The following is a 230686-nucleotide window of genomic DNA, read 5'->3' as shown; positions in this document are numbered from 1 at the left end:
GATGTTGACCTATAGTCTGATTCTTATTGCGAATGGGCATATTAATATCTCCGTATAAATAAGTTTAGTTATTTAATTTCCAGTTTTAGATAACAATTCACTGTATGGAACTCCGTATAAAGTATCGTAAAATTCGTCAGCTACTTTATCGAAATCAATATCCGAAAAAAGTTCAGGATGTATTTTTGTTGCTAACCATAACATACCCAAATAAGATGATGGACTCGGGTAATCCCATGGTTCAAGGGCCGAAGGGAAACGATAAATTTGTTTGTTTTTAAAAGCCTTAACGTTTTGATATTTTACTTCTTTATACAATTGATCTATATCCCCTTGGAATTTTTGGGATGTAACTATAAAATCAGGATTCCAAGCTATTAACTGCTCTGGAGATATCTTTATGAACCCCACATCGCTCTTTGCAGCGGGATTTATTCCGCCAGCCCATTCTATCATATCAGTTTGCATCATATTTTTTCCCACAGTATCTAATAGTTGAGAATTAGCAAAATAGACAACTTTTTTTTGATTCTCAGGCAAATTTTTAGCCTTTTCTAGTATTTTTAAAATATTATCAAACTGGTCATCTACTGTTTTTGCTCTATCTTCTAATCCTAATACTTCTCCTAATAGTCTATTTGTTTCTCTTATTTCTTCTAAACTTTCGGGATTGATAATAATGGTGGAGATTCCCAGCGTTTCTAATTTGGAAGCGGTGAATTCAGCCTGGTTATGTGGAAATAATATTACTAAATCTGGATTTAAAGAAGCAACAGTTTCAATATTTACTCCTTCTCTTTTTGAACCTACTTCTATTAAAGATTCGACCTCTGGATAGATTAAAGTAAATAATTTTTCTCTTGTTGATGTATTATCTACACCAACAAGCATTTTTTGAGCGTTTAATGCAAATACAAATTGAGTTGCTGGCTTGTAAGTTGTCACGATACGTTCAATTTTAGAAGGTACAGTTACCTCCCTTCCAGCCATATCTATAACCGTTATGGTTTCAGACAATAAAACTGATGTGAAAGTTAAAAGAAATAAAATCAAAATAAAGGATGAGATTCTTTTCATTCACTATCATCTCCTTTTTGTTTTTTTAGATATATATTGTAATCTTCAATTGTATCGATATCGATGATAATGCCTTCATCGTTAACCTCGTGAAGAGATACCCTTTCAGGATGATTACTTAAGAGTGTTCTTAATCCTCCAGGTCCAGATAATTGATAAATATCGGGTATCTGACTTTTATGTACAATCAGTGGATGACCTCTTTTCCCTTGATAGGTAGGTGCCGATATGATTGTTTTGTTATTTATTGCAAACCTAGTAAGTTCATTGAAGGTTTCAATTTTAATTAAAGGCATGTCTCCAAGTGTAAAGAGCGTGAATTCAGAACCTTTGGATAACGAGTTTAAACCACTCCAAACACTTGTTAACATACCTTTTTTGTAATCGTTATTCTTTACAATTTTCAAACGGTGGTCTTCATACTTCGAAAAAATGGGGCTTATCTTCTCAAAGTTGCCTCCTAAAACGACTATTATTTCGTCATCTATATATTGACATTTCAAAAGTCTAGTAACAACGGTTTCTAGAACAGTTTTGTCTCCCCAAGGCAAAATCTGTTTTGGAGTCTTCATCCTCAGGGACTCTCCAGCCGCTAATACCACCGCTGATATCATTGTAAAACTTCACTTCCTTACCTAAAAAATTTAAAGCCAAATAAAGTAGACAATAAAAAGAGCACACAAAACGTATACTAACCAGTGAACTTCTTTACCTTTGCCAGTGAATAATTTGATTAAAGGATAGGTTATAAAGCCTAGAGCTATTCCGTTTGAAATAGAATAAGTTAAAGGCATTACTATCATTGCCACGAAAGCCGGAAAAACTTCAGTAAAATCTTCCCATTTTATGCTTCTTATATTCGACAACATCATTACGCCGACGATTATCAAAGCTGGTGCTGTTGCAGCACCTGGAACTATAGCTATTATAGGTTGAAAGAACAAAGAAAGAAAGAATAAAATAGCCACGACTATACCTGTTAACCCAGTTCTTCCGCCTTCTGAGACACCTGAAGCAGATTCAACGTATGTTGTAACCGTACTGGTTCCAAATACGGCACCACCTGTAGTAGCGATAGCGTCAGCTAAAAGAGCTCTATCTGCTTTTGGTAAAGATCCGTCCTCTTTCAAATAACCCGCTTGTTGACTAACCCCTACCAACGTACCTGCCGTATCAAAAAGATCTACAAATAAGAAAGAAATTAAAACACCTATCATGCCGATATTAAATGCAGATCTAATATCGAGTTGGAACAAAACTTGAGACCAATCAGCCATTCTTGGCAACGCCACAACGCCTTCAGGTGTTGGTGTGACCCCGTTGAATAGTCCTAAAATTGTAGCGATTATAATTCCCAACAATAGAGCCCCTTTTACCCTTAAAGCGTGTAAAATTCCCGTTATAATTAGGCCTAATAGTGCTATTAAAGCTGGTCCAGCGAATAAGTCTCCCATTCTTACCAATGTTGCAGGATCTGCTACTACTATACCCGCGTTTTGCAAACCTATAAAAGCTATAAATAAACCTATTCCTGAACTTATCCCCGTTTTCAGACTCATTGGAATCGAATTAACGATCATCTTTCTTACAGGTGTAACACTAAGCACAATAAAGATTATACCTTCTATAAATACTATTCCTAGAGCGGTTTGCCAAGAGACTCCCATACCTATTACGACTGAATAGGCAAAGAAAGCGTTCAAACCCATTCCTGAAGCCAATGCAAACGGATAATTGGTAAGTAAGGCCATCATGACGGTACCTAAAATTGCACCAGCTATAGTGGCTATGAAGACACCGTTGAAAGGCATTCCTGCATCACTAAGTATAGAAGGGTTTACGAAGATGATATAAGCCATCGTCATAAACGTTGTGATACCTGCTAAGACCTCAGTTCTAACGTTTGTACCGTTCTCTTTTAACTTGAAAGCCCTTTCAAAAAAACTTTTTTGCTGAGTGTTTGCCATAAGTTTAACCCCCTTTTTAAATGTCAATTTACAACCAATGATACAAAGATATGATTTTCAACGTCGTATAACCCATCACAAGTTATCTTTAATTTGGGAACCACTGGTAATCCCATAAATGCCAATGTCATGAAAGGACTATTCGTTTTGACCCCTAAATTATGGACAATTTTTCTAAGTTCTTGCAGTTTTTCAGATACTTTCCCGATTGGGTCGGTAGAAATAAGCCCTCCAATGGGTAGTTCGATGAAATCAACGATTTTTTGATTATTTGCAATCACAATTCCTCCCTGAATTTCTGCAATTTTTTCTACTGCTATCTTCATATCGCATGAATTTGTTCCTAAAACAATAATGTTGTGAGAATCATGAGCTATGGAGCTTGCGATGGCACCAGACTCTAATCCAAAACCCCTTATCAAACCCAAACCAATCTTTCCAGTACTTTTGTGTCTTTCTACAACTGCAATTTTATTTATATTATATCTTATAAATCGTTCTTCTTCAAAACTGTCTGGAAATGAGAAAAAATCCTCTCCTGTGATAATCTGATCCTGAATCATGTTAATAACGCGGTAAGTTTTCCCTTTAGGAATTTTGAAATCCTCTTCTCTAATGGGGGCAATATTTACAGAATGAAAAATTGTTGGAGGCCTTTCAAAGTTATTAGAATTAACTTGGAATAAGGCTTTCCCATTTTCCGCTACTTTTTTTCCGTCTTTGTACACTTGGAAAATGCCCAATTCATCTAAATTATCTATTATTAGAAGATCAGCCTTGTATCCTGGAGCAATACCTCCCAAACGGTGTAATCCTAACGAGCGTGCAGCATTTAGAGTGGCAAGTTTTATCGCTCTAAATGGTTCCATCCCGAGCTTTATAGCCTTTTTAATCATAAAATTTATATGGCCTTCTGAGATAAGGTCTTCAGGGTGTTTGTCATCTGTGGCAAATAAAAAGTTACAGTTGTTTTTATCGTTAATTGCAGGTAACAAACTCTGAAGATCCCTCGTGACTGAACCTTCCCTGACCATTATGTACATTCCTTTTGAAATCTTTTCTAATGCTTCATTGGGGGATGTAGTTTCGTGATCGGCCATGATTCCAGCTAAAAGATAGGCGTTTAAAATTTTTCCTTGTAATTTTGGAGCATGGCCATCAATGAAATAGTCTTTCATGAGTTCTATCTTATCCCAAATATAATCTTGACCTGTTATAACTCCTTCATAGTCCATAACCTCACCAAGACCAAAAAAATTTTCTTCTGTAATTAATTCTTTTATTTTCTCTGCATTTAGTACAGATCCTGATTTATCGAAAGTGGTCACGGGTACACAAGAAGGAACCATTAAATTAAAATTCCATGGTATGTTATTCCCGATTGTTAAGAAATATTTTATACCAACCTTCCCAGCTACATTTGCTATCTCATGTGGATCTGCAACAAGAGTCAACGTTCCTAAAGGGATAACCGTTTTAGCGAATTCTTCTATTGTCACCATGGCACTTTCTAAATGCAGATGAGCATCTATAAACCCCGGAGATATGAATTTACCTTCTAAGTCAACTTCTTCCTTACCTTCATACTTTCCAAAGCCGATTATTACACCATTGGAAATGGCCAAATCCTCTTCTATAACTTTTTCGTTAAAAACATCAATTATTTTCCCGTTTTTGAATACTAGATCCGCTTTTTCCTTTCCTAAAGCTATTGGTAAAAGATCTTTGTTTGACAATAGTATTTTCCCCCTTTATAAAGATAAGGACAGAGCATTGAAATTACATCTTGTCACACATAATCCACAACCAGCGCATTTGTTTGTATCTATTCTTACACTGTGAAGTTCTTTTATGAGATGGATCGCATCGTAAACACAGCTTTTGACACATAGCGCACATTCTGTACATTTTTCATCGTTTACGGCTGGAAATATCAAATTATAATTTGCCTCATTAACAATATTTTTTTGAGCAATACCCCTAATTTCCTCTAAAGACTTAAAATCATGGTCGTCCAAATACTTTTCAATTTCATTGGTAATCTTTTTATATATTTGAGGTCCATTCAAAATAGCGGCGGTACAAACTTGTACAGCTTGGGCTCCTGCCATTATCATCTTTATGGCTTCTTTACCCGTATTGATCCCACCTACTCCAACTACTGGAATATTAACCGATCTTACAGCTTCAAAAACGGATCTCAAAGCTAAAGGGAATATTGCTTGACCTGATAACCATCCAAAACCATTCTCACTTCCTAATAAAGGCTTACCGCTTTCTAAATCAATATCTAAGGTAGGACCGAAAGAGTTTATTAAGACTAAACCATCTGCACCGGCGTTTTCAGCCTCTTTAGCGAACTTTGGAATATCTACTTGTGGACTAAGTTTTACCATAACGGGAAGATCTGTAGTTTCTTTCGCTGCTCTTATACTATTAATCATGGGGGTTGGATCATTACCAAGGTAATGTGTAGACAGTTCAAAAGCATCAGCGAACCGTTCTACTTTTGGTATTACTTCTTTTATGTCTTCAGAGGTATACCCAACGCCTATTATCACCGGCAACCCTGTTTCAACTACCTGAGGATATTCTTTTTCAATCCATTGTTCTAAGGATAACTCAGACCAAAGTTCGGTATTGATAAACCCTCCTTTTACTTGAGCCATGTTTGGTTTTGGAACTTTTGCTGCTCTGGCGGAAACCGTTTTGGTAACGATCGCACCAGCTCCTCCTTCTTTGGCTTTGTGAGCACTCTCTCCATCTTTAATAGGTGGTCCAGCCGCAGGCATTACAGGTGTTTTTAACAACATTCCCAGTAAATCAACAGATATATCAGCCATAAATTCACTCCTTTATTGAAAGTATTAGTTTTATCTGGCTTAGCACCTTTTTGTAAACTTCTTCACGGTTATCTGGGAGGACTCTAAATATTTGAACATCTTTTCTATTCCTAATCTTATCCAAAAATGGATTAGATTCATCCTTTATTACACCCAAAACAGGTTTATCACTGTTTAAAACTTCATATACTTTCTGCTGGAACTGGTAAGCAGTTAACTCGAATCTTCCCAATTCATCCATTATTACAATGTCAGCATTATCAATGTTTGTAAGAAGTTTTACACCAATTTCGTTAAATACTTGAATATTTATCTCCCAATTTGTAGAGTAATCATTTCTGAAGGCAAATCTGTTATATTTAGATTTTTTAGATCGATCACCGTTATTAAATGAAGATGCTTCTACTAAATAAAAGGCGTTCCAATTATTTTTTTTACCTTCTCTATCAACTGAAAAACCACAAACATGTAATGATAGTTGATTAATCACTTTACGTATAATCGTCGATTTACCTATACCTATAGAACCTGTAAGAAAGATGTTATTTTTAATCATTTTCTTTTTCTTTTAGAGCTTTAAGAATTTTTTCTGGGGTGATAGGCAATTCATAAAATCTAATACCTATAGCATCGTATATAGCGTTAGCAATGGCAGGGGAAGCTGCAATGGTTGTTGGTTCTCCTATACCTTTTGCACCAAATGGCCCGATAGAATCTTCATTTTCTATTAATACAGAATGAAAATTCGGAATATCCATAGAAGTTGGAACCAAGTAACCTGTCATATTTGGATTTAATGTGATTCCATTTTTTATTACTTGTTCTTCCATAAGAGCCATACCTATTCCTTGAGTTGTACCACCCTCTATCTGTCCTTCCACATTTATAGGGTTTATAGCTTTTCCACAATCAAGTGCGGTGTAAACATCTTTCACATCAACTTTTCCAGTGGTTGTGTCAACCTCTACATCGACTATTTGAGTCATAAAGGTATAAGCAACGTAGACTTCATGGGCCTGTCCGGATATTAAATCGGGAGAATATGTTGGTGGAAAGTAGGTCGCTTCACCTTTCAAAGTTTCACCTTTTTCTTCTACCTTTCTTTTTAAATCCCAGTAAGTAATTGTTTTTTCAGGGTTAGGATTGTAGATGATTTTTCCATCTTTCAAAGTTAGTTCAGGATAATTACTATTGAACTCTAAACTCGCATAATGGAAAATTTTTCCCTTTAAGTTCTCACACGCTTGTTTTACGGCATTTCCTGTAAAGGTGGTTTGACGAGTTGCAGATGTTGATCCTGAATTCATAGTTTTATGAGTATCGCCCTGAATGACTTTTACTTTTTCAACACCAACTGAAAGAACTTCTGCTGCAATTTGACTGATAACCGTTAAAACTCCTTGTCCTACATCGGCAGCTGCGGTTACCACTAAAACCTTTTCATTATCCGTAAATTCAACCGTCGCATGAGAAAAATCGGGAAATCCTTCACCGTAACCATATCCGAACATTATTGTAGCCATACCTCTTCCTTTTTTCTTCAATGTCGAACACCTTCTTTCTCTTTTGAAAGCTTTAAAGCTTCCTGTATTGTTTCAACGACGTTGACACTTTGTGTAAGCTTTTGACCATTTGGAGTAATTGAGCCAATTCTGTAAGCGTTCTTTAGTCTAATCTCTGCTGGATCCATACCCAACTTTTCAGCTAATATGTTCATTTGAGATTCATAAGCAAAAGCCATCTGCGTTGTTCCAAATCCTCTCATGGCTCCACCATACGTATTATTAGTGTAAACGGTATAAGCTATACCCTTAACGTTAGGTACATTGTATGGACCTGTACAATGATACATACCTTTATGTACAACAGCAGGACCACTGGATGCATATGCTCCGGTATCCCCTACAACTTCAACCTCCCAAGCCTTTAGAATTCCATCTTTTGTGGCTCCTGTTCTAGCCTTAATATACAGTGGATGCCTTTTAGACTGTGCGATCATAGATTCTTCTCTGGTGTAAGTTAATTTGACAGGGTGTTTAGTAACCATTGCAGCCAACGCTAAATGTATATGAACCGATATATCTTCTTTTCTACCAAACGCTCCTCCAATAACGGGTTGTATTATTCTGATTTTTTCTTTGGGTAGATTCAAAGATTGGGCTATATCTGCTTGTGTATCATGAAGCCATTGTGTAGCTGCCCAAATAGTTATTACACCAGTTTTTTCGTCGTAAACAGCTACGCCAGACTCCACTTGTAAAGGGAGTTGGTCAACATGCTGCGTTTTGTACTCTCTTTCTATTATTACATCAGACTCGTTAAAACCTTTCATTACATCCCCTTTGTTTAATTGATGAGTAACAACTATGTTTCCACCTTCATGAATTTTTGGAGCGTCTTCTTCCATTGCCCTGAAAGGATCGGTAATGACCTCTAATTCTTTAACCTCAACATTTATTAAATTAATTGCTTTAGTGGCGATTTCTTTACTCTTTGCAACAACTATAGCCAAAGCGTCTCCCATAAAGCGTGTTTTTTCTCCTATTCCTACTAAAACAGGTTGATCTTTAACTATCAATCCAAACTTATTCAAATGAGGATAATCCTTTGCAGTGATAACTTTAATTACTCCAGGTAATGATTCTGCTTTAGAGACATCTATTTTTTGAATGTAGGCATGTGGATGCGTAGCACGTTTAACTTTCACATAGAGCATATCCTCAAAGTATATATCATCCGGATAGATGGCTTTACCCAATACTTTGTCTTTGGCATCAACTTTGAAAACATTCTCTCCAACGTATTTATTTGGTTTCAACTTTCTCACCTCTCTTATACTCAGCAATTTTAGTGGCCGAGAGTTTGACCGCATCTATTATTTTTTGGTATCCAGTACATCTACAGATATTGCCAGATAAACCTATTTTTATTTCCTCTTCCGTTGGGTTTGGATTTTCGTCAAGAAGTTTTTTAGTTGCTAGTATAAATCCAGGTGTGCAAAAACCACATTGTACAGCTCCAGTTTCAATGTATGCCTCTTGTATAGGATGTAAAATATTTTTATCACTCAAACCTTCAATAGTAACTATTTCTGCGCCATCTGCTTCGTATGCAAGCACTAAGCAAGAAGCTACGATTTTATCATTCATTATAACCGTACATGCACCACATTCTCCTTTTCCACAACCTTCTTTTGTACCTGTAAGATTCAGATCGTCCCTAATTAAGTCTAACAAACGGGTAGTTGAATTTACATTGCATTCTCTTTTAATACCATTTATGGTAAAGCTTATTTTCAATCTACCCTCACCATCCTTTCTATTTCGTTTAATGCGCTAATTGTTAGATTTTTAGCAACTTCCCTCCGATATTCTTTGGTACCTCTTATGTCATCTATTGGTGAAATGTTATTGGAGACTACTTTTCCAATCTGAGAATAGTCTAATTCGTTAAACCTTTTTTCAACCATAAGAGGTTGAATTTGAGATATCTCAATTGGAACTGGAGCTACAGAACCAAGAGAACATTTCACTGTTTTTATGCGTTCATCATCATTGAAGGTCACAACAATAGCCAACGTTATACTTGAAATTATCAAGGCGTTTCTTTTTCCAACTTTTAACCATTTTCCATAAGTGTGTTTTTGAGGTATTGGAATGATAATTTTTTCTAAAATTTCATCATTTCTAAGTACGTTTTTTTTAGGTCCTAGGAAAAACTCTTTTGCAGGTACCTCACGGGTTTCATTTTGGGAAGTTATTTTGAATACAGCATCGTAAGCTATTAAGGGAGGTAATAAATCTCCTGCTGGGGAAGAATTTGCAATATTACCACCAATGGTACCCCTGTTTCTGATTTGTGGTGAACCAACATCTAAGGCAGCTTGACTTATTAGCGGTAAATATTTTTGTATAATTTCAGATTTTACTAATTCCTCGTGTGTGACTAGAGCACCAACTTCTATTCGATCGTTGTTTATTTCAATTTTTTTTAGTTCATCGAGGTTCTTTAAGCTGATCCACCTGTCTACTTCATAAAGGCGGTCAAAATAATCCACCAGAAGATCTGTGCCCCCTGCGATGATTTTGATGTTGGGGCTGTATTTTGCGAGAATCTCTGTGGCTTCTTTCAATGTGGTGGGAGCAAAGTAATCATCAGAATCTCTCCCAAAATCTTCTTGCTTGCTCCCTAGTTCTCCTGTGTATTCTTTCATAATCTAAAATCGTCACCTCCCGATCATCCATAATAATTTTGCCGTCAATAATTACAGTTTCAACCATTCCCCCGTTCATTCCAAAAAGGATATGAGAATAAACGTTATCTTTTTCTATTGGAGTTGGTGGAATATAATCTACTATTATTAAATCCGCACGAAAATTTTCTTTTATTTTTCCAATTTCGACACCTAATAGGTTGGAAACAATTTGCATATTGTTATTAAAGGCCATGTTGTAAACTTCGTTCCACCCCGCTTGTGGATCACCCAATTGATGTTTTTGGAGCAAGTTTGCAACCTTTATACTTTCGAACATATCGTGTGTATAAGCATCTGTTCCCAGACCGGTTAGGATTTCGTGATCAAAAAAATCTTTTATTGGAGCTGCTCCTACCGCGTTCCCCATGTTTGATTCTGGATTGTGAACAACCCAGGCACCACTCTTCTTCAACATAGGAATCTCTTCTTTCTTGATATGAACACCATGAGCAGCTAAGGTATGTGGCCTTAATATTTTAAATTTCGTTAATCTATCGACTACACCCATGTAACCTCTTTTTACGCTGTCCTGTAAATCTTCTCTCCCCTCAGCAACGTGGATATGAAACGGAACGTGTAACTCGTCTGCTAATTCTGAAGCTTTATTTAAGGTTCTATCTTCAAGTGTAAAAGAAGCATGTAACCCAATCATTCCACCTAACTTATCATTTTGAGAAACCTGAATCTTTCTAATAAACCTTTCATTTTCTTTCAGAGATGCATCGCTTTTAGTCTGACCATGTCTATCTGATACTTCATAACAAAGATTAGCCCTTATACCAGCTTCCATTGCTGCTTGTGCAATGATGTCCAAACTGCCATCTATATAATTAAAACTAGCATGATGGTCAAAAATGGTGGTAACTCCGTTTTTTATACACTCTAAAATTGCAAATAATGCACTATAATAAATATCATCCTCGTTTAAAGTGTTGTCCAATCTCCACCATAATTTTTCTAATATTTCTATGAAGTTTTGTGGGGGGATGTCAGTTTTTGAATTCATTCCTCTGGCAAAAGTACTGTACAGGTGGGTGTGAGTGTTTATTAAACCAGGCATTAAAACCTTATTTCGAGCGTTTTTGAAAACGGCGTTTGGATATTTTTGAAGTAAAACTTCGGTTTCTCCTATTTCTTTTATTTTTATGCCTTCTATTAACACCGCACCATTATTAATTATAGGAGTTTCTTCGTCAAAGGTGAGAACAGTGGCGTTACCTATTAACAACATCTTCATTTACCTCCAAATTTTTAGGCCTCGAGCATCCTTTTAGATAGTTCATTAGCCTTTTCGATGATTTTTCTTTCATCAACTTTAACAAGTTCACCATCTTTTACAACTATTTCTCCATTGACTATCGTAATATCTACAATTTGAGAATCACCTGTATTAATAATCATTGAAATAGGATCATAAAAGCCTCCTGTATAACCCAATCGATCCCAACGAACCAAGAACATATCTGCGGCCTTACCTTCTTCTAAACTTCCAATTTCCGGCTGATTTATAACTTCACTTCCACCTTTTGTGGCTATATTCAGCACATCTTCGGATGTGATAGCGTTGATACCGTAAATTAATCTGCTCATCAAAAAAGCAGTTTTCATTTCTAAAATCATATTAGAAGAATCGTTGCTTGCACTCCCATCGACAGCCAGGCTAACTTTGACACCCTTTTTTAACATAGAGGGGATCTTTGCAGCCCCAGAGGCGAGTTTTGAATTCGAAACAGGGCAATGAGCAACCCCTGTTTTAGTTAATGCCAACTTATCTATCTCTTCTTCGTTGAAATGAACCCCATGGGCAAACCATACATCAGAACCTAACCAATCTAAACTCTCCATGTATTCTAATGGCCTTTTCCCAAAAGTATCAATACAAAATCTCTCTTCATCTTTTGTTTCAGCTAGATGTGTATGACTACAAACACTATATTCTCTTGCCAATTTAATAGATTCGTTGAGAAGTGTAGAGGTTACAGAAAATGGAGAACAAGGAGCTAGAATGACTCTATGCATGGCAAATGGAGAAGGATCGTGAAATTTTTCAATAACTCTTTGGGAATCTTTCAATATTTCTTTTTCTGTTTGAACTACTGAATCAGGAGGAAGTCCTCCATCTTTTTCACTCAATGACATACTTCCTCTACTTCCATGTAATCTGATCCCAATTTCTTTTGCAGCATAAAATTCGTTGTCAAGAAGATCTGGTGGTTGATTTTTTGGAAAAACATAGAAGTGATCAACAGATGTTGTGCATCCAGTTTTGAGTAATTCGGCTGTTGCAACTAAAGTACTGTAGTAAACAACCTCTGGTGTCAACTTTGACCAAATGGGATACAAAAACTTTAACCAATCAAATAATTCTACATTTTGTACTTGAGGAATGTTTCTTGTAAAGGTTTGATAGAAATGATGATGTGTGTTAATTAATCCTGGATAAACATAATATTTGGAACCATCTATAACTTCATCTATTTGTTCATTTGATACATCTATATTTGGAGAAATCTTATGTATTATCTTATCTTTAATTAAAATATCGTGATCCTTCAATTGATCCTTATTAGCGTTCATAGTGGTTATAACTTTAGCTTTTTTAATCAATATGCTTGACATATATATCAGCCTTCCTTCATTTGTGTGACTGCTTCTATTGCTTCGACTATTTGCTGATATCCAGTACATCTACAGAGATTTCCTTCTATTGCAGTTTTTATTTCTTCCTTTGAGGGGCTGGGATTTTTATTCAACAAAGCCTTGGCGGACATAATCATTCCAGGTGTACAAAAACCACATTGAACGGCTTGATGATCAATAAAAGATTGTTGAATTGGATCTAATTTTCCATTAACTTCCAACCCCTCAGTCGTGAGAACTTCATAACCATCAATTTGAGCTGTTAATATCAAACATGAATGAACAGCTTCACCATTTAAAATAACAGTACAAGCTCCACATTCGCCTACTGCACATCCTTCTTTTACACTTGTTAATTTCAACTGATTGCGTAGAGTATCAAGAAGTCGCTCCGTTGGTTCCACTTGTAATGTCTCTTTTGTATTGTTCACATAGAGAGTTACTTCAATTTTTCTCATTTTTTGAATACCTCCATAAACATAAGTTTCGATCAATTTTGTACACTGCTTGTTTCTTTGCTTCCAATTGTGTTGTAGAATGGAAGACGGAGTGTATCTAAATCAGCACCTTTTTCCACAGCTATTAATTCAGCAAGTATCGATATGGCTAATTCTTCTGGTGTTTCTGCCTTAATTGGTAGACCTATGGGGGCATGAATCTTGTCCAAAAAGTGTTGGGACACACCAACTTTAAGCAGATTTTTCTTCGTTTCAGCAATCTTGTGCTTTGAGCCTATGACGCCAAGATAGGCAAAAGGTTTATTTTCAAGGGATTGTACTACCTCTTTGTCAACAGCATGTCCCCTGGTTACTACCACAACATAACTTTTGTTGTGTAAGCGTATTTCATTATCCAAGGCCTCTTTTAATGGAGAGCAAACCACATGTCCCCAGGGTATATTATCCTCATTTGCAAAATCTCTACGATCGTCCCATACGGTTACCTTATAGCCAGTTAGAGTCGCCACACGAGCCAAAGCTTTACCGACGTGCCCTGCACCGAAAATAACAACTTCACGATTCTGCCCTATCACTTCTAGAAACACTCCCAAGCTTCCCCCACAGATGGCACCTTCATCTCCAGCTTCTTTTGTGTTGAGCGATTCCCTATATAGAAGAACTTGAGCTTTGTTTTTAAGTAAATTGAGAGCTTCATCGATTACATGGTGTTCGACTATGCCTCCTCCTATGGTTCCAATTGTACTGCCGTCTGCACTAACCCACATTTTGGCTCCCATACTGCGAGGAGTAGATCCCTTTTCTTCAACGACTGTACACAAAACCCCTTCAGGTCCTTCTTTAAGAGCTTTATCTATTGCTTTTAGAATGTCTTCGTTCATATGTGTTACACCTCACTTTACCAAAATCATAATTTTTCGCTTGAGTTTGTAACCTCCATGATAGCCTTTTTGAAAATAGCACCTAAGGCAGGTTTTTTGTAGGGAGTAGACCATCTTTCGCCAGTTATTTTTACCATTTCGTCACCTATTTTTTTTGCTAACTCTTCCAAATTTAATTGACTAGCTTTTTGATTTAGTATTTCCCCTTCTATATTCTTAAATCTTATCGGAAAAGGTGTTGCAGAACCTGGCACTATTCTTATATCTTCAATTTTTGAGTCTTGTTCATTTATTTTTGCAACGACAGCTAAGTTTAGTCTTGCTATATTCAAAGCTCTTCTTCTTCCAATTTTTTGAAAACTAAAACGATAATTTTCATCTAGTTTTGGAATTATTATTTTAGTTACAAGTTCATCTTGATTTTTACTGGTCTTGTAAGGTCCTACAATATACTGATCTAAGGGCACATGCCTTTTCCCATTTATAGAACTTAGCTCTATCTTAGAGTCTAACGCCATCAAAGGAGGAATTAAATCAGCTGCTGGAGACGCATTAGATATATTTCCTCCAACGGTACCTCTGTTTCTTATCTGTACGGAGCCTATACTTTTTGCTGCAGTTACGAGAAATGGGAAATATTTGTTGATAACGTTTGATTGGATTAACATTGTATGTGTACACAAAGCTCCCAACTCGACGTTATCTTCCATTTCATCTATATATTGAAGACCTTTGATATTAGAAATATCCAATATATAATCAAATTTTTCTAATCTTGGACTTTCTTTATGTATATCTACCAGTATATCAGTTCCACCAGCTAATACCTTTATATTTTCATATTTATGCAAATATTCTAAAGCAGAATCAACATCTTTAGCAATTAAAAAATCATATTCAATCATCTTTTCTTCCTTCCTTTTTTCAAAGAATGACCTACAACAATTTTCTCTAAGTTTATGGGCAAGGATCTTATTCTTTTTCCTGTTGCTTGGGCAACAGCGTTAGCTATAGCAGCAGCACCTAATTCTAAGGTGGGCTCTCCTACGGATTTTGCTCCGTAAGGCCCACTAGGATCAGGGTTTTCAACTATAATGGGAGTTATATCTGGCATATCTTTTACTGTGGGTATCAAATATTCGTCAAAATTGGTGTTGTTGATGTATCCCTCGTCTGTATCCAACTCTTCCATGATTCCGTATCCAAGGCCCATTGATATCCCACCATAAAATTGTCCAAGAACGCTTGCAGGATTGATAGCTCTTCCAACATCATGAGCAGCTACCATTTTCAAAACTTTTATCTCACCAGTGCTGATATCAACTTCAACTTCTGCTATCTGACATCCATAAACATATGTAAAATAGGGTCTCCCTTGCCCTGTTTCTTCATCCCAACTTATCTCAGGTGATTTGTACCAACCATATGAAGATAAAAAGACGCCAGAGTTGTATGCACTGGAAACAGCTTCATCGAAAGACATTAATTTTATTTGATTTGGAGTATAAATCGAATTGTCTTTAAATATTAATTCTTTGTGGGATAAATTATATTTTTCTATAAGAAAATCAGTTAATTTCTTCTTGAGCTTTTTAGCGGCATCTAGCGTTGCATTCCCACCAACCAATGTCGCACGAGAAGCCACCGTAGAACCGCTATCTGGAGATATCAAAGTATCAACGACCATAAAGTTGATCTTTTCAATATCTATTCCTAATTCCTCGGCTACAATTTGAGAGAAGGCTGTTTTAAGACCTTGTCCGTTTTCAGCCAAACCACTATAGAAATATAATGTTCCATCTTTTTGTATGGATAATATGACACCAGCGGCATCCACAGCTTCTGCTCCTAAACTACAGCCTCTATAACTTATAGCCATTCCTATTCCTTTCCGTTTATCACCTTTTTGTTCCTTACTGTATTCTTTGTATTTCTCTAAAAAATTGATCGAATCGGTAGCCTTTTTAATCACTTCTCCGAGACTGACTTTGTGATTATCAAGTTTTTGGCCACTTGCTGTTACAGAATTATCGTGAAAAATATTTTTCAATCTAAGTTCCAAGGGATTCATCCCAAGTTCTTGAGCTAATTCATCCATTAGAGATTCATTGGCAAATATAACTTGAGGAGAACCGTATCCACGCATGGCTCCAGTGTATACATTGTTGGTATAGTATCCAAAAGTATCTGTCTTAACGTTTGGAATTTCATAAGGACCAGTAGCTTGAACCACAGACCTCCAGGTAACAAATGGAGTTTGGCAGGCGTAAGCTCCGCTGTCCGCGATTGCCTCAATTTCCATAGCCAGTAACTGGCCATCTTTTGTTGCTCCGACTTTGTATTTCAGTTTGTAAGGATGCCTTTTATAACTTTCGATAATTGATTCTTCCCTAGTATTTTTTAATTTTACAGGTCTATTCGTTTTCAAAGCTAGAACAGCAGCTCGAGCAGCCATAGAAGAAATTACTTCATCTTTACCACCAAACGAACCTCCTATGTGATTTTGAACTATTCTAACTTGGTTGAATCCGATTTTAAGAACAGAGGCAACTGCGTTACGACAAGCAAAAGGGTTTTGTATAGACCCATATATAGTAACCACACTGTTGTTTTCATAAGGAACGGCAATTACAACCTCAGGTTCTAAATATGCATGCTCAACAAATTGGGTTTGATACTCTCTTTCCAAAATTACATCAGATCTTTTAAATCCTTCTTCTACATCGCCTTTTCTAAGTTTATGGTGAATGACCTGATTATTATCTTTATCTTCATGGATAGTTGGTGCATTTCTAGACTCTAATGGATCAAAAATTCCAGGGAGCTCCATGTATTCTACTTTTATACTTTCAACCGCTTTTTTTGCTGTCTCAGGAGTTTCTGCAGCGACCAAGGCTATTCCATCACCTATGAAATAAGTCCTTTCTTTAGCTAAAACTTGTTGGTCTGGGATAATAACACCAAATTCGTTATTTGGTATATCTTTTGCGGTAATAATTGCTTTTACCCCAGGAATTTTTTCGGCTTCATCTAAGTTTATGTTCAATATTTTCGCCGAAGGATACTTAGTTCTCAGAACCTTCGCATACAACATATTTGGAAATTCTAGATCATCTGCAAATTTAGCTTTTCCAGTAACCTTTTCGTATGCGTCTATTCTCTTTTTTGGTTGATTAACAGTTTTAAAAATGATTGTTCACCTCCAAATAATGATCAAGGCCTTCCTCCCATAGTCAAAGCCATGATTGCTTTTGCTGTATGTAAACGATTTTCCGCTTCATCATATATTATAGAATGAGGACCATCTATAACAGAATCAGTTACTTCTTTGCCTCTGTCTGCGGGCATCGCGTGCATATAAAGGACATCTTTATCGGCTAAAGACATTCTTCTTTCATCACAGATCCAATCTTTGTGTTTTTCAAGATTTTCCTTCATCTGTTTTTTACCTTCATCTGTATCAGGATCTTCAACTCCTAAAAATCCACCCCAATTCTTTGGAATTACAATTTGGGCTCCATCGAAAGCCTCATCCATATCGTTTGTGAACTTTAAACTTCCACCATGTTTTTCTGCGTTTTGTTTTGCTTGTTTCATGAGTTCAGGCATAAGTGGAAATTCTTTTGGGTGAGCGATAGTTACGTCCATTCCATATCTTGTAAATAGTAATGCTTGCGTTTGAGGTACAGACAAAGGTTTTGCATGGGATGTTGCATAAGCCCAAGATATAGTGACTTTAATATTTCTAAGATCATTACCACATTTTTCTTTTATTGTCATCAAATCCGCTAAACCTTGTAGAGGATGGTAGAAATCATCTTGAAGGTTAATAACAGGTACATCCGCATATTTTGCAACCTCTCTCATGTAATTGTTACCAATTCCAAAGAAACAGTTTCTTATCGCTATGGCATGACCGAATCGACTCAAGACAATAGCAGTATCCTTTGCGGATTCACCATGAGAAAGTTGCATCTTATCCGGGGTCAGATCATGAGCATGTCCCCCCAGTTGAGTGATGCCAGCTTCTATAGAATTTCGAGTTCGTGTAGATTGTTCGAAAAACATCATAAAGATAGTTTTTGATCTTAACAAATGATCCGTAGGTTCTCCTAATGCAAACCTCATTTTAAGCTCATTAGATAATTCAAAAACAGTTTCTAATTCTTCTTTACTCCATTCTTGTGTAGTTATAAAATCCTTTCCCCTAAAAAGTGTATTCATCTTATCTCCTCCAATATAATTATATAGCTTTTATAAACCTTCCAAAACCTTTTTCTCCTAGGAAATTTCTATCTTTTACGATTACTTTTCCTCTTAAAATGGTTGTTATGGGAAGTCCTTCCACTTCAAATCCTTCAAAAGGAGTGTATGCTGCCTTCGAATGAGTGTTAGAACTATTTAATACTTCCTTTAAATTTGGATCGAAAATAACTAAATCAGCGTCAGAATCTATAGCTATTGTTCCTTTTTGTGGATACAGTTTGAAAATTTTTGCTGGATTAGTGGAAAGGAGTTCAACCAACCTGTTTATAGAAATTAAACCTTTATTTACCCCATATGTATATGTCAAAGCAAGAAGTGTTTCCACTCCAGGAATACCAGGAAATATATCCAATGAATTTTTACCCATTGATTTTTGCTCTGCATTGTAAGCGCAGTGGTCTGTGGCAATTACGTCTATCAAGCCTTTTTGAATTCCTTCCCACAAAGCTTCGTTATCTTGACTTTCTCTCAATGGAGGAGTCATAAAATAAAAACTGGCTTTAGGACCTTTTAATAATTCTCTTGTTAATAAGAGATAGTGAGGTGTGGTTTCAACATACAATTTAAAATTTTTTAGATTTTTATACTCTTTAACTACCTGATAACCTTTTTCAGATGAAAGATGTACTATGTATAGCGAAGCATTAGTTTTATGAGCAATCTCACAAATTTTTTTAACTGCCTTTTGCTCAGCTTCACTTGGTCTAATATCTGGATGATATTGAGCATCTAATTTATTTTCTTTTTGGAATTTCACAATATTTTTTTCGATAATTTCATTATCTTCAGCATGAACAGCTACTATTAAGTCATTATCTCCAGCTGCCTTAAATAAAGGTTCCCATTTGTCAGAAGACAGCATATATATATTTTTGTAGGTAGTGAATGCTTTTAAACTAGATATTCCAAAATCTCTAATCTCTCTAAGCTGATGATTTTGCTTAAGTGGGTTGAAGTTGTTGTTAATAACTATATGAAAATGAAAATCAATCACGGAATCTCTAGTTTCTTCTAATCTATTTTCTAATCCTTTCATCAAAGACGTAGCTTCCATATCAGCAAAATCTATGTGTGTAGTTACTCCACCTAAAGCAGCTGATCGCCCTCCCCAGTAGAAGTCATCTATACTGGTTGTACCTCTAGCGTGCAAACTAAAATGAGTATGACTATCTATAATTCCAGGGAAAACATACTTTCCGCTTGCATCTATTACCTCTTCATCCATAAAAGGAGTTAAGTTAGATTCTATTTGTTTTATCTTTTCGTCCAATATTCTAATGTCTTTTTTTTCAGTTTTTGTGGCAGTAACTACGATACCGTTTTTGATTAACACCGTAATCCTTCCTTTTACAAGTATTTTTGAGTATACAACTTAGGTATGCATGCATACATTGCAGCGGCCTTCACCAATTCACTTTTCCATGTTTTTTCGTTGGGAGCATGTGCTTGATCTTCATGGCCAGGACCAAATCCAATACAAGGTATTCCATATCTTCCCATTATGGAAACACCATTGGTGGAAAAAGTCCACTTGTCTACCAACGGTTTTTTCTCAAATAAGTTTTGATACGCTTCTTTGAGAGTTTTACAAGCAGGATGATCTTCTGGTAATACCCAAGCTGGGAAATATGCTTGTGTTGGATATATTAATCCCGTGTAGGATGGTTTTTCATAGGTGTAAAGTTCCACATCAGCGTTATGTTTCTCGGATGAAGGTAAATTTTTAATCTCTTTTAAAGCATCGTTCCAACTTTCTCCCCAAGTCAATCTCCTATCTATGGATATAGAACAACCATCTGCAACCGCACATCTAGAAGGAGAAGAGAAGAAAATTTCGGAAACTGTCAAGCTACCTTTTCCTAAAAAATCATCATTTTTTAAACAAGTATGTAGTACTGGTAACTCTTTAACAATATCCGCCATTTTATAAATAGCATTGTCTCCTCTTTCAGGTGCTGAACCGTGGCAACTAACACCATGCGTAGAAACTTTTATTTCCATCCGCCCACGTTGGCCTCTATATATATTACACGAAGTTGGTTCGGTAATAACGACAAATTCGGGTTTGATTTTATCTTCTTCAATTATGTATTGCCAACAAAGTCCCTCACAATCTTCTTCTTGAACTGTTCCAGTAATTAGAAGCGTATAATCGTCAAATAAATCTAAATCTTTTATAATCCTAGCTCCGTAAACCATAGAAGCCATTCCACCTTCTTGATCACTAGCTCCTCTCCCAACGATAATTTCATCGTCTTCGTAACCTTTATAAGGATCGTAATTCCATAAATTTATATCTCCAATACCTACTGTATCTATATGAGCATCCATAGCTATTAAGTGTTTTCCGTGGCCAATGTAACCTAAAATGTTCCCCATTGGATCAATATCTATTCTGTCAAAACCAACTTTTTCCATCTCTTCTTTAATTCTTAAAATAACATCTTTTTCATTTCCACTTTCACTTGGAATAGCAATCATGTCCCTAAGAAATCTGGTCATGTCTTTTTTGTATTCCTTGGCTTTTGATAGTATTTGTTGGTAATTCATATATTTTAATGAACCCCCTTTTATCTGATAGTTTTATTGCTTATTGCTGTTTTTTTTATGATAGAAATAAATCTCGTTCAACTATTTAATAAGTTATTTAAAATTATATTTTTCTAATAGTTGAGATAATTCATTTAAATTCGGATCTAAAGACAAAGGAGCGCCCGTTGCTTTTTCAGCATTTTTAATATCTTTCAGACCGTTCCCAGTAACAACAACCGCAACACTTTCAGAAGGTTTGATTATGCCGTTTTCAACAGCTTTTTTTATACCAGCCACTCCTGCAACTCCTGCAGGTTCACCAAAAATGCCAGTATTCTTTCCTAAAATTTTTATCATATTTAGTATTTCATCATCTGTTACATTGATCATATCACCATTTGAATCTTTAACTGCTTTAATAGCTTTTATATAATTTCGAGGTTTTCCAACAGCAATGCTATCAGCGATGGTATTTTCGGGAACTGGAACAAGATCTGTATCGCTTTTAAATGCCTGAGTAATTGGCGCACAGCCTTCAGATTGCACCCCTAATAGCCTTGGTAGTTTATCGATGAATCCTATTTGTTTTAAATCATACATACCTTTCCAAGCACCTGCTATTGTGCAGCCATCACCCACGGAGTAAACTAACCAATCAACCATTTCCCAATTTAATTGTTCAGCGATTTCAATTGAAGAAGTTTTTTTACCTTCAACTAAGTAGGGGTTTATCGCAGCGTTTCTGTTATACCAGCCCCACTTATCAATAGCTTGTTGTGATAGATAAAAAGTTTCTTCATAAGACCCCTTTACTGATAAAACTAAAGCTCCAAAAACCAATAGCTGAGTAACTTTTCCAATTGGGGCTCGCGAGGGAACAAAAATAACAGCCTTCATTTCATTTCCCATAGATGCTATGTTCCCCGCCAACGAAGAGGCAGCGTTCCCAGTAGAAGCGCAGGCAACGATGTTCATGCCTGCCTCTTGTGCTTTTACAACAGCTATAGCTGAAGCCCTATCTTTCAAAGATCCTGTTGGATTTAAACCATCATCTTTAATGTAAAGGGTTTCTATACCTAACAGTTTCGCCATAACATCACTTTTGTATAAAGGTGTGCCTCCAATCTTCAAAGGGGGTTTAGGGGTGTTAGGTTCTATAGGTAAGAGTGGTGAATATCTCCATATAGATGGATCAGGATTTGCTTTTAAATCTTGCTTATTCCAATCTTTTTTTATCTTTTCGTAATCGTATTCAACATCTAAAATACCTTTTTCTCCACATTTTGGGCAAAGATATTGTGTTGGTGAAGCTTCGTATTTTTCCCCACAAGAAATACAAACCAAATCTTTTACATATTTCAGTTTTCTCCCCTCCAATTTAGCCTAATAATCCCGTTTTTTTGTTAAATTCATTTATTAATTGATCGATTTTGTCTGCAATTTCAAAGGCATTACCCCAATATTTTTCATCGTTGTACCATTGCTCGTTCAATTCTTCTAATTCTTTACCCTGCTGTTCTATCCAAGTATAGTATTTTAAATTGTGTATTCTTTTTTTATCATAATAACTCAGTTCCTGAATAAAGTCTGTTTTTACCCCCATTAGATGCTTCTCAAAATCTACAGCAGCCTGCTGTTCAGAATATTTACCTTTTTGCTCTTGTAACTCTTTAAGCCTAGAATCGTATAATTCCATTGAATCAGTGAATACGGTCATCACAACATCTTTATCTGTTAATTCGTAGTATTTGGCAAATTTTATAGCAGAAAGAACATTTGCAATAGAAGAGATTCCCAGTAAAGATAAATTATTTACTATCGACGAAGAGACTCCCTGTTTTCTTAAAAAGTCTTTCCCTTCAGGTTCGTTGAAAAGCCTTATTAAATTCATAGCATCATTGTCATCTATTGCCATAACCATATCGGTATTTTTAACGTTATGAATCCAAGGCACATGTTTATCTCCTATGCCCTCAATTCGATGGGCACCAAATCCGTTGTATAATAAAGTGGGACACTGCAGTGCCTCTGAGACAGCTAATTTACTATTTGGGTACTTAGATTTTAAATATTCTCCTGAACCCAACGTTCCAGAAGATCCTGAAGTGAGGACGGTTCCTGCCAATCTGTCTTTTTCCCCCATAATTTTTTGCAGCACCTCTTCCATAGCAGGCCCGGTAACTACATAATGCCACAAACGATTGCCCATTTCATCAAACTGGTTGAAAATAACAATATTGTCGTGAGTAGACTTTAATTCATTACATTTATCGAATATCTCTTTTACGTTACTCTCACTTCCGGGTGTTCCTATTACTTCCCCCGCAACTTTTGATAACCATTCGAATCTTTCTCTACTCATACCTTCAGGCAATATAGCTATGGATTCACATCCTAAAAGCTGGGCGTTATAAGCTCCTCCGCGACAATAATTTCCTGTTGAAGGCCAAACGGCTTTTTGAGTAGTAGGATCAAATTGACCGGTTACAAGCCTTGGTACAAGGCACCCAAAGGTGGCACCAACCTTGTGGGAGCCGGTTGGGAACCATTTACCTACCAATGCCACGATTCGAGCTTTAACGCCCGTTAATTCAGATGGTAACTCAAAGTAATTTACATCACCATATAAACCACCTTTTGGAACTGGTTCGTTTTTCCATGTAATTCTAAATAAGTTGTATGAATTAACATCCCATAAACCTATATTTTTTAGCTGTTGTTTGATTTTATCAGGAATCAAAGCTGGATCTCGCATCTGTGCAAAGGTAGGTATAATAATATTATTCTCTATAGCCCTTTCTACTGCTTTTTCGAGTACCTCTTTGTCCATAGTAAAATCTATCATCTTATTCCTCCTAGGTCTTTTAAATATTTTTTAGATATGTTCTCATACTTGGAATCAAAAAGGCTTCACAGTGATGTACTTTCAAGATCAAAGCCTTTTTTCTTCGTTAAGTTATTATTATACATCTTTTTGACCAAATAATAAAATTTGATTTTCATTGATAAATCAAATTAATCTTTTTTAGTTGTCTATAAAGAACAATAAACGGGAATAATCATGAATAATCAACTTTATTCATAAGTGGCAATAAGTAAACTTAGGCTTTATATCCATTCTTTTCCTTTTTTGGTTCTGGTATCAAAAGGTTTAAAATAAAAGCGGTTAAAAATCCAACAGTAATGTTAGAAGAAAAGACAACAGCCATCCATTCTGGTAATTGGTTCACTATGTCGGGCCTAAATGTAACTCCCAATCCCAAAGCTAAAGAAAAAGCTAATATAAACATTTTTTTATCGCTTAGTCCACCTTTTGTTGCAATTTTCATACCTGCCATCGCTACCATTCCAAAGAGAGCTATAGTAGCACCTCCTAAAACAGGTTTAGGCATAACGCTTACTAAAGCACCAATTTTAGGAAAGACACCTAATAGTATCAAAACAATTGCCACACCGTAGCCAACGACTCGACTAGAAATTTTACTAAATTGAATAACTCCAGTATTTTGACTGAAAGTTGTGTTAGGAAGAGTATTAAAAACAGCTGCTAAAGCACTCCCTACACCGTCCAATAAAACTCCTCTTTTTAATCTTTCATCGTGAATTTTGCCTTCAATTGGTTCGCCACTAACTTCAGCAATAGCTGTCAAATCACCTACTGTTTCAATTGTAGTAATAATATATGCTAAAATCCAAGGAATGATAAGTGCCCAATTAAATGATAGCCCATATTTAAATGGGATAGGGACTGTTACCCATCCAGCTTCTACAATCGGAGCAAAATCCACCATACCCAACGGTATTGCAACCAGATATCCTGCAACTAAACCAATAGCCACCGCCCCAGCTTTTATGATGCCTTTGCCATATATATTTGCAATCACTATGATTATTAATACGAACAAAGCTATGGCTAAATTTTGCACATTCCCAAAATCAATAGCTCCAACTCCTCCACCAATGTCGGTTATGGCTGTTTCTATCAACCCTAAACCTATTAACATTACAACTGTACCAGAAACTACAGGAGGGAATATCTTGCGAGTTTGAGCTAAAAACCGACTCAAAATCATCTCAACCGGGGACGTAATAAGTGCCATACCTAAGACTAAAGGTAACCCCCCTAAGTTTGCAGCGACAATCGCCATAGGAACAAATGTAAAACTTGTCCCTTGTACTGCTAATAGACCGCTACCAAAAGGTCCTAATTGTTTTACTTGAAAAAAAGTAGTTACCCCGGAAATAATCAAAGCCATGCTGACGAAATATCCCGTTTCTAGAGGATCCAAGCCCACTACCCCCGCGATTATCAAAGGTGGAGTAATGATACCAACGAACATAGCTAACATGTGCTGAATACTCAGAACAACCGTTGCATAAAACGGAGGTTTGTCTTCAAGTTTGTATAAAACTTCTGTTCCTTTTTCTTCTTCCGTAGTCTTTTCTGTGCTATCTCCCATTAATAATCACCCCTTTGAAAATGAATAGGATTTTTACTTAAACATTAACTTTAATTATACTTTAGTTTTGCTTTATTCGCAAGTAAAGTTTTTTATAGATTAATGGGTTTAATCGTTTTTACTTCCTGTTATTTTTTTATAATTCCCCATAATCTGATATATTTAACTTAACGTATAAATTATGATATAATCTCAATATAGATTGAGAAGTAATTGTACAGTTTTAAAAATAATTTAATTGTTCGAAAAGGAGGACAGTCGTAATGTTTAACTTTTTTAAAAGAAATAAGTCAGATAATTCAAAAACCTCTAATAACAATGTTTTTTACGATGAAAAAAATGCATTAGTTATATATTTCAAATGTTCAAAATGTGGAGAGAAATTTAGAAGTTATCTTAGAAAAGGCTACGATTTTATTACGGATTACGATACAGGGGAGTACAAAATAAATAAAGAATATATTGGCTCAAAATGTTTTAACAGAATACACCTTTCTGCCACTTTCGATAGGAATTATAAATTAAAAGAATACACCTTAGAAAACGCGGAAATTATAGGTAAAGAAGAATGGGAGGAAAAAAGCTAATGCCTAGAACGAGAGGGGAAAAAGATACTAACGTAAATTTGTTTGAATATCGACCTGTAAGACCTTTTATTCAAATACCAGAAAAGGTACTTATGTATATTTTGCAACTAACCCCGTCGTCTTTTGCAAAGGTATATTTATACTTGTACAACATGAGCTACGGACTTGGATACGATCATACAGTTACCCATACCAGTGTGCGTGAAATAGCTTCAAATTTGAACATTAGCATTGGAAGAACACAAAATGCAATTACTTATTTTAAAAAAATTAAAGCTATAGAAAAAATAGAGTCAAGAGCGGTAATCGGAACAAAATACAAAATAAACGTGCCTGAATATTCTTCGTCTTTTAACAACTGGTACTTCACTGCCCCCAATAAAGTTAGATACATAATGATGAAAGAGAAATTGCTTACTTCGGAGAAGTTGGTTACTTCAAAAATCAAACGGTATAAATCTGTTAAAAAATCTTTGGAAATGGGTTTGTTTGATGATCTTGAAGAGTAGGTAATAAAAATGTATGACAATTTGTTGAGTTTAATCCTTTCTCAAAATAATTCCTTTTTATACGATTACGCTAAAAAAAATAATATTAATAGATTCGTAGGAACAGTTCTCTATTCTAAGAATAATTTAGTTGTAGTTGGAGTTAGAAATTTTCTTTTCCTTCTAGAAAATCAAAGCACTCAAAATTTTCAAACAGGTGTTAGGGTAAATTTAACTTTTCAAGATAAAACACATAATATGGATGCTCCAATTAAGATGAAATATTTGGGGGAGGCATCAAAAGACAGCATAAAATTAAGTTTGAAATTTCCAAACTTTAAAAATATTGATGCCGTTAACCTTAAATCTCCTAACTTCACTGAAACCCAAAATATTAAAGCGTCGGTATGGCTCGCAGAGTTTTCTCGAACTTTAAACGAACAATTAAAAAAATTAAAATTTGATAATTTAGAACCCCACGAGTTTACTTCTTTTAAAAAACTAACCGAAAAAATAGTAAATTCACTTCTAAAATCTTTTAAAGATAACTTAAACTCCGTTTTATCACCTTCTCACTCTGCGGTCAAAATTGTTGATATGATAAGAGCCTATATTTCTAAAAAGGATAATTTAGATTTTTTCTCTAAGAATGAGATAAGATTAATGAAAGAATTATTAACCTTGCAGGAAGAAGATAAGAATAGTTTACTTAATAAATATGAATCCAAAACTTCTATAAAACATAACATAGTGGATAAAACATTAAATTCTTACCTAACTATTAAAAATCTTAGCTTAGAAATAAAAACACCACTGATGTTTTTTTCTATCTTTGGGATGCCTATATTTTTAGCAATTGATAGAGAATATCAAAACAATTCAAAAAATTACCAGCAAGAGGCAATGAACCAAAAGTTGAATTTAATTCTTTTGACTAATAACTTTGGGGTTATAGATGCAAATATACAAAGTTTTGAGAAGGAAATTTATATAAGTTTTGAATTGGAGAATAACTCTGCGTATTTTAAATTGAAAACCCAGTATCTCATAGAAAAATTGGAGGAAAAAGATTATTTAGTGAAAAGGATTGATTTTGTATGATAAAATTAATTTCGTTCAAGTATTATAACAAATATATCTATTAAAAAAACCGGTGAAATAATAAATCACCGGTTTTTTTTAGTTAATTGAATATTTATTACTTTTTAATTGAATAAAAAGCATTCAAGCCTCTATATTGTGCAGTTGAACCAAGCTCGTCTTCGATTCTTAACAATTGATTATATTTCGCTATTCTATCGGTTCTAGAAAGTGAGCCAGTCTTGATAAAACCTGCATTTACAGCTACTACCAAATCGGCAATAAAAGAATCTTCCGTTTCTCCTGAGCGATGAGATACAACGGCGGTCATATTATTTTTATAGGCTAATTCAATGGCGTCTAGAGTCTCGGTTACACTCCCTATTTGATTCAATTTGATCAAAATAGAGTTTGTAGCCTTTAAATCTATACCTTTTTGCAATCTTTTAACATTAGTAACGTATAAGTCATCACCAACTATTTGTACCCTGTCTCCCACTTTTGCGGTGAACTCAGAGTAACCTTCCCAGTCATCCTGATCGAAAGGATCTTCTAATGATTTAATAGGATATTTATCAATCAACGATATATAATATTCGGCTAATTCAGCAGCACTCATTTCTTTTCCATCAACAGAGTATTTCTTTGTTTCTTCATTGTAAAACTCTGAAGCTGCGGCATCCATGGCGATAAAAATTTGTTTACCAGGTTCGTAACCAGCAGCTTGTATGGCTCTAATTATGTATTTTATAGCTTCTTCATTGGAATTTAAATTCGGAGCGAAACCACCTTCATCTCCAACAGAAGTTATGTGCCCTTCTTTTTTCAAAATATTTTTTAAATTGTGGAAGACTTCAGCCCCTGCCCTCAAGGCGTCTTTAAATGAATTAAATCCAGCAGGCATAATCATGAACTCTTGAATATCGAGATTATTATCGGCGTGTTGTCCCCCGTTTATTATATTCATCATTGGTACGGGCAAAACTTTGGCGTTCACGCCTCCTAAATACTTATAAAGAGGTAGTCCCAAGGAGTTAGCTGCAGCTCTTGCCGCTGCCATAGAAACAGCTAATATTGCATTAGCGCCAAGATTTTCTTTGTTTTCTGTTCCGTCTAAATCCAGCATCACTCTATCAACGTTTACTTGATCAAAGGCATTCAATCCAACAACCTCTTGCTCAATAATGTTGTTTACGTTGTTCACGGCTTTAGTAACACCTTTTCCCATGTAATAATCTTTATTACCATCTCTTAATTCTAAAGCCTCAAATTTACCTGTTGAAGCACCTGAAGGAACAATAGCTGAACCAGTTACACCTGTAGATAAAGTTACCTCTGCTTCAACGGTTGGATTTCCCCTCGAATCCAATACCTCTCTTGCTTTTACTGATACTATTTCATCGTAAAACTTTTCCATCTAAAAAACACCTCCAGAAATTTATTATTTAATATTTCGTTAAACCTCGAATAGAACTCATGCTTGAAGAAGAATTTGTTAGTGATCGACTTTTGTACCTATATTCTCTCCTTCAACAGCTTTAAGCAAGCTTCCTTCTTTGAAAAAATTGATAATCAATATTGAAAGATTATTTTTTTCACATATTGAAAAAGCCTCTGTATCCATAACTTTTATTTGCTCTTTAATCGCTTGTTCATACGTTATATTATTGTATTTTTTGGCATCTTCGAATAATTTTGGATCTTTATCGTATATCCCATCAACCTTGGTAGCTTTTACAAGTATATCTGCATTCATTTCTATCGCCCTCAATGCGGCAGCGGTATCAGTAGTGAACAAAGGGTTTGATGTTCCTCCACCAAATAAGACAATATAACCAGCTTCAAAATATTGTTCAATAAAATCGTATTTAAGTGGCAATACAGAGGGTAAATTAACAATTGGAGAAACTATAATACTTTTCAAACCATTCTTTTCGAAGAGATTTTTAAGATAGAGTGAATTAATGACGGTGCCCAACATCCCTAATTGATCTGCCATTTGAATTTGGAAATCTTTCAGCTCTTTCCCCCTAAAAATATTGCCAGCTCCTGTAACTATACCCAATTTTATATTTAAACTGTGGATTTTCTTGATCTCGTTCACCAGATATGTTAACATTTGTTCAGAAAATCCTTTTTCACTTTCACCACTCAAAGCTTCCCCACTTAATTTTAATAGTACTCTTTTGTACATAGGGCCTCCTTTTAAATAAGAGCATGCAGCCTTATAGTTGAAAGAAAAATTTTATACTCCATAAATAAAGCAAAAAGGCGGAAGACTCCACCTTTTTATCATTCACCAATTGCAAATCTTGCAAATTTATCCACTGTTATATTTTCTCCTACCTTAGCAATCATCGAATCAATAATGTCTTTGATACTTTCCCCTTCTCCAAAAACATATTCTTGTTCAAGAAGACAATTTTCACTGTAGAATTTTCCTAATTTGTTTTCTACAATTTGTTCTTTAATATTCTCAGGCTTGTTGGAATTTTTTAACTCTTCAAGGTAAATTTCTTTTTCTTTATCGATAATTTCTTGAGGTACATCTTCCCTTGAAATCCATTTTGGATTCATCGAAGCAATTTGTAAAGAAATCTTTTTAGCTAAATCGTGGAAATCCTCAGTCCTTGCCACAAAATCAGTTTCACATCCTAATAATAGAAGAACACCTATCTTTTCATTATGATGAATATAAGAATACACGATACCTTCGTTGGTGACTCTTCCGGCTTTTTTAGCAGCTTTTATGGCACCTTTCTTTCTCAGGATTTCTACGGCTTTATCTATATCTCCATCAGCCTCTTCCAAAGCATTTTTACAATCTAACATTCCTGCCCCTGTTGAAGCTCTAAGATTCTTTATCTTTTCAATTGATACGTCCACTTATAATACCTCCTAATGCTTATTATTAATGTTTAATAAATTTGAGTATTTGAAATCTCAACCGTTGGCTAAAACTAATTTATTTTAACACAATTAATTGAATATTAAAATAAGAAAATTATTGTTTTATTACTATTTTTTTAATAGTTTTTCTTTTAACTTCAATTCGACGAACTTAGAAACCCACTTACTAACATCTCCGTTGTAAGATGCAATTTCTTTTATCATAGATGAAGAAATATAAGAGAAATCAGTATCAGCCATGAGAAAAAAAATTTCTAACTGAGGAAAAAGCATATGATTCGCGTTTGCCATTTGAAGTTCATACTCGTAATCACTGACCGCTCTTAAGCCTCTTATTAAATTATAAATTTTTTTCTCTTTTAGGTAATTTACCAACAGACCGTCAAAAGATTCAACAATAACATTTGGTATATCCTCTAAATCTTTTTTTACCATTTCAATCCTTTCTTGGAGAGAAAACAAATACTTTTTGTTCGGATTATTCACAACAACAACATACAGATTGTCAAATCTTTCAATCGATCTTTTCACTATATTAACGTGTCCAAAGGTTATTGGATCGAAACTTCCTGGATAAGCTGCGTCCCTAATTCCCATTATCAAACTTCCCCCATTTCTTTAATATTGATTACACCGGAAGCCAAAACAACACCGCTTTCATCATAAATTGTTGCAAATTGTCCAGGAGTAACGGCAAATATAGGCTCTTTAAAACTTACTTTTAAAGTATGATCTGCAATTTTTTTAACAACTGCGGGCTTTTCCTCACTTTTTTTGCGAACTCTACAAAAGCCTTCTATTTCTTTGAAATCTACAAAAAAGTTGACATTTTGTACAATTAGTTCTTTAGAATACATTTCTTCAGTAGGAGCAACTATGAGAACATTCTTTTGAGGAAATATTTTATAAACATGCAGTTTTACATTTGCGTTTTTATAGTAGCTTATTCCAGAACGCTGACCAATAGTGTAATTCATGTATCCTGTGTGTGTTCCTATTTCGTTTCCTTCTAAATCGTAAACTTTTCCTTCTTCTGTAGTAACTCCATTTTCTTTTAGAAATCTTCTATAATCATTATCAGGAATAAAACACAACTCTTGACTGTCAGGTTTATTTGCCACACTTAAGCCTATTTTGTTGGCTATATCCCTGATTTCAACTTTATACATATTTCCCAATGGAAAGTGCAATTTGGGAAGAGTATTTTTGTCTATATAAGATAAAAAATATGATTGATCTTTGTATTGATCAACACCTTTTTTAATAATATAGGTAGAATACTTGTTAGAATACTCTTTTATTAAATAATGACCGCTGGAAACCCAATCTGCGCCATAGCTATGTGCAATTTCTAAAGCCTTCCCAAATTTAAAAAACCTGTTGCATAACATGCAAGGGTTTGGCGTTTTACCTTCTTTATATGTTTTTATGAAATAATCGATTATTTTTTCTTTAAATTCCTTTTTTATATCAACAATCTGAAAATCATCAAGATCTAACTTATCAGCAATTTTTAGTGCATCTTGTGTATCTGAAGGGCTACAACAAACCTTCTTTTTTTCTGGGATCAATGAGAAAACAACATCGCTTACAGTTTTGAAATGAAGCCCTATAACGTGATAATTTTGTTCTTTCAAAAGATAGGCAGCGACAGAGCTATCTACCCCACCACTCATAAGCATTAATACTTTTTTATTAGACATTTAATTTTTTTAATCTACCTCCTTCATTTTCAGCGATCTTGATCTTGGCAATTTTTCTTCCGTAATCGATTATATCTTGCAAAGTCATTTTACTCAGCTCTAACATAATAGAATTATTAACCCTTTTCCATACAAATTCAACGGCACACTCTATTTCCAACGAACATTCGCCAACAATACAATCAAAAGATTGAAGTGGTTTATCTAAGACTTGAATAATTTCACTCAAACGTAAATCTTTTGGATTTTTTGCCAAAGCATATCCTCCAAATTTACCTCTAACAGATTTAACTATTCCCGCATCACGTAATTCTATAAATATCTTTTCAAGAAAATCTTTTGGTATGTTTTGCCTTTCTGATAATTCGCTGATAGGTACTTTCTCTTTTCCTTCATCTTCGGCTAATACAGCTAATTCAAACAAAGCTCTTAAAGCATAACTGCTTTTAACAGTAAGAGACATATTTAATTCCTCCTTTTAAGATAAACGTTTCCTCAATTAATTAACACCCTTTAGATAAGCTTCTAATAGATTTACTAACTTTATAATTCTTATACATTTGATTTTCTACCAACTACATATATAGTTAGATTCTGTAAACTATTATTAGCTAATCTCACATCGTTTACATATATATCAATTTTATTACCCAATACCTTAGCTCCCGTATCTTGAACCTCAAAATAACCGTTATTGGGAAGATCCGATAATTCAGGTATATAAACTATGGTTCCTAAAGGCAAGACATCAGGATCTGCTGCAATTGTTTTATACGATGTTGGTTTTTCTCCAGACTTTGTTAGCCTAAAAGTTGGAGAATAGACAAGTTTGTCATCCCATTCTGTGTAGTACGTTGCCTGGAATTCTCCAATCATGTCGTAGAAAAGTTTCAATGGGTCTCTAGGTTCACCATTCTTCCACAATTCAACTGTTACAATACTCCCTGCGTTAGCAATTCCTAACGAAGTATTAGAATCAACCCATTTACCTTCATCAACATATGGTGTTTTTATATTCCCTATGACGCTTATAATAGCATTTCCGTGATCGATTTTTATATACCAATTGTTATTTGCTAACTTTCCGGTCTCAATTACCCTACCAGGTAGAACTGGATAAACTTGTTCGGTTTGAACCAAAACTCCTATCCCACTAGAAATTCCTGCAGCATTCCTTTCTCCAAAACGTACAACAATTTTTTCATACTCGGAGAGTGATGTTTTAGAAAATGGCCATCTAATATACTCTTCAATATTGTTCACTGGTATGATTAATTCTTGTCCTACTTTAATATTTGTGGATTGTAAATTGTTGGCTTGCAGGATAATTTGAACACCATTATTTCCTAATTTAAATGCGTTTGAAATACTAATTAGAGTATCCCCTGATTTCACTTGATACCTTACTTCGTTTGAATTCTCAAACAAATAACTTACTTCTGCATCCCCCACAGATCTATAAAGTTCATCTATCTTCAATTCAATATTTTGTATTTGACCCAGATATTTTTCGTTTAATGAATTTGATGGTTGAGTAATAACCTTCTGAAGGTCATATTTTAAATTTTCAACTTCCTTATCTAAAGAAGCAACTGTATTTTCTAAAGATTTAATATTCAGTATATCTTCGCTCTGATTTTGATAATAAAATTTTGAAACGGTCTCTTCAGTTTTATAATCAACTATATTTTCAACATATTTTTCTAAATTGAGTTTATCTACCTCTTGTTGCACAAGTTCTTTTATATTTCCATTTTCCAAAAAGTAAAATTCAGAGTTTTGAAAACTTTTCTCCAAATTATTAACCTTTTCCGTTAGTGAACTCACCGTATCTAAGAGGATTGTTTGGTCATTCTTAGGAATATTATTCACAACATTTTGTAATTCTGAAATCTGAATTTCCAATTGAGATACTCTTTGATCCAAATCAGTGTTTGTAAAATTATTTACCTTTTGTAGAGAGAGATTGTTAATTTGATTCTCTAAGCTTTGAACTCTTTGATCCAAATCTAAAAGTTTATCAATAGATTCAGAGCTTCGCCCTTCGTATAGATAATTTTCCAAGGTTACCACTCTGCTATCGATATTGGTGTACTGATCTTTTAAGCTTTTTGTCATATCAAAAGCATAACTGTTATTCTTTGAAATTTGATAAATTTCGTCAGATAAAGTATTAAATTTTTCTTCCATTTGAGTTAAACGCTCGTTTAAAGTATCCAACTGATTTTGAATTGCCACTAAGTCTTCGCTTGGCAAAGTAATTTCTTGAGAGGCAGGTTGAAAAACCGTACATCCCGATAGAAAAAATACCAAACCTATTAGAAAAATCCCAAAAAATTTCCTCACTTTAATTCACCCCTTAGAAATTTCGCAGCTTTTAAATACGGATTTGTAGGATTATTATAATTTTTCACCAAATAATCAAACAAATTCGCCGCTTCTTTTCTATTATTTAATCTATAGTTTATATATCCCAGATAGAACAAAGAAAATATATAATCTTCTTCTGAAAATGTTTCATAGTTCTTTTCAATTATCTTTCCACAATAGTAAAGTATTCCTAACTCCTTTTCTTCTTCATTTTGTTCACGATAATACCAAGCGAATTTTATTAAAATTTTTACTACTTCACTGGGTAGTCCCAAAATTGCGTAAATATTGGCTGCTATCATAAGTTGAGTTGCATAAAACTCGTGAGACTTTGAAGAAGAATTATCTACTTCAGGAAGAGATAATTTATTTATCTTACTCAAAAACAACTTAACCTGTTCAATATTTTGAGAATTTAAGTACTCATATATATAATCTTTATCTTTTTCTTGAAAAGTAAAGTTACAATTGGGACAGGTAATCAAAGAATACAGAGATACATTAACATCTCTATATTCAGGTTTTAAATCGAGATCATAAGAACTTACCTTTATAGATGTAGAGGCCACTTTATCAAAAGAAAATTCTTTTTGACATATTGGGCAGACTGCAAAATCTCTAATAAAATCTTTCATATTACTTCGTCAACCCCTAATAAAGCATTGCAATAAGAAACCGGATCGAAAATTTGTAAATCGTCTTCTTTTTCTCCAAATCCCACCAATTTTATTGGGATATTGAGTTCATGGTTTATAGCGAAAGCTATTCCCCCTTTGGCGGTTCCATCTAATTTAGTTACAACTATACCCGTTATGTCTATAGCCTCCTTAAAAGCCTTAGCCTGTGAAATCCCGTTTTGACCAGTCGTTCCATCTAGAACTAACAGAGTTTCATGCGGAGCTCCTGGGACTTCTCTTTCAACCACACGCCTTATTTTTTTCAATTCATCCATTAAATTGCTTTTTGTATGTAAACGCCCAGCGGTGTCCACTAACACGACATCTTTGCCTCTTGACTTTGCATGTGTTATTGCGTCATACACAACAGCGGCGGCATCTGAACCTTTTTGGTGAGCTATCACGGTGGTATTTAACCTATTACCCCACTCTTTGAGTTGTTCGATTGCTGCTGCCCTAAATGTGTCTGCAGCAGCTAAAACAACTTCTTTACCTTGTTTAGAATACATCTTTGCTAATTTGGCAGCAGTTGTCGTTTTACCGCTACCGTTTACTCCAACAATGAGTATTACATAGGGTTTTTGTTGAAAATCACTAACTACTTCGTCTTTCTGTAAATTTTCCACTAGAATATCCCTCAATAATAATAGCGGGTCATTGTGAGAATTATTACTTTTATACCTACTTTTTAACTCTTCCAAAATTTTATGAGAAACTTCAACACCCATATCAGACATTATTAAAATCTCTTCCAATTCTTCCAAAACATCATCGTCGAGAACTTTACCAGAAAAAATAGTTTTGATATTTTTAAATACGGTGTTTCTCGCCTTACTTAAACCATTTTTGAACTTTTCAAAAATTCCCATTCATCTACCTCCATTAAATCAATCAAAGGTTTATTTGAATTATTAGCTGTTTTACCTGACTTTTATAATCATAGGTAACTTGCTGATCACAAAGTAGTTTTGTATTGAAACAGTTTCATTCGTTATAAGGTCTGTTCCATATAAATTAAAATCTACTGGTATTTTTCCGTGTCTATCTTCCAAATTCAAAATGGTAATGTATTCCTCCTCTTCTCCATTCCATTTTATCATTACTATACCCTCAGATAACTCGCAAAGAGAGAATTGATTACAAGTAGATTTAATCTCTTTAGTCAATTTAATGATTTTTTTGAAAAAACTTAAAAATTCATAATCACCTTTGTCCCATTTGATTGAATCTTTCTCAAAAAGGTTAGGCAGTTTTTCCATCATTAATTCTTGGCCTGCATATATTAAAGATGCCCCTGGCAAAAGATTATATAAAACAGTCCAATTTTTAATCTTATTTTTTCCCTCTAAAACGGATGCTATTCTAGGATTATCATGATTTTCTAAAAAACGCAACTTAAGAGAATTTTTTGGGAATATAGTTTCCTGCAAAAAAACATGTTCAAAAAAATGCTTCAAATCTTTCTCTCCAGAAAAATAGCTCCTTAGATAATAGAAGCCATCGTAATCGTATGTAAGGTCAAAAGCTTGATATACCTCAGAGTCCGAGTGAACATCGTACCCTTTAGTTCTGAGATCATGAATAAATTTCGGGTCAAGTGTTTCAGCCAACCAGATAATTTCCTTTTTTTGATTCAACAGTTCTCTAGATTTTTTCCAAAACTCTAAAGGCACTAGCGAAGCGACATCACATCTAAAAGCATCTACACCAAGATCAATCCAACCATCTAAAACATTTATTAGATAATCCCATAAATCTAAATTATCATAATCCAAATCGTAAACGTCGTTCCAATCTTCTACCTTTCTAGTTAATTTTCCGTTTTGATCTTTCATAAACCATTCAGGATGTGTTTCAGCTAGCTTCGAATCAATAGCGGTGTGATTGAAAACAATATCGATCATTATTTTTAATCCGTTATCATGTGCTTTGTCTATTAATCTTTTAAAATCCCTCTTATTACCAATTTCTTTCGATATTTCTTCGTAATCTTTTATTGAATAGGGACTCCCATGTGTACCTTTTCTACCAACTTTTCCGATGGGATAAAAAGGCATAAACCAAAGTATATCTGCTCCCAAAGCCTTAATACGTTCAATATCGTTATATATATCGTTGAAGGTTCCAGCATTTCCATAATTTCTAACAAAAACTTCATAAATTATAGAACTTTTTAACCAACTTGGTGAATCTATTGCCACGATTGGACCTCCTCGAAGTGAAATTTTTCTTTGCATCCCGATTATTCTAATAAGTATTATATCATCGATTATATCAAATACCTATCCCTTTTTTTAAAATTTATATTAGAAACCATTAAGTTTAATTTTTTTATTTAGAAAATAAAAATTTTTTTATTAAAAGTTGACAATTTTAAAGTTTTATGTTATAATTTTTTCAAAATAACGAGAAAGACTATCAAAATATCATAAAAAACATAAAAAATAATAATAGGAGGTCCTAATATGCCTAAATACCGCTTATCCAAATGCCCTGTTTGTGGAGGGAAGTTAAATATCGTAAAATATCGATGTGAAGAATGTGGAACTGAAATAACTGGTAACTTTGAATTAGAGGAATTTGCTCAATTAACAAACCAACAATTAAATTTTTTGAAGATTTTTATCAAGGTTAGAGGAAATTTATCGGAATTACAAAAAGAGCTTGGAATCTCTTATCCTACGGCAAAAGCAAGATTAGAAGAAGTCGCCACAGCGATGGGATACGAGTCTGAAAACATTGAAAGTAGAGAAAAAACACTTGAAATTCTTGAAAAAATTGAAAAAGGAGAAATTACCCCTGAAGAAGCAAAAGAATTATTAAAAAAGTACAAAAAATAAAAAGGAGTGATTTTTAATGCAAAAGATTGATTTGAATGTTGTAAAAGTGATAAAAATAAAGGCACGAAACTTTCATGGAAGAATAAAAATTTGCCACGGTGAAACAACATATCTCGAATACGCAGATCAAGACATCAACGTAGAAACTAGCTGGGGATCAGATCGTACAAGTGTATCAATCGATATAGATTATGAAAAAGGTGATTTCTTATCAAAGTTCTTTTCTTTCTCTAGAATGTTCCATGAAGTACCTATTAATTTGTACATAGGAGATCAAGTTAACAATATATCGTTAGACTTATCTTCAGCTGATATAGAAACAGACTTGGATTCTACCAACTTATACAATTTAACGATCAAAACTCGATCAGGAGATGTGGATATTAGAGGATCTAATCAAACTAAAACTTTGAAATCTTTAAGGGTGGATACCGGGTCTGGGGATGTAAGTATCGACTTAAGTAACAGTGAGATGGATGAATTAATTTTAAAAGGAGCTTCGGGAGATTTTGAAATTCACAACCTAAACATATCATATGGTGATTTTAGCATGGCTAGTGGCGATGTTCTAATTCAAAACTCTAAAATTGAAAATCTTAAGTTAAGTATGGCTTCCGGTGATGTCTCAATAAAAAATTCAATCGTGAAAGTAGCAAATTTTAAATCAGCGAGCGGTGATATCTCCGTAGATTCCCTAGATAAAGATTTTTACTGTACCGTAAACACTGCTTCCGGTGACATAGATCTAATAGTTCAAGGAAAAGAGAAAATTTATTTAGAAGCTCCAATACACAGATTTTCATCATCTATAAGATCAAACGTCGATTTAGTTCAAAATAATGATTCTTCTACTATGCCAAAGAAAAGAGTTTTAAAAATTAATGTGCTGACAGGAGATATTAGTATTAGAGGAGTAGAAATTCAGGGGAAAAGCATAGATTGGCAGGAAGAAGAAAAAGGTGAAGATGTTTCGCAAGACGATGAATTCTTAACTATTGAAGAAAAAAAGATTTTGTCCTTATTAAAAGAGAGAAAAATATCACGTTCATTTGCAATAGAACTTTTAAAAGAGTTGGGTTACTCTGAAGAACTTGCAGATAAATTTTTAAAGGACAGGGGGGAGTAATAATGCTAGGAAGAATAATATTAGTCGCATTAGGTATTTTAATTGTTTTATCAGTTATTCTCAACGAATTCTTAGTTAGTTTTAACTTGTTAGAATTCTTTTTTACATTGATTTTTCTTGGATACGGATTAAATTTTTTCAAAAAGAGAAATTTAGGAACTTTAGGAAGTCTAATATTTGGAATAATACTGTTGCTAGACACATTTGATTTGTTCCCCACTTCATTAAATTTTTGGGAACTGGTTTTATTGATGATCGCATCTTATATTATTGCTGCTGGATTTAAAGGGCTGTTCCATATTAGAAAGCCCCACTTAAAGATTAACAAATCGATCATATCTGAAAATCTTCCTCCTAAATTTATAGGTGACACACTTGATTTATCAACAGATGTAGACTGGAGCTCTGTAACTATTGACTCTTCTAAGATAGAGACACCTGTAAAAGTAAAAGCTGTAATTGATAATGATATATATTCTTTTAAACAAGAATATGACTCTTCTAAAGTCCATATTTTGAACAAGTTGAAAGTATCCAACGTAAAAGTACCTGAACGGGCAAAGATAACTGTATATTTAAATGAGAATATTAATTATAATTATCGTGCGAAGCTGAACGTTAGTGTAGCTTTTTTTGATTTAAGACAAATTAAAACAAGAGAAGTAAGAATCAAATCTACCGCATCTAAAATCACCTTGATACCTTCTCAGAAGGATAACACCACAGTTGATGTAGACTCTGAAGTTTCAGCGATAAACATAAAATTGCCTGGGGATGTCGCTTTAGTATTGAACCATGTTGGAGATTTGAACTTCAAAAATTTTGAACGAATGTACCAAAGAGAAGATGGAACTTATATTTCTGATAATTTCTCAGAGGCATCTTACACTTGTTATCTGAATATTTCCTCAGAGATTTCACGTCTAAATGTTGAATTTATATAATTAATCTTTATTTCTATACAAATTCATATAAAATTTAAATAAATCGGGTAATTTTTTGAATCGGTGGGGCTCTTCAAACATTCTATACAACCATTCTAATCCAAGTTTTTGAAAGAAAAGAGGAGCCCTTTTTGTTATTCCAGCAAATACGTCAAAGCTACCACCAACCCCCATCATAAGCTTAGCTTGTAACGTTTCATAGTTTCGAAAAATAAAGGATTCCTGTTTTGGAATTCCCATCCCTACAAAAAGAAGATCCGCTTTACTATCGTTAATTTTTCGAACTACCTCTCCTTCAGCATTTGCATCAAAATATCCATGGTGATAACCAACTATATTTACCTTGAATTCTTTCTCAATTACTTGAGATGCTTGTTTAACCACATCCTCTTGTGATCCCAGTAAAAATATTCTATAATTACTTATTTGAGACAATTCTAACAAATACTTCATTGTATCTATACCGGGACACCTTTCCGTCTCAATTCCTTTCTTTTTGAGTAATTTGACAATCCCCACTCCATCGGGAATAGAAAAAGATGCTTTACTAATGGCTTTAGAATAATCGTTACCTTTTAAATATTCCATATACATCAACGCATTTAAAGTAACTATCCAAAGCTTCTCTTTTCCTATTTGTTCTTCGATAAAAGAATAAATATCATTTTGACTGCCATAAATCATTGGAATATCTTTCAAAAGGAACTGTCCAATCAATACTTTCACCTCTAAATACTATTTCGAGTCGAAATATTGTATCACAAATAAATTAGAATTTCCAAAAAAATATTATACAAATAAAAAGTTGAGTTATGAAAAATGTTTACACTATAAAAACAAAAATTGACGTTTAATTAACCAAATTCCCTCTCTTTCATTGTATAATACTTTGAACTTTGATGAAAACTTCTCAAAATTAGGAGGAAGAATCATGGAAAAAACTTTACTTAGTCAAGACAAAAATGTTAAGAAATACCTTATCAAATTTTCTAAAGATGAAATTGAAAAAATAGAAGATCAAATCGTTCGAGAAATTAACCAGCATTACACCTTTGAAGGATTTAGAAAGGGTAAAGTCCCCAAACAGGTTATTAAGTTGCGTTTAGGTCCCGATTTCAATAATATGTTGTTAGAAGAAGCCGAACATGAGCTAGATCACAAAATCAGAGAAGAAGAAAATTTACTCTTCCCAATTATTGTTGAATCAAAAGCTCAAGATGAGGAACACATAGAATTTGAAGTTTTACTTCACACCTATCCTGAAATTACAAAAACAGAATTTGAAAATATAACGGTTAAAATCCCTGAATCTAAAGAAGTGGTTGAAGACTTTGTTCAAAGAAGATTGAATGATTTACTGGAGAGCAACGCAATATTAGATCCAAAAGAAGAACCAATACAATATGGAGATTATGTAAGAATTAATTATGATTTAGTAGACGAAAACGGTGAAATAATCAAGTCCAATGAAGAAGAAGAAATAGTAGTAAGAGAAAATGACGAAAGAGAGCTGGTTAAAAACCTTCTCGGGAAAAAATCCGGGAACGAATTTGAATTAGAAAAAGAAGACCAGGGCAAAAAATTGGTTCAAAAAGTGCGAATCGCACAAGCTTATACAAGAAGACTTCCAGAATTGAACGATAATTTCGCCAAAGAGTTGAATATTGAAGTAGAAACATTGAACGACCTGAAAGAGATGCTGAAAAAAGAAGGAGAAGAAGCTGTTAAAAATTGGCAGGATGAATTTGTGATTAACTATATCTTATCTGAGTTACCCAATTATGTTGATATTGATATATCTGAAGAAAGCATAAATTATTATATTGACTCGACAATAAACGACCTAAAAAGCAAGGATAAATACGAAGAAAACTTAAAAAAATTTGAAAATGATGAAAATAAATTGAGAGAAGAAATCAAAAAGAGTGCTTTAAATTGGATTAAAGAGATGGTTGTCATCGAAAAAATATCTTTAGAAAACAACATAAAAGTAGGAAATGAGGAGTTATCTCAAGAAATTAAGAACTTCTCAACTATGTATGGTTTACCTTTCTCTCGCGCTCAGGAAATAATAAGCTCAAATCCCGAACTATCAAATGAAATCCTGTGGAACAAATTAAGAGAAAAAGTTGCCCAATTCATCAAAGAGAAAGTACAAATAGTTGAAATATCAAAAGAAGAGTTTGAAGGTGAAAATGTAACCCCAAACGAAGAACAAAAAGAAGAAGTCATCACTGATGATGAAGCAAGCGAAGAATAGAATAGACTAGACAAAATAAGAATTATATGATAAAATACACTTGAAGTTGAAGGGGACGTGGTGAAGTTGGTTATCATGCCGGTCTGTCACACCGGTGGCCGCGGGTTCGAGTCCCGTCGTCCCCGCCAATTTGGCAACGTAGCCAAGGGGTCAAAGGCGGCGGTCTGCAAAACCGTTATTCGAGGGTTCAAATCCCTCCGTTGCCTCCATTATAACTAAATTATCCCTGTGTATTACTTCTTCAGGACCAACGTTGTCTTTGAACGTAAGAATTTCATTGGTTTTCTTACCAATTATTTCTTTCAATTCCTTTGATGAATAGTTTACCAAACCCCTTCCGATATTTTCTCCTTTTTTATTGGAGACTATCACCAGATCTCCGATGGAAAAATTTCCTGTTAAACTTACAATTCCTACCGCTAACAAACTTTTTCCTTTTAAAAGTGCCTCGCGAGCTCCATTATCCACAATCAATTCTCCTTTTGGCTTTAAGCTGAACTGAATCCACCTTTTCCTTTTGCTCATCTTTTTATCTTTAGGTAAAAAGGTTGTACCAATGTTGAACTTCGTATTTTCAATATTATCAACAGCTTTTGTGATGATACCCTCTTCGTAAGATGGGAGAATTGTTAAAGGTATTCCTGAAGCATTGGAAATCTTTGCTGCTTTTAATTTTGAACTCATTCCTCCAGTACCAAGTTTGCCACTCTTTCCGTTGGCAAGATTTTCAAGCTCGGGGGTAACTTCTTCAACAATATTAATCAGCGATTTCGGGTTCCCTAAATTTTTTAATAATCCTGGAATATCCGAGAGAATGATCAATAAGTCTGCTTCCAACAAGCTTGCAACTTGAGCAGACAAAACATCATTATCGCCTAATTTAATTTCATCTGTCGTTACTGTATCGTTTTCATTTACAATAGGTACTACATCATTTTCTAAAAGTGCATTCATCGTATTGTATGCATTTAAATAACGCTGACGATTAGAAAAATCGTCAGCCGTTAAAAGTATTTGAGCCACTTTAATATTTTTAACTGCAAAAAGATCACGATATTTAGAGATCAACACACCTTGACCAACTGCTGCACAAGCCTGCTTTTCAGAAACAGAATAAGGTTTATAACGGTAACCTAACTCACTTTTGCCAGCGGCAATAGCTCCTGATGAAACAATAATTATATCTTTTTTTCTTTTAAACTTTAATTCAGTCACTTGCTCGACGATTTTATTCATCTTACCAACATTTATTCCATTCTCATCGGCTATTGAACTACTACCAACCTTTATAACTATCTTATAAATTCTATCTTTCAAAAAAATCACCAACCATTCAATTCAAAAATGAAATAATTTTATTTTTTATAGACTCTATGTTACCTTTTCCACCTAAATCCGGGGTTAAACTATCTATATCTTTAACTGTTGAGGAAATAGCGTTTTCGAGTTTTTTTGCTAACTCGTTCAGCTTTAAATAATCTAACAACATAATGGATGAGCTTAATAAGGCGATCGGGTTTGCTATACCTTTATTAGCTATATCCGGAGCACTCCCATGGACTGCCTCAAAGATAGCAGTATCCTCACCAATATTAGCAGCTGGAGCAAGACCCAATCCTCCTATTAAACCTGCAGCTAAATCGGAAAGGATATCTCCGTACAAATTTGGGGCTACAACTACATCAAATTTTTCAGGATTCAACACCAACTGCATTGACATATTGTCAATGATCTTTTCTTCGTACTCTATTTCAGGATATTCATTTGCTACTTTTCTAATAGCTTCCAAAAATAAGCCATCTGTAATCTTTAGAATGTTAGCCTTATGAACAGCTGTGACTTTCTTTCTTTTATTTTCCTTTGCATAATTAAATGCAAAATATGCGATCTTTTCACTTGCGCTTTTTGTTATAACTCTGACGGCACAAGCTGTATCGTCAATCTTATACTCAATCCCTTTATACAAACATTCGGTATTTTCTCTCACTACAACCAAATCGACATTATTGTACTTAGTATTGAGACCCTCTAAACTTTTAACAGGCCTTAAATTTGCATATAAATTGAACCGTTCTCTTAGTGTAACGTTCACACTTCTAAATCCTTTGCCTATCGGCGTAGTTATAGGACCTTTCAAGGCTACTTTATTTTTCCTAATCGAATCGATCACATAATCAGGCAGTGGAGTTCCATATTTTTCAATTACCTTCTCTCCAGCTTCCACTAAATCCCAACTAATAGGAGCTTTCAAATGTTCAAAAATCTCTACCACTACAGAGGTTATTTCTGGACCTATTCCATCACCCGGAATCAAAGTAACTGTATACATAAAATCACCTACTATTCCATTAATTCTAAAGTACCATATTTTTTGTAATAATTAACCAAACCCCCACTTTGTAAAATCTTTAGCATCACTTTGGGGAGAGATTTAATCTTCAAAATTTCATCTTTGGTAAGATTCTTAACTACACCTTTTTCTAGATCAACAGTCAATAAATCACCTTCTTCTATATTATCAGTTGGAACTTCAACTAAAGGTAAGCCAATATTTATGGAATTTCTATAAAATATTCTGGCGAAAGATGTTGCTATAACAGCACTTATACCAGCATGTTTTATCACTAAAGGAGCTTGTTCCCTAGAAGAACCACAACCAAAATTTTCTCCTGCAACAATGAAATCACCTTTTTTGATTTCATTATAAAAATTTGGCCTTAGATCCTCCATCAAATGAACAGATAATTCATCCATATCGATGGTATTGAATTTGTATTTTCCAGAAATAATGTAGTCGGTGTTCACATCATCACCAAATTTATGAGAATAACCTTTTAATTCCATTATTTATCCTCCCGTTCTAAAAATTAACTTTCACAAATATTTTCGGGGATCCGCTATTTTTCCCTCAATACAAGAAGCTGCCACTGTGGCAGGTGATCCCAAATAGATGAAAGCTTTGTTGTTTCCCATTCTTCCTTTGAAGTTTCTATTTGCTGTAGAAATTACATTCTCGCCATCTGAAGGTACTCCATTATGTGTACCCACACAAGGCCCACAGCCTGGGGCAACTACCGTAGCTCCAGCTTGAATTAAAGTTTGAATTATTCCCTCATTCATAGCTTTTAATAAAGTATCTTTAGATGCAGGAGCCACAATAAGTCTAACACCCTTATGGATTTTTCTGCCTTTTAAGATATTCGCAGCTATTCTTAGATCTTCAATTCTTCCGTTAGTGCACGTACCTAACAAACCTTGATGTATAGGAATACCTTCAACTTCACTAATTGGACTAACATTATCAACGGCATGGGGTTTGGCAACTTGAGGTTCCAAATCGCTGACATCAAATTTGTATATCTTTTCATAATTTGCACCTTCGTCTGATTCGTAACTTTTAAATGGTTTATCAGTTCTTTCTTTTATCCAATTTTCAGCTTTTTCATCAAGTTTCATCAAACCGACTTTGGCTCCCATTTCCACTGACATATTAGAAATGGTAAATCTTGCCTCAACCGATAAATTATCAATAACTGGGCCCTCAAACTCTACAGCCTTGTAAGTTGCTCCATTGGCGGTCATATTCTTTATAACATACAACGCAACGTCCTTAGAATAAATACCTTTTGAAAGAGAACCTTCTAAAACAATTTTTATACTTTGTGGTACCTTAAACCATAACTTACCACTCGCCATAGCAATAGCCAAATCTGTTGAACCGACACCCGTTGAGAAACAATTAAGGGCCCCATAAGTACACGTGTGAGAATCAGCCCCTATTACGATCTGTCCAGGTAGGGCATGCCCTTTTTCGGGCATTAGTTGATGACATATGCCCTCACCGATATCGTAAAACTTGGTACCGTAATTGCTACTAAAATCTCTCATCAATTTATGTAACGCAGAAACCTTTTCACTTGGACTGGGAGCGTTGTGGTCTATTACAAAGGCTACTTTTTCAGGGTAGGCAACCTTTTTAGCTCCAACATTTTCAAACGTCTTAATAGCTAATGGAGTGGTTCCATCTTGCCCCATCATGAAATCAACATCAACTATGACTATTTCCCCCGCTTCAACATCTCTTCCCAAATGATCACTGAATATCTTTTCAGATATTGTTTTGTAAGTTGACATCCTTTATCTTTTCCTCCCTCATTTCGTTGTAAAGATAGATTAACTCTTTATCGAATAAGCTTCTTTTGAGTTGAACAGATAGGGATCTTACCCTTTTTAAAATCTCTTCTCCTTCTTCAGGAGTTAAATCTATTTCGTATTCTTTGAATTTTGCAATAATTGCGTTCCTCCCGGAATGTTTTCCAATAAGTATTTGTCTTTGTAATCCTACTTCTTCAGGAGTGAAGGATTCATATGTTTTGGAGTCCTTTAATACACCGTCTGTATGAATGCCAGACTCGTGAGCAAAAACATTATGGCCTACGATTGTTTTTGATAAAGGAAGAACTCTTCCTGACGCCTTAGCAACGTATTCACAAACTTCTTTTAGTAAGTGAGTTTTTATTCCCAAATCATTTTTGTAAATGTATTTAAGAGCCATCACCACTTCCTCTAAAGCTGCATTACCTGCTCTTTCTCCTAACCCATTTACCGTAACACCTGCGTACTTAGCACCCGCTCTTATTCCTGCCAATGTATTAGCTGTAGCTAAGCCAAAATCGTTGTGAGTATGCATTTCAACATTTATACCAACTTCGTCTATTATTCTTCTGATATGTTCGTAGATGGAAAATGGTTCCATCATGCCAACGGTGTCACAGTATCTTAACCTATCCGCTCCTGCCTCTTTAGCCTCTTTGGCAAACTTTATAAGAAAATCCATATCAGTTCTAGAGGCATCTTCAGCGTTTACAGACACGTACAAATTGTGTTTTTTGGCAAATTTTGTGGCATCTACCATGCTTTTTAATACCCAATCCCTATCTTTCTTTAATTTATGTTTGATGTGAATATCTGAAGTGGAAATAGAAATGGCAACAGCATCAACCCCACAATCAATAGATTCTTCAACATCCTTTATAACTGCTCTATTCCAGCCCATAATTGATACACCTAAGTCTAATTTACTTATCTTTTTTATGGCTTCCTTTTCATCTCCACCCATCGTGGGAATCCCGGCTTCGATCTGATAAACCCCTAACTCTGCTAACATCTTCGCTATTTGGACCTTTTCTTCATTGGCAAATACTACCCCGGCAGTTTGCTCGCCATCTCTTAAAGTTGTATCAACTATATACACGTTACTCACGTTCTTTTGTACGTTCTTCTTTCCATTAGATTTAGAAGAATCGTACCCTCCCTCCTTTCAATTTTTGTTTCTATTGTAACTCTAGACTTACATCAAGGTCCTTAAATTTTTCTTAATTATACATTAATTTCAAAAAAATATCAAGTTCATGGAAAGATTCTTATAATATCAAGGCCTTTATTTTCAGGCAGTCCAAACATTAAATTCATATTTTGTACCGCCTGGCCACTGGCTCCTTTCATTAAATTATCAATCACAGACATGATTATCAAAGTATTTGTATGTTCGTCCATTTCAAAGCCTATTTGACAGAAATTAGAGCCAGCAACACTTTTAGTAGATGGATACTTTCGAGGTTTAAGAATTTTTATAAAATAATCGTTTTTATAAAATTCTTGGTAAAGATCGTAGACTTCTTTTAGGGTTATATCTGATTTCAAATTACAATAAATCGTACTTAAAATTCCTCTTGTCATAGGAACAAGATGTGGGGTGAAAACAATTTTTACCTCTTCTTGCATTATCTTTGATAACTCCTGCTCTATTTCTGGAATATGTCTATGTTTAGCCACGTTATACGGTTTAGTATTTTCATTACATTCTGAATATAGGTTACTAAATTTAGGTTCATGACCTGCACCCGATACCCCAGATTTACTGTCAATAATTATGTTTTTATCTGTCACAACTCTATTTTTTAAAACAGGGGCAAGTGCCAAAATCACACTAGTTGGATAACAACCTGGATTGCCCACAATTTGTGCATTTTTAATCTTTTCCCTATTTAACTCAGTTAATCCGTAAACTTTGTTAAATTTATCGTATTCTATGTCATCATTTGAACCATACCAATTTTTGAAAACATTAAAGTCATCGAAACGAAACGCTGAACCTAGATCTATCAATCTCTTACCTGCATCCACTACCATCTTACCGATTTCGAAAGTTAGTTCGTGAGGTAAAGTTGAAAATATAATATCGCAAGTAGCAACCGCTTTTTTGAAATCATCACCCTCTAATATCAGATCACAATATCCGTCGAGACCTGGATAAACTTCCGAAATTAATTGGGATTCAAAGTGTTTTGATGACAGATAAGTTATTTTAGCATTTGGGTGTTTAGAAAGAATTCTGATTAATTCAATACCTGTGTATCCTGTTGCACCAAGTATACCTACATTCATACATCTTCCTCCCATCTGGCTGCCCCAATTGTTTTACGGCTTTTTAGAATATTTTTTATGTTTAAAACTTCATATACATCCTCATCTATCGACTGACAAAAATTTTTAAATTCTGAAATATTCAACTCTTCTATTGGAACTTTTTTTGTTATAGCGTACGCAACTAATTTTCCAACTATATCGTGAGCGTTTCTAAAAGGGATCCCTTTTTTGACCAAATAATCTGCCAAATCCGTTGCATTGAGATAACCAAATTTTACTGCCTGTTTCATTTTTTCTTCGTTCACACTCATCGTTTTCAACATACCTATAAATACCTTTAAACAAACTTTTAATGTATCAACTGTATCAAACAGTGGTTCTTTATCTTCTTGCATATCTTTGTTATACGCAAGGGGTAAACCTTTCATAGTTGTTAAAAGGCTAAGCAAATTTCCATATACCCTACCCGTTTTACCCCTGATTAATTCAGCAGAGTCTGGATTTTTCTTTTGTGGCATTATACTACTTCCAGTCGAATATTCATCGCTCAGTTCAACAAAATTGAACTCTTGGCTAGACCAAAGTACTATCTCCTCAGAAAATCTACTCAAATGCATCATTATCAAAGAAGCTATTGATAAAAATTCAACGATGAAATCCCTATCGCTTACTCCGTCAATACTGTTTAGTGAAACCTCATTAAAGCCCAACAACGAAGCTACATATGTTCTATCTATATCGTACGATGTCCCAGCTAATGCTCCTGAACCTAAAACCGAAACATTCACTCTTTTCAAAGAATCTTTCAACCGATCTATATCCCTTTTAAACATCTCTACGTATGCCAACAAATGATGAGAAAATGTGATAGGTTGAGCTCTTTGCATATGTGTGTAACCGGGCATAATTTTGTTTTTGTATTTTTTTGAAAGTTCCACTAAAACGACATTCAATTGTTCTAATAAATCTATAATTTTGAATATTTCATTTCGTAAGTACATCCTTTCATCTGTTGCTATTTGATCGTTCCTACTTCTTGCTGTATGAATCTTTTTGCCCACATCCCCTATCTTTTCAACCAACATTTGCTCTACCAATGTGTGCACATCTTCTACCTTTGGAATCTCTTCAAATTTTTCTTCTTTTATTTCTCTTAACGCCCTTTCAATTTGTTCAAACTCTTCTTCAGAAATAATTTTTGCCTTTTTCAACCCTTCCGCATGGGCTAATGACGCTTCTATATCGTAGGGCAATAATCTGATATCAACATTTATTGACGAATTAAATATTTCCATGTCTTCTGCAATTTTTTCTTTAAACCGACCTCCCCATAATTTCATTGTTCTCCTCCTACAGTCGTTTTGTCGTATTTTTGATTTTCAACAAAATGCTTCATCTGATAAGCTCTCATCTTCAAAGGTAGTCCAAACAAGTTTATAAAACCTTCTGCATCCTTTTGGTCGTAAATTTTATCTTCTCCAAATGTAGCTAACTCTTCGTTGTATAAGGAATATGGTGAACTTAATCCTGCAGTTATAATATTTCCCTTGTAAAGTTTCAATTTCACAACACCGGTAACCACCTTCTGTGTTTCATCTACAAAAGCATCTAAACTCTCCTTCAACTGAGAGAACCACAATCCATTATAAACAAGATCCGCATACTTTTGTGCCACTAAATCTTTGAATCTTGACGTTTCTTTGTCAAGTACCAAGCTTTCCAGTTCTTTGTGTGCAGTATATAGTAATGTTCCACCTGGAGTTTCATACACACCTCTTGATTTCATTCCAACTAATCGATTTTCTACGATATCTGCAATCCCCACACCATTTATTGATGCAATTTCATTGGCTTTCTTTATCAACTCTACGGGAGAAAGGTCTTCTTCGTTTATCTTCACTGGAATCCCTTTTTCAAATTCTATGGTTACATATTCAGCAACATCGGGTGCTTTTTCGGGTGGAGTAACCATATCGAATAACTCAGCTTTAGGTTCATTCCAAGGATCCTCTAAATCTCCGCCTTCATGGCTTATATGCCATATATTTTTATCTACACTGTATATTTTTTCTTTGGTTATAGATATTGGAATTCCCTTCTTTTGGGCATAGGCAATTTCTTCCTCCCTAGACTTAATTTCCCATATTCTCCAAGGAGCAATAATTTTTATAGAAGGATCTAATGCCTTAATAGATACTTCAAATCTTACTTGATCGTTACCTTTACCCGTACAACCATGAGCAATAACATTTGCACCTTCTTTTTGGGCAATCTCAACTAGTTTTTTTGCCATTAGAGGTCTTGCAAAGGATGTTCCCAACAAGTATTTACCCTCGTAGATTGCTCCAGCTTTTAAGGTGGGAAAAATATAATCGGTTACAAATTCTTCCACAACATCTTCTACGTAAACCTTACTTGCACCACTTGAAAGAGCTTTTTTCTCGATAACATGTGTTTCTTCTCCTTGACCTACATCAATACATACTGCAATAATTTCACAATTATACTTTTCTTTTAACCATGGTATGATTACAGATGTATCTAACCCTCCTGAATATGCCAATACTACCTTTTCCCCGGTTTTCATAAATAAATCACCTCTTTTTGATATTTGAAAATTTTTTTGTAGATTATGATAATAACCTACGTATTCGTTCAAGGACTGTACATTATTTTTTCCGATTTTGCAATTCTTTGTTGCTTCAATTGATTTTTGAGCTGTTTCCAATGCTGTAAATAGAGGAATGCCGTTTTCTAAAGACGTTCTTCTTAATTTGAATCCAAAGTTGGATACGTTTTTACCTTTTGTAGGTAAATTAATAACCATTGAAAAATAACCTTTCTTTACTAACTCTAATGATTTTTGGTGATCTATCTCTTTTATTGTAATATCCATCAATTTGAAGGCTTCTGCTGTCCCAGTAGTTCCCCACAATTCGTATCCACAGCTTTGAAGATATTTAACAAAACTTTTACTTCCACTCACTTCTTTTTCTGGAAATGATAATAGTACATTACCCGTAGAAGGAACATCCAAATGAGCACTTTTAAAAGCCTTATACATCGCATTATGATAGTCGAAATCGATGCCAAGAGTTTCCCCTGTAGATTTCATCTCTGCACCTAAGGCAACTTCAACACCTGGCAATTTTTCTAATGAAAATATTGGCGCTTTAACCACCGTATATGGGATTTTTAGATAAAAAGGTTCATAATACCCAAGTTCTTTCAAGTTATTACCTAACGCAATTTCAACTGCCAGTTTTATCATTGGAATTCCTGTTACTTTACTGATTATCGGAACCGTTCTTGAAGCCCTAGGATTCACTTCAATAACGTAAACTTTTCCCTCTTTCACGATAAATTGAATGTTTATTAAACCCTTAACTTTCACCGCTTTGGATATTTTTTCAACGTATCTCACAATTTCTTTCTCTTCTAATTCTGACAAGGTTTTGGCAGGAAATACGGCAAAACTGTCACCTGAATGAATTCCCGCTTTTTCAATATGTTCCATTATTCCAGGAATTAATACATTTTCTCCATCAGAGACGGCATCAACTTCAACTTCTACTCCTTCTATGTATTCATCTATTAGAACTGGTCTATTGGGTGATAAGTCTAAAGCATGTGATAAGTACTCGAATAATTCATCTTCGGAATTAACCTTTTCAATAGATTGTCCTCCAATCACATAAGAGGGTCTAACTAAAAGAGGAAACCCTAAACGCTTAGCAATTTCTCTAGCTTCATCAAATGAAGTAACGTACCCACCACGAGGCTGATTGATCTCCAACTCTTTTAGCAACAGTGAAAATCTTTTTCTATCTTCACACAAATCAATATGCTCATATGATGTTCCCAAGATTTTGATTCCATGTCTTTCAAGTTCTTCACCTAGATTTAAAGCTGTTTGCCCTCCAAACATGACCATTGTCCCCATTGGATCTTCTTTTTCTATGATATTCAAAACATCTTCTTGAGTAAGGGGTTCGAAGTACAATCTATCACCTGTATCAAAATCTGTACTGACGGTTTCAGGATTGTTGTTTATGATGATTGATTTGATACATTTTTCTTTTAATGCCCATAGAGCTTTAACTGTACAATAATCAAACTCCACCCCTTGTCCGATCCTTATCGGTCCTCCACCTATAACTATGACTTTTTTTATGTCCTTGTGAACCTCTATTTCGTCCTCTTCACCATAAGTTGAGTAGAGATATTGTGTTACTGAATCAAACTCCGCTGCACATGTGTCAACCATTTTGTATGACGGAGTAATAGCATAGGTTTTTCTCAATTCTCTAACTTGATCTTCTTGTAACCCGTTTAATTCAGATATTTCTTGGTCTGAAAAGCCAAGACCCTTTGCTTCAAGTAATAGGTCGTAATTCAATTGGGAGAATCTAATAGTATTTTCAAAATCGACGATGTTTTTTATTTTTTCTAAAAACCATTCGTCTATGAAGGTTAATCTATGAATATCAAAAACCTTATAACCTCTTCTAAGTGCTTCGGCAATATGAAACAATCTTTTTTCGTTCGGAATTTGTAAATGTTCTACTAATTCTTCATCGCTCTCTTTTTGAACCTCTTTAATTCTCAAGCCTTTAATTTTCATATCAAGAGAGCGTACCGCCTTTAATAAAGAACTTTCAAAGGTACGTCCAATAGCCATCGTTTCACCAGTGGATTTCATTTGTGTACCTATCTTTTTATCAGCTTGATAAAACTTATCAAAAGGCCAGCGGGGGATCTTTGTGACAACATAATCTAAAGATGGTTCAAAAAAAGCTGTTGTTTTTCCAGTAACGGGATTTTTTATCTCATCCAAAGAAAATCCTATTGCGATTTTTGTAGCAATTTTTGCTATAGGATACCCCGTTGCTTTGGACGCTAAGGCACTGGATCTACTCAAACGAGGATTCACTTCAATAACTCGATATTCTTCGTTATAAGGATTGAGGGCAAATTGAATATTGCAAGCACCTTCTATCTTTAAAGCTTTTATTATCTTAATGGATGAGTCCCTTAACATTTGATGTTCTTGATCTGTCAACGTTTGAGAAGGTGCAACAACTATACTATCTCCGGTGTGAATTCCTACAGGATCAAAATTTTCCATATTACATACGGTGATGCAATTATCAAAAGAATCCCTAACCAATTCGTATTCGATCTCTTTCCAACCCAATAAGGATCTTTCTATTAAGACCTCTTTCATCATGCTCTTTTTCAACCCATTCTCTACAAATTCTATTAACTCCTCTTCGTTGTAAGCAAATCCACCACCTGTTCCTCCTAAAGTGTATGCTGGGCGTATTATCAAAGGATACCCAACTTTGTTAGCAAAATTTATGGCTTCGGATACTGTCGACACCGTGAGGCTTTCAGCGATAGGTTCTTCAATTTCTTGCATTTTTCTTTTAAATAATTCTCTACTTTCTGCTATTTTTATGGATTCAACCGATGTTCCCAATTCTTGAATATCGTATTTATCGATAATTCCACTATCCTTTAATTGGATAATTAGATTTAAGGCTGTTTGTCCTCCAAGTGTTCCTAAAATCCCATCCGGTTTTTCTTTTTCTATAATGGAAATTAAAGTATCCATTTCAAGGTTTTCCATATAAACTACATCTGCTATTTCTGTATCAGTCATAATAGTTGCAGGATTGTTGTTTACCAATATTACTTTACATCCTTCTTCTTTTAAAGATTTACAAGCTTGGGTTCCTGAATAATCGAATTCTGCTGCTTGACCTATTATTATTGGTCCAGAACCTATAACTAAAACATTTTTTATTTCACGTTTTTTTGGCATTGTTGACCTCCCCGGAAGTATGCTCTTAGTTTCTATTGATTAAATCTTTGATTTTTCTAAAAATAAAAGTTGTATCGTGAACCCCAGGACCACCTTCTGGATGAAATTGGACAGTAAAAATGGGATACTTTTTGTGCATGATTCCCTCGATACTTTGATCATTCAAATTGATGTAGGTAATTATTACATCTTTGTTTTTCACTGACTCTTTTTCAACCATATAACCGTGGTTTTGAGAAGTGATATAACATTTATTGTTCAACAAATTCATCACAGGATGGTTGGTACCTCGGTGACCAAATTTCATTTTTACAGTGTTAAAACCTAACGCCAAAGAGATTATTTGATGACCCAAACAAATCCCAAAAAGTGGTTTCTCACCTATAAACTCTTTAGCTAAAAGTATGGCTTCTTTTGCCTTTTTTGGATCACCGGGACCGTTGGAGAATAATACTAAATCTGGTTGAACCTTATCTACATCATTTTTAGTACTGTTATATGGAAAAACATAAATATCGTATCCTTCAGATTTGAGCTGGTTCACTATATTTTTCTTAACTCCTAAATCTATCAGGGCTACTTTTGGACCGTTCCCTTGAATTCTATAAATTTCCTTTGTTGAAACACTATCAAGTAAATTCTCATCAGAAGTTGGAACTTCAAAATCCTTCTCGGTGGTTATCACACCATTCATACTACCTTCTATTCTTAACTTTTTCGTAAGGGCCCTCGTATCTACTTTACTTAAAATAGGTACTTCATGTTGGTCTAAATAATCTAAAAGTGAATACTGAGATGTGTGATGAGAGGGAAATTGACAGTAATCTTTAACTATCAAACCTTTGATGGGGGGTCTTTTTGACTGTAAATTCTCTAAATTTACACCATAATTTCCTATCAATGGATAGGTCATTACCAGTATTTCTCCTGCATAAGATGGATCCGTTATTGATTCCTCGTATCCAGTCATAGACGTGTTAAAGACAACTTCGCCTTGTCCAAAATCTTTTTTACTGATAATTTCTCCTTCAAAAATGGTAGAATCATTTAACTTTATAAATCCTTTCATCTTAATACCCCATTTCTAAAAAAACTTCTTCGAGAATATTCATACCCTTGGCTATCTCTTCTTTTGTGATTATAAGAGGAGGGACGAATCTTAAAACATTGTGATTTAAAAGATTTATCAAAAGTCCTTTTTCCATAGCTTTTTTTACTATATCACTGCCATCTTCTATGTCTAACTTGACTCCGATCATCAAACCTTTTCCCTTAACTTTGTCAATTATTGAATGTTTTTCCTTCATTGCTAATAATTGATTTTTGAAAAATTCACCATTTTCTTTCACCATATTCAGAAAAGATTCTTGTGCAACGTTTTTCATCACAGCCATGCCAACTGCACAGGCTAACGGGTTCCCACCAAATGTTGATCCATGATCCCCTGGTGTAAATACGTCAGCTTTTTCATTCACAACAAGCACACCGATAGGGAAACCACCACCTAAGGCTTTTGCAAGGGTCATCACATCGGGTACCACTCCAGAATGTTCATAGGCAAAAAGTTTTCCAGTTCTTCCTATCCCTGTTTGGACTTCGTCAAAAATCAAAAGAAGGTCGTTCTCATCACAAAGTTTTCTAACTTGTTGAAGATATTCATTTTTTGCTTCGTTTATTCCCCCTTCACCTTGGATAACCTCCAACATTACAGCACATGTATTTTTATCAACAGCCGACTTTAGTGAATTTATATCGTTGTACTCTACGCTTTCAAATCCTTCCAATAGAGGTTCGAAATTCTTGTGATATTTTGGCTGGGCTGTTGCCGTCAATGCACCGTAGGTTCTTCCATGAAATGAGTTCTTTGCGGTGATGATTTTGTACCTTCGCCCATTGTATTTAGTGTTTCCATATTTTCTTGCTAACTTAATCGCAGCTTCGTTCGCTTCTGTTCCACTGTTGCAAAAAAAGGCACTTTTCCCAAAAGATTTTTCACAAATCATCTTGGCTAACTGTACTTGATTACCATTCCAATAGAGGTTAGAAACATGAACTAATTTGTCAACTTGAGATTTCACTGCTTCTACAATTACGGGGTGAGAATGGCCCAAAACATTGACAGCGATCCCAGCAACAAAATCTAAGTATTCTTTACCGTTTTCATCCCACACCTTTGTACCTTTCCCTTGTACCAAAGTTATTGGAAATCTTGAGTAAGTATTCATTACATACTTTTTATCTTCAGAGATTATCATTATCGTATACCTCCTTCGCTATCATTGTTCCCACACCTTTGTCTGTGTAGATTTCTAAAAGTAAGGCATGGGGAATTCTTCCATCTATTATATGTGCCCTTTTTACTCCATCTTCTAAGGCTTGGATACAACATTTTAACTTAGGAATCATACCGCCAGTGATAAATTGAGAATTCAATAAGTCTTTTGCTTCTCGATATGACAGTCTTGAAATCACACTTTCTTCATCTTCTTTGTTTTTTAAAACGCCTTCCACATCAGTCAATAAAACAAATTTATCCGCGTTCAAAGAGGAAGCAATTTTACCTGCCGCTATGTCGGCATTAACGTTATAAGTTTTCCAATCTCTTCCAATTGCACAAGGTGCGATGACAGGGATATAATCTTTTTCAATTAAATTCAAAATTACTTCCCTATTTACATTCACTACCTTACCAACGTAACCCAAATCCCCTTGGGACAAATCTTTTTCTGCCAACAATAAATTTGCATCTTTCCCACTTAATCCAACAGCCTTTCCCCCAGTTTTATTTATCAACGATGTAATCTCTTTATTTATCTTACCAACCAACACCATCTCTACTATTTCCATAACTTTTTCATCGGTTACCCTTAATCCATTTACAAATTTTGTTTCTATATTTAAACTCGCAAGCATTTTATTGATATCTGGTCCCCCACCATGAACGATAACAGGATTTAGCCCAACATATTTCATAAGTACGATATCTTCTGCGACCATCGATTTAATTTGTGGATCTTTCATAGCGTTACCACCAAACTTAATAACAGCTATACTTCCCGCAAATTTTTTTATGTAGGGTAATGCTTCAACCAAAACTTCCGCTTTAGATATCTCATCAGAGAACTTTTCAACTTTTATCATGTTCTGTACCCTCCATTTATTTCTACATATTTGTAACTAAGATCACATCCCCAAGAAATAGCACTCTCTTCACCATCTTTTAAATCTACAATAATTTTTAATTCTTTCTTACCTAGAATTTCTTTTGCTTTAACTTCGTTAAAATCTATAAAATGACCATCTTGACAAAGTTGAATCTTTCCCACACAACTTTGAAACCAGACATCTACCTTATCAGGATCAAAGTTTCCACCTGAATAACCAGCGGCTGCCAGCACTCTTCCCCAATTAGCATCCTCTCCATGAATTGCTGTTTTGACTAAATTAGACTTGGCTATAGACCTTGAGATCAATTTAGCATCTTCTTTCGTCTTAGCATTTTTTACTTGTACCTCGAAAAATTTAGTAGCTCCTTCCCCATCCATAACGATTTTTTTAGCTAAATTTTCAACTACTTCATAAAGAGCTTTTTGAAATAAATTGTATTCAGAAGAATCTTCTGTAATTTCTTCGTTTTTTGCTTGCTTATTTGCCAGAATAAGCACCGTATCGTTGGTACTTGTGTCACCATCAACCGTTATTAAATTAAAAGAATTATCTACAGAGTGCTTTAAGGCCTTATTCAAAGCAGATTTAGAAATGTTTGCATCTGTCATGATGAAAGACAACATTGTAGCCATATTGGGATGAATCATACCTGAACCTTTGGCAACCCCGGTTAATGTTATCTTTTTACCCCCAATCACAACTTGTGTAGAATTAATTTTTGGGAAGGTATCTGTAGTCATTATCGCCTGTGCGAAACTTAAAAGATCATCATTTGTTAAATCAATATTTTTTTCAAATGATTCTATGCCGTTTAAAATTTTTTCAATTGGCAATGGAACACCTATAACACCTGTTGAACTTACAAATACATCTTCTGACTTTAAATTTAAGATCTGAGCGGTTTTTTCTGCCATGCTTATCGCATCTGAATATCCTTTTACACCAGTGCAAGCGTTTGCGTTACCACTATTCACAATAACAGCTTGTATTTCGTTATCCTTAATGTTCTCCATACTCAAAATAACTGGAGCCGCTTTAACTTTGTTCGTTGTGAAAACAGCTGATGCATTTGCCTTTTTTTCTGAGTATATCAATCCTAAATCTTTTTTGGACTTCTTGATTCCACAATGAATTCCCCAGACTTTAAAACCCAAAGGTAAAACAATATCTTCTTGCATAATTTCTGTACTTTCCATAAACTAACCTCCCTCTATTTTTTGACTCACCGACTTTAGAAATTCTAAAAAAAAACGGCCACATCTTAAAAGATGTAGCCGCATGGATTAAAACTAAATTAGGAGAGTAACCATCTCCAACCTCATAAGCACCCATTACCGGTGCTTATGATCCACCGGCTACATGGGCGCCTCCTATCGTTATTTAAATTCATTTGATTATATGAAGTGAAATTTTTTTCACAATTAGTCATAAATTTAAAAATCTCCTTCCGTTAAATTTTAGGGATTATAACATAAAAAAACTGAGTTGTCAAATTTATATCAAATTTTTTTCTTCGCCAGGTTGTATTTCGCCATTCAAGAGTTTTTTCTTTATTTCTTCCAATTTTGTTTTAATTTGAACACCTTCATAGCCTTTCTTTAATAAATCTTTCCCCGTAATGGAGAGTTTTAGTTTCTCAATTTTTCTTAAATATTCATAGTATTTTGCTAATAATTCTTCTGGAAGTTTTACAGCTAAAAAAATTAATTGTTCATTTTGAAAACCGTTGGTTTTTTCATAGAAATAAGACAATTTTGATGTTTTTTCTTTGTCATTTAAATCTATAGAAATTTCATTAAATACATTTTTTACTTGGATTAAATTCTTAATAAAATCTTTCGGTAGTCCATATCTTTCAGTAATTTTCTTTAGAGATTCTTCTGGAGTGTATTGCAGTAGAACGCATAATACTATGTGGAATAGTCTGACTTTATTCAAATAATTTGGTAAGTTTGCCTTAAAGTATTCCCTAACATCAAAAAGTTTTTCTAAATCTTTTTCTAGTGTAGGAGAGTAGTAAGTTTTTTCGAACAAGTGAAGAATAATTTTCAGTTTACCCATTCTTTTTATTGCTTTCATAGGTTGGGGCTCTTCTAGTATTTTTTCTAATTCCTCTCTTATCCTCATTCCAGTGACTTTTTCTAAATATCCATTTTCTACAGCTTCTTCTAATTTTGTTAAGGTGTTAGGCTCAATTTCAAAACCAAATCTTTGTTCAAACCTTATAGCTCTCAATATTCTAGTAGGATCTTCGATAAAAGAAAGTGGGTAAAGTATTCTTATCTTGCCTTCTTCAAGATCTTTTTTACAATTAAAAAAATCCATCAGTATTCCAAAGGAACCCGAATTAATTTTTATTGCCATGGCGTTTATAGAGAAATCCCTTCTATATAAATCTTTTTTAATAGTTGATAATTCAACCTTGGGAAGTTCTCCTGCTTCTTCGTAATATTCTGTTCGGGCAGTTGCAATATCAATCCTTATTATCTTATTTTCCCCATTTCTATAAAAAATTGAGCAGGTGTGAAATTTGGGGTGTTCAACATATTTTGCCCTTAATTGTTTAGCAACATATTTACCAAATAACAAACCATCCCCTTCCACTACTACATCTATATCGTAGGGTATTGACTTTGTACCGTTTGATTTAGAGTTAATTGCTAGCAAAAGATCCCTGACAAATCCTCCTACTACATATACGTTTAACCCCAACTCATTCCCATACAGGCCAATAAGTTTTAGAAGATTAAGAATAGATATCGGTAGAATTTTTTCCATTTCTTCTTTTAGATTTTGCGATTTATACTTTTCTTCTAATATTGGGCTAAGTGAAAAATTAAAAACTCCGTTAGTAGCCCTTAAAAGATCAGTTCTAGTTATTATGCCAACAAGTATTCCATCTTTTAAAACGGGAATCCTTCCAATGTCTGCTTCTGCCATGATCCTTCTTACTTGAGTCAACGAAGTTTCTACATCAACAACCTTTAAGTTAGTGCTCATTATAGCTTTAACAGGGGCATTTTTTAAACCATGTTTCATTGCTTTTTCTATGTCTTTTTTAGTTACAATACCCACTAATTTATTGTCAGATATTACAGGAAGGCCTGAATGCCCTGTTTGAAACATCAATTCATGAGCTATTTCCACTGTTTCAAATGATAATATGGTTCTGACGGGAGATGACATAATATGCTTTGCTTTTAAAACTGGGACAAAAGAAGATTTTAACTCTTTTTTAATCTTGTTAATGACCTCTTGTATCCCAAGAGCTTTTGTTTTGGCTGAACCAGCTTTTTTATGACCTCCACCGCCAAATAAAGATAGAATTTTATTTAAATCTATTTCTTCAATCCTTGATCTTGCAACTATATGAATGCTTTTACCCATTTTTACAACAACAAACAAAACATCTGGAGTTAGAGTCTCAAACAATTTGTGGGTTATAACGTTTAACCCACCTATAAATTTGTCGATCTCAGAATAAGTAATCTGTATTGTTACTTCCTCCAAGGTAAGCTCTTGTACATTGTTATAGAGTTTGTCAAAAAGTTCTTTTTGCTCTTTTGTCATTTCTAACGAAACAAACTCTTCTACCTCTTCTATCCTAGCACCGCCTTTTAATAGCTCTGCAGAAATTTGATGATCTAGAGGCGTCGTTGTAGAATAAACATAGTTTCCAGTATCTTCATGGATTGCTATTAAAAAAAGAGTTTCATAGGTATCAGGAAGAACTATTTTGGTTTCTAATAATTTTTGAACAATTAACGTTGTGGCGCTTCCTACTTCTTTAGAATAATTATTACCAGTGATATTTTGCTCCTTTAACTCCGGATGATGATCATATATATCAACTTCTGTTCCCTGTTCAACGAGCGATTTTATAAAATCAGGGATTCTATTGATATCAGCAGTATCCACAATCACAACTTTTTCGAAATTGCGGTTTTTTATTTCTTCTTGATACTCTTTTATAAAATTATTCTCTTTTTCGTATGGAATATCGTATATATTCAAAAATTCCTTAAGATTTTGCTGAGGCTCTCCTTCGAGCACAATAATAGAGTCTTCATATATTAATGATGCAGCCACACATCCGGCAAACCCATCAAAATCGGCATTTTTATGCGTAGTTATAATAATTTTAGGAACCAAGATAAATTCTCCCTCGGATTAAATACATTATTTAAAAATGTGTTGAATGTCTCTATTTTACTTCAATCTAATTTATTGATAAATTCCCTTTCTATAAACTCGAAACCTTTTTCCCAAAAATCTTGGTTTGAGATATCAATCCCAATTTTTTTCAACAATTCTTTCGGGGAATCTTTTGCACCACTTCTAAGCAACTCTTTGTATTTTGGTGCAAAAGATTTTCCTTCGACTTTGTATTGTTGGTATAAAGCTATAACTAATAAATTAGCAAAATTGTATGCATAAACGTAAAAAGGTGTTCTAAAGATATGAGGTATGCTTGCCCATTCATAATAATACTCTTGTGGTATTATTACTGAATCACCAAACATAATTTCTAATTCTTTCTTATACAGTTCTGCAAGTTCTTTCCAATTAGCACTTCCATTTTGTTCTATCAAATTGTGAGATGATATTTCAAATCTAGCAATCATATTTTGTCTGAACATCGTCGAAAACATTCCTTCAACATTCGATGACAGGTAAGCCGTTCTTTCCGCTTCTGAAAGGGTGGGTAGTATTTTATCAATCACCAACATCTCACCAAACACAGATGCAACTTCTGCCATCGTTAAAGGAGGGTGATAATTCCAAATGTTTTGGTCTGAGGCTAAAGTCCCATGTATCCCATGTCCCAACTCATGTGCTAAAGTACTCACATCGGCAAGGGTCCCAGTAAAATTTAATAAAATAAAAGGTTTTCTATTAGGAAGTGCGTAAGATGTGTATGCTCCTCCTCTTTTACCTTTTCTTATTTCAGAATCTATTCTTTTTTCTTTAAAGAAAGACTCTGCAATTTCTCCAATTTCTTCATCGAACTCGTAATACGAATCTAAAACAATCTTCTGTGCCTCTTCAAAAGTATATTCTTTTTGTACTTTTGCCAAAGGCGCATAGATATCGGCAAGAGTTTGTTCTATCCCTAACCTTTTACCTTTCCATCTGTAATATTGGTGAACCATGGGCGTCCTGTCAGTTGTGACCTTTATAACGGTTTCCACAATTTCATCTTCAACTTCGTTGTTAAAGTTTCTCATAGAAATCGGCTCTTTGTAATTCCTCAAACTAGCCTCTGTGTCGTAATTTTTTACGATAGAATTGTATATTTTTTCGAATAGGAGGCTATCTTCGTCGTACTTTTTAAAGAATTCTTTCATTGCTTGTCGTCTTAAATTTACATCAGGTTTTCTTCTTAAACTCCTTACTTGCGGATCGGTTAATTCTTTAAGTTCACCATCGATCTCTAACTTGAAAGTATAAGAACTTGTTAACCGACCATATAATTCTTCAAAGCCTCCCCGTGATGAGTTGTACATAGCGGCTAACACCTTTTCAGCATCTTCACTCAATATATGGCTTTTTGATTTAATAAGCTTTTGAAGCACATGGGTGTAATCTTTCAATTCCTCGGCATACATCAATTCGTTAAGCTTTTTTTCATTTTGCTTCAATAACCTCGGCTTCCAAAATGATGATTCCATTTCTATTTTTGAATCGTAATCTTTAGCCATCGCATAGAGTTTTTGAGCAGTTTCGTCTTGGGTGTTGGAATCATAAAGCAAGTGACAATACTGGTAAGTAAAATTATGCATTTTTAAAACTTTCTCAAACTCTTGGAAAAAGTTCTTCAATTCGTGGGGAGTCAGCGAAGGGTTCGACAGTTTGTCATAGTACTGTTGATATAATTTTTTGATTTGCCTTAAGCTTTCTTCGAAATCTTCTTTAATTTGTGAGTCTTCGGGTGAGGAATAAAAAAATGTTAAATCCCATCTAGACAAAACGTTTCATCTCCCTTCTATATATAATGCTTCTGTATGATCTTTCTAGCTTGGTCTTCATCTTTTTCCATAGCGCCAATTAATTCTTGTTCATTATCAAATTTTACTTCATCTCGTAAAAAATCTATTACTTCTAAAACTATATAATCACCATATAGATCACCAAAAAAATCCAAAAAATAGACTTCAACTTTTGGAGTCTTTTTGTATTCATCAAAAGTTGGTCTTAAGCCAACGTTCATTAGGCCCCACAAAAAACCCGATCGACCTCTTACATATCCTTTCACAATGTAAACACCAAATTTTGGCAATAAGATCTCCTCTTTTTCCCAAACGTTAATATTTGCAGTTGGAAATCCAAGCTTAAATCCTACATGTCTATCTTCATAGACTGTACCTTCAAGAGTCCATGGCCTTCCAAGCATTCCATTTGCTGTCTTAATATTACCTAATTTTAACTCTCTTTTTATAGCTGAAGAACTAACCCTGTTTCCTTGACTTTTTAAATCTTTCAGCACTTTGACTACTAATCCTTTGCTTTGACTAACAGCTTGTAAATATTCTACATTGCCTAATGCATTTTTCCCAAAAGTAAAATCTTCACCACAAACTATTGCTTTTACTCCTTTTTTCATCAATTCCTCAAGATATTGTTCATGGGGTAATCCCCATACTTCTTCTAAATCTTTAACTTCAACTTTAAATCCAATATCTTCGCAAATTTGTTTCCTTCGCCAACTAGGTAGAATGAGACCTTCAAACCCTCCTAGATGCTTTTCAGGAGGGTATCTGAACATCAAAACCAAGGGTTCAAACCTTAAGTTATTCGCGAGTTGGAGAGTGTTTTTCAATATATACTGATGGCCCTTGTGTACACCATCAAAGATCCCAATTGTGAGTGCATACAATTTTATGTCACCTCGTACAGAATTTTATATATTTTTACTATCCTATCGTTCCTTTCTTCTTCTTTAAGAAGGGTTCTTAAAAATGTCGATTTTTTTTCAGCCCTACCTATTCCTAAAAAACATTCTTTTTCGTCGTATATTTTAACGTAATCATTTTTATTGAAATTAGAAAATTCTAAAACATTATCTTTATAAATTTGCTGCCCTTTAATGACTAGTTGCCCGTTATTAATCTTAACGTAAGGAAGATCTAAAGCCTCATCCATTTTTAACATTTTTTCCAGTGAAACCTCTTCTAACAAAATGCTATCTTTTAATTCAAACTTACCACTTTTCACTCTACAAAGTTCTTTGGTAACGGCTCCACATCCTAAAGCATATCCTATATCCATGATTAATGATCTTATATAAGTTCCCGAACTTACTTCTACAAAGAAACTAAATTCTTGTCCTTCTTGTGAAAAATTTGAAAGCTGATATATTTTTACTTTTTTTGGAGGAAGATTAATTATTTTACCTTCACGGGCATATTCATAAAGCTTTTTACCTTTATATTTTTTGGCTGAATAGGCAGGAGGAACTTGTAGATATTCCCCCACAAAAGAAAAACATATGTCTTTCAAATTAGAGATGTGTTGCTGAGTAACTATGTTCTTTTCCTGTATTTTCCCTTCTATATCAAAAGTATCTGTGATGATTCCCAATTCAGCTTTTACATAGTATGTCTTTTTTTCGTTTTGAAAAAATTCTAACAATTTTGTAGCTTTATTTACTCCTACAACTAGTACTCCCGTAGCAAAGGGATCTAGAGTTCCAGCATGACCAATTTTCTGTAAGCCAAACTTTTTTCTAAGAATATTGATTACATCATGAGAAGTAATACCCTTTGGCTTGTTGATTACTAAAAAACCACTTTTCATTTCCCTTCCTCGTTTTTCTCTATTTTCTCTATTAGTTTATTTATTCTAATACTTGCTTCAATACCTTCGTCTTTATGAAACCTTACCTCGGGAACCTTGAACATTTTAATATTTTTTGCGATAAGAGTTCTAAACATACCCTTTGCGTTGTTTAGAATATTAATGATGGTATCAATATCTTCATCAAGAGATGAAACATATACATCTAAATAAGATTTATCTTTTGATAAACGTACCATATTTATGTCAATAAATTTGTCTTTTAATCTAGGATCCTTTAATTGAGAAAAACCTTGGGTAATTAATTTTTTCATTTCAGACTCAAGCATTTCTCTTCTATACTGAGCCATCAGATGTCACCTCCAGATCATCGAACACTTCTTTCATGTTAGTAAATTCAGGGGACCTTTTAATTATATCTTTGAATTCTTCAAAATAACTGGCATACTTATTATAATTTAATCCCAAAAAGTTCCAAATTTTTAAATCAACCTCAGGAATATCGAAGCATCCTGAATAGCCGTAAAAATATAAATTAGTAGTTATATTCGCAACATTTACAATATACAATAATTTTTTTGCTTCTTCATTACTAGACTCCAAAGGATTATCATGGTATGTAGCAGTTTCTATGACTAAGTCTGACATATTCCAATTTTCAAAAAGCTTCCTTCCAATCTGTTGATGCGAATAAGTTGATAACAAATTTTCCGCCTGAAAAAAAGAAATTTTTTCGTGTTGAGCAACTTTAATGACCATCTCAAAAACATCCGGCATAATATGTGCCATCACTACCTTACTAAGATCATGCAGAACACCACACATAAAGGCTTCTTCTTTATCTGGGGAATTAAGATATTTTGCTAAAAGTTCTGAGGCGACGCCAGTTGAGATCAAATGAACCCAAAAATGCTGTGTATTGAAAAAAGGTATATCTTGGGAAAAATAATTCTCGACAGTAAAAATACTTAAAGCTAAATTTCTAACCGTTTTGAAACCAAGCAGATTTATCGCTTGCGTAAGTTTCGTTACTCTCTTTGGTAGTGCATAATAAGCAGAATTAGATAATCTTAAAATCTTTGCAGTTAAAGCAGGTGATTGAACGATCATATTATGCAAGTCATTTATATCCGCTTCGGGATCGTTGGCTATGTTAATAATCCTTTGTACAATAAAATCAGGCGTTGGTAATTCTTTAATTTTTTTGGTGATCTCTTGAATATCCATTTCGTTCATTATATCAGTTCCTTCCATCAAGTTCTAATTCACTTTTTTGTTGTTTGTTATTCATAACAAATCTTTAAGAAGTAACGCGGAAATAGAAAAATAAAAAAACATACTTAGTATATCCATCAAAGTAGAAATAAATGGTCCAGAGATCAAAGCAGGATCTAAATGTATCTTTTTGGCAAGAAAAGGTAGTATGGCTCCTAAAAGATTTGAAATCATAACTACTATAATTATAGATAAAGATAAACTCAACATAATTAAGGGTTCTCGAGTATTGACTATTGATCTTAAAAACATGATTACTCCTAGAATTATACCTAAAATTATACCAGAAAAAAACTCTTTTCCTAAAACCTTTTTAAAATCATCCTCTTCAATATCTCCAACTGCCATTGATCTAATTACTATAGCAGACATTTGACTTCCAGTATTTCCGCCTATGGCGTTAATGGTCGGCATAAATGCTGCTAATACAGTAATTTTCTGTAGAACGTCTGAAAATCCTTCAATTACAAAAACAGCAATACTCTCAAAAAGTAGTAAAGCACCAAGCCAAATTACTCTACTTTTTACAAGTTCCCAAATCGAAGTATGAAAATAAGAAGTCTCTGTTACTCCTACTGCTGCCATTTTTTGGATATCTTCTGTGGCTGATTCTTCTAAAACATCTACAATATCGTCAATGGTTATTATCCCTACCAGTCTTTTTTCGCTATCTGTTACTGGAATAGCTAAAAGATCATAATCTTGCATGACCCTTGCAACTTCTTCCTCATCATCGTAAACCGTTGAATAGATTGGGGTTTCATTCATTATATTTTTTATAATCTCATTCTCTTCTGAAAAAATCAAATCTTTTAATTCTACTGTCCCCTTCAATTTTCTAGTGTTATCTATCACAAACAAAGTGTAGATAGTCTCTTTTTTATTGCCTTCATCCTTAATATGATTAAGCGCTTCTTTAACTGTCATACTTTCTTTGAGATCCAAAAAATTTGGGTTCATTATCCTTCCTGCAGAGTATTCTGGATAATTAAGAAGAATAACAGTGTTTTGCCTCTCTTCAGGAGAAAGATGGGCAAGTAAGCGCTTTACTACGTTGGCAGGAAGTTCTTCTAAAAGATCAGCTCTATCATCTGGTTCCATATTTTCTATTATTTCTTTCAACTTATCTTCTTTAAAAAGAGAAAGTAGTTCCATTTGATCATCTTTCTCTAACTGAGAAAAAACTTCTGCAGCGGTGTCTTTAGGCAAAAATCTGAAAACAACAATTTTTTCATCGTGAGGTAATTCTTCAATCATCTCTACTATTTTTGCGGGTTCTTGTTCTTTTAACAACTCTTTTAGAAGTTTAAACTCCTTTTCGTTTATTAATTTTTTTATATCAACTTTTACTTCAACCTTCAATTTTACTCCTCCTTTCAATCATTACGGTGGTAGATCGAGAAATTCACAGAAACTACCGTGACTATCCATATTTGCATCTCCTTTCTAGCCGATAATTTTACGCTTCTTCAGGCTCTTTTACAAAATAGAAAAGTATTCCTCCAATGATAAACAAAAAGAGCAAGCTTGCAACTCCCCATCTAGAACTCTTCCCAATTTGTGTGAAGATCCCTACTAAAAAGGGCCCCAAAATTGCTGAAAATTTTCCAAATATATTGTAGAACCCAAAATACTCTGCAGATCGATCCTTTGGTATCATGCGACCATAAAGTGACCTGCTAAGAGCTTGAATCCCACCTTGAGAAGATGCTACTAACATAGCTAATATCCAAAATTGGACAATGGTTTCTAAGAAAAAAGCAAAAACAGTGATAAAAGTATAGACAAAAATTGCAAAATATATCAAATTTTTTGTAGAAAATCTCTTGGATAATCTTCCATACAACAAGGCAAACGGAAAAGCTACTATTTGTATCACCAAAAAAGCGACCAGCAAATCGTTGGCGTTAAGTCCAACATCAAGTCCGTAAGAAGAAGACATCCTTATTATTGTATCCACTCCATCTATATAGAAAAAATATGCCAATAAAAAGAGAAAAACATTTTTGTTGCCTTTCATATTCTTTAAAAATTGCGAGAGCCTTTTAAAAGAATCTTTTATTGGAGTTTTCGTTTTTTCTACATAGTATGTTTGCTTAACATTTTTCATGATTGGGATTGAAAAAACAAACCACCACACTGCAGTGATAACAAATGCCAACTTTGTTGCTGCAGTAGTAGATTTAAGGCCGATTAATGAAGGATTCAAGATAAAAATAAGTCCAATTAAAAATGGTATAGTACTACCTATATAACCCCATCCAAAACCGCTAGATGATACCTAATTCATACGTTCTTTTGAAGTTACATCCGTTAAAAAGGAATCGTAGAAAACATTGGCTCCAGAGAATCCTATGCTTGATAAAACATATAACACTAAGGCAAAAAACCATTGTCCTTCTTGAATCAATGACAAAGAAGCTGTAAACACAACACCCATCAAAAGAAAGAAAAGCAAGAACCTTTTTTTATAATCCTTATAATCAGCTAATGTCCCTAAAATTGGTGCCAAAATTGCCACTATCAAAGTTGCTATAGTAGATGAATAACCCCAATAAGCAGTCGATAAATAATCTGGCATGTGAGCAGCGGCATAATCCTTAAAGAATATTGGTAACAGTGCGGTGGTTATAGCAACTGAATACGCGGAATTCGCCCAATCGTACAAAATCCAACTTCTTTCTTCTTTTGTCAACTTTGCCCTCCCCCTTATTTATTATCTTTTTCATCATCATTAATGAATAGATCTAAAGGATCTTCATAATAATTTTCCATCGCTGATAAAATTTCACCGATCTGAGCAAAGTACTCATCAACGTCTTTTTCATCGTAGATTCCTCTTAAGAATTCTTCCAACTTTTCTAAATCTACTTCAGGATTTTCCTCAATGTACTTTTCTGCACTTTTGATTATTTCTTCCATAAAAATCACCTCCTTTCACTATATGCATAAATTATAACAAACTTTTATCAACTTTTTTTAAATTTTAATAAAATATAATAAAACAAAAAGATTGGGTAAAAATACCCAACCATTTAAAGATCAAATTGATAATATTTATAAGGGAGAAAAAACATAATTAAATCTGCATTCTCATTATTTCTTTATATGCTTCAACGATTCTATTTGTAACTTCTGTTGTTAATTGTAACGAAAGAGAAGCCTTTTCTGCAGCAATCATAACTTGATGTATATCCGTTATATTGCCTGCGGCATAATCTGCTGCAACTTTATCAGCATTCTTTTGGATTGAATTTACTTCCTCAATTGCATCTTTTAATAATTTAGAAAAGTCTAAATTTTTATCTTCTTGTTTAGTTTTTTCTGGAGCTAATTTATTGGGGTCAATCCCATTTATTCCATTTATACCTTCTGTCATCAATGCTCACCTCCTTACTTATCTGCCTATTCCAAGGGCAGAATTGTACATGCTTTTGGCTGAATTTACAACCGCTGCATTCATCTCATAAGCTCTTTGGGCAGACATCATATCGACCATTTCTCGTAATACATTGACATTAGGATAACTAACGTATCCTTCAGCGTCTGCATCGGGGTGGTTAGGGTCATATACTAATCTAAAAGGTGAGGGATCCTCTACTATAGAAGAGACCTTCACTCCGCCAAAATTCCTATCTCCATTTGTACTTTCACTGAGTGCTTCTTGAAAGATTACTGCTTTTCTTCTGTAAGGTCCACCTTCTTCTGTCCTAGTTGTATCTGAATTAGCCAAATTCTGAGAAATAACGTCTAACCTAAATCTTTCTGCTGTCATACCGCTTGCAGCAATATCCAAAACCTTAAATAACCCATCCATCATTTACCACCTCTAATAGCTGTTTCATATCTTTGGATTGCATAGGTCGTCAATCTGGATAAAGTGTTGTATTTTAAGGTATTTTGAGTCATTCTTACCAATTCCATATCGGGGTCGACATTGTTTCCGTCATCTCTAAGCGATTTGGAATTATCTATTTGAATATTTGGTTGAATTTTTCCTAAAGATAAGGTATTATTTATGTGTTGGTCTCTATTCACTTTAAGAGTCAAAGCTGAATCTTCACTCAACGCTTTTTGTAACTCGTTTTCAAAATCAACGTACTTTCTTTTGTACCCAGGTGTTTCATAATTTGCTATATTTTGAGAAATCACATTTTGCCTTAAAGATAATGCATCCATAGTATTTGGAATAATCTGAAAATTGATATTATCAAACAATAATTTTCACCCACCTTTATTTTATCTATTTTATTTTTCTTTTCAAAAACAACATTTTCCTAAATAATGATTTTTAAATAATTAATTTGGAGGAAAAAAGATGAAAAAAATTTTTTTAATTGGGTTTTATGGGTACGGCAACTATGGAGATGATCTATTGTTAAAAAGTTTCTTACAAATATTAAATGAAATAAAATTCGATGGAATTATATTCTTACCTCTTGAAAACGAGTTGGAATTCGATGAAGAATATAGATTTCAAATAATCACTGTTCCAAGATTCAATTTCTACGAAATACGTAAAACTATAAAAGAGAGTGATGTTATAATTTTTGGAGGAGGAAACCTTTTTCAATCCGAAACATCTTACAGAAGTTTTATGTACTATTACTATATAGCCCACCTGGGGGAAAAATTTAATAAAACAATCTTACTGTTATCCCAAGGTTTTGGATCTTTTAACCAAAAACGAAGCCTCCAAAAATTAAAGAAAATCCTTTCTTACCCAAAACTTTACGCTAATTTGAGAGATGAAACATCTTATGTCTTTGCAAAAAAATACAATAAAAATATCTCTCTAGGTGTAGATGTAGGACCATATCCTTTTTTAAATTATACTTATAAAAAAACAGACAAAATATCAGTTTGTTTGAAAGAAGAACATGATTTACAGCTTTTAACAGAATTCTTATCAACTTTTGAACATTATACACTTTCCACTTTAGTAATAAATGCAACCCAAGACACATTAAAAAATTATGAATTAGTTGAAAACATTAGAAAAGAAACCAAGGTATCCGCTGAATTCCCTTTTAAAGACCCAAATAAAATAACCAAAGAAATTTCTCAATCTAAAATAATTATATCTGATCGTTTACACAGTGCTCTAACTGGAATCTTTTTTGCTGGGCAAACATTAACTTTCAACAATGTTAAGAATAGAAGAGTCCTAAAAAACATAAAGGAAGATTACAACTTTTTTTATAAAAGCACTCCTGAAATACCCTTTATCTATTACGACACCGTTTCTTCAAATTATGATTTCAAAGAAATTTCTGATATATACAAAGATAAATTACAAAAAACGGTGTTTGATATTAAAACACTCATTCAAAGTATCTTATAACCTGCAACTTCGAAGAATCGGTACAAAGTACCAAAACTACATTATCAGTAGGAGACTCAACGTCGATTGGATAATTGTAGGTATCAATTGTTTGATAGACGTTCGTACCCTCAATTACAAAAAGCTTATTTTCTATATGTGAGATAGCGAATAAGTATTGTCCATTGGGAGAAACAGAAATATCACTAATTGGTACATCATCTAAAATAACGTTGGTTTCACCAGAGGAGAGATCGTAGTAATAAACACCACCCATGAGAGAATTGCCCACAATATTATTTTTGTATATCTCAATGTTTGTAGTGTACCTTCCAAATTGAGCTATTTTAGGCTGTTTTCTGAAATCATTCCTATACAAATTGCCATTGTAATACGAAACCATATAAATGATTCCATTTGATCCTACAATATCTATAGGATGTTCTATATGGTTATAATTTACAATATAAGTATCATTATTAGGAATCAAAAAAAGCAAATCGGTTAAAAACACGTTGTTTTGAAAATTATCAAATAAAGGTATAAAAACTTGGTTGCCTATATTTCTAATTAACGGGCTATGCACAGGAAGGACCATTGATTTTTTTATAAACAGGTTGTAATCGACAATGTATAATTTAAAAGGATTTGTGCCTAATATGTACAATTCGTTGTTTATAAGTTTTATATTTACAGGTTTAGAATCTAAGATTAATTTTTGCATCACCTTGTTGTTTTTGATTTTTAGTAATTCTTTATTGTAATTATCAATAACATAAAAAAATTCTCCATCGAATGCTCCACCCATAGGTAAGATAGCTTGTGTAAACTCAATTTTTTCTAAAGTAAAGATATCTATAAAATGAGCTGTACCTTGGTAATCGGCAATTATCGCGTAATTTTTGCCCAAATCTATATGAAATGCTCTTTCCCCAATGTTGAAATTGTTGACTTCTAAAAAAATTGATTCTGAAAATAAAGACGCTGCCAAAAAAATAGATAGAACCATTAAGAAATGAAATTTTTTTGAAATATCAATCTCTCCTCTTATAAGTATTTTATAGGATTATTTTACCACATCAGATTTTCTCAATCAACATTTAATTACCTTAATTTTTTAATGAAAAAGCTCTTAATCATCTTTAATCGTTTTTAAAAGGATATAATTACTAATAATCAAGTATAATTAAGATAATCCAAGGTTGAACAACTACAAAAAAAATGATATAATAAAATCAATCATTTATTTGTTGTTCTAAATAATTACATAATTTGGAGGATAGAGATGAAGAAATTAGCCATTTTATTAATTACAGTCATTTTTTCTTTAACAGCTTTCACCCTCGATGTTGAAGCAGTTAGAGATGTTTATACATCGCTTATTCAAACCTACAACAGTGATGGTAATCTTTCCAACGAAGAATTCAATTCTTTTTTCCAAGAACTTAACAATTTAGGATTGTATAGATTTTATAGAACTCAAATGATAGGAAGTGCTGAATACGTTGATAGACCTACAAATATTCAAACTTATCTTTCTCAGATTTATGACAATGTAGAGTCTCAATTAACTACAATTGAAGAAAAATTGGCTTTTGCGGGATTCTTAGTGTATGTTCAATCCGATCTTTCTGGCGAACAAATTACACAAGAGATGATTAGATCTATGCCAGCCTACTTTGCAACCGTTCAAGATTATACAAGATCTTTAGAAAATGATGCTTTAACTTATTTTGGCAACGTTATTATATATTCTTTGGGAATTGTTGATACCGCTCCTTTCACTAATATTGAAAGATTCGAATCTAAGGCTGAGATTTTAGATAAAAGATTTTACATATATGAAGGGGAAGCTAATCCTGAATTTAATGAGATAATATTAGAAAATAGAGAAAGTTTAGAACAAGGAATTCAGCAGCTTGTACAATCTGGTATAACTGGAAGGCCACTCCAAATCGCGATAGATCAGCTCTCTTACAATTATGTCAATTCGCTAATAGATGAAACCAACCGCCAAGTACAACAAGTCACTCAAATATTTATTGAGGAAGGCAAGACTGGGACTAATATTTCTTTTATAAGAATTATCATCTATGCTGTTTTGATTCTTATAACTTTCTTATTTTTAAGAAAGTATCTTTGGGTGACAGCTTTAAGTATTTTTGGAGTTGAATTTGTCTATCTTCTGACCTTCTACAATCCTATAAAAGATACAATATCTTCCTTTCTATATGGAAGTTATATAGTTACTTTTGTGTTTTTGTTTTTAGCCGTTTTGCTCTTTAAAAGTTTCGGAAAAAAGACCAATTTTACAGAAAAAATTATAAACTTTTCCATTTTTTTCTTGGTGTTGCTTACTTTATTCGTACCCTCATATTATTCTTACGATCTTTTGATGCAAAATAATACTCAGTTTGATAATTCCACTTTTGAAACTCAATTATTGAACGATGTTGTTGTTTACCCACATGCTCCATTGCATAAAACTATATCCAGTTTGAATTCATACTTAGGAAGCGAATACTCAAAAGTCAACACTTTTTATAGATCAACTTTTTCATCTTTTTTAGCTGATCTTTTGAACTCACAAGTTTTGTCAAACCTACAAGGATCATCGGTTCAAACAAATAGAGACGGCTTGAAAATTGATAAAGTACAAAATTACCGAAGTATACCACTTGATTTTTCAAAAGAGGTTATTGACTTTGTTAATTCATCAGAAATTGCAGAAAGAAATATCTATAATGAGTTAGACGCATTAAAAGTCCAAGCCAACGATGTGTTAAAATTTTCTGATGCAGAATTCGAATCTAAATTCATAGAAACTTCAAACCAACTCCTTCAATCTACTGATCTAATCGATCCCTTGTTACCCAGTATAAAAACCTTTTTTGATGTAGAAAAGGTCGACAAAATAAATTTAAGAGCCTATAACACTGTTTATGGTACAAAAATCTTTCTTTTGTTTTTTTTAAGTTTAACGATTCTTGTCATTTTTGAAGAGAAAATCACAAAATTTGTTTCTTTAATATCTATGTATATAATAAGCATTCTTAGCTTCATACAAGTAACTCCCCTTCAGGTTTTCAGCCAAACTGGCTATCCTAGTATTCACACTGTTGACTACACTATAAACTATATATTTGGAATAATTTTATTACTTTTAACTTCTCTGTTGTTTGTTAGAAACTTTTACTTTCAAAAAAACAAGTAAATTTACCCAAAGGAGGTAGGAAAACATGAAAAAGTTGCTAGTTCTTAGTTTAATCAGTTTAATGTTTGTAAGTTCTTTCGCTTTAAAAGTTATTATGGTAACTGATGTGGGTGGTTTGGGAGACAAGTCTTTCAACGACGGAACATGGGCTGGAGTTCAAATGGCTATGGATCAACTTCCAAATGTTGAGGGAGAAATAATCATTTCCAAGGAACAAACTGATTATATTCCAAATCTAACCAACGCAGCTCAAAGAGGAGATGTAGTAATTGGAGTTGGATTTATGATGGCAGATGCCTTATTCAATATCTCCGCTCAATATCCCGATACATTTTTCATAGGAATAGATATAGAACCATCTCCAGGTCAAACGGTCCCAAACAATTTAGCCCTTTACACCTTCAAAGAACATGAGGCAGGCTTCTTAGGTGGATACGTAGCGGCTGCCATGACCAAAACAGGTAAGATAGGTTTCGTTGGTGGAATAGAAATACCCCCGGTCAAAAGATATGAAATAGGTTACAGAGCAGGAGTTGAAGCCTACAATCAAATCCATGGTTCCAATGTCCAAGTTTTAATCGGGTACGCTGCCAGTTTTGAAGACCCGGCAAAGGGCAAACAGTTAACCCTTTCTCAATACGACAACGGCGCAGATATCGTCTTCGCAGCCGCTGGTGCAACAGGTAATGGTGTCATCGACGCTGCAAAAGAAAAAGGAATGTCTTTCTACGGTTTACCAGCAAATGCGCCTCTACAACAGGTTATAGATAAATATTATGAAAAAGGTGAGGGTTACTTCGCAATAGGAGTCGATGTTGATCAAGATTATATGGCACCTGGTTATGTTTTACTTAGTATCACAAAAAAGATCGATGTAGCAACTTTTGATGGTATCAACTCAGCTTTGTCAGCAAGATATTTTCAATCTGGACATAACAACTTAGGTATAGTCGATGACGGTGTTGGAATATCTCCAATGAAATATACCAAGGGACTTATACCAAACGAAGTAATAGCAGAATTGGCATATTTACAATCACTTGCCAAGGAAGGAAAAATCAATATCCCTCAAAGCGAAGCTGAATTAGGTTCCTTTAATGCAAGTAATATAGTTTTTCCATTCTAATTTACTCATTTATTGCAAATATGAGGCGGGATAAAATCCCGCCTATTTTGTAGATTATTTATCAAAGTTTGTTAAAACTTTTATTCCTGAAGTTGAAAGGAGGTTGCAGATGCCTCAAACAGAAAATATCCATGAAGAGTTAAATGACTATGCAGTATACATGAATGAAATAACTAAAATATTTCCCAGGGTTGTTGCAAATGATAAAGTTACCTTTAAAGTAAAAAAAGGAGAGATTCATGCACTAATCGGTGAGAATGGCGCTGGAAAAACCACTTTGATGAATCAACTCTATGGTTTGTACCAACCCACAAGCGGCGAGATTTACATAAAAGGAAAAAAAGTTGATATCAAAGGCCCTTCTGATGCTATAGACAATGGTATAGGCATGGTTCATCAACATTTTATGCTGGTTGAAAATTTATCAGTTGCGGAAAACGTTGTTTTAGGAAACGAACCCACAAGGGGAGTTATTTTTAATTTTAAAAAAGCCAAAAAAGATGTTGAGGAATTGTCAGGAAAGTATGGACTCAAAGTAGATGTAGAAGCAAAGATCGAAGATATTCCTGTAGGAATGCAACAGAGAGTCGAAATAATTAAAACACTTTATCGTGGAGCGGACATTTTAATTCTCGACGAACCAACAGCAGTTTTAACCCCCCAAGAAACTCAAGAGCTCTTTGAAATATTGAGAAGTCTCAAAAAAGATGGTAAGACTATTATTTTCATTAGCCATAAATTGAAAGAAGTGCTGGAGATAAGCGATAATATTACCGTTATGAGACTTGGGAAGGTTACGGGTAACGTTAAAACTTCAGAGACAAACGAAAAAGAATTGGCTAATATGATGGTTGGAAGAGAAGTTGTTCTAAGTATAGATCGACCAGGTATAGAACCAGGAGAAGTACTTGTGAAAGTTGAAAATTTATGGGTAAAAGACAATAGAAAGTTAGATGCCGTAAGAGGTATTACCTTTGAAGTTAGAAAAAACCAGATTCTAGGGATCGCAGGAGTAGCAGGAAATGGACAGTCTGAACTCGCCGAGGCCTTAACTGGGCTCAGAAAAATAGAAAGAGGCAAGTACTATTTTCAAGGGAAAGAGGTCAGTAATTTATCTGTGAAAGAATTAAGAGAGCTAGGCATAGCTCACATACCTGAAGATAGACAAAAAAGAGGTATGGTTCATGAATTCCCAAATTATTTTAATCTAATTTTAGGTTCTCATGACAAACCACAATTTTCAGAAAGAGGATTCCTAAAATTTGATGGTATAAGGGATTTCTCCAAAGATCTCATTGAAAAATTTGACGTTAGACCACCTGAGATTGATATATATACAGGAAATTTGTCTGGTGGAAACCAACAAAAAGTTATCATAGCGCGAGAAATTGGCACTTCACCAACATTTATAGTTGTTTCTCAACCAACAAGAGGATTAGACGTGGGAGCAATAGAATATGTTCACAAAGAATTGATACACTTGAGGCAAGAAGGAGTTGCTATTTTACTTATATCTATGGAACTCGACGAAATCTTGTCTCTATCTGATAGAATAATGGTTATGTATGAAGGAAAATCCATGGGTGAATTTGAAAATGGTCAATTAACAATCGAAGAGATCGGTTTAATGATGGCAGGAAAGAGTTTAGATGAAGTAAAATTAATGGAAGAGGCTGGAGAAATTAAAAGTCTATAAATAGGAGGCGCTAATAAAGTGACTTCTTCCTCAAAACTTATGAAATCAAGATGGATGTCTTTTCTAGTTCCTTTTTTAGCGGTTGTAGTTTCACTTTTAATTGCAGCAATTATAATTTTAGCCATAGGCCAAAACCCCTTAAAAGCCTATGGAGCTATGATTAAAGGCGCAGTTGGTAGCAGGCTTTCCTGGGCGGACAATATAACAAAAATGACAAGTTTGTTACTAACTGGTTTGGCTGTAGGATTTGGATTCAGAGCAGGAGTTTTCAATATAGGTGCGGAAGGTCAAATGGCTATGGGTGGGATAATGGCGGTAGCGGTAGGACTGAGCTTAGGTAATGTCCCTTCTGCTATAGCAATACCTTTGACTATTCTGGCAGGGATGGCTGGAGGAGCCTTTTGGGCCTCTATAGCAGGGTGGCTTAAAGCTCAAACAGGTGCCCACGAAGTTATAACTACCATTATGTTGAACTGGATAGCTTATCATATTACCAATTATCTGGTAGCCGGACCATTTGCTGTAGGTGCAGGCGTTCCAAAATCCCCTGAAATTGCAGAAAGTGCTCAACTTCCTCCACTGTTAACAGTCCAAGCATCTACCATTCCTTCTAGTATTTTAATAGCCATCGTTGCGGCAATTGTTATTTATATAATATTAGAAAGAACAACAACTGGATATGAAGTTAAAGCTGTGGGATTCAATCCATATGCAGCAGAGTATGGAGGAATATCAATAAGTAAAAATATTGTACTTACAATGGCTATTTCAGGAGCGTTAGCTGGTTTAGCTGGTGCTTTAGAAGTTATGTCCGTTCATCATAGAATTTTTGGTGCATTTACAAGCGATAGAGGTTTTGATGGAATAACTATTGCATTGATCGGTCAAAACAATCCTATAGGTATTATTTTTGCAGCTTTTCTTATCTCCTCACTAAGATCTGGTTCAAATGCTATGCAAACTATAGGTGTACCAGATGATATTATTGTTGTTATACAAGGAATAATAATATACTTTGTCGCAGCGGATAGAATAATACGAACTTGGATCATAAAGGCTTCTCAGCTCGGAAAGAAAAAATCCCCTAATACACTTCAAGGTGGTGAAGATGAATGAATTGGTTTGAAGCTATATTTACCGCTTTTGCTTCACCTTTATTTTATAAATTAACAATTCTTTCCGCCTTACCTTTAATTTTTGCAGGAATTGGAGGAGTGTACAGTGAAATAACTGGAGTAACAAATATCGCTTTGGAAGGTATAATGAAATTAGGTGCTTTCATCGGTGTGGCTGTTACTTTTCTTACTGGAAACCCTTGGATTGGACTTCTTTTAGGTATGGCCGGAGGTTTACTTTTGGCATTTTTACATGCCTATGTTTCTATAGAATGGTCGGCAAATCAAATCGTTTCTGCCACAGCTTTGATTCTAATCGCTCAAGGATTCACTGGCTTTTTGATGAAACCTGTTTTTGGACAAGAAGGTCAAACAGACTTTGTTGCTAAAATCCCAACGGTAAAAATTGAGGCAATTCAAAACATTCCTTTCATTGGAGAAATTTTTGGAGAGATCAGTTCTTTCTTCTACATTGCAATAGTAGTAATCATTGGATCTTGGTTTTTACTTTACAAAACTCCTTTAGGCTTAAGAATGCGATCCGTAGGGGAAAATCCCAGGGCTGCTGATACGCTAGGTGTAAACGTAAAAGCGATAAGATACTTTGGAGTTTTAATGAGTGGAGTTCTTGCTGCATTAGGAGGAATGTATCTAGCCCTAGGTGATATAGGACAGTTTCAAGAACAGATGCCTGCGGGCAAAGGATTCATTGCCTTGGCAGCTATGATATTAGGCAATTGGAATCCTATTGGGACCATGTGGGCAGCTTTGCTTTTCGGCGCTGCAGAAGCTATGAACATTCAACTTCAAACTTTGATGGTTCTCCCTTCAGAAATCAAAGCTTTACTAAATTTATTGCCTTTCGTTTTGACTATAATTGTCGTTGGAGGATTTGTTGGAAGAACAAGAGCACCTGCAGCTGACGGAGTCCCTTACGAAAAAGAGTAAATAGTTATTTTCAAAGGTGGTTAAGATGAAAGAAAATATTGAAATAACTCTTTTAAATAAGTACAAAAAAATAATTGGAATAGATGAAGCTGGAAGAGGCCCATTAGCTGGGCCTGTTTTTGTTGGTGCTGTCGTTATAGAATCAAAAAAAGAGGGTGAGTTATTAGCAAAAATTGGAAAAGATTCAAAATCACTATCTCCAAAACAAAGGGAAAGAAGATACTTTCAAATAACGAGAAATTTTAAATATTATAGCAATTTTTCAACTTCACAATTGATAGATGAAATAAATATATTCAAGGCAACTGAGCTAGCAATGATTAAGTTATTAGAAAAAATCGTAGAGGAAAACGCCAACGATTATTATGTAATTATTGATGGAAAGTTCTTCAAACTTGATTATAACTACGATTGTATTGTCAAAGGAGATCAAACATCCCCTCTGATAGGAGCCGCATCTATTGTAGCAAAATACGAAAGAGATATATATATGAATCAACTACATGAACTATATCCTAATTATGGCTTTATAACCCATAAAGGCTATCCTACCAGGAAACACATTGAAAGCATAAAAAAGTATGGTATAATATCAGAGCATAGAAAAACATTTAATCCTATTAAGCGATTCATCGAAGAAGGAATTTTATGAGGAGGCAGAGACATTGAGGGAAAAAAATCTTTTATTGTTATTTTTTGTTTTTCTTATTTCCACCGTTCTTTATCCTGAAATTATTTATCAACCCTTGGAACAAACAACCTTTGCAAAAGTTAACGATGAAACTCTCAATGAAGAACTTTTAATATCAAGATCTCAAACAGTATATCTTTTGTCAGATCTCTATAATTCTTACCCTGAGTTTTATTCTGTTTTAACCAGAACAGCTACAGGTGTCGAACTCATGAACACTTATTTACTGGATCAAGCTCTAAAGATCGTCAATCAAGTTCTTTTTATACAGTTTGTTGAGCAAAAAAACATAGACTTACAACGAGAAGAAATCTGGAGCACAATTGAAGAAAACTTCTCTAAAACCTTTAAAGATGTTGGCATACCTGATGAAGAAATTGACAATTACCTTTTAGCAATCGGTTACACTTCAAAAACAAATTATATAGAGGATGCATTTTATTCAACACTATATAACAATTCAATTTCTGCACTTTATACTAAAATTATTCAAGAAACAGAAATAACCGAAGAAGAAATGACAGTGGAATATCAAAGTAACCAAGCTATTTATAAATCCGATCCCGCAGCTGATATAAAGCTGATTATATTCAATAGCACAGAAGATGCTTCTTACACGTACAATCGTATTATTGAAGGTTATTATACATATGATGAAGTATTTGAACAAACCGATTCAGCCACTACTATGAGAATAGACCTTAAAGATGATTCAAATTCATTAGTGCAAACTGTAAAAGCCAATCCTCCAGGATTCATTACAACTCCTCTTTTGTATGATGCTAAAAACGGTACCTATGCCCTTTTAAAAATAGAACGAAAATATCCAGAAAAAAAATTGACTTTTGATGAAGCGAAAGACCAAATAATTTTTAACTTAAAAGACAAAAAAGCTCAAGAGTACTTTGATAAAGTTTTACCGAACGAGTTCCAAAAATTTCAAGAAGAATCTTCAATAATTCTCAATTCCGACATGTTTTGAAGAGGAGGTTGACACATATGCCTGATATAGAAAAAGATAAAATCATAAATGCTCTGAAAGAGGTTTATGATATGGAAATTGGTTTCGATATTGTTTCTCTAGGTTTAATATACAAAGTTGATATAGATGAGAACAATAACGTTCACATTTTGATGACTTTAACCACGCCGATGTGTCCTTTGGCTGGTTTGATAATAGAAAATGCTAAAGAGAAGGTAAAAGAAATAGAACAAATCAACGATGTAGATATTGAACTTACATTTGACCCCCCTTGGGATCCGCAGATGGCGAGTGAAGAAGTTAGAAATCTATTGGGTATTTGAGGTAAGATAATGAAGATAACCGATTTAGTAGGTAAAATTCAGGGGGAGTTTAAAATCTCCCCCTTTCGTATATTAAAAATATTATCAAAAATAGAAGATAAAGATATATCGTTTTATTTAAAAGACTGGGAAGTAGAAATTTCTGAACAAACTTTTTATTTTTTGGTTAAACACCTTAAAGAAGGTTATCCTATAGAATACATTACCAAAAAAGTTTCTTTTTTAGGAAATGAGTTTTTTGTAAATGAAAACGTACTAATACCTAGGATAGAAACTGAAGATTTAGTAATATTAGCAATAAATCTTATAAAAAACAAAGATATAAAAAATGTAATTGATATAGGGACAGGTTCTGGCGTGATAGCAATCTCGATAAAAAAACAATTACCAAAAATTAAAGTTCGGGCTTCTGATATTTCAGAAGATGCAATAAAAGTAGCTCAATACAACGCTGAGAAATTAGGTGTCAATATTGGGTTTAAAATTGGTGATTGCTTAGATCCATTTTTGGAAGAGATTGACGAAGTACAGTTGATAATTTCGAATCCCCCATACGTTGAAACTTCTTTCGTAGAAAAAAATCGTTTTTTAAGTTACGAGCCTAGAATTTCCCTTGACGGGGGATACGATGGTCAAAGTTTTTTTAAAAAGATATCCAATTATTCTCATCTTTTAAAATCTAAATATCTTTTGTTTGAAACCAGTGAATTTACTGTAAGAAAAACCGCTGAAATTCTATCAGCGCTAGGAAAAGTTCAAATTTTGCCTGACTCTTTTAAGAAAGAAAGATTCATCTTTATTTCTCCTGATTATTAAATAAACTTAAAACTAGCATTATTTCACCTACGCCGATTTTCAATTCCTTTGCTATTTCTTGAGGACTGTAGCCGTTTTCAGATAGTTCAAGAATTCTGTTGGTTTTGTCGTATTTAGAATTATTATTATCTTTATTTATATTTTTATCTTTATCAACATTTGAAGGGTTATTCTCGTTCTTTGAAGATACCGTCGGGACTCCTTTGACTTTTTCAATTATCATCTTTTCTTCTTCCGGTGACAACTTTACCAAATGGTTAGAAACATCTAAAGCAGTATTTGTATTAATAAAATCAACCAACTCTTTGCTTGACATATTCAGCTTTCGTGAAAGCTCGTAAACCCTTACCTTATCGTCTTTGTCAACTATGTCTTTTTGATCTTCATCATTCTTTTGATCTTCTAAGCTTTTTGAAGGTTGGACCTTATTTTCTAACTCCTGCCTCTTATACGAATCTAATTTTCTTTCTAAATCTGTCAACAATGAAAAAGTTTTAGCATAAGCATCATCTAAATCTTTCATGAGTTGATCTACCAATTCAATTTTATTATCCAAGGCTCTCAACCTTGTAGACGTTATCTTCTGGAATCTTGCTAGATAGAGGTTTTTTTCTTCCTCAAAATTTTCATATTTTTCACCAGTCTCGCTATTTTCTTGTAAAAAACGCCCTAAGCGGATCATAAGAAAGATATTTACAATTGATATTGTAAGAGATAGTACAACTAATAAATACAAAATAACCATTACAACTCCCCCATTATTACTATAGCTTATTCAGATTTGAATTCTATCGTAGGATAACCAAATGCTCCAGTATATGAGTAGCCTATTACGTTCTGCTCTATATAAGTGGGAGTAGGATTTACACTTAAGACTTCCCACCCATAAGGATAATGAATATTCACTGTTACTTGCTCATTTTGGTCACTTAAAAATTGCCCAGGAAGAGAAAATTCAATATTTCCTTTATTATTTCTGTATACCAACCCTTCCAATTTTACAGTTTCATCTACATAGATCAAAGGAGAATTAGAATTTACAGTTGACTCATAAGATAAAACCACAAAATCTCTTGGAATTTGTTCTTTTAAATTATCCAAAGATTGTTGAAAAAGAGAAAGTTTTTCTTCATCTGGAGTGTTAAAACCTTCTACCAAGGTGTTGTAATCTCTCTCGTTTTCTGTTAGAATTTCCACTTTGGTTGCGAAATCCACCGACAAATCGTCGTATATGGTGAAGGTAATATCTCTTGTTATTACTTGAAACTGAGGCTGTAAATTTCTGTACATAAAAAATTGAAAGATAGCTAACCCAGCGAAGAAAATTAATGTTATGATTATGAAATTAAAGCTATTACCCCTTTTTTGTTTTTGATCGTTAGCCATGTAATTCCTCCTAATAAATGTTCTTTAATATGCCGATTACTCTTTTTATTATAACATAAATCAAGTGCTTTTTAAAGATTTAATAATTTAGTCAATATCTCTTACAGATCGGCCCAATTCGCCAATCAACTCACCTCGAAAGATCATTAAATTAGATCAGATTAAACAAAAAAGTTCTAATCGTAATTCTAACTTAAAGTTATATTGATTGTAATATTTACACAAAGCAGAGATATTATAATTATTCTCAGTAGTTGTATGAAAAGAGTATATTTGAAAGTATTAAAAAATTTATGAAGTTCTGTTTTGCTCCAATTTAAAAAATAATACTCACGAGGAGGACTTAGATGGACGGATTAACTGCCACTCAAATATGGGCATTCGGAACATTCGCCAGCCTAATTGCAGGTTTGGCAACTACATTAGGCGCAATCCCAGTATTGTTTCTCAAAAAAGAGTTAACCGAAAAAAATTTAGATATGTTTTTAGGATTTGCTGCTGGTGTTATGCTTGCAGCAACTGTTTTTTCACTTATAATTCCATCTTTAGACACAGGTGGAATTTTAATAACTATTTTAGGGATTTTTCTCGGCGCACTTGCTATTGAATTAATGGATACTTTTTCCCCCCACGAACATTTCTTAAAAGGACATGAAGGACCTGAGCTAGCACGTTTAAAGAAGATATGGCTATTTGTTATCGCAATAGCCCTCCATAACTTTCCAGAAGGGATGGCTGTAGGAGTGAGTTTCGGTGGTGGCATGATCGCTAATGGTATCACTGTAGCAGTAGCTATAGGATTGCAAAATATTCCAGAAGGTGCAGCAACAGCTTTCTCCTTTATTAAAGCTAATTATTCAAGAAAACAAAGTTTCTTTTGGAGTTTTTTGACGGGATTAGTTGAGCCTATAGGAGGCCTACTCGGGGCATCTCTAGTGGTATTAATGGCTCCGGCTCTGCCATTTTTCCTTTCATTTGCGGGAGGGGCTATGTTATATGTTATTAGCGACGAAATAATCCCAGAAACCCACTCTCACGGGTATGAAAGAACCGCTACTTTTTCACTGATCTTTGGATTTTTGCTTATGTTGGTTCTCGATGTAGCCTTAGGTTAAAAAAGTTTTTTAAAAATAAGATTTTCATTTTAAAATACGTGGCAACAGCATAAAATTTCAAGTGATGATAATATTATTTTTCCCTTGCCCTTTTGCAATGTATAAATTTTCATCTGCTATATTGAAAAGTGAATCTATTTCATGGCTTTCACCGTAGGCGACTCCAGCTGAAAAAGTAACGTTTGTTTCTTGTTTTAGCTTGCTGTTTATTCTTTCCAAAATAGAATAAACCTCTTCTTTTTTAACTCCTCCTAAAATTATTACGAATTCATCGCCTCCATATCTGAATATATTATCTTTTTTTCTCAAATTATCGACACATAGTTGCGCAAATTTTTTTAAGAGTGAGTCTCCTTCTTCGTGGCCATATGTATCGTTTACCTTTTTGAAGTTGTCTAAATCAAGAACAACTAAGGCTATTTTCTGATTTTTTAGATATTTTATAGAAGAAATATAATTTTCGTAACTTCTTCTGTTTCCAATCTCTGTAAGAGAATCTATCTGAGCATCTTTTTTTAATAAACTCTGATAAATTTTGTTTTGCCACATCACACCACTTTCTTTGGCATAATAATCTAGAATCTCGATTTGATCATCTGTAATTGGTTTTCCGTTGTATCTATTATCGCAAAGATAAAACGCAAGTTTTTCATCCTCTATTTCTATTGGTGAAATAGCTATTTCTCCTCTTAAATCAAGTAAATTTACTATCTTTTCCTCCAATCGACTTACAGGTAATTTAATAGTGCTATGCGATTCAACTGCGTATTTAAAAAGATCATTATCTATTAACAATTCTTTTTTAATAATAATACCTTTTATCCTTTTTTCTAAATTTGAAAAATAACTCATTCCAAACTCATATTGAGACAAATATGAATCAATGTTTGTTTCAAGTGTTTCAAACTTTTCATAAGTTTTGTGGGCTTCCATTTCATTTTCAGGTCCTATAACTCTATGAACCTTGAAATCACCACTGTCTTCAACAAATAAGATAGCCCTGTTAAATCCTCCTGCAAAGCCACCTGTTATCGCTGTCATAGTTATATATATCATTTCATCGATAGAAGTTCCAGGTTTATACCCTTTTTCTAATATAATTCTTGAAGCCCTGAATACATTGGCTATTTTTGAAGAGTTGAGTAGAATATCGGTAAGCATTGATCCTACTAACGAAGAGGCATTTTTAATTGTCTCATACAAAGCCATACTTTCCTCTTTTTTGAGTGTTTCGTAATTAATTTCAATGATATTCTCCATTTGAAAACTTTTCAATTCAACTTTTTGTTCTTCTAGTAAATTAGTCTCTTCTATATTTTTTATCGTGAAAATAGAGAATGAATTAAATATCTTTATTAATTTATACAGATTATCAGGTACTTGAAGTGGATCTGAATGAATTTTAACTGTAACTTCAAAATCAAAAAGAACTTCTTTTGTGAAGTTTTCAAGTAAAAGTGTAATACCTGGGTTTACATAAGCTGAATTAATTTTTGATTGATACTTTTCAAGCAATTTTATATTCATTCTATTCACATCTCCGTAATCTGCACCCACATTTTCATAATTACGTCTAATATTTCATCTGGTGTAATCAACTCACCATTAGTTTTTGTTAAAGATTCTACATGTCTGTTCAATTTATTCAACCGAGACATCTCTTTAGCATACTGCCCTGTATTCATCTCTGGAACGATTATACTTTGAGCATTTTTAAATATTAGTTTAAGTCGTGAGGTTGGCATGGGCCAAACAGTGATAGGCTTAAAAAAGCCTACAGGAATTTTGTCTGATCTCGCTTGTTTAACTGCCTTCAAAGCACTTCGGGCTACACTACCATATGCAACTACTACTATATCGGCATCTTGAAGCATGTACTCACTATAGATAGAAATCTCCTCTGCTGATAATCTAATTTTTGAGTCTAAATGTTCAATAACTTTTGATATTGTGCTTGGATCCCTTATCGGAAAACCACTTTCATCATGAACAAGGCCAGAAACATGAAATCTTGACTTCCCCATTTCAACTAGCGGATTTACTGCAAATTGCTCATCTATATCAAAAGGTAAAAACAATTCTTCCTCACCTAAATCTACTTCCTTTAATCTTTCAACAATTTGAGGATTCTCTTTCTCGTAATCAAAATACACGTTTTCTCTCATGTGAGCCAAAGTCTCATCCAAGACCAAAATAACCGGTGTTCTATATTTTTCTGCATAATTGAAAGCTGTGACAGTATATGTGTAAACTTCTTCCACTGTAGAAGGATATATTGCAATAATTTGGTGATCTCCATGAGTTCCCCACCTTATCTGCATTATATCTCCCTGTGAAGGTTTGGTAGGAAGTCCTGTGCTTGGACCACCTCTCATAACATCAACAAACACACAAGGTACCTCTGTCATAATGGCGTATCCTAAAGCCTCTTGCATAAGGGAAAAACCGGGACCACTAGTTGCCGTCATTGATTTTACACCTGCAAGAGAGGCGCCTATTATGGCAGCCGCACTTCCAAGCTCGTCCTCCATCTGTATAAAAGTACCTCCAACCTTTGGCAATTCTCTAGACAGATATTCGGCGATTTCAGTTGATGGTGTAATCGGATAACCCGCAAAAAACCGACATCCAGCCTTTATAGCAGCCATTCCAACAGCTTCGTTACCTTGTAAAAAAAGCATTTTCCCCATCAAGTTCACCTCTTTTAAGAAGCGCGTCCTTTTTATTTTATTGCTCTATTTGTTTTATACTTATCGCAAAATCTGGACACATTCGTTCACATTGCAAACATCCAGTACATTTTTCTGGATCTGGAACAACAGGTTTACCAAATTCTTCTTCTATTATAGCATTTACGGGACAAATCCAAGAACAGATACCACATTTTTTACAATAATTGTAATTAATTATCACTTTAAAATGTTTTTTAGTAGTTTGCATTTGATTATTCCTCCCATTTGTTTGATAACCCTTTTTTTATCAAAATGTCTATATTATAGTATACTTAAAAATAGACCAGCAGCTATTGCCGAACCTATTACTCCGGCAACATTTGGCCCCATTGCATGCATTAAAATAAAATTACCTGGATCAGTCTCTTGAGCAATATGTTGGGCTACACGAGCTGAATCAGGTACCGCCGAAACACCTGCTGCACCAATCAATGGATTAATTTTTTCTTTTGCAAACAAATTCATCAATTTTGCAAATCCTATTCCACTTGCCAATGCAATTATAAATGCAACTGCCCCTAACAATATAATTTTTAAGGCTATCCAAGATAAAAATATATCAGCCGTGGCAGAAACTCCTACCGATAGCATTAAAAGTATTGTCACTGTATCCAAAACATAACGTGAGGCCGCTTCAGCTAATCTACCAGTTACTCCAGATTCTTTTAACAAGTTTCCCAACATAAGCATTCCTACTAAAGGTAGAGCCTGGGGAACCATTAAAGAAACTACAACAGTTGTTATTATAGGAAAAATAATTCTTTCTTTTTTAGAAACTTCCCTTAACCTTCTCATACGTATTTTTCTTTCTCTTTTGGAGGTAAGTAACTTTGAAACAAAAGGTTGAAGCACAGGAATAAGTGAAATATAAGAATAGGCTGCAACTGCTATAACAGGTAATAAATCCGGAGAAAATTTAGAAGCTATGTAGATAGAAGTTGGACCATCAGCACCTCCAATAAGACCTATCGCGGCTGCAGGATGAAGGTCAAACCCTAAAAAACTCGCCAATATAAAACTAATAAAAATGCCTACCTGAGCAGCTCCCCCCAGGAGTATCAATTTTGGATTAGCAATCAAGTAAGAAAAATCAGTTAATGCTCCAATACCCAAAAAAATCAATGGTGGATAGATTCCAGTATCTAATCCCAATTTTATATACCACAACAATCCGCCTGGTTGGCCATTCTGAGGAGGCATGAGAATACCTGTTAATTCTGGGGGAATGTTAGCTATAACCATACCAAAGCCCAATGGAATTAAAAGAAGCGGTTCTGCGTGTTTTGATATAGCAAAATAGATAATAATCAATCCAAGAAGTATCATGAAAACTTGAGGCCAAGAAAGATTGATAAATCCAGTACTTGAAAAAAAGTCGAGTATGCCTTCCGCTAGCATTTAAAAACCTCCTAGGAGATAAGTGTGAAATTTTTTTCAATCACTTCTACAGTATTTTATTATAACATAAAAAAATTTACTGTTTCTACTTTATATAAAAAGAGTTTTTATTATTTTTTTGGTATAATAAAAGTAGAATAAGTTTATTTATCGAACTAATCTAAAAGTCAACTTATCATAATAATATACTGGGGGTGCTCTTTTGAAATATAGAAAATTTGGTAAGTACGATGTAGAACTTTCGGCCTTGGGTTTTGGGTGTATGAGATTGCCTGTTTTGAATAAAGATCCTTCTAAAATTGATGAAGAAAAGGCAACGAATATGCTGAGATACGCTATTGATAACGGAGTGAATTATGTTGATACAGCGTATCCTTACCACCAAGGAAATAGTGAATTATTTGTAGGTAGGGCCTTAAAAAATGGTTACAGGGAAAAAGTCTACTTAGCCACCAAAAATCCTGTTTGGTTGGCAAATAAATACCAAGATTTTGAAAAATATTTAGATGAACAACTAAAAAAACTTGATACAGAATATATAGATATGTATCTGTTACACTCTTTGGATAAAGAAAGATGGAATAAAATTTATAATCTAGAAGTTTTGAATTTTCTGGATGAAGCAAAAAGTAAAGGCAAGATAAAGTTTGCCGGATTTTCTTTTCACGATGACTTCAAAACCTTTAAAACGATCGTTGATTCTTACAACTGGGATTTTTGTCAAATTCAATACAATTATCTTGATACACATTTTCAAGCAGGAATCGCAGGATTAAAGTATGCAAACAGAAAAGGTCTAGCGGTGATTATTATGGAGCCAATTAGAGGGGGTAAATTGGCTAACAAATTACCTAAAGAAGCTCTCGATATCTTTAGTAATTTAGATAATACCAAGTCACCAGCTTATTGGGCGTTAAGATGGGTATGGAACCATCCTGAGGTAACTACCGTTCTGAGCGGAATGTCCACAATGGAACAGGTGATAGAAAATATTAAAACAGCAGATGACTCAGATCAAAATTCCTTAAGTGAAAAAGAATTAAAAGCAATTGAACAAGTCAGAAATATTTACAAGAGTAAATCTAAGATAGATTGTACGGGATGTAATTATTGTGTACCTTGTAAAAACGGTATACCTATTCCTACAATTTTTAGTATTTATAATGAAGGCTACATTTTTGATAACTTAATAGAGGCAAAAGAAAGATATCAAACTTTGATCAAACAAGGCATAGATGCCTCTATTTGTGAGGAATGCGGGGATTGTGAAGCAGAATGTCCACAACATTTACCTATAAGATCGTTGTTAAAACAAGTCAAAAATGAATTAGCATGATCCAAAATTATAGAGGTGATCTTTATGGATAAAAAAATCCTTGGTAAAACTGGGTTTGAGGTTTCACTTTTAGGATTAGGTGGGTTTCATATGTTAGAAATTTCAAAGGATGATGTTTCAAAGCTAATGGATATTTACCTAATTTCAGGTGGTAATTACATTGAGACCGCTGCCGAATACGGAGATGGTGAATCGGAAAAGAAAATTTCATACGCTTTGAAAGATAGAAGGGATCAAATAATTCTTGCTAGCAAATGCCACGCTCGAGATAAGAGAACTGCTCAACATTTTGTAGAAAGAACCTTAAAGAACTTGAATACAGATTATTTAGATATTTTGTTTCTTCACCATGTTACCACTCAGGATGATGTTGATGCTTTATTGAAAAAAGAGTCGGCCTTAGATTATCTATTTCAAGCTAAAAAAGATGGGATTATAAGAGCGTTAGGGGTATCTTTCCATGGTTTGGGGGACTATGCGCTTAAACTTATAAAAACAATAGACTTGGATGTTGTGATGACAGGTTTTAACTACTTGGATATATTTAATTTCCCGAGCACTTATCAAGAAGTCATTCCTTTTGCAAGGTCTAAAAACATGGGAATTGTCGGAATGAAAGCTTTTGCAGATGGTTATCTCTACAGGTCTACTTACGATGCATTAAACTATGCTTTGACTCAAGATTTAGATGTAATGGTTGTAGGAGCGAACTCCGAAGACATGCTAAGAAGAGATATTCAGATAGCCGAAAACTTTAAACCATTACCTAAAAAATCTGTAGAAAACTTATATTATCGTGCCCCAGAACTTGGAAATTATGTCTGTAGACAATGTGGAAAATGTTTACCTTGTCCAGAAGATATAGAAATCATGAAAGTGTTTGAATACGAGGGATGGTACGATAGACAAATAAGGGATTATCAACCCCACGAGGCTCCAGATTATGCACTGAGAGAAAGATTGGCATTCTGGTTTGGAAACCAAAACGAAGCTAAAATGGCTTATTCCAAACTCAATAAGACCTTCAAAGATTGTACAGAATGCGGGATATGTGAAGAAAGATGTCCTTACGATATACCCATAATAAGAAAATTGAAATTGGTAGACTACAAGCTTGGAAAGGGAGAAATATACTAAAACTATCTTTCCAGAGATCGATAATTCAACTTTCTTTGGGATTTCGAAGCTTTAGTATAATTCCCCTTTGGTGACTCTCCAAAGGGGAATTATACTTGCTTTAGATATTAGTTAGTGACTTCTTTCATGCTTTTACCTTTCTTAAATATTAGATCTTTATACCAATTTTTATAATCGTTCAGAATCTTATCTTCTGAGATTTCATATATTTCATTCAGATCGGTAGTCATATCTATTTCTTCAAAAATTTCTGAAATTAGATCTTTCTTATTGGTTATATTTTCAATTCCATAAGCGTTTACCATATCTAATAAAAGCTCTCTTTCAAACTCTTTCTTTTCTTTTAAATCTTGGAATATTAAGGAAACTTCGTTGATCATTTTTTTTATTTTTTCTAAATAGTATTCTTTATCTTGCTTTTTTAAATTTTCATCAAAAATTATATGATCCATAAAATCCATAAACTCTTCTTCCATTTCAATGAACAAATCATACGATTCATTATAGTAATAAGAGTTTCCTAAAAATTGATCATTGTGATGCAAATCTGCCATATCTTTTAGCTCGTCTTCTATATCTTCCATATTCTTTATGGTAAAATCAATATCGACGTCGTCTATATCGTCATCGAAAGAATAATCCTCTTCTTCCCCATTTTTCGTATTAAACAAATAATTGGTATACCTCTCTAATTCAAGGCGTGGTTCAGAATTTTTCAGAAATTCTTTTGGATTTAGATTATACATTGTAAAAAAGTCATCGGTGGTATTGTAAATATTTTCGTAATTAACAATCGATATTTTCTCGATTATTTTTTCGTAAAATGGAGAGATTTTCTGAGCAATATTTGGAAGTATCGCAACTCGAAAATTATTTGTTTCGTTCAGCAGATTTCTATAAAAACTTTCTATGCTCTTGCGATCACTTTCAATATACATATCGTAATGATCTCCATAGTTGTTAGTAAAAATTAGGTGATGCTCGACTAAACCTTTACCTATTTTTCTTAAAAACAAAAAATACAAACTACTACTTTCATTCAAAGAATAAATAAATGATTCTTCTGCAATTATCTCTGAAGTTTGGTTTTCATGATCAGAAGCAAGCACAGAGATCATATTTTTCTTTTTTGACTTAAAAAAAGCATTAATTCTTAAGATCGTCAATATCAAAGGGATATATTCTATATCAAAGGTAAGTTTTTCCAATTTACCATTCCCTTTTTCATCCAAATTAAATTCGTTATTAAACCATTTGTAATTTCCAAACCTTCCTTCTACTTCATAGATATACTTCTCGTAAATATCAGGATCTTTGTTGTTTTTCAACATTGACTCGTCTAAGAAAATTTTTTTAACTGATACAGGCCGAAGTTTCATATAATCACCATAATTACCTTTTAAAATTATCATCACAGCACCTCTTTTACGTAAAACTTTAAAAATTTTTTAATAAAATTAATCCTTCAATTACTCATATTTGTACAATTTAAAATGATAACCTAGAAAAATAAATAACATCAATACAATTATAACACCAATTATTTGAAAATCCCAAGTAATTAATCCTATCAACCCAAAAAAAACAGAAATACTATATGTAACTAATGCAACAAACAATGGTTTTATTTTATATTTTTTTCTAATTTTATCATATATATGCTCTTTATCCCCTAAAAAAGGAGATCTTTTGCTGAGTAAACGTCTTATCACAGCATAAACCAGATCAGTAAAATAAAACCCTGTGATAATTAGTGAGATGAAATAACCTCCTCTACCAGATCTTCCAGATAGGAAAGAAAAGGAATAAAATAAAGTAAAACCTAAAAGATAAGAACCCGCATCACCAAGAAATATTTTCGCTGGTGGCAAATTGTATAATAGAAACCCCAAAATTGCGAAGGCAAAGATCAAAAGTTCATAATTTTTGGATATCAAGGAAAAAAATAACAAACTCACTATTGCCGTTCCAGCGCAGACTCCATCCATCCCATCAACCATATTTACTCCGTTAACTAAAGCTATACCGGTTAATACCAAAATAAAAAACTGAAAAGGTTCAATAATTCCTCCTACAAAATATATTGCCATTGAGACGACAATAAACTCTGCAAATAATCTAATATAAGGAGAAACACTCTTAATATCATCGTAAAGACCAATAAAAGTCAATATACTAGCAGGAATTATAAAACCTATGTCATTGTAATAAAAAGGTAATATTGAAAGAAAAACAGCTACACCACCCAAATAAGGAATGGGAGACTTATGAACTTTCAACTTATTGTCGGGTTTATCAACGATATTATATTTGTTTGCGATTCTTATCATAATGGGAACTAGAATAACAGATAAAACAAAAGAACTTATTAATTTTATAGCTAACAAATTATATTCACCCGCATTTTTAAAAAATTTAGGATTTCTTTCTCCTAGTAAAAAGGATTGATTTAAGTATACTCCAAAATGTTCCTGAACCATATGAAATATGCAAAAGTAAAAACACAAAAAAACTACAAAAAAACAATAAAATATTTTTCTCTTTTATAGCATACTTTAATGAAAATAATGTGTCTATAAACAAATATATGAAAAACGGAATAGCTAAAATAATATTAAAAACGGCATTTTTTGAGAGGACTAAAAATATGAATAAGAGAAGAAGATACATTATAAAAATAAAAGGAATGAAATGTCTAAGGGAAATACCATAAGGAGATATTTTTAGAGTTATATAATTCCAAAAACCATTTGAAAAATTCTTTTTCATAAAATCCCACAACCCATTTGGAACATAATAATTATTTGTAATTGGTAATAAAAAGATTTTTAAACCCTTTTTTCTCATCCTATAATTAAACTCGATATCTTGATTCCTTAAAAGTTTTTCATTAAAATACCCTACTTTATCAAAAACTTCTCTTCTATAACATGCATATGCTACGGTATCAACTTCTTGTGGTTCTTTCACTTGATGTCTATGGCGGGATGCAGTACCGAAGGGGGAAGAATACGAAAAAGCCATCGATTTTTGTAAACAACTTTTATCGTTAGCAGGGGTGGCCAAAGACACTCCTCCTACAGCACTCGCTTCTGGGTGTTTCATCAAAAATTCAACACTATATTCCACATATTTTTCATCAAATTCTGTATGAGAACCAGCTATAAAAACAAAATCCCCCTTACTATTTTTGATCCCTAAATTTAAACCGTGGGGGGTAAATTTTTTTTCATTCGTAATGATTTTTATATTATTACTTTTTTCAGCGAGTTTCTCTATTATACTAACGGTGTTATCTGTCGACTGACCATCAACGACAATTATTTCATCCGGCTTTCTTGTCTGATTGCTTAAAGAATTTAACACTTTTTTGATCGTTTTTTCTTCATTTCTGCAAACTAATATTACCGAGACTAAAGGTAAAGAAATTTATTATCACTCCCCTTTTGCTGAACTGTGCAAAATGGTCTCTTTTGTAATGTTTTTGAATAACTTTCCTAATCTCATTTGCTTTGCAAATGATGTTACGCGATTTTGGGGTTCTTAAGGGGCTTGCCCCTTAATGAACATTAATATCTATGATACCTTCCCTGTGTTACCAACAAAGTAACTCCTTTTTCTTCTAAATCGTTTAAATATTTTTCGTATCCCGGTAAGGTTGGAGGAACAATTACCTTTTCAACCTGCCAATTTAATATTATATCGGTTATCTTCTCTGAATTTATAGGAGAATCAAATATAATTGTCCCTTCCTTCGGAAGAACTTCAAACTTTTCCAAAGTGTTTTCGAGTGCATTTAGTGCGATTTCTCTGTTCAAACAAGATTGATTACCAGAACAAATGAGATTATTTTTAACATACACAGCGGTATCAGATTTATGAATTTTAGCGACCTCAAATCCTAATTGTTCTGAAGGAGACAAATCCAAGGAAATCTCTTGGAAATTTTGCTTTACGACCAGATCACTATCCACAATATATTCTTCTTCTTGTTTCAGAACTTTCTTATTAACCTTAAAAACCATGGGTTTAAAAGAAATTATCTCTTCTTTTTGTTCAAGATTATAAGAAGTCATCATTCCGTCATGTTTTGAATCTTTCAGTTCAAAAATTATATTTGGATCGTCACTATAAACTATCCCACCTTTAAGTTCTTTAATAATTCTAATGAATTGTTTTTTCTCTTCTTGAGTAGGAGCACAATAACCAAATACGAAAATTCCTTTTTTCGCAAAACCCAAAAATTCATTGTTTGTCAAACTCGCCAAATGAAAAAGTAATTTTATGTCTTTTAACATCCTTAAAGTAGGTTTTTTGTGAAAGGTCAAATTTTCTAAATAGTTGATAAAAGTATCTTTTTCTAAAAATTTCATTAGAATCGCTTCTTGCATTGGATTAGAACCATATCTTAAGTTCCCCAATATTTCAAAAAATTCATGGTCAAACTTTTCAGCTGCAAATAGTTCTGAAAAAATTTTATGAATACTTGCATCGTACTTAGAAGTAGAAAAGAAAACTTTCAATGCCAACTTTCTTCTTAACTGTAAGGGGACATCGCCACAATCCTCTAAATTATCAATAACTGTTTGATAATCTTTTGGATCTGCCAATGCTACAACATCCTTATAGTTTTTTGCTGCTGCTCTAAGAAGAGAATAGCCTCCAATATCGATATTTTCTAAAAGTGTTTCCTCATTCTTTGTTTTTTTGGCAATTTCCTCAAAAGTAGGAAAATTACCCACAACCATATCTATCCTTTTTATATTGTAATTAATCATATCTTCTTCATGCTTTTTATCGTTAGACTTGGCTAAAATGCCACCGGCTAATTTTGGATCTATGCTTTTAACACGACCTCCTAAAATTTCAGGAAATCCAATATAATCAGCCATTTTTACAGTAGGGATTCCCTTTTCTTGTAAATATTTATTTGTTCCTTCTGTACATATAATTTCGACACCATTGCGATATAAGAAACTAGCTAAATCCTCTAAATTAGTTTTGTCATAAACTGAAATAATTGCCCTTTTAATATTCATGAGATACCTCCAGTGAAAAATAAGTTAATTTTTATGAAAGGAAAAGCAGAGACGTTCAACATTTACGTCTCTTGCTTTGAGTTACATTTTCTAGGTTTTTTAATCAACACAACTAAATGGTATACTTTCCAGGTGCTTTAGCAAACAATCTACTTTTTTCAACATGATCCAAATCTAATATGTATTTAGTGAATCTTTCTATACCTATACCACATCCTGCTGAGTGTTTTAATAACCCTTCTTTTGCCAATTTTAAATAATCTTCATAGCTTTCCAGCCCGTTACCTTTCAATTTGATTCTTTTCACTATTTGCTCATACTCGTGTTCTCTTTCGCCACCAGATATGCCTTCCCCATGACCCTCAGGATATATCAGGTCAAAATCCAACAATACATCAGGATTATCCATATCTTGTTTATCATAAAACTCCCTGTTCAAGAGCGGAATATCAATTAACCACACAGGCCCTTCAGCTCGTTCAGATAAAATCTTTTCATAATCATCACCGTAAAGCTCTTTTGCCTTTTTTACGCTTATCTTTTGAAAAGGCTTTTTAGGAACAGTCAAATTTGGGTGATACTTTTCTATTATACCAGAATATTTCGTCAAGATACCTTTTAGTACATAAATTATTAAATCTTCCATCAAATCCATAATCTCTTCTCTTTTAGTTTCTTTAGCTTCTATATCTAGTTGAACAAAATCAATCAAGTGTCTACCAGAAGAATATTTTTCTGCTGTTTCCAACCTTAAATTTGGCGAAAAGGAAAATATCTTATCATGAATCAAAACACTAACTTGTTTTTGCAGAATCATAGATTTAGTAACGTAATATTTGTTACCGTAATAATCAATTTGTGCTTCAAAAACGTCGTGATTTAAAGGATCGGTGATCGTAGAGACAATCACTGGTAGAATTTCAACAAAACCCTTCTCTGCAAGAAATTCCCTCGATAATCTCAGTATCTCTGATTGAACTAAAAGCGCGTCACTGTAAGTCTCGTCCTCCAAATAAGTTTTTACTAGCTCCACAGAATCCACTCTTCTATCCTGCTTCTCTACTTCTGCCATAATTTTCCCTCCTGTAGTGTTTTTTAAAGACGGTATATCGTCTTTTAAAATACAAATAAAAAAACCGACGCTATTTTTTCTGCGTCGGTAATTTTCAAAATAACAATGTCCAGCGTAATCACCGACGCTGTATATTGTTATTATTATTATTTACTTTATTAGAACTTGATAATAATTTTAATATTTTCATAGCCATTTTCTCCTAAACAAATTTAATTAATATCTTAATAGATTTTCAAATTTAGTTAATTATACTATAAAAAAAAATATTTGTCAAATTAAAAATGACCTCTTTCATTCAAACATATATTATGTTATAATATGTTCAAACAATCATTCTTTAAATAGATTGATATTGAGAAAATCTGTTTAACAGTTAAAACGTGGAATCAAAGGTTTTAATGTTTTGTAAGTAAGTAAAAAAGTAGATAATCCGATAGGAGGTGTATGAACATGTTGAAAAAAGCCTTTTTAGTTTCTGCGATCTTGATTTCTTTTGTGTTTTCAGCTTTCTCAGTTACTTATGTTGTCGGTACAGAAGCATCTTTCCCACCTTTTGAGTACGTTGAAGGTGGAGAGTTTGTCGGATTTGATATGGATTTAATAAGGGAAATCGGAAAAATGTATGGATTTGACGTTGAAATAAGAGATATTAGCTTTGACTCTCTCATACCTTCTTTAATGACCGGAAATATAGATATTATTGTCGCTGGAATGACTATAACTGAAGAAAGAGAGAAAGTAGTCGATTTTACAATCCCATATTATAGTGCTGATCAAAGTATTATGGTAAGAAAAGGTGAAGATACCAATCTAACCATTCTTCTTAGGAAGCCAAAAATCGGAGTTCAAACGGGTACTACGGGCGATCTTTGGGTAACAGAAAATTTAATAGACGCTGGTTTCTTGCCAAAAACTAATCTAATCAGGTACGACACATTCAACTTTGCTGTTCGTGACTTAGTTAACAAAAATATCGATGTGATAGTGCTCGATAATCCTGTGGCTGAAAGATTCACAAAGACAGATCCCGTGGAGATTGTAGGAATCATTAAGACTAACGAAAATTATGGTATGGCTGTTGCACCAGGCAATGAGGATTTATTGAATATGTTGAACGAAGGTATAACAAAGTTACAAGAGTCTGGAAAAATGGATGATCTAATAGAAAAGTATTTTAAGTGATGTTCTAATTTTCTAAAAGAAAAACATAAGGGGGCTTCACCCCCTTTTATATTTAAATTAAAAAGGAAGGATGATACTTGGAAGACATTCAAGTGATTATAAATTCATTACCCTATTTATTAAAAGGAACACTTGTGACACTTGAATTAACCTTTTTTAGTTTGATCTTAGGATTTGTTGTTGGAGTTATAATTTCTTTTGGTCAATTGTATGGTAACAAATTCTTACAGTTAATTTTTTTAATCTACGAACGAGTTTTTAGAAGTATCCCTTTGATAGTTGTTCTTTTTTTAATTTTTTACGGTTTACCAGCCATCGGAATAAGATTAGATCCCTTGATTGCATCAATAATTGGATTAGGTTTGATAAGCTCAGCTTATCAATCACAAATTTTTAGAGGTGCAATTTCATCCATATCAAAGGGGCAACTAGATGCTGCTTATTCAATTGGAATGAACAAAATCCAGACTTTCATCTACATTATCTTCCCCCAGGCAATAAGAATCGCCTTATCAGGTTGGATCAATGAGGCATCAGTAGTCCTAAAAGATACATCAGTTGCTTATGCCTTAGGTGTGGTTGAATTACTTAGGCAAGGCACTTATATTATATCTGTAACTAATAGACCTTTGATAGTTTATCTAATTTGTGGAGCTATCTACTTTGTCCTAACTTTTAGTTTAAGTAGGGGATTTGGCATGATCGAAAAAAAGCTTACTATCCCAGGATACGAAACAAGGAGCGTTTAATAAATGAAAGAAGAGAAAGATATAATATTAAAAGTGGAAGATCTTCATAAGAGTTATAATGGAGCAGAAATACTCAAAGGAATAACATTTGAAGTTAAAAGAGGAGAAACAAAGGTAATAATAGGTCCGAGTGGAACAGGAAAGAGTACCCTTTTAATGTGTATAAATAGACTGGTAGAACCTGATTCAGGAAGAATATATCTCGAAGGAGATGAAGTATTATCTTCAAAGAATATTCACAAAATTAGGCAGGAAATAGGTTTTGTATTTCAGCACTTTAACTTATTTGATCACTTAACTGTGCTTGAAAACGTTAGAATTGGTTTGACTAAAGTGAAAAAGATTGAAAAATCTCAAGCAACGGAAATTGCATTAAAAGAATTAGAACGAGTTGGATTGAAGGATAAATCAGACCTTTATCCTGCTCAGCTTTCCGGTGGGCAAAAGCAAAGAGTCGCTATCGCTAGATCTCTAGCTATGAATCCCAAATTAATTCTGTTTGATGAGCCAACTTCTGCTTTGGATCCAGAGCTAATAGGAGAGGTTCTGAACGTCATGATTGATCTTGCAAAAAGTGGCATGACTATGGTGTGTGTTACACATGAAATGGGATTTGCAAGGGCTGTTGCAGATGAGATCATATTTATGGAAAAAGGCGTGATTGTTGAAAAAGGTCCCCCAGAATTGATGTTCAAAAATCCTCAAAAAGATAGAACTAAGGAGTTTTTGAATAAATTATCGCAGTTGTACGGAAAGGATGAAAATACATGAGCTTTTTTGAAATCGTTGGAAGTTCCTGGGTTTATATGGTGGAAGGTATATGGGTTACACTTTTTTTAACTTTAATTTCTATAGTCATAGGATTCTTTTTGGGCGTTTTACTTGCAGTTTCTAAAACGTATGGAAATAAATTATTCTATTATATAAGCTATGTTTTTATCGAGATAATAAGGGGGACACCATTACTTGTTCAACTTTTCATTCTATATTATAGTTTACCTGTTATTGGAATTAGGCTTTCTCCAATATTAGCCTCAATAATGGCTTTTTCTTTAAATTCTGCCGCTTATCAGGCCGAATATCTAAGAGGTGCCATTCAATCGATAAGTTCGGGTCAAATGCAAGCAGCTTTATCAATAGGAATGAAAAAATGGCAAGCTATCAGATTGATCATATTACCCCAAGCGTTAAGAAGGTTTATCCCTTCTTGGACAAATGAATTTATATACCTATTGAAGTATTCCTCTCTCTCTTATATCGTTGGAGCGCCAGAAATAATGGCTCAAGCTAAGTTTGTAGCGAGTCGTAACTTTGAATTCTTTCAAGTTTACCTATTTGCTGCTATCATATATTTTGTGTTGGTCACAATTTTTGGAGAAATATTCAGATTTATTGAAAAGAAAATCAAGATTCCTGGAACCCTCACTTATGCTAGGAATCGAATTTAGAAATGTAATAAAAGCTGAGTGATTGTAAAGTGAATGGCCGTTAAAGCCTTTTTAGAGTTATTAAAGCCGGTAATAAACGAAAAGACAGGAGGAAACAAATAAATGGAAATAATAGATCTTATAAAAAACCAGATCAATATAGCCTTGTCAGATATAGGTGTTTCTGAGATGGAACTCAATTTTACCATCGAAACACCTCCTAAAGACGATATGGGAGATTTTTCTTCCAACGTAGCATTCTTATTAACAAAAAGGTTAAGAAAATCACCTCAAGAAATTGCTCAAATTTTAAAAGAAGAACTAGTTAAATCTTCTTTTTTCGAAAAAGTTGATAATGCAAATGGTTTTTTAAATTTTTTTGTTTCTCCCCAAATATATCAAAGGATATGTTCTAAAATTTTGAGCAATCCAAAAACCTACGGGAAATTTGACATAGGGAAAGGTGCGAATATACAGTTTGAATTTGCAAGCATTAATCCCACCGGTCCCATCACTGTTGCTCACGGTCGACAAGCTGTTATGGGAGATGTTTTGGCAAATATCTATGAACAAGCTGGATACGTAGTTCAAAGAGAGATGTATCTAAACGATGCAGGTAGACAAATAAAACTTCTCTCCTACTCCCTATGGGTAAGATACAACGAAATTCTTGGTTCAAAATATGAAATACCCGAAGATGGTTACAGAGGAGAGTATCTAGTAGATACTGCAAAAAAAGTATTGAACAAATATGGAGAAAAGTTTAAAGACAAATGGGATGAAGAAACCGAGGATATATTCAGAAAAGAAGTTCTTGAAGATATGCTAAAAAACATGTTGGAAACGCTTGAAAAAATAAACGTAAACTTCGATGTAATCTTCAGTGAACAATTATTATTTAAAAATAAAATGGTAGAAAAAACCTTGAACGATTTAAAATCTAAAGGCTACGTGTATGAAAAAGATGATGCGTTATGGTTTAAAGTATCTGATTTGATAGATGAAAACGACAAGGTATTGATAAGATCTAAAGATTCGATGCCAACATACTTTTGTGATGACATTGCTTACCATTATTACAAGTACCTAAGGGGTTTCGACACTGTGATTGATATAATGGGTTCTGACCATCATGGTCACATACCTAGAATGATGGCTTCAGCAAAAGCTTTAGGATTACCAGAAAATTTTTTAAAAATAATTTTGCACCAATTTGTAAATGTAAAAAAAGGCGAAGAAATTATAAAGATGTCAACAAGAAGTGGGGAATTCTTCACTCTTGACGATCTTATACAAAATGTTGGAAAAGATGCTGTTAGGTACTTCTTTGCTATGGTTGATCCTGATACAACATTGAACTTTGATATCGATCTGGCTATAAAAAAATCCAATGAAAATCCCGTTTACTACGTTCAATATGCTCATGCAAGAATATGCAGCATATTTAAAGAAGCTCAAAAAAGAGGGATAAATTACGAATTATTTTTAGGTTTAGAAAATCTAAAAGAAGACGAAGAAAAATTATTGATGAGAGAGTTATCCTTATTTACAAATGTATTAACCAAAGCTGTAATTCAAAACAAACCTAACTTACTCACCCAATATTTGGAAAGAGTAGCATCAAGATTCCATCATTTTTACAATAACTTATCTGTTCTCAATGCAGAAAATTATGAGCTTATTCAAGGTAGGTTAAATCTTTGTCACGCAACAAAAATAGTCATAGCAAGAGGTTTGTCTATTTTGGGTGTAAATGCTCCTGAAAGCATGTGAAAGACAAAATCTCGAAATTAGAATTTGAAAGGGGGGTTTGGGGGTGCTCCCCCAACGTATGGTGATAAAACACAATTTCATCTTTTACTTAATAATATTAGGTATCACTCTATTCGTAGGTGTTCTATTCATCTACAGTTCTCTCTTTGCAATCAGTGACATCAAAGAGATAAACCCCGATCAAAAATTTCAAACATATATAATCGCCTTAATTCTCGGCTTTTTAGGTGCCGTAATTGCTTTTATGTTCAGTGATACTTTTACAAAAAACAAGCATATCATGATAGCTCTTTTTGTATTTTTAAATCTCATTTTAATTATAGTTTTATTCACTCAACCTATCGCAGGTGTGAAAAGGTGGCTGAATATTGGTCCTTTCCAATTTCAACCATCAGAGCTTGCAAAACTCATTATTCCTGCTTTCTTAGCTTTTTATTACACCCAAATACAAAATAAAAAGAATCTACTAATAAATGTAATTTTCCCCATTTTAGTATGTGGATTTAGCATATTCTTAATCTTTTTGGAACCAGATCTCAGCTCTTCCCTTATAATTACAATGTTAACCTTAATAACGATTTTTTTAGGAATAAGAGATAAAAAGGTTATGTTGTTCTTCTTTATTTTTACCTTGATTATCATCTCTGTTCTTTTTATCTTTAAGGATAATTTTCTCCAGACCTATCAAATTTCAAGATTGACAAGTTCCGACGATTTTCAGAGTCAACGTTCGAGAGATGCCATTACAAATGGTGGGTTGATTGGTACAGGACCTTTTGCCGGTGAATTTAAATACTATGTACCTGAATCTTACAGTGATTTTATCATATCCGTTATAGGAGAAGAATGGGGAAAATTAGGGATAGTAATGGTTCTAACTCTTTTCTTTTTTCTGTCTCATGAGCTTGTGTATTTAGCTTATCTTACTAAAGATCACGGTACTTTTATATTCTGTGGAGCTACAGCTTCTTGGATCTTCATTCAAGTTGTCATAAACACCTTGGTCGGATTGGGAGTACCATGGATGCCAGTTACAGGGGTAACGCTTCCAATGGTAAGTTATGGAAATTCTTCTATGATAGTTACATTAACATCTATAGGGTGGGGACTAGGATTGATATATCATAATTCGGAGTTGGCAAGTTCAGATGAAGAATAATAAAGAGTTAAAAGTTGTTTTTTCCGGTGGTGGTACAGGAGGGCATTACTACCCTGCTCTCTCTGTTTTAAAATATTTAAATAAATATTATAATAAGTTAGAGGTAATATATTTTACTACAAAAGGAAGAATTGAAGAAAAAAAGTTGCCTACCGACTTTCCAAAAGCAAAGTTAATTTCTCTAAATACCAAAGGTCTAGAAAGGCCATTATACAACGTTAAAAATATAAACAGAGCCTTTGAAGTTTTAAGTGATACGCGTAAAGTTGAAAAAATAATAAAAGAATTCAAACCTGTTTTTGGATTTCTCACTGGTGGATACGTAACTGTTCCCGTCGGTTTAGCTTTAAAAAAACAAAATATTCCATTTTATCTACATGAACAAAATTCAACACTTGGAATATCCAATAAAGTACTATCTAGATGGGCAAAAAAGGTTTTTGTAAGTTACGAAGAAACCAAATTGAATGATAAATTTATTTTTACAGGCAATCCTGTAAGAACGCCTGAAAAAGAAATCCCCAGAACTTACTTACGTAATTTTGGGATAAAGGATCTAAACAAAAGATGTATATTAGTCTTTGGCGGAAGCCTGGGTTCAAACGAAATAGATGAATTAATGTACAAAGTATACGAAAAAGAAAAAATTAACAATTACATACATATAACGAAAAATCAAGAAAAGTTCAAACAATTTCCCAACGTTTTTACTTTTGAATATATAGAAAATTTATATGAATTGATGGCTGTATCAGATGGGGTAGTATCAAGGGCTGGAGCAACAACACTCGCCGAAATTCAGTTTTATGATCTTTCTGGTATCTTGATCCCATGGAAAGGTTCAGCAGAAAATCATCAATTAAAAAATGCTCTTTCTCTTAAGAAGGAGGGAAAAATTGCTGTTATCGATGAAGAAAAAGTGGAAACTGATGAATTTATCAACTTTTTAAATCATATTCAACCAAAAAATACAGAATTTATATACACACCTAAGATAAATAAAGCAACAGAAAATATAATTAATAATATCGATGAGATTTTATAATGTGCAGAGATCTGAAATCTTTGTATTTTCGTAAGGAGGTATCTATGAAGTACTACTTTTCAGGAATTGGTGGAATAGGCATGAGTTCCTTAGCCTTGTACCTTGCTTATAAACATGGTATAACGAGTGTGCTTGGATCAAACAACGAAATGAACGAAAGAGTGGAATACTTAATAAAAAAAGGAATAAAAGTTAAATTAAATCAGGACTCAAATCTTCCTGATATCGATTTTTTAATAAAAACAACCGCAATAAAAGATACCAATCCAGAGCTGATAGAAGCAAAAAATAGAAAGATAGCTATTATTAGTAGAATGCAACTACTGAATTCAATATTACAAGAGCATACCTCAATAGGTATAACAGGAACAGATGGAAAAACCACCACTACCGCTATGGTCTCTCAAATATTCAAAAACGCTGGTAAAGATCCGACAGTTTTTTTAGGTGGAATACATGATTCACTAGAAGATGGCAACTTTAGATTTGGAAATGGAATAGTAATAGCAGAAGTCGACGAAAGTGATGGTTTTATCGAAAAAACAGAAACTAATTTTTCTATCATAAATAATTTGAGACCAGATCATCTTGAGCACTACAACAACGAATTTGAAAAGTTGGAAAGTTCTTTATATAAATTTGCAAAAAACACGAAAGAGCTGGTTATATTAAATGGAGATGACGTTCATCTCAACAAATGGCATTTGAACGAAAAGAAAGTATTATACTTTGGGCAATCTGAAAAGGCTGATTATATTATAAAAAACAGACATCAATATAACGGATATCAAGTGTTTGAGATCTATCACAAAAACACATACATCGGAGATATCACTTTAAATCTTCCAGGATTACACTACGCTTATGATGCACTGGCTTCAACCGCACTTTCTTTAGAATTAGGGATTGAGTTTAGCACAATAAAAGAAACCTTTCATAGATATAATTCGGTTGGACGAAGATTCAATATACTTTACGATAAAGATAATCTATCAATAATAGACGATTATGCCCATACACCTGACGAAATCTTAGAAACTATAAAAGCAACAAAAGAGTATTTCCCAAAAAGAAAAATAATAACCATATTTCAACCGCACAGGTACACCCGCCTTTACTTCCACATAAACGACTTTATTGATGTCCTAAAATATTCGGATGAGGTATTAGTTTACAGAATTTATTCGGCCTTTGAAGAACCCATAAATGGTGTAGATGAAAAAAAGGTTGTAGAAGCTCTTAATTCACAAGCTACTTTTTCCAAATATTATAATTCGGAAGACGAAATCATATCAGATCTTTTACAAGAAAAAAATGCTGTATTACTCTTTGTTGGTGCAGGAGACATAACTGACATAGCAAAAAAATTATCAAAAAACAAAAAAAACCTTGACATCTCATAATTTTTATGATAATATATTTCAGGTTTGAGATAATGCCCCCATCGTCTAGCGGCCCAGGACATTGGCCTTTCACGCCAAAGGCACCAGTTCGAATCTGGTTGGGGGCGCCATCATATTAAGAAGGGTGTTTAGCTCAGCGGGAGAGCGTCTGCCTTACAAGCAGAAGGTCGCAGGTTCAAATCCTGCAGCGCCCACCATGTTTATGGATGGGCAGGTAGCTCAGTCGGTAGAGCAACGGACTGAAAATCCGTGTGTCGGCAGTTCGATTCTGCCCCTGCCCACCATAATATTTTTTTAGTAGCATGTTACATATATTGAAAAGGCAGCCGTTTTGGTTGCCTTTTTTTGTTTGGTACTGGAGATTATGACTTATATCTCATCTCTGCATATTTTGATTTGAAACCAAGCTTTTCGTACAATTTTCTTGCCGGGTTATCGTACTCCACATGCAAAGATATATCCCCGTTACATCGACTAATTGTTTCTTTTAAAAGGTTACTACCAATCCCCTTACCTCTACAATCTTTATCAACAGCTATGTAGACAAGGACATGCTCAGGGATATATCCTTCCATACCCGTGTCGTTAACAACAACAGAACCCGTGATGCGCTCGGCATTATAGAGTACCAAAACAAACCCACCTTTTCCTTTATCTTTAGAAAAGGCGTAATCGATGGAATTAATAATATCTTCTAGAGGATCACCATACCTTCCCAAATTCTCTTTTAAGAACTCTGCTATTTCTAATTTGGTGAACTCAAAATCGTCATCTAATAGATCTTCCTTTGAGTCCAGTTCTTTCAATGATAAGTTGAATGAATCGAAATTAAAAGTCTTTTGCATTTTGTATCCACCTCCAAAATACATTATACCACAGTTAAGCTTATATACAAAATGTGGATGAATAGGACTTTACTTTATACGACTAATAGATGTGGGGTTATCCAAAGGTAAGTTCAAAAAAATTCAGGAGGCTTAAAAGCCTCCTGAATTTTTAATTTTCTGGATCGTCTACTGGAGTTGTTGCTCCTGCAGTTGCTCCTGGGTTTTGATTTTGATAAATATATTGACCTACCTTCATAATCTCTTGTTGTAATTCGTCTTTAACTATCTTAATTTTACCGACGTTATCTTCCTCTAAAGCTTGCTTTAATTCTTTTGTTTTTTCTTCAATGTTGATTTTTAAATTATCGGGTATTTTATCTCCATTTTCACGTAATAATTTTTCTGTTTGATAGATTAAATCATCTGCTTGGTTTCTCAACTCAACCTTTTCTTTTACCTTTTTGTCTTGTTCCTCATACTCTCTTGCTTCTTTCATCATCCTATCTATTTGGTCTTTGTCGAGCTTGTGTCTTCCAGTTACAACCATAGATTGCTGCCTTTGAGTTCCTAGATCCTTTGCGGATACACTTACTATTCCATTAGAATCAATGTCAAAAGTAACTTCTATTTGAGGAACTCCTCTTGGTGCAGGGGGAATACCTGTTAATGTAAAACTCCCTAAGAAAAAATTATCTCGTGCCAAAGGTCTTTCTCCCTGGTAAACTCTTACTTCAACTTCCGTTTGTCCATCAACAGAGGTCGTAAAAACTTTAGATTTTTTCACAGGGATTTTGTTGTTTCTTGGTATAATAACTTCCATTAAACCTCCTTTAACTTCAACACCTAAGGATAAAGGAGTAACATCTACTAAAACTAAATCTCTTTCTGTTTCTCCTACCATTATAGAAGCTTGAACACTTGCTCCAACTGCTACTGCTTCGTCTGGGTTAACATTCTTAGAAGGATCTTTTCCAAAATAATCTTTAACCAATTTTTGAACTGCTGGTATCCTCGTTGAACCACCTACAAGTAAAACGTCGCTTATGTCTTGTGGGGAAAGTTTAGCATCCCGCATTGCGTTCTCAATGGGCACTCTTGTTGATTCTATTAAGTCTCCAATGAGTTCTTCTAATTTAGTTCGTGTTAGTTTCTTTTCTAAGTGAACAGGTTGACCATCCACAACCGTAATGAAAGGTAAATTTATATCCGTTTCCAATTTACTTGATAATTCTATCTTAGCAGATTCAGCTGCTTCTTTCAATCTTTGAAGTGCTTGCTTATCTTTTCTTAAATCAACCTTATACTCTTTCATAAATTCATCAGCTAACCAGTCGATTATTCTTTGATCAAAATCGTCTCCACCTAGATGATTGTTCCCCGAAGTAGCGATAACCTCTATGATATCTTCTCCTATATCTAAAATGGAAACATCAAATGTTCCACCACCAAGATCATATACAACTATTTTTCTCTCTTCTTTTGATCGATCGAGACCAAAAGCTATTGAAGCCGCTGTTGGTTCGTTTATTATTCTTAGAACCTCTAATCCTGCAATTTCCCCTGCTTCTTTGGTAGCTTGCCTTTGAGCATCGTTGAAATAAGCAGGAACAGTAATAACGGCCTTTTTGATCTTTCCTCCTAAATATTCTTCTGCATCTTTAACCAGCTTTTTAAGTATGAACGCACTAATCTGTTGAGGTGTATACACCTTATCATCGATTCTTACTGTGTAGTCACTTCCCATGTACCTTTTTATGGAGCGAACAGTTCTATCGGAATTTAAAATAACTTGCCTTTTAGCTGGTTCACCTACTAATATCTGACCATCTTTAGTAAAAGAAACAATAGAAGGTGTGGTCCTTTTACCTTCCGCATTGGGTATTACTTCAGGGTTACCATCGGGTTTTACCCAAGCGATAGCTGAATAAGTGGTACCTAAGTCTATACCTACAACATATTCTTTTGTACTCATGAAAATACCCCCTCACTAAAACTTTTTTATTTCTAAATGTGTATTTGTTATTTGACTCTAGTACTATTATAATTCAAACAATCGTTTTTTTCAAGTGATTTATTAAGTTAAGAGAATACATATAATATCTATGATAAAGTGCTTATAAGCTAGCTAAATTTAAACGCAATCAAAAATTATATCACTCTTAATCTAAGAGTGAAAATAATATTTTGGTTTTCGATCTTGGAAGAGATCGTTGTATTCATTAATACGTTTATTTTGAGATTTCCTTTCATCTATTTCTGCTGTTTGAATAAAATCACCTTGCTCTGGTAATCTAAAAAGCACCTCTCCATCAGGTGAAGTCACTTGACTTTTACCCGTGAAAGAATACTCTATTTCACCGTTGATCTGGGTTCCCCAAATATTTGATGTGGCAATATAAATCTTGTTTTCTAAAGATCTAATTTTATTGGCTTCTTGACAATATGGTAAGACTAAATTGGCTGGATGCAAAATTAAATCTGCACCTAATAAAGCCAATGTTCTAAAGGATTCCGGAAAGTACCAATCAAAACAGATGGCAACTCCAACATTTATTCCGTTAATATTATCCACCCAAAAACCCGTGTCCCCCGGGGTAAAAAACAGTTTCTCTCTGAAAAACAAGTGAGTCTTTCTATATATTTTATATGTCCCATCACTTTTGATCAAAATTGATGAATTATAATACTTACCTTCATACTTCTCGTTAAAACCATATACTACACTTACACCAGTATCTTTAGAAAATTCCTTAAAAGTTTTAAAGGCGTATCCGATCCCATCTAAAGGCGACTCGTAAGTTTCTTCTACTTCTTTTTTAGAGGAAAAAGCATAACCGGTAAAAGCTAATTCTGGAAAGACTATAAAATTGCTATCGACTCCTTCGATAATCTTCATTACCTTATTTACATTTTTCTCGATCTCAAATAGTTCTGGTTTGAATTGAACTACGCTAACTTTAAACATTTTTCAACCTCCTCTTCACTCACCCATTTACTCTACTCCAATGCACATTATATAATAAAAAGAAGAAAACTTTTGCCAACTATTTAAAATTATTGTATAATGTTAATTGTCGATTCTAAAAAACCAATTAGACAAAAGAGGGGTTTAAAAATTCTTTATAAATTTAGATATTCAAAAATTCTCTACCTGCTACCTCTAATTTTTGTTTTATTTTTATTCATATTGGGTAATTATGTGTACAGTCTTTATCCGAAAGGTATTATTGCTTATATATTTCTTGGAATAATAGTTACACTTTTATTTTATTCCATTAGAAAATTCATGCGATATCCTATTATTTATGATCAAAATAACAAAACCTTTTACGTTATCACCTCCGTATTTTCAGAAAAATATGAACATTTCAGTAAATCCTCCATAAAAGAAACGGTTATAACTTCCAGAAAAATAATAATAATTTTAAAAGATAAAACAATTATTTTGCCTAAGTATATAAAAGAACGAGATAAACTCATTTCTATTTTAAAAGGGGATAAACTTGAAGGGTAGAGAAACGGCAGCATATATAAATATTGATAAATACTTAGAAAATTTAAATTATATACAAAATCAAACAAAAGCGCATATCATACCAGTTTTAAAAGCAAACGCTTATGGACATGGTATGTTGCCTTTGGCAATGCAAGTATTTAAAGAAGGTTATAGTATGTTGGCTGTTGCTTATTTGGAAGAAGCTTTAGAAATCTTAAACCGGGGGATACACCTCCCAATTTTAATCTTTAATTACTTTAGCCCAGATGATTTTAAAGAATTATTGGAATTCGCTCATTTTTTAAGGCCAACAATTACTTCTTCTACATTTTTAGAAAAAGTATGTGATATACTAGGAAAAGATGTTGATAAATTTAAGTTCCATATCAACGTGGATACTGGAATCAACAGAATTGGCATAAAAGAGGAAAAATTACCTCAATTAATAAAGTTGATCAAAGATAGAAACATTCAAATAGAAGGCGTTTATTCTCATTTTGCCAATGCAGATGAAAAAGATGATTTTACCAGAGTTCAATTTGAAAAATATAAGGGGTTATTGGATTATATAATTGGTTCAGGCATAGATGTTGAAAAAAAACATATTTCTAATAGTGCTGCTGCCCTTTTTTTCCCAGAATTCGCTTTAGATTATGTGAGGCCAGGCATTGCCACTTATGGCTTACAACCATCTACAACTTATAAAATAGATCAATTAAAACCTATTTTGGAACTAAAAAGCATTGTCGCGAACATTCAAAACCTTCAACCGAATGATACTATCGGTTATGGACGAACTTACGAAGTGCAAAAAAGGATGAAAACCGCTATTGTTCCTATAGGGTATGCAGATGGTTATTTTAGAGCCCTTTCCAACAAAGGAGAAGTTTTAATTAACGGAAAGCGATCTAAAATATTAGGAAGGGTATCTATGGATCAAATAGTTGTGGACGTTACTGATAATAATGTATCACTAGGTGATGAAGTTGTAATCATTGGGAGGCAAAAATACGATCAAATAACCGCAGAAGAAGTAGCTGAAAACGCTTCTACTATAAACTATGAAGTAACCTCAAGAATAGCTCAAAGGGTTCGGCGGATTTACATTAAGGGAGGAAAATATTTTGAATGAAGAATATTCTTTGGGAGATATAATAAAAGATAATCCGTTTCAACCAAAGGCAGCTGTAGAAAATATTACTTTAATATCTGATTTAAAACCCACTGAAGACGCAGAAGTAGAAGGTAAAGTTGTGAGCAAAAAGCTTCAAAAAACAAAAAATGACAAAACGTTTTTATTGTTTACAATTGCCGATAAAAGTCAGTCCATTAGAGCTATCGATTGGTATAACGCAGAAGCAAACAATAACAAGATTCAAATTGGAGACGTTATAAAAGTAAAGGGGAAAATAGTTTACTTTGAAAATAGGCTTCAAATCAATATTAGTAACGAGACCAATTCAGTGCAAAAGATCAACATAACGAATATCAACCCCGAAAAGTACTTGCTATTTTCTAATAATGATCTATCAAAGTTAACAACTAAACTCGAACAATACATACAAGCCGTTGAAAATGAAGGTATCAGATCTTTATTGAAACAGATCTTTTTGGTTAATTCAAAATTAAGAGAATCCTTTCTTTTTTCTCCAGCTGCAGTGGAAGTACATCATGCCTATCCTGGAGGTTTATTGGAACATACTGTAATGGTTACTGAACTATCTTTAAGATTGTATGATCTTTATAACGAAGATAATGAGATATGCATCAATAAAGATATTATAATAGCTGGATCACTGTTGCACGATATAGGGAAAATAGAAGAATACGTTATAAAACCCAGTGGAATAGAAAAAACTGAACTAGGTGAATTAATTGGACACATACATCTGGGAACAAAAATAGTGTACGAAGAGTCAAAAAAAATAAATCCAAAAATAAAAGAATCAGATCTTAACCATATAATACACATCATCCTCTCCCATCATGGAGAAATAGAATATGGAAGTCCTGTAGTCCCAAAAACCATCGAATCATTCATAATTGGTTTAAGTGATAATGTCGACTCCAAAATCGCTCAAGTTAAAGACAATATTAGAAATACCTTACAAATAAATAAAGATCAAAGTTGGAGTGAATACGATAAAAGGCTGGCACGTAAGATAAAAATAGAAAAATACTAGCGGGAGGTAATTCAATTAATGCCCAAAAAAAGCACTAAATCCAAAGGAAATAGTGAAGAAAGTAAATACGTAGTAATAGTAGAATCCCCGTCAAAAGCAAAAACAATAGAAAGATATTTAGGAAAGGAATACAAAGTAATAGCTTCAAAAGGTCATATACGCGACTTACCTAAAAAAGAGTTTGGAGTTGATATCGAACACGACTTTGAACCTATCTTTCAAGTGATTCCCGGTAAAGAAAAGGTTATACAAGAAATCAAGAAAGAAACAAAAGGGAGAAAAGTATTACTAGCATCGGATATGGACAGAGAGGGAGAAGCTATAGCATGGCATCTTTCTCAGATTTTAGATCTTGATCCAAAAGAGAAAAATCGAATTATATTCTCAGAAATAACAAAAAATGCAATAAAAAATTCAATAAGTAATCCTCAAAGTTTAGACTTAAAAAAAGTAGATGCTCAAATAGCTAGGAGAATCTTGGACCGATTGGTAGGATATAAAATTTCACCTTTGGTTTGGAAAGTATTAAAAGATTACAAAACAAGCGCGGGAAGGGTTCAATCTGCAGCATTGAAATTGATAGTGGATAAAGAAAGAAAAATTTTTATCTTCAAACCAAAAAAATACTTCAATATCTATCTTGAGTACAAAGGTCAAAATATACCTTTAACAAAAGAAGACGGTAAAAAAATAAAACCCGAAAGCATAACAAAAATAAAAAAAGACCAGATCTTCGAATATTTGAAAGACAAGGATTTTAAACTGGTGAACGTAGAAGAAAAAGAATCAATAAGAAAACCCCCATTACCATTCATTACAAGTACGCTACAACAAGCAGCGGTTTCGACTTTTAACTGGGCTTCATCTAAAGTAATGAAAATCGCTCAAGAGTTGTATGAAGGTGTGGAAACCTCTGAAGGAAGTATTGCGTTTATTACTTATATGAGAACTGATTCTACACGAGTTTCAAATGAAGCTCAACAGGCTGCTATTAACTATTTGGAAAAAAATTATGGAAAAGATTACGTTGGACATTACTTATCAAAAAACAAAAAATCCAATGTTCAAGATGCTCACGAGGCTATAAGGCCTACAGACATCAACATGGATGTCAACAATGCAAAAAGGTTAATTTCATCAGACCATTTGAAATTGTACACCCTTATTTGGAATAGATTCATGGCCTCTCAATCAGCTCCATCAAGATATTTAGAAAAAACATACACTATTGAAGACAACACCAACAAATACGCATTTGAAATAACGTCCAAAAAATGTATCTTTGATGGATTTGAGAAATTCTGGAATCCTAACAATAAAGAAGTTAATTTTGAAATAGGTAAAAATGATAAGATCACATATGACCAATTAAAATTCGAAGAAAAAGAGACTAATCCTCCAAATAGATATACGGAGGCAACATTGATAAAAGAATTAGAATCTAAAGGTATTGGAAGGCCATCAACATACGCAACCATAATATCCACACTTTTGCAGCGGAAATACGTATCCAAAATAGCAAAAAGTACCTTGAGGCCTACAACTACTGGTTTTGTAGTAACTGACTTTTTGGAAACATATTTCCCAGAAATAGTCGACGTAAAATTCACTGCGAACATGGAAGAAGACCTTGATAAGATAGAAGACGGAAAAAACAAAAGTAAAGTCGTTCTAGAGCAGTTTTACAAAGAGTTTGAGACATTCCTTTCGACTGCATCTAACAACATCAAAAATAAAAAAGAAATTTTACACTACGAAAGTGATGTCCCTTGTGAAAAATGTGGGAAAAATATGAAATTAAATTTTGGGAGATATGGTCTATATTTATCTTGTGAAGAATGCAAGGAAACTCAGAAAATCCCAGCGGAATCATTTGGAGTAACAATTAAGGAGAAATTATACATAAAAGAATATCTACAAGAAACTTTAAAAATAGACAAAGAAGAGAATAAAATAGATGAAAAATGCCCCATTTGCGGTGGAGATCTCATATTGAAACACGGGAAATTCGGAGAATTTATTGCATGCAGTAATTACCCAGAATGTAAATACACTCGGAATGTGAAAGCGCGAGGGAAATGTCCCAACTGTGGAGGTGACATCGTAAAATTAAAAAGCAAAAAAGGAAAAACTTATTTCAAATGTAATTCTTGTAGTACCATGTATTGGAATGAGCCTTCAGAATACAGTTGCCCCAACTGTGGAGAAACCCTTTTTTACAAAACCTCAAAAGGAAAAGAAAAATTATACCGTGAAAAAGACAAAGCATACTTTGACATTGAAGAAATCAAACAACTAACAAAATAAACAGACAAAGTAAAAAAGGAGAAAAAACGATGTACATCCCAATCATTACAGGTGGGAAATCTAAAGAGAGAGAAATTTCCTTAACAAGCGCAAAAAATGTTTTTAATTCTATAAGTAATTTAGGTTATAAACCAGTAATCTTAGATTTAATAGATGATGATTTTATAAATAAAATTCAAAATTATAAATTCGCCTTCAACGTGGTACATGGAGATTACGGAGAAGACGGAAGATTACCTTCCTTATTAGAAATCTTAGGAATAGACTACACATGTTCAAACCCTGAAACATGTATAGCCACATACGATAAATTTATATTCTACTCTCTATTTAAAAATTATATACAAATGCCTCAGACAACCCTAACCAACAAATTGATATTACCGCCCTTTGAATACCCTTTCATCATCAAACCTAGAAAAAGTGGATCGAGTAAAGGAGTATACATCATTCACAACGAAAATGAATACAAATTCTATTTAGAAAAAGATTTGAAAGAATTTCAGGAAGTTCTGGTTCAAGAATATATAAAAGGCCGGGAAATAACGATATCTTATATTCAGAAAAATGAAGAGTTCATATTACTACCAATTCTTGAAATTATTCCAAAAAAAGAATTCTATGACTATGAAGCAAAATATACTAACGGGTTAACGGAACTCAAGCCACAGCTTAATTCACCCGAAAAAATCATACAAAAAATAAATGAAATAGGGAATCACGTTATGCAAACACTCACTTTTAAAGACATGTTTCGGATCGACGCCATCTTAAAAGACGATGAAGTTTACGTTTTGGAAATAAATACTGTGCCTGGTTTAACAGAATTAAGTGATCTTCCTACATCCGCACTAGCTGCTGGAATTAGCTTTGATGAGTTAATAAATATAATAATTAAAAACCATGTTGCGCGGGTTGCAGGGTGAAAGAGTAAAAAGCTCTTTTCCTTATGGGTGGGGAGCGGGGAGAAGGGGCGCTATAAAAAACACAAAAATGTGACTGCAAGGAGGAAAAATAATTTATGGATTTTCATGGGACAACAATATTAGGAGTAAAAAGAAACGGAAAAACTGTAATATGTGGTGATGGACAGGTAACAATGGGAGAAACAATCTTTAAAGGTAACGCCAAAAAAGTGCGAAGATTAGGCGAAGGAAAAGTAATATCAGGTTTCGCTGGATCCGTAGCCGATGCCTTGGCTTTGTATGAAAGATTTGAAGGAAAGTATAAGTCTTCACATGGCAATCTTATGAAAGCAGCTGTGGAACTGACCAAAGAATGGCGTATGGACAAAGCACTTAGAAGACTTGAAGCATTATTATTAGTCGCCGACAAAGAAAATATCTTTCTAATTTCAGGCAATGGCGAAGTAATGGAACCACAAGAAGATGCAATCGCAATTGGCTCCGGTGGACCTTATGCTTATGCTGCAGCAATGGCTCTATTGAGAAACACAGACTTAGATGCTGAAGAAATCGCTCAAAAAGCAATAAAAATTGCTGGTGAAATTTGTATTTATACGAACGATAATATCACCATGGAGATTATAGAATGAGTGAACAAATTTTAGCTATTCCCACAAAAAAAATGGACGAAAAAATATCTTCGAACAATGACAATTTTTTTAAAATAAAATTCAGCGATTTTGTGGAAATATTAGAAAGTGGTAATTTCTATGAAAGAAATGCACTCGAAAACGATTATAATTACAAACAAATCATACCTTATGTTGTGTTCAGAAACTTCCAAGACGAGATTTTAGTTTTAAAAAGGACACAAAATCAAGGAGAAAAAAGACTTCATAACAAAATATCGATAGGGATAGGGGGTCACATAAACAAAGGAGATAATGGTATTACTATGGAACAAACTTTTTTCAACGGGATGGATCGAGAAATTAACGAAGAATTATGGATTACCAATTCATATAAATATGTTTACAAAGGAATAATCAATGATAACGATGAAGATGTATCCAAAGTTCATTTAGGTGTTCTTTTCGTCGGATTCATCGATTCTGCTAAGATTAAAGAAGAAGATAACTTTGAGAGCACTTGGATGAAAAAAGAAGAAATCGTAAATTTAAAAGATGTGAATTTTGAAGGTTGGACAAAAATTGCTTTAAATAACTTGTAAGTTCCCTTCCTTAAATGGGTGCAGCCAACTACCCTTAAGGGACAGAGGGTCTCAGCTGAAGCGAATATAAAGGAGGTCTAAATTTATTTTATGAACAACATTTACGGAGAAAATTCAGGTAAAGGTTTTATAAAGGAAGTTCCTTTATCTACCTTTGCAAAAGCAGTAGAAAGTGCTATTTATAAAGCACCGCTTAGAGAAAACAACAAAGTTTGGTTAAGCGACTTATGGCTCATCACTTCTTTACCGGAAGATTTGATCAAAGAAACTATATCCAAATATATAGAAGAAATCGATATACCCGAAGACGTTGAAGAAATATACGACGATGAAAAAAATAAAGTTCTTTGGAAAAAATAAGTAAAAGGAGCGTTGTAATACTAATTAAAACTGGAGGGAAAATGTGAAAGTAGATTTTCATACTCATTCTACAGGATCAGACGGAAGTAACACTCCTAATGAATTATTGAATCTGGCTTTAGAAAAAAATATAGAATATCTATCTATCACCGATCACGATACCCTTGATGGAGTAAAATCTTTAGAAAATTTTAAAGATTTAAAAAAATTAAAATTTGTTCCTGGAGTAGAGATAAGTGCAGAATTCCCAACCACTCTACACCTATTAGGATACGGTTTTGATAGCAATAACGAAAGACTAAATAAGGTTTTAGAAGAGCTTCAAGAGTTCAGAAAAAAAAGAAACGTTTTAATGATCGAAAACATGCAAAAACTTGGTTTTCAAATTACCCTTGAAGAACTAAAAAAAGAAGCAGGTGGAGAATTGATTGGTAGGCCCCATTTTGCTTCTTTAATGGTGAAGAAAAATTATGTAAGCAACAAACAAGAGGCTTTCGATAAGTATTTAAAGAAAGGAGCTCCTCTTTACTTAGATAAAAAAAGGTTGAATCCAAAAGATGCAATATTGTTAATTAAGGAAGCGGGTGGTGTAGTTGTTTTGGCACACCCTTATCAAACAAAACTCGATGAACAAAATCTAGCCAATCTGATCAGAGAGTTAGTAGATTATGGGTTAGATGGCATAGAAGCTTATTACTCCTCGCACACCAAAGAAATGAACGAAAAGTATAAAGCACTTGCCAAAAAGTATGATTTGTTTATAACCGCTGGTTCGGATTATCATGGAACAAACAAAGCAGGGATAGAAATGGGGATTAACATCAGCAAAGAAGAATTAGAACCATTTTTAAATATTTTAAGGATGCTTTAAGATTCTTTGCATATAATAGATTTAGAAAACAATAACCCCCAATAAAATCCCCAACTTATCCCGCTTTATGCGGGGTTTTTTTATAAAAGAAATATATTTAATGGAGGTTTTTATGAAGAAAAAAAATCTGTTAATTCCGTTGTATGGTATTTTCATGGGTATTTCTGATTCTATCCCGGGAGTTTCAGGCGCTACGATAGCTTTGATACTAGGCATTTATGAGAGTTTCATATCTGCATGGTCTTTTGTTTTTTCTAATTTATTCAATTTCAAAACTTTAACGAAAAGTCGGGAACTTAGATTTTTGATATTGTTGTACATAGGTGTTTTTCTTGGAATGTTCTCAACCTTGGGACTTATAGACTTTTTAATAACTAACTACCAAACAAGTGTCTTTTCATTCTTTTCAGGTTTAATTATCGGGAGTATCTTTTTTTTAGGCTCAGATATATTTAAAAATCCTGATTTCAAAAATACGCAAAAATCTAAATACGTTTCTTTTTTTATTTCAACCGCTATTGGTTTTTTAGTTGCCTTCTATATTTCAGGGGCACAGTTTTTATTAGAACAACACGATTTTTTAATAATCTTTTCTTCTGGATTTTTGGCTATCTCTGCTATGATCCTACCGGGCATTTCCGGTGCATACGTCCTATTACTTTTGAATCAATATTCATTCATTGTAAAAGCAGTTAATGATTTTAATTTCCCTGTACTGATAACCTTTGTTTTGGGTGTTGTACTGGGATTGGCTTCTATGAGTAGACTATTGAAATGGGTGTTGGACAATTTTTACCTCACGACAATGTTTTTTTTGATGGGACTAATGGTTGGAGGATTGAGGGCTCCCATTTCAAGAATAGATAACTTTGTTAGTTTTTTAATATTTGGTTTAATTGGAGCCATAGTAATTGTAATTATCGAGAGGTTCGGTAGAAACAATAAATAATTTCACTGTTTCCTTTTTCTCTTTTTTGGTATTCCAAAAGTTTGATCAATTTCAACCTCTTTCCCCAACTCTCTATGAACAAGGGAAAGAGATTCCAACTTTATTTGATACTTTAACTTTTTATCAGACAAATAACTGGTAATCTGTCCAATGTTCTCTTTATTAATATCTTCTACCGCTAAAGTTATATGTGGAAACCAATTATCAGGAGAGTAATATTCATTAAGCTTTGAGTCATTTACATTGACCAAATTCCAAAGGTATTCGTGAAAGTTCAAAATTTCTTTTGTCGGTTTTACAGGGATGTACAAGGTTAATTTTTTGCCGGTAAATAAGGCTACACCTTCCGTTTTTATGGTTAATGAATCCAATTCTTTGGTTGCCTTTTTGAGTAACTTATTTAAATCGTTAACTTTATAATTCTCAGCAACACTCCAAGTTATATGGGGAAAAGGTACGTTGTTTTTTACCCAATTAACGCCAAAATTCTTTTCTAATTCATTCCAAAGTTTTGTTATTTTATTGTAAAAAGGTTGAGGTAGAATAGTCAAAAGAGCTTGCACGATTATCACCTTTTTTAGTGGGAGGTTTAAAAATGAGCTACAACAAAAAACGAATCATAAAGTTTCTTATCTATTATTTCTCTATTTCTGTTGGAGTTCTTTTAATATTCTATTTTTGGTTCACAAAACTTTTTTGGTTTTCTCTAGTAACTTGGATTTTTGCCACATTTGGTGTTGTTTCAATTTCTTTTTTCACTTTGATGAACCTAAGAATCGCTGAACTTCAAAATGAGTCAAAAGATGTAAAGAATAAAAATAATGAAAATGATTAAAGTGTTTATCAAACTAAGTTCAATTCGTCTTTTATTCGAACCATACCATCTATGGCTATTTTGAAGAAATCGTCTAATTCGATGTTCAGTTTGGTTATTTCTTTTATTTTTTCTCTGTCCGCTCCTCTAGCAAAAGCATTGTCTTTGAACTTTTTTTTTAATGATTTAACTGATAATTCAGCTATATCTTTGCTTGGCCTTACTAAGACAGAGGCAACAATAAGCCCAGAAAGTTGATCTGCAGCATATAAGGCTATCTCAATATCTTTTTCCAACGCTTTTTTTTCGTTATGCGCCAATATAGCGTCTTTTACATCTTGATCGACCTTGTCTCCAAGCATTTCAACAGTTTTTAACGCATGATTAGCTGGATCATCTTTGGTTTCTTCGTAATCCAAGTCGTGTAGTAAACCGGTGATTTCCCATTTTTGCTCATCTTTGTTTAGATGTATTGCTAACTCTTTCATAATAGCTCCAACGGCAAGGGAATGAGTGAACAAATTATCCGTTTTTAAGTTTTGCTTTAGTAACTCAAGGGCTTCTTCTTTAGTCAAAAAAATCACTCCTTATTCAAATTTATTATAAGCAAATTTAAAGTAATAATAAAAAATTAATACAGTAAATAAAATAGCTCCAAAGATGATCCATAAACCGATTACCACGGGTGGGGTAGTGGTAAAAATTAATATTAAACATGCAACTAAACCAAAAAATAACCAAAACATGATCTTCAGATTACGCCATATTTTATTTAATTTTTCTTTCATCTTTGAATTTTGAAAAAGCAGGTCGTCCAAAGTTTCCCTATTTTCTTTATTTTGTTCTTCTAATAGTTTTATTCTATTCTCTAAATCTTCAACATTATTCTTAGCCATCCTTTTTGCGTACCTCCTTTGGAAAAAGAGATTTTTATATCATTTTAATTATTATATCACAATTTTGCAGATTTCAAAGGCCTTTCGTGCAATAAATAAGCTTTCTCAAACTTATTAACCAATCAATTAGTCTATTTAGGCATTTTCTAAATATACAAATTATTTGCCCTGTATTTTTAATAATTAAATAACCAGAAAAAATATGGTATAATTTAAGGACAAAAAGATAAAGATTTTTTATTGTTCGGGCTGCTAAAGCTTGGTTTAGAATTCTTAAAGTTGCTATAACTACTACACTTAGGAGGGAATTTGATGAAGGGAATGATCGTAGAAACTTGGATGGAAACTTGGAAAAATACATATGGAGAAGATTATGTTAATCAGCTTTTAACCGAAATAGGAATTCCAAAAGATAAACACTTCTCTCCTTTCGAAGATTTGGAAGATTCAAAAGTTTTTAAACTTCTTGATTTAATGAGTAAAACAACTAATAAATCAAAAGAAGAGCTCATGAAAGAATTAGGGAAAAAAAACATTTATACGTTCAAAAAATATTACCCTAATTTTTTCAGAAAAAAGGGACTTCTGTCATTTTTATCAACCATGAATGACGTTCATAAATCGTTGACAAGGAGAATAAAAGGAGCCAAACCTCCCGCGATTGAATTTGAAATCATAGATAGCAACTCAGCCTACATTACCTATCGTTCTTTCAGAGATATGAGATACTATTTCTTAGGATTGTTGGAAGGTTCCGCCGAGGTTTTTGGTGAAAAAATTGAATATGAGATTATTGATCAAGGAAACACTGATCAGGGAAGTTTTCTAAAAATAAAATTAAAAAGCGAGAAACCATACGCAAAAATCAAGAAGGCAAGGTTTTTCACAGCTATGAGCTTATCATTAATGAAAATGTTTTTCACTTCTCTAACTTTTTATACAATAATCATTGTCTTTTTATTATCTTGGCTTTTTACTTGGATTTTAGGAAACCATTGGTATACATTTTTAATTACAGGTATCTTATCTGGAGCGTTTATTCTTTCGATGGGTAATTATTTCAAAAGGTTATTTTCTTCTTCTTCAGAAGGGTTGCAAAATTTAAATAACCTCGAATATGATAAACCCGTACTTTTAAAGGGAGAAAAAATGCTTGAAAAGCATTCTTTAGAAATTGATAATTTGAGAAGCAATTTTAATGGTATTTTTATTCAATTAACTGGAGATATAGAAGAAATAGAAACCTTTACTGAAAAAGTTGGCGAAAGAGCTGAAGAAATGAAGGAAATAAGTGACTCAATAGGAGAACTAGTTGAACAGGTGGCTATAAGTTCGGAACAGATCGCTCAAGATGCCGAATCAATATCAAATGTAGTTGAAGTAAATGTAAATACAATACAAAGTATCATATCTAGAGAAGATCAGATGGTAGACTCTTTGGAAAATGCTGTCAAAAGAATCAATGATTCCTCTTCAAAAGTAGAAGCATCCTCAAAAGAAATAGAAAATATGAGCGAAAGATTCAATAATTTAGTGAAAGAAAGTGATAAGTTAGAAGAGGATACTAAAGAAATTCTTAAGGTTGTTGACACGGTAAAGGGTATTGCTGATCAAACTAATTTGTTAGCCTTAAACGCGGCAATTGAAGCTTCAAGAGCAGGAGAAGCTGGCAGAGGATTTGCGGTGGTAGCTGATGAAATAAGAAAATTAGCAGAGGAAAGCAAAATAGCCGCTTCACAGATTGATAATATACTTAGTAGAATATCTTCAGGTATTCAGCTATTAACAGAAACTGTGGAAAAAGAGTTTAAGGCAATGAGAGAAGGAGCTAACAATCTAAGAATTAGCTCTCTAAATAATAAAGAATCTGCAACTAATATAAAAAATATCTCTAAAGAGATACACGAAATATTAAACGAATTAAGCAGTGAAGGGGTCAAACTAGAAGATTTAACTAAAAACACCCAAAACTTACTAGCTATATCCGAAGAAGGTTCGGCTACCGCTGAAGAAATATCTAGCTCCGTCAAAACGTTTGTAAATAATATAAAAGAAATCCTACAGAACATAAAAGAGGTGGATAGGTTTATTTCTTCACTTAAAGAAAGCTTATCCAATAAGAATTGATCTTTTATTTCAAAATTATGTTATTTTTTTAATCTTTTTTTAAAACTTTCATGTTATACTTTACTTTAGATTGCGCCTTTAAAACATTTAAGAATTTTGAAAGACGATAATAAGTTTAAATAAGGGGGTAGATAACTTTGGTAGAAAGAGAAATGACAAGACAGTTTTTAGAGGATGCATTTTGTGGTGAATCCAAGGCACATATGAAGTATTTGATTTTCTCTACTGAAGCGGAAGAAAAAGGGTTAAAAAACCTTGCAAGAATGTGGAAAGCTATTGCCCATGCTGAGTTTGTTCATGCAAGGAATCATTACAGAGCCTTGGGTTATATTGGATCAACTCAAGATAACCTCCAACAATGTATAGACGGAGAAACCTTTGAAATTGAAGAAATGTATCCAGTGTACAACAATGCAGCTAACTTTCAAGAAGAAAATGAAGCGGTAAGAACCACCTATTTTGCTTTGGAAGCAGAGAAAATACACGCAGAGTGGTACAAGAACGCAAAAAAGGTTGCAGACCAGGGTAAAGATGTTGAAGTTGGTAAAATCTTCATATGTGATGTCTGTGGTTATACTGTAGAAGGAGAAGCACCAGAAAAATGTCCTGTTTGCGGAGCTCCGAGAAGCAAATTTGTAGAATTCTAACTAGATTTTTTAAGAAAGGAGATGATTCTTTGTGTTAGGTGATGTTATCAAGATTAATGATTTCAAAAATGAAAAACATGTCCCTACAATCGATTGTCCAGACAAAGTGGAACCTAACGAAGAGTTTGAAGTAGATGTACAGATAGGTAAAGAGATTAAACATCCGAACACAGTAGAACACCATATTGAATGGATAGATCTTTTTATACAATATGATGATGATCCAAATACCGTACATGTTGGCAGATATATTTTTGGACCTGTGGTGGGGGAACCTCACGTAAAAGCAAAAATTAAGTTAACCAAATCAGGAACGTTGATCGCCCTCTCTCATTGCAATATTCATGGACTTTGGGAAAACACTAAAAAAGTTTCTGTAGGATGATTTTTGAAAATACTAAATAGGAGCTGATAAAAAATGAAAAAATACAGGTGTATGATTTGTGGATATATTTACGATCCAGAAGCAGGAGATCCTGATAACGATATAGAACCAGGAACCTCTTTTGAAGATTTGCCCGATGATTGGACTTGCCCAGTTTGTGGTGCAGCTAAAGAAGACTTTGAATTACTTGAAGAATAAAAAGCGGGATGTTAATCCCGCTTTTTTAATAATTCTCCTCCAGATTTTCTTATTTCTAAATTTTCACCATCTTTTGAGTCAACTATAACCGTATCTCCTTCTTTTATAGTATCTTCAATGATCATAGTTGCCAAAGGAGACTCTATTTTTCTTTCTATGACTCTTCTCAACGGTCTAGCCCCATAAACTGGATCAAATCCTTCTTTTGCTATAACGTCCTTCGCTGCTTCTGTTATTTGAATACTAATATGTTTCTCCTTCAATCTCTCTTCTAACCTTGAAATCATTATATCGACTATTCTCTTTATCTGGGAGATACCCAAGGGTTTGAAAACTATAATATCGTCGAGCCTGTTAATAAACTCAGGTCTAAATGCCAATTTTACTTGGCTCATAATTTCATTTTTTGTGTTTTCATAAGATTCTTCTTCTGTTTCTCCAACAAAACCAACACTTTTCTTGGTTTTATTTAGTAACTCTGAACCTAAGTTGGAAGTTAGTATTATGATGGTATTACTGAAATTGACGGTCCTACCTTGAGAATCTGTTAACCTACCATCGTCTAAGATCTGTAACAATATGTTGAATACATCGGGATGAGCTTTTTCAACTTCATCGAATAATACAACGGAATAGGGTCGCCTTCTGATCATTTCTGTTAGTTGTCCACCTTGTTCGAAACCTACGTAACCTGGTGCTGCACCTACTAACCTAGAAACGTTGAATTTTTCCATGTATTCACTCATATCTATTCTCACGAGTGCGTCTTCAGTACCAAATAATATCTCGGCTAATGTTTTTGCTAGTTCAGTCTTTCCTACTCCAGTTGGACCAAGGAACAAGAATGAACCAACTGGTTTCTTAGGATCTTTCAATCCCGCTCTGGCCTTTTTAATATGATCTGCAACAGTGTTAACCGCTTCATCTTGGTCAACGAGTCTTTTGTGTATTTCGTTTTCAAGGTTGGCAAGTTTTTTCTTTTCATCTTCAACCATTCGTGTAACAGGGATTCCAGTCCATTCTTGTACCAAAGAGGCTATTATGTCTTCATCTACAACATTGCTTATTTCGCTTTGTACTCGTTTAGCAGCTTTTTGTGCTTGTTCTAATTCCTTTTGAAGGTCAAAATACTCTGCCTTTTTTTTGGAGGCTTCTTCATATTTTTCCTCTAAAGTTAGTTTATTAATCTCTTCTTCTAATTTTGACAATTTCTTTTCCAATTCTCTAATTTTCTCTGGTTTGGCTGAGTTTCTCAACTTCACTCTGGCACAAGCTTCATCTATCAAATCTATGGCTTTATCGGGTAAGAATCTGTCGTTAATATATCTATGAGAAAGATTAACTGCTGCGATTAAAGCTTCATTCAATATTTCGACCTTATGATGTTTTTCGTAAGTTTCTTTTATACCCTTAAGTATTTCAATAGCCTGCTCAGGGGTAGGTTCTTGTACATACACCGGTTGAAACCTTCTCGCTAATGCTTTGTCCTTTTCAATGTATTTTTTATATTCTTCATAGGTTGTTGCTCCAATAACCTTTATTTCACCTCTAGCTAAAGCTGGCTTCAAAATATTTGCGGCATCCATTGCATTTCCTTCAGCCACTCCAGCCCCTATTATATTGTGAAGTTCATCGATAAAAAGAATAATTTCGTCGCTCTTTTCTTTTACAGTATCGATAACTGATTTAAGCCTTTCTTCAAATTCACCTCTAAATTTAGAACCTGCCAACAAGGCGGCCATGTCTAATTGTAAAATTTTCTTATTTTTCAAATAAGAAGGAGGATTTTCATCTACTATCAACTGCGCTAAACCTTCTACTACGGCTGTTTTCCCAACTCCAGCGTCGCCAACTAATACTGGATTATTTTTAGACTTTCTTGATAATATTTCAATCATTCTATTTATTTCTTTTTCTCTTCCTATCACAGGCGTAAGCTTTCCTTTCTTTGCCTCTTTGGTTAAATCAACAGTAAATTTTTTCAAAGGATCTCCCATACCTGATTCTATTTCTTCGTCTCCGTTTTCTAACATCTCTTGTAGCCGTTCTCTAATTAAAGCTTCCGTAGTATAAGCAGACAGAAGTTTGGAAGCGTAAGATGTACCTTCCTTTAAAATCCCTAACAATAAGGCTAGTAAAGGAATTTTTTTAAAACCCATCCTGTCGGATTCTGATTTAGCTATTTGTAAAGCATTTGCTAAACTAGTTGATAGATAAATACCTTGTGCACTACCATAGGACATTGAGTAATAAACTCCCATTTCTTCGGATAAAGCTTCTTCAAGTTTGCTTTTTATAGAATTAGTATTGGTACCTTGAAAAATTTTCCCCACATTTTCATCTTCAACATTTAAAATTGCTAACAACAAATGCTCAGGTTTGAGAATATTACCTCCTGAATAACCTAGAACATTTTGAGCTTCTTGAAATGCTTTTAAAGATTTTTCAGTAAAATCATTCGGATTGAATCTCATTAAGTCACCTCCATCCATAGATCCCTTTCAGGGAGTTTTTTTCTACGTAATAAAGTATTTTATCACTCGTTACTTTTATTTGCTAATTCTATTTTCATTATATCCTTTTCAATGTAAAATGTCAAGAAAAATTTTTAAATTTCTGTTTTAATTCATTTTCTTTTATAAAACCGCCCAATATATCCAACTTGTCATTAGAAAATTTCATTCAATTGGTGAATTTACAGTATTTTTTATCCCATTTTTAAGCAATTTAGTGTTATAATTAGAATGAAAAAGACAAAATATCGGAGTGTGGAGCATATGGTAAGCAAAATTTTAAATATTATATACAATGATAAACCTCAAAATGTATTAAAATCAACTTTTAAAGAAGTATCTTCCCAATTGAAAGAATCAATGGAGAAAGACAACATTATGTTTATTTATCAATCAAGCAGAGAGGTTTTTAAAGCTTTAGCTTCTACAATAGATAAGTTTGAAAATATTAAAATATACCTACGCGGAGACGAAGATCTAAAAAACAAAATTTTTTCAAATGAGATCGTACCTGTGAATCTAAAAGATGATATTTCACAAGTAAGTTCTACTGCAAACGATATAAGAGAGTTATTTTTGTATCCGATATTTTCCGAAGAAGGCTTAATTGGCGCCGTCGGATTATTTGACAATCAAATTGATAAAAATACTTTCGACCAACATTTTTTTTATTATTCCGTATTGATTAATTTGATTATAGAAAAATTGAGAATTAGGGATTTGCAAGACAAGGTAATTTTAATGGAAAAGCTCACCGACATTATAGAAGAAATTACCGAAAAAGATATAATAGTCAATAATGTATTAAAACTCCTAAAAGATTCTCTACATGCAGAAAGCATAGCATTCTGGAAACTTCAAGGTGATACTCTCGAAATCAAATACTTTTTAGGAATAGATGAAAGCACAATCATAACTAGAACTATCCCTATAGAAAATACCCTCGAAGGTAAAGCAATAAAAGAAAGATCGAGTTATATGCTAGTGGGACGAGAAAACTTTCAAAATTATTTTATTCCTTTTAATATAGATCTCAAATCTTCTATTTATTCTGTTATAGAACAAAATGATGAAGTTTATGGCGTTTTAAGTGTTTATAACAGAGAAGAAGAATACTCATTTAGAACTTACAAAAATTTTGATGATGCAGATTTCCACGTTTTTTCGGACACCGCCAAAAGATTAGCTTTTTCTATTCATAGAATAAATTTATACAACAAACTTCAAAATGAAGTCAGTAAATTGACTGAATTGAAAATGAATTATGAACAGCTTATTGAAAAACAAAAAGAACACTTAGATATGCTAAATGCATTGGATAAGATATCCCAAGCTGTGAGATCTGTTTACGATAAAAATTTGGCAATAAAAATAATGCTTTTAGGCTTAACTTCTGGGAGAGGTCTCAAGTTCAACAGAGCTCTTTATTTAGAAAAGGACAAGGTTCGGGGATTCCTTGTTCCAAAAATATGGGTTGGTCCTGATACAGAAGAAGACGCTACCGAAATCTGGAAAGACGCAAACATTAGGGCTTTAAAATACGGAAACGTCGTTCAGTACCTAAAAGAGGAGGCCATAAAAATACCCACCAATAATAAACTAATCCTCAGTTTACAAAATAAAGTTTTAGCATATAAAGGGCATCCTATTTTAGAACGAGTCGTTGAAAAAAAACAGGTTTTACATATCGTTCCTCAAATGTTGGAAATTAAATGGGAAGATTTAGAGGATATATACGATATAGTTAAAATTAATGAGTTTCTTATTTTCCCAGTCGCAGGAATGACTGAAACTAAAGGAGTAGTAATAGTTGATAACAAAATAAATAAAAAACCCATCACCAACATTGAAACTGAAATTGTAAAATTATTTAAAGATAATATGGGATTAGCTTTAGAAATGATAGAAAATTATCAAGAATTAAAAGAAAAAACATTGCGATTAGAAGAGCAAAAAGATTTGATGGATTACTATAGAAGATTCAAAGACAATATATTACAAAACCTGGCTGTTGCGGTGGTTGTTGTTGATAGAAATGGAAAGATAAACGAATGGAACAGAAAGGCAGAAAATTTTTTCTCCAGGCCAAGAGAGACCATGATCGGAACAGCTATCCAAGATATAACAGATACAATAGGGGAAGAAATAATTGAAAAAATTAAAGTTATTTATGAAACCAAAAATAATATCAAATTAAAGAATTATGAAGTAAAACTTTCCGATACCAAGAAAATTTTTGATATTCAGCTATCCCCTTTGAGAAACGAAGAATTAGGAGTGATAGAAGGCGTTATAATTGTTTTTGATGATGTAACCGAGCTATACAACCTTCAAAAAGAAATGGAAAAGCGTGAAAGACTTGCTGCCATGGGAGAAATGACTGCTAGAATAGCTCATGAAGTGAGAAATCCTATTACTATTATCGGCGGCTTTTTAAACAGGATAGCTAAAATGAACGAAATGGATGATATTCAAAAATACACCCAAATTATTAAAGAAGAGCTTTCAAGGCTCGAACATATAGTAAATGAGATACTAGAATATTCTAGAGGAGGTAAAATTAACCAGATTGAAGAAGTCAATTTAATAGAAATCATACGCGGAATAATATTGATGTACGAAGATTTTATACAACAAAAACACGTTATGGTGAACACTGATTGGTTAAAAGAAGAGATCTTAATAAAAGTAGATAAAGATAAAATAAAACAGGTATTGATGAATTTAATAAAAAACGCTTTAGAGAGTGTCAATAACAATGGAAAAATTGATATAAAAGTGGGGTTTACTGCTGAAAATAAAGTTTTTTTTGAAATAACCAACGATGGACCCTCTATTCCCCAGGAAATTAAAGAAAAATTATTCACCCCTTTTCTTACTACAAAAAGTAACGGTACAGGATTGGGTTTAGCTATTTGTAAAAAAATAATCGAAGAAGAACACAAAGGTAAAATTTATTTGGTAAAATCTGACGATACTGGAACTTCTTTCAGATTTGAAATTCCAACAGGTGAGAAATAATACTTTTTAGGAGGGGTTAAGTTGTCGAAAGTACTAATAGTAGATGATGAAGAGAACATAAGAACTTTAATAAAAGAAGAACTGGAAGAAGCTGGTTACGAGGTTACTGCGGCAAGCAATGCAAAAGATGCTTTGGAAACATTAGAAAATGATAAAGATATAGATATCATATGCACTGATATCGAAATGCCAGATGTAAATGGTTTAGAACTCGCAAGTGAAATTAGAAAAAGGTATCCAAACAAAAAAATAATATTTCTCACAGCTTACTCACATTATAAAAGTGAGATGGCATCATGGGCTGCAGATGCTTATGTTGTAAAATCAATGGATTTAACAGAAATAAAGGATACAATAGAAAATCTTTTAAAAATTCAATAATATTTTATCGGAGGTGCAGGTTTTGGATTACAAAGACACAATCAATCTTCCAAAGACATCATTCAAGATGAAGGCAAACCTAAAAGAAAAAGAGCCTCAAATTCTTCAAAAATGGGAAGATATAAATATTGCTTACTATCTTAGGAACATAAGAATTGGGGGAACAAAGTTTGTTTTACATGATGGCCCACCTTATGCGAATGGAGACATTCATATGGGGACGGCTCTCAATAAGGTTTTAAAAGACATCGTTTTAAAATATAAAACATTGAGAGGTTATGATGCGCCTTATGTTCCTGGATGGGATACACATGGTCTTCCAATTGAGCATAACGTTACTACCAAGCTTGGAGAAAAGGCTAATGCCTTGAGTAAATTAGAAATAAGAAAACTATGTGAAGATTACGCTATGAAATACGTAGACATTCAAAGAGAAAGCTTTAAAAGGTTGGGGGTAATTGGTTTTTGGGATAAACCATATTTAACTTTGAAACCAGAATATGAAGCCAAAGTTTTAGAAATTCTTCGTTCTATAGTTGAATCCGGCAATATTTATAGAGGAACAAAACCTATATATTGGTGTACAGAATGTCAAACAGCTTTAGCAGAAGCTGAAGTTGAATACCATGATCATACATCAGATTCAATTTATGTAAAGTTCCCTCTAGTTGGAGAAAACAATACATACGTGATCATATGGACAACAACACCTTGGACTTTACCAGCGAACGTAGCTATTGCTGTTCATCCTAATTTTGATTATGCCAAAGTGGAAATTGGTAACGAATATTGGATAATGGCTAAAGAATTAGTTGATAAAACTTTGAAAGAGGCCGGAATAGATGATTATAAAATAATCGATACATTTAAAGGATTAACGTTAGAAGGGGAAAAAGCTAGACATCCTTTTGTCGACAGAGAAAGCCTTTTAGTACTTGCAGATTACGTTACTTTGGACGAAGGTACCGGATGTGTTCACACTGCCCCAGGACACGGTATGGAAGATTATATAACAGGTACAAAGTACAACCTTCAGGTAATATCTCCGGTAGATAGTCAAGGATATTTCACCGACGAAGCTGGAAAGTATAAAGGAATGAAAATTTGGGAAGCAAACAAAGAAATCATAAAAGATTTAAAAGAAAACGGATTTCTCGTTCAATCAGGAAAGATAACCCACTCCTATCCACATTGTTGGCGTTGTAAAAATCCTGTTATCTTTAGAGCCACTCCTCAATGGTTTATAGATCTTGAAAAAAACAACTACCGTGAAAAGGTGTTGGAAGAAATAAAAAAAGTAAATTGGATACCCAAGTGGGGAGAAAATAGAATATCCTCTATGGTGAGAGAGAGACCTGACTGGGTAATTTCAAGACAGCGTGCCTGGGGAATCCCAATACCAGCTATTAAATGTGAGAATTGTGGAGAAACAATTTTGGATACCAAAATTATAGACCACGTTATAGAAATTATAGAAAAAGAAGGGAGTAATGCTTGGTTTGAAAAAGAAGCGAAAGAACTTCTACCAAATGATTACAGGTGCCCTAAATGTGGTGGTTCAGAGTTCAAAAAGGAAGAAGATATTTTAGACGTTTGGATCGATTCTGGATCATCTTTCGAAGCAGTTGCAAATTCCCGTGAAGAATTAAAAAAATTCCCTGTAGATTTATATCTTGAAGGAAGCGATCAACATCGAGGGTGGTTCCAAAGTTCTATATTCTTATCTGTTGCAAAACACGGAATTGCCCCTTATGAATCCGTTTTGACTCATGGCTTTATAAAAGACGAAGAAGGAAAGAAGATGTCTAAATCCTTGGGAAATGTAGTCAACCCAAAAGACATTATCAACAAATATGGAGCAGACATATTAAGGTTATGGGTTGCATCAGCAGATTACAGAATGGATATTAAAATATCTTACAATATTTTGGAACAACAGGTTGAAACCTACCGCAAACTTAGAAATACTATAAGATTTTTGCTGGGCAATATAAATGATTTTGACCCTGATGAAGATTCTGTGGCTTATGAAGAAATGTTAGAAATAGACCAATGGGCATTGATGAAGTTACATAATTTGATAAAAAATGTCACCAAAGCTTATGACAACTACGAATTTTACAAAGTACACTATCTTATAAACAATTTTTGTACAATAGATATGAGTTCTACTTACTTGGATATAATAAAAGATAGAATATACGTAGAAGGAAAAAAATCTAAACTCAGGAGATCCGCTCAAACAGTTTTATATGAAACCGCTATAGCTTTAAATAAGATGATTTCACCCATATTGCCTTTTACTGCGGAAGAAGTTTACGAGCATCTCAATTACTCAAACAAATATGAAACCATATTCGCTGAACTATGGCCTGAATATAAAGAGAATTACCTTAGCGAAGAATTAGAAGAAAAGTGGAATAAAATTTTTGCTTTGAGAGAGGATGTTTTAAAAGCCCTTGAAGAGAAAAGAAAAGAAAAATTTTTAGGAAACTCTCTGGATGCTAAAATTATCCTCAACCTAAAAGATGATACATTAAAGCAAATTCTATCTCAATACGATAACAACTGGATTGCTGATCTATTTATAGTATCTCAATTTGAATTTGGTAATGTAGATGAAGGATTTGAAGGTCGATACGCAACAATTAAAGTTACCAAAGCAGAAGGGGAAAAATGCGAAAGATGTTGGAAAGTAGATCCTAATACGGACAATGACCCTGACTTTCCGGGCGTTTGTCCAAGATGTGCAAGAGTATTAAAAGAGGAAATAAATGCGTAAACTCTAGGATGGGCTGTATAGCAAAAGAACACAAAAAACAGTTTTATTAATTCTAAAGGTATGTGAGGGGGTACATAATGAAGCTTTTTTTTGGAAAAAAGGAAGAGAAAGTAATAAAACTTTTTTCTAAACATTTAGAAAAAGTAGAAGAAGGGGTAAACTTACTCACAGAATTAGTAGAATTGTATGTAACAAACGATATGGAAAAATCTGTTGATTTATCAAAACAAATATCTAATATAGAAAGCGAAGCTGATTCTTTAAGAAGAAAAACGGAAAGCGAAATGTATCAAGGAGCTTTTTTGCCAAATTTTAGAGGAGAACTTTTAGAATTAATAGAAGCGGTTGATAAGGTTATGAATAAAACACAAACGGTTTCAGAAATCTTAATTTTTCAAAAACCAAAAATACCCGAGAATTTTAAACCAGATTTTTTAGAACAAAGTCGATTGGTAAAGAAAACTTATAAATCCTTGAAAAAGTCTATAGAAAACGTATTCGAAAATATAGAAAAAAGTAGTGAGTATATTCAAAAAGTTGAATTACAGGAACATGAAGAAGATATCTTAGAGAAGGATTTAATACGAAGATTGTTTGAAATAGATAGCCTTGAATTATCGGAAAAATTGCAGTTGAAAGATCTTTTTCTACAGATAGGAGATATAGCAGACAGGGCCGAAGATGCTTCTGATAAATTAGAAATTATAGTCTTAAAAAGGAACATTAAATAAAAATATCGCTGGTCGAAAAAACCAGCGATATTTTTTTATAGCAAGTTCATTATAGCAAAGGATAAACCTGCAGAAATTACCACTGAGATAATGATATCTAAGAAGTTTACTCCTCCACCGGCACCTTCAGCTATTTGTTTTACATCAGTGACCTCTTGAGAGAGCTGATCAACACTACTTTGAACGGCTTGTAAGTTTTGGGACAATTCAGAAACAGATTGGGTATTATTACTTAATTGAACACTTAATTCGTCAGTAGTGTTTTTTAACGAAGTAAACTCAGTTTTATCAACTTTAGAATCTATCTTCGAATTCAAGTTAGCCGTTAAAGCATTCAATCTGTCCAAATCTTGGTTTACACTAGAAAAAGAGTTTTGAATACTAGCTACTGAATTTTTTAACGACTGTATTTCTTGATTGGAATTAGATACTGTTTGAGAAAGATTCTGATAATTACTATTCAGACTTCCAACGGTGTTTTCCAGATTGGTAACTCTGGTATTTAAGTTTCTGATGTCAGTTTCGCTTACCGCGGGCACTGATATGGCGTTGACCTTTCTCTCTAATTCGTCTATCTTCGTGGTGGCATAACCAAGCAACTCATAAGAATTCTGAAGTTCCTTGACAGAACTATCCAACCTCGAAACGGAACCCTGAAGAGTAGAAAGATCACTTGTAAGAGAGTTTAATTTTGTTTGAAGTTGCTGTAATTCCGCTGAAGAAACTCCTTGCGGAACAGATAAACTACTTACAGTCCTTTCCAAATTCGCCAAATTTTGGGCTAAAGGCTCAATCATACTTTGTTCTACGTAATCAATCGTTCTGGACAAAGCAACAGTCAGTTGATACCTGTTCATGTTTTCTAATCCTTTAAAAGTACCATCGGGGTATCCTTCAATAATGCCAATACCAGAAAGCCTTTCAACTGCATCATATGCCCAATGATTGATGGGAACATCCTTAAAAGACTGTGAAAATACTCCTAAAGCCAAAAACAAAAATAAAAACAAAATACCTGCCTTTTTCACTACACACACCTCCTGAATTTTAGTATTTTAAGTTTTTTTACTGCTATCGATTTTATTTTATCACAAAAAGTGGTGAACTACTCAACTCTAACGAGGAGAAAGGCTTCTACCTCTTGAGGAGAGCTTCCTAATTCATCGACCGTTGCGAAACATCCTAGAATGAATCTAAGGGTGCTCGACTTACACAGTCTCCAAAGGCTTAACATCCCCCAGTTCCTGGGGTAGAGTCTGTTTATACAGTGACTAGCTGTTTCCTTATCTGCCGTAGGGCTATATAACGAATGCCTGTTTTAACCCAAACTGCCTAATGTTAACAGCAGCATTTATATCTCTATCATGTTTAGTTCCACATTCAGGACATACCCATTCTCTATCAGAAAGTTTTAAACCTTCATTCTTATACCCACATACACTACAAGTCTTAGACGAAGGTTCAAACATTCCTATTTCGATTACCTTTTTACCTAATCTCTCTGCTTTGTATTTTAGGAACGTTTTGAATTGATACCATCCTGAATCTGAGATACTTTTAGCTAAGTGGTGATTCTTTAACATGCCTCTTATATTGAGAGTTTCTACAACAAAGAGATCAGCTTGGTTCTCACTGATTTCTTTTGTTAGTTTATGCAGAAAATCCTCTCGTGTATTTTTTATTTTCTCATGTATTCTAGCAACTTCTAATTTTGCTTTGTCCCAATTCTTTGACCCTTTTTCTTTACTTGAAAACTTTTTATATGCATGTTTTAGTTTCCTTTCGTACTTAGACAATACTTTAAGAGCTGGATACTTCGTTCCATCGGATAATACAACAAAATCTTTAAGTCCCATATCCATACCGATTGCGTTTTCGTAGTCTATATCTCTTTCAAGGTAAGAACCTTCGACTTCAAAGGTTATAGACACAAAGTACTTACCTGTTGAAGTTTTAATGAAAGTACAATTTTTTATCTTTGCATTTGGATCTATTTTTCTATGTACTCTTACTTTTATACCTTCTTTAAACTTTGGTACAAATAGAATACCGTATTTATCGTTATTTTCATTTTCATACAGTTGTATATGTTGAGGAACTCTAAAAGATTGTCTACTTGATTTTTTCTTAAATTTGGGGTATTTACTTTGTTTCTTGAAGAAACGTTTGAATCCAGTTTCTAAGTTCTTTATGGACTGTTGTAAAGATTGAGAATTGGCATCGTTTAGCCATTGATATTTCTCGGTTTTTTTAAGAGTTGCTAATACTTTACACCACATATAGTAATTAGTTAACGTTTTAGTATTCTTATATGCATTGTTAGCAAATTCTAAGAAAAGGTTGTATACAAACCTAGCATGTCCAAAGTGTTCGTTAAGTTTATGTATTTGTTCGTTAGTTGGGTACAACCTAAACCTGTATGTTATTAGCATTTTAATTCTCCTGATATAATGTGTATTTAGTCCTTTTAGAAACTTTAAAACACGCATTGTAACTAACTTTTAATACCTTAAATATTATACATTTACCTCAAGAGTAACCCTTGTTACAGTTTTTACCTATTTTTTGAAGTAAAGATCTTTTATTCGCCAAAGTCCGAATGCGTATAACTTTTTCACCATATACGATCTTATCAAAGAAAATGTCCATGGGGCATATACCTATTGCGGGGCAAAGTATAAAAGTATATATTATGTTATTTGATCAGTACCCTTTTATTTCAAACCTTCTTTCTTTATCTCTGAAATTACCTGCTCTATAATGTCAAGAAACTGATTGACTTCGTCTACTGAATAGGCCTTATCGATCACCCATTTTAGATTTGATTTTGCATCTTGAAAGTAACCGAGGTTTTCAAGACTTTTTTTGTAAGATGTAATAATATTTTCCGGATGGTTAACCTTTTTTGTAATATCTCCAAATACCGTATAAATACTCTGATTGAATGCAGAACTGGGGGGGAACCCGTAAAATAGACCAACAGAACCACTCGTCAATTCAACATTTAAAGAAAAACCCTTGGACCCCCATCTGATCATTAAGCCTTTTTGTTCTGCGAATTCAAATATCTTCTGAAAGACTTCCGTTCCGTTATTATCCAATAAATTTAAGAATTTTTGCTTATTAACCTTTGGAAGTGAGGAGGAATAAATTTTTTGACGTATAAATTCTTCTTGACCAACAACAATATCGCTTGAGATTATCCTTTCTCCAAACTCGGTCTCGAAATACTTAAACTCCATACAATAAATATCAATACCTTTTTTTCTTAAAAATAAGGCGGTTTGCCGAATTTCTTTTGAAATTTCCTGAGCAACTATTACTAATTTTGTTGATTTATTAAATGAAACTTTTTCATCTGTTTCGTTTTGGAAATACGCTCGGTGATAATCTTCTAAACTAATTTCTTCACCAGAATAGTCTCGATAAATTTCATTTAACTGTGAATAATCTAAGTTCTCAATAAAGGAAGCGTATTCTAATAGCTGAGCAATTGTCTCCCGCGGTGTTTTGTCCCTTTTTAACTCAATCACCACGGTATTCCCATTTTTATCAATACCTAACAAATCTATAATACTATTTAAATTGGTAATAACCTGACGACCAATTATAAGAACATTGCTTTCTTCAAAAAAGTATTCAGGACTATTTTCAAGCAAAACTTCTAAATCTTTTTCTAAATTGGAATCTTTGTAAAGTTGTTCTTTATATAGAATTAAGTTTCCATTTTTATCAATGGTAAACATTTTCATGTTCTATCATCTCCTTTGTTTCTTGATTTCTAATACAATCTAATTTACATCATAGAATTGATTTTGGTAATTTCAGTTAATACAAAAACATCGCTCTATTTTACAACAGTGCCTTTGTCCTTCCGGCAGCTATCTATGATGAAGGATAGCCGTGTCCAAGTAAACCTTGTAAAATCAAAAACTTATTTTTAAAGTGGAAAACAAGAATTTTAAGTATTTTTGCTGATATCGATTTTATTTTACCACAAAAGATGGTGAACTACTCAACTCTAATGAGGAGAGCTTCCTAATTCAACGACCGTTGCGAAACACCGATGGTTTCACCTGCTTCTGTCAATAACAAGAATTATTCTTTCGTCCTTATGGAAAAGGTTGTTAAGTATTTGGATCTTAGTGGATTTAACTTCTTAGCTTGTTTCTTTAAGAAGGTTTAAATCTTTTTCAATACTTCCCAAATGAACGGTTATTCATTAACTGTACTTCTTTCATCTCTATTTTTCCCAAAAAATGCCTCGATTATAATTACTTTTCAATTTTTTTAAGAATTATCTCGATTTTCAAAGAGCATTTTGGATAATTATCTAATATTTTATTTCTTTTTCTTCTTGCCTTGTTTTCCTTGAACCCGTTTCGGGGTGTCCCCTTTCATTAATCATCGCTTTTATCTACTTCTGAAGTGGGTATAATGTGTATAATATAATTATACCATACACAACGAATTAATCTAATTTCCTCATTTGATTATATTAGATGTCCTTGAAAAAGATTGGTTAGATCATAATTCGAATCTTTGAGGGGGTGACCCCCCTCAAACTCCCCAACAAACAAGAAACTTCTCTAAATCTTAAAATTCTGAATCACACAATTCTGTGATTGGGGGTAACCCCCCTCAAACTCCCCAACAAACAAGAAACTTCTCTAAATCTTAAAATTCTGAATCACACAATTCTGTGATTGGGGGTAACCCCCCTCAAACTCCCTGAAAACAAAAATCTCTTCTTATAAAAGATCTTCGCTTGCACAATACTGCAAACAAATGATATCATATCTTTATTAATCTCGTGTTTGAAAACACGAGTCTTTTTAAAATTTTTATGGTAAAATAAGATGAAAAAATATTGGAGGTGTTATTTTTGTTCCAAAAAAGAACTCACACTTGTGGAGAATTAAACGAAAACGATATAGATAAGATCGTTATTTTAAACGGCTGGATAGATAGGATTCGTGATTTAGGAGGAATTATCTTTGTTTTGATAAGAGATAGATACGGTAAAACTCAGGCGGTTTTTGATTCAAGCGATAACTATACGCTTTATCAAAAAGCCTTAAAATTAAAAAACGAATACGTTGTTTCTATCCAAGGGAAAGTTAGGGTGCGTCCTGAAAAAGACAAAAACCCAAATATGGTTACTGGAAATATTGAAATACTCGCTACAAATTTAGAAATCCTTTCTGAATCTGAAACACCACCCATATACGTCAACATAGAAGAAGATATTTCGGAAAACTTAAGGTTAAAATATAGATATTTAGACTTGAGAAAAGAACGAATGCAAAGGAATCTAATACTGAGACACAAGGTTATGAAAATCACAAGAGATACGCTAAGCGCTGAAGGCTTCCTGGAAATTGAGACCCCTTACTTAACAAAATCAACACCAGAAGGGGCACGCGATTTTTTGGTTCCTTCTAGATTGAAACCTGGCAATTTTTACGCCTTACCTCAATCTCCTCAACTTTTCAAACAACTGCTCATGGTATCAGGTTTTGATAAATATTTTCAAATAGCTCGTTGTTTCAGAGATGAGGATTTTAGGGCTGATAGGCAACCCGAATTCACACAAATTGACATAGAACAGTCCTTTGTTGAAAAAGAAGATATATTTGCATTAACAGAAAAATTAATCAAAGAAATATTCGAAAAGTCTCTAAATTACAATGGATTAGAGATTCCATTTCAAAAATATACCTATGATGAAGTGATACAAAAATATGGTTCAGATAAACCTGATATACGGTATGGTATGGAATTTATCGACCTAACAGCATATTTTCAAAACACTGAGGCTAATTTCATAAAAAACGGGATAGATAAAGGTCTTATATTAAAAGGTTTTATTGTCCCTGATAGATCCAACAATTTTTCCAGAAAAAAATTTGATGACCTGACAGAGTTCGCTAAAGAACAAGGAAGCTCTGGCTTGATATGGATCGCTTGTGACAAAGAAATGAGATCAAATATAAAAAAAGCCGCAGCCAAAGAGATTAATATCTTAGTAGAACGTGGTATAATGAAAGAAGGTGACGTTTTATTCGCTATTTTAGAAGAAACAGATAAAATAGACCAGATTTTAGGCCAATTGAGAATAAAAATGATTAAAGAAGAGTTCGAAAAAAAATCCGGGTTCAGTATAATCTGGGTCACAGATTTTCCAATGTTTTCTTGGAATGAGGAAGAACAAAGAATTGTAGCCGAACATCACCCCTTTACTATGCCCAACTTAGATGATTTAGCTAAATATGAGAATAAAGACCCTTTAAAGATTAAATCTCAATCTTATGATCTTGTAATAAATGGTTATGAGATCGCAAGTGGTAGCATAAGAATACACAAACAAGATGTACAAGAAAAGGTGTTCGATATTTTAGGCTTGAGCAAAGAAGAGGCACAAGAGAAATTTGGTTTCTTGTTAGAGGCTTTCAAATATGGTGCTCCTCCTCACGGAGGTATAGCAATTGGAATGGATAGATTGGTGAGCATACTAGTAGGAGAAGAATCAATAAAAGAGGTTATCGCATTCCCAAAAACAGCTTCTGGGACCGATCCCATGACCAATGCTCCATCAGAAGTCAGCGAAAAACAATTGGAAGAATTACACCTCGCTTTGAAAAAAATAAACGAGAGTGAGAAGCAAAATGACTCAAAAAGCTAAAAAAATAAAAATTGCTATAGATGGTCCGGCAGGTTCGGGAAAATCTACAATCGCACAAAACTTAGCTAATTTGCTAAATATAAATTATCTAAATAGTGGTGCTTTGTACAGAATCATAGGCTACTACTTAAATGAAAGAAAAATAGATCCGAAAGATTCCAAAATTATAGAAAATATTTTAGAAAAACTTAACATTGAAATAAAAAACAACCGTTATTTTTTAGACGGAAAAGATGTTACCATCACCATTAAAGACTCAAAAATTGGTGATTTAGCTTCCCTTTATTCCAAGAATAATATTGTCAGAGAAAAAGTTAATCAAATAATAAAAAAGATTGCCGAAAAGGACAATATAGTGGTTGATGGAAGAGATATAGGATCTGTAGTTCTCCCCGATAGCGATATTAAAATATATCTAACCGCCTCTTTGGAAGAAAGAGCTAAAAGAAGGTGGAATGAGGAAAAGGAACAAAAAGCAAATATCTCTTTCACTGAGATACTAGAAGAAATAAAAAATCGGGATTACAATGATTCAAACCGTTCTATAGCTCCATTAAAACCAGCTCAAGATGCGATAATTATAGATACTACTAATCTATCCATAGAGGAAGTACTGCAAAAAATATTAAAAATTGTCAAAGAGAGTGGTATTTATGGAGATTAATGTAGCGAAGAGAACCGGTTTTTGCTCAGGCGTTCAAAAAACGTACAATGAAGTTAAAAATTCCCTAGTTGACAAAAATAAGATTTATATTTACGGAGAGTTGGTACACAATAGAAAGGTAATAGAAGAATTAAATAGCGCAGGTGCGATAACTATAACAGGAATGGATGACATACCAGACGATTCTATAGATGAAACATTAATCATAAGGGCACACGGTATTTCAAAGGCTGAAAAGGATCTATTGAAAAAACGATTCTCTAAAGTTATTGACATGACTTGCCCAATAGTTACAAATTTAGTAAAATACGTAGAGAAGAAACAAAAAGATGGATTCTTTGTAGTCGTGTATGGGAAACCCGACCATCCTGAGATACTTGGGCTAAAAGGGAATGTAGATGAGAGTAAATTGCTAATAACACTTTCTCCAGTGACAATACCTCAAAAAAAAGTATTGATAGTATCTCAAACAACCATGGGCGAAGAAGAGTACAAAAATTTTATAACCAGTATTTTAACTATTAATTCTTTTACGGAGGTGTTGATAAGAGATACTATATGTTCTGAAACTATCCTAAGGGAAAAAGAGACACTAGAACTTTCTCAAAAAAGCACATTGATGCTAGTTCTAGGCGGAAAAAACAGTTCAAATACTCAAAAACTATACCGTATTTCAAAAAAATATTGTAAAAGGACATACCATATTGAATCTGGTGAAGAACTTAAAGAAATAACTATCTCTCCACAAGACAAAATAGGAATAGTTACTGGTTCATCCACACCAACATCAGAATTAAATAAAGTGTTGGAGTATCTAAGCCAAGAGAAGGAGGATTTTTCATGATGGAGGAAAAAACATTTGAAAAACTTTTGAACGAACAAGAGATAAACGAGGTAAAAAAAGGAAAAATAATAGAAGGAAAGGTATTTGAAATAAATAGCGATGGTATATGGGTTGCTTTAGAAGGTGCCACAGGAGATGTGTTTGTAAGTCAAGTAGAACTCATAAAACCTCTCCAAGAATATCAAGTAGATCAAAAGATACTAGTAGAAATAACAAAAACAAATGATGCAGAAGGTTTAAACTTTGCCTCCGAAAAAAGGGCCGTTTGGAATGAAACTATGAATAAAATAAACGAAGGAGAAAATTATCCTATTATTTTTAAAAACAGGCTCAAGAAAGGCTACAGCGTATTGATTGAAGGACTTATCGGTGCTTTTCTTCCTGGTTCGTTATCTTTATTAAGCCCTAAAGATGATTTACCTCAAGGAGAAAAAATGGCTAAAGTGATTTCTAAAAATGGAAAAAACATAGTCGTATCGATAAAAGATTACGCAGAAGAAAAAATTAGTCAAACTTTCAATGAATACGAGGAAGGAATGGTAATTGACGGTGTGGTAGAGGATATAAAAAACTTTGGTGCCTTTGTAAGATTGAATGATCATTTGAATGGTCTCATACCAGCAAGTGAGGTTAGCTGGGACGAAAAGATCTCTATAAAAGATTATCTAAAGGTGGGTCAAAAAGTTAAAGCGCTGATAATAAAATTGGACAGAGAGAAAAAAAGAATTTCACTATCTCTTAAACGCTTGAAAGAAAATCCCTGGAAAACAGTGGATGAAAAATATCCTATAGGAAGTATTGTTCAAGGTACTGTAACTAAGATATTACCTTTTGGTTTTACTGTCAAGATAGACGAAGGTTTAGAAGGTTTGGTCCATGAAACAGAAATATTCTGGGGCAGGAAAGGTAGGATAAGTGACTTAGTAAATGTTGGGGACGATGTTCAAGTCAAAATATTGAATATAGACAAAGAGAATAAAAAGATTAATCTAAGCTACAAACAAGTTTCAGGAGATCCATGGGAAAACATAGAAGAAAAATACTATGAAGGAAACATTGTTACAGGAACCGTCGAAAAGGTTCTCGATAATGGGGCGATTATAAAAATAGATGAAGGAATCACTGGATTTTTACATGTTTCAGAACTTTCATGGGATTTTGTCGACGATATTTCAACAGTGCTTAATGAAAAACAAAAGATTAAAGTAAAAATAATAAAAATAGACAAGGATAACAAAAGGATGAGACTATCAGTTAGAGAAACAAAAGAAAATCCTTGGAAAAAGGCTTCAAAAGAGATAAAACCAGGTGATACTGTTAAAGGAAAAATAATTCGTTTTTTAGATAAAGGAGCAATAGTCCTCATTGATGGTTACGAAGTAGAGGCTTATCTACCCGCAAGCAAGGCTTCCACAAATTCAAAAAGTCTCGAGGAAACATATAGTATCGGTGATCAAATAGAAGCAAAAGTTTTAGAGATTGGACTTGAAAATGAATTTAAAAGAGGGAACATGATTATAAGTGTAACACATCTAGAAGAAGAAAGAGAAAAAGAAGAGGCGCTACAAGTAATTAATGAAATGAATGAAGAGTAAAATGCTTCAGTAAAAAACAAGAGGTGGAATAACTTGGAAAAACCGACGGTTCTCATAATTGGAAAACCCAATGTGGGAAAATCAACATTATTTAACAGAATGATTGGTGAAAGAAAATCAATAGTTCACGATATGCCTGGTGTAACGCGGGATAACGTTTCCTCCACAATCCAATGGGACGATATATCTTTTACATTGGTAGATACTTGTGGAATATTCGAACAACCGGAAGACAACATAGAAGAAAGGCAGAAAAAAATAATTTTTGAAAGTTTAAAAGACGTATCTTTGGTAATATTTGTAATCGATGGAAAGATTGGACTTACCTCAGAAGACTATCACATTGCTGACTACTTAAGAAAGACCAATTCGAAAGTTATCTTAGTTATTAATAAGGCAGAGAATTTTGAAAAATACGAGCTTGAGATGAAACCAGAGATCTACTCTCTTGGCTTTGGTGAAGGAATCCCTGTTTCTGCAGAGCATAACAAAAATATTTTTACTTTAATGGATACTATCGCAAATACTTTAAAAACTTCTGGCTTAAATTCGGAGGAATCTGTTGATAGCGAGAAGGATAGCGAAGAAATAAAAGTATCTATCGTCGGGCGTCCTAACGTTGGGAAATCTTCTCTTTTTAATAGCATAATTGGTTCAGAAAGGGCTATCGTTTCAGAAATACCTGGAACAACCCGAGACGCCATTGATCATCTAGTTACAATGGGCGATAACACCTTCAGATTTATAGATACTGCTGGAATGAGAAAAAAAAGTACCATTCATTATGCAAGTATTGAAATGTTTTCAATATCAAGAACAATCAACGCAATTGAAAAGTCAGATGTAGTAATTTTAGTAGTTGATTCAACAGAAGGAATAACCCACCAAGACAAAAGCATCATAGGTATTGCAGAAAAAAGAGGAAAGGGAACGATTATAGCATTTAACAAGTGGGATTTAGTTAGTAACAACCATCAAAGAAAGGAAGAGTTTTTTAACTATTTTGAAAAAGAACTCTACTTTGTAAATTATAGTCCATTAGTTTTCACATCGGCACCTAAAAGATGGGGGATTCAAGAATTAATAACCGCTATAAAAGAAGTCGAAAAATCAAGAAACAAAAAAATCCCAACAAGTGCGTTGAATGCAGCTTTAGAAAAATACACATTGGTTACTCCACCACCAATTAAAAAAGGAAAAAGAATCAAATTTTACTATGCTACACAAGTTGGGACCAAACCACCTGTTTTCGTATTCTATTCAAATTTACCATACGACATACCAAAATACTATCAACAAGGTTTGAGAAACATGATAAGAAATTACATTGATCCTTTCATTGGTTCGCCTATATTTCTAAAATTCGAAGCAAGAAAAAATGAAGAAACTTCAAAAACCAAGCAAAAAACACTATAAAATTTGTTGTTAAACTTTGACTAAATTATAAATCCTATTTCAGGGAGGAAAACATATGTCCATTGCTGCTTTGATCATCAGTTATCTATGTGGATCTATTCCTTTCAGCTTCTTGATTCCATGGAGTAAGGGGATAGACATAAGAAAAACTGGAAGCGGAAACGTTGGAGGAACCAATGTTTTAAGGGCTTTGGGGCCAAAATGGGGACTCCTTTCAATAACACTTGATTTTTTGAAAGCATTCATTCCCATTTTAATAATAAGACTTATTTTTGGTGTTGATTCGTGGGTTCCTTATTTATCTTTAATTGTACTTGTCTTAGGTCACGACTATCCAATTTTTTTAAAATTCGAAGGTGGAAAAGGAGTGGCTTCTACATTAGGTGGTTACTTTGCTTTGAGCCCGATGTTAGGTGTAATATTTCTGTTAGTTTGGATATCTGTCGTATTATTGACCAAATATGTTTCTGTATCGTCCCTTTTAGGTTTGCTTGTAACCGCTATTTTAAGTTATTTTTGGAATTTAAAATTGGGTATTACCTACACACTTTTATTTTTTCTGAGCTTGTATAGACATAGATCGAATATCAAAAGGTTACTATCGAATTCTGAAAATAAAGCAGACATTATAAAAATCCTAAAAAAGGAAGAAAAGATTCAATGAAAAAAGCACTTATCACCCTTTTTATTTATCTTTTGCTGACTAACGTTTGGATATTCTCTCAAGAATTATCAGAAAGTGAATTAAACTCTAGAGAACTATTTTCAGATAGTCTCCAGTTGTTATTTGAAGGGGAAAAATACGAGGCACGTGTTCAATTAAATCAAGCAATGAGTGGAGAAATATATATAACAGATATACCCAAACTTTGGTACTATGCAGCAAAATTGGATTTACAGTTAGGAATGATAGACAAAGCCATTCAGGACTTGGAAAATTCTTTGTTATTCTCAACAGTAAATGAAGAAGCTAATACATTGTTGAACTTTATAAACAGTATCAAAAATTTTTCACTTTCCAACTATGCCACACCTGTATTTCTTGAAATTAGCCAAACAGCAGGCGTTAAAGATTCTTTTGAAAGATTTTATAATCCAGTAGATTGCGAAATCATCAATTCAAATTTGTACGTTTTAGATTCTCAAAATCACTTGATATTTAAAACAAGTAACTACGAAGAAACTTGGATAAGATTGGACAAAGGCAAAAATTATTATTCTATAAACGCTGACGAAAATCTAAATAGAGTTTACCTAGGCTCGGATAAAGGGATTTATTACTTTGAAAGTTATTCTCCAATCATTAGAAAAGAAATTAAAACCAATTCAACGGTGGAAAGTACGGTATTAACAAACGAAATAGAAAACCAAAAGGAAGTTTTGACAGAAGGTTTTCCATTTGTGATTTACGACATCGATAACGCTGGAAGATTAGTCGGATACGATCCATACAACAATGAAATAAAAATCATAGGTTACAACGGTGAGATACTTCAACAAAAGAAATTTGACCATTCAACAACGTTTCTCGATGGAGCCTTATGGCACAACAATTTATACTTAATTGATTATGCAAGTTCATCAGTTTTTAATTTCGATATATTAAAAAATGAAGTGGTGAACACAACAAAACTACCAAATAAAACTTATATTTCTCTTGATGTTCTTCCCTGGAATAAAATCTTAGTTTCATCAGTTGAAGATGGCATAGAAATTTTAGAAGAAGATGGAGAACTCAACCCAATCGATAATAGTTTTAATGGTAAAAATACTAGTCAATTCAGGGGAAAAGTCAAAATTGAAAATGGTTTGCTTATCCTTTCGGATTTAGAAGATAACAAAGTTTACTTGGAAAGAATAGATTCAAATACTGAAAGTAACCTGTATATTTTGAATTTGTACGGGTTGAAGTATAGTAAAAACGATCGAACAGTGACCCTAAAAATTAATGTCAACGATATCTCAGGCGAAAAAATGGATTTTTTGACCAAAAATATATACGTAATGGATTCAGGGGGTAGAGTGCCTTTTAATTACCATCGTACTTATTCGATATCAGATACTTATGAATATGAAATTAACGATCTCTTCCAAGTTCATGTACCCCAAATTAACACCGATTCGAAGATATTAACACATGGTGAGATCGACACAGAACTAACCCCTGAAAAGACGATACCTTTTATCCTTTCAAGTAGTTCTTTATTCCACCTGACTAATGGAAAAGAAGTAAACGCTAACTTAGAAAACCTTGCCTTCATGAGCGGAGGAGGTATTATAGATCAAAGCCAAGAAGAATATCTGAAAAGTTATTTGAAAGTTTCATACAAACCTATTGATTACATAGAATACAACTTATTTCCTCCAATAATCAGTGGGATAAATCCAGCCGGTGTCTCTCTGTTATTAGAAGATAAAACTTTAGTTGATACTCTTTTTTACTATACTGAAGGGGATATAAATGAGTAAAGAACTGGCATATTATTACAACCAAAAAGCAAACACCATGTTAGAAAAAGGGAATTATCTAAATGCTGCTTCATATTATAAAAAAGCGATATCTTTACTTCCTGAAGATCCTATGTTCTATCATAACATTGGGGTCTGTTATATGCTAAGTGAAGATTACGAAAAAGCTAGTAAATTTTTAGAGATTGCTTTAGAAAAAGGCATAGACTTAGACGAGACAAACCTTTACCTTGCCCATTCATTATACGAAATAGAAAAGTATGAAGACATATTACATTTAAAAGAACCTCAGGATGGCCAAAACAAAATAAACTTTTTGATCATAAAATCAAAAGCCGCGTTGAAAAGTGGAAACAACGAAGTTGCAAAAAAGATAGTAAGTCATTTAAAAATCTCGGGTTACAATTCTCAAGAATTGGAACTAATAGAAAAAATGATATAACAAAAAATTTTAGTGGGGAGGATAAAAAATGAAAAAAGGTAGCTTTATTATCATTCTTTTAATTCTTTTGGCTTTACCAATTATTACATTCTCATATAACGTAAGGATGGGTGACATCTTAGGAATTTGGGTCTTAGGATATCCTGAATATTCAATAACCGATGCAATTGTGGGGCCAGAAGGAGACGTCACGGTACCTCCTATTGGCAGAATAAAAGCAGAAGGTAGAACTTTAGAAGAAATTGAAAACGAGATATCCACTAAAATGGAAAGTTACATAAAAACTAATAAAGTTACAGTAGGAATCACCCAGTATGCCCCTTTTTCGGTAACGGTTTTAGGAAACACCAACATAAACGGGGTCATTAACATAAAAAACGAAAAGATTAAACTTTCAGATCTAATTGGATTAGCTGGTGGGATAAAAGATATCACTAACTCCTCTTATGCGTTGATCAAATCTCCCGATGGAAAGGAACAAAAAGTTAATATCGAATGGATCAAAAGTGGAGAACCTGGTGAAGATCCTTATATATATGAAAATTACTTTATTCTCTTCCCCTACGACTATACGAACAAAATCACTGTTTTTTCAGACTTCGGCACGTCATCTTTAGATTACTATGAAGGTTTGACGTTGAAAACCGTCATCTCTTCCATGAATATACCTACTAACAAGATGCCTGCTGAAATTATGATTGTTCGAGAGGGAAAAATTCAAGAAGTCCCATTTGATGAAATAGTAAAAAAAGAAGATTATTCCTTACAACCAGGCGACACAGTAATAATTCCTTACAACTATACTAATAATGTTCTTGTCTTTTCTGATTTTGGATCAGCTTCTTTAGATTATTTTGAAGGCATGGGAATAAAATCTGTAATAACGTTACTTAACGTTAGTCTAAGCGAAGTAGAAGACTCTGTAACAGTTGTTAGAGAAGGAGAAACTACTACTTTATCTTTACAGAAAACAACCAACAATGAAGATTTTTTTCTTCAACCTGGCGATACAGTAATAATAAACAGATTTGAAAATTATGTATACTTAAGTTCACAAGAAAATTCACAAAGAGTTGACTTTGAAAAACAAGAAAGAATGAACATCAGAACACTCTTAACTAAAGTTGGTATAAGTGAAGAAAATGTGGAAGAAGTTCGAGTAAACAACCAACCCGTAAATTCGAATACTGAGCTAAAAAAAGGTGATTTTGTTCAAATTACACTTAAGAGAAACTATGTTTATCTAAGTGGAGCATTCAACAGAACTGGAAAGGTTGAATTTTTGCCAAACGAAAAAATAAGGATGGATAAGATAGTTGGATTAGCAGGTGGTTTCAGTAACAATTTTTCAGGAAACTTGGTTATCGTGGATAATTCTGGAAGTACAAAAAGTTTAACCGTTGATCCGAATAACTTAACTATGTTGAAAGATGTCTTAGTAAGTTCTGGCTCAACGATAATAGCCGACACAGAATTAAGAATGGCTTATATATTCGGAGAATTCTCTAATGTTATGGCCTACAATCAAGGAGAAAGTTTGTATGAACTACTGCTCCCATTAAACTTAGATGAATCCTACCAAGTTAGATATCAAATCGGTGAAAAAACCGGAACTTCAATAGCGAATGAATTTGACAGTTTAAAAAATATTCTACTCGAAGGCAAGGCCTTTGTAGAGATTTCAAAAATTGCTCCAGACCAAATTATCGTCTACAAAGCAGGAGAAACACAAGTTATTCAGCAAAAAAATGTAAGGTTAATAGATGTCTTCTCGTCTGTAAATGGGTTCTCCCCAGTAGATACTGGAACAATAGCAATCTACCAAAACAATGAAAAGATAAAAACAATAAATTCTGAAGAATTATTGAACAATTTAATGATGGAAGTTCCAAAAGGTTCATACGTCGTTGTTCAACCAGAAGTGAGTGGTTCATACATAGCTGTTTTGGGAAATATCTCTCCAAAAAGTCTAAGAACAGATGTTCCAATGAGCTTGGTTGAGATACTTTCTAACTCCGCTATCGATTGGAAAAACCAAGAGAGCATCTTCATCTATACAAAAAACAACGAGGAAATAAAAGTGGATATAAAAGACGTTGAATCACTAAGAAATGTACTTGTTAACCCTGGATCCATAGTCTACGTACCACCGGCAGAAGAGCAAGTTGTTTACGTCTTTGGAGAAGTAACAAAACCCGGTATTATCCCATACAATGCAGGCATGACAGTGCTAGACGCAATACTCAAAGCAGGAAACGCTTCTCAATCAGCTCAATTAACAACGGTATACTTATTCAAAGATGGTCCGGAAAATCCACCTGTAACTTTGGACTTATCTGGAATAATAAACGCAGCCCCTGTAAAAACCGGGATGAACCCAGAAGTAAAACCAAAAGATATTATCTATATTCCAAAAAACACACTCACCAACATCGTAGAAGTTATGAGTACGGTACAAACATTCATGAGTTTTATTAACGCCGGCTTTGACACATACGCTAATGTATCTGGTCTGTTTTGATAAAATAAGAAAGGTGAAATTTGTTTGAAAACCTCTGAATGGCTTAAGAAGTACGATATAAGATTAAAAAAAGGGTTGGGTCAAAATTTTTTGTCTAACTCGACTGTGTCTCATGAAATAGTAAAAAAAAGTGAAATCGATGAAAATGACGTAATAATAGAAATTGGAACCGGCAATGGAATTCTCACAGAAGAGATAGCAAAGAAAGCAAAAAAAGTAATAACGTTTGAAATTGATGAGAGGCTCAAACCACTATTAGAAGAAAGGTTTGAAGGTTCAAAAAATGTAGAAATACATTTTGAAGATTTCTTAAACACAGACCTTTCTAAATTCAAAGATATTCCAAAACTGAAATATATAGCAAACATCCCATATTATATCTCTTCAAAAATATTAGAAAAGATATTTGAAGAATCACCAAAATTTGAATACGCAATTTTTATGTTTCAAAAAGAGTTTGGACAACGGTTGATGGCAAAATCAAAAAAAAGTTACAGCCCTTTAAGTATATTCGTTCAGACTTATTGTACTGTTGAAAGAATCATGGATGTATCTAAAAACAATTTCATACCAATTCCAAAAGTAGATTCAGTAATATTGAAATTCAACCCTGTGTACAAGTATGTAGAAGAAATAGATCCAAAAGATTTCATGAAATTTGTTCACATATGTTTTTCTAAAAGAAGAAAAACAATAAAAAATAATCTTAAAGAGATTATACCTGATACAGAAAAATATTTAACTGAGGTACAAATTGACCCCTCATCTCGACCAGAAGATATTCCCTTAGAAACATACATACAACTATACAAAAAATTGTTGGGGCGAAGGGGCGCTAAAAAAGGGTTCTAAAGGCAATAGTAAATTTATCTTTGGAGGGATAGAAATGGCTGAAGAGAACAATTCAGAAAATAAGAATGAAAATAAATTAGAATACGAAAGTTTAATCAACCAAGAAGAAAAGAAACCACCACAAAACAGAGAGAGATTAATTATTATTACAACTATTATTGCAATAGTTGTCTTGGGTATTGTGATTATATTTTCTCTGTTGTTTTTTGGTGGAAAGTATAATGTAACGATCAACTACGAAATAGTTGCGTCAGAAGGTCTACAAGAACCTTACAACGAAATAAAAGTTGAATTGATTGGAGCCAATACTTACGAAGCATCTTTTCCTGTTGGAGAAAGTATAGAATTAACGTCCATAGAAGAAGGGACTTATGAGCTAAATATCATGGCAGTCGATGATACAGGACTTGCATATTACTATTATAACAACCCAGAATTGTTTGTGAATGAAGATAAAACCCTAAGCGACATAAATCTCGAAAAATTACCCCTAAGATATCAAATAGATTATGAATGGGATGATAACGATTTGTATATAACACTCCCACAAGACTATGACCAATATTTAATTTATAGAAGAAACAGTGATGGAATGTACGAACCTTATAGGACCTCCACCCAGAATACACTTATTTTAAGTTCAGTGCCTTCAGAAGGATTGGATCTGAAATTTGCTGTTGTTAAAAATAACATGGTTTATAATTTCTCTGAAAATTATTATTTTCAAAAAAATAGTTCTCCCATAAGCCCAATAATCTTATCACCATCTGAAAATCAACAATTAAGCGAGTCTAGTGTGTACTTCGTATGGCAAGCTGAAGATCCCGATAGAGATTCTTTGGTTTTTGATTTATATTTAACTGCGGACTCTGGACAAGAGCGACTCATAGCAGAAAATATCGATACGTATTTTTATCGATTTAATTCTTTGGAAATGGGAAAAAATTATACCTTAAGAATTGTTGCAAAGGATCAAAAAGGTGGAGAATCTACCTCTCAAATACGCTTTTCCACAAAAGTAGTGCCCGAGGAAAAAGTTTATCTCTACTCACCAAGTGGCGAAATGGGGGTAACTATATATGAAGTTACAGATCCAAGTAAACCCCAAGAAATCGCTACAATAGACACGCCAGGAAACGTCACAGATGTAATCAATCACGATAACTATCTATATATACTCAGATATATGGAAGGATTAAGCATAGCAGAAATAAGTAATCCTAACTCTCCCAAACTACAAGAAAACTTGAATTTAGAAGGTATTAACGGAATTAAAATCGCCAATGGTTATTTATACGCTAGATTTGAAAATGGACAGGTTAGTGTATACTCCATTAAAGATAATCCACGTGATCCTGAATTTCTGGGATACACTGACATCAAATTCTATGGTGCCCTAGAACCTGAAATCAGGTATATTCAAACTCAGCAAGACTTAAAAGTTGAAATTATAAAAGGAGAATACCCAGTTAGAATCAACCTTAACAACCGTGTTTTTGTTGCGGAATATTCCTTATTAGTTGCCAACGCAGATATGAAAGAAACCGTGGAAAATTCCTTTTCGCAGGTTTTTGACACTCTTAGACTCATATTCTCAACTTATAAGCCTGAAGATTTTAGAAACAGTGAGAAAATTGCCGAAATTGAGAACAAATTGCTTTCGGCTTTAAATGAATTGTTCAAAACAAACACTACCAACGGTATAAAAGAAGTAACTTTAGATGTTTCTAGAGTTGAATAATTTTCACTTTAGGTTCTCTTTGCTAAAGGGAGAGTAGATCCTTATTTTGTCAATTTTTGTTTGAGATAGCACTGTTCTCTGAATGCTGCAATTTCAGCTTCGAGATTCGTATTGGCAGAATCTCCAAAAAATGCATGAATCATTGGAACAACCAATGAAGGATCTCGTTTTGATACTTCTTTGGCGATGGCATCCATTTTTGCCATCGCCACGCCTTCTTGCATGCAAGTGAAAGGTCCTACATGGAATATCCCAGAAACTTTTTGTCTACCGTTTGCCAATTCACCATTTAAAAATTTTAGAAATATCCCAATTACCAAAGGTGATTCTCCTACAATATCACCGTGGTACTTTCTACTATTTTGCATGTCATCGATGATTTTTTGAGGTTTGGGTAAAACAGCGTGGTCTTTAGAATACGCCCCAAAAATTCTTTTGAAGCGCCAATCTGTGAAACCCATGTAATTATCCACAAATCGGAAAAGAAAATTAGGGTTTCTCCTTTCGTTAATGTAAATCACATATTCTAACCATTCAGCTATTGTCCCTCTGATTATTTCTAACCTTTCCTCTTCTATCCTTTCCATTACATAATCTGTGTAAGGATCATGTTGTCTTGAATATATTTCCCCTATGTACAATACTAAAGGAAGTGAATGCTCTTTCGCACTTGGGGATAACTTTGTGAAAGTATCTATAGCGTCATTCACCCATCTTTTTAGATATTTTATAGAACCGCCTTTTTCCATCAGTAATTGTTGTAGGTTTTCCCATAATTTTTGGGTAGTTTCATCGAAATCAGAAAAATCATCCGCATATGGTCTGAATCTTCTGATTAAATCATCTGTCATATCCGCCATTTTTATTGCCCTGAAAACATTTATTAATGCGTCTGCTTTCTGATAAAGAGTTTTAAACTGTTCTGGCGCTTCTATTTGGAGGTAACCCGTATCAACAGAAGGGCTGATTATAGGGATATTGTCAAGTCCTTCTTTATGTAAAAAAATCTTCAGAACTTCTCCATACTTACCAAAACGACATGGGCCAGAAGTGGTCGGCAAGAAAATAACGGTATTGTCATTTATCCAGTCCTTTCCTTTATCTCTGGCTATTTCTTCCAAGGTTGCCATCGCATCACCAACCACGCCTCTTAACGGAAAACAAACTTCCGTTGTGATGAACCTATCTGCCGCTTCTTTGGCTTGAACTGTGGCCGTTGGTAAAACCTTCGCTTCTATTCCGTAATGTTTAAGTATAGCTTTTCCTAGGTTACTTGCCTCACCCATGTAGGGAATGAGCCACTGCCTCTGCCCCAATTTTAATTTGTCCTTATGACCATCGGGGAATAAGACAAAATCTTTGAACTCCAAATCCGTTTTTGGTTTACTCTTTTTCACCACTCGATCGTGTGCCTCAGCTCTTGTAACAAAGGGAGCGTTGTTGGTTTGTGCATCTGTCACTAAATGCAAAAACGGTTTGTCTGCTCTTTTGAATATCTCATCTTCATGATAAAATTTGACTGAATCTGGTCCGCAAGCAAAATTCATCTGTCTTATCGGAAATAGTTTTGGATGTTGTGCAACGAATATAGAAGCTTGGAGAATATGCGCATTTTGATACCAGTATTCGTTGAAAGAAAGTTCATCTATAGGAATATCCTTGTAGTACTCTTCCAAAAAAGTTTGAGGAATATAATTCATACCTCTTTGCTTGGTGAACATAGAACCTGATTGTGAGGAAGCCTGAGGGTCTAATACAACATAATCTCTTCCCAATCCTACATACCCTATCTCTTCACTTTTTTCTAATTTGTTTAAGAATCTTTCCCCTTGTTTGTGTAAATCGCTTTTGAACGCTTCTAACTTTTGATCTGCATAATCTATGGCTTCCAATATCTCTTCTTTGGAAATATTGTAACCAATTCTTTTTAATTCATCGTATATCGCTTGAGCTGACCTTTCTTTATCTTTCCAGTAAAGAACAGGCAGAATCTCTCTATCTTCTTCCAATCCCAATATGTCTTGTAACAAGTAACCTTCAGCCTCGGTATATATGCAAAATTTTCTCATTGGTTTTTTATCTCTTACTTCTTCAATAACCGAAGGGTTAAACAGGTGTTTTATCCTTTTATCTTTTGCCAGCAGATCCCCGTGACCTATAACGAGTTTCATCGCTATACAAAACTCTGTAGGAGCAATATTAATACCTCTTTGTGCAATTTCTTCATCTGATACTGGAGATAATACTGGTAAAAATCCAATTTTACTAAACAATGCGGCAGACCAAATACCTATTTCTCCTAAGGTTACTCCAGCTCTGTGAATACCTACCGTTTTTTCATTATCGACATTTATTTCGTCCAACTTTTCGTATTTTATGCCTTCAAAATGTTTTTCAAACAATCTATGGAAAATTTCAACATAATCTACTTTTACCTTCTCTGCCCCTTCACTGTTCCCTCTTGGACAAAAACCACCTGTTATAACTTTTTCGCCTGCTATAGTAAAGATTTTCAATTTGCAATTTCTTACCTTACAGGACGATTTGCCGAAGTAATCTGAACACATTACCTCTTCTTTTTCAAATTTCATATCTACTACTTCAAAGCCTCTGAAAGCTGAGCGCACTTCTTTTCCTTCTTTTTTCACCTTCAATATCTCTTCTCTTAGAAAAAGACCCGCTCCCCATGCTCCAAACAATTCTCTGTGGGGATAAGCGTAGATATCTTTGTTTGTAACTTGTGCCATTGCAGCCAAAAATGCTTTCCCCAAGGCTGGTCCCCCTTGACAAGAGCATTTGTTTTGAACATGTTGTGGACCTCCAACAAATTTATTAAAATAACTAGCTGCTGTGGATCTTACTATAGCTGCCGCTATCTCTTCTTGTGAAAAACCCTCAGAAATTAAACGGTTTTCTTCCATCTCCATGAAAACACCACAGGTAGAATCTATAATGGGTACTTTTTCTGCTTTCAATGCGGCTTCTTGAAGTGTCGATTTGACATCCAAGCCTAACAGTTGAGCCATGTTCTCCAATGTTTGACCAGCTCCGGCTTGACATGAGTAATTCATCCTAGCCTCTTTTATCTGATCTGTAGCTTCTTCTCCATTAAGTTTGAAAGAAGTGAACTTCATATCTTGTCCACCGATTTCAAATATCGTATCGATCTCTTCATCGTGAAATTTAATTCCCTTGGCGTGACATGTGACTTCATCAACGGCTCCATCTAAAACTGCGTATCCTTCTTCTTCTAAAGTTTCTTTTTTCTTTTGACTTACTAAAATTCTCTCGTACAATTTTCTGGCTGATCCTGTGGTACATACACCAAGAACATTATAATTATTGGATTTTTTGGCTAAGTGTCTAAACACTTCTTTAAGAGCTCTTTCTGGATCACCATGGGTGCTGATGTAAATTTTGTCTAAAAGGGCACCCGTTTCAACGTCCACAATCGCAGCTTTTGTGGTGGTTGAGCCTCCATCTACTCCTATGGTTACATCTCTAACCACATCAGGTTGCACTTTCTCAATTTTTCCTTCGTAGCTGTGGACTTTATCAAGAAAGGCATAAAGAGGCTTAGCATAGGGACGTTTACTCTTCGTAAAATTAGAGATCTCAGAAAGTCGGTTAAAATCTATCACAAATTTGTTTTTCTTTTCTAACGCTTCCAGAGCTATCCCAATAGCTGCAACAGCGGTATGGTACTTAGGCCTTTTTACATTTAAATTAGTTAACATATTGAAACTTTTGAGGATATAATCACTTGAAAAGACTCCTCCTGTAGCTATGGCTGAGAGAGATGGATCAAGTTCCCTCGCTCCAATCACGTCATTTTTAAAATTCCTAGCTACTGTAGAGTACAATTTTGCAACTAAAAAGGGCCTTTGAGCACCTTCATTTTGTTCGTGTATCAAATCTGATTGAATTACAACACCACATCTAGCATTGAAGCCCTGAATATCGCTGTAATCTTTCACCTCGTTTTCTGCTTGGGCATACAATTTTCTCATTAGTTCAATTTTTTGTGAGTAATCATCTATCTGAAAAAACTCTGAATCGTTTTTTAAGTATAATCTTTTCAACTGTTTTTCAACTAAGATTCCTGAACCCCCGCCACATTTGCTATTAGCTGACAACTCTAAAAGATTCACCTTTTCTTTAAGATGTCCAAGTCTTAAAAAATATGAGTCCTTTGCTCCAATGTGGAATACATAGGAAACATTTGGTTCGAGAAAAGAAGCACCTTTGGGTATGGTAACACTTTCATAATCAAACAAGAGTTCCGAAAAAACTTTGTTGAAAAGTTGTGCACCTATTCCCGTGAAAGACGTAGAAAGTACTTCCCCATCCAGTTCAGGTTTTATCGATTCCCAAATCTCCGGTAGCCTTTTTAAAGGCACACCAAAATGTGGAATACTTTCTTTAACGTATTTTAGTTTTCCTTCTTCGTCAATGACCGCTACATGAATGCTTGATGAACCAATATCAAACCCAACGTAATACATACCTTTTCTCCCCTTAAAGCCCAAAATTTTTCTTTTTTTGAAGCCCTAAAACCTACTTTAGTGCCTCATTACCCTACAATCAGTCACATCATTTCTCTCTTACTATTATGATATACCTTTTTACAATAATTATCAAGGTTCTTAAGATTTTATAACAAACAAAAAAAATTAAGCCCCATAAAGGGGCTATAAATTCTATCCGTTGCCTTTTCTTGATTTTTGCTACTCCATACCGGTAAATTTTTTCAATCAATGAGACTATAATTGTTTCATTATTTCTTTGGTATTTTCATACAACTTTTTGTATAAATTGAAGTATTTATCATAAACACTTTTGTTATTAACGTCTGGGGAAGTATTTTCTTTGAACTTTATCCATTTCTTAATATCTTGTGAATCGGGAAATACACCTGTTCCTAAGCCAGCTAAAAATGCATCTCCTAAAGGTGCTTCAACATCTTGATCCGTTCTTTTCATAATATATCCTGTCACATCTGCAAATATTTGAGTCCAAATATCACTCTTAGCAGCTCCTCCTACTAAGTAACATTCGGAATTCAATTTCATTCCAGTATTTTCTGCATATTCCATATTATGTCTCAGGGAATAGGCTACAGACTCCATAAAAGCTTTGTAAAGATGTCTTCTTTTGTGGTACAAGTTAAGTCCTATAATAGTTCCTTTAGCACTTGATTCCCAAACAGGTGATCTTTCACCCATAAAATATGGCAAAACTATAATCCCATCACTTCCAGGAGGAATATCTTTTGATTCCAATTCAAGAAGTGAATAAGCAGAAATACCTCTTTTTCTTTCAAATTCTTTTTCATATTCCCCGAACTCTTCTCGAAACCATCTCACTATGGCTCCCGAAGTGGCTCCTCCCCCAAACGTGTATATCTTTGCTAAATCATCTACAACATATGGAAAACTAACCAATTCAGGGGTTAGGTATTTGCCATCGTGAATATTGCCCCAACATGTCGAAGTCCCAACCATAGCTACGTGTTCACCTTCGTTGACAGATCCCGCACTTAATTGAGCAACGGGTGCATCTATTCCTCCAGCGATTATCGGGGTGCCCTCTAAAAGTCCGATCTCTTGAGCATATGTTTTGTTGAGGGTTCCTACAATCTCAGAAGATTTAACTATCTTTTCAGGCAATTTATCTGAATCTATTCCAAGCATTTTGCACATTTCTTCTGACCAGTATTTTTTATGAATGTCGAAAATCCCTCCGATATTACCAGCAGAAGAGAAATCTATTATTACTTCACCTGTTAATTTGTGAATGACGAAATCTTTTGGTGTTATAAATTTATAAGTTTTTTCCCAAATATCCTTCTCATTATTTTTTATCCAAATGATTTTTGTGAAACCAAAGTAACTATCAACATAATTACCTGTTATCCCAAATAAAGTTTCTTTGGGAACATTATTTTTAACCCAATCTGTTTCTTTTGTTGCTCTCCTATCCATCCAGATCAAGCAGGGCCTCAGAGGGTTGAAATCTTTATCAACCGGGATTCCCGAACCTCCATATAATCCACTGATAGCGATTCCTGCAACGGTTTTTGGATCTATTTTCCTTTTTTCTATTGCTAGTTTCAGAGTATCAATCACAGCATCAAACCACACATTAGGCCATTGTTCAGCCCAATTGGGTTGAGGTGTCAAAACAGAATATTCTTTAGAAGCTTCTGCAATGACTTTTCCATTTTCATCCGTGATAACTGATTTAGTGCTTTGAGTTCCGATATCCACTCCCACTAAATACATTTTTAGTTCCTCCAAATATAAATTTTTTTCAATCCAAAATCTGATAACCGATATTTTTAATCTTACAAAAATGTACCAACTCATCTATATAATTTCCATATACCCCATGTGTATGGTTGCAAGGATAATATTCCAAAAAAGTTTCCATATCAGTATCTAGTTTAGCATATGCATGTGGCCATTCGATTTGCACTTGTTCGCTCAATCTTTTCTTTTCTTCCTCAGAAAGTTCGACAAACTCAGCGGGAACTATCGTCATTACATAATTTCCATCTTGTCTTGCAAGTCTTGCTAATGTGACTCTTCCAGGGGCTGCAAAGTGTTTAACAGCACCACCACCCGCTGGAAAATAAAAATCTTCAGGGTGTATAATCACGTTTTTCAAATTTTCTTCAGGTTTGTTAGATTTTCCTGCAAAATATGTCGCATGCTGTCCAGAGTTTGCTAAATCCAATAAATTCTCTTCTTTGAAGTAATGCCTCACATCAGCAAACAGTACAGGGGTTTGGGCTATATGTTTAAAGATTTCCATCGTTAAAGCTCCATCCATATCTGTTTCGGTTGCTGCAACAATAGGTTCCTTTGCACCATCAAAATCGTATGGATCGTTCAAAAAAGCTTCTGCGATATCTAATGTTGCATAATTATTTGTCATTTCAGGTTGTCCCTTGAATCCAACAAAATCAAGCTCTTCTTCTTTTATAATTTCAAGTGCAGCGTAATATAATCCTATCTGTTTCTCTAAAATTTCAGGGGTGAGTCTTTTGCCGTCATATTTAACGGTTGCCAATTTTTCAAGCCATTCTCTTGCTTTCTTTTTTTTCTGGGATGGTACTTGTTCAGCTTTTAAAACTAATGCATATTGGTCTACTTGTTCAACATCGATTCCAAATTCTTTCATCCATTGATCTCCGTTGGCAGAAGCAGTGTACATTCCCATGGGTCTTCCACCAAACATTCCATACCTTTCTCCTTTTAACCTATGTGCAGCACTGGCAGCACGTATGTATTTTAGTAATTTTTCTAAAACCGTCGGATCTTCTGGCTCACCCCAAACTCTTTCTGGGAATATTCCTATTTGCTCTAAAGCACCAGCTGCAGCTAACAATCCTACCATTCCAGGATACTTTGGATTTATTTGGCCATAAGTTAAATACGGTCCAGGGGCATAAAGTGAAGCCATAACACTTAAGTGAGGCCAACACCATATAGAATAATTGAAGATCGTCATTTCCACTTCTGCCTTTAGCATTTCTTTTCCAGCTTTTTTGGCTTTGGATGGTTTGTTTACAATGTCTGAAGCTCTTACTACTTCCACTTCACCAGTATTTTCTAACGCTTTTACTAGCCTGTCTTCAAATTTTTTGTTCATCTCCAAGGTTTCCTCATGAACAAAATCTCTACCGTCTGAAAATGTGATTATTCCTACTTTCCTTTTTTGCATATAAAAATAACCTCCTCTTAGTTTATATTTATTATTTTTAAAACATCAAAAATTTGTTTTAAGCTTGGTCCCTTCTATATCTTAAAACTTTCAACCAATCCTTTCAACTCTGTGGCTAACTCACTCAACTCTTTCGCTTCTTCGTTTATTCCTACCCCTTGTTTTACTTGTTCGTCTATTACACTTCTTGACCTTTCTAGTTGTTCACTTATCTCTGTTACTGCTTTCGCTACCCTGTCCATTGCTGTGCTCATCTCTTGCGCACTTGCACTTTGTTCTTCTGCACTTGCAGTCATGTTTTCTATCCCTTGGTCCATCCTTTCTATCCTTTCTTTTATATGATTGAAGCTTTTCTGTACATTCACCATCTTTTCGTTTATTTCTCCTATCGTTCCTACTACCTTGTTCGTAGATTCGTTTACTTTGTTCGTCCCTTGCGTTATGTTGGTTAGTATTTCTGATATTTCATCCGTTGCATTCCTTGATTCTTCCGCTAACTTCCTTATCTCATCCGCTACAACTGCAAATCCTCTTCCAGCTTCTCCTGCCCTTGCCGCTTCTATCGCTGCGTTTAGTGCCAACAGGTTCGTTTGTTCCGTTATCGAGTTTATCGTTTCTACTATACTTTGTACGTTCTTGGCGTTGCTTGCGAGTGTTTCTACTTCTTTTTGACTTTCTTTGGTCCTTTCTACCGCTTCTTTCACCGCTTGACTTATACTTTCTATCGTTTTGCTTCCTTCTTCTGCAGCTTTACTCGTTTCATCTGCTTCTTCACTTAGTCTTTGTGCGTCTTGGGATACACCTTGTGCAGCCCTTGCTACTTCGTCTACACCTGAGGTTACTTCTTCTACGTTTCCTGCCGTTTCTTCCGTACTTGTTTGTATCTTGTCCATCTGGTTTTTGAGTTCTTCTGAGTTCTTTCTGCTTTCTTGTGATGAGCGTGTTAGATTTTCTGATGCGTTTTCTACTTTGTCTGATGCCTGCCTTATTGACCCCATGGATCTTCTCAATTCTTTACTCATTTCTGATAGGGCGTTGGCCATCTGTCCTATCTCGTCTTTGCTTTTACTTTCAAAGTTTACCGTTAAGTCTCCTTCTTTGAATTGGTTTATCTTGTTTTTGAAGTCTAACAGTGGTTTCGTTATACTTCTTATTAGATAGATGACCATGATTATCGATACTACGAAAGCTACTACGGTTAAGATGGCTGTCAAGGTTATAGCCCTGTTGTTTTCTTCTATGAGTGATGGACCTAACGTGTCTTGTTGGACCTTTAATTTATTTCTTTGTTCTTCTAATAGGTACAGTATCTCTACCCTTGCTTGCTCCATCTGCCCGATTATAGGCTCCTGGGATTCTATCGCTGTGACTATTTGATCGAAGGTGTCTTTGAATTGTTCAACCATGTCTTTCGTCTGGTTGAACATTTCAGTTAGTTCGTCAGAGGTTAACCTATATTCTATATTCGAAAGTTGATAATCCATTTCAGTAAAAACGTCTAAAACATTGTTTTTATCTCCAAGAGATTTGGATGAGAAATACTTGGAAGATAAATTATCTATATTATCCAGTGTATTCAACAGATTATCACTATAAAAAGAAAGGATCGAAACATTATTTTCTTGGGCTAAGGTTTTAAAGTCGGTAATAATTTGGCGTAATTCATTGGATATATCTTTAAAATCTTGATTTACGAGTCTATTTTTTTCTTCGTTCAATTGAACAATTTGATTAAACCCGCTTTCATAACTCTCTACCTTTGTGATTACGTTTTGCACAAGTGTTGAATCGGTAGTTTCACCTGTAAAGAAACTTTGAACAGAGTTGATATTTTGAGTAATAATTTCTCTTGTTTGTTCATCGTAATTAATCACATAGTCTTTGAAGGCTAAAGCAGTTTCAAAAAAGTCGTTTTCTATTTCAGAGATTTGATTCGTTGCATCAGAAAGATCTCTATAACTACCCAAACCATCGTTGGATCTTATCAAAGAAAAAATATTGAAAGAGATTGCTGCCCCAAATAAAACAAAAATTACAACGATAATTAAAGTTATCCTTCCTCTTATGCTTTTAAATAACATGGAAATTTTCCTCCTTTATTGTTAAATACCTTAAGAGATAACGAGACTTTCATAAAAAGTTTTTCGATACTATTAATAAACGTTTTGCGGGACAGAAGATATAATTAATATAGGAGTATATGAATTGAAATTTATTATTAAGTTAAGAAGATTGTCAAAATATCTTATATGACTTAATCTATTATAAATTCAAATTCTTTACTGATTTCCTTTTTATTAATTGACTTTTTAATGTTACATTCATAGGTCTGGCATATCTGTCTTCTATTCTTGATAGTAAAGATGTGGCAGCTATCTTACCTTCTTCTAATATTGGTTGTTTTATAGTCGTTAAAGGCGGATCTATCAATTCATTTTCAAGTGAATCATCAAATCCAACTAAAGACAGTTCTTCAGGAATTTTTATATTATTTTTTTTAGCAGCGTAAACTATATACTTAGTTAAATTGTTGTTTGTTGCTATTATCGCCGTTGGTAAAGTATTCTTTCTCTTTAGACAATTTAAAACTTCTATAGCTTTTTCATGAGGGTATATATCTTCACAGATCCATTCATTTTTAACGGGAATATTTAAAAGTTTACAACCCTTTAGAAACCCTTTGAGTCTTTCTTCTATAGTGAATATTCCTTTTTTAGACAAAAAAATACCTATCTTTTCATGACCCGTTTCTTTTAGATGCATCAAGGCCTGAATGATTGCATCTTGGTTGTCTACAATAACATGATCAAATTGCCCTTGACTATAAAACATCCTATCGTAGAAAACTATTGGAATGCCCATTTTGTAAAAATTTTGATATAATCTCAAATTACTTTTACCGTTTCTTTCTCTAACTGGTGAAGCTAAAATACCTTCGACCCCATGACCTATCATCCAGCTTAAATAGGTCTTTTCTTTATCTATATTCTCGTCGACGTTACTTAACAAAATCTTATACTCACGTGGAAATAAAACATCTTCTACACCCTTTAAAAAATCCAAAAAGAAAGGATTACTTATATCAAACGCAATAGCACCGATGATCTTTGATTTTGAGTTTTTAAATATGCCTGTAGAAGGAGAGAGATTCAAAGACTTTGGAATGTCTTTTATCGTTGGTTTTCGCATGGGATTACCTCCTGAGAATATTTCAATGACTGGTTTTTTTAATTCTTGTATATTTTTCAGATTATTCAAAGAGTAGGTGTGAAAAATACAGCAGTGATTAAAAAAGCTATTATAGATATAACTGTGCTTATTGACAAGGTGTTATATACATAACTTTTCTCACCCCTTTGTTCATCTTCTTGATTAAAAAAGAGAGGAATAATAAAAGGGGGAGGCAATACTACAACCGACAGTAGAGCAACGCTGTAAAGGGGTTCGAGTTCAAGAAATTTATTAAAAACAAAATTCCCAACTAAAAGAGCAATAGGTACTAATATTAACAGTCTAACGCCAATAATTTTTAAAGGTAAACTCATATTACTGGTTTTAAAATTAATTTCGTATCCTATCACTAATAGTATTAAAGGCACTGTTAAACTCCCAAGCATATCGATACTGTTAATAACACCTTGAAATAGGAAATTTTCACTAATTAAAGATTTTATCCCGCTAGAATTGATAATGATCCCAAGTAAAATAGCTATAATTATCGGAGAAGTGATAAAAGATTTAAATAACCCTACAAAATGCAGTCGCTTTTCTTTTTGTTGAAGGCTCAATAACATAGCAAATAATACAAACCAAACGTATATCTCCTGGCCAAGATCAACCACAGCCATATATTTAATGCTTTCCGTACCGTATATTGCTCCAAAGAGGGGTATGCCAAGCATACCAACTTCAAAACCGGTGAAAAGCAAAGGTAAGTGAGGATCCTTTAACTTTGTAAAAAATGCAAAACCCTTACCTATTAATAACATCAAAAGATTGATCAAAAAAACAATTAGAATGACAAAAAAGAACTCTATAGTTAAATTAACATCCAGAAACGATATGAATAATAGTGCAGGAAGTGAAATGTTAACGATCAATTTCTTGATCTCACTAATAGAATTGCTAGAGATAAACTTCTTGATTTTTAAAAAATATCCAACGCTTAACAAGATGAAAACCGGTATAATCTTAGGAATTATTTCAAAATAATTTGTATTCATTGTATAATGTCCTTTCGAATTTTAGTTTGTAAAAAATTTAGCAGGAACCAATAAATTTTCTTCTACTTATCTCATAATTTAAAATCATCTTCAAATATTTCTAAATCGTTTTGTGGAAAATTAGTCTTTAAAATTTCCTCCACAACGTTCAAAGGAAGAGTTAAATCATGAATTCCTAATTTTAGTAGTTTGTTGACAGTTGTAATATCTTTTATACTTGCGCCTAATAATCTAAGTTCTGGGTTGTTTTTTTCACATATGTTTAATATATCTAACAATCTGTTTTCTACATCAATATGGCTTTTTTTCATTCTATCATAATAAAAAGCTATATAATCCACTTTGCTAAAAACAGCCGTAAAGGTTTGCTGTATAGTATAAACTGCGGTGGCACAAACTTTAAATCCTAAATCTCTCAAAGGTAAAACATAATTTGCTGCAAGAGAAGGATCCCACGGAAGTTTGATTATGAATTTCTTAGCATCAATTTCCCCTTTTTCCAAAAGATTATGCAATTCCATAAACCAATCTTTATCTTTTTTTACACTTCCCTGAACAAAATGACTTCCTGGGATTTTTTGGAGGAAACTGACGGTTTCAACAAAACCCCAGGAATTAGTCTCCTTTTTTATTATGGAAGGATTTGTAGTCAACCCCTGAATAAAAGGAAAATTTAAAAATGAAATAGCTTTTTCATTAATCGAGTCTATATATATCATGTTTTGACAACCCCTTTTTTAAGAATGATATTAGCATACAAGGCACTTTCACTTGTCGCAACTATGGCGAATACGTTTTTAGCTCTTTCATAAAATTTAAATCTTTCTAACACTTTCACTCTAAAGTCTTCTTTAGAATCATACAATATTTCTTCGTAACTTTTCCAAATTTCAGGTTTAGTACTTAAATTATTATCCATTAACAGAACGTTTTCTTCAACAAAAGTATCAAGAGGAAAATATTTTAAGATAGCTTTTAAAATTTCTGGAATTCCATGTCCATCTAATCTTACTACTTTGACTCCCACCGAATGGCAGGGATAATTTCCATCAGCCAACAATATTTCATCCCCATGTCCCATTTCTAATAGGACTTTCATTAATTCTGGAGATATTATCTTAGGTATGTTTTTTAACATAAAAATCACCTCACGAATTCACTTTATTATCCTCTTCTGGAACGCATTTGATCAATCGAAACAGTTATCACTAGAATAATTCCTACTATTATTCTTTGCCAAAATGGGTTAATGTTCAAAAGGACGGATCCATTATATATAGTCGCCATAACTAAAGCACCCAAGAATGCTCCAATAGCGCTTCCTTGCGCACCCATTAAACTTGCTCCTCCAAGGACGGCTGCAGCTATTGCATCTAATTCATAACCTGTTCCAGTGCTTGGAACTCCCATCCAAAGCCTTGAAGTTTCTAATATTCCAGATAACCCCCATAAAAATCCAGCTATCATATAAACTCCTATAATAACCCATCTAATATTTATTCCAGATAATCGTGCGGCCTCTGGGTTACTCCCAACTGCATAAACATATCTTCCAAATGTTGTTTTTCTCAATAAAAATTCCATAAAGCCTATTACAGCTATCAAAAACCAAAATAAGTTAGGAATCCCTAACAGTGTCCCAGATGAAAATTCTGCTACACTTCTGGGCAGTCCAAAGACATTTCTTCCCCCGGAAATCAGTAATGCAGCTCCTCTTGCGATACTCATCATAGCTAAAGTTGCAATAAATGGTGGTACCCTAAACTGATGAACAAAAAAACCATTTACAAAACCAAGACCTGCCGCTAGCGCTAGAACCATCAAAACTCCAAACCAAATTGGAGTTCCCCCCACTAAAAGGGTTGCAAAAAGTATGTTAACCAAAGCAACAACTGAACCGATGGATAGATCTATCCCTGCGGTAATGATAACTAGTGTAACACCGACTGCATTTATTCCTTGGATGGTCACTTGCCTAAGTACATTTTGAATATTTGATATAGTTAGAAAATTCTCTGTAGATAGAGAAAGAAAAATCCACATAGCTACTACTACTAATAATATAACTGTTTGAGTACTCCAGGTAAAATTTATTTTTTTGTTGTTAGTCATTCTTTACACCTACCTTGTTGTTTTCAGTTTTTAAAGCGATGGATAGAATTTTTTCCTCAGAGAATTCATCCCTAGTTACCTCTCCCGAGATGGTTCCCTCTCTCATTACAAGTATCCTGTCACAAATGGACATCAACTCAGGAATATACGATGATATAAATAAAATTGCGTTCCCACGCGAGGCTAAATCATTTATTAATTCATAAATCTCTTCTTTTGCACCAACATCTATTCCATTAGTCGGCTCATCTAATATAAAAACCTCTGATTCACTAGCTAACCACTTGGAAAGAACTACTTTTTGTTGATTTCCACCGCTTAAATTTTCAACTTTTTGATAAATTGTAGGAGTTTTAATCGATAAAGATTCTATGAAATGAAACGTATTATCTTTTTCTTTTTTTGAATTGATAATTCCAATTTTACTTATACGGGTGTATATAGGCAGGTTTATATTATCTTTAACAGAAAGCCTAAGAGCTAAACCTTGTTCTCTTCGATCCTCAGGGAGTAATCCAAGTTTTCTTTTAATCGAACTATTTGGAGAAGGTTTATTAACTTTTTTACCTCTTATATATATATTCCCTTCTTCAATAGGGTCCGCTCCAAATAAAGCTCTTACGAGTTCTGTTCGACCAGAACCAACTAAACCATATATACCAACTATCTCGCCTTTTTTTATTGAAAAAGAGCAGTCTTTTACTTTGTTGTTTGTTAAATTCTCGACCCTTAAAACTTCTTCCCCTATATTTCGCTCTAGATACAAATCCTTTTTCAGTTCTCTACCTACCATCATAGTTATCAATTCATCCTCAGTTGTTTCTTCAACCTTTCTACTTCCTACAACTTTTCCGTCCTTCAAAACAGTCACGGTATCACAAATTTCAAATACTTCCTCTAATCTATGCGAAATATATATAACAGAAATTCCATTGTTCCTTAATTGTTTCACCACTCGAAATAGTTCTTTAACCTCTTTTTCGGCTAGAACAGCAGTAGGCTCATCAAAAATCATAATTTTCGCATTTTTTGCAAGAGCTTTCGCAATAGCCACCATCCCCTTATGAGCGGAACTTAGGTTCCTAACTTTATCTAAAGGATGAATGATTCCTTCGTACCCCAAGTTTGCTAATAGTTCATTGGTTCTTTTAGTCATTTCTTTTTTATTTATTAAACCCAATTTAGATAATTCATTACCTAAAAATATGTTTTCTTGAACCGTTAGATGGTTAGCTAACATTAAATCTTGGTAAACCGCCGCAATTCCTTTTTTTTCAGCAATAATCGGATTTAAGGCACCAAATTTTTCACCAAATATAATAATTTCACCTTGATCAGGAGTATAGGCTCCCGTTAAAATTTTAATTAATGTTGATTTACCTGCTCCATTTTCGCCAACTAATCCTTTGACTTCTCCTTCCTCTAATTCGAAATTAACGTTTGCTAAAGCTACTACACCCGGGAAAGTTTTGGTGATATTTTTCATTATGACACTGTAACTAGAATTGATTTCATCAGCCACTTTCAAACCACCTCTTTTTAAAATAGGGGAGAATAAAGTCTCCCCCATTTAGTTTTTTTGAATTTTTACCAATCCTTGTAATATTCAAAAGGATTTATAGCAGCATCTGCTTCTCCACTTGCTAATGATTCCGGCGTAATAACTAATATTCCAGTATCGACATTTTTAGCAAGAGGCACTCCATTTCTTGCCATAACAGCGTAGGCGACTCCAGCGTATCCCATAACCCATGGTTGTTGAACAAGAACGGAGTCTAAATAACCATTTTCTAACCCCCAAATCTCTTGGGCACTGGCATCCACTGCAACAGCTGCTAAATCGTTTCTTCCTTGCATATCAAGAGCTCTTACCATGTCATCTCCTGTCATTTGATTATTAGCATACAAACCATCCAAATCAGGATAAGCAGTCAGCAAATCTAAAGTAATGTTTATGGTGTTACCGACTTGCCCCATAGCATCTCTTACACTGACTACCTCAATATCAGGATATGCCTCTTCAATTCTATCCAAGAATCCTGAGATTCTAGCTTCTAATGATCCAACTCCACTCATATATGTTATTGCTGCAACCTTTCCGCTTGGAGAACCGTTTTTCTCTTCCAGTGCCTTAGCTAACTCATCTGCGGATCTTTGGCCAATAGTGTAGTTATCTGAACCTAAAAATGATACATAGTTATCCGTGTTAGCCATGGAATCGATAATTATTACCGGGATTCCACTATCCATAGCTCTTTCTATTCCAGGGACTAAGGCATCTGCTACAGTAGGAGCCAAAACAATAGCATCTGGATTTGTAGAAATCGCTGTTTCTAAAATAGAAACTTGCCTTGAGACTTCAGACTCCGAAGTGGCTTCTTGATGAATAAATTCTACACCAAAATGGTTCGCCGCTTTTTGCGCTCCATCCAAAACAATCTGCCAAAATTCATTCTCACTAGCTTTTACTATGAAGAAGATTGTCATGTCACTTGACTGAATAGCTTTAGGTGGATTTGCCTTTGAAATATCAAAAAAGCTAGTTTGTCCAAAACCTATCAACGAAAAACTCAATAAAACAGTAACTAACAACAAAACAGTTAGACCCTTTTTCATACCAAACACCTCCTAGTTGTAATATATGAAAGTTGAAAATTTAAACAGAATAAATTCAATTAAGTGTATTTTTATTCAAATTAATGATCGAATTTCTTTCAACAATCTCTGTTTTCAACACGATCTTAGTTGTTTTAGTTTCATCATTTTCTATTTTTCCTAACAATATAGTCGATGCTATTCTACCTATTTCAAAGACTGGTTGTTTGATGCACGTTATGGGGGGTGAAATTATTTCATTTTCCGTCAAATCATCGTATCCCATAATTGAAAGAGTATTCGGTATTAATATGTTTAATTTTTTTGAAGCACTAATTAACTGTTTGGTTATTTTATTGTTTGTGGCAATTATTGCAGTTGGAAGATTATGATTTTTCTTCAATTTTTTCAATTTATCGTAAGTTTTTTCTTCGGGAAACAAATCTTTTGCTATCCATTCTTCATTTATTTTAATTCCCAAAAGTTCGCACCCCTCTATAAAGCCTTCTAATCTTTGTTCTATAGTATAAATACCACTCTTTGAAAGAAAAATACCAATTTTTCTATGGCCTTTATTATATAAATATTTTAAAGCTTGAATAATACTATCTTTATTATCCACCGTGACTGAATCAAATTGGGATTCCTCAGGGAAGACTCTATCATAAAACACAATTGGAATACTTATATTCTTAATTTTTTTGTAAAGTTCTAAATTATTTTTTCCATCTCTTTCAGTCACAGGCGACGCTAAAATACCATCTACTCCGTGTTCGATAAGCCACATTAAATAAATTTTTTCTTTTTCAACATTTTCTCCTGAATCTGTTAAAAGGAATTTATAACCTCTTTGAAATAAAATATTGTCTACCCCTTTTAGAAAATCTAAAAAGAAAGGATTTCTTATATCTGAAACAGTAACTCCAATAGTTTTAGATTGCGATGTTTTTAAAGAACGGGCGGCAAAATTGCCAACATAACCAAGTTCTTCAGCTTTTTCTCTAATTGTTACACTGAGTTTTTCGCTTACGCCATTTTTCCCATTTAAAGCTCTTGAAACTGTAGAGGGAGAGATATTCAAAGCCTTTGCGATGTCTTTTATAGTTGTTTTTTGCATGGGGTTACCCTCCATAAGCATTTAGTAAGCAATCGTTTGCGTTACTAATTCTTATTATAAATTAATAAACAATAAAATCAAAATTAACTCTCGATGAGTAAATCGAAGCTTTTCGATAATAATCGCCTTTATTTGGGAATAATTCCAAATTTTGAAGTAAATTGGCAGATTTCAGACAAAACTTCCAGAAACCCTCTATTTATCAAAGAAATATCTATTGTAAATTTTGTGTAAATGAAAATCCCATCTAAAATTTAGACAAGATCATTAGATTCTCTTCCGAAAAGTGTAGGGTAGAAAAAATGGAATTTGGATAAATGATTAAATAATCTGGTATCCTGTAAGAAAGCTAAAATATATAAGGCATAAATCCAAATGAGAAAAGAGCCGCCCAAATTCTTTGAACAGATATTGAATCTAACAGAACCAGGTGAGATATCAAAGATAGAACATCAAAAAGATATAATCAACATATATGTGGACTTCGAAAATGAAGCAATTTCGAGTACAATCCTAAACATTACGAGGTATACAATACTGTTCAAAGAAGCAGAACCACTTATTTCAAAAGATAGATCAATTTGTGAACAGTTTAAAACGGGATATGCAAGCGGTTAGAAATTTTATACATCGAAAGATTAGCAGATGGTTCTGTGAATAAATTGAAAGTTATTAAGAGGATAATGTATGGAAGAAATAGATTTGAGATGTTGAGACAAGAAATTCTTTTTCTTGAGAATAATTGATAGGGTTCAACAATCAGTGGAAAGAACAACGTTTTGATTAGTAAGTGTACCTTGTTTCTTTAATTATCAACGGTTTCTTTAGTTGTTCTTGAATTTTCTCTTTATTCATCCTTGAATGTCGACCTCCCCTTTCGTTTTTCCTTCCATTGCGCACACAGCAGCGCCAAAACTTGTAGTTTCTTCCAATTTACTTAGGTAAAAATTTTTATTAAAGACTTTTTTTATGATGCTTATAAAATATTTATTTTTCTGTAGACCATTCCCCACCCCTAAGATATCTTCATAATCAATATTCATTTCTCTATAATATTTGTAGAGTTCTTCCACTATTCCATATGCAGCTGCTGTAACTAGATTCTGAATTGTAAAGTTGTTTAAACTTATGTTATCAATGGCTCCTCTCAATTGAGGATTATAACGTGTACCGTTTAATGTAGTGCGAAATTTTAAAGGTGAAACAGGTAACATTGAATTCTTGATGAATTCGTAAACATAATCGTCTTCAACGTTTTTTTTACAAGCCAAGCTTATAAAGCTTTTTATAAAATCTTTAATAGTGTCAATAGTCTTACCAGCGGATAAACTAGCTCCAACTAATAAATAATAATTATTTAAAAAAGGTCGATAATCTATGTATTTTGAAATCCTTTTTATTTCCTTAACTACAGCAGATATTTGCCCACTTGTTCCTATGCTTATAACCATCGAATTTATTTTATTGTAAGAAGTTTCAAGTTTCTTTTCAAAAATTGCGCCTAAAACTGACGCTTGATTGTCACCCATCCCTAAAAAAATCGGGGTACCAGTTAATTGAGGGATGTACTTTCCAACATTCCCAACAAAAGTTCCAGGTTCAGCAATTTTGGGAAGGTGAATTTCGCTGTATCCCAATGCATTGATTAGTTTCCAATTCCAATCTTTGTTTTCTAATGCGTAAAATCCACTGCTATGCGCTATAGTAGGATCTATAGGTATTGAATCGTATGTAGTATCTCCAGTGAGCTTTTTTACAATGAAATCTGGAGCAAAATGGAGAGAAAACCCCGAAGTACGTAGAAATTTTTGTAAAGGGAGTAAAGTTGTGACAGCATACCCTGGGCTTAGAAAGTATTGAAATTTTGAAAATAGCGATTTATAATTTTTATTAATATAATCTACATATGTAATTCCATTTTCATTTTTCTCTAAAGCTCTTTGATCTTGCCAAGTAATTATATTTGTTATTGGGGTGTTATCTTTCACAAGAAAAAAACTATGCATATTTCCGGTGACCGAAATAGCTTTGGTTCCTTTTAAATCAAAAACTTTAGTTAGATATTTTATAAAAGAATCAAAATCACTTTCTAATTTTTTTATGTCAAATTCACTTTTTAAACCATCGAAAATTAAACTTGTATTTTGTTTATTTGCGAAGGCAATTTCTTTACTTTTACTGTCGTATAAGCATGCACTGTAAGAAGTTGTCCCAAAATCTATCCCCAACACTTTCATTTTTTACACCTTCTAAGTAATTCCCATTACAAAAATTATTTTTTTCATTTTAATCACACTTTAAAGGGTTTTATTTCGTATGGTGTTATATTGAATACGATTTTATGATTTTTAAAAGGTAATTTTAGTTTCCTCTCCTTGAATTAAATTACATTCAACGGCTGGCGATCAATTTTTCAATGGAAGCCAGTCAAGAACTTTTTCAATATAAGTATCCCAAAATTACCAAATTCCGGTTGATCCAAATAAAAAGAATTATCACCAGAAGGCATCACCACAGCCAGGTTCTTTCCTTCAGCCAATCTTTGAATTCTTGTTTCTGAAACCCAGCTTGTATAATTACCAAATCCCCCATGAAGAAGATATAGCGTTTTAAAATGAGTATTGTCTGTCATTTCAGATGTAATTGAAAAATTTAATTTATCAACCGGTAAAATCACCATAACTGGTACTTTTCTCATTAAAGACTTCGACATAAAGTTTACTTCTAATAAAGCCATCATATCTCTCCTTAAAATCAATTTTTTGACTCTTAACGAATTTGAATTATTTTTTAACTATATTAAATTGTACCATTTTTGCCGTCTTTCTTTTTCTATGTATGCATTATTTAGAAAACGAAGAAGTAAATCTTTTGTTTATCTTAGGTAAATTTTAGATTAAAATTAAACACGACAGTTTTAATCTTATTTTTTAAAATCCATAAAAAAAGGAATTGAAAGGGGTTTTAATGAAATTTTTTTCAAATCTTGCAAAAACGGAGATTTTAGTGTATAATCGCTAATAATTTACTCTAATCTCAAATAATTAACAATAATTAGGAAAGATGAAATTTTTTTCTTATTCTTACAACTCTGAAAATATTTTCGTAAATTTTGAATTCAAGGAGTTAGACGTCTTGAAAGAAGATCAGACTTTCAAAAAATGCGGTTATCTAGGGCCAAAAGGAACTTATAGTGAAATTGCTGCAATGAAATATTTTGGTGAAAATGTTTTTTTGATTCCATTACAATCTATTTCAGACGTTTTTGAAATGGTTCAAAGTAAAGAAGTAGATTTTGGAGTTGTTCCAATTGAAAATTCTGTAGAAGGTTCAGTGAACATTACAATGGATCTTTTATTCGAGAAAACTGATATTCAGGTAGTTGGGGAGTGTATTGTTCCAATCAAACATTTTCTTCTGTCCTATGAAAATTTAGACTTGACTGAGATTAAAAAGCTTTTTTCTCATCAACAAGCTATTGGACAATGCAGTAAGTTTATAAAAAATAGATTGAATAATCCCGAAATTATATTTACCGCGAGTACCGCAAATGCTTGTGAAATAATAAAAGATGTTCAAAAAAGTGCCGCTATAGGCTCAGAAAATATTGTTAATATCTATAATTTAAAGGTTTTAGCTAAAGATATTCAAGACTCAAAAAGTAATTCAACCCGTTTTTTCGTAATTGCAAATTCCGAAAGGTTTACAAAGATTGAAGGTACAGAAAAAAATTACAAAACCTCGATAATATGTTCTCCAAAACACAACAAACCTGGGGTTCTGTACAACATGTTAAAAACTTTCAAAGAAAAGAACATAAATCTAACAAGGATAGAGTCTCGGCCAACAAAAAAGCAATTAGGTGAATATTCTTTTTATATAGATTTTGAAGGTTATAAAGAAGATAAAGATATAATAACAGCATTAGTTAAATTAGAAAAAATGAGTTCTTTCTTTAAAATTCTTGGAAGTTATCCAAAATGGAAAGAACGGGAATGAATTCTACCGGGGATTTTTTCAACATTTTTAAACATTATGAAAAGGGAGGATTATATGAGCGATAATAAACAAAGAAGCGACGAAATTAAAAAAGGAGTATCAAAAGCTCCACATCGTTCTTTGCTTTATGCCTTAGGGTTGACAAAAGATGAGATCGATAAACCTATAATAGGGATAGCTAACTCTGCGAACGATATAATACCAGGACATAAACATTTGAATGAAATATGCGAAAGTGTAAAAAATGGAGTATACGCTGCTGGAGGTTTGCCTTTAGCTTTTTCAACAATAGGAATCTGTGATGGTATCACTATGGGACACAGCGGTATGAACTATTCATTACCGAGTAGAGAATTAATTGCCGATTCTATTGAAGCTGTAGCTAGAGCCTACAAATTCGATGGATTGGTTCTTATTCCCAACTGCGATAAGATCGTTCCAGGGATGTTAATGGCTGCTTTGAGGTTAAATATTCCTGCCATTGTAGTAAGTGGAGGCCCAATGCTTGCAGGGAATTACAAAGGGAGAAAAATTGATTTGCACGATATGTTTGAAGCGGTTGGTGCGAGAGTTGCCAATAAGATTTCTGATGAAGAGTTAAATGAAATGGAAATGAACGCCTGTCCTGGGTATGGATCTTGTGCTGGGATGTTTACTGCCAATTCAATGAACTGCCTAACAGAGGTTTTAGGACTTGCGCTGCCGGGAAATGGGACGATTCCGGCAGTTTTTTCTAGTAGGAGGGCTTTGGCAACAAAAAGTGGAGAAAAAATAATGGAGTTAGTAGCTAAAGACATTAAACCGTTGGATATATTCACCGAAAAAACTGTAGAAAACGCCTTTACTCTAGACATGGCTTTAGGTTGTTCTACCAACACGGCTTTACATTTGCCGGCAATTGTTCACGAAGCTGGAATCGATTTTGACATAGATATTATAAATAAAATTAGCTCAAAAACCCCACACCTATGTAGTTTATCCCCTGCAGGGATTCATCACATTGAAGATTTACATTATGCCGGTGGTATTCCTGCTGTACTAAAAGAATTGTCCAAGAAGAATTTGCTCCATCTAGACTGTTTGACCGTAACTGGGGAAACATTAGGTGAGAATCTCAAAACCGTTGGTTATGTCAACCAGGAAGTGATAAGGCCTATAGATAATCCGTACCATAAAGATGGAGGACTAGCGGTGTTAAAAGGTAATATAGCTCCTAACGGGGCAATCGTTAAACAGATAGCTGTATCGGATGAGATGTTGGTACATGAAGGACCTGCAAAGGTCTTCAACAAGGAAGAAGAAGCCATCAAAGCTATTTATGGGGGAAAAATTAAAGAAGGAGATGTAGTAGTTATCCTGTACGAAGGGCCAAAGGGAGGACCAGGTATGAGAGAGATGTTAGCACCTACTTCTGCATTAGCTGGTATGGGATTGGATAAGAAGGTTGCCCTGATCACCGATGGTAGATTCTCAGGAGCAACACGCGGCTCTGCCATAGGTCATGTATCTCCCGAAGCTGCAGCAGGAGGTCCAATAGGGGTTGTAAGGGATGGGGATATGGTATCGATAAACATACCACAAAAGACTCTAAATTTAAAAATATCAGAAGAAGAATTACAAGCAAGATTAAATACTTTTAAACCGATACTTCCAAAAACTAGTGGGTATTTAGACAGGTACAGTAGGTTTGTACAATCAGCGGATAAAGGGGCGTTTTTAGAATAAAAAAATTAGAGAGGTGATTTTATGCCGATTCTTTCCGGGGCAAGAATATTCGTTGAATCACTTTTGAGGGAAAAGGTTGAAGTTGTATTTGGATATCCAGGAGGGAAGGTTATTCCCCTTTATGATGAACTGTACGACGCACCTATAAAACATATATTAGTTCGTCATGAACAAGGGGCAGCACATGCTGCAGATGGTTATGCAAGGAGTACAGGGAAGGTTGGGGTGTGTATAGCCACTTCTGGGCCTGGAGCTACGAACCTAGTTACAGGGTTAGCAACAGCATACATGGATTCCGTACCAGTTGTAGCTTTTACGGGTCAAGCTCCAACGAGCCTAATAGGTACAGACTCATTCCAAGAAATAGATATAAGAGGAATAACCTTGCCTGTAACTAAGCACAATTACATGGTAACAAATGTGAAGGATTTAGCCAAGACAATAAAAGAAGCTTTTTACATAGCAAGAACCGGCAGACCAGGTCCCGTTTTAATTGATTTACCGGTGGATGTTCTTAAATCGCATGCTGATTTCATGTATCCTGAAAGTGTTCATCTCCCAGGATATCAACCAACATACGAAGGAAACTATATGCAAATAAAATTGGCAGCCGAGACAATTAACACTTCGCAAAGGCCCGTCATCTTTGCCGGTGGAGGCGTTATAAATTCTAATGCCTCAGAAGAACTAACAAATATGGCAATAAAGGGAAGAATACCAGTAGTTACGTCTCTCATGGGGCTTGGTGTTTTTCCAGAAGATCATGAGCTTTCTTTAAAGATGTTAGGTATGCACGGTACAATGTATGCCAACTACGCTATTTCTGAAGCGGATTTGATAATAGGAGTTGGAGTACGTTTTGATGACAGGGTAACGGGGAAGTTAGAGACATTTGCTCCACATGCAAAGATCATCCATATAGATATCGATCCAGCAGAAATAAATAAAAATGTCAAAGTTGATATTCCGATTGTTGGTAATGCGAAAAACGTTTTAGATAAATTAATTCCACTAATAAAGACGATCGAAAGAAAAGAATGGCTTGAACAAATAAAAGAATGGAAAAGACGATTTCCACTTAACTACGAATACGATGATAACAGTATTAAACCACAATACTTGATTGAAAAATTGGATGAGTTAACTGATGAAAATACGGTAATAGTAACAGAAGTTGGCCAAAATCAAATGTGGGCAGCCCAATACTTTCGTTTTTCGAAACCTAGGTCATTTATAACCTCTGGAGGTCTTGGAACTATGGGATACGGTTTACCCGCCAGTGTAGGTGTTCAGGTAGGAAATCCCAATAAAACGGTTATCAACATATCTGGTGACGGAAGTTTTCAAATGAATCTCCAGGAGTTGGCTACAATAAGTTCTAACAGGCTCCCCGTGAAAATAATTATTTTAAACAATGGAACGTTAGGGATGGTAAGACAGTGGCAAGAGTTATTTTTTGATGAAAGATATTCTGTCACTATACTTGAAAATCCTGATTTTGTTAAATTGGCTCAGGCTTATGGAATAAAATCGTTAAGAATCGATCAAACAAACGATGTAGAGATGGCTTTGAAAGAGGCTCTTAATTACGATGGCCCAGTTTTACTTGACGTCATTATTCCTCAAGATGAGAACGTATTTCCAATGGTTCCAGAAGGGGCATCGATCAATGAGATGTTGGAACTAAAAAAGAAAAAGAGAGAAAAGGAAAAACAGGGGGAGGTTGCATGAGACACATCTTATCAGTAACGGTGAATAATCAACCCTCAGTTTTGGCAAGAATATCTGGTCTATTCAGTAGGAGAAATTTTAACATACTGAGTTTAAATGTAGGGGAAACAGAATTACCTGAGTATTCAAGAATGACCATAGTTGTCGAAGGAAACACAGACACACTCGAACAAGTGAAAAAACAGCTTTACAAGCTCATAGATGTTATAAAGATCACTGAATTGAATCAAAGCAATATGATAGAGAGGGATATGGCGATAATTAAGGTAAATTGTGGAAAAAATCAAAGAAGCCAAGTTATTCAGGTGGTCGACGTTTTTAGGGGTAAGGTTGTCGATTTTTCCCTTGACACAATAACAGTTGAAATTACGGGGGATGAAAATAAAATAAATGCCTTTATCGAAATAATGAAGGATTTTGGCATTAAAGAAGTCGTGAGAACAGGGATCGTAGCTATAGATAGAGAAATGAACAACAACGCTTTGACAAATTCATAAAAATCAAAAAATAAAGGAGTGATAGTTCATGGTGGAAACATTTTATGAAAAAGATGCCGACTTAGGTTTATTGAAGGAAAAAACTATTGCGGTTTTAGGTTACGGAAGTCAAGGTCACGCTCAGGCACAAAATCTTAAAGATAGCGGATTAAAAGTAATTATAGGTCTGAAGAAAGATAGTAAAAGCAAAGAAACTGCTCAAAGAGATGGTTTTGAAGTCTATGAAACATCTGAAGCGGTTAAAAAAGGAGATATTATTCAAGTATTAATCCCTGATGAAGTTCAAAGTGAGGTGTACAAAAAAGACATAGAACCCAACTTAGACGAGGGTAATGCACTTGGGTTTTCTCATGGTTTTAATATCCATTTTGGACAAATTGTGCCTCCAAAAAACGTAGATGTATTCATGGTTGCTCCCAAAAGTCCTGGTCATTTAGTCAGAAGAATGTATTTAGAAGGCAAAGGGGTTCCAGGATTATTAGCTGTTCACCAAGATTTTTCCGGAAAAGCAAAAGAGTTGGGTTTATCTTACGCCAAAGGAATAGGTTGTACACGAGCAGGTGTTATCAAAACAACTTTTAAAGAGGAAACAGAAACGGATCTATTTGGAGAACAAGCGGTCTTATGTGGTGGAACTACATCACTTATCAAGGCAGGTTTTGAAACACTCGTTGAAGCGGGGTATCAACCAGAAATAGCCTATTTTGAATGTTTGAACGAACTAAAATTAATCGTTGATCTCTTGTATGAAGGCGGATTAAAAAAGATGAGATACTCCATAAGTGACACTGCACAATACGGAGATATTACCATCGGTCCCAAAATTATCGATGATAGGGTTAAAGAAACCATGAAAGATGTACTTGCAAACATACAGAATGGGAATTTTGCAAAGGACTGGATATTAGAAAACAAAGCCAATAGGCCTGTTTTCAACGCTTTAACTGAAAAAGATAATAATTCTTTGTTAGAACAAGTGGGAGAGAAGTTGAGAGCGATGATGCCTTGGATAGAAAGCTAAATCTACTGAAGTGGGAGAGTGATCAAATTTGAGAAAAATAAAAATTTTTGATACTACGTTGAGGGATGGTGAACAATCTCCAGGAGTAAGTTTGACAATGGAGGAGAAGTTGGCAATAGCCGAACAGCTTTCCTTGTTAAAAGTTGATGTAATAGAGGCTGGTTTTCCTATTTCTTCAAGTAGTGATTTTGAAAGTGTGAAAAACATCGCCCAAAAAATCAGAGATGTTGAGATTGCCGCTTTAGCAAGGGCGAATTACAAAGATATCGATTGTGCTTGGGAAGCACTTCAGGAAGCAGAACAACCAAGAATTCATGTGTTCATTGCCACTTCTCCTATTCACATGAAATATAAGCTGCAAATGAATGAAGATCAAGTTTTGGAAAGAGCAGTTGAGGCCGTGAAGTATGCAGCAAAGTATACTAATAACGTTGAATTTTCAGCAGAAGATGCTTCAAGAAGCGAGTTAGAGTTTTTGTACAAACTCTTTGAAAAAGTCATCGAAGCTGGTGCATGGGTAATTAACGTGCCTGATACGGTGGGATATGCAATTCCTCAAGAATTTGGTGAATTTATTAAAAAGATAAAAGAAAACACAAGGAACTTAGACAAGATTGAATTAAGTGTACATTGCCATAACGATTTAGGGATGGCAACTGCTAACACACTCGTTGCTCTGAAAGAGGGTGCCGATCAGGCAGAGGTTGCAGTCAATGGAATAGGAGAAAGGGCAGGCAACGCTGCCTTAGAAGAAGTTTTAATGGCGTTAGTTACCAGAAAAGATTATTTTGAAGATTTAGTCGTAACCCAGGATACAACTAAGATTTTAAAATTAAGCAACATGGTTTCACAATTTACTGGAATGGTTGTTCAACCTAATAAAGCAATAGTAGGTAAAAATGCCTTTGCACATGAATCTGGTATTCATCAAGATGGTGTTATCAAAGAGAGAACTACTTACGAAATAATGAAAGCAGAAAGTATAGGGTTGAATTCAAATAAACTAATTTTAGGGAAGCATTCGGGAAGACATGCCTTAAAGGAGTTCTTAACATCATCTGGTTACACCGTGAATGAAGAAACCTTTGAAAAGTTATTCATTAAATTCAAAGATCTAGCCAGTAAAAAAAAGAATTTAAATCCGCTTGATGTTGAAGCATTGATAAACGACGAACTATATAAAACCGAGGATTATTTCAAACTCAAATATTTATCCGTTACTACTGGAAACACTACACTACCGACAGCGACTATAAAGATAGCAAGAGGAGAAGATTTGATAGAAAAAGCAGCTTGCAGTGGAGACGGGCCAATAGATGCAATATTTAAAGCCATAAACGAAATCGCTGAAGAAGAAAATATCACTTTGATTTCGTATAAGATTGAAGGGGTTACAGAGGGGACCGATGCCTTAGGAGAAACAACCGTTAAACTCAAAATTGGAGAAGATGTGTACGTTGGGCATTCTGTTGAAACAGATATTACCCAAGCGAGTACTTTGGCTTATCTAAATGCCTTGAATAAATATATGACTAAGAAACTCCAAACTACAAAAAAATAAAATAATAAAGTGAGGAAATAAAGAAATGACAATTGTAGAGAAGATCCTTGCATCTCATTCAAATAAAAGTGAAGTTAAACCCGGAGAGATTGTTAATGCGAGAGTGGATCTTGTACTTGGGAACGATGTAACAACTCCTGTTGCCATCAAAGAATTTAGAAAAATAGGATTATCCAAAGTATTTGATAATGAAAGAATTGCAATAGTTCCAGACCACTTTACCCCAAACAAAGATATAAAATCCGCGCAAAATGCTCTACTTATAAGAAATTTTGCAAAAGAGATGAATATTCTTAATTATTTTGAGATAGGTAAAATGGGAATAGAACACTGTCTAATACCTGAAAAAGGACTAGCCTTACCAGGTGAAATCGTTGTAGGAGCAGATTCCCATACGTGTACCTATGGTGCTCTTAACTGTTTAGGTACAGGTGTTGGAAGCACCGATATGGCTGCGGCAATGGCTACCGGTTACTTATGGTTCCGAGTCCCAGAAAGTATAAAAATCGTATACAAAGGAAAGTTAAACCCATGGGTAAGTGGAAAGGATTTGATACTTTACACGATAGGAGATATAGGAGTGGATGGAGCCCTGTATAAATCTATTGAGTTTACTGGAGAAACGATCGAAGACCTTTCTATGGATTCGAGAATGACTATGGCGAACATGGCGATAGAAGCAGGGGCTAAATGTGGATTATTTGAATACGATGAAAAAACCAAAGAGTACTTAAAAGAAAGGGCAGTAAGAGATTATACACCGGTAAGTAGCGATCCCGATGCTTCATATGAAGAAGTTATCGAATATGATGTATCAAATATTGAACCACAGGTGGCTTTCCCACATTTGCCAGAAAACACCAAACCTGTTACTGAAGCAAAGAGGATAAAAATTGATCAATCGGTAATTGGTTCTTGCACCAATGGAAGAATAGAAGACTTAAGAATCGCTGCTCACGTACTTAAGGGACACAAAGTTAACTCTGATGTAAGATGCATTATTTTTCCTGGCACCCAAGATATATACATGCAGGCACTAAAAGAAGGTTTAATTGAAATATTCATCGAAGCGGGAGCCGCCGTAAGTACACCAACGTGCGGACCTTGCCTAGGTGGACACATGGGAGTTTTGGCAAAAGGTGAGAAGGCGATATCTACAACTAACAGGAATTTTGTTGGAAGGATGGGTCATCCAGAAAGTGAAGTTTATTTATCCAATCCTGCGGTGGCGGCAGCTTCTGCTATTACTGGATACATCACTCATCCTGAGGAGGTTATAAGGTGAAATTCAGAGGGAGAGTTTTCAAATACGGTGACAACGTTGATACCGATGTTATTATACCAGCTAGATATCTAAACAACCCTGAACCAGAGATATTGGCACAACATTGTATGGAAGATATAGATAAAGATTTCGTAAAAAAAGTTCAAAAAGGAGACATTATAGTAGCCGGAAGGAATTTCGGTTCTGGAAGTTCTCGTGAACATGCTCCATTATCGATTAAGGCGGCAGGTGTTTCTTGTGTCATAGCAGAAAGTTTTGCAAGGATTTTTTATCGAAACGCCATCAATATTGGATTACCTATACTTATTTCTAAAGAGGCTTCTCATAATATCCAAGATGGTTCGGAAATAGAGGTAGACTTAGACAATGGAATCATCAAAGATCTAAAAAACAAGAAAGAATACTATTCAGAGAAATATCCTAAATTTCTTCAAGAAATAATATCTTCCGGGGGATTGATAGAGAAGATCAAAAAGGAGGTCGCTCAATAGATGCCGTCGATAGCTGTTCTACCAGGGGATGGAATTGGGAAGGAAGTAATCAACGAAGGTCTTAAAATATTAAATTTTATGGGAGAAAAGTATAATTTGAATCTCAAATTTGAAGAGTTCGAGGTTGGAGCCGAACGGTATCTAAAATCTGGAGAATTAATCCCAGACTTTCTATTGAAACGATTAGAAACCTTCGATGCCATATATTTGGGTGCAGTAGGGGATCCAAGAGTACCAGCAGGGATCTTGGAGCATGGGATACTATTAAAATTACGATTTCATTTTGATCAATACGTCAATTTAAGACCAATAAAGCTACTAAACGACAGGTTTTCGCCTTTGAAAAAGAAAGGCGTTAATGAGATCAATTTTACAGTAATAAGAGAAAATACAGAAGGACTTTACGCGGGTATTGGTGGAATTTTAAAAAAAGATACTCAAGACGAAGTAGCGATACAAGAGATGATTTCAACTAGAAAAGGTGTAGAGCGTATCATCCGTTACGCTTTTGAGTTTGCAAAAAACAACAAAGGGAAACTAACACTCTGCGATAAAAGTAATGTACTTACTTATTCTCATGGCTTATGGTTGAGGGTATTTGAAGAGTTAAAGAAGGAATACCCAGACGTTCAGACTGATCATTACTACGTAGATGCTATAACTATGAAAATGGTACGAAATCCAGAAATTTTTGATGTGATAGTAACCTGTAACATGTTTGGGGACATCATCACAGATTTAGGAGCAGAAATCCAGGGGGGAATGGGATTAGCTGCCTCAGGAAATATTAATCCCAACAGTGTTTCCATGTTTGAACCTGTTCATGGTTCAGCTCCCGATATTGCTGGTAAAGGTATTGCAAATCCCATAGCTGCTATTTTAGCTGCAGCAATGATTTTAGAATATTTTGGAAGAAAAGACTTAGCTGAAAAAGTTGAAGGTGCGATTAAAACATCGATCGATGAAAACTTACTTTCTCAAGACATGGGGGGAAATTTAAGCACCAGTGAAGTAGGAGACGAAATTGTCAAAATTTTAAAAAGAGGGTGAACCAAATTGAAAGAACCTAAATTGTTTGATACCACTTTAAGAGATGGAACCCAAGGAGAGAATGTTTCTCTAACTGTGGAAGATAAATTAAAGATAGCCAAAAAATTAGATGAATATGGAATAGACTACATTGAAGGTGGTTGGCCGGGATCCAATCCTAAAGATGAAGAGTTTTTTAAAAAGGTTCAAAGTATGTCATTCAAAAACAGTGAGATAGTCGCATTTAGCTCTACAAAAAGATACGGAATAAAAGCAGAAGATGATCCAAATATTTTAAAATTAGTTTCTTCTGGGGCAAAAATCGTTACTATATTTGCAAAAAGTTGGGACTTCCATGTATCTCAAGCCTTGGGCATTTCTCTTGATGATAACCTAAAACTTATAGAAGATACGATAACCTTCTTAAAAAGAAAAGGTATAGAAGTATTTTTTGATGCCGAACACTTTTTTGATGGTTTTTACCATAATCAACAATATGCCATTAAAACATTGGAAGTTGCACAAAACTCTGGCGCTTCGATCGCTGTTTTATGTGACACAAACGGAGGACAAACCCCTTCAAAGATCAAAGAGGCAATAGAAGAGGTAAAAGCGAGAATAAAAATACCTTTGGGCATTCATGCTCACAACGATTCTGGCCTAGCTGTGGCGAATTCTCTTACAGCCTTACAAGAAGGAGTTGAACAAATACAAGGAACGGTTGGAGGCTTAGGGGAAAGATGTGGTAATGCAGACCTCTGTATTATAATACCTAACTTGAAGTTTAAATACGGATCTAGATTACCGAAAATAAATGTAGAAAAAACGACTTCACTTTATAATTACGTATTTGAAGTTGCTAACTTAACTCCTGACAACAGGATCCCTTACGTGGGAAGAAGTGCCTTCACACATAAAGGTGGTGTCCATGTTAGCGCCATTCTTAAAAATCCACTCACTTATGAACACATATCTCCGGAATGGGTTGGGAACACTAGAAGAATATTAGTTTCTGAGTTATCAGGAAAAAGCAATTTGAAATCAAAGTTGGAAGAATTGGGCTTTGATATTACACAATTTTCTGAAGAACAGTTCAAAAAGTTAACATTGAAGATCAAGGAATATGAGCATGATGGATATCAATTTGAAGGTGCAGATGCTTCTTTGAAACTCCTAGTATTAAGAGAATTTTTTGATTACACCCCGAATTTTCAAGTGGAAAATTTCAACATTCTTCATTACAATTTTGGTGAAGGTACGGGAACCGAAGCTATTGTCAAATTAAAAATAAACGATGAAACCGTCCATGCCGTTGCTGAAGGCGATGGACCTGTGAATGCTTTAGATATGGCGTTGCGAAAGGCTTTAGAAGACTTTTTCCCATCCCTGAAAAGCATGAAATTGATCGACTACAAAGTAAGGGTGCTGGACAGTGCTTCTGGAACCGCTGCAAAAGTACGGGTCTTAATAGAAACTTCAGACACTGATAAAACTTGGACTACTGTGGGTGTTTCAACTAACATAATTCAAGCCAGTTGGAAAGCCTTGTTAGACAGTGTGGAATATGGATTGTTTGTAGATAATTTGTTCCCCGTAAAAGAAAACTAACATAACTTTTAAAATAAAAGATTTTAAAAAGGTAGTATCGAGAGGTATACTTTTTTATCCTTATGGGTGGGCTGCGGGGCGAAGGGGCGCTAAAGGCTATAAAACTTTTCAGGAGGAGATAAAAAATGGAAAATATATACGCTAATCGTATGAAAAACGTTCCACGTTCTTTTATAAGAGAGATACTTAAAGTAGTTGATGACCCCGAAATAATTTCATTTGCGGGCGGTTTACCAAACGCTGATTTATTTCCCGTGGAAGAAATAAAAAATGCCGCTGTTTCTCAGTTTGATAATCACGGTAAAGAGATACTTCAATACAGTACCACAGAAGGATATCCACCCTTAAGAGAATTTATCGCCAATAGGTACCACGAAAAGAAAGGTTTAAACATAACAAAAGATGATGTTTTAATAACTCATGGTTCTCAACAAGCCCTCGACTTACTCGGAAAACTTTTTTTAAATGAAGATGATTTCATTGCAATTGAAGAACCTGGATACTTGGGAGCCATACAAGCATTAGCAGTATACACAAAAAACTTTAAAACCGTAAAACTATCCCAAGAGGGTCTTGATTTAGAAGAATTAGAAGATGTTTTAGAAGAATTTTCACCAAAATTACTTTACACCGTCCCAAATTTTCAAAATCCTTCGGGAATTACATATACAAATAAAAACAGAGAAAAGATAGCTGACTTGTTGAAAAAGCACAATATTTACCTAATAGAGGATGACCCATATGGAGAGTTAAGATTTGAAGGGGAAGATAGTGTTTCATTCAAAAAATTGATTCCTGAACAAACGATACTTTTAGGATCTTTCTCAAAAATTGTTGCCCCAGGATTTAGGCTGGGTTGGGTAGTTGCTCCCAAAGATGTACTGGAAAATCTTGTGACTGCTAAGCAAGGGGCTGATCTACATTCTAATTATGTAGGGCAAAGAATACTATACCAGTTCTTGAAAGAGAACGACCTAGACAAACATATAATGAACATAAAAATGAGGTATGGTACCCAAAAAAATGCCATGATAAAAAGTATCAAAAAATATTTCCCCAAAAACGTAGAGTATACAGATCCACAAGGTGGAATGTTTCTATGGATAACTTTACCAAACAATATTTCCGCTCTGAAGTTATTTGAGAAGGCTATAGAAAAAAAGGTAGCCTTCGTTCCTGGAGACCCTTTTTATATCGATAAGAACAATGTAAACACATTGAGGCTAAATTATTCCTGTGCAAATGAAAAGAGCATCGAAGAGGGTATAAAAAGGTTAACCTCTGCAATACACGAATTAGTTATTTAAATGGTCATCAAACTTTTTAGGCAAAAACGCATCTCTTAATCCAATAAGGAAAATAATTATACCAAATATAATGCCCAAATTTAAGTTTCTCAAAGATGCGATGATGTACCCCAGGGAAAAACCATTTAACATCCAAGATAAAATAATTAACAATTTTTTATTAAACGCGGTATAAAGAAGAGCAAAAAAGGCAGACAGGTTAATTAACAAATAAAAATAAGATGGATCAAAATTATTTAAATAACCAAAAAAAGAAAATAAAATCCCTACTAATAAAATAAAGTTACCCAATTTGCTGTACATACTTTTTTCCCAGGAAATGTAAAGTATAATACCTAAGATTACCAGTGAAAAAATCCAATACAACATATCAACCAGAAAAAAACCAATTGTAGAGTTTATGAATACCGAAATTAATGTAAAAGCCATTTTTCCACCCCTTTATTAAATAAACTCGTTCTATTTTACTTAAACAAAGTAACCAAAAAATTACCCCTTCCTAAATAATTAAGGAAGGGGTATATTTTGTTATTTCTTATCAGGGATAGATTCCTCTTAACTTTGTAGCATTTGCCACACGTTCAATGGCTCTCACATAAGCAGCTGTTCTCATATCAACTTCATACTTTCCCATCGTTTGAGCAACATCACAAAATGCATTCTTCATCTTTTTATGAAGGGCTTTTCTAATGTCTTCTAGTTCCCAAAAATTCCACTGAAGCCCTTGCACCCACTCAAAGTACGAAACCGTTACTCCACCAGCATTTGCCAAGAAATCCGGTACTATGAAGACATTTTTAGACAATAATATCTCGTCCGCTTCGGGAGTTAATGGTCCATTAGCTCCTTCGACAATGAGTTTTGCTCTTATTTCCTCTGCATTATCTTCATTTACTGCATTTTCTAAAGCACAAGGGGCCAAAACATCAACATCTAGCTTCAATAATTCTTCGTTCGTTATCTCTTTATAACCTTCTTCGTTAACATCCAATAACAATGCTTTTCTACCTTTAGTTCTATCCATTAGACTACGAATCTCTTCTGCTGTGAAACCGGACTCTTTATAAAAACCACCACTATAATCAGATATTGCAACCAACCTATATTTAGTTTCTTCTGTAAGGGTCAAAGCTAAGTAAGAACCAACATTACCAAACCCTTGAATGGCAACGGTTATTGCTTCATCTTTCTTATTTAGCTTCCCTTTGTCTCTCAAATACTTTACAGCTTCCTCAATACATATATTTACTCCTCTTCCAGTGGCCTCTGTTCTTCCTTCAGATCCGCCGATCTCTAAAGGCTTCCCCGTGACTATGCCTAAGGTAGTATGACCAATATTCATCGAATATGTATCCATCCACCAAGCCATTATTTGACCATCAGTGTTTACATCTGGAGCAGGGATATCTTTTTCCTCACCTATTATGATTTGAATTTCAGAGAAAAATCTTCGTGATAATCTCTCTAATTCAGAATCAGAAAGTTTAAACGGATTCACTGTAACTCCGCCTTTAGCCCCACCATAGGGGATATCCACCACTGCTGACTTCCAAGTCATCCAAAAAGCCAATGCTTTAACTTCATCTAATGTAACATTTGGATGGTACCTAATTCCACCTTTTGCCGGACCTCTAGAAACATTGTGTTGTACCCTATAACCTGTAAAAACTTTGATTGACCCATCATCCATGCGTACTGGGAAATTAACAGTAAGTTCTCTTTTTGGCTTGATTAATACTTCTCTTAAATTTCTATCTAGTTCCATAATTCTAGCGGCTCTGTCAAATTGCTTAACGGCGTTATCGTACAAGCTTACCTTTTTTGTTTCTTCCATCTTTGTAATCCTCCTTTTTCTAATTGTTTCTCTCTTTCTATTAAAATATAGAACTTCACTTTTATTGTACATAAATATTTTATCCCTTTTTTCTCAAAGTTTCAAATCCAAAGAAATCTATTCTTAGGCGATTAGAAGCAATTATATGAATTTAGGAACAATTATCGACATTTTTGTCAACTATGAAAAAAATTTCAAGAAATATTTTTCATAGAATCGCCCTAACAATTTATGGTATAATAAAATGAACAATTTATTATAGGAGAGAGTCAAATTGATAGAAGAAAAATTCATTGAAGATCTTAAAAAAAATGATCCCGATGCGTTTAAAAAATTATACGAAGAGTATGCACCAAAAATTTATGGGGTTTTAAAAAATTACGTTAACCATGATGAAATAGAAGATGCACTTCAAGAGGTGTTTATAAGAATTATTAAAGGAATAAATGGATTTAAAGGCCTTTCCAAATTGTCTACTTGGATTTACAGAATAGCTGTCAATGTGGGAAAAAATTATTCTCGCAAATATCAACGAAGCAAAGAAACTTCTGTGGATTTTGAAGATGAAACGGATCAAAATCCTAATATACAAGCAATCTCCAATACAAATGTAAAAAATGAAGTACTAGAAGAGCTTGATTACCAAATGATTTTAAATATAATGGAAAAACTAGACAAGGAAGAAAGACTACTGATTAAGTTAAGAGATATCGATGGTATGAGTTACAATGAAATTGCTGAGATAATGGAAATCCCTTTAGGGACTGTAAAAAGTAAGCTGCATTATGCGAGAAAAAAATTGCGACAATTCATAGAGGAGGCCAACTTAGTATGAACGAAAAAGAAGAAGAATTGTTGAACGATTTTTTTGAGGGGAAAATCAAGGAAGATGAGTTGAACGAAAATTGCAAGAAAATGATCGATATATATAGGGGCATTATAAAAACATATTTTTCCTGCGAAAACTCTGTTATCAACAATGTTAAAAACAAACTTAATCTTGGATAATCACTTAATGAAAGGGCTGAAGAAATGATAAGAGTCAAAGTTCCAGCCACAACTGCCAACATAGGACCAGGATTTGACAGTTTAGGGATAGCCTTACAATTGTACAATATCATAGAAGTAGAAGAAATAAACTTTGGCCTAGAAATTAATATTCCGGTTGAAGATCAAGCATATATAGAAACTAATGAGCATAATTTAGTTTATCAGGCGATGAAACGATTGTTTGACGCAGTAAATATTCATCCGAAGGGTCTTCGCATAAATCTTATAAATAATATACCCATAGCAAGAGGTTTGGGAAGTAGCGCAGCCTGTATAGTCGGAGGCTTAGTAGTTGCCAACGAACTGCTTAATAATCCTTTGAAGAAAGAAGAGATAATATATTTAGCAGCTACAATGGATGGACATACGGATAATATTCTACCTGCATTCGTTGGAGGATTGACAGTAGGAAGTTTGTTGGAAAAAGAAGTTAAGTATGTAAAAATGGATTTACCAACTCAGTTGAAATTATTGGCAATTATCCCCGATTTTCATTTTTCTACCAAAAAAGCTCGTTCACTTTTACCAAAAAATGTGCCCATTGAAGATGCGGTGTTTAATATAAGCAGAGTTGGTCTTCTCGTAGCCTCGCTTGTAACCTCCCATTTTGAAAATTTGTCAGAAGCCACGAAAGATAAAATTCATCAGCCATATCGTAAAGATTTTATCCCCTACTGGGAAGAAATAACATCTAAATTGATGAAAATAGGTACAAAGGGGTATTTTTTGAGTGGTTCTGGGCCAACAATCATGGGAATTTTGGACGGAGATTATAAAAATATAGAAGATGAGATGGTTAATTTTCTTTCTCACTTTGATCAAGGTTATAAAGTAACGGTTTTGGACGTATGTCATAATGGATTGGAGGTAATAAACGATGAGGGAAGTAATGGATGTTATCGATAAAGACGAAAGTTACGTGTATTTGAGAACCACACGAACGCAAGAATGTGAAAGCTGTGCAATGAAAGGTGGCTGTACCCTATTAGGTGGGGCAAACGAACTAAATTTAAAAGCTAAAAACATCGAAAAAGTCGATGTAAAAAAAGGAGATAAAGTAGTTGTAGAATTACCTGAAGTTCCAGTAGTGAAACTTTCTTTTTTAGCTTATGGGATTCCTTTAATAGTTTTCTTGTCTATAGTTTCCATTCTCTATACTTTGGGCTTTTCAGATATCTTCTCTTTCTTGGCTGGCATTTTAGGATTGGGAATTACTTATTTTTTAATTCATCAGTACGATAGAAAAAAATTAAAAGACAGATACTTACCAGTCATACTACAAAAGTTAGAGAAGAAAATAGATCTAAAGTTGCACGAAAAAGGAGAAATCTAAAGTATTTAAAAGCTTGGGTAAAACCCAAGCTTTTAAATTTTAAACTCACCAGGAAAATGACATGATACAAAATGTCCTGGCTTAACTTCTTTAAGTGGTGGTTCTTCTTTGCTACAAATATCTTTAGCAATTGGACAACGAGGATGAAATCTACAACCCGAGGGTGGATTTAGAGGGCTTGGTACATCACCTTGTAAAACCACTCTTTTCTTTTTCACTTCCGGATCTGGTATAGGAATTGCCGACATCAAAGAAACCGTATAAGGGTGTAATGGCTCATCAAAGAGCTCTTTTTTCGTTGTTAATTCAGCTATCTTTCCTAGATACATAACCGCTATTCTGTCGCTTATGTGCTTCACAACGGCCAAATCGTGAGCTATAAAAACATAGGTTAAACCGTAATCATTTTTCAAGTCAACCATTAAATTTATTATCTGAGATTGAATGGAAACATCTAAAGCGGAAACTGCTTCATCAGAAATGATTAATTTTGGGTCCAATGCCAAAGCACGCGCTATCCCTACTCTTTGCCTTTGTCCACCAGAAAATTGGTGGGGATACCTATAAACATAATCTTTCGATAATCCTACTGTTTCCATTAAGTTAGCTACTCTATCTCTTATTTCAGAAGCTGTACCCATTTTATTAACTTTCATACCTTCTCCTATGATATCCAGAACTCTCATTCTTGGATTTAAGGAAGAATAGGGGTCTTGAAAGATGACTTGGGCATTTTTTCTAAAGGATCGTCTTTTTTCAGCCAAATTATTCAACAAATCTTTTCTTATTTCACTTACTCCGTTTTGAAAATATAACTGTGCGTATTTTTTGTCTATTTGATTATCTAATTTCTTAATTACTTCTTCTTCTGAACCTAATTCTTTTTTCATTTTTTCAAATCTGTCTGAATAAATCTTCTTAACATACTTATTAACGGTGGTACCTTTCATGAACCATGGTGTAGTGTCTTGTTCCTCCATTATAATTCGTCCATCTGTTGGTTCGTATAATCTCAGGATTGTCATGCCTGTTGTACTTTTACCACAACCGGACTCACCAACAAGCCCCAGAGTTTCGCCTTCTTTTATTTCAAAACTAATATCGTCTACAGCTAGCACTTGGGCGACTGTTCTTTTGAAGACCCCGGCTCTAACAGGAAAATATTTTTTCAAATTTTCAACTTTTAAGATCACTTTGTCACTATTTGGCACTATACTTCACCTTCTTTGACTTTGTTCATTTCGTCCAATAATTTGTCTATGTGCCAACAACGGGAAAAATGGCGAGGTTCTACTTCTTCCAAGTTAGGATCTTCATCTACACATTTTTGATCAGCAAAAAAACACCTATTTGAAAATTTGCAACCCTTTGGAAAGTTCAAGGGATTTGGAACAACTCCAGGAATAGAAAGCAACCTCTCCTCTTCCTTGTCTATTCTGGGAATTGAATTCATCAAGCCCCATGTATAGGGATGACGTGGCCTTTTAAAAATAGTTTTGATTTCACCACTTTCAACCACTTCACCACCATACATAACTAATGCCCTGTCAGCCATTTCAGCAATTACTCCCAGATCATGTGTGATAAAAATTATGGACATTTTAAATTCATTTTGTAAATCCTTCATAAGTTCCAGTATCTGTGCCTGAATGGTAACATCCAATGCGGTAGTTGGTTCATCTGCTATAAGAATGGAAGGGTTGCAAGCTAACGCCATAGCGATCATAGCTCTCTGTCTCATTCCACCAGACAATTCGTGAGGATATTGATCTATTCGCCTTTCTGGTTCGGGAATGCCGACCTTTCTTAATAAATCAATCGCTCTTTTTTTACCTTCTTTTTCGTTCATATTAAGATGTAGTTCAAGAGATTCCATGATCTGCTCCCCAACAGTGTAAACTGGGTTAAGTGCAGTCATAGGTTCTTGGAAGATCATGGAAATCTCTTTACCGCGTATCCTTCTGAGATGGTTGTCCGATAAAGATAAAACATCAGTATCTTTGTACTTTATTTCTCCTTCAGCGATCCATCCGTTTTCGTCTAGTAGCCTTATAGTGCTTAACGCAGTAACTGTTTTGCCTGAACCAGACTCTCCCACTATTGCCAAAGTCTCACCTGGATAAAGCTCAAAACTTGCACCATTGACGGCCTTTATTATTCCGTCCTCTGTTTTAAAATGAACATGCAAATTATTAACACGAAGTATAGGTTCGCTATTATTATCTTTCAAAAAACTTCCTCCTCTCACTTTATCGTCTCATTCTTGGATCAAAGACATCTCTTAGGGCATCTCCCAGTAAATTCCACCCCATGACAAAAAGAATCATAGCCACACCAGGATACAAGATCGTGAACCAGTATTGACCCGGACTTGTACCTCCAATGATCCAGTCTCTTGAATACGATAATATAGATCCCCAATCCGCGTATCCTTGTGGAGCACCTAAACCCAAGAAACTCAAAGCTGCGGCAGTGATAACCATCGATCCAATCCTCATGGTAGCGTTTATCAAAACTGGAAATATCGTATTAGGTAAGATATGTTTAACTATAATTGCCGCGTCTCTTACCCCAAGAGCTTTTGCAGCCATTACGTATTGCTCGTTTTTGGCTTGAAGTATGTTCCCTCTGATCAATCTTGCCGTAACCATCCACCCAAAAATTATCAAAGCAATCATCATATTTCTAACTCCAAGACCTAAAATAGTTGTTAAAACCATAGCTGCAAGCATAAAAGGTATGGACATAAAAATATCTGTAATTCTCATCAAAACTTCTTCAAGCCAACCACCAAAATAGGCAGCTACTGAACCAATAAAAAGCCCAACAGCGGTTGAAATTAAAACTACCACCAACCCTATCTGAAAAGCGGTTCTAGTTCCCCATACAACACCATAAAAAATATCCTTTTGATTTACTATCCCAAAGGGATGTTCAGGAGATGGTGGTATAGGTTCTAATGTTGAAACTGCGTTGGGGATCATGAAAGGGTCAAAATCAATTGAGTTCAAAAAATCTTTGTTTAAGGTTTCATAAACGTTTAAAGCTTCATTTTTGAAATCTTGTCCTTCGAGTGACTGGAGATCACTGATCATTTCAGAAAGTTGTAAAGACCTTTCATATCTTTCTACAACACTTTCATATTCATTTCTCAACCTTCTAATTACTCCATTGGTATCTTCATCAAAATCTTCATAGTAGGACCTATTTAGAACGTACATATCAACTAATTCTTCAATTTGAGATTTTAATACTTCTTTTTCAATCTCTCCATCTTCAAACTTTTCAACACTTTCCATCAATCTTGACATATCTTGATAATCCATTTCAGCGAAAAAATATGTATCTTCCCAATAGCTTTGAAACTCTTGAATAATAGAATCTTTATTCCCTGTTGGATCTTCATTTACTAATTCAAGGGCCCTTTCCAAGTTTCTTTCTTTTGGTAATTGAGGAGGTGCAATCACTGGTGCAAATATTGCTACAATTATGAAAAAAACTAATATAGAAAAGCCAATAATGGCGGAAGGATTAGTAAAAAAACGCTTTAAAGCCCTTTTTGTTTCTTCATTCACAATTTTCACCTCACCCTAACCTGATTCTTGGATCAATAAATGCATACGATATATCGATTATAAGATTTCCAACAATAAGTATGAAAGAAGTAAATAATAAAACACCCATTATAGAAGCATAATCTAGAGTCTGAGCCGCTGTTGCCGCAAATGATCCCAAACCTGTTCTAACAAAAACCATCTCTACTATAACAACGCCTGCCAATAAACCAATAACCATTTGACCTGCGGTTGTTACAACTGGAATTAGAGCATTTCTTCGGGCATGTTTGTTTATGACTACTCTTTCTGGTAAACCTTTTGATCTTGCAGTTCTTATATAATCTCTTCTAAGAACTTCCAACATCGAAGATCGGGTAATTCTCAATAGATTAGCCCACCATAACCAAGAAATGGCAATAATGGGTCCTAAAATATGCCTTAAAGCATCCCAAAATATATCGATTCTTCCGTTGAGTAATGCATCTATAGTCAAAAGATTAGTATAATTATTAAAGGTAGCACTTTTTACAACTTCGTCTGCCCATAAGCTCAGATTACCTGGTGGAAACCATCCCAAACCTATATAAAATATCAATAAGACCAGTATTGCCCAAACAAAATCTGGCAAAGACCAACCTATTAAAGCAAATATTCTAATAGCCTGATCTATAAATGAGTTATGATGAACTGCAGCGGTAACCCCCAACCATATACCAATCCCTATTATAGGAAAAATAGCGTATAGTGCTAATTCTACCGTATAGGGGAACCTGTGTAATAAAGCATCTAAAACAGGTTCTTTCCCCACTACAGACCAACCAAGATCACCCTTGAACAAATTCCCTATCCATTTGCCGTATCTAACTGGCCAAGGATCTGTTAAACCGTACTGCTCCATTAAAACGATTTTATCTTGATCGGATAATTTTGCATAAGTATTTGGATCAACATAGGTAGATAAAAGTTTCAAAGGTCCTAGTAATTGTTGCATAGAAAAAACTATCAAAGTAACACCTAACATAATCAAAGGTAGTAATAACAACCTTCTGATGATGTATGTTGTCAAAAGTAGACACCTCCGCTCTGTGAATTATACTTAATAAGTAATCACTTAAAAAGAGAGGGGAAAACCCCTCTCTTCAAATTTTACTACAAAAAACTTTCTTTTTACATTATCTTAGCAGAATTATTACTCTACTTTAGTGTAGTTATAGTAATAATCGCCGGGCCAAATTGGATTATTTATCCATCCTTTTAGCCAAGAACGATGGACTCTCAACCCTTGTGGCTGATAAAGAGGCAAAACAAGAGCATAATCAAAGACAAATTCTTGAATATCTATATACATTTGCTCTCTTACAGCAGGATCAGATTCAAGGGCTGCGTCTTCTATCATTTTGTTCAATGATTTTCCACCAAATTCTGGTCTTGGCAAGCTTGCAAATTCCGCAAAGTTATCGCCGTAGTACCCTCCGTAATCACCTTCACTGTGGTAATAGGTGAAAATAAAGTTATGTGGATCAGGAAAATCAGCAACCCAACCAATGATGTAAACAGGAAGCATCATATTTTCTCTTTCATCTAAGTAAGTTGGCCATTGAACTCCTCTAACTTCAACTTGGAATCTAGGATTTATCTTTGCTAAATTATCTCTCAATATTTCAGCAGATACTCTCCTTGAATCGTTCCCTGTATTGTAAAGAATAGTCATTTTGAAACCTGTTTGCCATAATCTACCTTTGTAAGCACGTTTAAAGTAATTTTCAGCCTTTTGCAGATCCAATTCGTATGTCGGGAGATCTTCACTATACCCTAAGAATCCGGTTGGCAAAGCGGTAGGAACTTTTTCACCCAAACCGTTCAAGACTTCATTTATCATACCATCATAATCAAAGGCATACGCGAAACCTAATCTAACATTATGATCTTCAAAGAAATCTGGTGGAATACCGTTTCCATCCAATTGACCAGAGCCAATGTATGGGGACTCAGGATCAACTTGCCAATTGAAGCCTAAAGAAGTAATTGAAACCTCAGGCGTACCAGGAATAACGGTCAGACCATCCATAGAAAGCACAACATCTAAATACTGAGCAGGAACATAAGCTATGTCTGCATCGCCTGTTTCAAGCATAGCTCTTCTTGTTGACCATTCGTCTATACCTTGAATAATTACTCTTCTTATTGGTGCGGGACCTCTCCAGTAATCGTCGAATCTTTCGAGCGTTATCCTTTGTTGAGCGTGATCCCATTCTACTAACTTATACGGACCAGTTCCCATAGCATGATCAAAATAAGGAGACTGTTCTTTCGTCCATCCGTGATACTTCCACCAACCTTCTGCATTTCCATCCCATACACCTATTTCTATAGAGTATTCTTTGTCTAATATCGCACCCCAACCACTTCCTGAAGCAAGTACATTCAAAAATGGGGCAAAAGGTCTTGCCAAATGAACATGAACTTCGTTACCTTGAACTTCTACTGCAGGATCTATTACATCATAATAGAAATTAACTAAAGCTTCTTCGTATTCTGGAGTTGTTGGATTCATATCATCATCAAATATGGTATCCCATGAAGCACCTACATAGTCTTCTACTAGTGTTCTAATGCTGAAAACACCAAACATAGGGTCTAAGTACATCCATACTGGTCCTCCAGCAGGGTTGTATAACAGCGCTCTTTCGAAGGTGTATTCGACATCTTCAGGGGTTAAATCGTTACCGTTCTGGAATTTAACACCTTCTCTTATTGGGAAGACATATGTTGTTCCACCATCTCTCAAATAACCATTTTCAACTGTAGGGACAACTGTCGCGAGCATAGGAACAAACTTGGACAAACTTTCTCCATCGTATGCTATCAAGTTGTCATATACGTTGAAAATAACTTCACCACTAGAAGTGTCATAAGCATGGTGAGGGTCTAAAGTATCTGGCTCACTTAGTGTTGCATCGAAGATCATATCAGGGTTTTTAACCTGTGAGAAAGCGAAAACACCCATCAAAGTAACCATAAGAACAATAAAAACTTTTTTCATACCTCTACCTCCTTTGCAGATTTATTAGCGTTTGTACATACCAACAATACTTTCCTGAATAATCTTCTAATATATTTTATCACATTTCAATTTAATAAACAAGTAATAAACTTTAATTGAAAAATAAAAGCCTTTTGTTTACAAGTTTGGCGCAAATCATCATATTAATAGTATTCCACAAAATTAGATTTTTATCAAGTTCGATTACGGCTTATCTGAAGGAATTATAAACGATTAAGACCAATTAAAAGCAAATATTACCGAAATAATTAAAATATGAAAAATTTTTCAATAACCTTGACAACTTAAATTTCACGTATTTCGATTTTTTCCATAATAATTTCAAAGTCATCTCTATCTATAGCTTTATCGAAATATTCTGCTTCACCAATTTGGTTATCGTAAGGGTCCAACCTTAAGAAATGCTTGGGAGGATAGAAATTGTAGTGAAACTCTGAGTTAGCAACCATTCTAAAAGGATCAAGGTTACCAAAATAAAAGTTCCATCTTTCTTCATTTTGCTTTCTTAATGAACTGCCACCAAAAGAGAGATCAGCAAAACACCATCCAAATGGTTCGACATAAAATTGTGCCCAATCATGAGGACTTATACTATATGGATCGACGTATAGACCCGATTGCCATTTTGCGGGAATACCAACAATTCTACACAACGTTATAAACAAAAGTGCTTGAACGCCACAATCGCCTTTTAAATTATATGCTGCATATTCTGGTATGTTTATTATCGAAACATATGGTCTGACATAAGAATATATAACGTTTTGGGTTATGTAATCATAGATCTTTCTGGCTTTTTTTAACTGATTCTTTTCGTCTTTTACAATCTCTCTTGCCAAGTCTTTTAAAAAAGGGGTAAAAACAATCTGAGGCGGCCATTCAGATGTGTAAAAATTGGGTTGACGGTCTAACACTTTGTTATAGTCAAGATCTATATATTTAACATGGTTTTCGTAGGAATATTCAACGGTGAAACTCTCTTCTTCTTTCAGCTTTTCTTCGAAGTATATTGTTCTTTGAGGATAAGTTTCGGGAGAAATAAATTTTGGTATGTGAGAGGTGTTTAGAATCTTGATATTTTTGATTTGCCGAGCTTTTTGTGGAATAGGCAGGTGAACTCTCACGGTTTCGTTTAATCGCCCTTTTCCCTTTTTAAACTTAATTCCTGTTTTTAAATGTATGAAGTAACTTTTCTCACCTTTTTCGATAATTTCTTTTATAATACTTTCTTGTAATTTTCTTGCTTCTTCATTTTCTTGAGGTTTATTTATTAGACGTTCTTTCATCGATGGATGTGTTTTTGGGATGTTTTCAAGAAATCTTTTGTGAAACATTACTTTACCATTAATATTGATCCAATCAGCGTATCTTTCTTCTTTCAACCTTTCTAATTCTTCTACTTCAAAGTCTTTTATTTGTTCTTGAAGCATTTTCAAGGCCATTTCAAAATCATAAATATACTCTTTTTTTAGAATTTCCATTCGGTATCTTTCAAAGTTCAACCTTTCTTTTAAAGCACCTGAGATGTTTCTTTGTAAATAAATATCTATTAGTTTATTAGCTTTTTCAAACTCTCCAGAATCTACAAGTTTTTCCACATCTTCTGGTAAATTTGCGATTAAAAAACCTAAATTGTTATCGTTCAAAGTTCTCTCCCCGCCTTTCACATATTGATTTCTATTCCTAAACCAGGTTTGTCCGAAAGAATTATTGTGTATCTCCTTCTACTTCAAAACCTCCTCGATGCACTCCTCAGCCAAAGCTTCCAAACTTGAAATTATAAGATCCTTAGGTAATTTAGTTGCTTTGTAGGCAATAGGTAGTTCGGTACAACCTGCTATTATTGGAACATTTTTTGCTTTCCATAAATTTTCTAATAATGGCTTTAAATCTTTTGCACTTTCTTCAATATTTCCCATTTTCACCATATCAATAACTCTTTGAATTTTTTTCATAAAGTCCCAATCAGGATGAAATAAGTTGTAGTTTTCTTTTTTAGCGTATTTTCCATATAATTCAGTTTTTTTAGTTGCTAGAGTTGAAAGAACCCATGCCCCTTCAGGAGAAAAAATTTTTGCTTTTTTTATCGTTGCTTCAACAATGTGAACTAAAGGAATGTCGATCTCACTAATAAACGAATCAATAAAATAATGGGCAGTATTACACGGGATTGCCAAAAAATCTGCGCCCCATTTCTTTAAAGTAAGAAGACCTTCTTTTAAGTATGGAGTAGGATCTTGGCCGTTTTCCAATATAGCTTTGTTTCGATCAGGGATTTGTGGATTTGAAAATAAAATAATCTTTGGATATTCTTGATCACAAGGTGCAGGAAATTGTCTGATCAAAATGTTAACGAATTCAGCGGTGGCTGCCGGCCCCATACCTCCCAAAATCCCTAAAATTTTTTTTGGATACTTTATAGTCTCATTCTTCATTTTAACCACACTTTAAAGGTTTTTATTTCATAGGGTTATATTGCCCCTATCATATGGAATCCAAGTTATAAAATATTAAAAAAAGCATATTTTGTTCTTAAAAATTGATTTACTTTTCTTCTCTAGTATTCCACAAAATTAGATTTTTATCAAGTTCGATTACAGTCTATTTGAAGGAATTATAAACGATTAAGACCAATTAAAAGCAAATATTACCAGAATAATTAAAATATGAAAATTTTTTCATGGTTTATAAAATTTAACTTGCTTCTAAGAAGTATGGGTAGAAAAAGCGAAATATGAACATAGGACTAAAATAACCACATGATGGTAGCCGAGTTGGTTAAAAAGTTTAATATAACCCAAAATAGGTTGTGGAAATTGTTAGAATTCTACGTTTCAAAAGATAGAACCTCTAAATTTCAAAAGCCTTGACTATTTCCACAAACTCTTCTCTTTCCTCCCCTTCAAACACATAAAAAGAAATAGCAGAAGGTTTTCTTTTCAACGTATATTTTTTCACGAATGGATTAATCTCTTTTGGTACTTTCGGTGTGAATTCTTTGGGTATATCCTTTAAATCATAGTACCTACCGTAATTCATTATGAACTTTTCTACTGTCTTTTGTTGAGTTGTATCAAGATCAATGTAATTTTCAATGAACTCTTTTAAATTCTTTTTATTTAAGTCTTTCATAAACCTTTTTACAACTTCTTTCTTTCCCAAATAAAAAGGATGTTCGTTGAAGGTTATATTTTTGTTTGTGTAGATTTTTGGTTCTTGAACGTTTGTTAGTAAAGAATTGAAATCTATCTTTGTATTTCTTTCAAAGATAGAGTTTATTAACTCTTTAGTGTAGTAATCACATCTTTCTTCAATTAAACTGTCATCTTGTATTTCTCTAATTATCTCTTTTAGATCAATCTCTTCTTTGTAGTAATGAATGAGGTAAGAGGTAAAGAATTCTGATATTTGTCTTCCTTTTGGAAGGTTTTTAAACTTTTCAAGGTTTATCTCAAACTTCTTATCTATATCCTTCTTTTTCAATTCTTTGATTATACATATAGGTGTGGATGTATCGATTTCAAACTCAAGAGCATCTATTATGTTTCTCAAGGTACTTGGTTGAATGTACTGTGTCTCTTCAAATAAAAACTCTTTCAACGTTTTTTCAGAAATGTTCATTGAGTCTATGGGTATCTTTTCTTTTCCTATCTCTTTCCTTATGAAATCTCTCAGCTTTGGTGTACCTCTGTGTTGGTTGTTATCCAAATTGAATACATAGTACTTTAATTGGTTAATGATATCTTTAAAAGTATTTTTTATCGGTTCACTTTCAGATTTGTTTAGTTGAGATAAACACCTCGAAAAGATAAAGGCGGTCTCATAAACCAGAGGGTCGTTATTATTCTTCTGTACTTGAAACACAGTATCAAGGGAATTGAAAACTTTAAAGTTATCATCATCGAAATAGTAACCAAGATAAAATCCCAATGGTAAAGTAAAAGCTAAAGCCTTTTCTTTGTTAATATCTTTCAACCACCAAGATATATTGTTTAAAGCCTGCACCATGCCAGAAGGATGTGGAATAGTTTTTAAAACCTTAAATGCTTCGATGTTTAAAGAAACTGCTTCATCGTATCTTTCTTCGTTAAAAGATAATACAAACCATCTTTTTTCAATCCCTTTATCTCTTTATCTCTTTATCTATTATCTCAAGGGCTTCATCGTATTTAACATCCCATTTTAATTTCAAAACGTTTATGTAATTGACAATGTTTTTATTTTTATCTGTTTTATCACTTTCTAAGTAATGAACAACATAATTCAAAATTGGTCTTATGAACTGTCCTTTATTAACAATTTTGACCAAAGATCGAAGATTCATTCTAAGAACCTCCTTATCCTCACGAAATGTTTACACAGCGTTATAATAATACAATATAAATTTACTTCAATTCAACTTAGAAATTTTCTAAAAATAAACCGAAACCATTCAAACATAATTGTACCATAATACAGATAAAAAAAGAAAAAGAAAATATAAGTAATTTAAAGATAACAAAAATTATCGAGTTTGATTTTAATATAAGTATTTTTTGACCGATCTCTGTAATACTTTATAAATACATATTTGAAGCTAATTAAAAAAACACTTGAAAACCATATGGAAAAGTGTATGATTAAAATTGAGGGTTGGATTATTTGAGATATTAGTTTTAAATTAAAAGAATAATTCAAGGGGGTGAAAGAGGATGAAGAAATTTGTTGTTGTTTTGATAATCACTGTTCTGGTATTAGGGGGTTTATTTGTTTTTGGTGGAGAAGATCTCGATACAGGATCAACAGATGGTGTAGTACCCAGAACGATTGTAAGTGTTGTGGAAGAAATAGAGTAAATGTTTGGTTGAAGTATTTACTTTAGGTGAAAAAAAACATTTGAAAAAGCTTAGAAGATTTAAGAAAGTATCTAGATAAGTTTTTGAAGGAAAAGATTGTGAGGAGAGGAATTATTTGCCGGCAAGTAGCAAACCTGCAGGGAAAAAGGTGAAAAATAAAAATGAAAGGAGGGAAATGCGATGTCAAGAACTAATTCTGGGACGAGAAAAAATTATTCTAGTCCAGTAATTAAACTTCCTAGATCAAATTATGATCCAAGTATCATTACAGCAAGATCCGGAATGGGGATGTGTAAAAAAACCTGGCCAATTAGTACAAAATAAGCTTTCACAACAAAGACTATCTTTGTTAAATATTGTTAAAATGAAATAGTGGAATAAAAATGCTTAAGGAAGAGAAGGGAAATTCCTCTTCTCTTCTTCCAAATAAGGGGTGACAAAATGCTGAATATTATGCCAGAAACTTTGATTTGGGATGTTACACAACTTTGCAATTTATCATGTATACATTGTTATAATAATGATAGATATGGAAAAAACAATATTTACCATTCTGGAAAAGACCTTACAACAGAAGAAGCTAGGAATGCTATAGAAAAAATAGCGAATTCAGGAGTCAAACATATACATCTCCTTGGTGGAGAACCATTTTGTAGAAAGGATATTTTTGAATTATGTAGTTTTGCAAAAAAAGAAGGATTAATGGTTACTGTAAACACTAATGGCTTGTTTCTGACACCTGAAAATTGCGAAAAACTTGTTTTTTCAGAAGTTGATTCCATAACAGTAAGCCTTGATGGGGCTACCTCAGAGGTTCACGATAGAATCAGAGGAAGAGGGGTATTTGACCAGGTTATAAAAAATTTAGAAGTTTTTCTTAATAAAAGAAATGAATTGAAGAGTAAAATCAAAGTATTTATTGCCTTTACAATGTTGAACTATAACATTCATCAAATACCTTTAATCGTAGATTTGGCAATGAATATGGGCCTAGATGGTATAGATATTATGGAATTATATTCCTCAGGAAATGCATCAAATGGAAAATTTGATTATTCTAAGGATGAATCTATTAAGCAAATGGAGATGTTAGCTAGAAAACTAAGAAACAATCAAAAGTATTTCTCAAATTTTTTTGTACAATTAGATACTGTATTTTCTCTGGTTGAGTATTTAAATAAAAAATACTTGGCAAATTTTAGTTTTAATCCTGAATTTACAAATTGTACAGCAAGTGATGGAATGTTTTATATGCAAGCAGATGGTGAATTGCATCCGTGTGGGGTAGCTAATAATCCACTTTATAATAAAAATCTTTTAAATGATGGCGCTTATAAGATTGAATCTATAAATATTAAAAACATTCGCTCTTTAGAAGAGATGGTAAAAAGTGATTATAATCAAACTTTTCTTAATTTTAAAAAATTGTTTAGAGCAAGACAATTTACCCAATTTCCTATATGTTCAAGTTGTGAGCATCGTACAATTTGTTCCCAATTATGTCCTATAATTTATTATTACAAAAACAATATCGAAATATGTTCAAAAGTGAAAAAACTAAAAAATAATTTCATAAGAGACATGATTAATAAAAAAGTTTTCTTAAGAAGAGAAGTTTTAAAGAAAGAAGAGAATGATAAAATTTATTTATGGGATCATCAATGGAAAACATACAGACTAATTGAAGGAAGTGGTAACGAGATTTGGAGGCTAATTGAAAAAGGAGAAAATGAAATAAGAAATATAATAAAAGAATTAGATAAAAAATACAATAATGAAGTAAAAAGAGATAAAATCAAAGAAGACGTGGTTTTTTTCATTAACGAATTATATAACTCAGAATTTGTTACATTGGAGGAACTTTAATGAAATATAAACACGCCTTGTATTTTCTTTGGGAAGAGGTCTCTCGTTTTAAAAAAGAGTTATTCATAAATTTCATACTAATTTTCTCATCAATACCATTAGTAGCCGTGACTCCATTTTTAATCGAAAACTTGATGCAAGAAATTACAACAATAAACGATGGGCAAGGAATGAAAAATGCCTTAATTACAGCTATACTGATTCTTGTTATTTATTCCTTCACACGTTTCATTTGGTTTTTTTGTGATTATCATGGAGACATTTTGAAATTGTTAGTGAAAGGAAACTTGCGTGAGAAATTATATCTAAAGGTTCTAAAGTTGCCAGCTTCGTACCATAAAAGGAAGCCATCAGGTGAATTGATGGCGCGATTCACCTCTGATATTGACATAGTTGGAGAAGAAGCGCTTTTTTTCACATCTGTTTTTCAGGCAATAGCTGAGTTTTCGGTAGGATGTTATGTCGCTTTTAAATTAAATACTTATTTAGCGATAATATTTGTTTGTTCCTTGCCCATATACTTATTATGCCAAAAGCAGTTCAAACCAAAGATGGAAAGTATGTCTTTGTTAGAACGAGAGGCAAACGATAATGTTGTAAAATCAATAGAAGAAGGGATAAATTCAGCAATTATCATAAGATTATTGGAAAAAACCGCCTATTTTTACCATCTTTTTCAAAACAAGATCCGCAACTGGCATAATTCTATGAAAAACAAAAGTTTTTATGAAAAACTATATAATAGTATAACTATGTATATTGAAGAAGGTTTACCTATTATTATTTTGTGTATAGGTGCAATTTTATCAATGAGGGGTTTAGTAGATATTCCAACGCTGATCGCCTTTTTCACATTCGTTGGAAGGCTATATGTCCCAGTATGGAACCTTGCTTTTCTCTTCACTACCACACCTGCTGCTTTTCCATCAATAAATAGAATTGAAACTTTACTAAACCAAGAAGAGGAAAAAGTACGTAAAGGGAAGCCCTTTCCAAAAGAATTTACAATTGATTTCCACGATGTTTTCTTTTCATATGAGGAAAATAATTATATATTAAAGAATATAAATTTACAAATCAACAAAGGTGAAAAGATAGCCATTGTTGGATCTACCGGAACAGGGAAAAGCACTTTACTTTTACTGTTAACTGAATTATATAAACCGCAAAGAGGAGAAATATTACTGAACAAATTAAAACTTTCACAATATGATCTTTTAGATTTACGAAGAAATATAAAATATGTAGAAGGTTCTCCTTTTATATTCAATGCAAGTATAGAAGAGAATATCTTATTAGGTGAAAAAGTTGAAAAAAGTACAATAAATGAGATTTTAGAAATCACACAACTAACAGAATTTTCAGAGTCTCTTAATAAAAACTGTTTGCTCTTATCCAGTGGGCAAAGGCAAAGAGTCAATTTAGCTCGAACATTATTACATCCCCCTAAGGTGCTGTTGCTGGATGAAGCTACTTCTGCAATGGATTCACACACTGAAGAATTAATATTTGAAAGTCTAAAGGAAAAGGAAAAAGATATGGCAATAATCTTGGTTTCTCATCGTCTTTCAACAATAACAAAAGCAGATAAGATATATTTTATGGCAAACGGTACTATAGTGGATTCGGGCTCACACATAGAGTTATACCAAAAGAATGAAAGTTATAGAGAATTATTTAAGAAACAGTATGTCAAAGATGCTCAGAATGACAGATAAAAGCTTAAAAGGAATTATAGTTCATTCATCAGGCAGTAATCTCATAAAAACCGGGGGTAGGACTTATGAGGCGTTTTGGTAAATCAATCAAACTTGACTCTACAATAGTCAAATATTATTTTATAATTATACTTTACGAAAGTATTGATAAATTATTCGGGACTGTCTATGTTGCTCATATGGGGATAAGGGGATTAACTTCATTTCAAATTGGCCAGGTATTAGCGATTGCTTCAATAGCATTAAGTATATTTGACTATCCAACTGGAAACATTGCTGATAGATACGGTCGGAAAAGATCTTTAGTGTTAGGATTTTTTATATGGTCCATAGGTTTACTGGTATTCTTCCAAGCAAATAATCTATTTACTTTTATCTTGAGTATTTTACTATGGGCGGTCGGCGTTTCATTGATTAGTGGTACTCCAGGAGCTTGGTTTGTAGATGAAATTACTAAAGAGGGTCGAGCGCATTTAAAAGCGAAAGTGTTTCCGAATGCAAATGCAATTTCACTAATATTCGGTGCTATTGTGGCTTTATTGTCCTCTGCTCTTGCAATTGGTCGTCCGGATTTTCCCTTATTGGTTGCTGGTATAATGGCACTTGGGACATCGATCATACTTATTTTCATTTTAAATGAAAATTACGGAGATAGGGCAATTTCATTTAGAAAAGCCCTTGCTCGAAACACAATTGATATTTTTAAAAGTACGACAATGAGATTAATTTTGATTTACTCTATGTCAGGAAGAATTGCATTTCAGACCTTTGTAATGATATGGCAATTATATATGGTCAAAGAGCTTAAATTGCCTACTGCATACTTAGGTTTCACAATGGCCATTTTTCTTGTAGTTTTAGCCATCGGAAATAGTTTAGCAGGCATACTTCTAAAGCGTTTTGAAGGTGTGAAAGTATCAATAATGGGGCAAGGTTTAATTGCAATAGGTTCTATTACAATTGCTTCTCACACTTCAATTGTTGCTTTCTACATAGGAGCCTGTTTAATCGAATTGGGATTGGGCATAGATATGAGTGCTAGTTCAGTATGGGTTCATGATTTTATTCCAAGTGAGAGAAGAGCATCTTATATTTCAGCTATTTCTGCTGCTGGATCCTTGTTTGGTTTCACTATCCCTTTGGTAAGTGGTTATATTGCGGATCAAATAGGTTTTCGCTACAATTGGTTGTTAGCCTTTATAGGAAGCATTATTACTATTACTCTATTAATCAAAATTGGTACAAAAATAAGAACTGTGAGAGAAGTGATTGAGAATGTCGAGAAATCAAAATAGTGAAATCAATACTTGTTTCCATAAGGTACTATCTGAATGCGGAGTAATTGATCAATTTAAAAAAGTGATCATTATCTTTAAAGAGAATGAATACGTTTGGATAGAACTTAAAAACGTATTGGAAAAATATGAAGTTAATACTATAATGGTTCGTATTCCTAATGAAGAAAAAGATATTAACTCGTGGATTCCCAAAAGATGTGAAAATGGATTATTTTTTATTGAGCCGTTAGGTTTCTACGAAGCTGATTTGACGATATTCGGACTACCAATAGAAGCCCGCGATTATATATTTCAAAAACGCTTGCATGAGAGATTTATCGAACTTCAAACCTCTGGTCAACCTACTATTATGATTGACTGGCCACCTGAAGATATAGAATCTTCGCTCAAAGAACTAGTAAGTCACTTATATATCCGGGCTTTATGTGCTGATTACTCAAATGTTCATACAGAAAATGAACGCTTAAAAAATTGGTTGAATAGGGGACGTGCATATCGAATAACTACCAGTAACGGTACCGACATATTAATTAAACGAGAAGAGCGCCCTATCCATACTGAAGATTGTCTTATTAACAAAACGAATAAAAGTATTTTGCAACTGCCATGTGGAGAGGTCTTTTTTGCGCCCATTGAAAAAGCTTCAAATGGAGTACTAGTAACAAAAGTGGGTAAGAAAAAGATAGAGATTAGTATAAAGAATGGTGTTGCTAGATTTGAAGATGAAAGGTTTCTTAAAATACCTAATGAATCCTTTTTAGGGGAATTTGGTATAGGCACCAATAGATCAATGGCTAAGCTATTTTCGTTATCTTCAGGTGAAAAGGCTTACGGAACTTGCCATTTTGGTTTTGGTAACAATACAGATATAGGTGGGCAAATTTCCACTGAGTATCATTATGACATCATAATTGATGAACCTACGATAACAATTTTGGAATGATTTATGTCATGACAATAAGACATTTTCTTTACAATAAAAAAAAGATAGAAATTTTATCTCTTAACGGTAATTGGATCGACTTTCACGATTTAATTCCTTATATACCTATCGAAGATGGGGATCAGTTCTTTTTAGTCCTTTTTGGTAAAAAAGGAGAAAGGAAGATTTTTGTTGCTTACTATACTGAGAATACGATAGAGTGGCTAACAGTTTTTTTTGATGGTAGAGATGAGCTTTTTGATAAATGCCAAGCAAATATTGTAATCGAAAAAGTAGGAAATGAATTGACCCTAAATGTACAGTACCAAATAAGAGGAGTTAATATAGACTCTTATTTGATACTATTAGTTGAAGAAAAAATAAAAAAAATAAAAAAAATATCAATCAATGATTTAATGATTGTTGATTATCAAAGATTTGGCCCTTTTATTATTGGGGCACTTCATGAAGGAATAAGTAGGATAAATTTAAGTTATATACTTGTCTGGGAAGATGTATCTTCATTGTTGCTAACGTCACAAAAAGGATCTTTTACACTCCCCACCTGGACAATTTCTTGTCCAGCTGTTGTAAAAATTAATGATAGTTCTCTTTATTATTCTTCAAATCATAGTATAGCTAACAAAAATGAATTGTTTTTTGAAGATATTAGAAATATCGTAATTAATATAGAGACCGAACCTAGCAATTTTCAATACAGTTATTATTACGGATCAGTTATATCTAATGTTCCACTTAAAGATAAATGGGATTATAAATCAGAAATTACAAAAATTATTCAATATTATGAAGACCACTTTAAACCTCTTAAGTATCTTCACATTTCAACATATTCAGGAGATATTGCGAATGCAGTAAGTTTTTCACATTTAATATTATTTCGAAAGGAATTGCTAGCCAGTCCAGAAACTCTACTATTTAGTTATTTACCCCATGAAATCGCTCATCAGTGGTTTGGAAATAATATTAAGTTTAGGGGTAAAGGTGCATCGTTACTTACAGAAACAATAGCAGAACATTTACAGTTATTATATGATACTTACCGTTTTGGGCATTCCTTTTTAGAGCGTCGTTTAAACTGGTACAAAAAAAATGAAATTTCAAATAATAAATTTCAAAAGTATGCGTTTCTATTGTTGAAATGGCACGATATATTTGAAACATTAGGAACAAATAGTTACTTCAATCTTTTAAATGAGTTACTTTGTTCTAGCACTCGAATTGTTCAAGTTGATGAATTTTTAAGCAGATTTGCATCAGCAGCAAAAATAGACATTCATTTCCTGATAAAGTTATTTTCGGGATATTTCCAATAAGAGGTGAAGAGATGCTCCATCAATCTTTTTTAATTATGGGTGGTTGTAATTTAAGTTGCTCCTATTGCTATTACCAGGTAGGTAACCTTCACTATTCTCCCACTCGTTTAAAACCTTCAGATGTTGAACAATGGGTTGAAAAATGCATGCATTTAATGAAAATAGAATCCATTACCTTTACTGGAGGAGAGCCCTTATTAAGGAGAGATTTTTTTGAGTTTGTGGAGATACCTATAAGATACGGAATTGATACCAGAGTTTTGACCAATGGCACATTACTAACTGATAAACATGCAAGTTTCTTTCGTGATAATAATGTTGAGGTTTGTGTGAGTTTAGACAGTATATCTTCTAATTATCACAAACAACATCGTGGTGGATTTGAAAGAACAATGGAAGGGATTTTAAAACTACGCGATCATAAGGTCAGGCGCAGGTATTTGACCTCTATTATTAGTAAAGGTAATTTTGATCAAATTGAAGAACTAATAAATTTTGCAAGGCGGAATAATTTTGGAATCAGGTTTCATCCTATTGCAGTTGGAGAAGATAACCCACTATTTTTAGGTAATTGCTCCAAGCAAGAACAATCTTTAATATTAAACAGCTTAAATTCATGGGCTAAACAAAATAATAAAGAATACTATTTAGGATTAATTTATTCAATTATGAAGTTTGGAGCTCCTCCAAGATTGAGCGATTGCCCTTTCACAAGACAATCTATAGTAATCGATTCGGATGGAAGTATATATCCATGTTATCAACATAAAGATGATAAAAGGTATAGGCTCGGTAACATTACTCAGACAAGTCCTGAAGAGGTTGAAGAAAATAAAAGAAAATTTTTTACTCAGGTTCAACCTGCGTCATGCATAAAAACCGCTTGTCTTGGAGTATTTTAGTTGCACTTAATAACAAATATTTTTGTTCTAATTCAAGCGTTCTTTGCATGATCTAAGATATGAAATTCATCACAATGTGTTCTCTTGAGTTTGACAGTTGAGAGATGGTTTTTCAGTAAACCGAACGAAAGAAAGCGAGTTTGAGAGAATAAATCGCCTATTTTTTTGAAAAAAATTTTTGATGTAGTGACACTTTTGAAAAACACAGAAAGCAAAAAACGCTTTTTTACATTTATTCATGCCTGTTTTAGAATTCTTACATTTTTGTAATTGTCAAACTCAGGGTATTCCTAAATACGTATCTTTTCCAATTGAAGATAGATAAGTTATTGAATAAAAATCTATTATAAGATCTCAAGCTTAAAGACAAAAAATAGACCATACTTTAAACTAAAAGCCGACCAAGTTGCCCAGCATGGGCAATAGCTAAGCGGTGAAAGTCCGTTGTGGGCCAGGTAGCGGGAACCACTAGTCGAAGGCAAGGGTGTCCATCGTGAGGTGGAATCTGAAGGAAGCCCAAGACAAAGTCCCGGTCCGATGAACAAGAACCAGATACAAGGCTAAGTGGAGTGGACGAGTTTGCCTAACAAAACGAAGTCCAACAGCTATCCAGAACTTCACGGAGTAGATCTGGCGGATATATGGGATGAAAGTTATTGCACTTACCTGGGGAGATCTCAAGAACATGCTGTTAAGGCAACCCATGCAGCAATGTATGGCTGAATCTTGAGAAGTTAGCAGAGGTCATAATACTCATTGGAAGATGAGGAAGGACGGTAGATAAATAAATAAATTAATTAATTAATTAATTATCTACCTCCTACCCGATTTAAAAATTGCTGATAATTTCCACAAACTCTTCTCTTTCTTCCCCTTCAAACACATAAAAAGAAAGGGCAGAAGGTTTTCTTTTCAACGTATATTTTTTCACGAATGGATTAATCTCTTTTGGTACTTTCGGTGTGAATTCTTTGGGGATATCCTTTACCTTTAAATCATAGTACCTACCGTAATTCATTATGAACTTTTCTATCGTCTTTTTTTGTCTTGTATCAAGACCAATGTAATTTTCAATGAACTCTTTTAAATTCTTTTTATTTAAGTCTTTCATAAATCTTTTTACAACTTCTTCCCTTCCCAAATAAAAAGGATGTTCTTTGAAGGTTATATTTTTGTTTGTGTAGATTTTTGGTTCTTGAGCGTTTGTTAGTAAAGAATTAAACTCTATCTTTTGATTTCTTTCAAAGACAGAGTTTATTAACTCTTTAGTGTAGTAATCACATCTTTCTTCAATTAAACTGTCATCTTGTATCTCTTTAATTATCTTTTTTAGATCGATCTCTTCTTTGTAGTAATGAACGAGGTAAGATGTAAAGAGTTCTGATATTTGCCTTTCTTTTGAAAGGTTTTTAAACTTTTCAAGGTTTATCTCAAACTTTTTATCTATATCCTTCTTTTTCAATTCTTTGATTATACATATAGGTGCGGATGTGGTGATTTCAAACTCAAGAGCATCTATAATGTTTCTCAAGATACTTGGTTGAATGTACTGTGTCTTTGCAGATAAAAACTCTTTTAATGTTCTTTCAGAAACATTTATTGAATCTATGGGTATCTTTTCTTTTCCTATCTCTTTCCTTATGAAATCTCTTAGCGTTTTTGTGTTTAAGTAATTTCTATTTCTAATATTCAAAACAAAACGTCTGACATCATGAATGGTATATTCAAACTTATTCCATATTATTTTTTTCTTATCGACACTCAACAATGAAACTAAGCGTGAAAAAATAAAGGCGGTTTCATAAAACAACGGATCGTTATTATTCTTTTGTACTTGAAATGTAGTATCAAGGGAATTGAAAACATCAAAGTTATCATCATGGAAATAGTAACCAAGATAGAATCCCAATGGAAAGGTAAAAGCTAAAGCCTTTTCTTTGTTTGTATCTTTCAACCACCAAGATATATTGTTTAAAGCTTGCACCATACCAGAGGGATGTGGAACAGTTTTTAAAATCTTAAATGCTTCGATGTTTAAACAAACTGCTTCATCGTATTGTTCTTCATTCTTTTTTCCTCTTGATTTTGATAGTAATATGAAGCCTTTGGTGGCGGGAGTATTTTCATAACTTTCACTCCAAATCCTAATGGTTTGCAAATCTTTTTCTTCAAAATTTAATTCACGAACATTCTTTAACTTCTCAACGACTATTCCTCTTAAATACTTAGGAAGTTTTTCGGATTCTTCCTTCAATTGATTGAATACTTCTTTAATCTCTTCATTTCTAGAAAGATTGACTAAAATACTTATCTTTTCAACTAAAATTAGACAATACAAACTACCTTTTTTCAACCCCTTTATCTCTTTATCTATTATCTCAAGGGCTTCATTATATTTAACATCCCATTTTAATTTCAAAACGTTTATGTAATTGACAATGTTTTTATTTTTATCTGTTTTATCACTTTCTAAGTAATGAACAACATAATTCAAAATTGGTCTTATGAACTGTCCTTTATTAACAATTTTGACCAAAGATCGAAGATTCATTCTAAGAACCTCCTTATCCTCACGAAATGTTTACACAGCGTTATAATAATACAATATAAATTTACTTCAATTCAACTTAGAAATTTTCTAAAAATAAACCGAAACCATTCAAACATAATTGTACCATAATACAGATAAAAAAAGAAAAAGAAAATATAAGTAATTTAAAGATAACAAAAATTATCGAGTTTGATTTTAATATAAGTATTTTTTGACCGATCTCTGTAATACTTTATAAATACATATTTGAAGCCAATTAAAAAAACAGTTGAAAACCATATGGAAAAGCGTATGATTAAAATAAGGGATTGAATTATTTGAGATATTAGTTTTAAATTAAAAAAATAATTCAAGGGGGTGAAAAAGGATGAAGGGATTTTTTGTTGTTTTGTTGATCACAGGTCTGCTATTGAGTGGTATATTTGTTTTTGGTGGAGATGGTCGCATTACAGGATCAACAGATGGAGTAGAACCCACAGAGATGGTAAGTGTTGTGGAAGAAGTAGGGTAAATGCTTGGTTAGGGCTTTTACTTTGTACAAGAAGCAACAAAGGCAATAAAGATAGTGATTTTTAAATTCTTTAATGTTTTAAAACCAAAAGCCCTTTTAGTAAATCCTCTAAGTTTAGAGTTCATACCTTCTATTTTACCGTTTGAAATATTCGTTTTTATGTGTAACAAGATACCTTCTATGTGATTTAAGAGAGTCTTAGCGGCTTTAATCATTTCGGGTATATTTGATTCTATTACCTTTTCATACCATCGTTTAAAATACTTAGCTGCATAAGAAGGTTTCTTGTAATCGAACATCTTTTTAAACTCAAGTACCGATCCGTAGGCTTGAAGTGTGCCAAGATGTTGATATTCCATCAATTCATCGAGTCTAACTTTATCTTTCTTGGTAAGGTTGTTAGGATTTTTTAATAGCAAGTATTTCGTCCTTTTGAGTATCTCATGGTACCCTTTATTCTCTCTGGCTCTCACTTTATCAAGTTGGGCACTTAATACATTAAGTACATGGAATTTGTCAAATATTATCTTTGCTTTTGGGAAATGTTTTCTTGCTCCAGCTTTGAAAGGTACCGACATATCCATACATATGGACTCTATGTCTTTATATATATTGAGTGTATCGGGTTATTGTTCTATCTTTTCTATGTACCATGGATCTGTTATATTCAATATCTGTTCAAATGGTTCTTAGTATCAGTTATCTTAATCAGTGTCCTATATGTTGCCCAGCGTAAAAATAGTATTATTACTCTATTAAAATTGAACACTTTATACAATGGTTTAACTAAAGATTTTGGGAAAGGAGGTGTTTTCATAATGGAAAATAACACAAAGGATAAAATAGAGATAATAGAATTGAATAACGTCGAATTTGAGTCAACTTGTAAGTATGATATGTGTGGCAATGGTAATGTTTAGTACAAAATAAGAGAATGGAATTATTACGCTGGGCAGCATTCTTAGCTTTAATATGAATAATTTTAATGGTTCTCTCATGAAAAAAGTGGGTAAGTAAGCTGGAGTTAAATTAAGTTTATCTAGGGCACTAAAGAAAATACTTTGCAGCATAAGAAGATTTATTGTAATCGAATATTTCTTTGAATTTATCAAATATTATCTTTGCTTTTTGAAAGTGTTACCTTGCTCCAGCTTTGAAAGGGGGAACATATCCTTTGGACGGGAGTATATGCACTGTAATATTTACCGTTGTATTCAAACTTTGCACCTTTTTTGAAATCCACATATATGTTGATTGTATCTCCATGTTGTTCTATCCTTGCTATGTACCATGGATCTGTTATATTCAGTATCTGCTCAAAGAATTTTGGTAGTTCTTTTCTTCTCTGATATCACTCCTTATCTATTCTGTGTTTTCTTACATGATACCAGATTATTTAATCATTTATTCATATTTAATTTTTTCTACCCACACTTTTTGGAAGAGAACCAAAAAGGATTTCAGAAAACAAGACTTTGATTTTAAAAGGGTTACGGGCGGTGTCCTTTCATCCTGCTCGGGATGAGCTGCTGGACAAAGGGGAGCTAAAGCAGATTGCATGTAACTTACGTTGATGGAGATATTTTTTAAATTTTTGAATTAAAAGGTTTTGTTTAAAGCGAGTTAAGAATTACGGAAGACAATAAATATTTATTTTGAAAGAGGAGGTAAGAAATAATTATGGAAAAGCAAAATTTGAGAAAGGCGAAAACTACATATATTGTACCTTATGAAAATGGGAAATTTGTTTTTCTTTCTAATCTAACATCAAAGGTAATGATAGGTGACACCGCAGTGAAAGATATTGTAGAAAACCCTAATTCTTATTTAGATTCTAACCCAAATGTTGTAAAATATCTTTATGAAAATGGTTTTATTGTCAAGAATGAGGCCATAGAAAGTGAAATACTTTATACTAATTTTGAGAAAGCAAAAAATGACATTTCTCTTACTTTTGTACTATATTTGACTTTGAACTGTAATTTCAATTGTGTGTATTGTTTTCAAGGTGAAGAAAACAAAAATAGAAATATAACTTTTAAAAAAAATGATAGTGAGCTAATAGTAAATTTTATAAAGAAAAAATTTGATGCCTCCGATGATGAGAAACTAACTTTAACATTAACTGGTGGAGAGCCACTTTTAAAATTCCCTTTAATTCAAGAAATAGTAACGAAGTTAGAAAGTCAAGTAGGTAAGAATCGTTTATCAACAAGATTAATTTCTAATGGTTCATTATTGGATGAAGAAAAATGCAGGTTTTTTGAAAAACATAATTGGGTTTCTACTCAAATTACTATGGATGGCACCGAATACTATCATAATAAAATGAGACCTTATAGAAATGGAGAAGGGTCGTTCCAGGATGTAATTAAAGGTTTGGATAATGCCTTGAAGTACTGTAAAGAAGTTATTTTGAGGATAAATGTATGGCCTCAAAATATAAGCGGAATAAATGACTTATTAGATTACTTGAAAAAAAATGGATATGCAGAAAAAAGTAATTTAATTCTGGGCTTTCATCAAATTCAAAACTTTTGTGAAACCATAAGAGATAAACTTGAAGGGTTAACATGTAGTTCTTCACAGTGGGGGTTAATGTCTTTAAAATTCCATGAATTAGCTCGCTTTAAAGGATTTAAAAATGTAGATTTACCTCTATCGTTTCCAAGGATGCTACATTGTGGAGCTAATTCCTTAAAAGTTTTTCATATATTACCAGACGGAAGAATAGCTACTTGTTGGGGCACAAGTGGTGAAATGGATGATTTTGTAATTGGAACAATTTATGATGAAAAACCTAACAAAGCATACTTAAAGAACTTAGAAACACTGAAAGGTTATAACCCTCTTAACCAAGATAAGTGTAAAAAATGTGAAGTCTTTGCTCTATGTGGAGGTGGTTGCTTGGCGGAAGCTTTAAGTGAAAATGGAGATATGTCTAAATCTGTTTGTTCTAATGTTAAATATGATCCAGAAAAATATCTAACATTATTTGTAAAAGAGCGCTTGAGAAAAAGTAAATTTTCTACCAGACAATTTACCTAAATCCCCGTTTAGAAAGGAATAGGAGATAGAAAATTAATTTATCTACTTCTTAAAGGTTAGTCAGCGTGGGCAATAGCTAAGCGGTGAAAGCCTGTTGTGGGGTAGATGGCAGAAACCAGTAGTCGAAGACTAGGGTGTTCATCGTGAAGTGGAATCTGAAGGAAGCCCAAAGCAAAGTCTCAGTGCCGTTCCATATGAGCGTTATCGTATTTCTTGTAAGGTTTACTCATTAAAAGATTAACATCTTTCTCTCCTTTTACCTTATTCAAAAAGTATTTTTAGTATACAGCCGAGTTTTAAGGTCGTGTTAGATCATAATTAATTGTCATCGAAATAGGGTAGTGGTTAGATAGTAAGTATGTCTTTGAAATTGATTCGCTTTTTGTTAGTTGAATGTTGTAAAATTTATTCACAAGAACATTTATTTCCTTGAACCCCTTCGGGGCATTTCCTTTTAACCAAATGGAGATCAGCTTGGAATCAATATTATCGTTTTTAGAATGACGAAGAGTTTCACTTTTTCTGAACTCTTTTTAAGGATCTTGTCGAAAGTTGTGAAACCACTCATATTCTGTTTGAGTTTACCGCTAACGATTTTGATTCTATCTGAATTGGAGACGTAGTAATGAAAAGAATTTTTAGAAATATCAATACCTACAAAATACATATTTTTTCACCCCACTTTAGTATTGTTTGAAAATCCGCCTTTTACAATCATCCTTGCTAATACGGCCTTGAAAGGTCAATCAAGTATCGGATTTATGGGCGGAAGGTGGGTAGCGAACAAACTTTAGAACGAACTTAAAAGTTCAGAGAGTATACGCGTTCTACTACCCACTCATTTTTCAAAGAAAATAGTTATTTATACTTATATTGTATTATCAAATATCATAGAAGACAGTATAATATCTTCTCTTAAGAGTAAATTCCCGAAGTAGCATGCGGGAGTTACTTTTTTATTTAAATTACGGCATTACTTTAAAAATTTTAATAAAATACTTGACTTTTTTAAAGTAATATATTATAATCTTTGTAGAATATTTATTATGATATTCAAAAATCTTAAAGGGGGAGATAAAATGTCAAAATCAACTGGAGGGTTACATCTTTTAATAAAAAACCGTAATTTTCTACTTTTGTTCTTCGGTAGACTAGTATCCAGCGTCGGATCTGCTATTTTTATTATAGCTATTCTTTGGTCAGCTGCAGCTGAGATAGGCGGGGTAGGTGCAGTTAGTACTGTTTTAAGTACTATAGCTGTTACGAATATTATTTTTTCTCCTTTTGCAGGTGTTTGGGCAGATAGATGGAAAAAGAAAAATATTCTTGTGATAACAGATTTAATAAGTGGTGGAATCCTTATTTTACTCGGTATTTTCTTTGGAACATATTTCTATCAAATTTGGGTATTGATAATAACCATTTTTGGATTACAGATCTGTGGTACTTTATTTGGTCCTGCTTTGTTGTCGTTAATCCCGATTATGGTAAACGATGATGAGCTTTCTCAAGCTAACGCCATGATTTCAATGACAGATAGACTTTCTCAACTTATTGGGATGGCTATCGGCGGTGTGATTGTGTCTTTAGTGGGAATAAAATGGGCAATTTTAATCGATGGTTTGACTTTTATTTTTTCGGCAGTTTCTGAAATGTTCATTAAAGCAGAAGAAAAGGGCAGAAAAAAAGTGGAAGCTAGAAAAACTGGTTTGATCTTTTCAGATATCAAAGAAGGTTTCAAAGTGATATGGACCAATGTTCAGCTTAAAGGGTTGATAACTTTAGAGACTTTAGATGATTTTTTTGGAACCACTATATTCGTTTTCCTACCCGTATTGGCTAGTGAGATACTGAAAGTAGGTCCTGGTGAGTATGGAATTATGCAAACAATGTTGGGCGCAGGCTCTTTTATAACCGCCTTTGTTCTATCATCCATTAAAGAAATAAAAATGAAGTACGTAGCACTAATGCTATCCTCCGTTTTGGCAGGAGTATTCCTGGCTTCTCTTGGTATAGTTAACAGTTATATTTACGTATTGATTGCCTTGTTGATGTTAGGTGTTATGACTGAGATAGGAAACATCAATGAAAATCTTTTGATTCAAAGAATTACCCCTGAAAACACAAGGGGAAGGGTTTTTGCGTTGCGATCAACGATAGATAATTCGCTGAGACCTTTTTCTTATGCTTTTGCGGGGATAATGGCAGTATTTTTTTCATTGAAAAGTTTGTTCTTTGTCTTCGGAATAATAACTAGCATACTTGGAATATTTTACCTATTGATACCTTATCAATTGAAAAAGAGGAATGTTTTCTAAAAAATGGCTGTATAATAAAAATGGTTGATGAGGTACTTGACAAAAGGGGTAAAAAAAGATATCACTTCTCATAGAGCACAAAATAAAAATAAAAAGAGAGAAATGATATCAGGAGCAACAAAATTATAGCACAAATACTGGATATTGACAAAGGTTTTAAGTTAAAAGTCAAGTATGATAGTCCCCTATTTAATTAAAAAAATTTTAAATATTTTCTATTTAAAAAATCCTCATTCAGTCATACTTCTAGGTTGAAAGTAGCAGTTGTTGTTTATTCAGGTTACTATTTCTCTTTTCCTTTTTAATTTTTTTGCTGTATAATTGCCATGAGCTCTCAGTTCTTGATTTTGTAATTTGTAATGATAGTCAGAATCATATTTTTTCCCACTCTTTACCAGTGAATATATTATTCTCAACAATTTTCCCGCTACGGCTAACACAGCAACAGTATGTGATTTACCTCGAGTACGTAGTTTCATGTAATAATTCTTGAAGTATTCATTGTTTTGAATAGCAACGATGGCAGCGATGTAAACAGCTTTTCTTAGGTATCTGTTACCTTTTCTATTGATGAACCAGCCTTTTTTCATTTGACCTGATTCCTCTGTACGAGGATCGATGCCAACGAAAGCCACCAGGGCAGAAGCAGAATAGAATCGGTTAATATCTCCTGTTTCTGCTACAATATTTAAAGCTGTTTCATTGAAACCATCAAGAGATTGTATTAATTCTACCTGGTTTTTAATTACATCGTTTGATGAATTGTTCAAAGTTTCTTTCAATTTTTCTTTGAAGAGCTTTTGATCTGATTCAAGTTTGAACAACAATTCTATTCTTTTTTGAAGAGCTAACTCATGCGCATCGTTGCCACTTGCTATTGAATTTTTAGAAAGTTCAATGATTTGGTCCAACTTATTTTCATCGAAATACAATTGATTATCTATCTTCATCGCATCAATAAGCTGTTTTTTGTTGGTTGTAGCGATCTTCCTTGCAGAAGGGAAGTTATACAATAAATTCATTAAACTCTTGATAAAGATATTAGATTGAAAAGATTCCAATTCAGGGAACAAAAGGTAGACATAACGTTTGATTTCATTCTTAACCCTTGAAATCTCCTCAGAAAGGTTAATGATCTCGCGAGAGTATTGAGTGAAATTATCTATCTCCTTAGAAGAAGGGATGTTGTCTGGATACTTTTCTTTCAGCCAAATGGAGATCAGCTTGGAATCAATGTTGTCGTTTTTAGAATGGCGAAGAGTTTCACTTTTTCTGAATTCTTTCAACAAAAGGGGATTAATGATATGGACATCATAATCGTGTTTAAGTAAATAAGAAAACAAATGTTGATGGTAAATAGAAGTGGATTCCATACCAATTATAATCTCTCTTTTGTTGAACTTTTTAAGAATTTTGTCGAAAGTGGTGAAACCACTCATATTCTGTTTGAATTTACCACTATCGATTTTGGTCCTACCTGAATCGGAGATGTAGTAATGAAAAGAGTTTTTAGAAATATCAATACCTACAAAATACATATTTTTTCACCTCGCTTTAGTATTGTTTGAGGATCCGCCTTTTGCAATCATCCTTCTAATACGGCCTTGAAAGGTCAATCAAGTATCGGATTTATGGGCGGAAAGTGGGTAGCGAACAAACTTTTAAACGAACTTAAAAGTTCAGAAAGAATAAGCGTTCTACTACCCACTCATTTTTTAAAGAAAATAGTTGTTTATGCTTATATTGTATCATCAAATATCATAGAAGAGAGAAAAGATTTGAGAAAAGAGGGAGAGATTTACTTTGAAGTGAAATATTCGAAAAAGGTAAAGATACCAGAATGTCCGTATAAATGTAAAGGATGTAAAGACAAGCGAGAATACATAGTACGTAACGGTAAAGCAAAAGAAAGGATTATCAAGGCTGGCAAAGTTGGAACACAAAGAATATATCTGATACACAGACCACAAAGATACATGTGTAAAAAAACAGGGAAAACTTTCAGAGATGAGAAGATAAGTTATAGATGGCAAAGAATAACAAGAGCAGAGACAGAAAACATTGTAAAGGGTTTGCGTAAGATGAGCATATCAGCAACCGCGAAAGAGTTTGGTGTAAGTGTGAGAACTGTGAGTAATTTATTAGATTCGATTGAAGTAAAAGTAGATTGGACGAAATTTCAAGATATGGAAGATATAAAGTTAGGGATAGATGAACACTCATTTAGAGGGTTTAAGATGGTGACGACGATAGTAGAATTAAACACCTCAAACACAATAGCGATATTGAAGTCAGACAAAAAAGAAGAGTTGAAAGGATTTTTAAATAAAATACCGTATGAAATAAAGCAAAAGATAACAGAAGTAGCTATCGATATGAGAGCCTCGTTTAAGAATGCAGTCAAAGAAGAATTACCTGGAGTGAAAGTAGTAGCGGACCATTTTCATGTAGTAAAAGACGCACAGAAAAAGCTAAGAGAAAGTATAAAGATAGAAGAAGAAGTAACGAATAACAATAAAAAGATACCTGTAAAATTATTCTTTTTGAATGGAAAGAAATTATTAAAAGAGAAGAAAAAGGTAAAGAAATTATACAAAACATTGAAGGAACATCCATATCTAAAAGAGTATTATAGATACCTACTAATGTTGAAATGGATGTATAAAGCAGAAACGTATGAAGAAGGGAAAAGAAGATTACACATATTGATAGAGAAGATGGAAGAAAGTGAAGATCCTCAGGTATGGAGATGGGCCAAAACATATATAAGGTGGGAAAAAGAAATACTCCAATATTTCGTTAATAGAACAACGACGGCTAAAGTAGAAGGACGACATACACACATAAAATTAATAAAAAGAATAAGTTTTGGATTCAAGGAAGTTTTGAGATATACCAAAAAAGTTCTATTAGGAGTGATGCCAGAAAGATTCATAAAACTACCAAATTTCATCACAGAAGGAACAACATATTGCAAACAGTTATCCTTTCTGAGCTGAAACTACTCAACAAAAAATCGCTGTATTACCTTTTTCATCATCTCTTCAGTCTATTCTATCAACCATATTTGACAAAGAGCCCGCATTTTGTTGACAGAGTTAAAAAAATATGTTATACTTTATACGATTGGAAAAGGGTGCGTAGCTCAGTGGGAGAGCGCTTCCTTGACGCGGAAGAGGCCGTAGGTTCAATCCCTACCGCACCCACCATTCGTTTTCATCCAATTTATATATATTGCTAATAAAAGCAGGATGAACTTTATCCTGCTTTTATTTTTTATTATTCATAATTTCAAAAATTTTGTTTCTGTACTTTTCATTAATACATATGTACTCACTGTCTTTAAAAATTAATTTTTCTTTATCGTTCGGGCCGTTTCTGATTATGGCGCTTACCAGGGCGGAAACTGATTTTTTGTTCTTCAATTCTAAGGTTTCCATGATTTCTTCAGACTTCAACTTCCCTTTTTCGATCAATAATTCAAGAAACCTTGTTGTTAGTGGCTTTAAGTTTTTTACAAAGCTTTTTAATTCTTCTTCATTCCACTCTTTTTTTGATCTTCCGCTTATCAATTGTTGTATTATTTCTACTCTCTTTTTTAAATCGTTAGAGAGAAGGTAAAATAGAATTTCTCCATTTATTTCTGATTCATCCAGTATTTCAATAAGAGAATCGAAGGTTTCGTTATCTATGGTAACTTTGTAATTTTCGTCTCCGTATTTTAGGCTACCTTTTTCGTAAATAATATTGAAAATAGAAAAATAACTTTCTAAAAGTTTTGAATATAAAAAGTCCCTTAACTCATAACTTTCAAGTGTTTTGAGTAATTCGTGTGTTGACTGAAAATCTTCTTTTCTTTTAATTTCGTTAAAAACAAGTTCTTGAAGTTTTTTTTGATTTTCTTCTTTTAATAGGTCTTCCCCTAAAAATTTTACGAGCATTTCTAATTCGTCTTTATACATGGCGGGTGGCTCCCTACTATCTAATTTTTTTAAATCATTAACAATTGCATATTTGTTAAATATTTTTCATTAAAACTAAAATGTATCCCCTTTCCAACCCCACATCGTGTTTTTAATATCTAAGAAGTTTATATACACGCGATCTTTTGGTATATTCAATTGTTGCTCTAGTAATTGACAGAGTAACTTAGAGAGATCTTTTGTTTGTGATTCAGGCAAACCTATGCTCCTTAATTCCACAAAAGCTGCTAAATCTGAGCTTCCTTGAAAGTGAATATGAGCACTATCTTCTAAACTAACCATAACATAAAATTCTGGTTTACCAAGAACGTTAGCAACTTCCTTTGAAAGAATACTTAACAATTCTTCTTTGTTATCTATCTTTTTATTTGTGGTTACCTTTAAATATGGCATTTTTTAGCCTCCTTCAACAAACTAATTTAGCGCCCCTTCGCCCCGCAATCTTCCTCAAGTATTTTAGCACATTCAATTCAGAAAAATCAATCTTAAATTTGACTTATTGTTATAACTATTATATAATTGGAATATACCAATAAGAAGGGAGTGAGATTAAAATGGAAGAAGCCCCTATTCCTCTCTATTATAAACTTTATCTGGACTTAAAAAGAGAATTAGAGGAAGATTATAAAAAAGGAGATAGGTTGTTGACAGAGAACGAGATATGCAATAAATTTGGTGTTTCACGTTTGACGGTAAGAAGAGCGTTGGAAGAACTCTCAAAAGAAGGGTTAATAACAAGAAAAAGAGGACAAGGTACGTTTTATACAGGACAAAAACAAGAGGAAGAATTAACCAGGCTAACAGGTTTTACCGATGAAGCAATTAAACAAGGCCATTCAACTAAATCCGTTGTATTAGAAAACAGGCTAATAGAAATTCCTCCCGAGTTAGTTGAAGAGTTTAAAGTTCCAAAAGACGGGAGAGTAGTGCTATTAAAAAGAATTCGATTTTTAGATGAAGAGCCTTATGCAATCGAAACAGCATACTTGAATCCCAATGCAGATATAAGGGTATTGAACGTAATAGAAAGAGATATGTCAAAAGAATCGTTATATAGAATACTAAATAACGAATATGGTATAAAATTCACTCATGCCGTAGAAACTCTCGAGGTAACAACTTTAAACAAAGAACAAGCTAAATATTTGGCCCAAAGTGAAGGATCTATTGCTGCATTGAGAACGAGATATACCTATATAGAAGATAAAAAGTGTATTGAATACGTTAAATCAGTTTACAGAGGGGATAAATACAAATTCAAGATAGTCAGAAAGGCATAAGATTTTTCTGAGGAGGTAGTATAAAAGTGCACTACTATACATTAGATGAAATAAGAAGAATCCCCAATCTCTTAAGTAAGTTAAATGAGCTTGATTTTTCTTTTTCAAAAGAGAAAAAATATCTTTTTGTTGGATGTGGTTCTTCATACAACATTGGATTTATAATGAAAGAAATATTGAACAAAAATGGCTATAAAGCAAAAGTGCTCACCGGTGGACATGTTATGCTTTTTGATGATATTCCTGACAGTGATGTTGCAATTTTAATAACCAGAACCGGTGAATCAACTGAAACTGTTTTAGCGGCAAAAAAATTAAGTCAAAAAGGCATGAAAACCATAGGAATAACGTCTTCAAAGAATTCTTCAATCACTCAACAATGTGAAGAAAATATAACTTTAGATTTTACTGCAGAAAACAGTGTTGTTATGACCGGGTCTTTTGTTTTTATACTGGCAATGTTGCTAAACGGGATAGAAAAAAATGATTATTATAATTACAGTGAAAAAATCTTAGAAGATTCCGAAAAGATTATTGATCAGTTAGCTTTAGAAAAGTATGAACATTTTGTCTTTCTTGGGTACGATGAAAATTATGGCATTTCAAAAGAAGGCGCCCTTAAATTACAAGAGATGGCTTTACAGTACGTTGAATATCATGAGCCGTTAGAGTACAGACACGGGCCTATATCGACACTCACAAAAAAAACGTTGGTTATCATAAACGCAAAGGGTATGAAAGAAGAGAAAGAATTGATCAATGATATCGAAAGGTTGGGGGGAAAAGTCTTAATGATTTCTGCTGATGGAGACGTAAAAATCCCAAACATGAAAGGATTTGAAGCTCCTCTAAGGCTCATTCCCATACAGTATTTAGGTTACAAAAAGGCGATAAAAATGGGGTACAATCCAGATTCACCCAAGAACCTTTCGAAATCTGTCAAATTGGGGGGGTGAGATAAATATGAAATTAGAAAACGTTTTAATTGTGGATCCTATAAACGGAGAATATACCGGAGATATCGAAATAAAAGGCAAAACGATTTCTGGAGTTATAAGAAAAGATTATGGTTATAAAGATTTCGATACCATCATTATGCCTGGCTTTGTAGACCCCCACACTCATGCACAAAAGGGTATAGATACGATGCATGCAACAAAGGAAGAGTTCAAAAGTTGGGCAAAAAATAATTTTTCATATGGTGTAACTACTTTTTTACCAACAACGGTCTCAGCCACTAAAGAACAGATTTTAAAAGTTTTGGACAGTATAGAAGATGTGAATTCTTCAATCGAAGGGATTCATTTGGAAGGTCCTTATATAAATGTAGAAAAAAAAGGAGCTCAGAACCCTCAGTATATAAGAGATCCTTCCTTGGAGGAACTAAAAGAGATAATTAGCGATAAAGTAAAATTAATAACCATGGCACCGGAGGTTAACGGTTTTATTGAAGCAATAAATTATCTTGAAGAAAAGAATGTAGTGATCTCATTAGGTCATACTTCTGCGAATTTTGATATCTTCAAAAAAGCTTTCGAATCAGGAGTTAACAGAATCACCCATTTTTCAAACGCATTAACACCGCTACATCATCGTAACATAGGGGGAACAGGTTCTGGCTTTTATTTTGATTTTAATATAGAAATGATATGTGATGGGATTCATCTTTCTCCTGAGTTTGTGATGTTGGTATACAAAATAAAAGGAGCAGACAAAATTATATTGATAACCGATTCTATAGCCGCTGCAGGGTTACAAGACGGTGAATACGAATTGGGTGGTTTAAGCGTCACTGTAAAAAACAACAAAGCAACACTTAGTGATGGAACAATCGCGGGAAGTACACTACTTTTCAACGAAGGTGTCAAAAATTTTAAAAGATTTACCAATTGTACACTACAAGAGCTTGCAAAGGTATCCTCATACAACGCACTTCAAGACCTACATATTTACGATAAGGGAAGGATTGAAGTTGGCTACTATGCAAACCTTGTCATTTTAGACAAAGACCTGAACGTGAAAGAAACCATCTTCGAAGGTGAAAAGGTATTTTAAACATTGTGTGCTATAATAAAACATAGAAAAAAGATAAACTCCCTAGGGGCGCTAAAGAAAGTATAAAAAATGGAGGTATGATTTTTGGAAAACAAAGAAAACAGTTTTGATGTTATTGTTGTAGGAGCAGGCCACGCCGGGATTGAAGCTGCTTTAGCCTCAGCTAAAATGGGAATGAATACTTTAATATTGAATATAAATTTAGACACTTTAGGATGGGCTCCATGTAATCCTGCCATTGGAGGCCCCGCTAAGGGGGTTGTAGCAAGGGAGATAGATGCACTTGGCGGAGTACAAGCAAAGGTAACTGATGAAACGATGATCAACATCAGAATGCTAAATACAAGTAAAGGTATCGCTGTTAGGGCTTTAAGAGCTCAAATCGACAAATACGATTACTCACAAAGAATGAAAGAAATATTAGAAACCACAGATAATCTGATTCTGAGACATGGAATAGCGAAAAATATTCTAGTAGAAAACGGTAAAATAATAGGGTTAGAAACAGAATTAGGAATGAAATACTTTGCTAAAGTCGTGATTTTAACTACAGGAACATTTTTGAGAGGTAAAATTTTTGTTGGTAGGAACACCTTCGAAGCAGGAAGAATGGGAGAACTTCCCGCAAATTCCTTGACATATTCTTTAATTAAAGAAGGTTTGGAAGTATCGAGATTTAAAACGGGGACACCTGCAAGGGTGAGAAAAGATTCTATCGATTTTTCTAAATTTGATATCCAAGAAACCGCTGATGAACCTCTCGCTTTTTCTTACTGGAGTCAACCAAGAGTCTTAACAAAGGATTATCCTTGTTATTTAGGGAGAACCAACAGCAAGACCCACGAAGTTATTAGAAAATATATCGCATTCTCTCCTTTGTATGGAGATGTGAAATTAATCCAGTCCATTGGTCCTAGGTATTGCCCTTCCATTGAAGATAAAGTTATGAAATTCAATAAGGATACCCATCAATTTTTCCTTGAACCGGAATCCAAACATTCAAAAGAGATCTATTTAAATGGATTGAGTACGAGTTTACCTTTTGAAGCGCAGATTGAGATTTTGAAAACTATACCTGGTTTAGAAAATGCTATAATTGAAAGGCCTGCTTATGCCGTTGAATACGATTTTGTAAATCCGATCCAATTGAAACACAACCTTGAAACAAAAAAAATAGAAGGATTATTCTTAGCTGGCCAAATCAATGGTACAAGCGGTTACGAAGAAGCCGCAGGTCAAGGGCTTCTAGCAGGAATTAATGCTGCTTTAAAAATCAGGGGGGAAGAACCTTTTGTTCTTGACAGGTCCGAGGCTTACCTTGGGGTTCTTATCGACGACCTTATCACAAAAGGAGTAGATGAGCCATACAGATTGCTAACTTCCCGCGCTGAATACAGGTTGTTGCTCCGACATGATAACGCTCATTTAAGGTTGTATAAGTATGGATACAAATACGGTTTATTGAGTAAAGAACAATACGAACAACTTCATAGATTAGAAAACCTAATAAATCATCAAATTGAGAGATTGGACCAAATTAAAGTATCACCTAATCAAGTTAACGACATTTTAGCCTCAAAAGGCTCTTCAAAAATCACTCAGCCTGTTCACATGAGTGAATTACTCAAAAGAAGCGAAATATCTTATACTGATTTAAAACACTTAGACGAAGAAGCAGTTGAAGAAAAGGAAGTTATCGAACAAATCGACATTCACTTCAAATATAACGGATATTTTCAAAGGATGCAAGATGAGATCGCAAAAATGAAAGAGCTCGAAAAGGAAAAGATACCAAGCGATATAGAATATGACAAAATTAACAACATTGCCTATGAAGCTAAAGAAAAATTGAAAAAAATTAAGCCAGAAACTTTTGGACAACTCTTAAGGATACCTGGCATAAATCCGGCTGATGCTATAAACTTAAGAATTTATTTGAAGCAAAAAGATAAAATAAGGTAGTTAAAATAAAAACCGCCCCAACATTTTATAGGGGCGGTTTAAAATTTATTTTACTGTGTATTTTAAAATAAAGACATCTTTGTGAGCATCTGCACCCAAATCTGATGATTGAGAATATCCAGCAACATAGAGGTTACCATTATCATCAATATCTATGGCATAAGCGACATCATCGCCGTATCCACCAAGAGATTTTTCGCTCAATAAATTACCGTTATTATCGTATTCAAGTATAGCAAAATCTTTGTCGCCGTTCAGGGTTGTAACGTATCCTGCAACATATATATATCCATTTGGACCTACGGCAACTGAATAACCGTGATCACTTTCTACATCTCCGTAAAAACCTTCCCATAAAATATGTCCCTCTGGGTTAACCTTTACAACATAGATATCTGACCATTTTGAATCCCATGAACCTTCATAACCAACGGCTACGTAGCCTCCAGATACTTCTTTAACATCGAAGCCTCTAGCATAATCTCTAGGAGCAAAAACTTTGGTCCAGATTTCTTCTCCATTGGGATCAACCTTAGCCAAATAAAATTTGGTCTTATTTTCAAATAATTGTACTACCGTGCCTGCAATGATGAAATTACCGTCTGAAGTTTTTTGAATACTCAAAGGTTTAGTATCAGAGCCAGCAACAAAGTAAGGAAGCCACTTTTCAAATACAACTTTTCCTTCTTTATTCAATTTTACCATTTTTCCTCGCATGTTTAATGTATCAGGATCGGAACCATAGCCTACTACAACATAGCCATCCTCTACTTCTACAACAGCTGAACCTTTGTCGTTACCTAGTTTATTAATGTTCGTAGAGAATTTGTTGTTACCTATTTTTGAAACGTAGAAATCTGAATCACTTCCGTAAGAATTCGATGTTCCAACCAAGAGCATATCACCATCAGAAGTTAAAATTCCTTGATTTGCCCAATCGTTGTAATTTCCACCTAACTTGTTTTCATAAACTACGTTACCCTCTTGATCGAATTCCAAAATTAAAATATCTTCGTTGAATCCTTTTTCATTGGTGTATCCAAAAAGATATACCCCCTCATCTGTAGATTTTACATCGAAGATCTCCTGAGATCCACCAAGGGTGTATACTCTTCCCCAATCAAGGGTTAAAGAAGCCATCGCAAAAAGAGATACTGTTAACACCAATACCAAAACAATTTTTGATTTCACCACAATCCCTCCTATCTTTATATATTTTACTACCTATAGAATCTCTAAAACTTACTTTAAATCTAATTTCTAAATTTAAAATTATTGAAATTACAAAAAACATTTTCTTATTTATTATATCATAAAAATTAAAAATTAC

At 33.7% G+C, this 230686-nt stretch carries 200 protein-coding genes, 6 tRNA genes and 4 pseudogenes (1 of these 210 only partly in view); 97 read left to right on the top strand and 113 right to left on the bottom strand.

Annotated elements, in window-relative coordinates:
• The 23 genes from PMOB_RS08990 to PMOB_RS08880 all read right to left on the bottom strand — a co-directional run.
• On the bottom strand, window positions 1-40 hold the 5' end (the start) of the coding sequence (locus PMOB_RS08990) for a FecCD family ABC transporter permease (protein ID WP_012209538.1). Its footprint begins 1004 nt before the window's first position; 40 of the gene's 1044 nt are visible here — the first part of the coding sequence; it begins with the start codon at window positions 38-40; its stop codon lies off the left edge, out of view.
• Window positions 41-72: 32 nt separating this feature from the next.
• Window positions 73-1077, bottom strand: a complete 1005-nt coding sequence (locus PMOB_RS08985) for an ABC transporter substrate-binding protein (RefSeq protein ID WP_012209537.1) — start codon at window positions 1075-1077, stop codon at window positions 73-75.
• Entirely contained in the window at window positions 1074-1691 is a 618-nt protein-coding gene (locus tag PMOB_RS08980; protein ID WP_041534147.1) for a nucleotidyltransferase family protein, read from the bottom strand. Before PMOB_RS08980 ends, PMOB_RS08985 begins: the two co-directional genes overlap by 4 nt.
• Before the next feature lie 30 nt (window positions 1692-1721).
• Window positions 1722-3044, bottom strand: a complete 1323-nt coding sequence (locus PMOB_RS08975; protein WP_012209535.1) for an NCS2 family permease — start codon at window positions 3042-3044, stop codon at window positions 1722-1724.
• A gap of 23 nt (window positions 3045-3067) precedes the next feature.
• Window positions 3068-4780: an adenine deaminase gene (gene ade, locus PMOB_RS08970; protein WP_012209534.1), complete on the bottom strand. Its 1713-nt coding sequence runs from the start codon at window positions 4778-4780 to the stop codon at window positions 3068-3070.
• Between the two features lie 15 nt (window positions 4781-4795).
• A complete protein-coding gene (locus tag PMOB_RS08965) occupies window positions 4796-5887 on the bottom strand; it encodes a 4Fe-4S binding protein (RefSeq protein WP_012209533.1) in 1092 nt (363 codons plus the stop codon).
• Window positions 5888-5891: 4 nt separating this feature from the next.
• Window positions 5892-6443, bottom strand: a complete 552-nt coding sequence (locus tag PMOB_RS08960; protein WP_012209532.1) for an ATPase AAA — start codon at window positions 6441-6443, stop codon at window positions 5892-5894.
• Window positions 6436-7431, bottom strand: coding sequence for a xanthine dehydrogenase family protein molybdopterin-binding subunit (locus PMOB_RS11080; protein WP_012209531.1), 996 nt, complete (start codon window positions 7429-7431; stop codon window positions 6436-6438). Before PMOB_RS11080 ends, PMOB_RS08960 begins: the two co-directional genes overlap by 8 nt.
• Entirely contained in the window at window positions 7428-8714 is a 1287-nt protein-coding gene (locus PMOB_RS11075; RefSeq protein WP_407946557.1) for a xanthine dehydrogenase family protein molybdopterin-binding subunit, read from the bottom strand. Before PMOB_RS11075 ends, PMOB_RS11080 begins: the two co-directional genes overlap by 4 nt.
• Window positions 8692-9186 (bottom strand): (2Fe-2S)-binding protein, encoded by a 495-nt coding sequence (locus PMOB_RS08945; RefSeq protein ID WP_012209529.1) that lies wholly within the window; start codon window positions 9184-9186, stop codon window positions 8692-8694. The genes PMOB_RS11075 and PMOB_RS08945 overlap by 23 nt, the downstream gene beginning before the upstream one ends.
• On the bottom strand, window positions 9183-10100 hold the full coding sequence (locus PMOB_RS08940) for an FAD binding domain-containing protein (RefSeq protein WP_012209528.1): 918 nt from the start codon (window positions 10098-10100) through the stop codon (window positions 9183-9185). Before PMOB_RS08940 ends, PMOB_RS08945 begins: the two co-directional genes overlap by 4 nt.
• Window positions 10042-11373, bottom strand: coding sequence for a putative aminohydrolase SsnA (ssnA, locus tag PMOB_RS08935; RefSeq protein WP_012209527.1), 1332 nt, complete (start codon window positions 11371-11373; stop codon window positions 10042-10044). Before ssnA ends, PMOB_RS08940 begins: the two co-directional genes overlap by 59 nt.
• Before the next feature lie 20 nt (window positions 11374-11393).
• Window positions 11394-12761 carry an 8-oxoguanine deaminase gene (locus tag PMOB_RS08930; protein ID WP_012209526.1) on the bottom strand — a complete coding sequence of 456 codons (1368 nt, stop codon included), beginning with the start codon at window positions 12759-12761 and terminating at the stop codon, window positions 11394-11396.
• A 5-nt stretch (window positions 12762-12766) separates the two neighbouring features.
• The gene (locus tag PMOB_RS08925) at window positions 12767-13240 is read right to left on the bottom strand and encodes a (2Fe-2S)-binding protein (protein WP_012209525.1); all 474 of its coding nucleotides are present in this window, start codon (window positions 13238-13240) and stop codon (window positions 12767-12769) included.
• Window positions 13241-13272: 32 nt separating this feature from the next.
• Window positions 13273-14121 (bottom strand): XdhC family protein, encoded by an 849-nt coding sequence (locus PMOB_RS08920; protein ID WP_012209524.1) that lies wholly within the window; start codon window positions 14119-14121, stop codon window positions 13273-13275.
• A 26-nt stretch (window positions 14122-14147) separates the two neighbouring features.
• Window positions 14148-15026 (bottom strand): FAD binding domain-containing protein, encoded by an 879-nt coding sequence (locus PMOB_RS08915; protein ID WP_012209523.1) that lies wholly within the window; start codon window positions 15024-15026, stop codon window positions 14148-14150.
• Complete coding sequence (locus tag PMOB_RS08910; RefSeq protein WP_012209522.1) at window positions 15023-17215, bottom strand: xanthine dehydrogenase family protein molybdopterin-binding subunit; 2193 nt, start codon at window positions 17213-17215, stop codon at window positions 15023-15025. Before PMOB_RS08910 ends, PMOB_RS08915 begins: the two co-directional genes overlap by 4 nt.
• A 119-nt stretch (window positions 17216-17334) precedes the next feature.
• The gene (locus PMOB_RS08905) at window positions 17335-18345 is read right to left on the bottom strand and encodes an ornithine carbamoyltransferase (protein ID WP_012209521.1); all 1011 of its coding nucleotides are present in this window, start codon (window positions 18343-18345) and stop codon (window positions 17335-17337) included.
• Between the two features lie 19 nt (window positions 18346-18364).
• Window positions 18365-19720 carry a dihydropyrimidinase gene (gene hydA, locus PMOB_RS08900; protein ID WP_012209520.1) on the bottom strand — a complete coding sequence of 452 codons (1356 nt, stop codon included), beginning with the start codon at window positions 19718-19720 and terminating at the stop codon, window positions 18365-18367.
• 14 nt (window positions 19721-19734) lie between these two features.
• Window positions 19735-20937 carry a YgeY family selenium metabolism-linked hydrolase gene (locus PMOB_RS08895; RefSeq protein WP_012209519.1) on the bottom strand — a complete coding sequence of 401 codons (1203 nt, stop codon included), beginning with the start codon at window positions 20935-20937 and terminating at the stop codon, window positions 19735-19737.
• Between the two features lie 93 nt (window positions 20938-21030).
• Window positions 21031-22296 carry a threonine synthase gene (locus PMOB_RS08890; protein ID WP_012209518.1) on the bottom strand — a complete coding sequence of 422 codons (1266 nt, stop codon included), beginning with the start codon at window positions 22294-22296 and terminating at the stop codon, window positions 21031-21033.
• Window position 22297: 1 nt separating this feature from the next.
• Window positions 22298-23764: a phosphoribosylaminoimidazolesuccinocarboxamide synthase gene (locus tag PMOB_RS08885; RefSeq protein WP_012209517.1), complete on the bottom strand. Its 1467-nt coding sequence runs from the start codon at window positions 23762-23764 to the stop codon at window positions 22298-22300.
• A gap of 256 nt (window positions 23765-24020) precedes the next feature.
• The gene (locus PMOB_RS08880; RefSeq protein ID WP_012209516.1) at window positions 24021-25379 is read right to left on the bottom strand and encodes a uracil-xanthine permease family protein; all 1359 of its coding nucleotides are present in this window, start codon (window positions 25377-25379) and stop codon (window positions 24021-24023) included.
• Between the two features lie 263 nt (window positions 25380-25642).
• Between PMOB_RS08880 and PMOB_RS08875 the strand changes: the two genes are divergently transcribed.
• From PMOB_RS08875 to PMOB_RS08865, 3 genes are read left to right on the top strand one after another with little or no spacing between them, the layout of a single operon-like run.
• Window positions 25643-25966, top strand: coding sequence for a hypothetical protein (locus PMOB_RS08875; RefSeq protein WP_012209515.1), 324 nt, complete (start codon window positions 25643-25645; stop codon window positions 25964-25966).
• Complete coding sequence (locus PMOB_RS08870; protein WP_012209514.1) at window positions 25966-26475, top strand: hypothetical protein; 510 nt, start codon at window positions 25966-25968, stop codon at window positions 26473-26475. Before PMOB_RS08875 ends, PMOB_RS08870 begins: the two co-directional genes overlap by 1 nt.
• Window positions 26476-26484: 9 nt before the next feature.
• Window positions 26485-27555 (top strand): hypothetical protein, encoded by a 1071-nt coding sequence (locus PMOB_RS08865; RefSeq protein ID WP_012209513.1) that lies wholly within the window; start codon window positions 26485-26487, stop codon window positions 27553-27555.
• Window positions 27556-27652: 97 nt separating this feature from the next.
• On the opposite strand, the gene eno is transcribed toward PMOB_RS08865, so the two are convergent.
• The 10 genes from eno to PMOB_RS08815 all read right to left on the bottom strand — a co-directional run bounded on the left by eno (window position 27653) and on the right by PMOB_RS08815 (window position 37395).
• Window positions 27653-28951, bottom strand: coding sequence for a phosphopyruvate hydratase (eno, locus tag PMOB_RS08860; protein ID WP_012209512.1), 1299 nt, complete (start codon window positions 28949-28951; stop codon window positions 27653-27655).
• Window positions 28952-29029: 78 nt separating this feature from the next.
• On the bottom strand, window positions 29030-29728 hold the full coding sequence (gene pyrH, locus PMOB_RS08855; RefSeq protein WP_012209511.1) for a UMP kinase: 699 nt from the start codon (window positions 29726-29728) through the stop codon (window positions 29030-29032).
• 98 nt (window positions 29729-29826) lie between these two features.
• On the bottom strand, window positions 29827-30420 hold the full coding sequence (gene tsf / locus PMOB_RS08850; RefSeq protein WP_012209510.1) for a translation elongation factor Ts: 594 nt from the start codon (window positions 30418-30420) through the stop codon (window positions 29827-29829).
• 132 nt (window positions 30421-30552) lie between these two features.
• Entirely contained in the window at window positions 30553-31041 is a 489-nt protein-coding gene (gene coaD / locus PMOB_RS08845; RefSeq protein ID WP_012209509.1) for a pantetheine-phosphate adenylyltransferase, read from the bottom strand.
• A gap of 2 nt (window positions 31042-31043) precedes the next feature.
• Complete coding sequence (mnmA, locus tag PMOB_RS08840) at window positions 31044-32147, bottom strand: tRNA 2-thiouridine(34) synthase MnmA (RefSeq protein ID WP_012209508.1); 1104 nt, start codon at window positions 32145-32147, stop codon at window positions 31044-31046.
• On the bottom strand, window positions 32140-32610 hold the full coding sequence (locus tag PMOB_RS08835; RefSeq protein WP_012209507.1) for an RrF2 family transcriptional regulator: 471 nt from the start codon (window positions 32608-32610) through the stop codon (window positions 32140-32142). The genes mnmA and PMOB_RS08835 overlap by 8 nt, the downstream gene beginning before the upstream one ends.
• Before the next feature lie 89 nt (window positions 32611-32699).
• A complete protein-coding gene (locus PMOB_RS10340) occupies window positions 32700-34493 on the bottom strand; it encodes a LysM peptidoglycan-binding domain-containing protein (RefSeq protein WP_012209506.1) in 1794 nt (597 codons plus the stop codon).
• Window positions 34490-35152 carry a DUF2225 domain-containing protein gene (locus PMOB_RS08825; RefSeq protein WP_012209505.1) on the bottom strand — a complete coding sequence of 221 codons (663 nt, stop codon included), beginning with the start codon at window positions 35150-35152 and terminating at the stop codon, window positions 34490-34492. Before PMOB_RS08825 ends, PMOB_RS10340 begins: the two co-directional genes overlap by 4 nt.
• Window positions 35149-36063 (bottom strand): signal recognition particle-docking protein FtsY, encoded by a 915-nt coding sequence (gene ftsY, locus PMOB_RS08820; protein WP_012209504.1) that lies wholly within the window; start codon window positions 36061-36063, stop codon window positions 35149-35151. The genes PMOB_RS08825 and ftsY overlap by 4 nt, the downstream gene beginning before the upstream one ends.
• 51 nt (window positions 36064-36114) lie before the next feature.
• Window positions 36115-37395, bottom strand: coding sequence for an alpha-amylase family glycosyl hydrolase (locus tag PMOB_RS08815; protein ID WP_012209503.1), 1281 nt, complete (start codon window positions 37393-37395; stop codon window positions 36115-36117).
• A 264-nt stretch (window positions 37396-37659) separates the two neighbouring features.
• Here PMOB_RS08815 and PMOB_RS08810 point away from each other — a divergent pair, with 264 nt between their 5' ends.
• From PMOB_RS08810 to PMOB_RS08800, 3 genes are read left to right on the top strand one after another with little or no spacing between them, the layout of a single operon-like run.
• Complete coding sequence (locus tag PMOB_RS08810; protein ID WP_012209502.1) at window positions 37660-38034, top strand: DUF2089 domain-containing protein; 375 nt, start codon at window positions 37660-37662, stop codon at window positions 38032-38034.
• Between the two features lie 16 nt (window positions 38035-38050).
• On the top strand, window positions 38051-39160 hold the full coding sequence (locus tag PMOB_RS08805) for a DUF4097 family beta strand repeat-containing protein (protein ID WP_012209501.1): 1110 nt from the start codon (window positions 38051-38053) through the stop codon (window positions 39158-39160).
• A 2-nt stretch (window positions 39161-39162) separates the two neighbouring features.
• On the top strand, window positions 39163-40104 hold the full coding sequence (locus tag PMOB_RS08800; RefSeq protein WP_012209500.1) for a hypothetical protein: 942 nt from the start codon (window positions 39163-39165) through the stop codon (window positions 40102-40104).
• On the opposite strand, the gene PMOB_RS08795 is transcribed toward PMOB_RS08800, so the two are convergent.
• Complete coding sequence (locus PMOB_RS08795) at window positions 40105-40830, bottom strand: WecB/TagA/CpsF family glycosyltransferase (protein WP_369974001.1); 726 nt, start codon at window positions 40828-40830, stop codon at window positions 40105-40107. It abuts the gene before it with no gap.
• 205 nt (window positions 40831-41035) lie between these two features.
• On the opposite strand from PMOB_RS08795, the gene tig reads away from it, so the two are divergent.
• The 3 genes from tig to PMOB_RS08780 all read left to right on the top strand — a co-directional run bounded on the left by tig (window position 41036) and on the right by PMOB_RS08780 (window position 42573).
• Window positions 41036-42364, top strand: a complete 1329-nt coding sequence (tig, locus tag PMOB_RS08790; RefSeq protein ID WP_041534145.1) for a trigger factor — start codon at window positions 41036-41038, stop codon at window positions 42362-42364.
• 51 nt (window positions 42365-42415) lie between these two features.
• Window positions 42416-42492: transfer RNA gene (locus tag PMOB_RS08785), tRNA-Asp, on the top strand.
• A gap of 4 nt (window positions 42493-42496) precedes the next feature.
• Window positions 42497-42573 (top strand) — tRNA-Cys (locus tag PMOB_RS08780).
• A 13-nt stretch (window positions 42574-42586) separates the two neighbouring features.
• Here PMOB_RS08780 and proB read toward each other — a convergent pair.
• The 24 genes and pseudogenes from proB to flgB form a co-directional block, all read right to left on the bottom strand.
• A pseudogene (gene proB / locus PMOB_RS11195) lies at window positions 42587-43690 on the bottom strand (glutamate 5-kinase); the annotation flags it as partial.
• Between the two features lie 7 nt (window positions 43691-43697).
• Entirely contained in the window at window positions 43698-44693 is a 996-nt protein-coding gene (locus PMOB_RS08770; protein WP_012209496.1) for an isocitrate/isopropylmalate dehydrogenase family protein, read from the bottom strand.
• Window positions 44694-44704: 11 nt separating this feature from the next.
• Window positions 44705-45208: a 3-isopropylmalate dehydratase small subunit gene (locus tag PMOB_RS08765; protein ID WP_012209495.1), complete on the bottom strand. Its 504-nt coding sequence runs from the start codon at window positions 45206-45208 to the stop codon at window positions 44705-44707.
• A 30-nt stretch (window positions 45209-45238) separates the two neighbouring features.
• Window positions 45239-46498, bottom strand: coding sequence for a 3-isopropylmalate dehydratase large subunit (locus PMOB_RS08760; protein ID WP_012209494.1), 1260 nt, complete (start codon window positions 46496-46498; stop codon window positions 45239-45241).
• Window positions 46473-47618 (bottom strand): homocitrate synthase, encoded by a 1146-nt coding sequence (gene nifV / locus PMOB_RS08755; RefSeq protein ID WP_012209493.1) that lies wholly within the window; start codon window positions 47616-47618, stop codon window positions 46473-46475. Before nifV ends, PMOB_RS08760 begins: the two co-directional genes overlap by 26 nt.
• Before the next feature lie 155 nt (window positions 47619-47773).
• Window positions 47774-48811: an N-acetyl-gamma-glutamyl-phosphate reductase gene (gene argC / locus PMOB_RS08750; protein ID WP_012209492.1), complete on the bottom strand. Its 1038-nt coding sequence runs from the start codon at window positions 48809-48811 to the stop codon at window positions 47774-47776.
• Window positions 48808-50133, bottom strand: coding sequence for an argininosuccinate lyase (gene argH / locus PMOB_RS08745; protein WP_012209491.1), 1326 nt, complete (start codon window positions 50131-50133; stop codon window positions 48808-48810). Before argH ends, argC begins: the two co-directional genes overlap by 4 nt.
• On the bottom strand, window positions 50130-54620 hold the full coding sequence (carB, locus tag PMOB_RS08740) for a carbamoyl-phosphate synthase (glutamine-hydrolyzing) large subunit (protein ID WP_012209490.1): 4491 nt from the start codon (window positions 54618-54620) through the stop codon (window positions 50130-50132). Before carB ends, argH begins: the two co-directional genes overlap by 4 nt.
• Window positions 54621-54645: 25 nt before the next feature.
• Window positions 54646-55689, bottom strand: coding sequence for a glutamine-hydrolyzing carbamoyl-phosphate synthase small subunit (gene carA, locus PMOB_RS08735; RefSeq protein ID WP_012209489.1), 1044 nt, complete (start codon window positions 55687-55689; stop codon window positions 54646-54648).
• 1 nt (window position 55690) lies between these two features.
• The gene (locus PMOB_RS08730; RefSeq protein ID WP_012209488.1) at window positions 55691-56875 is read right to left on the bottom strand and encodes an acetylornithine transaminase; all 1185 of its coding nucleotides are present in this window, start codon (window positions 56873-56875) and stop codon (window positions 55691-55693) included.
• A complete protein-coding gene (gene argB, locus PMOB_RS08725) occupies window positions 56862-57761 on the bottom strand; it encodes an acetylglutamate kinase (protein WP_012209487.1) in 900 nt (299 codons plus the stop codon). Before argB ends, PMOB_RS08730 begins: the two co-directional genes overlap by 14 nt.
• A complete protein-coding gene (gene argJ, locus PMOB_RS08720) occupies window positions 57758-58954 on the bottom strand; it encodes a bifunctional glutamate N-acetyltransferase/amino-acid acetyltransferase ArgJ (protein WP_407946570.1) in 1197 nt (398 codons plus the stop codon). The genes argB and argJ overlap by 4 nt, the downstream gene beginning before the upstream one ends.
• A gap of 328 nt (window positions 58955-59282) precedes the next feature.
• Window positions 59283-61940, bottom strand: a complete 2658-nt coding sequence (locus PMOB_RS08710) for a CBS domain-containing protein (protein WP_012209485.1) — start codon at window positions 61938-61940, stop codon at window positions 59283-59285.
• A gap of 62 nt (window positions 61941-62002) precedes the next feature.
• On the bottom strand, window positions 62003-63757 hold the full coding sequence (locus PMOB_RS08705; protein WP_012209484.1) for a M3 family oligoendopeptidase: 1755 nt from the start codon (window positions 63755-63757) through the stop codon (window positions 62003-62005).
• 17 nt (window positions 63758-63774) lie between these two features.
• Window positions 63775-64665 (bottom strand): riboflavin biosynthesis protein RibF, encoded by an 891-nt coding sequence (gene ribF, locus PMOB_RS08700; protein WP_012209483.1) that lies wholly within the window; start codon window positions 64663-64665, stop codon window positions 63775-63777.
• Window positions 64666-64667: 2 nt separating this feature from the next.
• Window positions 64668-65585, bottom strand: a complete 918-nt coding sequence (gene truB, locus PMOB_RS08695) for a tRNA pseudouridine(55) synthase TruB (protein ID WP_012209482.1) — start codon at window positions 65583-65585, stop codon at window positions 64668-64670.
• Window positions 65582-65935, bottom strand: a complete 354-nt coding sequence (rbfA, locus tag PMOB_RS08690; RefSeq protein ID WP_012209481.1) for a 30S ribosome-binding factor RbfA — start codon at window positions 65933-65935, stop codon at window positions 65582-65584. Before rbfA ends, truB begins: the two co-directional genes overlap by 4 nt.
• Window positions 65922-66821, bottom strand: a complete 900-nt coding sequence (locus PMOB_RS08685) for an HDOD domain-containing protein (RefSeq protein WP_158245208.1) — start codon at window positions 66819-66821, stop codon at window positions 65922-65924. The genes rbfA and PMOB_RS08685 overlap by 14 nt, the downstream gene beginning before the upstream one ends.
• A gap of 51 nt (window positions 66822-66872) precedes the next feature.
• Window positions 66873-68222 (bottom strand): magnesium transporter, encoded by a 1350-nt coding sequence (gene mgtE / locus PMOB_RS08680; RefSeq protein ID WP_012209479.1) that lies wholly within the window; start codon window positions 68220-68222, stop codon window positions 66873-66875.
• Between the two features lie 97 nt (window positions 68223-68319).
• Window positions 68320-69555: pseudogene (locus tag PMOB_RS08675) on the bottom strand (MFS transporter).
• A gap of 14 nt (window positions 69556-69569) precedes the next feature.
• Window positions 69570-69782 (bottom strand): hypothetical protein, encoded by a 213-nt coding sequence (locus PMOB_RS08670; RefSeq protein ID WP_012209478.1) that lies wholly within the window; start codon window positions 69780-69782, stop codon window positions 69570-69572.
• A 157-nt stretch (window positions 69783-69939) separates the two neighbouring features.
• Window positions 69940-70239, bottom strand: a complete 300-nt coding sequence (fliE, locus tag PMOB_RS08665; protein ID WP_012209477.1) for a flagellar hook-basal body complex protein FliE — start codon at window positions 70237-70239, stop codon at window positions 69940-69942.
• An 18-nt stretch (window positions 70240-70257) separates the two neighbouring features.
• The gene (gene flgC, locus PMOB_RS08660; protein WP_012209476.1) at window positions 70258-70680 is read right to left on the bottom strand and encodes a flagellar basal body rod protein FlgC; all 423 of its coding nucleotides are present in this window, start codon (window positions 70678-70680) and stop codon (window positions 70258-70260) included.
• Window positions 70677-71078 carry a flagellar basal body rod protein FlgB gene (gene flgB / locus PMOB_RS08655; RefSeq protein ID WP_012209475.1) on the bottom strand — a complete coding sequence of 134 codons (402 nt, stop codon included), beginning with the start codon at window positions 71076-71078 and terminating at the stop codon, window positions 70677-70679. The genes flgC and flgB overlap by 4 nt, the downstream gene beginning before the upstream one ends.
• 100 nt (window positions 71079-71178) lie before the next feature.
• Between flgB and PMOB_RS10330 the strand changes: the two genes are divergently transcribed.
• Window positions 71179-72204, top strand: coding sequence for a polysaccharide pyruvyl transferase family protein (locus PMOB_RS10330; protein ID WP_012209474.1), 1026 nt, complete (start codon window positions 71179-71181; stop codon window positions 72202-72204).
• Here PMOB_RS10330 and PMOB_RS08645 read toward each other — a convergent pair.
• Window positions 72185-73174, bottom strand: a complete 990-nt coding sequence (locus PMOB_RS08645) for a WD40 repeat domain-containing protein (protein WP_147429918.1) — start codon at window positions 73172-73174, stop codon at window positions 72185-72187. The two genes, PMOB_RS10330 and PMOB_RS08645, sit on opposite strands and share 20 nt — an antisense overlap.
• Before the next feature lie 294 nt (window positions 73175-73468).
• On the opposite strand from PMOB_RS08645, the gene PMOB_RS08640 reads away from it, so the two are divergent.
• From PMOB_RS08640 to PMOB_RS08600, 9 genes are all read left to right on the top strand, one after another.
• A complete protein-coding gene (locus PMOB_RS08640; protein WP_012209472.1) occupies window positions 73469-75397 on the top strand; it encodes a hypothetical protein in 1929 nt (642 codons plus the stop codon).
• A gap of 25 nt (window positions 75398-75422) precedes the next feature.
• Window positions 75423-76523: a BMP family lipoprotein gene (locus tag PMOB_RS08635; RefSeq protein WP_012209471.1), complete on the top strand. Its 1101-nt coding sequence runs from the start codon at window positions 75423-75425 to the stop codon at window positions 76521-76523.
• Window positions 76524-76632: 109 nt separating this feature from the next.
• Entirely contained in the window at window positions 76633-78219 is a 1587-nt protein-coding gene (locus PMOB_RS08630; protein ID WP_012209470.1) for an ABC transporter ATP-binding protein, read from the top strand.
• A gap of 39 nt (window positions 78220-78258) precedes the next feature.
• Window positions 78259-79335 carry an ABC transporter permease gene (locus PMOB_RS08625; protein ID WP_041534425.1) on the top strand — a complete coding sequence of 359 codons (1077 nt, stop codon included), beginning with the start codon at window positions 78259-78261 and terminating at the stop codon, window positions 79333-79335.
• On the top strand, window positions 79332-80282 hold the full coding sequence (locus PMOB_RS08620; RefSeq protein WP_012209468.1) for an ABC transporter permease: 951 nt from the start codon (window positions 79332-79334) through the stop codon (window positions 80280-80282). Before PMOB_RS08625 ends, PMOB_RS08620 begins: the two co-directional genes overlap by 4 nt.
• Before the next feature lie 25 nt (window positions 80283-80307).
• Window positions 80308-80934 (top strand): ribonuclease HII, encoded by a 627-nt coding sequence (locus PMOB_RS08615; protein ID WP_012209467.1) that lies wholly within the window; start codon window positions 80308-80310, stop codon window positions 80932-80934.
• A 13-nt stretch (window positions 80935-80947) separates the two neighbouring features.
• Window positions 80948-81955 carry a peptidyl-prolyl cis-trans isomerase gene (locus tag PMOB_RS08610; RefSeq protein WP_012209466.1) on the top strand — a complete coding sequence of 336 codons (1008 nt, stop codon included), beginning with the start codon at window positions 80948-80950 and terminating at the stop codon, window positions 81953-81955.
• A 17-nt stretch (window positions 81956-81972) separates the two neighbouring features.
• Window positions 81973-82278 (top strand): metal-sulfur cluster assembly factor, encoded by a 306-nt coding sequence (locus PMOB_RS08605; RefSeq protein WP_012209465.1) that lies wholly within the window; start codon window positions 81973-81975, stop codon window positions 82276-82278.
• Window positions 82279-82287: 9 nt separating this feature from the next.
• Complete coding sequence (locus PMOB_RS08600) at window positions 82288-83094, top strand: N5-glutamine methyltransferase family protein (RefSeq protein WP_012209464.1); 807 nt, start codon at window positions 82288-82290, stop codon at window positions 83092-83094.
• Here the strand turns inward: PMOB_RS08600 and PMOB_RS08595 are convergent.
• A complete protein-coding gene (locus PMOB_RS08595; protein WP_012209463.1) occupies window positions 83075-83839 on the bottom strand; it encodes a DUF6115 domain-containing protein in 765 nt (254 codons plus the stop codon). The two genes, PMOB_RS08600 and PMOB_RS08595, sit on opposite strands and share 20 nt — an antisense overlap.
• Window positions 83840-83865: 26 nt before the next feature.
• Window positions 83866-84480: a DUF4897 domain-containing protein gene (locus PMOB_RS08590; RefSeq protein ID WP_012209462.1), complete on the bottom strand. Its 615-nt coding sequence runs from the start codon at window positions 84478-84480 to the stop codon at window positions 83866-83868.
• 347 nt (window positions 84481-84827) lie between these two features.
• On the opposite strand from PMOB_RS08590, the gene PMOB_RS08585 reads away from it, so the two are divergent.
• On the top strand, window positions 84828-85595 hold the full coding sequence (locus tag PMOB_RS08585; RefSeq protein WP_012209461.1) for a ZIP family metal transporter: 768 nt from the start codon (window positions 84828-84830) through the stop codon (window positions 85593-85595).
• 57 nt (window positions 85596-85652) lie between these two features.
• Here PMOB_RS08585 and PMOB_RS10325 read toward each other — a convergent pair whose 3' ends face one another.
• From PMOB_RS10325 to PMOB_RS08565, 4 genes are read right to left on the bottom strand one after another with little or no spacing between them, the layout of a single operon-like run.
• Window positions 85653-87122, bottom strand: a complete 1470-nt coding sequence (locus tag PMOB_RS10325; protein ID WP_049755310.1) for a GGDEF domain-containing protein — start codon at window positions 87120-87122, stop codon at window positions 85653-85655.
• A gap of 5 nt (window positions 87123-87127) precedes the next feature.
• Window positions 87128-88285, bottom strand: coding sequence for a 2-oxoacid:acceptor oxidoreductase subunit alpha (locus tag PMOB_RS08575; RefSeq protein WP_012209459.1), 1158 nt, complete (start codon window positions 88283-88285; stop codon window positions 87128-87130).
• Window positions 88286-88322: 37 nt separating this feature from the next.
• Window positions 88323-88535 (bottom strand): 4Fe-4S dicluster domain-containing protein, encoded by a 213-nt coding sequence (locus tag PMOB_RS08570; RefSeq protein ID WP_012209458.1) that lies wholly within the window; start codon window positions 88533-88535, stop codon window positions 88323-88325.
• A gap of 53 nt (window positions 88536-88588) precedes the next feature.
• A complete protein-coding gene (locus tag PMOB_RS08565; protein WP_012209457.1) occupies window positions 88589-89725 on the bottom strand; it encodes a sodium ion-translocating decarboxylase subunit beta in 1137 nt (378 codons plus the stop codon).
• Between the two features lie 202 nt (window positions 89726-89927).
• Here PMOB_RS08565 and PMOB_RS08560 point away from each other — a divergent pair, with 202 nt between their 5' ends.
• Together PMOB_RS08560 and PMOB_RS08555 are read left to right on the top strand one after the other, a co-directional pair.
• On the top strand, window positions 89928-91061 hold the full coding sequence (locus PMOB_RS08560) for an aldo/keto reductase (protein WP_012209456.1): 1134 nt from the start codon (window positions 89928-89930) through the stop codon (window positions 91059-91061).
• A 24-nt stretch (window positions 91062-91085) separates the two neighbouring features.
• Complete coding sequence (locus tag PMOB_RS08555) at window positions 91086-92198, top strand: aldo/keto reductase (protein ID WP_012209455.1); 1113 nt, start codon at window positions 91086-91088, stop codon at window positions 92196-92198.
• 107 nt (window positions 92199-92305) lie between these two features.
• Here PMOB_RS08555 and PMOB_RS08550 read toward each other — a convergent pair whose 3' ends face one another.
• The 5 genes from PMOB_RS08550 to PMOB_RS08530 form a co-directional block, all read right to left on the bottom strand.
• Window positions 92306-93610, bottom strand: a complete 1305-nt coding sequence (locus PMOB_RS08550; RefSeq protein ID WP_012209454.1) for a hypothetical protein — start codon at window positions 93608-93610, stop codon at window positions 92306-92308.
• Between the two features lie 57 nt (window positions 93611-93667).
• Window positions 93668-94585 carry a glycosyltransferase family 4 protein gene (locus tag PMOB_RS08545; RefSeq protein WP_012209453.1) on the bottom strand — a complete coding sequence of 306 codons (918 nt, stop codon included), beginning with the start codon at window positions 94583-94585 and terminating at the stop codon, window positions 93668-93670.
• A gap of 28 nt (window positions 94586-94613) precedes the next feature.
• On the bottom strand, window positions 94614-95603 hold the full coding sequence (locus PMOB_RS08540) for a glycosyltransferase family 2 protein (protein ID WP_255408272.1): 990 nt from the start codon (window positions 95601-95603) through the stop codon (window positions 94614-94616).
• A 164-nt stretch (window positions 95604-95767) separates the two neighbouring features.
• The gene (locus PMOB_RS10470) at window positions 95768-97237 is read right to left on the bottom strand and encodes a phosphoribosylaminoimidazolecarboxamide formyltransferase (RefSeq protein WP_012209451.1); all 1470 of its coding nucleotides are present in this window, start codon (window positions 97235-97237) and stop codon (window positions 95768-95770) included.
• 112 nt (window positions 97238-97349) lie between these two features.
• Complete coding sequence (locus tag PMOB_RS08530; protein WP_012209450.1) at window positions 97350-98309, bottom strand: asparagine synthetase A; 960 nt, start codon at window positions 98307-98309, stop codon at window positions 97350-97352.
• A gap of 453 nt (window positions 98310-98762) precedes the next feature.
• Here PMOB_RS08530 and PMOB_RS08525 point away from each other — a divergent pair, with 453 nt between their 5' ends.
• The 11 genes from PMOB_RS08525 (at window position 98763) to PMOB_RS08475 (ending at window position 107334) form a co-directional block, all read left to right on the top strand.
• Window positions 98763-99494, top strand: a complete 732-nt coding sequence (locus PMOB_RS08525; RefSeq protein ID WP_012209449.1) for a basic amino acid ABC transporter substrate-binding protein — start codon at window positions 98763-98765, stop codon at window positions 99492-99494.
• 77 nt (window positions 99495-99571) lie between these two features.
• Window positions 99572-100243, top strand: a complete 672-nt coding sequence (locus PMOB_RS08520) for an amino acid ABC transporter permease (RefSeq protein ID WP_012209448.1) — start codon at window positions 99572-99574, stop codon at window positions 100241-100243.
• Window positions 100244-100246: 3 nt separating this feature from the next.
• Entirely contained in the window at window positions 100247-101014 is a 768-nt protein-coding gene (locus PMOB_RS08515) for an amino acid ABC transporter ATP-binding protein (protein ID WP_012209447.1), read from the top strand.
• Window positions 101011-101691, top strand: a complete 681-nt coding sequence (locus PMOB_RS08510; RefSeq protein ID WP_103065445.1) for an amino acid ABC transporter permease — start codon at window positions 101011-101013, stop codon at window positions 101689-101691. The genes PMOB_RS08515 and PMOB_RS08510 overlap by 4 nt, the downstream gene beginning before the upstream one ends.
• Window positions 101692-101793: 102 nt before the next feature.
• On the top strand, window positions 101794-103443 hold the full coding sequence (argS, locus tag PMOB_RS08505) for an arginine--tRNA ligase (protein ID WP_012209445.1): 1650 nt from the start codon (window positions 101794-101796) through the stop codon (window positions 103441-103443).
• Window positions 103444-103501: 58 nt separating this feature from the next.
• The gene (locus PMOB_RS08500; RefSeq protein WP_012209444.1) at window positions 103502-104602 is read left to right on the top strand and encodes an FtsW/RodA/SpoVE family cell cycle protein; all 1101 of its coding nucleotides are present in this window, start codon (window positions 103502-103504) and stop codon (window positions 104600-104602) included.
• Window positions 104592-105647: a UDP-N-acetylglucosamine--N-acetylmuramyl-(pentapeptide) pyrophosphoryl-undecaprenol N-acetylglucosamine transferase gene (locus tag PMOB_RS08495; RefSeq protein ID WP_012209443.1), complete on the top strand. Its 1056-nt coding sequence runs from the start codon at window positions 104592-104594 to the stop codon at window positions 105645-105647. Before PMOB_RS08500 ends, PMOB_RS08495 begins: the two co-directional genes overlap by 11 nt.
• A 44-nt stretch (window positions 105648-105691) precedes the next feature.
• The gene (murC, locus tag PMOB_RS08490) at window positions 105692-107050 is read left to right on the top strand and encodes a UDP-N-acetylmuramate--L-alanine ligase (protein ID WP_012209442.1); all 1359 of its coding nucleotides are present in this window, start codon (window positions 105692-105694) and stop codon (window positions 107048-107050) included.
• Window positions 107051-107084: 34 nt separating this feature from the next.
• Window positions 107085-107160, top strand: a tRNA-Glu gene (locus PMOB_RS08485).
• 12 nt (window positions 107161-107172) lie between these two features.
• A tRNA-Val gene (locus tag PMOB_RS08480) sits at window positions 107173-107247 on the top strand.
• An 11-nt stretch (window positions 107248-107258) separates the two neighbouring features.
• Window positions 107259-107334, top strand: a tRNA-Phe gene (locus PMOB_RS08475).
• 78 nt (window positions 107335-107412) lie between these two features.
• On the opposite strand, the gene PMOB_RS08470 is transcribed toward PMOB_RS08475, so the two are convergent.
• The 3 genes from PMOB_RS08470 to PMOB_RS08460 all read right to left on the bottom strand — a co-directional run bounded on the left by PMOB_RS08470 (window position 107413) and on the right by PMOB_RS08460 (window position 110842).
• A complete protein-coding gene (locus PMOB_RS08470) occupies window positions 107413-107895 on the bottom strand; it encodes a GNAT family N-acetyltransferase (RefSeq protein ID WP_012209441.1) in 483 nt (160 codons plus the stop codon).
• A gap of 151 nt (window positions 107896-108046) precedes the next feature.
• Window positions 108047-109849 (bottom strand): molecular chaperone DnaK, encoded by a 1803-nt coding sequence (gene dnaK, locus PMOB_RS08465; protein ID WP_012209440.1) that lies wholly within the window; start codon window positions 109847-109849, stop codon window positions 108047-108049.
• A gap of 192 nt (window positions 109850-110041) precedes the next feature.
• Window positions 110042-110842, bottom strand: a complete 801-nt coding sequence (locus PMOB_RS08460) for a nitrilase-related carbon-nitrogen hydrolase (protein WP_012209439.1) — start codon at window positions 110840-110842, stop codon at window positions 110042-110044.
• A 234-nt stretch (window positions 110843-111076) separates the two neighbouring features.
• Here PMOB_RS08460 and PMOB_RS08455 point away from each other — a divergent pair, with 234 nt between their 5' ends.
• The 10 genes from PMOB_RS08455 to PMOB_RS08410 all read left to right on the top strand — a co-directional run bounded on the left by PMOB_RS08455 (window position 111077) and on the right by PMOB_RS08410 (window position 120179).
• Window positions 111077-111391 carry a hypothetical protein gene (locus tag PMOB_RS08455; protein WP_123821421.1) on the top strand — a complete coding sequence of 105 codons (315 nt, stop codon included), beginning with the start codon at window positions 111077-111079 and terminating at the stop codon, window positions 111389-111391.
• Complete coding sequence (gene alr, locus PMOB_RS08450; protein ID WP_012209437.1) at window positions 111381-112505, top strand: alanine racemase; 1125 nt, start codon at window positions 111381-111383, stop codon at window positions 112503-112505. The genes PMOB_RS08455 and alr overlap by 11 nt, the downstream gene beginning before the upstream one ends.
• Entirely contained in the window at window positions 112498-113556 is a 1059-nt protein-coding gene (locus PMOB_RS08445) for a 3'-5' exoribonuclease YhaM family protein (protein WP_012209436.1), read from the top strand. The genes alr and PMOB_RS08445 overlap by 8 nt, the downstream gene beginning before the upstream one ends.
• 18 nt (window positions 113557-113574) lie before the next feature.
• Window positions 113575-115863, top strand: coding sequence for a type I DNA topoisomerase (gene topA, locus PMOB_RS08440; RefSeq protein ID WP_012209435.1), 2289 nt, complete (start codon window positions 113575-113577; stop codon window positions 115861-115863).
• Window positions 115864-115892: 29 nt separating this feature from the next.
• Complete coding sequence (locus PMOB_RS08435) at window positions 115893-116789, top strand: D-alanine--D-alanine ligase family protein (protein ID WP_012209434.1); 897 nt, start codon at window positions 115893-115895, stop codon at window positions 116787-116789.
• A gap of 95 nt (window positions 116790-116884) precedes the next feature.
• Window positions 116885-117418 carry an ATP-dependent protease subunit HslV gene (gene hslV / locus PMOB_RS08430; protein WP_012209433.1) on the top strand — a complete coding sequence of 178 codons (534 nt, stop codon included), beginning with the start codon at window positions 116885-116887 and terminating at the stop codon, window positions 117416-117418.
• A complete protein-coding gene (locus PMOB_RS08425; RefSeq protein ID WP_012209432.1) occupies window positions 117415-117999 on the top strand; it encodes an NUDIX domain-containing protein in 585 nt (194 codons plus the stop codon). The genes hslV and PMOB_RS08425 overlap by 4 nt, the downstream gene beginning before the upstream one ends.
• 90 nt (window positions 118000-118089) lie before the next feature.
• The gene (locus tag PMOB_RS08420) at window positions 118090-118359 is read left to right on the top strand and encodes a hypothetical protein (protein ID WP_012209431.1); all 270 of its coding nucleotides are present in this window, start codon (window positions 118090-118092) and stop codon (window positions 118357-118359) included.
• A gap of 43 nt (window positions 118360-118402) precedes the next feature.
• Entirely contained in the window at window positions 118403-119230 is an 828-nt protein-coding gene (locus tag PMOB_RS08415; protein WP_012209430.1) for a PHP domain-containing protein, read from the top strand.
• A gap of 112 nt (window positions 119231-119342) precedes the next feature.
• Window positions 119343-120179, top strand: a complete 837-nt coding sequence (locus tag PMOB_RS08410; protein WP_012209429.1) for a DUF368 domain-containing protein — start codon at window positions 119343-119345, stop codon at window positions 120177-120179.
• Window positions 120180-120181: 2 nt separating this feature from the next.
• Here PMOB_RS08410 and PMOB_RS08405 read toward each other — a convergent pair whose 3' ends face one another.
• Complete coding sequence (locus PMOB_RS08405) at window positions 120182-120742, bottom strand: 2'-5' RNA ligase family protein (RefSeq protein ID WP_012209428.1); 561 nt, start codon at window positions 120740-120742, stop codon at window positions 120182-120184.
• Between the two features lie 32 nt (window positions 120743-120774).
• Between PMOB_RS08405 and PMOB_RS08400 the strand changes: the two genes are divergently transcribed.
• Window positions 120775-121014, top strand: a complete 240-nt coding sequence (locus tag PMOB_RS08400) for a hypothetical protein (RefSeq protein WP_012209427.1) — start codon at window positions 120775-120777, stop codon at window positions 121012-121014.
• Window positions 121015-121022: 8 nt separating this feature from the next.
• Here the strand turns inward: PMOB_RS08400 and PMOB_RS08395 are convergent, their stop codons facing one another.
• Both PMOB_RS08395 and PMOB_RS08390 read right to left on the bottom strand, forming a co-directional pair.
• Window positions 121023-121577 (bottom strand): HD domain-containing protein, encoded by a 555-nt coding sequence (locus PMOB_RS08395; RefSeq protein ID WP_369973667.1) that lies wholly within the window; start codon window positions 121575-121577, stop codon window positions 121023-121025.
• 3 nt (window positions 121578-121580) lie between these two features.
• Window positions 121581-121889: a hypothetical protein gene (locus tag PMOB_RS08390; RefSeq protein WP_012209425.1), complete on the bottom strand. Its 309-nt coding sequence runs from the start codon at window positions 121887-121889 to the stop codon at window positions 121581-121583.
• 312 nt (window positions 121890-122201) lie between these two features.
• Between PMOB_RS08390 and PMOB_RS08385 the strand changes: the two genes are divergently transcribed.
• The 4 genes from PMOB_RS08385 (at window position 122202) to rd (ending at window position 125246) form a co-directional block, all read left to right on the top strand.
• Window positions 122202-124016, top strand: coding sequence for a heme NO-binding domain-containing protein (locus PMOB_RS08385; protein ID WP_012209424.1), 1815 nt, complete (start codon window positions 122202-122204; stop codon window positions 124014-124016).
• A 137-nt stretch (window positions 124017-124153) separates the two neighbouring features.
• Window positions 124154-124663, top strand: a complete 510-nt coding sequence (locus PMOB_RS11055; RefSeq protein ID WP_012209423.1) for a rubrerythrin family protein — start codon at window positions 124154-124156, stop codon at window positions 124661-124663.
• Between the two features lie 31 nt (window positions 124664-124694).
• Window positions 124695-125048 (top strand): class II SORL domain-containing protein, encoded by a 354-nt coding sequence (locus PMOB_RS08375; RefSeq protein ID WP_012209422.1) that lies wholly within the window; start codon window positions 124695-124697, stop codon window positions 125046-125048.
• Between the two features lie 33 nt (window positions 125049-125081).
• Window positions 125082-125246: a rubredoxin gene (gene rd / locus PMOB_RS08370; RefSeq protein ID WP_012209421.1), complete on the top strand. Its 165-nt coding sequence runs from the start codon at window positions 125082-125084 to the stop codon at window positions 125244-125246.
• 11 nt (window positions 125247-125257) lie between these two features.
• On the opposite strand, the gene PMOB_RS08365 is transcribed toward rd, so the two are convergent.
• On the bottom strand, window positions 125258-127720 hold the full coding sequence (locus PMOB_RS08365; protein ID WP_041534137.1) for an ATP-dependent Clp protease ATP-binding subunit: 2463 nt from the start codon (window positions 127718-127720) through the stop codon (window positions 125258-125260).
• 303 nt (window positions 127721-128023) lie between these two features.
• On the opposite strand from PMOB_RS08365, the gene PMOB_RS10320 reads away from it, so the two are divergent.
• The 4 genes from PMOB_RS10320 (at window position 128024) to PMOB_RS08345 (ending at window position 134674) form a co-directional block, all read left to right on the top strand.
• Entirely contained in the window at window positions 128024-130780 is a 2757-nt protein-coding gene (locus PMOB_RS10320; RefSeq protein ID WP_049755307.1) for an ATP-binding protein, read from the top strand.
• 21 nt (window positions 130781-130801) lie between these two features.
• On the top strand, window positions 130802-131161 hold the full coding sequence (locus PMOB_RS08355; protein WP_012209418.1) for a response regulator: 360 nt from the start codon (window positions 130802-130804) through the stop codon (window positions 131159-131161).
• A 22-nt stretch (window positions 131162-131183) separates the two neighbouring features.
• Window positions 131184-133943, top strand: a complete 2760-nt coding sequence (gene ileS / locus PMOB_RS08350; RefSeq protein WP_012209417.1) for an isoleucine--tRNA ligase — start codon at window positions 131184-131186, stop codon at window positions 133941-133943.
• Window positions 133944-134020: 77 nt separating this feature from the next.
• Entirely contained in the window at window positions 134021-134674 is a 654-nt protein-coding gene (locus PMOB_RS08345) for a TIGR00153 family protein (protein WP_012209416.1), read from the top strand.
• Between the two features lie 35 nt (window positions 134675-134709).
• On the opposite strand, the gene PMOB_RS08340 is transcribed toward PMOB_RS08345, so the two are convergent.
• From PMOB_RS08340 to PMOB_RS08330, 3 genes are all read right to left on the bottom strand, one after another.
• Window positions 134710-135702: an S-layer homology domain-containing protein gene (locus PMOB_RS08340; protein WP_012209415.1), complete on the bottom strand. Its 993-nt coding sequence runs from the start codon at window positions 135700-135702 to the stop codon at window positions 134710-134712.
• A gap of 270 nt (window positions 135703-135972) precedes the next feature.
• Window positions 135973-137106, bottom strand: coding sequence for an RNA-guided endonuclease InsQ/TnpB family protein (locus tag PMOB_RS08335; RefSeq protein ID WP_012209414.1), 1134 nt, complete (start codon window positions 137104-137106; stop codon window positions 135973-135975).
• 282 nt (window positions 137107-137388) lie between these two features.
• Window positions 137389-138426, bottom strand: coding sequence for an endonuclease NucS domain-containing protein (locus tag PMOB_RS08330; protein ID WP_012209413.1), 1038 nt, complete (start codon window positions 138424-138426; stop codon window positions 137389-137391).
• Window positions 138427-139559: 1133 nt separating this feature from the next.
• Here PMOB_RS08330 and aspS point away from each other — a divergent pair.
• The 11 genes from aspS to PMOB_RS08275 are packed head-to-tail and all read left to right on the top strand — an operon-like array spanning window position 139560 to window position 153903.
• Window positions 139560-141359: an aspartate--tRNA ligase gene (aspS, locus tag PMOB_RS08325; RefSeq protein WP_012209412.1), complete on the top strand. Its 1800-nt coding sequence runs from the start codon at window positions 139560-139562 to the stop codon at window positions 141357-141359.
• A complete protein-coding gene (cmk, locus tag PMOB_RS08320) occupies window positions 141343-142023 on the top strand; it encodes a (d)CMP kinase (RefSeq protein WP_012209411.1) in 681 nt (226 codons plus the stop codon). The genes aspS and cmk overlap by 17 nt, the downstream gene beginning before the upstream one ends.
• Window positions 142013-142867 (top strand): 4-hydroxy-3-methylbut-2-enyl diphosphate reductase, encoded by an 855-nt coding sequence (gene ispH, locus PMOB_RS08315; protein ID WP_012209410.1) that lies wholly within the window; start codon window positions 142013-142015, stop codon window positions 142865-142867. The genes cmk and ispH overlap by 11 nt, the downstream gene beginning before the upstream one ends.
• Window positions 142864-144462 (top strand): S1 RNA-binding domain-containing protein, encoded by a 1599-nt coding sequence (locus tag PMOB_RS08310; RefSeq protein ID WP_012209409.1) that lies wholly within the window; start codon window positions 142864-142866, stop codon window positions 144460-144462. Before ispH ends, PMOB_RS08310 begins: the two co-directional genes overlap by 4 nt.
• A gap of 33 nt (window positions 144463-144495) precedes the next feature.
• Window positions 144496-145878: a ribosome biogenesis GTPase Der gene (der, locus tag PMOB_RS08305; RefSeq protein WP_012209408.1), complete on the top strand. Its 1383-nt coding sequence runs from the start codon at window positions 144496-144498 to the stop codon at window positions 145876-145878.
• 55 nt (window positions 145879-145933) lie between these two features.
• On the top strand, window positions 145934-146542 hold the full coding sequence (gene plsY, locus PMOB_RS08300) for a glycerol-3-phosphate 1-O-acyltransferase PlsY (RefSeq protein ID WP_012209407.1): 609 nt from the start codon (window positions 145934-145936) through the stop codon (window positions 146540-146542).
• The gene (locus PMOB_RS08295) at window positions 146539-148347 is read left to right on the top strand and encodes a hypothetical protein (RefSeq protein ID WP_012209406.1); all 1809 of its coding nucleotides are present in this window, start codon (window positions 146539-146541) and stop codon (window positions 148345-148347) included. Before plsY ends, PMOB_RS08295 begins: the two co-directional genes overlap by 4 nt.
• Window positions 148340-148789, top strand: coding sequence for a tetratricopeptide repeat protein (locus tag PMOB_RS08290; protein WP_012209405.1), 450 nt, complete (start codon window positions 148340-148342; stop codon window positions 148787-148789). Before PMOB_RS08295 ends, PMOB_RS08290 begins: the two co-directional genes overlap by 8 nt.
• Window positions 148790-148817: 28 nt before the next feature.
• Window positions 148818-151310, top strand: coding sequence for a polysaccharide biosynthesis/export family protein (locus PMOB_RS08285; protein WP_012209404.1), 2493 nt, complete (start codon window positions 148818-148820; stop codon window positions 151308-151310).
• Between the two features lie 24 nt (window positions 151311-151334).
• Complete coding sequence (gene rsmA, locus PMOB_RS08280) at window positions 151335-152162, top strand: 16S rRNA (adenine(1518)-N(6)/adenine(1519)-N(6))-dimethyltransferase RsmA (RefSeq protein ID WP_012209403.1); 828 nt, start codon at window positions 151335-151337, stop codon at window positions 152160-152162.
• A gap of 34 nt (window positions 152163-152196) precedes the next feature.
• Window positions 152197-153903 carry a flagellar basal body-associated FliL family protein gene (locus PMOB_RS08275; protein ID WP_012209402.1) on the top strand — a complete coding sequence of 569 codons (1707 nt, stop codon included), beginning with the start codon at window positions 152197-152199 and terminating at the stop codon, window positions 153901-153903.
• Between the two features lie 41 nt (window positions 153904-153944).
• Here PMOB_RS08275 and PMOB_RS08270 read toward each other — a convergent pair whose 3' ends face one another.
• The 12 genes from PMOB_RS08270 to PMOB_RS08215 form a co-directional block, all read right to left on the bottom strand.
• Window positions 153945-158408 carry an acyl-CoA dehydratase activase-related protein gene (locus PMOB_RS08270; RefSeq protein WP_012209401.1) on the bottom strand — a complete coding sequence of 1488 codons (4464 nt, stop codon included), beginning with the start codon at window positions 158406-158408 and terminating at the stop codon, window positions 153945-153947.
• A 258-nt stretch (window positions 158409-158666) separates the two neighbouring features.
• Entirely contained in the window at window positions 158667-160187 is a 1521-nt protein-coding gene (locus PMOB_RS08265) for an FGGY-family carbohydrate kinase (protein ID WP_012209400.1), read from the bottom strand.
• 28 nt (window positions 160188-160215) lie between these two features.
• Window positions 160216-161631, bottom strand: a complete 1416-nt coding sequence (locus PMOB_RS08260) for an L-fucose/L-arabinose isomerase family protein (protein ID WP_012209399.1) — start codon at window positions 161629-161631, stop codon at window positions 160216-160218.
• A 74-nt stretch (window positions 161632-161705) separates the two neighbouring features.
• The gene (locus tag PMOB_RS10315; protein WP_012209398.1) at window positions 161706-163712 is read right to left on the bottom strand and encodes a methyl-accepting chemotaxis protein; all 2007 of its coding nucleotides are present in this window, start codon (window positions 163710-163712) and stop codon (window positions 161706-161708) included.
• Window positions 163713-163893: 181 nt separating this feature from the next.
• Window positions 163894-164820: a substrate-binding domain-containing protein gene (locus PMOB_RS08250; protein ID WP_012209397.1), complete on the bottom strand. Its 927-nt coding sequence runs from the start codon at window positions 164818-164820 to the stop codon at window positions 163894-163896.
• Between the two features lie 65 nt (window positions 164821-164885).
• Window positions 164886-165854: an AEC family transporter gene (locus tag PMOB_RS08245; protein ID WP_012209396.1), complete on the bottom strand. Its 969-nt coding sequence runs from the start codon at window positions 165852-165854 to the stop codon at window positions 164886-164888.
• A 71-nt stretch (window positions 165855-165925) separates the two neighbouring features.
• Window positions 165926-166573 carry a transaldolase family protein gene (locus tag PMOB_RS08240; protein WP_012209395.1) on the bottom strand — a complete coding sequence of 216 codons (648 nt, stop codon included), beginning with the start codon at window positions 166571-166573 and terminating at the stop codon, window positions 165926-165928.
• The gene (locus PMOB_RS08235) at window positions 166570-166992 is read right to left on the bottom strand and encodes an RbsD/FucU family protein (protein WP_012209394.1); all 423 of its coding nucleotides are present in this window, start codon (window positions 166990-166992) and stop codon (window positions 166570-166572) included. The genes PMOB_RS08240 and PMOB_RS08235 overlap by 4 nt, the downstream gene beginning before the upstream one ends.
• A 26-nt stretch (window positions 166993-167018) precedes the next feature.
• Window positions 167019-167966, bottom strand: a complete 948-nt coding sequence (locus tag PMOB_RS08230) for an ABC transporter permease (protein ID WP_012209393.1) — start codon at window positions 167964-167966, stop codon at window positions 167019-167021.
• A complete protein-coding gene (locus PMOB_RS08225) occupies window positions 167959-169488 on the bottom strand; it encodes a sugar ABC transporter ATP-binding protein (RefSeq protein ID WP_196793029.1) in 1530 nt (509 codons plus the stop codon). Before PMOB_RS08225 ends, PMOB_RS08230 begins: the two co-directional genes overlap by 8 nt.
• Window positions 169489-169553: 65 nt before the next feature.
• Entirely contained in the window at window positions 169554-170582 is a 1029-nt protein-coding gene (locus PMOB_RS08220) for an ABC transporter substrate-binding protein (RefSeq protein WP_012209391.1), read from the bottom strand.
• A 55-nt stretch (window positions 170583-170637) separates the two neighbouring features.
• The gene (locus PMOB_RS08215; protein ID WP_012209390.1) at window positions 170638-171678 is read right to left on the bottom strand and encodes a LacI family DNA-binding transcriptional regulator; all 1041 of its coding nucleotides are present in this window, start codon (window positions 171676-171678) and stop codon (window positions 170638-170640) included.
• 375 nt (window positions 171679-172053) lie between these two features.
• On the opposite strand from PMOB_RS08215, the gene PMOB_RS08210 reads away from it, so the two are divergent.
• Window positions 172054-172296: a hypothetical protein gene (locus PMOB_RS08210; RefSeq protein ID WP_041534135.1), complete on the top strand. Its 243-nt coding sequence runs from the start codon at window positions 172054-172056 to the stop codon at window positions 172294-172296.
• Window positions 172297-172529: 233 nt separating this feature from the next.
• Here the strand turns inward: PMOB_RS08210 and PMOB_RS08205 are convergent, their stop codons facing one another.
• Together PMOB_RS08205 and PMOB_RS08200 are read right to left on the bottom strand one after the other, a co-directional pair.
• On the bottom strand, window positions 172530-173915 hold the full coding sequence (locus tag PMOB_RS08205; RefSeq protein WP_012209389.1) for a sedoheptulokinase: 1386 nt from the start codon (window positions 173913-173915) through the stop codon (window positions 172530-172532).
• Window positions 173916-174091: 176 nt separating this feature from the next.
• Window positions 174092-174391 (bottom strand): hypothetical protein, encoded by a 300-nt coding sequence (locus PMOB_RS08200; RefSeq protein WP_196793028.1) that lies wholly within the window; start codon window positions 174389-174391, stop codon window positions 174092-174094.
• Window positions 174392-174813: 422 nt separating this feature from the next.
• On the opposite strand from PMOB_RS08200, the gene pheA reads away from it, so the two are divergent.
• The 11 genes from pheA to PMOB_RS08145 all read left to right on the top strand — a co-directional run bounded on the left by pheA (window position 174814) and on the right by PMOB_RS08145 (window position 187932).
• Entirely contained in the window at window positions 174814-175677 is an 864-nt protein-coding gene (pheA, locus tag PMOB_RS08195) for a prephenate dehydratase (protein ID WP_041534134.1), read from the top strand.
• 54 nt (window positions 175678-175731) lie between these two features.
• Window positions 175732-177402 (top strand): dihydroxy-acid dehydratase, encoded by a 1671-nt coding sequence (gene ilvD, locus PMOB_RS08190; RefSeq protein ID WP_012209386.1) that lies wholly within the window; start codon window positions 175732-175734, stop codon window positions 177400-177402.
• A 21-nt stretch (window positions 177403-177423) separates the two neighbouring features.
• Window positions 177424-179133 (top strand): biosynthetic-type acetolactate synthase large subunit, encoded by a 1710-nt coding sequence (gene ilvB, locus PMOB_RS08185; protein WP_012209385.1) that lies wholly within the window; start codon window positions 177424-177426, stop codon window positions 179131-179133.
• Window positions 179130-179630: an acetolactate synthase small subunit gene (ilvN, locus tag PMOB_RS08180; protein ID WP_012209384.1), complete on the top strand. Its 501-nt coding sequence runs from the start codon at window positions 179130-179132 to the stop codon at window positions 179628-179630. Before ilvB ends, ilvN begins: the two co-directional genes overlap by 4 nt.
• 28 nt (window positions 179631-179658) lie before the next feature.
• Entirely contained in the window at window positions 179659-180651 is a 993-nt protein-coding gene (ilvC, locus tag PMOB_RS08175) for a ketol-acid reductoisomerase (protein ID WP_012209383.1), read from the top strand.
• Between the two features lie 28 nt (window positions 180652-180679).
• Window positions 180680-182212, top strand: a complete 1533-nt coding sequence (locus PMOB_RS08170) for a 2-isopropylmalate synthase (RefSeq protein ID WP_012209382.1) — start codon at window positions 180680-180682, stop codon at window positions 182210-182212.
• Window positions 182213-182237: 25 nt separating this feature from the next.
• Window positions 182238-183497, top strand: a complete 1260-nt coding sequence (gene leuC, locus PMOB_RS08165; RefSeq protein WP_012209381.1) for a 3-isopropylmalate dehydratase large subunit — start codon at window positions 182238-182240, stop codon at window positions 183495-183497.
• Window positions 183494-183988, top strand: a complete 495-nt coding sequence (gene leuD / locus PMOB_RS08160) for a 3-isopropylmalate dehydratase small subunit (protein WP_012209380.1) — start codon at window positions 183494-183496, stop codon at window positions 183986-183988. The genes leuC and leuD overlap by 4 nt, the downstream gene beginning before the upstream one ends.
• Complete coding sequence (locus PMOB_RS08155; RefSeq protein WP_012209379.1) at window positions 183989-185038, top strand: 3-isopropylmalate dehydrogenase; 1050 nt, start codon at window positions 183989-183991, stop codon at window positions 185036-185038.
• A 6-nt stretch (window positions 185039-185044) separates the two neighbouring features.
• On the top strand, window positions 185045-186625 hold the full coding sequence (gene cimA, locus PMOB_RS08150) for a citramalate synthase (protein ID WP_012209378.1): 1581 nt from the start codon (window positions 185045-185047) through the stop codon (window positions 186623-186625).
• A 125-nt stretch (window positions 186626-186750) separates the two neighbouring features.
• Complete coding sequence (locus PMOB_RS08145) at window positions 186751-187932, top strand: aminotransferase-like domain-containing protein (protein ID WP_012209377.1); 1182 nt, start codon at window positions 186751-186753, stop codon at window positions 187930-187932.
• On the opposite strand, the gene PMOB_RS08140 is transcribed toward PMOB_RS08145, so the two are convergent.
• The gene (locus PMOB_RS08140; RefSeq protein WP_041534133.1) at window positions 187921-188361 is read right to left on the bottom strand and encodes a hypothetical protein; all 441 of its coding nucleotides are present in this window, start codon (window positions 188359-188361) and stop codon (window positions 187921-187923) included. The genes PMOB_RS08145 and PMOB_RS08140 overlap by 12 nt on opposite strands.
• A gap of 109 nt (window positions 188362-188470) precedes the next feature.
• Window positions 188471-189766: a Glu/Leu/Phe/Val family dehydrogenase gene (locus tag PMOB_RS08135; protein ID WP_012209376.1), complete on the bottom strand. Its 1296-nt coding sequence runs from the start codon at window positions 189764-189766 to the stop codon at window positions 188471-188473.
• Between the two features lie 274 nt (window positions 189767-190040).
• Between PMOB_RS08135 and PMOB_RS08130 the strand changes: the two genes are divergently transcribed.
• Genes PMOB_RS08130 through PMOB_RS08120 form a run of 4 tightly spaced genes read left to right on the top strand, consistent with a single transcriptional unit; the run spans window position 190041 to window position 192149 of the window.
• Window positions 190041-190601, top strand: a complete 561-nt coding sequence (locus PMOB_RS08130) for an RNA polymerase sigma factor (RefSeq protein WP_012209375.1) — start codon at window positions 190041-190043, stop codon at window positions 190599-190601.
• Window positions 190598-190774 (top strand): hypothetical protein, encoded by a 177-nt coding sequence (locus tag PMOB_RS10720; protein WP_155811096.1) that lies wholly within the window; start codon window positions 190598-190600, stop codon window positions 190772-190774. Before PMOB_RS08130 ends, PMOB_RS10720 begins: the two co-directional genes overlap by 4 nt.
• A gap of 24 nt (window positions 190775-190798) precedes the next feature.
• Window positions 190799-191722 carry a homoserine kinase gene (thrB, locus tag PMOB_RS08125; protein WP_012209374.1) on the top strand — a complete coding sequence of 308 codons (924 nt, stop codon included), beginning with the start codon at window positions 190799-190801 and terminating at the stop codon, window positions 191720-191722.
• Window positions 191694-192149: a SoxR reducing system RseC family protein gene (locus PMOB_RS08120; RefSeq protein ID WP_012209373.1), complete on the top strand. Its 456-nt coding sequence runs from the start codon at window positions 191694-191696 to the stop codon at window positions 192147-192149. Before thrB ends, PMOB_RS08120 begins: the two co-directional genes overlap by 29 nt.
• 32 nt (window positions 192150-192181) lie before the next feature.
• On the opposite strand, the gene PMOB_RS08115 is transcribed toward PMOB_RS08120, so the two are convergent.
• The 10 genes and pseudogenes from PMOB_RS08115 to PMOB_RS10955 form a co-directional block, all read right to left on the bottom strand.
• Window positions 192182-193360 carry an ABC transporter ATP-binding protein gene (locus PMOB_RS08115; RefSeq protein ID WP_012209372.1) on the bottom strand — a complete coding sequence of 393 codons (1179 nt, stop codon included), beginning with the start codon at window positions 193358-193360 and terminating at the stop codon, window positions 192182-192184.
• Window positions 193360-194379 (bottom strand): ABC transporter ATP-binding protein, encoded by a 1020-nt coding sequence (locus PMOB_RS08110; RefSeq protein WP_012209371.1) that lies wholly within the window; start codon window positions 194377-194379, stop codon window positions 193360-193362. The genes PMOB_RS08115 and PMOB_RS08110 overlap by 1 nt, the downstream gene beginning before the upstream one ends.
• 19 nt (window positions 194380-194398) lie before the next feature.
• Window positions 194399-195106, bottom strand: a pseudogene (locus tag PMOB_RS11190) (ABC transporter permease); the annotation flags it as partial.
• 543 nt (window positions 195107-195649) lie between these two features.
• Window positions 195650-195724: pseudogene (locus PMOB_RS11185) on the bottom strand (hypothetical protein); the annotation flags it as partial.
• A 10-nt stretch (window positions 195725-195734) separates the two neighbouring features.
• The gene (locus tag PMOB_RS08100; protein ID WP_012209369.1) at window positions 195735-196772 is read right to left on the bottom strand and encodes an ABC transporter permease; all 1038 of its coding nucleotides are present in this window, start codon (window positions 196770-196772) and stop codon (window positions 195735-195737) included.
• 123 nt (window positions 196773-196895) lie between these two features.
• Window positions 196896-198749, bottom strand: a complete 1854-nt coding sequence (locus PMOB_RS08095) for an ABC transporter substrate-binding protein (RefSeq protein WP_012209368.1) — start codon at window positions 198747-198749, stop codon at window positions 196896-196898.
• Between the two features lie 305 nt (window positions 198750-199054).
• A complete protein-coding gene (locus PMOB_RS08090) occupies window positions 199055-200416 on the bottom strand; it encodes a transglutaminase-like domain-containing protein (RefSeq protein WP_012209367.1) in 1362 nt (453 codons plus the stop codon).
• A 78-nt stretch (window positions 200417-200494) separates the two neighbouring features.
• A complete protein-coding gene (gene cuyB / locus PMOB_RS08085; RefSeq protein ID WP_012209366.1) occupies window positions 200495-201205 on the bottom strand; it encodes a cysteate racemase in 711 nt (236 codons plus the stop codon).
• A 415-nt stretch (window positions 201206-201620) separates the two neighbouring features.
• Entirely contained in the window at window positions 201621-202745 is a 1125-nt protein-coding gene (locus PMOB_RS08080) for a hypothetical protein (protein ID WP_041534132.1), read from the bottom strand.
• Between the two features lie 148 nt (window positions 202746-202893).
• Window positions 202894-203094, bottom strand: coding sequence for a hypothetical protein (locus PMOB_RS10955; protein ID WP_041534131.1), 201 nt, complete (start codon window positions 203092-203094; stop codon window positions 202894-202896).
• Window positions 203095-203461: 367 nt separating this feature from the next.
• Between PMOB_RS10955 and PMOB_RS10715 the strand changes: the two genes are divergently transcribed.
• The 9 genes from PMOB_RS10715 (at window position 203462) to PMOB_RS10865 (ending at window position 212371) form a co-directional block, all read left to right on the top strand.
• On the top strand, window positions 203462-203605 hold the full coding sequence (locus PMOB_RS10715) for a hypothetical protein (RefSeq protein ID WP_155811095.1): 144 nt from the start codon (window positions 203462-203464) through the stop codon (window positions 203603-203605).
• A 180-nt stretch (window positions 203606-203785) separates the two neighbouring features.
• A complete protein-coding gene (locus tag PMOB_RS10710; RefSeq protein WP_155811094.1) occupies window positions 203786-203929 on the top strand; it encodes a hypothetical protein in 144 nt (47 codons plus the stop codon).
• A gap of 117 nt (window positions 203930-204046) precedes the next feature.
• A complete protein-coding gene (locus PMOB_RS08070) occupies window positions 204047-205471 on the top strand; it encodes a PqqD family peptide modification chaperone (protein ID WP_012209365.1) in 1425 nt (474 codons plus the stop codon).
• Window positions 205471-207189: an ABC transporter ATP-binding protein gene (locus tag PMOB_RS08065; RefSeq protein WP_012209364.1), complete on the top strand. Its 1719-nt coding sequence runs from the start codon at window positions 205471-205473 to the stop codon at window positions 207187-207189. Before PMOB_RS08070 ends, PMOB_RS08065 begins: the two co-directional genes overlap by 1 nt.
• Window positions 207190-207254: 65 nt before the next feature.
• On the top strand, window positions 207255-208484 hold the full coding sequence (locus PMOB_RS08060) for an MFS transporter (RefSeq protein WP_012209363.1): 1230 nt from the start codon (window positions 207255-207257) through the stop codon (window positions 208482-208484).
• Window positions 208465-209430: a M29 family metallopeptidase gene (locus tag PMOB_RS08055; RefSeq protein WP_012209362.1), complete on the top strand. Its 966-nt coding sequence runs from the start codon at window positions 208465-208467 to the stop codon at window positions 209428-209430. The genes PMOB_RS08060 and PMOB_RS08055 overlap by 20 nt, the downstream gene beginning before the upstream one ends.
• An 8-nt stretch (window positions 209431-209438) precedes the next feature.
• Window positions 209439-210746: a hypothetical protein gene (locus tag PMOB_RS08050; protein WP_041534130.1), complete on the top strand. Its 1308-nt coding sequence runs from the start codon at window positions 209439-209441 to the stop codon at window positions 210744-210746.
• An 11-nt stretch (window positions 210747-210757) separates the two neighbouring features.
• The gene (locus PMOB_RS08045; RefSeq protein WP_012209360.1) at window positions 210758-211648 is read left to right on the top strand and encodes a radical SAM/SPASM domain-containing protein; all 891 of its coding nucleotides are present in this window, start codon (window positions 210758-210760) and stop codon (window positions 211646-211648) included.
• A gap of 579 nt (window positions 211649-212227) precedes the next feature.
• Window positions 212228-212371, top strand: a complete 144-nt coding sequence (locus PMOB_RS10865) for a hypothetical protein (protein ID WP_196793027.1) — start codon at window positions 212228-212230, stop codon at window positions 212369-212371.
• Between the two features lie 106 nt (window positions 212372-212477).
• Here PMOB_RS10865 and PMOB_RS08040 read toward each other — a convergent pair whose 3' ends face one another.
• Window positions 212478-214199, bottom strand: a complete 1722-nt coding sequence (locus PMOB_RS08040) for a hypothetical protein (RefSeq protein WP_012209359.1) — start codon at window positions 214197-214199, stop codon at window positions 212478-212480.
• 367 nt (window positions 214200-214566) lie between these two features.
• Here PMOB_RS08040 and PMOB_RS10700 point away from each other — a divergent pair, with 367 nt between their 5' ends.
• Entirely contained in the window at window positions 214567-214710 is a 144-nt protein-coding gene (locus PMOB_RS10700; RefSeq protein WP_155811093.1) for a hypothetical protein, read from the top strand.
• Window positions 214711-214727: 17 nt separating this feature from the next.
• On the opposite strand, the gene PMOB_RS08035 is transcribed toward PMOB_RS10700, so the two are convergent.
• Window positions 214728-215309 (bottom strand): transposase, encoded by a 582-nt coding sequence (locus PMOB_RS08035; RefSeq protein ID WP_255420134.1) that lies wholly within the window; start codon window positions 215307-215309, stop codon window positions 214728-214730.
• A gap of 1195 nt (window positions 215310-216504) precedes the next feature.
• Between PMOB_RS08035 and PMOB_RS08030 the strand changes: the two genes are divergently transcribed.
• Window positions 216505-217758: a radical SAM/SPASM domain-containing protein gene (locus tag PMOB_RS08030; RefSeq protein ID WP_169926350.1), complete on the top strand. Its 1254-nt coding sequence runs from the start codon at window positions 216505-216507 to the stop codon at window positions 217756-217758.
• Between the two features lie 469 nt (window positions 217759-218227).
• Here the strand turns inward: PMOB_RS08030 and PMOB_RS08025 are convergent, their stop codons facing one another.
• On the bottom strand, window positions 218228-218425 hold the full coding sequence (locus tag PMOB_RS08025; protein ID WP_041534128.1) for a hypothetical protein: 198 nt from the start codon (window positions 218423-218425) through the stop codon (window positions 218228-218230).
• Between the two features lie 412 nt (window positions 218426-218837).
• On the opposite strand from PMOB_RS08025, the gene PMOB_RS08020 reads away from it, so the two are divergent.
• The gene (locus tag PMOB_RS08020) at window positions 218838-220076 is read left to right on the top strand and encodes an MFS transporter (protein WP_012209357.1); all 1239 of its coding nucleotides are present in this window, start codon (window positions 218838-218840) and stop codon (window positions 220074-220076) included.
• A gap of 275 nt (window positions 220077-220351) precedes the next feature.
• Here PMOB_RS08020 and PMOB_RS08015 read toward each other — a convergent pair whose 3' ends face one another.
• Window positions 220352-221614, bottom strand: a complete 1263-nt coding sequence (locus PMOB_RS08015) for an IS110 family RNA-guided transposase (RefSeq protein WP_012208365.1) — start codon at window positions 221612-221614, stop codon at window positions 220352-220354.
• 93 nt (window positions 221615-221707) lie between these two features.
• On the opposite strand from PMOB_RS08015, the gene PMOB_RS08010 reads away from it, so the two are divergent.
• Together PMOB_RS08010 and PMOB_RS08005 are read left to right on the top strand one after the other, a co-directional pair.
• Window positions 221708-223075 carry an ISL3 family transposase gene (locus PMOB_RS08010; RefSeq protein WP_012209356.1) on the top strand — a complete coding sequence of 456 codons (1368 nt, stop codon included), beginning with the start codon at window positions 221708-221710 and terminating at the stop codon, window positions 223073-223075.
• A 135-nt stretch (window positions 223076-223210) separates the two neighbouring features.
• Window positions 223211-223285 (top strand) — tRNA-Val (locus tag PMOB_RS08005).
• A 60-nt stretch (window positions 223286-223345) separates the two neighbouring features.
• On the opposite strand, the gene PMOB_RS08000 is transcribed toward PMOB_RS08005, so the two are convergent.
• Complete coding sequence (locus PMOB_RS08000) at window positions 223346-224038, bottom strand: hypothetical protein (RefSeq protein ID WP_012209355.1); 693 nt, start codon at window positions 224036-224038, stop codon at window positions 223346-223348.
• A gap of 75 nt (window positions 224039-224113) precedes the next feature.
• Complete coding sequence (locus PMOB_RS07995) at window positions 224114-224452, bottom strand: phenylpyruvate tautomerase MIF-related protein (RefSeq protein WP_012209354.1); 339 nt, start codon at window positions 224450-224452, stop codon at window positions 224114-224116.
• 161 nt (window positions 224453-224613) lie between these two features.
• Between PMOB_RS07995 and PMOB_RS07990 the strand changes: the two genes are divergently transcribed.
• From PMOB_RS07990 to mnmG, 4 genes are all read left to right on the top strand, one after another.
• Window positions 224614-225339, top strand: coding sequence for a GntR family transcriptional regulator (locus PMOB_RS07990; protein WP_012209353.1), 726 nt, complete (start codon window positions 224614-224616; stop codon window positions 225337-225339).
• Between the two features lie 26 nt (window positions 225340-225365).
• On the top strand, window positions 225366-226295 hold the full coding sequence (locus PMOB_RS07985) for an SIS domain-containing protein (protein ID WP_012209352.1): 930 nt from the start codon (window positions 225366-225368) through the stop codon (window positions 226293-226295).
• Between the two features lie 7 nt (window positions 226296-226302).
• On the top strand, window positions 226303-227394 hold the full coding sequence (gene nagA, locus PMOB_RS07980; RefSeq protein ID WP_012209351.1) for an N-acetylglucosamine-6-phosphate deacetylase: 1092 nt from the start codon (window positions 226303-226305) through the stop codon (window positions 227392-227394).
• Between the two features lie 84 nt (window positions 227395-227478).
• Complete coding sequence (gene mnmG / locus PMOB_RS07975) at window positions 227479-229356, top strand: tRNA uridine-5-carboxymethylaminomethyl(34) synthesis enzyme MnmG (protein ID WP_012209350.1); 1878 nt, start codon at window positions 227479-227481, stop codon at window positions 229354-229356.
• A gap of 45 nt (window positions 229357-229401) precedes the next feature.
• Here mnmG and PMOB_RS07970 read toward each other — a convergent pair whose 3' ends face one another.
• Window positions 229402-230547, bottom strand: a complete 1146-nt coding sequence (locus PMOB_RS07970) for an SBBP repeat-containing protein (protein WP_041534126.1) — start codon at window positions 230545-230547, stop codon at window positions 229402-229404.
• Between the last annotated feature and the right edge of the window lie 139 nt (window positions 230548-230686).

The organism is Petrotoga mobilis SJ95, assembly GCF_000018605.1.
GTDB classification, from domain to species: Bacteria; Thermotogota; Thermotogae; order Petrotogales; family Petrotogaceae; genus Petrotoga; species Petrotoga mobilis.
Note: the sequence above shows the minus strand (reverse complement) of the source record. Positions and strands in the feature narration are given on the sequence as shown.

Bases quoted from the DNA above. Each gene is read 5' to 3' on its own strand.
- PMOB_RS08985 (WP_012209537.1), bottom strand. From the start codon at position 1,077: ATGAAAAGAATCTCATCCTTTATTTTGATTTTATTTCTTTTAACTTTC.
- PMOB_RS08980 (WP_041534147.1), bottom strand. From the start codon at position 1,691: ATGATATCAGCGGTGGTATTAGCGGCTGGAGAGTCCCTGAGGATGAAG.
- PMOB_RS08975 (WP_012209535.1), bottom strand. From the start codon at position 3,044: ATGGCAAACACTCAGCAAAAAAGTTTTTTTGAAAGGGCTTTCAAGTTA.
- PMOB_RS08965 (WP_012209533.1), bottom strand. From the start codon at position 5,887: ATGGCTGATATATCTGTTGATTTACTGGGAATGTTGTTAAAAACACCT.
- PMOB_RS08960 (WP_012209532.1), bottom strand. From the start codon at position 6,443: ATGATTAAAAATAACATCTTTCTTACAGGTTCTATAGGTATAGGTAAA.
- PMOB_RS08940 (WP_012209528.1), bottom strand. From the start codon at position 10,100: ATGAAAGAATACACAGGAGAACTAGGGAGCAAGCAAGAAGATTTTGGG.
- ssnA (WP_012209527.1), bottom strand. From the start codon at position 11,373: ATGTTGTTAATAGGTAACGCCACTGTTCTCACCTTTGACGAAGAAACT.
- PMOB_RS08930 (WP_012209526.1), bottom strand. From the start codon at position 12,761: ATGTCAAGCATATTGATTAAAAAAGCTAAAGTTATAACCACTATGAAC.
- PMOB_RS08925 (WP_012209525.1), bottom strand. From the start codon at position 13,240: ATGAGAAAAATTGAAGTAACTCTCTATGTGAACAATACAAAAGAGACA.
- PMOB_RS08920 (WP_012209524.1), bottom strand. From the start codon at position 14,121: ATGAACGAAGACATTCTAAAAGCAATAGATAAAGCTCTTAAAGAAGGA.
- PMOB_RS08915 (WP_012209523.1), bottom strand. From the start codon at position 15,026: ATGATTGAATATGATTTTTTAATTGCTAAAGATGTTGATTCTGCTTTA.
- PMOB_RS08910 (WP_012209522.1), bottom strand. From the start codon at position 17,215: ATGTTGTATGCGAAGGTTCTGAGAACTAAGTATCCTTCGGCGAAAATA.
- PMOB_RS08905 (WP_012209521.1), bottom strand. From the start codon at position 18,345: ATGAATACACTTTTTAGGGGAAAGGATTTTATAACTACACAAGAATGG.
- PMOB_RS08895 (WP_012209519.1), bottom strand. From the start codon at position 20,937: ATGAATTACCAACAAATACTATCAAAAGCCAAGGAATACAAAAAAGAC.
- PMOB_RS08885 (WP_012209517.1), bottom strand. From the start codon at position 23,764: ATGATAGATTTTACTATGGACAAAGAGGTACTCGAAAAAGCAGTAGAA.
- PMOB_RS08880 (WP_012209516.1), bottom strand. From the start codon at position 25,379: ATGGGAGATAGCACAGAAAAGACTACGGAAGAAGAAAAAGGAACAGAA.
- PMOB_RS08875 (WP_012209515.1), top strand. From the start codon at position 25,643: ATGTTTAACTTTTTTAAAAGAAATAAGTCAGATAATTCAAAAACCTCT.
- PMOB_RS08870 (WP_012209514.1), top strand. From the start codon at position 25,966: ATGCCTAGAACGAGAGGGGAAAAAGATACTAACGTAAATTTGTTTGAA.
- PMOB_RS08865 (WP_012209513.1), top strand. From the start codon at position 26,485: ATGTATGACAATTTGTTGAGTTTAATCCTTTCTCAAAATAATTCCTTT.
- eno (WP_012209512.1), bottom strand. From the start codon at position 28,951: ATGGAAAAGTTTTACGATGAAATAGTATCAGTAAAAGCAAGAGAGGTA.
- pyrH (WP_012209511.1), bottom strand. From the start codon at position 29,728: ATGTACAAAAGAGTACTATTAAAATTAAGTGGGGAAGCTTTGAGTGGT.
- coaD (WP_012209509.1), bottom strand. From the start codon at position 31,041: ATGGGAATTAGGGACGCAGCTTATCCAGGAAGTTTCGATCCAATAACC.
- mnmA (WP_012209508.1), bottom strand. From the start codon at position 32,147: ATGTCTAATAAAAAAGTATTAATGCTTATGAGTGGTGGGGTAGATAGC.
- PMOB_RS08835 (WP_012209507.1), bottom strand. From the start codon at position 32,610: ATGTCTCTTACTGTTAAAAGCAGTTATGCTTTAAGAGCTTTGTTTGAA.
- PMOB_RS08825 (WP_012209505.1), bottom strand. From the start codon at position 35,152: ATGAAAGATTTTATTAGAGATTTTGCAGTCTGCCCAATATGTCAAAAA.
- ftsY (WP_012209504.1), bottom strand. From the start codon at position 36,063: ATGGGAATTTTTGAAAAGTTCAAAAATGGTTTAAGTAAGGCGAGAAAC.
- PMOB_RS08810 (WP_012209502.1), top strand. From the start codon at position 37,660: ATGCCTAAATACCGCTTATCCAAATGCCCTGTTTGTGGAGGGAAGTTA.
- PMOB_RS08805 (WP_012209501.1), top strand. From the start codon at position 38,051: ATGCAAAAGATTGATTTGAATGTTGTAAAAGTGATAAAAATAAAGGCA.
- PMOB_RS08800 (WP_012209500.1), top strand. From the start codon at position 39,163: ATGCTAGGAAGAATAATATTAGTCGCATTAGGTATTTTAATTGTTTTA.
- tig (WP_041534145.1), top strand. From the start codon at position 41,036: ATGGAAAAAACTTTACTTAGTCAAGACAAAAATGTTAAGAAATACCTT.
- PMOB_RS08770 (WP_012209496.1), bottom strand. From the start codon at position 44,693: ATGTATACAGTTACTTTGATTCCGGGTGATGGAATAGGTCCAGAAATA.
- PMOB_RS08765 (WP_012209495.1), bottom strand. From the start codon at position 45,208: ATGGAATTAAAAGGTTATTCTCATAAATTTGGTGATGATGTGAACACC.
- PMOB_RS08760 (WP_012209494.1), bottom strand. From the start codon at position 46,498: ATGTCAACTTACAAAACAATATCTGAAAAGATATTCAGTGATCATTTG.
- argC (WP_012209492.1), bottom strand. From the start codon at position 48,811: ATGAATGTAGGTATACTTGGTGCAACAGGATACACAGGTATTGAATTA.
- argH (WP_012209491.1), bottom strand. From the start codon at position 50,133: ATGAAATTATGGGGAGGTCGGTTTAAAGAAAAAATTGCAGAAGACATG.
- carB (WP_012209490.1), bottom strand. From the start codon at position 54,620: ATGCCAAAAAAACGTGAAATAAAAAATGTTTTAGTTATAGGTTCTGGA.
- carA (WP_012209489.1), bottom strand. From the start codon at position 55,689: ATGAAAGGATTTATAAAGTTAAATGATTCTACCATTTTTGAAGGAGAA.
- PMOB_RS08730 (WP_012209488.1), bottom strand. From the start codon at position 56,875: ATGATAATCTCTGAAGATAAAAAGTATGTAATGAATACTTACTCAAGA.
- argB (WP_012209487.1), bottom strand. From the start codon at position 57,761: ATGATAAAAGTTGAAAAGTTCTCTGATGAGATATCTAAAGCGGAAGTT.
- truB (WP_012209482.1), bottom strand. From the start codon at position 65,585: ATGAAAAGTGGTTTTTTAGTAATCAACAAGCCAAAGGGTATTACTTCT.
- rbfA (WP_012209481.1), bottom strand. From the start codon at position 65,935: ATGGCTCAGTATAGAAGAGAAATGCTTGAGTCTGAAATGAAAAAATTA.
- PMOB_RS08685 (WP_158245208.1), bottom strand. From the start codon at position 66,821: ATGAACGAAATGGATATTCAAGAGATCACCAAAAAAATTAAAGAATTA.
- PMOB_RS08670 (WP_012209478.1), bottom strand. From the start codon at position 69,782: ATGGAAGAAATAATCAAAAGTGCAGAAAAGTACATTGAGGAAAATCCT.
- fliE (WP_012209477.1), bottom strand. From the start codon at position 70,239: ATGACAGAAGGTATAAATGGAATAAATGGGATTGACCCCAATAAATTA.
- flgC (WP_012209476.1), bottom strand. From the start codon at position 70,680: ATGATGGATGGGTTATTTAAGGTTTTGGATATTGCTGCAAGCGGTATG.
- PMOB_RS10330 (WP_012209474.1), top strand. From the start codon at position 71,179: ATGAAAAAAATTTTTTTAATTGGGTTTTATGGGTACGGCAACTATGGA.
- PMOB_RS08640 (WP_012209472.1), top strand. From the start codon at position 73,469: ATGAAGAAATTAGCCATTTTATTAATTACAGTCATTTTTTCTTTAACA.
- PMOB_RS08635 (WP_012209471.1), top strand. From the start codon at position 75,423: ATGAAAAAGTTGCTAGTTCTTAGTTTAATCAGTTTAATGTTTGTAAGT.
- PMOB_RS08630 (WP_012209470.1), top strand. From the start codon at position 76,633: ATGCCTCAAACAGAAAATATCCATGAAGAGTTAAATGACTATGCAGTA.
- PMOB_RS08625 (WP_041534425.1), top strand. From the start codon at position 78,259: ATGAAATCAAGATGGATGTCTTTTCTAGTTCCTTTTTTAGCGGTTGTA.
- PMOB_RS08620 (WP_012209468.1), top strand. From the start codon at position 79,332: ATGAATTGGTTTGAAGCTATATTTACCGCTTTTGCTTCACCTTTATTT.
- PMOB_RS08615 (WP_012209467.1), top strand. From the start codon at position 80,308: ATGAAAGAAAATATTGAAATAACTCTTTTAAATAAGTACAAAAAAATA.
- PMOB_RS08605 (WP_012209465.1), top strand. From the start codon at position 81,973: ATGCCTGATATAGAAAAAGATAAAATCATAAATGCTCTGAAAGAGGTT.
- PMOB_RS08600 (WP_012209464.1), top strand. From the start codon at position 82,288: ATGAAGATAACCGATTTAGTAGGTAAAATTCAGGGGGAGTTTAAAATC.
- PMOB_RS08595 (WP_012209463.1), bottom strand. From the start codon at position 83,839: ATGGTTATTTTGTATTTATTAGTTGTACTATCTCTTACAATATCAATT.
- PMOB_RS08590 (WP_012209462.1), bottom strand. From the start codon at position 84,480: ATGGCTAACGATCAAAAACAAAAAAGGGGTAATAGCTTTAATTTCATA.
- PMOB_RS08585 (WP_012209461.1), top strand. From the start codon at position 84,828: ATGGACGGATTAACTGCCACTCAAATATGGGCATTCGGAACATTCGCC.
- PMOB_RS10325 (WP_049755310.1), bottom strand. From the start codon at position 87,122: ATGAATATAAAATTGCTTGAAAAGTATCAATCAAAAATTAATTCAGCT.
- PMOB_RS08575 (WP_012209459.1), bottom strand. From the start codon at position 88,285: ATGGGGAAAATGCTTTTTTTACAAGGTAACGAAGCTGTTGGAATGGCT.
- PMOB_RS08570 (WP_012209458.1), bottom strand. From the start codon at position 88,535: ATGCAAACTACTAAAAAACATTTTAAAGTGATAATTAATTACAATTAT.
- PMOB_RS08565 (WP_012209457.1), bottom strand. From the start codon at position 89,725: ATGCTAGCGGAAGGCATACTCGACTTTTTTTCAAGTACTGGATTTATC.
- PMOB_RS08555 (WP_012209455.1), top strand. From the start codon at position 91,086: ATGGATAAAAAAATCCTTGGTAAAACTGGGTTTGAGGTTTCACTTTTA.
- PMOB_RS08550 (WP_012209454.1), bottom strand. From the start codon at position 93,610: ATGATAATTTTAAAAGGTAATTATGGTGATTATATGAAACTTCGGCCT.
- PMOB_RS10470 (WP_012209451.1), bottom strand. From the start codon at position 97,237: ATGAATATTAAAAGGGCAATTATTTCAGTTTATGACAAAACTAATTTA.
- PMOB_RS08530 (WP_012209450.1), bottom strand. From the start codon at position 98,309: ATGGCAGAAGTAGAGAAGCAGGATAGAAGAGTGGATTCTGTGGAGCTA.
- PMOB_RS08525 (WP_012209449.1), top strand. From the start codon at position 98,763: ATGTTGAAAAAAGCCTTTTTAGTTTCTGCGATCTTGATTTCTTTTGTG.
- PMOB_RS08515 (WP_012209447.1), top strand. From the start codon at position 100,247: ATGAAAGAAGAGAAAGATATAATATTAAAAGTGGAAGATCTTCATAAG.
- PMOB_RS08510 (WP_103065445.1), top strand. From the start codon at position 101,011: ATGAGCTTTTTTGAAATCGTTGGAAGTTCCTGGGTTTATATGGTGGAA.
- argS (WP_012209445.1), top strand. From the start codon at position 101,794: ATGGAAATAATAGATCTTATAAAAAACCAGATCAATATAGCCTTGTCA.
- PMOB_RS08500 (WP_012209444.1), top strand. From the start codon at position 103,502: ATGGTGATAAAACACAATTTCATCTTTTACTTAATAATATTAGGTATC.
- PMOB_RS08495 (WP_012209443.1), top strand. From the start codon at position 104,592: ATGAAGAATAATAAAGAGTTAAAAGTTGTTTTTTCCGGTGGTGGTACA.
- murC (WP_012209442.1), top strand. From the start codon at position 105,692: ATGAAGTACTACTTTTCAGGAATTGGTGGAATAGGCATGAGTTCCTTA.
- PMOB_RS08470 (WP_012209441.1), bottom strand. From the start codon at position 107,895: ATGCAAAAGACTTTTAATTTCGATTCATTCAACTTATCATTGAAAGAA.
- dnaK (WP_012209440.1), bottom strand. From the start codon at position 109,849: ATGAGTACAAAAGAATATGTTGTAGGTATAGACTTAGGTACCACTTAT.
- PMOB_RS08460 (WP_012209439.1), bottom strand. From the start codon at position 110,842: ATGTTTAAAGTTAGCGTAGTTCAATTCAAACCAGAACTATTTGAGATC.
- topA (WP_012209435.1), top strand. From the start codon at position 113,575: ATGCCCAAAAAAAGCACTAAATCCAAAGGAAATAGTGAAGAAAGTAAA.
- PMOB_RS08435 (WP_012209434.1), top strand. From the start codon at position 115,893: ATGTACATCCCAATCATTACAGGTGGGAAATCTAAAGAGAGAGAAATT.
- hslV (WP_012209433.1), top strand. From the start codon at position 116,885: ATGGATTTTCATGGGACAACAATATTAGGAGTAAAAAGAAACGGAAAA.
- PMOB_RS08425 (WP_012209432.1), top strand. From the start codon at position 117,415: ATGAGTGAACAAATTTTAGCTATTCCCACAAAAAAAATGGACGAAAAA.
- PMOB_RS08420 (WP_012209431.1), top strand. From the start codon at position 118,090: ATGAACAACATTTACGGAGAAAATTCAGGTAAAGGTTTTATAAAGGAA.
- PMOB_RS08410 (WP_012209429.1), top strand. From the start codon at position 119,343: ATGAAGAAAAAAAATCTGTTAATTCCGTTGTATGGTATTTTCATGGGT.
- PMOB_RS08400 (WP_012209427.1), top strand. From the start codon at position 120,775: ATGAGCTACAACAAAAAACGAATCATAAAGTTTCTTATCTATTATTTC.
- PMOB_RS08390 (WP_012209425.1), bottom strand. From the start codon at position 121,889: ATGGCTAAGAATAATGTTGAAGATTTAGAGAATAGAATAAAACTATTA.
- PMOB_RS08385 (WP_012209424.1), top strand. From the start codon at position 122,202: ATGAAGGGAATGATCGTAGAAACTTGGATGGAAACTTGGAAAAATACA.
- rd (WP_012209421.1), top strand. From the start codon at position 125,082: ATGAAAAAATACAGGTGTATGATTTGTGGATATATTTACGATCCAGAA.
- PMOB_RS08365 (WP_041534137.1), bottom strand. From the start codon at position 127,720: ATGAGATTCAATCCGAATGATTTTACTGAAAAATCTTTAAAAGCATTT.
- PMOB_RS10320 (WP_049755307.1), top strand. From the start codon at position 128,024: ATGGTAAGCAAAATTTTAAATATTATATACAATGATAAACCTCAAAAT.
- PMOB_RS08345 (WP_012209416.1), top strand. From the start codon at position 134,021: ATGAAGCTTTTTTTTGGAAAAAAGGAAGAGAAAGTAATAAAACTTTTT.
- PMOB_RS08335 (WP_012209414.1), bottom strand. From the start codon at position 137,106: ATGCTAATAACATACAGGTTTAGGTTGTACCCAACTAACGAACAAATA.
- PMOB_RS08330 (WP_012209413.1), bottom strand. From the start codon at position 138,426: ATGAAAATGTTTACCATTGATAAAAATGGAAACTTAATTCTATATAAA.
- cmk (WP_012209411.1), top strand. From the start codon at position 141,343: ATGACTCAAAAAGCTAAAAAAATAAAAATTGCTATAGATGGTCCGGCA.
- ispH (WP_012209410.1), top strand. From the start codon at position 142,013: ATGGAGATTAATGTAGCGAAGAGAACCGGTTTTTGCTCAGGCGTTCAA.
- PMOB_RS08310 (WP_012209409.1), top strand. From the start codon at position 142,864: ATGATGGAGGAAAAAACATTTGAAAAACTTTTGAACGAACAAGAGATA.
- plsY (WP_012209407.1), top strand. From the start codon at position 145,934: ATGTCCATTGCTGCTTTGATCATCAGTTATCTATGTGGATCTATTCCT.
- PMOB_RS08295 (WP_012209406.1), top strand. From the start codon at position 146,539: ATGAAAAAAGCACTTATCACCCTTTTTATTTATCTTTTGCTGACTAAC.
- PMOB_RS08290 (WP_012209405.1), top strand. From the start codon at position 148,340: ATGAGTAAAGAACTGGCATATTATTACAACCAAAAAGCAAACACCATG.
- PMOB_RS08285 (WP_012209404.1), top strand. From the start codon at position 148,818: ATGAAAAAAGGTAGCTTTATTATCATTCTTTTAATTCTTTTGGCTTTA.
- PMOB_RS08275 (WP_012209402.1), top strand. From the start codon at position 152,197: ATGGCTGAAGAGAACAATTCAGAAAATAAGAATGAAAATAAATTAGAA.
- PMOB_RS08270 (WP_012209401.1), bottom strand. From the start codon at position 158,408: ATGTATTACGTTGGGTTTGATATTGGTTCATCAAGCATTCATGTAGCG.
- PMOB_RS08265 (WP_012209400.1), bottom strand. From the start codon at position 160,187: ATGTATTTAGTGGGAGTGGATATCGGAACTCAAAGCACTAAATCAGTT.
- PMOB_RS08260 (WP_012209399.1), bottom strand. From the start codon at position 161,631: ATGCAAAAAAGGAAAGTAGGAATAATCACATTTTCAGACGGTAGAGAT.
- PMOB_RS10315 (WP_012209398.1), bottom strand. From the start codon at position 163,712: ATGTTATTTAAAAGCATAAGAGGAAGGATAACTTTAATTATCGTTGTA.
- PMOB_RS08250 (WP_012209397.1), bottom strand. From the start codon at position 164,820: ATGCGAAAACCAACGATAAAAGACATTCCAAAGTCTTTGAATCTCTCT.
- PMOB_RS08245 (WP_012209396.1), bottom strand. From the start codon at position 165,854: ATGAATACAAATTATTTTGAAATAATTCCTAAGATTATACCGGTTTTC.
- PMOB_RS08240 (WP_012209395.1), bottom strand. From the start codon at position 166,573: ATGATATATATAGACTCGATTAATGAAAAAGCTATTTCATTTTTAAAT.
- PMOB_RS08235 (WP_012209394.1), bottom strand. From the start codon at position 166,992: ATGTTAAAAAACATACCTAAGATAATATCTCCAGAATTAATGAAAGTC.
- PMOB_RS08230 (WP_012209393.1), bottom strand. From the start codon at position 167,966: ATGACTAACAACAAAAAAATAAATTTTACCTGGAGTACTCAAACAGTT.
- PMOB_RS08220 (WP_012209391.1), bottom strand. From the start codon at position 170,582: ATGAAAAAGGGTCTAACTGTTTTGTTGTTAGTTACTGTTTTATTGAGT.
- PMOB_RS08215 (WP_012209390.1), bottom strand. From the start codon at position 171,678: ATGCAAAAAACAACTATAAAAGACATCGCAAAGGCTTTGAATATCTCT.
- PMOB_RS08210 (WP_041534135.1), top strand. From the start codon at position 172,054: ATGAGAAAAGAGCCGCCCAAATTCTTTGAACAGATATTGAATCTAACA.
- PMOB_RS08205 (WP_012209389.1), bottom strand. From the start codon at position 173,915: ATGAAAGTGTTGGGGATAGATTTTGGGACAACTTCTTACAGTGCATGC.
- PMOB_RS08200 (WP_196793028.1), bottom strand. From the start codon at position 174,391: ATGTCGAAGTCTTTAATGAGAAAAGTACCAGTTATGGTGATTTTACCG.
- ilvD (WP_012209386.1), top strand. From the start codon at position 175,732: ATGAGCGATAATAAACAAAGAAGCGACGAAATTAAAAAAGGAGTATCA.
- ilvB (WP_012209385.1), top strand. From the start codon at position 177,424: ATGCCGATTCTTTCCGGGGCAAGAATATTCGTTGAATCACTTTTGAGG.
- ilvN (WP_012209384.1), top strand. From the start codon at position 179,130: ATGAGACACATCTTATCAGTAACGGTGAATAATCAACCCTCAGTTTTG.
- ilvC (WP_012209383.1), top strand. From the start codon at position 179,659: ATGGTGGAAACATTTTATGAAAAAGATGCCGACTTAGGTTTATTGAAG.
- leuC (WP_012209381.1), top strand. From the start codon at position 182,238: ATGACAATTGTAGAGAAGATCCTTGCATCTCATTCAAATAAAAGTGAA.
- PMOB_RS08155 (WP_012209379.1), top strand. From the start codon at position 183,989: ATGCCGTCGATAGCTGTTCTACCAGGGGATGGAATTGGGAAGGAAGTA.
- PMOB_RS08145 (WP_012209377.1), top strand. From the start codon at position 186,751: ATGGAAAATATATACGCTAATCGTATGAAAAACGTTCCACGTTCTTTT.
- PMOB_RS08140 (WP_041534133.1), bottom strand. From the start codon at position 188,361: ATGGCTTTTACATTAATTTCGGTATTCATAAACTCTACAATTGGTTTT.
- PMOB_RS08135 (WP_012209376.1), bottom strand. From the start codon at position 189,766: ATGGAAGAAACAAAAAAGGTAAGCTTGTACGATAACGCCGTTAAGCAA.
- PMOB_RS10720 (WP_155811096.1), top strand. From the start codon at position 190,598: ATGAACGAAAAAGAAGAAGAATTGTTGAACGATTTTTTTGAGGGGAAA.
- thrB (WP_012209374.1), top strand. From the start codon at position 190,799: ATGATAAGAGTCAAAGTTCCAGCCACAACTGCCAACATAGGACCAGGA.
- PMOB_RS08120 (WP_012209373.1), top strand. From the start codon at position 191,694: ATGAGGGAAGTAATGGATGTTATCGATAAAGACGAAAGTTACGTGTAT.
- PMOB_RS08095 (WP_012209368.1), bottom strand. From the start codon at position 198,749: ATGAAAAAAGTTTTTATTGTTCTTATGGTTACTTTGATGGGTGTTTTC.
- cuyB (WP_012209366.1), bottom strand. From the start codon at position 201,205: ATGAAGAATGAGACTATAAAGTATCCAAAAAAAATTTTAGGGATTTTG.
- PMOB_RS10955 (WP_041534131.1), bottom strand. From the start codon at position 203,094: ATGAATCTTCGATCTTTGGTCAAAATTGTTAATAAAGGACAGTTCATA.
- PMOB_RS10715 (WP_155811095.1), top strand. From the start codon at position 203,462: ATGAAGAAATTTGTTGTTGTTTTGATAATCACTGTTCTGGTATTAGGG.
- PMOB_RS10710 (WP_155811094.1), top strand. From the start codon at position 203,786: ATGTCAAGAACTAATTCTGGGACGAGAAAAAATTATTCTAGTCCAGTA.
- PMOB_RS08070 (WP_012209365.1), top strand. From the start codon at position 204,047: ATGCTGAATATTATGCCAGAAACTTTGATTTGGGATGTTACACAACTT.
- PMOB_RS08065 (WP_012209364.1), top strand. From the start codon at position 205,471: ATGAAATATAAACACGCCTTGTATTTTCTTTGGGAAGAGGTCTCTCGT.
- PMOB_RS08060 (WP_012209363.1), top strand. From the start codon at position 207,255: ATGAGGCGTTTTGGTAAATCAATCAAACTTGACTCTACAATAGTCAAA.
- PMOB_RS08055 (WP_012209362.1), top strand. From the start codon at position 208,465: ATGTCGAGAAATCAAAATAGTGAAATCAATACTTGTTTCCATAAGGTA.
- PMOB_RS08050 (WP_041534130.1), top strand. From the start codon at position 209,439: ATGACAATAAGACATTTTCTTTACAATAAAAAAAAGATAGAAATTTTA.
- PMOB_RS08045 (WP_012209360.1), top strand. From the start codon at position 210,758: ATGCTCCATCAATCTTTTTTAATTATGGGTGGTTGTAATTTAAGTTGC.
- PMOB_RS08040 (WP_012209359.1), bottom strand. From the start codon at position 214,199: ATGAATCTTCGATCTTTGGTCAAAATTGTTAATAAAGGACAGTTCATA.
- PMOB_RS10700 (WP_155811093.1), top strand. From the start codon at position 214,567: ATGAAGGGATTTTTTGTTGTTTTGTTGATCACAGGTCTGCTATTGAGT.
- PMOB_RS08025 (WP_041534128.1), bottom strand. From the start codon at position 218,425: ATGTATTTTGTAGGTATTGATATTTCTAAAAATTCTTTTCATTACTAC.
- PMOB_RS08020 (WP_012209357.1), top strand. From the start codon at position 218,838: ATGTCAAAATCAACTGGAGGGTTACATCTTTTAATAAAAAACCGTAAT.
- PMOB_RS08015 (WP_012208365.1), bottom strand. From the start codon at position 221,614: ATGTATTTTGTAGGTATTGATATTTCTAAAAACTCTTTTCATTACTAC.
- PMOB_RS08010 (WP_012209356.1), top strand. From the start codon at position 221,708: ATGGGCGGAAAGTGGGTAGCGAACAAACTTTTAAACGAACTTAAAAGT.
- PMOB_RS08000 (WP_012209355.1), bottom strand. From the start codon at position 224,038: ATGTATAAAGACGAATTAGAAATGCTCGTAAAATTTTTAGGGGAAGAC.
- PMOB_RS07995 (WP_012209354.1), bottom strand. From the start codon at position 224,452: ATGCCATATTTAAAGGTAACCACAAATAAAAAGATAGATAACAAAGAA.
- PMOB_RS07990 (WP_012209353.1), top strand. From the start codon at position 224,614: ATGGAAGAAGCCCCTATTCCTCTCTATTATAAACTTTATCTGGACTTA.
- nagA (WP_012209351.1), top strand. From the start codon at position 226,303: ATGAAATTAGAAAACGTTTTAATTGTGGATCCTATAAACGGAGAATAT.